Raw genomic sequence first — 225,213 nt, forward strand, 5'->3', positions numbered from 1 at the left:
CATCGGCCCGGGCGTGAACATCCTGAAGTACATCAACCTCACCCATGCGATGGGTGGCGTGGTCAGCTTCAACGTGAAGCCGACCGGCCGCGGTTCGATCGCCGTCAAGGCGCAGTACTACGGCGACTCGGCCTGTACGCCATCGAGCATCTCGAGGTACTTCAACGTGCGTTAGAGGTCCGCAACGGGCAGATGAAGTGATCATGGACGCGGCACGCCCGCGTCCATGATCACTTTTCGCCCACTCCCGATAGGGTTGTCCCACCAGCGCGCCGAGGTGGGCGCATCGGCGACAACTCAAGGTTCAGGAGGCTCCAGCGATGGAATCGGTGGCACGCTCCGGACCGGCCCGCGACACCCTGGGCCCGATCGAGCCCGACCTGGTGACCGCACTGCAGGCCGCCGGCTATGACCTTGAAGCGATCGAACTGACTCCTGCGGGCAAGCGACGGGTGCTGCGGATCGCGGTCGACAAGGACGGCGGCATCACGCTGGACGACGTCGCCGAGGCCACCCGGTTGATCAACGATGTGCTCGACACGACGACCGTGCTCGGCGAGCAGCCGTACACGCTGGAGGTCACCTCCCGCGGTGTCGACCGTCCGCTCACGCTCGAACGGCACTGGCGCCGCAACATCAGTCGGCTGGTCAAGGTCACCCTGCTCGAGGGCGGTGTCGTGACCGGACGCATCATCAGCGCCGACGACGCAGCCGCGATCCTCGAAGAGGACGTGAAGGGCAGGAAGAGCCGGCAAGAGGTCGCGTACGCCGACGTCGCGAAAGCTGTCATCCAGATCGAGTTCACACAGCGCCGATCCAACGACGTAGAGGAGTCCTGATGGACATCGACCTGAATCTGCTCCGCATGCTCGAGCGCGAGCGCGGCATCTCCTTCGAGCACCTGGCCGAAGCGATCGAGCAGGCGCTGCTCTCGGCGTACCACAAGGCTCCGCACACGAACCCGAACGCACGGGCTCTCCTCGACCGCAAGACCGGCCACGTGACCATCCTCGCTGCAGAGATCGACGCTGAGGGCACCCAGGTCGGCGAGTACGACGACACCCCGGTCGACTTCGGGCGGATCGCTGCGACCACAGCCAAGCAGATCGTGCTGCAGCGCATCCGCGACGCCGAGGACGAGATCAAGTTCGGTGAGTTCTCCGGCAAGGAGGGCGACATCGTCTCCGGCGTGATCCAGCAGGGCCGCAACCCCGACGACGTGATGGTGGACCTCGGCTCGCTCGAGGCGATCCTGCCGATGATGGAGCGCGTGCCGGGGGAGAACTACGACCACGGATCCCGGATCAAGTGCCTCGTCACCTCCGTACGCAAGGGGATGCGCGGACCGCAGATCACGCTGTCGCGCTCGCACCCGGGCCTGGTCAAGAAACTCTTCGCGTTCGAGGTGCCGGAGATCGCTGACGGCACCGTCGAGATCGCCGCGATCGCCCGTGAGGCCGGCCACCGCACCAAGATCGCGGTGAAGTCGACGAAGCCCGGGGTCAATGCCAAGGGCGCCTGCATCGGGCCGATGGGCCAGCGCGTACGCAACGTGATGGCCGAGCTCAACGGGGAGAAGATCGACATCGTCGACCACTCCGACGACCCGGCCGCGATGGTGGCCGCGGCGTTGTCTCCCGCCCGCGTCACCGAGGTGCAGATCCTGGACCTCGATGCCAGGGCCGCCCGCGTGATCGTCCCCGACTTCCAGCTGTCGTTGGCGATCGGCAAGGAGGGTCAGAACGCCCGCCTTGCAGCGCGTCTGACCGGCTGGCGGATCGACATTCGATCCGACGAGGAATCCCCGTCCGCCTGAGTTAACGGACTCGTTGCCTCGACAGGTAGAGTTTCCCGCTGGTGGCACGCCAAGAGACTGAGCTCGCACAAGCATGCGAGACCGCAGAGCCGATACGGACCTGCGTCGGTTGTCGACAACGTGCCAGCAAACGCGAGTTGGTGCGGGTGACTGCAGTGATCCGACACGGCCAATCGGTCGTCGAGCCGGACATTGAGGGTGCCGTGCCCGGCCGTGGGGCGCACCTGCATCCCACGATCGAGTGTTACGACCTCGCGGTGCGCCGGAAGGCGTTCGCCCGGGCCTTGCGGCTCGAGGGCGGGCCGTCCAGTGCACCGGTGGGTGCGTACGTGGCGGGTCGCGTGACCGAATGACCAACGACTGTCGGTATCTACTAGAAGCGTGGAGCACTCGCTCATGAGCACTCGATGAGTACTTTCCGATGAGCTTTCTCACCAACCCATAACGGTCGTTCCACCCCAACTTGGTGGACGGCCAGAAGGAACAACTGTGGCCAACACCAAGGTTTCTGACCTCGCCAAGAAGTACGGCACCACCTCCAAGGATGTCGTCGAGAAGCTGAAGAGCGTCGGCGAGTACGTCAAGGGCCCCTCCTCGGCGATCCTCCCGCCGGTGGAGAAGAAATTCGCCGACACCTACGGCTCCGAACTGCTCTCCAAGATGAAGCCGGCCGCCGCTGCGCCGGCCGCTGAGGCACCTGCCGCGGCTCCGGCTGCTCCGGCGGCTGCCGCTCCGGCCGCGCCCGCTGAAGCTGCCCCGAGCACCGGTCCCAAACCCGGTCCCAAGCCTGCTCCGGCGCCTGCCGCCGAGCCTGAGGCTCCGGCGGCCGTTGCCCCGGCCGCGCCCGCTGCCACGGAGGCTCCGGCAACTCCGGCCGCCCCTGCTGCCGCTGCGCCTGCCGCACCGCGTACGGCTCCGCGCCCCGGCGCTCCCCGCCCGGGCAACAACCCGTTCGCCTCCAGCCAGGGCATGGGCCGCAAGCCCGCTCCGGCTCCTCGTGACAACACCCCGGGCGCAGTCCCGGGCGTACCGCGGCCGCCGGCGGCTCGCGACGGTGCTGCCCCGGCGCGTCCGGGCATGCCTCGTCCGAACCCGGCCATGATGCCGCGCAACTCGGCCTTCGGTGCGGGCGCTGCCCGTCCGGGTGCCCCCGGTCGTCCGGGTGCCGCTGGCGCTGGCGCTGGCCGTCCCGGTGCCGGCGGCGCAGGTCGTCCTGGCGGCGGTGGCTTCGGTGGTCGTCCTGGTGGCGGTCCCGGTGCCGGTGGCGCTCCGGGTGGCGGCGGTGGTTTCGCCGGTCGCCCCGGTGGCGGCGGCCCGAACCGTCCCGGTCAGCGTGGACAGGTCGGCGGCGCCTTCGGCAAGCAGACCGGCAAGAAGGGTCGGAAGTCCAAGCGCGCGAAGCGCCAGGAATTCGAGGCCATGGAGGCTCCGACGATCGGTGGCATCCGCGTCCGCAAGGGCAACGGTGAGACCGTACGTCTGGCCCGTGGCGCCTCGCTGACGGACTTCGCCGAGAAGATCAACGTCGATCCGTCGCAGTTGGTCCAGATGCTGTTCAGCCTGGGTGAGATGATCACCGCGACCCAGTCTGTCGGTGACGAGACTCTCGAGCTGCTCGGTGAGGAGCTGAACTACATCGTTCAGGTCATCTCGCCCGAGGACGAGGACCGCGAGCTGCTCGAGTCCTTCGACATCGAGTTCGGCGACGAGGGCGACGCGGACGACTGGGTCGTACGCCCGCCGGTGGTGACCGTCATGGGTCACGTCGACCACGGTAAGACGCGCCTCCTCGACGCGCTGCGCAACGCCAACGTCGTGGCAGGCGAGGCCGGTGGCATCACCCAGCACATCGGTGCGTACCAGGTGACCACGACGGTCGAGGACACCGAGCGCAAGATCACCTTCATCGACACCCCCGGTCACGAGGCGTTCACCGCCATGCGTGCCCGTGGTTCGCAGGCCTCCGACATCGCGATCCTCGTGGTCGCGGCGGACGACGGCGTCATGCCGCAGACGGTCGAGGCGCTCAACCACGCCAGGGCTGCCGGCGTACCGATCGTGGTGGCGGTCAACAAGATCGACAAGCCGGACGCCGACCCGACCAAGGTCCGCGGCCAGCTCACCGAGTACGGGCTGATTCCCGAGGAGTACGGCGGCGACTCGATGTTCGTCGACGTCTCGGCGAAGGCCGGTCTCAACCTCGACAAGCTGCTCGAGGCTGTCGTCGTGACGGCGGACGCGGCGCTCGACCTCCGGGCCAACCCGACGCAGGATGCTCAGGGTCTGGTCATCGAAGCGCACCTCGACCGCGGTCGCGGTCCGGTCGCCACGGTGCTCGTCCAGCGCGGCACGCTGCGTGCCGGTGACTCGATTGTCGCCGGTCCGGCCTTCGGTCGCGTTCGCGCCATGCTCGACGAGTACGGCAACGAGATCGACGAGGCCTCCCCGGGTCGTCCCGCCATGGTTCTCGGTCTGTCGGCCGTACCGGGCGCTGGTGCCTCCTTCCTGGTCGTCGAGGACGACCGGATGGCTCGCCAGATCGCCGAGCAGCGTGAGTCGCGTCAGCGTGCCGCGCAGTTGGCGAAGCGTACGGTCCGCCGCACGCTCGAGGACTTCATGAAGACGATGGAGAAGGGCGAGTCGCAGACTCTCAACCTCATCCTCAAGGGCGACGTGTCGGGCTCCGTCGAGGCGCTCGAGGACGCTCTGGCGAGCATCGACGTCGGTGGCGACGAGGTCTCGATCCGCGTCATCGACCGTGGTGTCGGTGCGATCACCGAGACGAACGTCGACCTGGCGGCCGCGTCCGACGCGATCATCATCGGCTTCAACGTCCGCCCGCAGGGCAAGGCGACCGAGCTGGCAGACCGCGAGGGCGTGGAGATCCGATACTACACGGTGATCTACCAGGCGATCGACGAGATCGAGGCCGCGCTCAAGGGCATGCTCAAGCCGGAGTACGAGGAGGCCACCCTCGGCCAGGCCGAGATCCGCGCGCTCTTCAAGAGCTCGAAGATCGGCAACATCGCCGGTTGTATGGTCACCAGCGGTGTCATCCGTCGCAATGCCAAGGTGCGCGTCCTTCGCGACAGTGCCGTCATCGCCGACAACCTCGACCTGGCCTCGCTCAAGCGCGAGAAGGACGATGCGTCGGAGGTCCGCGAGGGCTTCGAGTGCGGTCTGGTCCTGAAGAACTTCCAGGACATCCGCGAAGGCGACATCATCGAAGCGTTCGAGCTGCGCGAGATCGCTCGCAGCTGATCGGTTTCCACGTATCTGACGCCCGTCGTCCGTCCCGCAGTGGTCGGCGAAGGGCGTCAGATACGACGACAGGAGAGTCATGAGTAGCCCACGCAGTCGCAAGATCGCGGACCGGATCAAGGAGATCGTCGCGCACCTTCTGGAGCGCCGCATCAAGGATCCTCGGGTCGGTTTCGTGACCTTGACCGACGTTCGTGTCTCTGGCGACAACCAGCATGCGTCGATCTTCTACACCGTGCTCGGTGCGGAGAACGACACACAGTTGGCGGACACCGCTGCGGCCCTGGAGTCTGCGAAGGGTCTGCTCCGGTCCGAGGTCGCCAAGCAACTCGGGATGCGGCACGCACCGACGCTGGAGTTCGTCCACGACGCGCTGCCGGAGGCCGCACGCCAGATGGATGAAGTGCTGGCGCGTGCCAAGGCTGCCGACGACGAGCTCGCCGCCCACCGTGGCAGCAGTTACGCCGGCGACGAGGACCCATACAAGAAGCCGCGAGACGTTGATGGCGACGAGCCTGAGGACGACGCGGATGACTGGGACGAGGCGTAGTGGCTGAATCCGGTCTGGTGATCGTTGACAAGCCCGCGGGAGTGACGTCGCATGACGTCGTCTCGCGGGTTCGTCGTCTCGCCGGGACCCGCAAGGTCGGCCATGCTGGGACCCTCGACCCGATGGCCACTGGTGTGCTGGTGCTCGGGGTCGAGCGCGCAACGCGCCTGCTCGGCCACCTGATGCTCACCGAGAAGTCCTACGAAGCCACCGTTCGGTTGGGGCAGAGCAGCTCGACCGACGATGCCGAGGGAGAACTCTCCGAGCCCGTCGAGGTTGCGATCGACGAGGCTGCCGTCCGGGCGGCCTTCGCAGGCCAGGTCGGCGACATCATGCAGCGGCCGACCGCCGTGAGTGCGATCAAGATCGACGGACAACGGGCGTACGCACGGGTGCGGGCAGGGGAGGACGTCGAAATCCCTGCTCGTCCGGTGACCGTTCACGAACTGACGGTCCGGGCGATCCGCGGCGTGGACGTCGACATCTCGGTCCGGTGCTCGTCCGGTACCTACATTCGCGCCATCGCGCGCGACGTCGGTGAGGCTCTCGGGGTCGGTGGCCATCTGACGGCGCTGCGACGCACGGCGGTGGGTCCGTACGTCCTCGCCGTCGCGCGGACACTCGACGAACTTGCTGACGACTTCGTCGTGCTGCCGATCGCTGAAGCGGCACGAGCCGCGTTCCCCGGGGTTGATCTCGAGGAGACACAGGCTGTCGACGTACGGATCGGCCGTCGGCTCAGCATCCAGATCGACGGGCTGACGGCTGTCTTCGCCCCTGACGGTGAGTTCCTTGCCTTGTACGAGCCGGTCGGGCCGAGCCTGGCCAAGGCGTCGGCGGTCTTTGTCGGCTGATCCGGTCCACCCGTACGCACGGCTGGTGATCGGGACCACTCGAGTCGCTAGCCTGTGCGTTGTGCAGAGTCCGTTCGACAGCTGGTGGCGAGGCCTGACCGAGGTTCCAGCTGACCTCGGCCGTACCGCTGTCGTGATCGGGAACTTCGACGGCGTGCATCGCGGTCACCAGGCTGTCATCCAGCGCGCCAAGGAGATCGCCGGGGACCTGCCGCTGGTGGCGGTCACGTTCTTCCCGCACCCGATGGCGGTCGTGCGACCGGACATCGCGCCACGCATCCTCACGGATGCCGTCAAGCGTGCGGAACTGTTGCGAGCTGCCGGAGCCGACGCCGTGCTCACCGTCCCGTTCGACCTCGAGGTCGCGTCGTGGTCGCCGGACGAGTTCGCCCGCGAAGTACTCGTCGATCGGCTCCACGCCGCTCTGGTCGTGGTCGGCGACAACTTCCGGTACGGCCACAAGGCATCCGGCGACGTGGCATCTCTGACCGCATTCGGTCGGGAGTACGACTTCCGCGTCGAGGGCGTCGCGCTCGCCGGGGATGAGGCGGCGTGGTGTTCCACTGACGTGCGTACGCTCGTCGACTCCGGCGACGTCGCCGGTGCCACCGCGATCCTGGGCCACGCTCCGACTGTTCGTGGTGTGGTGGTGAAGGGTGACCAACGCGGCCGCGAACTCGGCTTCCCGACCGCCAACGTCCCCGCCGACGACAAGCTCGCGGTGCCCGCCGACGGCGTGTACGCCGGATGGCTCACGAGGCTGGACACCCGCGAACGCTTCCGCGCTGCCATCAGCGTCGGGACCAACCCGACGTTCGAGGGCGTCGTCGGCCGACGCGTCGAGTCGTACGTCCTCGATGAGAGGCTTGATCTTTACGGCGTCGAGGTCGAGGTCGAGTTCGTCGCCCGGATCCGCGGGATGGTCGCCTTCACCACGGTCGAGGCGCTGGTCGAGGTCATCGAGGATGACGTGAGGCGTACGCGAGAGTTGCTGCGCGCCTGATCTCAGGGGAATCCCTGATGCAAAGTGTCCGTACCTTGGTGCAGGCTGTGAGCATGCATCGACAGATCGCCGGGACCTTGACGAGCCCGAAGACCAAATGGTTTGTGCTCGCGTTTTGGGTCATCGCGCTGGCTGCGTCCATTCCGTTCTTCAGCAAGTTGGCGGACGTCCAGAACAACCAAGCCAGTTCGTGGCTGCCGGCTTCGGCCGAGTCCACCCGTGGTCTGGACAAACTCACGCCGTTCCAGAGCCCGAACTCAGTCGCGACGACGGTCGTCTACACCTCCGCCACCGTCACAGGCACCCCGTTGTTGGAGCTCGCGCAGGGCGATGTTCCAGCGCTGCAAAGCATCAAGTCGAGCGACGGTGCGCCAGCGGTCGATGGCAAGATCACGGCGCCGCTGCTCTCGCAGGACAAGCAGGTCGTCCAATTGACGTTGAACTTCAACGTCGGCAAGAACGGTTGGAGCAAGATGCCTGGCTTGGTCAAGGACATCCGACAGATCGCCGATCACTCCGGCGTCACCGTGCACGTGACAGGTCAGGGAGGGTCTGCTGCCGATGCTTCAGCAGCGTTCGGCGGTCTCGATTCGACGCTGCTCATCGCGGCGCTCGGTGTCGTAGTGGCCATTCTCCTCTTCGTCTACCGCAGTCCCACGTTGTGGCTTGTGCCGATTGTGTCGGTCGTCGTCGGCATCTTGGTCACCTTCGGATTCGTCTACATGCTCGCCAAGTACGCGCACCTCACGGTGAACGGCCAGAGCCAGGCGATCCTGTCGATCCTCTGCATTGGCGCAGGGACGGACTACGCGCTGCTCCTGGTCTCGCGATATCGCGAAGAACTGCGCAACTACGAAGACCGTCACGAGGCGATGGCGCATGCGCTGCACCGGGCTGCCCCCGCGATCCTCGCCAGCGCCGGCACCGTCATCCTCGGCATGCTGTGCCTGACCTTCGCCGAGATGAGTTCCACGTCCGGCATGGGGCCGGTCGTAGCGGTCGGAGTCGCGGTGACGTACCTGGTCATGGCGACGTTGCTCCCGGCCCTACTGGTCATCTGCGGCCGCTGGATCTTCTGGCCCAAGCGTCCGGCGGTTGGCTCGGAGGAGCCGACCGAATCGGGCATCTGGGCCAAAGTCGGCCAGCGGATCGCGGTACGTCCGCGGGCCGTGTGGATCGGTACGGCTCTCGTGTTGGGCATCGCCTGCATCGGTCTCGTCCAACTCAATGCCAACGGTCTGACCAACGACCACACGTACACGAAGGAGTTCGACTCGGTCGCCGGGCAGAAGGTACTCGTCACGCACGGCATGGCCGACAACTCGAACCGTCTCCTAGTTGTGGCAAACGCCGATCCCGTCGCGGCCGCAGCGGTGCAAGCAGCGCTTGAGAAGGTGGACGGTCTTGCGATTTTGCCTGGATCGCAGCAGAAGGTCTTCCAGATCGATCCACCGAAGGGTGGCGTAATCGCGTTCGGAGCAGTGATCCAGGCAGACCTGTCGACTCAGACGGCGTTCGATACCGTCAGCGCGGCCCGTAGTGCAGTACACGCTGTGCCAGGAGCCGACGCATTGGTCACGGGCACTTCGGCGATGTATCTCGACACCAAACTGGCGAGCCAGCGCGACGACAAGGTGATCATCCCGATCGTGCTCGTGGTCGTCCTGCTCGTGCTGATGATCCTGCTGCGGGCGCTCGTGGCACCGCTGATGCTGCTCGCGACCGTCGTGCTGTCGTTCGGAGCCGCATTGGGCATCTCGGTGCTGCTGTTCAAGTACGCGTTCCACTTCGCGGGCTCCGACGCCAGCTTCCCGTTGTTCGCGTTCGTGTTCCTGGTGGCGTTGGGGATCGACTACAACATCTTCCTGATGACCCGCGTCCGAGAGGAGGCCCAACACCGGGGCACGCGGGCGGGAGCGTTGATCGGCCTGACCTCGACCGGTGGCGTGATCACCTCGGCCGGCCTCGTCCTCGCCGCGACGTTCCTCATCCTCGGCTCGCTCCCGCTGGTGTTCCTCGCCGAGCTCGGAGTCACCGTGGCTCTCGGCGTCATGCTGGACACAATGATCGTCCGCTCGATCCTCGTCACCGCGCTCAACCTCGATCTCGGCGACAAGATCTGGTGGCCGAGCCGACCTGCGGCCGGTGCACTGTCGCCGGCTGGTGCCGAGGCCTAGGCTCGGCGCATGACCAACGTTGAGGTAGTCGAAGATTTCTTCGCCGCACTGGCGATCGCCGATGTCCCGACCGGGTCGGCGCTTCTCGCGCCGGAGATCGAATGGTTGAACACCGGCCTTCCCACCGTCCGTGGCCGCCGGGTGTTCGGGATCCTGAAGGCTCTCCCGAAGTTGGCGTTCGACTTCGACTTCGTGATGCACGAGATCGACGAGGACGGCGAGACCGTACGCACCCAGCGCACGGACGTGCTCCGCTGGGGACCGCTCTCCTCCAGCTTCCACGTGGCCGGCGACTTCGTGGTGCGTGACGGCAAGATCCACAGGTGGGACGACCGCTACAAGATGGGCGAAGTGATCTCGGGCTTCTTCAAGCGGGTCGACGGGTCCTGACGCTCTGACGGAGCGTCCGCCGCGTTGCTGCTCGGCTCGCGGGCCTTCGATGGCCCGCTTCGCTCGCGCGCCTTGCGGCCGCACGCGTCAGAGCGGCAAGACCGACAGGGCGTCGTTCGATGCCGCTCAGCTGACAGTGACCGGAACGCCGCTGAAGGCGGCGTTGCCGGAGACATCCAGTCGTTCGGGGTCAGTCAGATCGTTGATCGACACCCCGCGGACCTGGCTCGCGTTCGCCATCTGTGTGCCGGCCCGACCATGTCCGTAGCCGTGGGGAAGCGAGACCACCCCCGGCATGATGTCGTCGGTCGCGAGTGCCTCCACCTGCACGCTCCCGACGCGCGACGTCACGGTCACCACGGCGCCGTCGCTCAGGCCGCGCGAGGCGAGGTCGCCGGGGTTGACGAACAACTGATGCCGTTCACGTCCCTTCGTGAGCCGGTGCAGGTTGTGACCCCACGAGTTGTTGTCCTGCTTGCCGCGGCGGCCGATCAACAGCAGTTCGCCAGCGGCTGGCGGCTGTTGCCGCTGCAACCGGTCGAGGTCGTCGAACACCAGGGCGGGAGCAGCGTCGACCCGCTTGTTCTTCGTGCGTAGCCGCTGTGGGAACTGGCCTGCCCGCAGCGGGCCGAGATCCACACCTTCCGGATGCGCGCGCAGCTTGCTCATCGTCACGCCCGAGCGTCCGAGCCGCAGCAGGTTCGCGATCAGGAAAGTCGGGGAGAACTGCAGTCGGGCGCGGAGCTCCAGGCTGCGGCGCAGCGGGGCCTTCCGTGCGAGGCGGCTCTGCGTACGCAGCGCGATGGCTTTGTAGATCTCCCAGTCCTGACGTTGATCGCGACCGATCGTGAAGATCGCCGGCGTGAACCGGGCGGTGTTGCGAACCGCGAGCTGGTGGAAGACGAGGTCGTAGTGGTCGCGTTCGAGGGCTGAAGCGGGCGGCAGGATCACAGAGGCGTGCCGTGTCGTCTCATTGATGTAGAAGTCGATCGCCACCATGAAGTCCAGGCCGGGGAGCGCCCGATCCAGTGCGGCGCCGTTCGGCGTGGACAGTACGGGGTTGCCGGCGCTCGTGATGAGCGCGCGGATCTGGCCAACGCCTGGCGTCTCGATCTCCTCGCACAGCACCGACACCGGGAGTTCGCCCCCGAACTCCTTCAGGCCACGTACGCGCGACGACCGACGACCGAGGTGACCCGGCCCGAGCAGGCCCATGTCGACGACATTGATCGCCGGGTTGGTGAGCATCGCTCCGCCGACGCGGTCGAGGTTGCCGGTGACCAGGTTCAGCATCTGGATCGCCCATTGGCACACCGTGCCGAACTCCTGGGTGGAGACGCCCATCCGGCCGTAGGCAACCGCGCTCGGCGCTGCCATGAACTCCTCGGCGAGCCGCCCGATCGTCGCGGCTGAGACGCCGCTCATCGCCTCCGCGTGTTCGGCCGTGAACGCGGCCACCGCGTACCTCACCGCGTCGAGGTTGTCCACGTACGCCGGCGGCGTCGCATTGCCGGACGCCAGGACCGTGTTGAGGAGGGCGAGCAGGACCCAGGCGTCGGTGCCAGGGCGTACGAAGACGTGCTCGGTGCTCACCTTCGCGGTCTCGGTACGCCGAGGATCGACGACGACCATCGAACCGCCCCGTGCCTTGAGCGCCCGGATCCGGTTGGGGAAGTCAGGGGCCGTCATCAGCGAGCCGTTGGACACCATCGGGTTCGCGCCGAACATCAGGATGTAGTCGGTGCGGTCCAGATCCGGTATGGGCAGCAGCAGTTGGTGGCCGTACAGCAGCCACGACATCAACTGGTGGGGGAGTTGGTCCACGGACGTGGCGCTGAACTTGTTCCGGGTCCGGAACGAGTTCGCCATCGTCACACCGTGCGTCAATGCTCCGAGGGCGTGCACGTTCGGATTGCCGAGGTAGATCGCCAGTGCGTCGTCGCCGTGTTCGTTGATCACCTCCGCCAGTCGGTTCGCGGTGAGTTCGAAGGCGGCCTCCCAGGAGATCTCCTTCCACTCGGCCTCGGCGCCCTCGCCGACGCGCATGACGGGGTGCTTGAGGCGGTCCGGGTCGGCGTAGATGTCCCCGATGGCTGTCCCCTTGGGACAGATGTGACCGCGGGAGAGCGGATCGGTGGGGTTGCCGCGTACGCCGGTGACCTGGTTGTCCTCGATCGTCAGTTCGAGGCCACAGATCGCTTCACACAGGTTGCACACGCCCAGGCGCTTCTCCATGAATGCAATCTACGGGTAAGTGCGGGCGTCCGGGCCGACGATGAAGTTCGTTCCCGTCCAGGCGTACTGCAGCATCGTCCCCGCCGTGGCGAACGCGAGCGCGATCGCCACCTGGGCGGAGACAGGAAGGCGGCGTTCGCTGACCTCGGGCAGCGGCCACCACGGCACGACCGCGAGCAGGAGGTAGCGGGTGATGCTCGGGGTTGCGCGGGTGGTGGCCAGCAGATACAGCACGTACGCCGCCGACCAGGTACGCAGTTCGGTCGGCCAGGCTCGCGCGGACCTCTGGGTGACGATCACGATCGCGGCGAACGCTGCGACCAGGGTGAACGTGAGGACTCCCTGGCCGCCGACCCGGGCTGTCTCGCTCAGCCAGGAGACCCAGTGGCCGTCGAGCGCCCACGTGTTCGCGGTGGCCCAGTACGCATTGAGACGGCCTGTGACGGCCGCGGCGATCATCGGCCACACGCCGAAGGAGGCAACGGCCATCAAGGTCGCGGCGCCCTCGGTGACCCGATCCTCGAACTCGAACGGCTCGGTGTCACGCCTCATCCAACGGACCAGCCAGTGCAGGCCGGCGACCGCGGCCAGAGGCAGGGCCACCGGCCGGGTGAGGGACAGCGCGAGAGTGCAGACCATGAACCAGCCGTACCGGCGCTTGTTGAGTGAGAGCAGTGCTCCCATGATCAGGGCGAACGCCAGGGATTCGGTGTACGCGGCCTGGAGCAGGACAGCCGCCGGGAAGAAGCAGAACCCGACCACAGCCATCGCCGCGGTGAAGCGCGACCCCGAGACCCGGACCAGCAGATAGAGCAGCCAGCATCCGATCCCGCCGGCCACGATGCTGATCAGGCCGGCGCTGGCCTCGTACGACAGGCCCAGATGCATGAGTCCGCGGCACAGCGTGGGGAAGCCGGGGTAGAAGGCCCAGGCGTTCTGGGAGACGGATCCGTCGGGGTTGGTCGGCAACGTGCTCGGATACCAGTGCTGCGCGATGGAGCGGTACCACTGGCCGTCCCAGTTGGAGATGATGTGACCGTACGTCCGCGGCTGCAGTTGGACCGGCACGGTGCCGCCGGCGAAGTAGTTCGGGTCGGTCGTCTGCTTGCTCCGGAGGCCGAACAGGATCAGCGTGTCGACGAGCCGGCTGAACGCGTACACCCCCAGCGGGATGACGCTGCTCCGGGCAGCTGCTGCGATTTTCGCGGCCTGCGGCATGTGGCGTAACCTAGCCCAGTTGCTCGTCTGAGCAGCGCGCCGTCGAACGGCCGCGGAACCCAGTGCCCCGGAGAACAAGCCCGGGCGCGCCGCGCAACTAGGACCGGAAGGAGCCCCGCATGTCTGTTGGAACTGACGCGGAGACCAAGAAGAAGATCATCGCTGAGTACGCCACCGTCGAGGGTGACACCGGTTCGCCGGAGGTCCAGATCGCGCTGCTGTCGCACCGCATCTCGCACCTCACCGACCACCTCAAGCAGCACAAGCACGACCACCACAGCCGTCGTGGCCTGCTGCTCCTCGTCGGCCAGCGCCGTCGCCTGCTCAACTACTTGCAGAAGACCGACATCAGCCGCTACCGCTCGATCATCGAGCGCCTCGGTCTGCGTCGTTGATCGTCGCTTGCTGAACTTCGCGCAGAACGGGCAGTCCCTTCGGGGCCTGCCCGTTCTGCTTTTGTCGGCGGCTGCGGTTACGCTGGGCAGCGATTCAATGATCCGTTTTCGGGGCAGGGCGCCCCGCAACCTGAATAAAAGAGATATTTGTGACTGAACCTGTCATTTCTGCCGTTGAGACCGTTCTGGACAACGGCAAGTTCGGCAAGCGCACCGTCAAGTTCGAGACGGGCCTCCTGGCCCGGCAGGCTGCCGGGTCCGTAACGGCCTACCTGGACGACGAGACCATGCTGCTGTCGGCCACCACCGCCTCGAAGCAGCCGAAGGACCACTTCGACTTCTTCCCACTCACGATCGACGTCGAAGAGCGTATGTACGCCGCCGGCAAGATCCCGGGCTCGTTCTTCCGCTCCGAGGGTCGCCCCGGCGAGGACGCGATCCTCACCTGCCGCCTCATCGACCGTCCGCTGCGCCCGACCTTCGTCAAGGGCCTGCGCAACGAGGTCCAGGTCGTCATCACCGTGATGGCGCTCGACCCGAACCAGCCGTACGACGTGCTCGCGATCAACGCCGCGTCGGCCTCCACCCAACTCGCCGGCCTTCCGTTCTCCGGCCCGGTCGGTGCCACCCGCGTTGCCCTCATCGAGGGTCAGTGGGTTGCCTTCCCGACGCACAGCCAGCTTGAGGACGCCGTCTTCGACATGGTCGTCGCCGGTCGTGTCACCGAGACCGGTGACGTCGCGATCATGATGGTCGAGGCCGAGGCGCCCGAGCAGGCGTGGGACCTCATCCAGGGCGGCGCGCAGGCCCCGACCGAGGCGATCGTCGCCGCCGGTCTGGACGCCTCGAAGCCGTTCATCAAGCAGCTCTGTGAGGCCCAGGCCGAGCTCGCCAAGCAGGCGGCGAAGCCGGTCGGCGAGTTCAAGGTCTTCCTGGACTACCAGGACGACGTCTATGCCGCCGTTGACGCCGCCGTCGGTGACGATGTCCGCGCGCTCTACAGCGCATCGAACGGGCTCGACAAGTTGGCCCGCGAGGCCAAGGGCGACGACATCAAGGCCGCGCTGCTCGACAAGATCGGCGCTGACTTCGAGGGTCGCGAGGGCGAGATCGGTGCGGCGTTCAAGTCGGTCACCAAGCAGGCCATCCGTACGCAGGTCCTGCGTGACAAGGTCCGCATCGACGGCCGCGGTCTGGCCGACATCCGCCCGCTGCACGCCGAGGTCTCGGTGATCCCGCGGGTGCACGGTTCGGCGCTGTTCGAGCGCGGCGAGACCCAGATCCTGGGCGTCACCACTCTCGACATGCTCAAGATGGAGCAGCAGCTCGACACCCTGTCGCCGGAGAAGCACCGGCGCTACATGCACAAGTACATCTTCCCGCCGTTCTCCACCGGTGAGACCGGTCGCGTCGGTTCGCCGAAGCGTCGCGAGATCGGTCACGGTGCGCTCGCCCGTCGCGCGCTCCTGCCGGTGCTGCCGTCGCGTGAAGAGTTCCCGTACGCGATCCGTCAGCTCTCCGAGGCGATGGGCTCCAACGGCTCCACCTCGATGGGTTCGGTCTGCGCCAGCACGCTGTCGCTCCTCGAGGCGGGCGTTCCGCTGAAGGCTGCGGTCGCCGGCATCGCGATGGGCCTGATCTCGGGCGAGGTCGACGGCCAGACTCAGTACGTCGCGCTCACCGACATCCTCGGTGCCGAGGACGCGTTCGGCGACATGGACTTCAAGGTCGCCGGTACCTCCGAGTTCGTCACTGCACTGCAGCTCGACACCAAGCTCGACGGCATCCCGGCGTCAGTTCTGGGTGCCGCCCTGAACCAGGCCAAGGACGCGCGTCTTGCGATCCTCGACGTGATGGCCGAGGCCATCACGGCCCCGTCGGAGATGTCGGTGCACGCGCCGCGCATCATCACGGTGAAGATCCCGGTCGACAAGATCGGTGCGGTCATCGGCCCGAAGGGCGCGGTCATCAACCAGATCCAGGACGACACGGGCGCGACCCTGTCGATCGAGGACGACGGCACGGTCTACATCGGTGCGACCAACGGCGAGGCGGCCGAGGCCGCTCGCTCCGCGGTCAACGCGATTGCCAACCCGACCATGCCGGAGATCGGCGAGCGCTACCTGGGCACTGTCGTGAAGACCACCAACTTCGGTGCCTTCGTCTCGCTGCTCCCGGGCAAGGACGGCCTGGTGCACATCACCCGGCTCAAGGCCCTCAACGGTGGCAAGCGCATCGACAACGTCGAGGACGTCGTCGAGGTCGGTCAGAAGATCCAGGTCGAGATCGTCGAGATCGACGACCGCGGCAAGCTCTCGCTCGCCCCGGTGGTCGAGGACGAGGGTTCGGTGGAGGCTGACGCCGCCGCTGACGCTGAGTGATCCTCGCCTGATTTGAGCACAGCACAAGAGATCGAGCCGGGCGTACGTCGGACTCTGCTCCCCAGCGGCCTTCGGGTCGTGACGGAGCAGATGTCGGGCGTACGCTCGGCCGCTGTTGGCGTATGGGTGGGCGTCGGATCCCGCGACGAGACCCCCGAACAGCACGGCTGTTCACACTTCCTGGAGCACCTGCTCTTCAAGGGCACTCCGTCGCGTACGGCCCTGGACATCTCGGTCGCGCTCGACTCGGTCGGCGGTGAGTTCAACGCCTACACGGCCAAGGAATACACGGTCTTCCACGCGCGGATCCTCGATCGCGATCTCCCGATGGCGATCGATGTCCTCGGCGACATGATCAGTTCTTCGCTCATCACCTCCGACGACGTCGAGGCCGAGCGCGAGGTCATCCTCGACGAGATCGCGATGCACGACGACGATGCCGATGACGTCGTCCACAACCTCTTTGCGGCGCAGGCGTACGGGGCTGACACGCCGCTGGGCCGCGGGATCGCCGGCACGTTCGACTCGATCCGCGGGATGTCGCGCGAGACGATCGCGGACTTCTACCGAGCCCGCTACCGCCCTGAGAACATGGTTGTCGCGGCTGCTGGCAATCTGGATCACGACGAGGTCGTACGCCAGGTCGAAGCAGCCTTCGGGCGCCAGGGGTTCCTCGACACTGTCGCGGACCCGATTGCGCCCCGGGCTGGTACGCCCCTGCCGGTCGCCTCCGGAACCGTCACCGAGACTCGGGCCTTTGAGCAGGCCAACGTGGTCCTCGGGGTTCCCGGATTCGGGCGCGACGACGAGCGACGGTTCGCCCTCAGCATCGTCAATGCCACTCTGGGCGGCGGCACGTCCTCACGCCTGTTCCAGGAAGTCCGCGAGAAGCGCGGGCTGGCGTACTCGGTGTACTCGTTCGTCAGCGGCCATGCCGACACCGGTGTCATCGGCGTCGCCGTCGGCTGTCTGCCGGAGAAGACCGAGGAGACGCTGGCGACCGTACGCGCCGAACTGGCCAAGCTCGCTGCCCACGGCATCACCGCGGATGAACTCCGGCTGGCCAAGGGGCAACTCGCAGGGGGAGTTGTGCTCGGCCTCGAGGACTCCGCATCGCGGATGTCACGTCTCGGCAAGGCTGAACTGGTCCATGACCAGATGCTCACGATCGACGACGTCCTGCATCGGATGGACGCAGTGACGCTCGAGGAGTGCCGCGAGGTGGCTCGTCTGTATGGCGGCCCAGAGATCCTCGCGATCGTCGGCCCCTGAGCTCGCCGAACCGTCACTTTTGGCGGCTCGAACCGTCACCTTGGGCGGGCCGAACTGTCACTTCTGGTCCACAGCGAGCCAGGGACGCCCTGTTGTCCACAGGCCCACGACGAGCCGCCCCGAGACTGATGATGTCGGTTCAGCATCACGGGGTGGACATCGAGATCCTGACTCCGGCCGAATTGCGCCAACGGGGGCTGCGGCCCAGACACATTCGTACGCTGCTGGAGCGCGGGGAACTGCGGCGGATCTTGCGCGGCGCGTACGTGGACTCATCCGTGCCGGACAGTCTTGAGCTACGCGCGGCGGCATGCGCACGCGTCCTCGGCCCCCGCCAGATCGTGGTCGATCGCACCGCTGCCTGGCTGCACGGTGTCGATGCCTTGACCTGGGGTGAACATGATGTCCTGCCCCCGGTCGAGGTCTGCGCGGTGCGCGGCGACCAGCGGACTCGTCGCACGGGCCTCGATTCGGGCGAGCGCGATCTCGTGCGCCGCGACCTCCAGGAGCTTGCCGGGGTTCTGGTGACGACGCCCATGCGTACGGGCCTGGATCTTGGCTGCCGGCTCAGGCGCCGAGAGGCGTACGCAGCGCTCAACGATCTTGCCCGCTTGGTCCCGTCCGGACGTCTGGCGTTTGATCGGGAACTGCCGCGGTTCGCGGGGCGCCGCGGCGTTGTGCAACTGCGGCAACTGCTACCGCTGATCGAACCGCGACTCGAGTCACCCCGGGAGGCGTGGCTGTGGCTCGCGCTCCACGACGCCGGGCTACCTCCGCCGACGCCGCAGGTGTGGGTCGGCAATGGTCGCTTCCGTCTGGACTTCGCCTACGAGCGCTTGCGGATCTGCATCGAGTACGACGGCGCCGCGGCGCACGGTCCGCAGAGTGCCGCGTACGACGCTGCGAGGCGGGCATGGTTGAGGGCGCATGGATGGCGGACGATCGCCATCCGGGCTGGCGATTTTGGTGCGGATCGGATCGACACCTGGGTCAGGCAGTTGCGCGCGATGATCGGCGAGAGCTACGACAATCGGCGGTGGTGACAGATCGTCAGCCGCTACCGACGGTTCGTCGCGCCAAATGTGCCGGTTCGGCCCGCCGAAAGTGACGGTTCGGCGTCAGCGGCGGCCGATGAGGGCGACCGCCGCCGGCTGGCGGCTGTCGATCACCGAAACCCGGAATCCGGCTTCGGAGAGTGCCCGACCGGTCTTCTCGACCATTTCAGGCACCATGTCGCGGCGAGTCGCTTCGTAGAAGATGTTGACGGTGCCGCCGGGGAGTACGCGCTCGTGCAGCAGCGCGATCTCGTCACTGCAGTCGCGCGACCAGAACAGGTTCACGTTGAACGCGAACACCTTGTTGAGTCGCTTGACCGGGACGCGCAGCGTGGCGAGGTCGATCTGGCGGACCGTGAGGCGACCTGCGGCCACATAGGGCGCGCAACGCTTCTTCGTACGGTCGACGCCGGCCTCGGAACGATCGATCGCGAACACCTTGCCGGTGGTCAGAGGACGGCACAGCAACTCCGCGCCTTCGCCCGCTCCACACCCGATTTCGAGGATGTGGTCGGTCGGCTGCACATCGATGAGGTCAACGGCCCATCGGATGCGTGCAGGAATCTGCTGAACGACCATGGGCGCAAGTGTTCCAGATTGATGTGGGTCACAGTCCACCCCCTACCGACTTCGGTACGCGCGGAGTGTGCGCCACTAGATTGGTGCCGTGATCAAGGTGGCGGTGTGCGGTGCTCGCGGCAAGCTCGGTTCGGCTCTTGTGGCGGGTTTCAAGGCGTCCGGCGAGATCGATGTCGTGGCCGAGGTCGACTTCGGCGATGACCTCCAGGCGATCACTGCGGCGGGCGCCGAGGTGATCGTGGACGTCACCAGTCCCGACGCGGTGATGGGCAACCTCGAATTCGCAGTCAAGCACGGCATTCACGCTGTGGTGGGCACGACAGGCTTCGACGACGCCCGCCTGGAGCAGATCCGGGCCTGGCTCGGCGAGGCCCCGGCCACGGGCGTACTCATCTGCCCGAACTTCTCCATCGGCGCGATCCTGATGATGCAGTTCGCCGCCAAGGCCGCTCCGTACTTCGAATCGGTGGAGATCATCGAGTTGCACCACCCGACCAAGGCCGATGCACCGTCCGGCACCTCGGCCCGTACCGCCGAACTCATCGCGGCCGCCCGGCTGGCGGCAGGTACGCCGAACGCTCCGGACGCCACGTCGGTGGCCCTGGAGGGCGCACGCGGCGCCAAGGTGGAGGGGGTACCGGTGCACTCGTTGCGCGTACGCGGCCTCGTGGCCCACCAGGAAGTCATCTTCGGCAGCGTCGGGGAGACCCTGACGATCCGCCACGACTCGATGGATCGGTCAGGCTTCGCCCCGGGCGCCATCGCCGGCATCAAGGGAGTGCGTACGCTCCGCGGCCTCACGGTCGGCCTGGAGAACGTGCTCGATCTCTGAGAGGGGCCTCGTCGACCTACTTGTAGCTCTCCGGAAGCTTGGTGCCGACCTTGACCTGCGGCTTCGGGTAGCGCATCAGGCGCATCTGCGTGGAGCGCATCAGCGCGTAGTAGACGTGTCCCTTGGGGGATACGCCGGGGAAGCGTTGCTTCAATTCGCGGCGCACCGCGATGCGCAAGCCCCACAGGCTCATCGCCGCCATCAGCGCCAACACGAGGGTGAAGAGCATCGCGAACGTGATCACCGAGCGGTTGGCGAAGAAGTTCAGTGCGACGGCCAGGACGAGACACGGGAGCAGGATCTCGCCGATGTTGACCTTGCTGTCGATGAAGTCGCGCAGGAACTTCCGGACCGGACCGCGGTCGCGCTCAGCGAGGAACCGCTCGTCACCCGAACGGACAGCAGCCTGAGCCTTCAATCGGTCGGCACGCATCTTCTCGCCACGGGAGCGGGGGGCCTTCGCGCGGGCCTTCGCTGCCGCCTCGGCCTGCTTGCGCGTCGGGGTGGCGTGCCCCTTGCCGCCCTCCTTGCTGGAGGCGGATTCAACGGTTGGAGGCTTCTGACGACCGAACACGGGGCCAGCGTAGGCGATCGAGTGGCGACACCTCTCCCCGGCGCTTTCGCGGCCGCGTAGGGTGAGATCGACCAAATCCTGGGAAGAGGTACAGATGGCCAGCCTGTGGCAGCGTACGAAGCTGATTTTTGCGTCCAACGCGAGCAAGGCGCTCGACAAGGCCGAGGACCCGCGCAAGATCCTCGACTACAGCTACGAGAAGCAGCGCGAGATGCTCACGCAGGTACGCCGCGGCGTGGCTGACGTGGCCACCAGCCGCAAGCGCGTCGAGCTGCAGATCCAGCAACTGCAGGCTCAGCAGAACACCCTGCAGGACCAGGCCAAGAAGGCGATCGACCTCGGCCGCGAGGACCTCGCTCGGGAGGCGCTGACGCGCAAGGCTGGCATCACCGGCCAGATCACCGAGTTGGACACCCAACTGGCGTCTCTGCAGGCCGACGAGGAGAAGCTCGTCCTCGCTCAGCAGCAGTTGACTGCCAAGGTCGAGGCCTTCCGTACCAAGAAGGAAACGATCAAGGCCAACTACACCGCCGCCGAGGCGCAGGTGAAGATCCAGGACGCGGTCGCCGGGATCGGCGACAAGATGGGCGACGTCGGGATGGCGATCGAGCGTGCCGAGGAGAAGACCCGCACGCTGCAGGCGCGTGCCGGTGCGGTCGACGAGTTGCTCGCCTCCGGCGGCCTCGACGACCTGACCGCCAAGCCGGGCGACGACATCGCCCGCCAGTTGGCCGAGCTCAGCGCCGGATCCGACGTCGAGGCCGAGTTGGCCGCGCTCAAGGGCATCGCTGCGCCGCAGGCGACGCCGGCGCTCGAGCAGCCGATCATCACCGCTGAGTCCACGGAGACGACCGAGAAGTAACCACGGTCTCCTGACAGCCTGAACATCTGGCCCCCTCAGACGAGGGGGCCAGTGTCATGCCGTGAGGATGCCGAAGATGCACACGCGTGCCCCTGGCGGCGGTTTGGGCGGCACCGGATTCGGCGGTGGTACGCGCCGCAGCCTCGGCGGCTGACGACAAGTGAGTCCTTTCACAGAAACAGGCGACACACAGGAAACCGATAGCAATCGCGGGCATGCTGAACCCATGAGCACAGTTGCTGGGGATCTCACTCGAGCTGACGGCACCCCGCTGCGGGTTCTGGTCGTCGACGACGAGGCCAACATCGCGGAACTGGTGTCGATGGCTCTGCGGTACGAGGGCTGGCACGTCACCACTGCCCTGAACGGAACCAAGGCGGTTCAGGCGGCGAAGGACACCGACCCCGACGCGGTCGTGCTGGACGTCATGCTCCCGGACATGGACGGCCTGGAGGTCCTGCGCCGCATCCGTACCTCCAACCCCGATGTCCCGGTCGTGTTCCTCACCGCCCGTGATGCCGTCGAGGACCGCATCGCCGGGCTCACGGCCGGCGGCGACGACTACGTCACCAAGCCGTTCTCGCTCGAAGAGGTCGTCGCGAGACTCCGGGCACTCATGCGTCGGATGGGCGCGCGCCGCGCCGAGGAGCGCCCGGTTCTGGTCGTGGGCGACCTGGAGCTGGATGAGGACAGCCACGAGGTGTCTCGTGCCGGCGAGGAGATCTCGTTGACCAACACGGAGTACGAGTTGCTGCGCTATCTGATGCGCAACGAACGCCGTGTCCTGAGCAAGGCCCAGATCCTCGACCGGGTCTGGAACTACGACTTCGGTGGCCAGGCCAACGTCGTCGAGCTGTACATCTCCTACCTGCGCAAGAAGGTCGATGTCGGCCGCGACCCGATGATCCATACCGTGCGGGGAGCCGGGTACGTCCTGAAGCCGGCGACGTGAAGCGTCCCGATCTTCGCTCGTGGCTTCGGCTTCCGTCGTCCCTGGCCCGACGCCTCGTTCTGACAGCCGTTGGCTTGGTGGCAGCGGTCAGTGTCCTGATCGGGACCGTCACGGCCGTCGCGATTCACTCGTCGCTGGTCACGCGATTGGACGGCGAGGTCCGGTCGATCAGCAACCTCGGGCCGTACGAGCCTCGTAACCGTCCCCCTGGCGCGCTGCAGGCAGGTTTTCCGCAGCCGGGCAGCCCTCCGACCTTCAGGGCCGCAGGAAGCATTTTCAGCGACCAGCGGCAGGGTGCCCCACTGAGCGCCGCAGCGCTCAACACGCTCCAACACGTGCCGACCGACGGTAGGGCGCGCAATGTCGAGGTCCCGGGGGTGGGTACCTACCGCGTCGTCGCAACGATCGGTCCGATCACGCTGACTGACGGTTCGACATCAGTCGGGATGGTGGTCGGAGGCCTGCCACTGACCGAGGTCAACGCCACGATGCGGAATCTGATCACGTGGGAACTCATGCTCACGGCCTTTGGTGTGGTGATTGCGGGCGCGGCCGGTTCCGTACTGGTGCGTCGCCAACTCAGGCCGCTGCGCGAGGTGGCGGCCACCGCGCACACAGCCGCCCGACTGCCGCTGGCGAAGGGCGATGTGGTCGAGATCGCCCGAGTGCCCTCTGATATTTCAGAGTCCGGCACCGAGGTCGGTGACGTCGGCTCCGCCCTCAACACGTTGCTGGACCACGTGGAGACTTCACTCGCGGTCCGCCATCGCAGCGAGCAGCAGGTCCGCCAGTTCGTCGCCGATGCCTCCCACGAGCTGCGTACGCCTCTGACCACGATCGCCGGCTATGCCGAACTCGCGCAGGCGCACCCTGAGGACAAGCCCGCGGTCGAGGTGGCGTGGACCAAGGTGCGCGACGAATCCGCCCGGATGACCAGGTTGGTCGAGGACCTGCTCCTCCTGGCACGTCTCGACGCCGGTCGTCCCCTGCAGCGCGAGTCGGTGGATCTGTCGGCGTTGCTGGTGGAGGCGGTCTCTGACGCCAGGGTCGTAGACCCGGATCGCAAATGGACTCTCACCTCGGAATCCGACGACCCCGTCCTCGTCCTCGGCGACGATCAGCGGCTCCACCAGGTCGTCACGAATCTGTTGTCCAACGCGACGCGCTACACGCCGGAGGGCAGCAATGTCACCGTCCGGGTACGTCGCGACGGTTTCGACGTGCACGACGACGGTCCCGGGTTCCCGCCGGACCTCGCGAGTCGGGCGTTCGAGCGGTTCGTACGCGGTGACGAGGCACGCAATCGCGCGGGAGGTACGGGCCTCGGCCTGTCCCTGGTGCACGCGATCGTCACGGCGCACGGCGGCACCGTCACGCTCGCCTCGGCGCCCGGGAGCACGACCATTGCCGTACGCCTCCCGACCTGACGCCGAAAGGGTCAGGCCTTCCGGACCACCGACGACTTGAGTTGCATGCGGCCGAAGCCGTCGACGGTCGCGTCGATGTCGTGGTCGCCGACGCCCTGCTGAAGCCGGATCCCGCGCACCTTCGTACCGACCTTGATCGTGCCGCCGCCGGCGCCCTTGACCTTGAGGTCCTTCGCGATCACCACGTCGTCGCCGTCAGCCAACGGCGTGCCGTTGACGTCCTTGATCACGGCGGCATCGGCCGCGGAAGCTTCCGCTTCAGCAGTCTCGGACGGCGACCACTCGTGCGCGCACTCGGGGCAGACCATCAGGTCGCCCAACGGGTAGGTGTATTCGCTGGCGCACTGCGGGCAGGGGTCGAGGTGATCAGTCACGCTCGGTCTTCCCGGGCAGATCGAGCATCCGCTGCAGCGCGGTCTGTGCATCGGCGGCGGTCTGCGCATCGACCGTGATCTGGTTGACCAGATGGCCTGCGGCCAGTGACTCCAACGTCCACACCAGGTGCGGGAGGTCGATCCGGTTCATGGTCGAGCAGTAGCAGACGGTCTTGTCGAGGAACATGACCCGCTTGTCCGGGTGGGCTGCCGCGAGCCGCTTGACGAGGTTGAGTTCCGTGCCGATCGCCCACGCGGAGCCGGCCGGAGCCGCCTCGATGGTCTGGATGATGAACTCCGTCGACCCGACGAGATCGGCCTTGAGTACGACCTCGTGCTGGCACTCGGGGTGCACCAGGATGTTGATCCCGGGGATCTCGGCCCGCAGCGCGTCGACCGTGTCGGGGGAGAAGCGGCCGTGCACCGAGCAGTGGCCCTGCCACAGGATCACCGTGGCGTCCTGGATCTCCTCAGCAGTCAGGCCGCCGTTGGGTTTGCGGGGGTTCCAGACGACGTTCTTGTCCAGCGGGATGCCGAGTTTGAGGACCGCGGTGTTGCGGCCGAGGTGCTGGTCGGGGAGGAACAGCACCTTCGACCCACGCTCGAAGGCCCACTCCATGACCGTCTGCGCGTTGGAGGACGTACACACGACGCCGCCGTGGCGACCGCAGAACGCCTTGATGTCGGCGCTCGAGTTCATGTACGTCACCGGCACGACCTGATCCGCGACGCCGGCGTCCTCGAGGGCCTTCCAGGCGGCTTCGACCTGACCGAGTACAGCCATGTCGGCCATCGAGCACCCGGCTGCGAGATCGGGGAGTACGACCGCCTGGTCGTCTGTGGTGAGGATGTCGGCCGACTCCGCCATGAAATGCACGCCGCAGAACACGATGTACTCCGCGTCGGGGCGAGCCGCAGCGTCACGGGCGAGCTTGAACGAGTCGCCGGTGACGTCGGCGAACTGGATCACTTCGTCGCGCTGGTAGTGGTGCCCGAGGATGAAGACCTTGTCGCCCAGCGCCGCCTTGGCAGCGGTGGCGCGAGCCACCAGGTCGGGGTCGGAGGCCGGAGGCAGATCTCCGGGGCACTCGACGCCGCGCTCGGAGTTCAGGTCGACACCGCGTCCGAGGGGGAGCAGGGGCAGGTCCACAGTCGTCACAGATCGATCCTAGGCGGGGCCGTACGACGTCGCCCGGCGGTCTCGCGTCGACGCGGGGAATAACCATCCGTGTGCGAGACTTGGACCTATCGCACGACGATGTTTCTGACTTTGGAGGTCCTCATGGGCGACGCATGCTGCGGTGGCGGTCACAGCCACGGTTCTACTGGCGAGGGTGCAGCTGCACCGACCGCCTCGGGTCCGGTTGCGGTGGCCCTCGGCACCCGCACCGACCAGATCAACCTGTCGGACATTGCTGCCGCCAAGATCAAGAGCCTGCTGGAGCAGGAGGGTCGCGATGACCTGAACCTGCGGATCTCCGTGCAGCCGGGCGGTTGCTCGGGCCTGCGCTACCAGTTGTTCTTCGACGAGCGCAGCCTTGACGGCGACGTGCTGGTCGACTTCGACGGCGTCGGTGTCGTCGTGGACCGGATGAGCGCTCCGTACCTCAACGGCGCGACGATCGACTTCGTCGACACCATCGAGAAGCAGGGCTTCACGATCGACAACCCGAACGCGTCGGGCAGCTGCGCGTGTGGTGACTCGTTCCACTGAGTTCTCACTCAGACAACGACAAAGGGTCGGTCCCCGAGGGGGCCGACCCTTTGCCATGTGCGGTGACGCCGTGTGGTTGGCGACACCCTTCCTCTGTTCAGTCCAGGTGCAGCAATTCGGCGAACTTGTTGGCCGCCGCGTACGTCACGCCCTCGACCCGAGCCGCGGGAATGCGGAACGCGTCGCGCGCGATCGTGCGCAGGTTGAGTCGTGAACTGGCCGACGCGCAGTCTGCGACCATCTCTTCGGGCGTGGCGGGGTCTTCGTAGGCATCCTGCATGTCTACGACGCTAGGTACTACTGATGAGTAGCGAAACCCCTACCGACCAGTAGTCTTTCGTGTCGTGTCCGGACGCCTTCTGATCGCTGGTTCGATCGCCACTGACCATCTGATGAACTACGAGGGTCGGTTCGCCGATTCGCTCGTCGCCGACCAGCTCGAGAAGCTCAGCGTGAGCTTCCTCGTCACTGGGCTGGACGTACGCCGCGGAGGCGTCGCACCGAACATCTGCTTCGGCCTCGCCCGCCTGGGCGCCAGCCCGGTCCTGGTCGGTGCGGCCGGCAAGGACTTCGCGGAGTACGAGTCGTGGCTGACGCGCCACGGCGTCGACTGCACGCACGTACGCCTCTCCGAGACCGCGCACACGGCTCGCTTCGTGTGTACGACCGACAACTCCATGTCGCAGATCGCCAGCTTCTACCCGGGAGCGATGGACGAAGCGGGCCTGATCGAGATCGGTGGGATCGATGACGCCCCCGAGGCCGTCCTGATCGGTGCCGACAACCCGGTCGCGATGAAGCGGCACACCGAGGAGTGCCGCCAGCGGGGCTGGAAGTTCTACGCCGACCCGAGCCAGCAGCTCTCCTTCGCCGACGGTGACCTCATCCGCTCGTTGGTCGACGGTGCCGCGATCCTGTTCTCCAACGAGTACGAGTCGCACATCATCAGCGACAAGACCGGCTGGAGCGCCGAGGAGATCCTGGACCGGGTCGACCTGCAGGTCACCACGCTCGGCGGCGATGGCGTACTCATCCAGGCCAAGGGCGCGGCGCCGATCAAGGTGACGGCGCTTCCCGACGTGAAGGCGATCGAGCCGACTGGCGCAGGCGACTCCTTCCGTGCCGGCTTCCTGGCCGCGCTCGGCTGGGGCTTCGACCTTGCCGCGGCCGCTCAGGTGGGCTGCACCATCGCCGCCTTCGTCGTCGAGAGCGTCGGTACCCAGGAGTACTCGTTCACCAACGAGGAGTTCATCTCCCGCCTGCGCGGCGCGTACGGCGACCAGGCCGCCGACGCAGTCGCCGCCAGGCTCAACTAATCGGACGGAGCGCTCGCTTCGTTGCTCTTCGGTCGCGGGCCCGCAAGGCCCGCTTCCCTCCGGCGCCTTGCGATCGCACGCGTCGGATCAGTTGAGTGAGCTCAACTGATCCTTCGTACGACATAGAGGGGCGTGCCGTCGTCGGCGCGCCCCTCTCGTACGTACTCCTGCCCCCGCATCCGGCACCATGCCGGGACGTCGTGGCGGGCCGCAGGGTCGTCGGACTCGACGCCGAGCTCGTCGCCGATCGCAAGTGACTTGAAGGCTCGTGCCAAGTCGATGATCGGCTGCGGACAGGGACGGCCACGGCAGTCCAGGACCCTCACCAGGCCACCTCGGCCCGAAGCTTCTCGACGATGCCCGGGAGTACGGCCAGGAATTGGTCGACGTCGGCCTCGGTCGTCTCGCGGGTGAGCGACAGTCGGACGTTGCCGTGGGTGAGGGCGCCGATCGCAGCGAGTACGCGCGACGGCTCCCGGGTGTCGACCGCGCAGGCCGACCCGCTCGCGATCCCGAATCCCGCCTTGTCGAGTTCGGTGACCAGCGCCTCGCCGTCCACGTAGAGACACGAGAACGTGACCAGGTGAGGGAGGCGGTTGACGGGGTCACCGATCACGTCGACGTCCTCGATCTGCGCGACCGAAGCGCGGATCCTGTCGATCAGCGCGAACTGGCGGGCGTTGGTCTCGTCCCGCTCCGCGACGACTGCCTGCAGCGCTGCAGCAGCAGCGAGGGCGCCCGGGATGTTCGTGAAGGCGTGGGGCGGCTCGATCCATCGAGTGCCCTTCCGCACGATCAGTACGCCGACGCCCCCGGGGCCGCCCCACTTGTGCGCGGAGCCGGCGATCAGGTCGCCGCGGGAGGGGAGTGGCAGACGGCCCATCGATGCGCAGGCGTCGACGATCACTGCGGGACCGGCAGGCAGCGAGTCGACGTCCTGGGTGGTGCCGATCTCGTGATTCGCGGTCTGCGCCGCGACCACTCCAGCTGTCGCAGGCACGGACGCCAGATCGATGTGCCCCGCCCCGTCGACCGGGATCTCCGTTGCCTCGGGGAGGGCCCCGTACACGGCAGCGTGCTCGATCGGGGCCGCCCACGTCGAGGCTCCCGGATTCGCGGCAAGCGCGCCGGTGATCGCCAGCTGGATCGCCTCGGTGCCCGAGGTCGTGAGCACCACCTCATCAGGGCGTACGTCCAGGCATTCGGCGATCACAGCGCGCGAGTTGTCGAGCAGCAACCGTGCGTCGCGGCCGGGTCCGTGCAGGCGTCGGGGGTCGGCGAAACCGCGCTCGTACGCTGCCAGCAGCACCTCGCGCGCCGCGGGATGCAGCGGTTCAGCCGAGGCGCTGTCGAGGTAAGCCACGCACCCACCCTAATGACGACCCCTGCGAGCCAAACGCCGATGCATTCCGATAGTCTGCGGCGTATCCGTGACCACTCGTGAGAGAGAGGCTCGTACGTGGGTCTGCACAAGCCCTTTGCGTCGGCGACGCTGGTGGGTCTAGGCGCTGTTGCGCTGTCTGGTTGTGACAACCAGGCATCGCGCTTCGGCATGCCTTCACCCCTGTCGTCGCGCGGCACCTCGATCCTGCATCTGTGGCAGGGTGCGTGGATCGCTGCGCTCATCACCGGCGCCATCACCTGGGCCCTGATCTTCTGGGCAATGTGGCGTTACCGCCGGCGCAGCGACGACGAAATCCCCGTCCAGACGCGCTACAACCTGCCGCTCGAGATCTTCTACACGATCGCGCCGGTCTTCATGGTCATCGTGTTCTTCGCGTGGACCGTCAAGGCGCAGGACGCGGTGCTGCAGAAGCCTGCAGACCCGACGGCGGTCAACGTCGTCGAGGTCACCGGCCAGCAGTGGTCGTGGACGTTCAACTACGGCATCGGGGCCAACTCGAACGCCGACGGTGACAAGAACGCGGCCGACCTGAACCAGTCGATCGCGGACTACTTCCGGTCCTACGAGGCTCACCAGAAGGACCCGAGTGTCCCGCTGGCCGCGTACCCGTTCGACTACAAGCAGTACGCGTACCTCGCGGGTGACGGCTCGAACATCCCGGTGCTGGTGCTTCCGGTCGGCCAGACCACGCGGTTCAATCTGCACTCCCCGGACGTCATCCACGACTTCGGCGTGGCCGACTTCCTCGAGAAGATGGACGTCGTCCCGGGCCGCGTGAACCACTACTGGGTCACTCCGGACAAGATCACGGCCGTTTTCGACGCAAACTCGTCCGACAACAACTTCCTGGCCCCGAGCACGGCGACCGGTTACAACGGCACCCAGAGCGACACGTCGCACTACTACCTGCGTGACGGTGCCTGCTACGAGCTCTGCGGTGAGTACCACAGCCGGATGCTCTTCCGCGTGGCAATCGTGAGCCCGGCGGACTACGCCGCGTACGTCGCTGCGCTCGCGAAGCGCAACCTCATGCCCCTGGGTCAGGGTCCGAACATCGGCGGTATGGACGCCATCATTGCCAGCACCGGTGTGGAGGCCAAGTAATGACTGCGACGATCCCTCACATTGACGCGGCGCCGGTGCGGAAGCCGCTCGGCACCAAGCTGTACACGCTGCTGACGACGACCGACCACAAGGTCATCGCCAACATGTACTTCGTGACCTCGGTCGCGTGGTTCCTCGTCGGCGGCCTGATGGCGCTGCTGATGCGCTCCAAGCTCGCATTCCCGGGTCAGGAGTGGCTCAGCGACGAGCGCTTCAACCAGTTGTTCACGATGCACGGCACGATCATGTTGCTGCTGTTCGCGACGCCGCTGTTCTTCGGTTTCGGCAACGCCGTCATGCCGATCCAGATCGGTGCCCCGGACGTCGCCTTCCCGCGTCTGAACATGTTCTCGTACTGGCTGTACCTCTTCGGCGGCATCATCGCGGCCTCGGGCTTCTTCACCCCGCAGGGGGCGGCCGACTTCGGCTGGTTCGCGTACACGCCGCTGTCGAACTCCGACCACTCGCCGGGCGTCGGCGGCGACCTCTGGATCATGGGTCTGTGGATGGCCGGTGTCGGCACCATCCTCGGTGCGGTCAACTTCATCGTCACGATCCTGTGCATGCGTGCGCCGGGCATGACGATGTTCCGGATGCCGATCTTCGTGTGGAACACGCTGATCACGTCGCTGCTCGTGCTGATCGCGTTCCCGATCCTCGCCGGCGCTCTGCTCATGCTCGAGGCTGATCGACAGCTCGGCGCGCACGTGTTCGACCCTGCGCACGGTGGCCCGATCCTGTGGCAGCACCTGTTCTGGTTCTTCGGCCACCCTGAGGTCTACATCATCGCGCTGCCGTTCTTCGGCATCGTGTCGGAGATCCTGCCGGTCTTCAGCCGCAAGCCGATCTTCGGTTACGTCGGCCTCGTCGGCGCGACGCTCGGCATCGCGATCCTCTCGGTCGCCGTGTGGGCTCACCACATGTTCGTGACCGGTGCGGTGGACCTGCCGTTCTTCTCCGGCATGACGTTCCTGATCGCGGTCCCGACCGGTGTGAAGTTCTTCAACTGGATCGGCACGATGTGGGGCGGCTCGATCTCGTTCGACACCCCGATGCTCTGGTCGCTGGGCTTCCTCACGACCTTCCTCTTCGGTGGTCTGACGGGCATCATCCTGGCGTCGCCGCCGCTCGACTTCCACGTCTCCGACTCCTACTTCGTCGTGGCTCACTTCCACTACGTCGTCTTCGGCACCGTCGTGTTCGCGATGTTCGCGGGCTTCTACTTCTGGTGGCCGAAGTGGACCGGTCGGATGCTCAACGAGCGCCTCGGCAAGCTGCACTTCTGGCTGCTGTTCATCGGCTTCCACACGACCTTCCTGGTGCAGCACTGGCTCGGTATCGAGGGCATGCAGCGTCGTATCGCTGACTACCTGCCGACGGACGGCTTCACCTTCCTGAACCAGCTCTCGACGGTGGGCGCGTTCCTGCTCAGCTTCTCGATGCTGCCGTTCTTCTACAACCTCTGGGTGTCGCGCAACGCGCCCAAGGTTGAGGTCGACGACCCGTGGGGCTGGGGCCGGTCGCTGGAGTGGGCCACCTCGTGCCCGCCGCCGCGCCACAACTTCAACTCGATCCCGCGGATCCGGTCGGAGTCGCCGGCGTTCGATCTCCACCACCCGGAGATCGCAGCTCTCGAACTGGAGGAGGGTCACTGATGAAGGCTGAAGCCTGGATGTTCGCCGCGTGCACCGCGTTCCTGGTGCTCGTGACGCCCGCGTACTGGTTCGTCACTTCGGGTTCTGACAATCGCGGTGACTGGACCGGCACCTCGGCGCTCGTCATGTGCACCCTGCTGGTGCTGATGATCACGCTCTACCTCGGCTTCCACGCCAACCGGATGGACGCTCGCCCGGAGGACCGCAACGACGCGGACATCGCGGAAGGCGCCGGCGAGCTCGGCTTCTTCCCGCCGTTCTCGTGGTGGCCGCTGTGGTGCGCACTGGGCCTGTCGGTCTTCACCTTCGCTGCGGCGATGAAGACCTACTGGCTGATGATCGGCGCTGCTGGCGTCGGGTTCATCCTGCTGTGCGGTTGGATCTACGAGTACTACCGCGGAGAGTTCAAGCACTGATCCGCTGACGAGTCCTGCAAAGGGCCCCTGCAGACCGCTGAGGCGGCGCAGGGGCCCTTTCTGGTCTGTGGGGCTCGTCGAACTCCTGGAGGCGCTTGAGCGCGCCCAGGAGCCAGGATCACGTCAGCGTGACGCTGACCGGGGCAGGCAGACGTACGGCCTGCTCCGGGAGGCCGTTGATCACCACGGCAGTCTTGTAGATCCCGGTAGGGAGAGGCGGTGGGACGCTGAACCTGCTGCCAGCTCCCATCGGCCCCGGGAGGCAACCCGGCATCGTGCCGTCCGGCTGCCCACTCTGGGAGCACCTGCCGTACGTGGTGATGACGGTGACGGGGTAGCGCGTCACTCCCGCGGGAATCGACTGATTGATCGCGCATTCCAGCGTGAAGGCAGGCTCAAACGTTGTCTGTCCGTTGGTCAGACCCACAGCGAACTTGAAGCCGCAGGAGGTCTTCAGAGGCTTGGGCCCGACATTGTTGACGACCAATACGCCATGGAGTGCCGACCCGGCTGTGACAGTCGTCCGTTGGAGCTCGAGACGTATCTCGATATGCAATGCCGAAATGTGCACTGGCGGGCTGGAGATGACGCCGTGAGCGCCCGATGGCGGGTGGCTGGGGGATACGGACGGCGGCGTGGAGCCACATGCCTGGACGAGGACCAGTGCGGCGGCCGTCGAGACCAGGCGCAGGTGCGTACTCATGCTTCATAGGATGCGCCGTCGACGCCGGTTGGTTCCGGTGGGCGCGCTAATCTCCGCCCATGCGCATTGTGGGGCCGCTGATTGCCGTTGTCATGATCGTTGCCGGGGCGTACGTCGCTTTTGCCGGTATGGGGTGGATAGGCACAGGCCACAAGAGCTCCGGTGCGGCCAACGGCGGGGCACTCCTGTCCGGGCTGGGCGTGGCGTTGGCGATCACGGTGCTGAAACGTCCGAAGCGGTAGTTGGCGAACGTCGGGTCTCGACATGACAGACGTCGGGTCTCGGCAAGGCGAAGGGCCCCTCCCCGGGTGGGGGAGGGGCCCTTCGGCTGTCTACGACCAGACCGATCAGTGGTGACCGTCCAGCGCGTCGTGACCGACACCGGCTTCGAGCTCGTGCAACTCGTGAGCGGCGTGCTCCTGAGCTGCCTCGTACTCCTCGATCGTCGGCTTCTCGACGTCGTCGCCGTAGTACTCGGTACGGATCCGGTCGCGCAGGGTCTTCTTGCCCTTCTCGGTCGGACCGTCGTCCTCGCCCGCCGGACCGCGGTCGCGGACGGTGATGCCGTACGCGTGGCCCTCGTCGATCGGGAGGTGCTTCTCCGCGTACTTGCCGTCGGCCGAGCGCATGATGACGCCGGTCTCGTAGCCGTGCAGGAGGACACCGTTGTCGTGACGCTGGAGCGCGATGCACCAACGCTTGGTGATGAAGAACGCGATCACCGGAGCGACGAACACCAGGACACGCAGGACGTGGGTGATGGTGTTGATCGAGGAGTGGAACTTGATCGCGAGCAGGTCGTTGCCGCCAGCCATCCAGAACATCGCGTACATCGTCATCAGCGCGACCATGAAGGCCGTACGCGTCGGAGCGTTGCGCGGGCGCTGCAGGATGTGGTGCTCACGCTTGTCGCCGGTGATCCAGGCCTCGAGGAACGGCAGGATCGTCAGGAACATCCACATGCCCGTCGGCAGGATGATGACCGGGACGAGGATGTTCCAGGACAGCGTGTGACCCCACAGGTGGGTCTCCCAGCCAGGCATGATGCGGAGCGCGCCGTCGGGCCAACCCATGTACCAGTCGGGCTGCGAGCCGGCGGTGACCTTGGTCGGGTCGTACGGACCGAACTTCCAGACCGGGTTGATCGAGAGCAGAGCGCCCATGATCGCGGTGACGCCGAAGACGATGAAGAAGAATCCACCAGCCTTGGCCGCGTAGACCGGAAGCATCGGGTAGCCGACGACGTTCTTCTCGGTCCGCCCGGGGCCGGCCCACTGGGTGTGCTTGTGGTACACGACGAGCAGCATGTGCGCGGCGATCAGACCGAGCAGCAGACCCGGGATGAGCAGGATGTGGATCGAGTACATGCGGGGGATGATCTGGTCGCCCGGGAACTCGCCGCCGAAGAGGAAGAACGACATGTACGTGCCCACGACCGGGATGGCCTGCATGAAGCCTTCCGCGGCACGAAGACCGGTTCCGGACAGGAGGTCGTCCGGCAGGGAGTAACCGGTGAAGCCCTCGAGCGTGCCGAGCAGCAGCAGGGTCGAGCCGATGACCCAGTTGATCTCACGCGGCTTGCGGTGCGCGCCGGTGAAGAACACGCGGAGCAGGTGGATCATCATCGCGGCGATGAAGAGCATGGCCGCCCAGTGGTGCATCTGGCGCAGCAGCAGGCCGCCGCGGACCTCGAACGAGATGTGCAGCGCCGAGTTGAATGCCTCCGAGACCGGAACGCCCTTCAGCGGTACGTAGGTGCCCTTGTAGTCGACCTCGCCCATCGAGGGCGTGAACCACAGTGTCAGCAGGACGCCGGTGATGAGCAGGACGACGAAGCTCCACAGCGCCACTTCGCCGAGCATGAAGGACCAGTGGTCCGGGAAGATCTTGCGGAGGTTCTTCTTGCCCATCGCGGCGAGGCCGAGGCGCTCGTCGGCCCAGTCAGCGATCTTGCCGGTCCTGGTGGTCGGGGCGACCGTGGCGGCAGCGGTGCCGTTGCTGGTCGCGACCTGCGAGATGTCGGTGCTCATGCGAAGTCAACCTTTCCACCGAGCTCGACGTTGCGTACGCCGTTGAGCACGTTGTCCTTGCCGTTGTACTTCCAGTTGTTGCTGATCTTCTCCACCGACTGGGTGTCCCGCTCCCAGTAGCTGGGTCCGACCGGCTCCTGATAGTCGTCGAGAGCAACCAGGTAGCCGTCGGCGTCCACGCCCAGCGGGAGCTGGGGGAGGTGGTGACCGGCGGGACCGAACACGACCTTGCCGCCGTCGGCCAGGTCGAAGGTCGACTGGTGGCACGGGCAGAGCAGGTGGTGGGTGGTGCGCTCGAGCAGCGAGATCGGGCAGCCGACGTGGGTGCAGATCTTCGAGTACGCCACGATGCCCTCGTACGACCACTGGCGGGTCACGTCGTTGACGATGTCCGACGGGTTCATCTTGAGGAGGACCGTCGCGGCCTTCTCCTTGGCGTTCTGCAGGTCTGCGCCCTCGAGGACGAATTCCTCGGTGACCTGCTGGCCGGCCTCGCGGTTGAAGAGCAGTTCCGGCTCCGCGTTGACGAGGTCGCCGATCTCCAGATCGCCCGGGCGGATCGGCGTACCGACGACGTCGCGCACGATGCGGGTGCCACGGCGCCAGATGGTGTTGGTGAGGCCCTGGCCGAGCGGGTTGCCGGCGGCGAAGCCGTTGATCAGCTTGTTCGGGTTGGTGCCGGACAGGTCGCGAAGCTCGACGACGACCGGGACCAGGAGGAAGCCGACAGCGCCGAGGAGGGTGTTGCGGATGAGCGGGCGGCGGGTGATGCCCGACTCGTCCACACCCTGCTTGAACGCGGCGATCGTCGCGGAGCGGTCCTCGAGCGAGGAGGCGGCCGGGTGGCGGTCCTCGGCAAGTTCCTCGTCCGCCATGAGCTTGCGAGCCCACTGGATGATGCCGATACCGATGAACAGCAGGGCGAAGCCGAAGGCCAGGCCGAGGCAGACGTTCGAGGCGCCCATACCGGCGATCTCGCTCGGCTGGTAGCCGGTGCTCAGCCCGAAGTAGGCAACGACGAACAGGACCGAGCAAACGCCCGAGAGGACGAACAGCGTGGCGACCTGGCGCTCGGCACGGCGCTCCGCGGCGGGGTCGACGTCGGTCGGCCGCCAGTGGTGGTCGTGCATGCCCGGATCGGACAGCAGCGCGTCCGTGTGCGCGTTGATCTCGTGCCCGTCGTGGGCGCTGTGCGCGTCGCTCATCAGGCGTCCTTCTTCTTGTTCGTACGCGTGGTGTGGGCTGCGATCCAGATCGCGAAGCCGACCATGGAGCCGATGCCGATGGTCCAGGCCATCAGGCCCTCGGCCACCGGGCCGGCGCTGAGCAGGTCAGAGCCGCCGTAGTTCGTCTGGTCACGCTGGGCGTGGACGAAAGCAGCGACAGCCTGCTTCTCCTTGAGGCTGAGGTTGCCATCGCTGAAGTTCGGCATCGGGCCCGGACCGGTGAGGAGCGCTTCCATGATCGTCCGGGTGTCGTCGTTCAGGATGTTCGGCGCGATGGCGCCGTTCGGCATGGCGCCGCCGGCGCCCGTGAAGTTGTGGCACGCGGTGCAGTTGGTCAGGAAGACCTTGCCACCGAGCTGGATCATCGCGTCCTTCTGGTCGGTCGACCAGCTGTTCTCCGCGTTGACCGCAGCGTCGCTCGGGATGGCGGGGCCGGCACCGAACGAGGCGACGTACGCAGCGAGCGCCTTGATCTCGGTGTCGCTGAAGACGACGCGCTTGTGGTACGCGCCCTGCGGGCCGGACTGCTGGAGCGGCATGCGCCCGGTGCGTACCTGGAAGTCAGCGGCAGCGGCGCCGGTCCCGACCAGCGACGGACCGATGTTCTTGCCGTCGGTGGTGGTGACACCCTCACCGTTCTGGCCGTGGCAGAACGAGCAGCTGACGAGGAACAGGGCCTTGCCCTGGGCGATCTGGTCGGCGGCGCTGGTGCCGTTGTCCGCGTTGGCGGACGGGGCGATGGCGGCGTACGCGGCACCCGTGAACAGCAGGGAGACCAGGAGCAGCAGGGCTCCGGTGAAGCGACGTCGGCGGAACTGGGAGATCCGGCCGATCACGCTGTGGAGGGGACTGTGCTTGTTCAAGCGGCTCACGTTACGTTCCTTGCTCTCAGCGGTCACTTGATCAGGTAGATGGTCGCGAACAGACCGATCCACACGACGTCGACGAAGTGCCAGTAGTACGACACGGCGATGGCGCTGACCGCCTGCTCATGCGTGAACTTCTTCGTGATGTACGTGCGGCCCAGCATCAACAGGAACGCGACGAGACCGAGGGTGACGTGCATGCCGTGGAAGCCGGTGGTCAGGTAGAAGACCGTGCCGTAGGCGTCGTTCGGGATGGTGATGTGCTCGTGGATGAGTGAGGCGTACTCGGTCGCCTGGCCAGCCACGAAGTAGGCGCCCATGAGGTAGGTGAGGATGAACCACTCACGCAGACCCCAGGTGTTGACCTGCCAGATCTTGCCGGTCCGCGCCACCTTGCCCTGCTCGGCCTTGAACACGCCCCACTGACATGTGAACGACGACAGCACCAGCACCGTGGTGTTGATCGCCGCGAACAGCAGGTTCAGGTGCGAGGTGTCGTTCGCCCACAGGGTCGAACTCACATCGCGGATCGTGTAGTACGCCGCGAAGAGAGCCGCGAAGAACATCAGGTCGCTTGACAGCCAGATGATGGTGCCTACGGCCACCATGCTGGGCCGGTCGTGCCGGCCATGCAGGCGCGAAGCAGGAAGAGTCGAAACAGTCGCCACGGGCGCCATTATGTCGGTTCTCACCTTCGACGGCATCCCGACCCCCCGGCTTTTGTGAGCCGTACGCTGGCGCCGTGCTCATCCACTCCGTTGTTCCGCTGCTCCTCCCCGCTCATGGAGGCGCAGAAGTGGGGGATGACGCGCTCGCTCCGTGGTCGCTGGTTGACCTGTTCTCGCGCTGGGAGTTGTCGACGCCCGTGCTCGTCGGCACGACCCTCGCCACCGGGCTCTACCTGTTCGGTGTCTGGCGACTGATGCGACGCGGCGACCGCTGGCCGGTCAACCGGACCATCTGCTGGTTGGTGGGGGTGATCGCGTTCTTCATCGCCACCTCGAGCGAGATCGGCGTCTACGACGACACACTGCTGTCGGTCCACATGGTCCAGCACATGATCCTGTCGATGCTGGTCCCGGTGTTCCTGGCTCTCGGCGCTCCGGTCACCTTGGCACTGCGTACGCTGCCCAGGCGGCCGCGCGGGTGGTTGATGGCGTTGATCCACTCGCGTCTGGCCAAGGTGCTGACGTTCGCACCGCTGGTGTTCGCGCTGTACGTGCTCTCGCCGTGGGCGCTCTATTACTCCGGTTGGTACCGGGCATCCCTGGAACACCCGCTCGTGCACGAGATGATGCATGTGCACCTCGTCGTGGTCGGGTCGCTGTTCTTCTGGCCGCTGCTCGGTCTGGATCCGATCCCCGGACGGCTGACGTACCCACTGCGGGTGCTGATGACGGTCCTGACGCTTCCGTTCCACGCATTCCTCGGTGTGACGCTGATGAATCAGACGACGCTTCTGGGCGGCGACTGGTATCCGGAGTTGCACGACTCGATGGCCTGGCTGCCGGATCCGTCGGCCGATCAGCATCTGGCAGGTGGCATCCTCTGGGGATCCGGCGATGCCATCGGACTGATCTTCTTCATCGTGCTGTTCAGCCAATGGGTGCGAGCATCCATACGCGAGGCGGCGCAGGTCGACCGGCGTCTGGATCTGCAGGAGGCGCGGGCGAGGGCTGCCGGCGAGGATTCGGATAGATTTCGCGGCGCGACAACTGAGTGAGGAGAGTGCATGAACGAGCGACTTGAGCGCTTGATCGTTCGTGCGCGTACCCCCGAGTGGGTCAACTGGTGGCTGCCGTTGGCGGTCTTCGCCGTCAGCCGCCTCATCGACGCCGTCCTCGTGCTGGCGTTCAGTCACGCGCAGGGCGCGATCATCCACGGCGAGAAGATCGAGTACGTCGAGAACAACATGCCGGCTGACCCCGGCTACCTCGGGATGCTGACGAACTGGGACGGTCAGTGGTACCAGTCGATCTCCCACCACGGGTATCCCGGATATCTGCAACTCGACCAGTTCGGTCATGTCCAGATGAACTCGTGGGCGTTCTTCCCGCTGTTCCCGGGTCTGACCCGTCTGGTCATGTTCCTGGCCGCCGGCAACTTCGCTCTGGCCGCCACGATCGTGAGCACCACGTGCGCCGCCCTGGCGATGGTGATGCTGTTCAAGATGGTCCGCGAGTCGGGCGGGCTGTTCCTCGCCACGATCACCGTGGTCTCGCTGTCGGTCAGCCCCGCTGCGCTCGTCTTCCAGGCGGCGTACAGCGAGGGGCCGGCGCTGCTGATGATCATGACCTGCCTGTGGCTCCTACGGCGTCAGCGCTACGGATGGCTGCTCGTGGCGGGGATCGCGCTCTCGCTCGCTCGTCCGGTCGTGGGCGCGCTGGCCATCGTGATCGCGATCCACTGGTTCCACCGTCGGCGTACTGATCCGACGTTCACCAGGAGGCAGCAGATCTGGGTCGGATTCGTCTGCGGACTGATCGGGCTGAGCTTCTTTCTGTGGATCGGTATCTGCGGGTTGGTGCTCGGCCACTCGAACGCGTACCAGCTCACCCAGGACGCCTGGGCCGGCTGGAAGTGGGACCAGATCTCGATGGGCTGGGACAGCTGGCTCTACGGCCTCGTGTCCTTCAAGCTCACCGGCCTGATCGCCCTGATCGTGCTCGGCTACTTCGTCTGGCTCGTACGCCGCCCGGCGGCCGCCGGGTTCGGGGCCGAACTGCGGCTCTGGACGCCGATCTACGCGTTCTACGTACTGGCGGCCACGCGGGTCACTCCGAGTGTGGTCCGGTACCTGATGCTGGTGGCGATCCCGTGGTGGCCGGTCCCTGCGTGCGCCGACTGGTCGCTGCGCGAACGACGTGCCCAGATCGCCATCGTGCTCACCGTGGTGGTCGGCGTGTTCCTGCAGTACGCGTGGGTCCAGTCGTGCTTCGTGGTGTCCACCGACAAGTTCTGGGGCATCTTCCACGGATATCCGTGACCCGACCGGGCCGGCGACGCGGATAGAGTTCCCACGTGTCCATTCGGGTCTTGGTTTACAGCGACGACGTGAACGTACGTCAGCAGGTCATCGTGGCGCTCGGACGCCGCCCGGACCCGGCGCTGCCGGAGTTCGAGTACGTGGAAGTCGCGACTGAGCCCGTCGTCGTGCAGAACCTCGACTCCGGGAAGATCGACCTCGCCATCCTGGACGGCAGCGCAGTCCCCGCGGGCGGCATCGGCATCGCGAAGCAGATGAAGGACGAGATCACGGACTGCCCGCCGATCGTCCTGCTCATCGAACGGTCCGCAGACGCGTGGCTGGCCACGTGGTCGCGCGCGGAAGCCGTGGCCTCCTTGCCGATTGACCCCCTGGACCTGGTCGGGACCGTGACGGCCCTGCTCCAGGTGCCCGCGTGACGACGCGCTGGCCCGAGATCCTCGGTGCGCTGGTCGCTCGTCAGGATCTGAGCCAGGAGCAGGCCGCCTGGGCCATGGGAGAGATCGTCTCCGGTCAGGCCACGTCCGCCCAGATCGCCGGTTTCGCGGTCGCCCTGCGTACCAAGGGTGAAACCGTGCCCGAGGTCACGGGGCTGGTGGATGCGATGTTCGAGTACGCCACACCGATCTCGATCCCGGGACGGGTCCTCGACATCGTCGGCACCGGTGGTGACCGCTCGATGTCGGTGAACATCTCGACGATGTCGGCGATCGTGGCTGCTGGTGCCGGTGCCAAGGTCGTCAAACACGGCAACCGGTCCGCCTCGTCGAAGTCGGGCTCCTCGGACGTCCTCTCCCAACTCGGGATCCGCCTGGACCTGCCGGTGGCGAGAGTCGCCGAGATTGCCGATGAGGTCGGCATCACCTTCCTGTTCGCGGCGATGTTCCATCCCGGTCTGCGGCACGCGGGTCCCACGCGCAGCGAACTGGGGGTGGGCACCACCTTCAACTTCCTGGGTCCGCTCGCCAACCCGGCACGGCCGCAGGCGAACGCGATCGGCACCGCCGATCCGAGCATGGCCCCCGTGATGGCCGGCGTCCTGGCTGACCGTGGCGTCGACGCCTGGGTCTGCCATGGCAATGACGGTCTGGACGAGCTCACGACCACGACGACGTCCCGGGTGTGGGCGGTCAGCGGCGGGTCGGTGGACTCGTTCACCCTCGATCCTCTGGCGTACGGAATCCCTCGTGCCACCGCAGCGGATCTGCGGGGCGGCGAACCCGCCGAGAACGCGGAGGTCGTCCATCGGTTGTTGGCGGGGGAGATCGGCCCGGTGCGCGACGCGGTCGTCCTGAACGCCGGTGCGGCACTGGCCGTGTACGCGGCCGCCCCCGGATCGATCGAGGAACGCCTGGACGCTGGTCTTGCCAAGGCTCGCGAGTCGCTGGACAGCGGCGCGGCGCAGTCAGTGCTCCAACGTTGGGTCGAGGCGTCAGCCCGCTAGCTCAACCAGAGGCCCGCCGGGATCGACGATGACCGGACAGGCCCACGCGCCGACGACATCGACCAGGCGTACGCCGGGGGACTCGAGCCAGCGCAGCAACGTCTCGCTCTCCTCAACCGTGGTCCTCTCGTCCCTTTCGTCCGTGGATTCGGCGAGCGCTCGCAACGCCTCGACGTAGGCCGGCGCCGACGCATCGACGGGAATCACCCCCGCTGCCGCGAGTCGCCCGTACCTGATCACATGCACCTGCCACCGGCCGTCGTCGCAGCGTCTCGCGGCGATGAGTTCGGGGCACGTCCGGATCGAGGTCAGGCGGCTGCTGCGCATCGCTGCGGTGCTGAAGGCGCTGAGTCGGTCGCGATGGGTCGCGGCGACCTCGAAGCGTTCAAGGTCGGACTCGATCGTCATCCTCCGACTCAGCGCATCGACCACATCGACCGCTCCAACGGTCATCGCCTCGGACACGCGCCTGATCAGCGCGGCGTACGTCTCCGGCGTGACGGACCCCTCACATGGGGCCAGACACGTGCCGAGGTCGGCGGCCAGGCAACGCGACCTCGTCGGAACTCGCCCGAATCGGTCGGTGCAGGTCCGGACGGGGAAGGTCTCCTGGATGGCTTCCAGCGCTGCCAGCGCCAACTCCTTGCGGCCGAACGGTCCGATCCCGGGCTCGCCTCGCGGTAGCCGACGCACGATCGAGAGTCGGGGCCACGGCTCCTGGGTGAGCACGACGTAGTGAAGCCTGCGCTGGCGACGGGAGCGCCGGTTGAACCGTGGTGCATGCTCGGCGATCAGGCGCAGTTCGCGGATTGCTGCCTCGGTGTCGGTCGCGCACTCGATCCCTTGCACGTGATGGGCCAGATTGACCATCTGGCCCATCTTCGACCGCTTCTCCGATGAGGTGAAGTAGGTCCGTACGCGGCGCCTGAGGTTGCGGCTCATGCCGACGTACAGGACCCGGTCGCGGTCATCGCGGAACAGGTAGACGCCGGGCTTGTCCGGCAGGCGGTCGGCCAGCCCGCGTTTGCGGCGCTGGGCGTCGGTCACCTTCGCCGAGTACGCCTGCAGCTCTTCCAGGGTCTGCACGCCGAGCCCGCCGATGCGGCTGAACAGGCCGTGGAGGACCTCAACAGTCGCGCGAGCGTCCTCGAGCGCGCGGTGATTGGGCGTCGTCTCTGTCTGGAACAGTCGCGCGAGGGTGCCCAGTCGGCAGTTGGGGGCTTCGTCCCGGCTGAGTACGCGACGAGCCAGGACCGCCGTGTCCACCACCTCGAACTTCGGCCACGCCCACCCGGCGTCCGCGCACGCGTGCTTGAGGAACCCGGTGTCGAATGGTGCGTTGTGTGCGACCAGCACGGTGCCGTGCGCGAATTCCAGGAAGGTCGGGAGTGCTGACTCGATCCGCGGTGCGCCGTACAGAAGTCGGTCCGTGATCCCCGTGAGCGCGGTGATCTCCGGTGGCACCGGGGTGCCCGGATCCACGAACGTCTGGAATTCGGCGAGGACCTCGCCGCCCCTGACCTTCACGGCGCCGATCTCCGTGATCCGGTCTCCCGCCTTGACGGAGGCTCCGGTCGTCTCGAGGTCCACCACGCAGAACGTGATGTCGCGCAACGGGCGCCCCAGCTCGTCGAATCCGCGTTGCACCTCCCACATGTCACACACGGTGTCATCCGGCACCGACAATTTCCGGGTGTCACCCCGCTGGAGAACGGTGTCGCCGGAAAATGTCGGTGGTCGGTGACAGCGTCATCGACATGACACACATCGATTGCGATTCATGCACCGTCCGCGGTCTGGCTTGCCATGACTGCGTCGTCACCGCCTTGCTCGGCCCACCACCAGAGCTCGTGCTCGGGATGGACGAGGAGCGGGCACTCAAGGTCCTCGCCGATGGGGGACTGCTCCCGCCGCTTCGCCTCGTCACTCGTGTGGCTGAAGTGACTGTTGAAAACGTGAGTTGACGCGTGTGGCGTGAGGCTCGTCACGCCGTGGCGGACACGCGCGTCGCAGGTTGGCCACGACCCGGGTGCCTCACCTATCCTTGTCGAACTTGGCGTCCGAGTACGTGAGCATCCGGCTCGCGCGGACGCCGCGCTGAGTCCGGGCCGTTCGGGGGCCTGGAGCCGGGGAACCAACCGGTGTGCTGCGTGAAGTCATGCGGCCGCCATCTGGGGTGAATCGTGCGTGAGGCGTGCCAGTTCGCTGGCGCGAGGAGCGCAGGTAGGGCACGTCGTTGCCCGAATCCGTCAGCTCACCTGGTAGGCGTCACGACGAAGTTAGGGGAGCGCACACAATGCGCCTCAACATCAAGCGTGCCCTGGTGGGCACTGTCCTGGCGGGGACCACCGTCACCGCAGGCTTCCTCCAGGGTCCGGCCCACGCGGCACCGTCCGCAGCCGACGTCCAGACCCAGATCCGCGACCTGTATCACCAGGCCGAGGTCGTCACCGAGCAGTACAACGAGGCCTCCTCGCAGCTCACCAGCCTCAACAGCGCCCTGGTCAACCTCAAGGCCGACCAGGCGGCACAGAACGCTCAGCTCGAGGCCGTACGCACTCAGCTCGGCGATGCCGTGCTGCAACAGTACGAAGGTGCCGGCTCGGCGACGGTCAGTTCCGTCGTGACCTCGAACGACCCGGCGGAGTTCCTCCGTGAGGCGTCCTCGATGTCGTCCTACCAGAACCTCCAGGCCAACCTGGTTCAGAACTACACCAACCAGGTGACCGCGCTCTCGATGCGCGAGGGTGCCACCAATGCCCAGGTCGCGAAGATCCAGTCAGTTCAGCAGCAGCTGAACGCAGACAAGGCCGCGATCAAGGACAAGATCAGCAAGGCGCAGCTTCTGCTCTCGAGCCTGCAGCCCTCACAGCGTGGCTTCCTCGTCTCGCGCGACTTCTCGCGTGCCGACGTGGCGAACCTCCCGGCGCCGAACGGCCGCGCCGCCATCGCCGTGGCGTACGCCCTCGCCCAGGTCGGCAAGGCCTACGTCTGGGGTGCCGCCGGCCCGAACGCCTTCGACTGCTCGGGTCTCACCATGGCTGCGTGGGGCGCCGCTGGTGTCGGCATGTCGCACTACGTCCCGACGCAGGTTGCCGCCTTCCCGCGGGTGCCCCTCAACGCGATGCAGCCCGGTGACCTGATCGAGTACAACGGCGGTTCACACGTCGGCATGTACATCGGCAACGGCCAGATGGTCAACGCCGAGAACCCGAGCGCCGGCGTCCGGATCGAGCCGGTCTACACGCCGTGGTTCCGCCCGGACTTCGCGGTTCGCCCCTGATCGGGCTCTCAACGACTGATACGGTCGCCGGCGTGATGCGCCGGCGACCGTTGTCTTGTCTGGTGCTCCTGGTCTTCTGTGCCGCATGTGGCACCCATGTGGCGCCGCCACCGACGATCAACTCGGCGGCTCCGAGCCCGGGTCTGGCGGCCGCCGCCCTGACAACGTTCACTGACGCTCTGGGCGGGCGCTTCTCCGATGTGCTGACGCCTGCGGAGAAGACCGCGGTCCTCAACGCCAAGGCGATCGGCATCGGCGGTGTGTCGATGCGTTACATCGACGCGGCGACCGCGGCCGCGCCCGACGGATCGTGGACCGGCGATGTCATCATCAGTTGGCGTGTCCGTGGCGAGAAGCCGGCAGAGGAGCAGATCGGAGTCGGCTTCACCCAGTCCGGTGGCGCCGCCCGCATCAGCAGTTTCGGCGGAGCCGGCCAGCCCGTGCCGCTGTGGTTGCTGGCACCGGTCACCGTCACCCGATCCGGTGGCGTCACGGTGATCTCAGAGGGTCGGGATCCGGCGCCATACCTGCGGATGGGGCTGACTGCCGTCCAGCAGGTCCGGGAGACGATCGCGTGGCCCGACGCCCAGTTGGTCCTCGAGGTCCCGGCAGATGAATCAACACTCGAACAGATGTCCGGGTCCGCCGCCGGCGCGTACCGTGGCGTCGCCGCCTTCACTGGCCCGGTCGACGGCCGGCCCCGGGGGCCCGTTCACATCTTCATCAACCCTGACGTCATCGGGACCGGTCGCGACGCCCAGATCGTGCTGACCCACGAGGCCACCCATGCGGCCACCAACGCCGCGACGAATCCGCACCTGCCCGCGTGGGTCCGCGAGGGTTTCGCAGACTACGTGGCGCTCCGGGCCCAGGACCTGCCGCTCAGCGTGTCGGCCGACCGCGCTCTTGCAACGGTACGGAAGTCGGGTCCACCGAAGACGTTGCCGACTGACGCTGACTTCAATTCGATGGCCGAGGACTTTGGCGAGGAATATCAGTTCGCATGGCTGGTCTGGCGCTACCTCGGCGAGATGGGCGGCCCCGCGGCTGCGACCCGCTTCTATGACGCAGTGGGCGCCGGCACCAAGGTCGACGCAGCTCTACGAGCGACGTACGGCGGACTGACCGAGGCGGCCCTGACCAGCCAGTGGCGGACGTACCTCGTCAAACTCGCTCGCTGATCAGCGCTCTTCGGGCCGATTCATGCTCGAGATCAGACCGGCGCGTACGGCCTGAACGATCGCCTGTGCGCGATTCGCGGCGCCGAGCTTCTGGTAGATCCTGGCGATGTGGGTCTTGGCGGTGGATTCAGCCATGTAGAGCCGGCGACCGATGTCTGCGGCTCCGAGACCGTCGGCCAGCAGGCGCAGCACGTCGAGTTCGCGGTCGGTGAGGCGCTCCGTGCCACCGTCCATCCGACGCGCCATGGCCGCGCCAAGTCCCGCGGAGACGAACGAGTGCGGAGAGGTCATGGCGTGGCGTACGGCCTGGACCACGTCCGAGGCGGGCGCGTCCTTGCCCACGAGCGCCGATGCGCCGGCCTGAAGCGCGCCGAAGATCTGATCGTCACCGGAGTGCATCGTGAGGACGACGACGCCGACGTCAGGCACCTGCGCACGGACGGCGCGGATGACATCCAGGCCGGTCCCGTCGGGCAGTTGCAGATCGGTCACCACCACGTCGGGGTTCGTGCGCTCGAAAGCGGCGATGCCCTCAGTCACCGTCGCGGCACTGCCCACGACGGTGAGATCGTCTTCCAGATCCAGAACGCCACCGAGCCCATTCCTGATGAGCTCGTGGTCGTCGATCAACAGCAGTCGCACCTGGTCCACGGGGGTCAGTATGGACCCTCCAGCGCCTCTACGGGAGGTAGGCGCGGCCGACCTGCACACGAACACATACGCCGCCGCCCGGTTGTTCCTCGACGGTGAGCGTGGCGCCGATGAGTTTGGCGCGCTCGTGCATGATCGTCAGACCGTACGAACCGTCCCGGCCGCTGCCCAGTCCGCGACCGTTGTCGGTCACCGACACCATGGCATCCGGGGCGTGCACGATACACTCGACTTCGATGACGGTCGCGTGGGCGTGCTTCACGGCGTTGCCCAACGCCTCCTGGCCGATCCGGAAGATTTCGTTCTCGACGGCAGGGAGAAGACGCTCGCTGCCCTCGTCGAGCAGGACGTTGATCGCGGCATCGGTGGTGTCCGCCAGCCGCCGCGAGACGGCACCGAGAGCCGTGCCGAGGCTGTCGCCCTCGATGATCGAGGTACGCAGGGACGTGAGGGTACTGCGCACCTCGGAGACGATCTCGGTCACACGGCTGCGCAACATCGCGACTCGCGCCTGCTGCTTCGGGTCCGTGGTCCCGGCTGCCACCGCGTCGACCAGGTAACCGAGTCCGGCGATGTCCTGGGCGAGGCCATCGTGCATCTCGCGGGAGAGGCGTTCGCGTTCGGCCGACGTCGCGACGGTCGCGAGGTTGCTGAAGGCCACAGCGGCCTCCAGCTGCATCGCGTACGGAGCAAGCTCCTCGAGCAGGCGCCGGGTGATCACCTTGTCCGGCGCATCGGCTACGACGCGAGCGACGACGACCCCGGCGGCAGGACGTGCCTTGACGAGGGGAAAGGCCACCAGCGACCCGCGTGCCACGGCTCCGTCCGTGGCCGAGCGTGCCAGGTCCAGCCAGTCGGTCTGGCCTCCCGGTGCACCTGCGACGAGGCGCATCGCGCCGCCGGCAGGTGCGTACACCGCCACTTCGACGGCGTTGAGCGAGGACGTCACGGACGCGACGACCGTGGCCCCGGCGGTGGCGACGTCGAGCCCGGCGCCGTAGTTGGTCGAGATGGTGGTGACCTCGTCCAAAAGCGCGCTGACGGCACGGTACGGCGCCATCGGGTCGGCCTGGACCGACAGCGGCCGGGAGAGCATGGAGCCGATGAGTCCTGCGCCGACGCTGGCGACGCCCCAGGAGACCAGGTGGACGACATCGGGCCGATCCAGGTGTTGTCGGATCAGGATCAACGTCAGCCCGCATCCGATGAGTTCAAGTGCGAGCGCGACGGCGGCCCCGGGGATGCGGTGGTACAGACCGCGAACCAGCGGGGGCACCACGAGCATGATGAGCGCGTTGTCGGCGTGACCGATGCAGATCGCAGCGATGATGCCCACCGCGAAACTGTCGTAGGACAGCGCTGCGCGCATCGCCGGGCCTGCGAGCGCCTCGATCGGGGTCGTGAGTCCCCACAGCAGGATCAGGGCGACGTACGCGGCGATCTGCTGGCGGGACGTCGTCGCCAGGATCAGCGGCACTGCGAGCGCGATCAGGCAGAGGATCCTCGCCCCGGCAGCCACCCGGCGTTGGGTGAGGCTGAGAGGCCCTACGCCGGTGAGGCTCAGCGACGCTTCCACAGGCGTCGAGGCTGCTGCGCCACCGCGGCCTCCGGCACGGGGGAGGAGGATGCCAGCGCGATCGGGTCGAACGGCTCACCGGTGATGTGCGAGGCCAGTTCACGGATCGCCCGGGTCGCGGGGTGCGCCGGGTTCTTGAGGACGATCGGCGCGCCGGCGTTGGTGGCGACAGCGATGTCGATCGACGTCGAGATCCGGGCGATTGGCTTGATGCCGAGGATGCCCTCGATCCGGTCGGCGTTGATGCCGACCTCGTCGTCGGCACGGTTGAGCAGCAGGTGGCGGTTGGCGGTCACCTCGAGTTCGTCGAGCGCCTCCAGACCGATCTTCACGTTCTTCAATGTCGGCACGTCGAGCGTGGCGACCACGACGATGTCCTCGGAGGCGTCCATTGCCGACACGCCCTGGTCGTCCAGCGTCGGTGCCGTGTCGACCACGATGTAGTCGAAGGTCTCCCTGAGGGTGTCGAGGACCTTGGTGATGAGCGAGGCGGTGATGCGCTCGCGCACCTCCGGATGGGTCGGCGCGGCCAGGATGGCCATCGTGTCGGAATGCAGGGTCAGCAGCGTGTGGAGTTCGTCGACGTTCAGCGTCCCGTCCCGGCCGATGGCGTGCTCGATCGAGTACGTCGGGAACAGCTGCATCGTGATCGCGACATCACCGAACGCGAGGTCCAGATCGACGAGACAGACCTGCTTTCCGCGCTCGCTCAGCGTGAGCGCCAGGTTCACCGCGGCCGTGGTCTTGCCGACCCCGCCCTTCGGCGACCAGACCGTCACGACCTTGCCGGGCTCGCGCGGCGCAGGTGCCGGCGGCTCCTCGGCGGCAGGCACGTCTGCCGTTGCAGTCGGGTCGGACGGATTCCGCGCGGCGTCAGCGAACTGCGCCGCACGCTCGACCGCGTGCTCAACACCCACGGGAGTGGAACTGAGCACCACGTCGCGGGCGCCAGCCTGCATCGCCGCGGCCAGGACGTCGGTGGTCACGTCGTCCCGGACCAGGATCACCGACGAGTTCGGCGAGGAGATCCGCAGGTAGTTGCAGATGGTGTACGCGTCGTCGGCCGGCACGTACGGGCCGATGACGACCGCGTACTCGTCGGGGCGCTCCGCGAGAGCCTGCAGCAATTGAGGCGCAGACGCGACGACGCGAGCGTCGGCGAGCGCACCGGTAGCCAGCGCCTCGGCAGAGGCGTGGTCAATGTCGAAAATGACGGGCATCAGTCTTCCATCTGATCAAGGACCGTGATCACGGTCACGTAGACCTGTCCGAGATCGTAGTCGGCCTCTGTCGAGGATCGGGTCCGATCACGCACACACGCTGCGCGTGTTGCTTGCTCGCTCGGCGCAGGAGCGCGCGCAAACGCGGCTCCTGGCCTCGCTCCCTATGCATACAGCGCGTCGACGTCGTCCTTGAACTCGCGCATCACCACGGCCCGCTTGAGCTTGAGGCTGGGGGTGAGCTGGCCACCCTCCTCGGTCCACGCGTCGGTGAGGACGGTGAACTTGCGGATCGATTCTGCGTGCGAGACCGCCTTGTTGGCGTCGTCCACGGCCTTCTGGACCTCCGCGAGCAGGTCGGGGTCGTCCGCGAGTTCGGCGATGCCACCGGTCTTGCCGTGAGCGGCAGCCCACGTCGGCAGCGCCTCCGGGTCGATGGTCACCAGCGCGGCGATGAACGGCTGGCCGTCGCCGACGACCATGCACTGGTCGACGAGCGCATTCGCGCGCAGGCGGTCCTCGAGCACAGCCGGCGCCACGTTCTTGCCGCCGGCCGTGACGAGCAGTTCCTTCTTGCGGCCGGTGATCCGGACGAAGCCCTCGTCGTCGATCTCGCCGATGTCGCCGGTGTGGAACCAGCCGTCGACGATGGTTTCCGCGGTCGCGGTCTCGTTGCGCCAGTAGCCGGCGAAGATCATGCCGCCCTTGAACAGCAGTTCGCCGTCGTCGGCGACGCGGGCGGTTGCTCCGGCGATCGGGCGGCCGACGGTGCCGACCTTCTGTGCCTGCGGGGAGTTGACGGTCACCGCGGCCGCTGTCTCGGTGAGGCCGTAGCCCTCGAGGATGGTGAGGCCGATGCCGCGGTAGAAGTGGCCCAGACGCTCACCCAGCGGAGCACCGCCGGAGACGGCGTACGTGCACTCGCCGCCGAGCGCGGTGAGGATCTTGCCGTAGACGAGTCGGGAGAAGAGCGCGTGCTTCACCTTCAGTGCGACCCCGGTGCGGCCGGTGTCGAGGCTGCGTGAGTACGCGATCGCGGTGTCCGTCGCGGTGTTGAAGATCTTGCCCTTGCCGTCGGCTGCGGCGCGCTGCGAGACGGTGTTGTAGACCTTCTCGAACACGCGCGGCACAGCGAGGATGAAGGTCGGCCGGAACACAGCCAGATCGCCCATGAGGTTCTTGATGTCGGCCGAGTGACCCAACTTGACCCGGGCGCGGAAGCAGCCGACCTGGATGGCCCGCGCGAACACGTGAGCCAGCGGCAAGAAGAGCAGCGTCGACCGACCCTCCTCGAAGAGGTTGCCGAGTTCGACGGTGACCGAGTCGATCTCCGAATCGAAGTTCGCGTGGGTGAGGATGCAGCCCTTCGGGCGACCGGTCGTGCCGGAGGTGTAGATCAGTGTGGCCGGGTCGGAGCCGGTGGCGGACGTACGTGCCGTCTCCAGGTCGGCGTCGGACACGCTCGATCCGGACACGACGAGAGCGTCGATCGCTCCTGTGTCGATGCACCAGACCTGGGCGCTCGAGCCGCTGGCGGCCTTGGCCTCCTCCGCCTTGGCGACGTGTCCGGCGGTCTCGGCTACGAGGGCGACCGCGGAGGAATCCTCGAGGATCCACTGCACCTGCTCCGCGGAGGAGGTCTCGTAGATCGGCACCGTGACCGCGCCGGCGAACCAGATCGCGTAGTCGAGAAGGGTCCACTCGTACCGCGTCTTGGAGAAGATCGCGACCCGGTCGCCCGGCTTGATGCCGCCGGCGATCAGGCCCTTGGCGGTGGCAGCGACCTCGCTGTGGAACTCCGACGCAGTGACATCGCTCCAACCATCCGCACCGGGCCGGCTGAAGACGGCGGTGGTCGGTGCCTCGGTGGCGTTGCGGATGACATCCGCGGTGAGGTTGACGCTCGGGACGAACGTGGGGTTCGACGGCGTGGCGAACTCGCGCACCGATTCCTCCTACGGATCAGCGGACTCAGACAGACTGCAGGGTAGTCCCCACCACCCCCCTGCTGTCACCGGTGTCCGCTACGCTCGGGCCGTTCCCGACTGTGAGGACAGCGATGACCGAACTGACGACCTCTTCGATCGTCATTGCGGCCACCCCCGAACGGGTGCTGCACGCGATTGCGGACTTCGCGGCCTATCCTTCGTGGGCCAAGGGCGTGAAGAGCGCCGACGTGCTCAGCAGCGATGCGCAGGGCCGGCCGGCGCAGGTCCGCTTCGTCCTGGACGTCCCGCCGATCAGCGACACGTACACGCTCTCGTACGTCTGGGACGGCAACCGTTCGGTCACCTGGACGCTGGTGGAGAGTGTCCTGCTGCGCTCGCTCGACGGCACGTACGAACTCAAGGCTCTGGCCGACGGGACGACCGAGGTCTCCTACCGACTGCAGCTGGACCTGATGGTCCCCGTGATCGGCATGCTCAAGCGCAAGGGCGAGAAGGTCCTGATCGAGACGGCGCTGCGCGGGCTCAAGACGTACGTCGAGAAGAACTAGGTCCCTCATGCGGATCCTGCTCTTCACGGGCAAGGGTGGCGTCGGCAAGTCCACGACCGCTGCCGGCACTGCCGCACTCGCCGCTTCACGTGGCCTGCGGACTCTGGTCCTGTCCACCGACGCGGCGCACTCGCTTGCGGACGCGTACGGCATTTCCGGTACGTCGAACGGGAACTGTGCCGCCGAGCCGACGAAGATCGCCGACAACCTCTATCTCCAGCAGGTCGACGCCCAGTTGAGGTTCGAGCAGTCGTGGGCAGACATCCAGCGCTACCTGCTCTCGGTGCTCGACGTCGTGGGGGTCGATCCGGTCGCAGCGGAGGAACTCACCGTCATTCCTGGTGCCGAGGAGGTCTTCGCGCTGCTGGAGCTCCGTCATCAGGCCCGGTCGGGTGACTGGGACGTCGTGGTCCTCGACTGCGCCCCCACGGCAGAGACACTGCGTCTGCTCGCGCTGCCGGAAGCGCTGAGTTGGTACATGACCCGGTTCCTGCCCTTCCAGCGGAAGATGGTCAAGGCGCTCAGGCCTGTCCTGACCAAGGCGGCGGGCGGCGTACCCATGCCCGGCGACACCGTGTTCGATGCGGTCGAACGCCTGCACGCCGAGCTCGACGACGTACGCCAGCTGTTGTCGGGGCCGAACGCGTCGGTGCGCCTGGTGATGACGCCCGAGCGGATCGTGCTCGCTGAGGCGCGCCGTAGTTATACGACGCTGTCGTTGTACGGCTACCGGGTCGACGGCGTCGTGGCGAATCGTGTGTTCCCTGCCGACGGCGCGGATGACTGGCGTTCCGGGTGGGTGGCCGCTCAGGCCGACGTCCTGACCGAGACCGATGCGTCCTTCGCCGGACTCCAGGTCTGGCGTTCCCTGTATCGCACACGTGAACCGGTGGGCGTCGAGGCGCTGCGGGACTTCGCAGCAGAGGTGTACGGCGACGCGGACCCGCTCGCCTTGCCCGAGGGCGAAGGCCCGTTCACGCTCCAGCGCACCGAGACCGGAGCCATCGTGCATCTCGCCCTGCCGGGCGTGGACCGCGACCAGGTGCACCTCGCGCGCAACGGCGACGACCTCGTCGTCACGGTCGGGTCGTACCGTCGACTGATGACGCTCCCTGCCGGTCTGGCCCGCCTGAGAATCGCCGGAGCCAAGGTCGACGGGTCAGAATTGAGAGTGAGATTCGTCGAACGGGAGGAGGCCCCGGATGCAGCACCGCGCTGAGTCGGACGAGACCCCGATCGGATCCGCCGCCGACGAGGCGGCCAAGTTGCTCAACGCCCTCGGCGAGTGGGCCAAGGACCAGAGCACCGAGAGCGCGAATGCGTTCTCCGAGAGCGTGGCCGGTCTGGCCGGACGCGCCGCACACGCGGTCGCCGACCTGCCGAAGTTCATGGACCAGCACCTGGCCGCGGGGGCTCCCGAATGTGCCTACTGCCCGGTCTGTCGGACCGTCCATGTGGTCCGTGAGGCCTCGCCGGACGTACGCGTCCACCTGGCGTCCGCTGCGCTGTCGCTGATGCAGGCTGCGACCACGGTGCTCAACGCGATGGCGACACCCGTCCCGGGCGGGGCCCAGCAGGAGCCGACGGTGGAGAAGATCGACCTCGACGACGACTCCGAGTGGGACTAGGTCACGTGACCTTGACCTGCGGTGTCGACGTCGGCGGGACGAAGATCCTGGCTGCCGTGGTCGATGCCGGAGGCTGCATCGTCGAGGAGGTACGGATCGCCTCGCCAGCCGGCCACGTCGAGGCGATGATCGAGTCGATCGCCGGAGTCGTCGGTGACCTCGCCGGGCGACACCAGATCGACGCGGTCGGCATCGGTGCCGCGGGCTACATCGACAAGAGCCGGTCGAGAGTGTTGTTCGCCCCCAACATCGCCTGGCGCAATCTCGACCTCAAAGCCGAGATCGAAGCACGCATTGATCTGCCGGTGGTGGTGGAGAACGACGGCAACGCCGCCGCGTGGGGTGAGTTCCGGTTCGGCGCCGGCCGCGACGTCGAGGACATGGTGATGGTGACCGTCGGCACGGGTGTCGGCGGCGGGATCGTCATCAACGGTGAGTTGGTGCGGGGCGCGTACGGCGTCGCCGCAGAGATCGGACACCTCACGGTGGTCCCCGACGGCGACCTCTGCGGCTGCGGGAAGCGCGGCTGCCTTGAGGCGTACGCGTCCGGTACGGCGCTGGAGCGCAGGGTGCCGGGCATGAGCGGTCCCGAGATCACGGCCGCAGCACGGGCCGGCGACCAGCGCTGCATCGAGGCCATCGCCGGGATCGGTCGGTGGCTGGGCGGTGGGCTGGCGTCGCTGGCGGCCGTGCTGGATCCCGGCCGGATCGTCGTCGGTGGGGGAGTTGCCGAGGCCGGCGACCTCCTGCTCGATCCGGTCCGCGAGGCATTCCGTACGCACTTGACCGGGGTTGGCTATCGTCCTGAAGCGGAGATCGTCAGTGCGGCGCTCGGCAATCATGCAGGCGTCATCGGTGCGGCAGATGTGGCGAGGTCATGAGCAGGAATCACCCCCGCGAGCACGGCAGTGAACTCTTCATCGGTCTCGATGTGGGTGGAAGCAAGGTGCTCGCCGCCGAGATCGACGCCGACGGCCACCTCGTCACCACCGCGCTGCGGATCACGCCCGGGCGACGGGTCCCGGTGCCGCTGGTCGAGGACGCACTGACCGAGGCCGTTGACGAGGTGGCTGCCGGACGGCCGATCTCCGGGGTCGGTCTCGCAGCCGCCGGGTTCGTGGACGCGGCCGGCGAACGGGTCATGTTCGCCCCCCACCTGCCCTGGCGCTCGGACCCCACCCGGTCCCGGCTCGAGGCGCGCTGGGGCGTACCCGTGGCCATGGACAACGACGCCAACTGTGCTGCACGCGCCGAACTCGCCCTGGGGGCTGCGGCTGGAACGCAGTCGGCCCTGATGATCACGCTCGGCACCGGTATCGGCGGCGGTCTGATCGTCGACGGCAAACTGCGACGTGGTCGCAACGGCATGTCGGGCGAGTTCGGGCACATGCAGGTCGTCCCGGACGGGCACCCGTGCGAGTGCGGTCGGGCGGGGTGTTGGGAGCAGTACGCCTCCGGCAACGCGCTCGTGCGCTACGCGCGCAGCCGTCTCGACAGCCCTTCGTACACCCAGCAGACCTCGCTCGAGGAGGCCTGCGGAGGTCTGCCCGAGCAGCTCACCGGCCCGATGATCGCCGAAGCGGGTCGCGCCGGGGACCGGCTGGCCCAGCGTGCGTTCACCGTGGTGGGTGAGTGGTTGGGTGTCGGTATCGCCAACCTCGTCGCTGCGTTCGACCCGGAGGTCGTGGTCGTGGGTGGCGGCGTCTCCGCAGCCGGTGACCTGTTGCTGGATCCCGCTCGGGCCGCGCTGCGCGACTCGCTGGTGGCCGCGTCCGAACGCGAGATCCCCGATGTCGTGCCCGCGCGGTTCGGTCCTGAGGCGGGCGTGGTCGGTGCTGCCGCGATGATCCGGGACGCGGTCGCCGCCCGCGGGTAGAGCCCGGCTCGGTCAGAGACGGGCGCCGTCGTCCCAGGGATCGTCGGGGTTCGACCGCATGCCCGCGACCAGGGCACCGAATCCGCCGACGAACCCGGCGACCATGAGCAGGGACAGCCAGCCCGGTGGCGTCCAGTTGATGATCGTGGTCAACGTGTAGAGCACGATCGCGAGCGCCGGCATGCCCAGCACGCCGATCCAGGCCAGCGTCGTCGCTGGTGAGGTACGCGGCAGCGGCGGGGGAGCCGGAGGCTCGAAATGCCCCTCGTCCTCCCACGCAGGCGTCCACGACTGCGGGTCCGGCTCGACGACCGGTTCTTCCTGTTCCTCGAAATCCGGAAGTTCTGCCGGGCCGCCGTCGCCGAGGTCAGCGCGCTCGCCGAAGTTGTCGATGATGTCGCGCCACGCCTGCTCGTCGGGACGCGTCATGACGCCGGCGCCGCCGCGGTCACGCGTGCGAGGAAGTCGAGCGACAGCTTGATGATCGTCGGCAGGTCGTTGTCGAGGGTGGCCACGTGGTAGCTGTCCTCGAGGTACACCATGTCCAGGTCGGTCGAGGAGATGTTCCGGGCGATGACGACTTCGGACAGCCCGTCGACCACGTGGTCGATGCGCGAGCGGAAGTACAGCACCGGAGCGGAGACCTTGCCGAGGTTCGCGACGACCGAGCGCCAGCCGATCATCATCGAGTGTGCCGCCTTCAGGGGCGTACGCGTGTAGCCGTACTCATTGGTCCCCGGCTTCTTGATGTCGCTGGCGATGCCCGGGAAGGCCGGGACCAGGTGCTTCAGCACCGGGAGGAGCTTCACGTCGAGCCGCTTGGTCGCGACGGCGGGGTTGACCAGGATGACGCCGGTGATCTTGTCGGCGTGATCCTCGGCCAGGCGCAGGACCAGGGACCCGCCCATGGACAGGCCCGCGACGACCACGATGTCGTGGTCGAGGCAGAGCGAGTCGAAGACTCGGGACGCTTCGCCGTACCACTCGTCGTAGGTGCTCCGGTTGAGGTCCTGCCAGCGGGTGCCGTGACCGGGCAGTCGCGGCACGATGACGCCGTATCCCTCGTCGGCCAGTGCGCGGGCCCACGGCTTCATGGAGGCAGGCTGGCCGGTGAAACCATGGCTCAGCAGGACGCCGATCCGGCGCCCGCCGGTGAGCTCGGGCCGTGCCGGGATCGCCAACGGCTCGGCGTCCGGCAGCAGGTCGACTGAAGTTGCTGAACTGTTCGCGGCGGAGTCCATGGCTCCATTCTGCCCGGTCCCGCTAGGCTCGGCCGCGGCAGTTCATGAGGGAGGCTGGCAGTGGGTTACAAGTTCATCTGGTGGCTCTACAAATGGGTCCTGATCGGGCCTGCGATGCGAGTGGTCTTCCGGCCGACCGCCGTCGGTGTGGAGAACATCCCGGCCACGGGCCCCGTCATCCTGGCGAGCAACCACCTGTCCTGGACCGACTGGATCTTCACTCCGCTCCTCATTCCGCGGCGGATCACCTTCGTCGCCAAGGCCGAGTACTTCACCACGCCGGGCCTCAAGGGCGGCTTCCAGAAGTTCTTCTTCACCAGCGCAGGCCAGGTCCCGATCGCCCGTGGTGGTGCGTCGGCCGCGGAAGGCGCGTTGGAGGCATCCCGTGAGGTGCTCCGCAACGGCGGCGTCATGGGCATCTACCCCGAAGGCACCCGTTCGCACAACGGCAAGCTCTACCGCGGACGTACGGGCGTGGCCCGACTCGCGATCGAGATGGGCGTTCCGGTTGTCCCGGTCGGGCTCAAGGGCACGTACGAGATCGCGCCGAGCGGCAAGACCTTCGGCAGGATCGTCCGGCCGACCGTCACGTTCGGCAAGCCGCTCGACTTCTCCCGTTACGAGGGCATGGAGAACGACCGTTTCATCCTGCGCGCCGTGACCGACGAGATCATCTACGAGATCCTCAAGCTGACCGGCCAGGAGTACGTGGACCTCTATGCGACGGACGCGAAGAAGAGGGACAAGGAAGCCCGGAAAGCCTGACCGGGGTCGGTTCGTGAGTCCCGATCAGACGACCTGGGCGCGCCTACGTAGGGATGTGCCACGGATCGCCGCCGCTGCCGGCGTCGGGTATGCCGTCCTTGCGTCCGTGTACGCCGGATTCGGATGGGATGCGCACGCGTACTGGTCCGCGTGGCACGGGCCGATGTACTCGGCCGCTCCGGGGCAGCCCGGCGCCTTCCTCTACTCGCCGGTGTTCGCGGAGTTCCTGTGGCCGCTCGCACAACTCCCGTTCTGGTTGTTCAGTCTCGTCTTCTCGGTCGCATCGGCGGTCTCGATCTGGTGGCTGCTGAAACCCGTGCAGGGCGAGTTGCGTTGGCTCCTGCTGCTGGCAGCGGCGCCGGAGATCGCATCGGGGAACGTCTTCGCCGAGCTGGGGGTGGTGGCTGCTCTCGGTGTGCGCTTCCCGGCGCTGTGGGCGGTGGCAGCCCTCACCAAGCCGTCGGTGTGTCTGGGGCCCGTGTGGAGCGCGTTGCGCCGGGACTGGCGGCCAGTCGCGATCGCCGTCTGTGCGACGGCGCTCGTGGCCGGTGTTTCCTATCTCGCTGCCCCGGGACAGTGGCATGCGTGGCTCGGGTTCCTGCGACGCAACGGATCAGCTGCTTCCGGAGCCGTCGGATCGCCGCTCGTACCCGGAGTGCTTTTCAGGCTGCCGATCAGCCTTGCACTCCTGTGGTGGGGACGTCGGCGACCGGACGTGGTGCCGGTCGCGATGATGCTGGCGACCCCGGTGTTCGGGATCAGTGCGGCAGTGATGCTGTTCGCGATCCCTCGGTTGCGGCTTGTCGGATCGCGTACAGCGCCAGCGAGGTGATCGGGATCGCCTGCCACGGCACGTCGAGCCAGCCGAGGGCCGCGTGCCCGTTCGCGATCGCGTGACGCAGTGGCACCGTCCACAACAACAGATACGTGACTGCGAGGGTTGCGCGCACCCGCGGTGACGGGTTCTCGCGCACCAGCCAGACCACCGCGGGGAAGACCACCACGAGGTCGTACACCAGCAGGTGTGGTGAGGCCACCGCCGTCCCCGACAGTGCGATCGCCCAGGCGCCTCGGAGGGTGGTGGCGCGGCTGGCGCCCCAGACCGCAATGACGGCGCAGACCACGGCTACGACGTCGGCCGTGATCGAGCCGCCGGCCGGCAGCAGCCCTTGGACCAGGGCTGGCAGGCTCGACATCTTCCACGCCTGGGCGTGCGTGACCAGCGTGTCGTACGCGGGGGAGGTGAGAGTGTCGATCCACGTCCTCAGGCCGCTCGGGCCGACCAGTGCCAGGCTCACTGCACCGCACAGGAAGCTCGTGAGAACGAAGCCGCCGAGGGCGCGCCATTCCCGGCGTACGAGCAGCACCACGGGCGCGAGGATGATGAGTTGTGGCTTGATCATGGCCAGCCCGAGGAGGGCGCCGCCGAGGAACGGTCGGCGCCGATCGAGGGCGGTCATGCCGCCCAACCAGCACAGCAGGATCAGCGAGCTGTCCTGGCCGCCGCCGAGCAGTTCGAAGATCGGCTCGGTCGAGGCGAGGGCGATCAGGAGCGGCAGTCTGGGCACCTGCGGCGCCCACGCTCGCATGAGCCGCCAGGAGATGGCGAGACATCCCAGTGAGATCGCAAGCCAGATCGCGGCGGCGAGCCGGTACGGCAGCAATCCGAGGGGTACGAAGAGGGCGGCCTCGACAGGAGCCGACACGAACCAGGCGAGCGGATCGCCGGCGCGCCGGTGCTCGATCGCAGCCTGGACGGTCGGGTCGTACAGGTGCGCGGTGTCGTGGATCAGCAGTTTCGCGCCGGTCCAATGGGCCAGGAAGTCCGGCGCCAGTCCGCCGGGCAGCGCGGTCGGCGACACCAGCCCGACGATCGTCGTGAAGCCGAGCAGGATGACGCTGCCGGCGAGGAACGCCGCCGGATACAGCCGAAGTCGATGCGGAGTCAGGAATCGCGTGGTCGCGAACGAAAATCGATCCAGGGGCGAACTCACGCCCACGCCTTGGACCTCTCAACGGCCTTCTTCCACTGCGCGTACGCGACGTCATCCGCGCCAGCCGGGGTGAAACTGCGGTCCAGGGACCAGGTCTGCCGGATCTCGTCGAATGAGTTCCACACCCCGGTGCCGAGGCCGGCCAGGAAGGCCGCGCCCAGTCCGGTCGTCTCCACGAATCGTGGGCGCGACACCGTCACGCCCGCCTGGTCGGCCTGCAACTGACACAGGAAGTCGTTCGCCGCCGCGCCGCCGTCGACCTTGAGCGCCGTGAGCGCCGGCATGGTCTCGAGCACGTCCCGCACCTCGTACGCGATCGCCTCGAGCGTGGCGCGGACGATGTGTGCTCGCGTCGTCCCGCGGGTCAGGCCGATGATCAATCCACGAGCATCCGGATCCCAGTGCGGTGCGCCGAGCCCGGTGAGCGCCGGTACGAAGACGACTCCATCGGTCGAGGTGACCGTCGCAGCCACAGCAGCCGTCTCGGCGGCCGAACCGACGATCTGGAGCCCGTCGCGCAGCCACTGCACGGCAGCGCCGGTCACGAAGATCGCGCCCTCCTGGGCGTACGTGTGGGCTCCGTCGGGGGAGCGCCAGGCGACCGTCGTCAGCAGGCCTGCGTCGGAGCGGATGGCCTGCGATCCGGTGTTGGTCAGGATGAAGGAGCCGGTGCCGTACGTGCACTTGACCTCACCGGCTTCGAAGCAGGTCTGTCCGAAGAGCGCCGCCTGCTGGTCTCCTGCCATGCCGGCGATCGGGAGCGACAGGTCGAGGAACGACCGTGGGTCGGTGACCAGGTGGGTCGTGCCCCAGTTCGCGACCACATCCGGAAGGGCGTCGGCCGGGACTCCGAACAAGTCGCACAGTTCGGGTGACCAGGCACCCGTGTGCAGATCGAAGAGCAGAGTTCGGGAGGCATTCGAGGCGTCGGTGACGTGCCAGGTCCCCCGGGTCATCCGGGCGATCAGGTAGGAGTCGACCGTGCCGACCGCGTATCGGCCGGACTCGACCAGCGCCCAGGTGTGCGGTTCGTTTTCGCGCAGCCAGGCGAGCTTCGTGGCCGAGAAGTACGGGTCCAACCGCAGGCCGGTGATCTCGGAGACGCGGGCCTCGTGCGCCTTGTTCTCCGCGCAGTACGCGGCCGTGCGCCGGTCCTGCCAGACGATCGCGCGGCGAGGGCTGCCGAGGGTCTCGCGGTCCCAGAGCACGATCGTCTCGCGTTGGTTCGTGATGCCGATGCCGGCGAGGCTGCTGCGGTCGATCCCCTTGAGTGCGGCGCGACACGCCTCGAGGGTCGCCTGCCAGATCTCCTCCGGCACGTGCTCGACCCACCCGGGCTGGGGGAAGTGCTGGGGGAACTCCTGGTAGCCGCGGGCAATGATCTGGCCGTCGTCGGACACGACGAGGGCGGTGACGCCGGTGGTGCCGGCGTCGATCGAGAGGACGGTGCTCCGTGCTGAGCTGGTCGAAGTGCTCACCTCGCAGACGTTAGTGGTTCGGGCAGTCGTGTCCACGGCAGAAACTCGGAGGCTCAGGGCGTACGTCCTCAAATATCATGACTGGGTGAGCGACTTGTCTGACACGACGCTGTCTTCCCTGCCGACCTTGGCCGAGTTGCACGCGATGGGTGCTGCCCAGCAGCCCACCTACCCGGATCCCGCAGTGCTCGCCAGTGCCGTCGACACGCTGCGCTCCCGACCGCCGCTCGTCTTCGCCGGCGAGTGTGACGACCTCAAGACCAAGCTCGCCGCCGTCGCGCGCGGTGAGGCTTTCCTTCTCCAGGGCGGGGACTGCGCCGAGACTCTCGCTGAGGTGAGCGCGGACAACGTACGCGCCAAGCTCCGCGTCCTGCTGCAGATGTCGGTCGTGCTGACGTACGCGGCGAGCGTGCCTGTGGTGAAGCTCGGTCGTCTGGCCGGTCAGTTCGCCAAGCCCCGCTCGAGCGACTTCGAGACCCGTGAGGGCGTGACGCTTCCGGCGTACCGCGGTGATGCCGTCAACGGCTACGACTTCACCGAAGCCTCGCGGATCCCCGACCCGCAACGCCTCGTTGACGTCTACAACGCCTCGGCCGCGACGCTCAACCTCGTACGCGCCTTCACCACCGGTGGCTACGCCGACCTGCGCCAGGTGCACAGTTGGAACACCGACTTCGTGAAGGGTGCCCCGCTCGGAGCCCGGTACGAGGCGTTGGCCGGCGAGATCGATCGCGCCATGACGTTCATGCATGCCATCGGCGTGGACTCCGACGAGCTCCGCCGCGTCGACTTCCACTCCTCGCACGAGGCTCTGGTCCTCGAGTACGAGCACGCGTTGACCCGTGTCGACAGCCGCACCAACGACCTCTACGACGTGTCGGGTCACTTCCTCTGGATCGGGGAGCGTACCCGTCAGTTGGATGGCGCCCATGTCGACCTCCTCAGCCGGATCAAGAACCCGATCGGCGTGAAGCTCGGCCCGTCCACCACGCCGGATGACGCCCTCGCGCTCGCAGCCAAGCTCAACCCGACCAACGAGCCGGGGCGCCTCACCTTCATCACCCGCTTCGGCGCAGGCAAGATCCGCGAAGGCCTGCCGGCGCTGGTCGACAAGGTCACCGCCGAGGGTGTCTCGGTCGCCTGGGTCTGCGACCCGATGCACGGCAACGGCTTCACCGCGCCGTCGGGCTACAAGACCCGCAACTTCGACGACGTCCTCGACGAGGTCCAGGGCTTCTTCGACGTCCACCGCTCGCTCGGCACCTGGCCCGGCGGTCTGCACATCGAACTCACCGGCGACAACGTCACCGAGTGCCTCGGTGGCGGCGAGGAACTGTCCGACGCCGACCTCGCCACGCGGTACGAGTCCCTGTGTGACCCGCGCCTGAACCGGGTGCAGTCGCTCGAGATGGCCTTCCTCGTGGCCGACATGCTGCGCCACTCCTGACACGCTTGGTCCGAGGTGCTGGGATGGAGCCATGACCACCCCGCGCATCACTCTCAACGACGGCCACACCATTCCCCAGTTGGGCTTCGGCGTGTGGCAGGTCCCTCCGCCCGAGGCCGAGCGGGTCGTCGCCGAAGCGTTGCAGGTCGGCTACCGGCACATCGACACAGCGCAGATGTACCAGAACGAGTCGGGAGTCGGCCGCGCTGTCGCCGCCTCCGGCCTGCCCCGTGCCGACGTCTTCATCACCACCAAGGTCAACAACAACGCCCACCGGCCGACTGACGCCGCAGCCTCGATCCAGCGCTCACTCGAGGAGTTGGCAACCGACTACATCGACCTGCTGCTGATCCACTGGCCGCTGCCGACTCAGTACGACGGCGACTTCGTCAGCACCTGGGAGGCGCTGGTCGCAGCTCGCGACGCCGGCCAGGCCCGGTCGATCGGTGTGTCCAACTTCCAGCCAGCCCATCTCGAGGCGCTGCACCGGACCGGCGTCACACCGGCGGTCAACCAGATCGAGGTGCACCCGCGCTTCTCCAACAACGGCCCCCGTGCCGCCAACGCCGCCCAGGGCACCGTCACCGAGGTCTGGTCACCGCTGGGACAAGGATCCGTCCTCACCGATCCGGTCATCACCGCCATCGCCGAGCGCCTCGGCCGTACCTCCGCCCAGGTGATCATCCGCTGGCACCTCCAGCGTGGAGACGTCGTCTTCCCGAAGACCGTCACGCGGTCACGGATGGTCGAGAACGCCGACGTCCTCGACTTCCAGCTGACCCCCGAGGACCTGCAGGCGATCGACGGGATGAACAAGGGCGAGGAAGGTCGGATCGGACCTAACCCCGATCAGTTCGACTGGATCCCCTGATCGCCCTGATCGCCCTCTGACGGCGCGTTCGCTGCGTCTCACCTCGGTCGGCGGCCGCCAAAAGGCCGCCTTCCCTCGGGTTCCTTGCGACCGCGCTCGTCAGAGAACGATCAGCCCCTTGGCGACATCGTCGTGCGCCAGGTCCAGTGCTGGATCTGGTCCCCGTCCTGCAGGGACGACCGGGTGGCCGTGTCGGTGAAGCCGGTCGTGGCGAGCAGCCGTTGCGCACGAGCGTTGTCCGCGCGGACCCACGTACTCAGCCGTGACCATTCCAGAGCCTGCGCGTGCCGGACCAGAGCCGCCCCGACGCCGGAGCCCCAGACCGCTGGATCGACGAAGACCATCGCCAGATGCCCCGCATCCGGGTCCGGTACGCCCTCCTCGAGGTAGGTCTCGGCCAGCAGCATCCCGGCCGGACGGTGACCGTAGTGAGCCAACAGCAGTACCTCGGCGTGATCGAGTTTGGTGCGTACGCGCTGCGACCGGAGGTCACCTGCGGGCCGTGGCCGGGTCCGATTGGCACGACGCCACGCAGCCATCGCCAACTCGCGCTGATCCGCAGTCGTCACGAGGTCGACCGCGATCCGGGGCACGCGGACAGCCTAGGCTCCGCGGCACCTCGACTGGATCCGGTCCGAGCGAGTCGCGGACCGGGTAGCCTGCGGCGGAGGCGTATGACCCGCGCCACAGGGCGTCGTCGGGAGGCATTCAATGAACAGGCGTACGAGCGCGGCCATCGCAGGCTCACTGCTGGCTGTCGGCGCACTCATCGGCGGTGGAGCGTACGCGGCCACGACCCCGCCTCCGGGTCTGCCGTGGACGGACGTGCTGCGGAATCTCGCGCAGTACGGAGCCAGTCAGTTGGCGGCCGAGACGCCGCCGGTGTACGTGCCGAGCCCGACCCTGCATCCCGTCCCGACTGCTCGATGCGACACCTCGTCCCGGCCGCTCCGTGAGGCCATGCAAGGTCGTGTCAGCGCGGCTGACATCGCCTCGACGGGAGGCAAGGTCGGGTGGACGTGCAATGTCACCCAGGTCTCGCACGTCGCCACCCCGGGCGGCTTCCGCACCTGGCGCTACACCGACCACTCCGGACACACGTGTGCGTTCTACGACACCTCGTTGGTGGCCCCGCTGACGATCTTCTCCCCGCTCGCGGGGCCGTCCCTGGGCACTGCTGTCGTCGACATCACGAACCCGGCCAGGCCTGTCCAGACCGCCATGCTCACCTCGTTGGCGATGCTGTCGCCGCACGAGTCGCTCAACCTGAACACGCCGCGCGGCCTGCTCGCAGCAGAAGTCGGCAACGCGGCGACGTTGCCCGGCACGATGGACGTCTATACCGTCGCGGCCGACTGCAGGCATCCGAAGATGTTGTCCGAGGTCCCGATCGCGATGGGCCACGAGAGCGGCTTCAGCCCGGACGGTCGGACGTTCTGGGTGGGCTCTGCGACCGCCTACATCTATGCGTACGACCTCACCAATCCGGCTCACCCCTCGTTGCTCTGGACCGGTGCGTACTACTCGCACGGTCTGAGCTTCGCCCCTGACGGCAAGACGATGTATCAGACCGATCCGGTCAACGGGAACCTCGCCATCCTCGACGTCAGCCAGATCCAGAACCGGGTCGCGCACCCGGTCGTCAAGGAACTCAAGCGGATCACCTGGCCGACAGTCTCGATCCCGCAGAACAGCCAGTACTTCACCAACAACGGACATCGTTATCTGCTGGAGTTCGACGAGTTCGCGTTCCGGATCAACCCTCCGACTGCAGCGGAGACCCCCGGTGCGGCCCGGATCCTCAACATCGACCACCCGGGTGCCCCGCGGATCGTCTCCGACCTGCGCCTGCAGGTGCAGATGCCGGCGAACCACAAGATCGCCAACGCGGACCCGTACCCGCTGGCCAGCGTGTCGGTGGTCGGATACGGAGCGCACTACTGCTCGGTCCCGACGACGAACAACCCGCAACTCGCGGCCTGCTCCGACCTCAACTCGGGGCTGCGCATCTTCAACATCAGCAACCCGGCAGCACCGTACGAGGTGGCGTACTTCATCAACCCGCCGCGGGCGGCCAACATCCTCCCGTCGTTGCAGGGAGTCGTTGCCTTCTCGATGCCGGCCTGGGACGTCGTACGGCACCAGGTCATCTACACCGACGCCGTCGGCGGCATGTACGTGCTCCAGCTGCACTCGAACGTGTGGAAGTGAGGTTCCGAGCACGCGGGGCACTCGTCGCGCTGCTCGGCTTGGCTGCGCTCTGCGCGTGCGGGTCGCCACAGCACAGCGCGATCGCCCCGCCCAGTGCCGTCGACATCGGCTTCGCCCAGGACATGAGCACTCATCACGACCAGGCGTTGCTGATGAGCCAGTTGGCACTCAAGGACGGGACGTCGGCGGTCAAGGACATCGCTGCGGCGATCCTGTCGGGCCAGGCCCAGGAGATCGGCGCGCTGCGAGGCTGGCTGCAGGTGTGGGGCCAGCCGCCGGCGAATCCCATCCCGATGGGCTGGATGACGATGTCGCCGTCGGCGAAGCCTTCGGCCTCGATGTCGCCGATGTCAGGCATGTCGGACATGCCGGGGATGTCCGCCCCGAACGCCACTGCGACCCCAGGGTCGATGGACTACGCACCCATGCCGGGGATGGCGACGCCCGCTCAGATGATCCGGCTCACCAATGCTCGTGGCAAGGCGTTCGACGTCCTGTTCGCCCAGTTGATGACCCGTCACCACCTCGGCGGCATCGCCATGGACAGGGCGGCGATCGCGCAGGGGGCGTCACCGCTCGTGGCTCAGTTGGCCGGCCAGGAGATCACCGAGCAGTTCCAGGACATCGCCTACCTGACGGCTGTCCTCAGGTCGTACGGCGTGAAGGTCAACTGAGCCTCACTAGGTGATGAAGATCGTCACCGTGCTGCCGTACGGCGCCATCGCCCCGCCGCCGGGGGTCTGCGAGACGACGTAACCGAGGCCGAAATACACGCTGTTGTGCTGAACGCTCACCTTGAATCCGGCGGCCTTCAGGGCCTGGGTGGCAGCGTCGACACCCTCTGGCGTCGAGCTCACATCCGGTACCTGCACCAGGTGCGGGCCCTTCGACACCGTGAACGAGACCGTGTCGCCGTGATGAACGATGGTCCCGGGCGCTGGGAACTGCGAGATGATCACGCCCGCCGGGATGGTGTCGTCGTACTGCTGCTGGGATCCGTCGACCGTGAGCTTCAGCTTGGTCAGACCGGACTGGACGTCGGCGAAGGTGTGCTTGACGTAGTTGCCCAGGGTGATCGGCTGCTGGCCCTTGCTCACCTGCAGGTTGATGACGGACCCCGCGTACGCGTCCCGGCCGGGGCCCGGAGTCGTCCCGATGACGGAACCGACAGGGATCGTGTCGGACCAGTCCTGCGTCAAGGTGCCGATCTTGAAATGCAGCCCCTGGAGGGTGGCCTGCGCCGCCGCCTGACGTTGTCCCACGACATTGGGGACCGGGTGGTGCTCGCGGCCCAGGCTCGGGAAGACGGTGATCGTGGCACCGGGCAGGACTCGCGAGCCGTCGCCGGGATCAGTGCCGGCAACTTCGCCGGCGCCGTCAGTGGAGGACCACCGCGGGGTGCCTTCGACCGTCTTGAAACCTGCGCTCTGGAGTTGCTGCTCGGCCACGGCCAGCGGCTTGCCCTCGACATTGGGCACGTGCGTGTAGCGGCCGAGGAGGTACCACCAGCCGACTCCGATGGCGATCCCGATCAGGAGCAGCAGCGCGAGGATCAACGCGAAGAGCCCCCGGCGCTTCTTCCGGCGGTCGGCCGCCTTCGCCTCGCGGATCGAGCGTTGCTGCGTACGCTCCACCGCCGCGCCTCCGTCGTCGCGTCCGGACAGCACCGCGGTCGGCTCCGGGAGCCTCGAGCCGAGGTTGAGGGCTGCCGTCAGTTCAGGATCGTCGGAGATGCCGTCGGCCAGAGTGCGCGCGACCTTGTGCAGGTTCCGCAGGAAGTCACCCGCATCGGTGAACCGCTCGTCCGGGTTGCGCGCCGTGGCGCGCGCGACGAGGGCGTCGACGTACGGCGGAATCCCGCGGACCGCGGCCGACGGCGCCGGGATGTCCTCGTGGACGTGCTTGTACGCGACCTGGATCGGGGTCTCGCCCTGGTGCGGCTTCGTGCCGGTGAGCAATTCGTAGAGAAGGACACCGGCGGCGTACACGTCCACGCGGGCGTCGGCATTGCCGCGCTCGACGAGCTCGGGAGCCAGATAGGAGACGGTGCCGATGATGGTGCCGGTCGAGGTGTGCTGCGTCTCGGCGGTGACGGCGCGGGCGAGACCGAAGTCGGCGACCTTGATCCGACCCGGCGTGCCGGGGGACGCGGGGGAGATGAGGACGTTCTCGGGCTTGACGTCACGATGGACGATGCCGGCGCGGTGCGCGGCGGCCAGCGCCGCAAGGACCGGTTCCAGGTACGCGAGTGCCTTGGCCGGGGGCATCGGTGCGCCGACGAGATCGCGCAGCGTCTTGCCGCGTACGAGCTCCATTGCGAGGAACAGGGTGCCGTCGTCCTCGCCCTGGTCGAAGACCGCGACGACATTGGGGTGGTCGAGTTGTGCCGCAGAGCGGGCCTCGCGCACGAAGCGGGCCGAGAAGGTCTCGTCGTCACCGAGCCCGGAGTGCATCACCTTGAGGGCGACGGTGCGCAGGAGGCGGTTGTCGTGAGCCAGGTACACGGTGGCCATGCCGCCGCGGGCGATCTTCTCCTGGATGACGTAACGACCGTCGAGCGTACGTCCGATCAGGGCGTCGGTCGCCGACGGTGCAGTGGCAGCCCGAGCGCGCTTGCCGCCTCGACCGTCTGCAGACACGACCATCCTCCTGACCGGTCGGGGGAAGGCAACCGGAGAGGCCATCGTACGAACTCGGGCTGAAATTCCGAGGTTTCGACACCCGTAGGCGAGACTGACCCCGTGGCTCTCGCTGATGAAAACCTCGCTGAACTTGTGACGGAGTGGCTCGACTGGGCCCAGACCGGCAAGGCGCTCGGCGTGAGTGTCGGCAAGATCAAGACGATGATCCGGGACCACGAACTCGCCGCTGCGGTGCCGGTCGCCGGCACCGGGCAGAAGATCCCCGCCCTGTTCATCCAGGACGGGCTGGTCGTGAAGGGCCTACCGGGCCTGTTCACCTCGCTGCACGATGGTGGCTACTCCGACCGCGAGATCATCGCGTGGCTGTACATCGATGCCGACCTTCCGGGCCGCCCGATCGACGCCCTGCGTGAGAACCGTGGGTCGGAAGTGAAGCGTCGCGCCCAAGCGATGCATTTCTGATTTCTCGCGTGGCGGAGCGTCCGCGGCGTTGCTGCTCGGCTCGCTGGCCCTGGTGGCCAGCTCTGCTCCCGCGCCTTGCGGCCGCACGCGCTACGCAAGAAATCGGTCCGTCGGGGGCGGCACCAAAAATGAGACTGATCTGCTTCTGTCCCGGCCGGTTCGTAGTGTGACTCCTGTGACTGGCCTTCCCGAGTTGCTCCGCAGTGGGCGCCGCAGTTTCTCGTTCGAGTTCTTCCCGCCGAAGGATGCCGACGGCGAGGCGAAGTTGTGGGAGGCAATCGAGGCCCTCGAGCCCTACCAGCCGACTTTCGTCTCGGTGACGTACGGTGCCGGCGGCTCGACCCGGGACACCACTGTCCGCATCACCGAGCGCATCGCCCGTGAGACGTCGCTGACCCCGGTCGCCCACTTCACCCTGGTGGGCCACACGGTCGAGGAGATCGATCGTGTCCTGGACGCGTACTCGGCCGCAGGCGTGGAGAACGTGATGGTGCTCCGTGGTGACCCGAGCGAGGGTCCCCGCGCCGAGTGGACCCCGACCAAGGGCGGCCTGACGTACGCCGCCGACCTTGTCGAGCGGATCGACGGCCGTGGAGGTTTCGGGATCGGTGTGGCCGCGTTCCCGGAGGGCCACCCCTCGGCCGAGTCGCTCGACGTCGACGCCGACGTACTCGTCGCCAAGGCCAAGGCGGGTGCGGGCTTCGCGATCACCCAGATGTTCTTCCGTGCCTCTGACTACTTCGACCTCGTGGAGCGTGTACGCGCCCGCGGCGCCGACATTCCGATCGTGCCGGGCATCATGCCGATCCTGAACCTGGCGGCGATCCGCCGTCAGGGCGAGCTGATCGGTACCTCGGTGCCCGACGAGATCGTGGATCGCATCAGCGCCCACGGTGACGACGCGGCCGCGATCCGGGCCGAGGGCATCGCCATCGCCGCGGAGTTGTGCGAGGAACTGCTCGCCGGCGGCGCGCCGGGCCTGCACTTCTACACGCTCAACCGCTCGACCGCCACGCTCGAGATCTTCGAGAAGCTGCAGATCACCGCGTCCTGATCGCCTCGTGCGCACCAGCGGGGCCTTGAACCCCCGCTCATGCGCACGAGCCGCTCAGGCCGGGCCGATCACCTGCGCCACCAGCGCGGCGGACAGCCCTACGAAGGGCAGTCCGGCACCCGGGGTGGCATGAGCGCCGGCGGCGTACAGGTTCTTGAACGGCGTGGTCGGCCCCGGTCGGTCGAAGACCGTACGCGGACCTGCCCATGAGATGCCGAGCGGCGAGCCGTTCCACATCTCGACGGTCTGCGGGGGAGTGCGGTCGTACTGCCGCACGATCCGGCCACGAAGATCGATCCGGTGCCGCCGCAGGGCTGTGACCAGGTCCTCACCGATCGCCGCGTGGGCGATCGCGGTCAGGTGCGTACCGGTGTGGCGCAGCGTGATCATGGCGCCGCCGTGGAGCACGACTTCCGGTGGCAGGTCGAGCGGTGCGTCCAGTTCGATCCAGGTGATCGCCGGCGGGATCGCCGGAAGCGTCTGCGTCGTCAACCGTTCGAGGGCAGGGAATCGCCGAGGGTCGGTCGCCACCACGACGGCGTCGGCGTCGGCCTCGCCACCGTCGAGCGCCACTGCCACGGCTGCGTTGTCGCGTACGACGACGTCTTGGACCGGCGTACCCAGATGAACTGCGACGTTGCGGGTCTGCATCCGGTCCGCCAGGGACGCGGCGAGCGCCTCGGGCCCGCCGACGACGTCCCACATTCCGAACCGCTGTTCGAGATAGACCTCGAGTCCGGTCCATGCGGGTGTGTACCGCGGGTTCTGTCCGGTCGCCGCAGCGCCGTACTCGGCGATGATCCGCAGGCGATGGTCCTTGAAGGTTCGCTTAGCGCGCTTGGCCAGGGTCTCGCGCGACGTCAGCAGTCTCCGCAGCCGCTTGTCCGGGTGAGCCCGGTCCCAAGGAACTTCCGCGTACGTGGTCCGCAGCACCTCCCAGGTCTCGCTGAACGACTCGACGTAGTCGACCCACTCCTGACCGAGTTCCTCGAGCTGGGCCCCGCGCGAGCCGCCGTGGACGTTGAGGGTGGTGCGGTCCTCGAAACGGTGCTCGCGGATCAACTCGCGGTGTTCGAGGTCGAGTTCGCGGTCCAGGGTCCGGCCTGACTTGCGGAACAGGTCCTTGATGACGGCTGGGAGCAGTACGCCGCTGACCGGGGACGGCCACGGACCGTCCTCGCTGAGGATCGGACGCAGGGCGCCGCCCAGAGCCGGGCCGGCCTCGTACAGGGCGACCTCGTGGCCCAGTTTGGCCAGACGCGCGGCACTGGCCAGTCCGCCATAGCCCCCACCGATCACTGCAACCCGCATGCCCCGGACCCTAGAGGCTCGGAGTCTCTTTCGCTCGGTTGTGAGGAGTTCGCGGCTATGTTTGTCGCGTGTCCGCAGCTGCCAGTTCAGTTCCGTCCTCGGGGACGCGCCCGAGTGCTCATCGGAATGCGGTGCGTACCGCCGCTGTGTGGTCGGCGCTCGAGCCGCTGCTGAGCCGGGACAAGTTGACGGTCGTCGACCTGGGCGGCGGGACCGGCGGCTTCGCGGTGCCCGTGGCCGAGCTCGGCCACGACGTCACCGTGATCGACCCCAGCCCGGACGCGCTCGCCGCCCTCGGCAGGCGCGCCGCCGAACTCGGCGTCGACGTCACCGCGATCCAGGGTGACGTGTCGACGTTGGCGCAGATGGATGCCGGCAGCGCCGACCTCGTCCTGTGTCACGGTGTCCTCGAGGTCGTCCCTAACGTCGCGATCGCCCTGGTCGGGATTCGGGGGGTGTTGAAGCCCGGCGGCAGCGTGAGTCTGTTGGTGGGTCAGCGGAGCTCAGCGGTGCTGAGCCGAGCCATGGCCGGCCACTTCAGTGAGGCCCGGGACCTGCTCGAGCACTCGACCATGGGGCGGCTCGGCCGCCGCTTCACCGACGGCGAGGTCGCCACCGCGCTCGCTGCTGCGGGCTTCCAGGTCACCGACACCCATGGCGTACGCATCTTCGCGGATCTGGTCCCGGGCAGTCTGCTCGACAGCGAGCCCGGAGCGGCCGAGTCGCTGGTGGAACTCGAACTCGCGACCGCTGGGCTGGCTGAATTCCGCAGCTTCGCCAGTCAGCTCCACTACATCGCCCGGCTGCCTGAGGATCCGGCGTCCGGAGGACGGCGGTAGTCCTTTGGATTCCCTACCGAAGTCGTGGGGACACACTTAGACTGAAGTGGTCTTGGGAGGACGCTGTGCCGCTTTCGAATGAGGAACTCCGCCAGTTGGAGTTGATGGAGCGTGCCCTCACCGAGGACGACCCGATCTTCGCCGCCGCGCTGGGCGGCACCCGCGAGCGTCGTCGATATGAGCGTGACGCCATCCTCGGTGTCGTCGCTTTCGTGCTCGGCCTGGTGGCCATGGTGGCGGCTTCCACCCTTCAACTCACCGTGCTCGGCGTACTCGGCTTCGTCCTGATGGTGTTCTCCGGCAGCGCCGTCGCCTCGGCCCTCCGAGTGAGGTCGCTCCTCCGCTAGCCCCGCCACGCACCCGTGCCCCTGGTCCCTTCGGATCGGGGGCTTTTTCGTACCCGAAGGCGGACCAATGTTTCGGGTGGGGCGCGACGCGCCGACTGAGTCGTCCCGTCGGCAACATCGGTCCGTCTGAGAGCACCCCCAGCCCCTGGTCCATCCGGATCGGGGGCTTTGTCGCGCTCAGCGGAGCGGGGGAGGGCGTACGTGGGGCAGCGGGGAGGAAACGGGGATGTAAGTGGTTGACGGTGGATGAAAGTGGCGTAAGGTGGGGCACAGTGGAGGACCGGGGAAGAAATGGGGAGGGACCGTGGAGAACCACACGCTCGCTCCGGCGCTCTTCCTCGGTACGTACACCCCTCGTCTGGATGAGAAGGGGCGGCTGTTCCTTCCGGCGAAGTTTCGGGATCGATTGGCAACTGGGGTGGTGGTCACGCGTGGGCAGGAGAAGTGCCTCGTGGTCTGGCCCCAGGACGTCTTCGCCGCAGAGGCGGCGCGCGTGATGTCGACGCCGATGGGCCTGCGTGGATCCCGTGACATCTCCCGCACGTTCTTCTCCGGAGCCGAGCCCGGCACGCCGGACAAGCAGGGCCGCATCGTCGTACCGCCGCTTCTGCGGGCGTACGCGGGGCTGACCAAGGACGTGGCAGTGATCGGCGTCGGGGACCGGGTGGAGATCTGGGACCAGGCCAAGTGGCTGGAGTACGACGCCGAGGCCGCCGAGAAGTACGCAGAACTGGACGACGCCGGCGTCTGAACAGGCACGCCGGCCGAGGCCACACAACTCAACAACGATCCGTCGAACCAGGTCTCAGTCCCGCTCGGAGCGGTGGCTGGGACACCTTCCCCGGTTCCAGGCAGCGGCGCACACTGACACACCTTCCCCGGTGTCAGTTGACGCAGCGGGCCCGAGACCTGGCTCTACGGATCACCTCCCCACATGAGCACGACGAACACCGAAGGGTCGAAGGACGAGATGGTCCGCCAGCAGCACGCACCGGTCATGATCGACCGCGTCATCGCGTTGCTGGCTCCCGCGTTGGAGCGCGACGGCGCCGTCCTCCTCGACTGCACCACGGGCCATGGTGGCCACACCGAAGCCGTCCTCACTCGGCTTCCGCTGGCACGGGTCATCGGGATCGACCGAGACACCATGGCGCTCGAGATGGCGGGCGAGCGGCTCAAGCCGTTCGGGGATCGCTGGGTCGGCGTGCACGCGGTCTATGACGAAATCGCCGACGTCGTACGCGACCAGGGGCTCAGGACCGTGGACGGAGTCCTCTTCGACCTCGGTGTCTCGAGCATGCAGCTCGACATGCGCGAGCGGGGCTTTGCGTACGCCGAGGACGCACCGCTGGACATGCGGATGGACCAGACGACCGGGTTGACGGCGGCTGATGTGCTCAATACCTATGATGCGCGCGACCTGACCCGGATCCTGCGGGAGTACGGCGAGGAGAAGTTCGCGAGCAAGATCGCCCGCGCGGTGGTACGCCGCCGCGACAGCGCGCCGTTCGACACCTCTGCGGCACTGGTCGAACTGTTGTACGCCGAGATCCCCGCGCCGGCGCGGCGGACCGGCGGACATCCGGCGAAGCGTACGTTCCAGGCCCTCCGGATGGAGGTCAACGACGAGCTCGGTGCGCTGCGTCGTGCCTTGCCTGCCTCGATCGCGGCCATCAACGTCGGCGGCCGGGTGGTCGTCGAGTCCTACCACTCGCTCGAGGACCGGATGGTGAAGCAGGTCTTCGCCAAGGCCACCGCCCTCGACGTTCCCCACGACCTGCCCTTCATCCCTGCCGACGCGGCGCCGGATCTGCGCCTCGTCACCCGCGGAGCCGAACAGGCCACCGACGCCGAAATCACCGAGAACCCGCGCGCAGCAAGTGTCCGCCTGCGCGCCGTCGAGCGCATCGCCCGCACCCGAGGAGCCGCAGCATGAGCAACGCCGCCTACACACTGCGCACCGTCCGGACCGTCAGGGGAGACCTCCAGGCTCTCCGACGACGGGCGAATCTGCGCGTCGTACGTCCGGGTGCTCGGCGTGCGGGGACGGTGCCGTTCCTGATGACGATCGGCGTCATGCTGCTCGGCGGGCTCGTCGGGCTGTTGATGTTCAACACCTCGATGCAGAACGTCGCGTTCCAGCAGAACGCACTCCAGGCCGAGGCCACGAACCTCGCCGCCCAGCAGCAGTCGCTGGACATGCAACTGGCCGGCCTCAACAACCCGCAGCACATCGCGAGCAGCGCCCGCGGGTTGGGGATGGTGATCCCGCAGACGGTCGCGTTCCTCCGGATCCCCACCGGCCAGGTGTTGGGGACACCGTCCCCGGCCAACGGCACCGCCACCCCGAATCTGTGGGCGCCGAACCCGATGCCGTACTACCCGCCGCCGGCCTCGACCGTGGTGAAGCCCAAGGTCTCCACGGCGCCGAAGACGGCGGTCAGGACGCCCGCCAGGACCGGCACGACGACCTCCACGAAGAAGCCCGCGACGCATCGCTGATCAGCCGCGCGTCGCTTCCCTGACACGCCTTCCGGAACGGGTTAACTGGCCTCATGCCCACGCTGACGCCCCCGCGGCCTGCCGCGCGTCGCGGCGGATCCTCGGACCCTGAGCGGACCGGGAGCCGGCTCGGGGTCGGATTCATGATCATTGCGTTCGTGGCGTCGCTGTTCGCTGCCCGACTGATCCAGCTGCAGGTCTTCGACCCGCACGGCTATTCCGCGGCTGCCGCCGCCGAGAACCGGGTGACGCTTGATGTGCCGGCTCATCGAGGCGCCATCGTCGACCGCACCGGACAGCCGCTCGCGCAGTCGGTCCAGGGTCTGATGGTGCTCGCGGACCCCTCGGTCACGGGATTCCATGACGCCACCACGCCGGACGGCACTCCGAAGCTGGCGACGCTGCTGGCGAACCGATTGGGTATCTCCTACATCGACACGCTCAAGCGGCTCCGGCTCACGAACAGCCGTTTCGCCTACATCGCCCGTCAGGTGCCCGCGACGATGGCGATCGCGGCCGTCGCGGCCGCCGACGCGGTGTGCAAGGTCAAGGGTTGTTCCGGCCTGTGGACCGCGACCGATCCGGTGCGGGAGTACCCGGCCAAGGATGTGGCGGCCAATCTGATCGGCTTCCTCGGCACTCCGACCGACGCAGGCAGGGACACCCCGCTCGCTGGCCTCGAACTCTCCTTCAACAACTATCTCGCCGGCAAGGACGGCTCGCAGACCTTCGAGGTCGCGCGTCCGGGCTCGACCACCCAGTTGCCGCTGGGGTCGGCCAGCACCGTTCCTGCGGTCGACGGACACGACCTGAAGCTGACGATCGACTCGCAACTGCAGTGGTACGTCCAGCGCGTCCTCGGAGATGCCGTACGCCAGGCCGGTGGTGACTCGGGCTACGCAGTCGTGCTGGACTCGCGCACGGGTGAAGTCCTGTCGCTCGCGGACTACCCGACCTTCGACGCGTCGAACCCGTCGGGCTCGCCGGTCTCGGCTCGCGGAGCCGCCTCGCTCACCCAGATGTACGAACCCGGCTCGGTCGAGAAGACGCTGACGTTGTCGAGCCTGATCGACCTCGGTCAGCGCAACCTGGTCAAGAAGGTCAATGCCGGTACCAAACTGACCGTGCCGCCGCTGTATCACTCGCCGACCGATCCGAGCCATCCGATCAAGGACTGGTTCGGCCACCCGTCGATGCAGTGGACGCTGGCCGGCGTCATCGCCCAGTCCTCCAACATCGGCACGGTCATCGCGTCGCAACTGTTCCAGCCGGGCCAGTTGTACTCCTACCTGAAGGCTTTCGGCCTCGGTTCGCCCACCAACCTCGGCGTGCCCGGTGAGACTGCCGGTCTGCTGGCGCCGGTCGACACCTGGACCCGCGACCTGGAGAACCGCATCGACTTCGGTCAGTCGGTCTCGGTCAACGCCGTGCAGATGGCAGCCGCGGTCAACACCATCGCGAGGGGCGGGTCGTACATCTCGCCGAGCCTGATCAAGGGCTCCGCGACCGACAATCTCGGCGTCCAGCACGGCACCGCCGACGCCGTCACCCGTCAGGTGCTCGGCGCGTACGCGGCCGCGCAGATGCGCAGCATGATGGAGCAGGTCGTCATCCCCGGGAAGGGTGTCGCACCCGGAGCACAGGTGCCGAGTTACGTCGTCGCCGGCAAGACCGGTACGGCGCAGCGCGTCGTCAACGGTCGGTACGACGGGTCGTTCACCGTGTCCTTCGCGGGCTTCGCCCCTGCCGACAAACCGCGGTTCACCGTGTACGTCGTCGTCCAGAACCCGCGTAACAACGGTGGTGGTGGCTCCATCGGTGGCCCGGCGTTCGAGAAGATCATGCAGTGGCTGCTGGCGCGGTACGGCGTGCCGCCGACCGGCGCCCAGCCTGCCCAGATCCCGACGACGTGGTGACATCAACATCCCCGACCCGGCCACAGAATCCACCGCGTACGCGATTGGATGCCCTGCTCGACGCTTTCGAGGAACTCTCCCTGGACGGCGATCCCGCCACTGAGGTCACGGGCATCTGTCTGGACTCGCGCCGGATCCAGCCTGGCGACCTCTACGTGGCGCTGGCCGGTGCGACATCGCACGGCGCGAACTACACCGAGCAGGCCTTCGCCGCTGGTGCGGTGGCCGTCCTCACGGACGCCGAGGTCACCCACTTCCGCGGGGAGGCGCCGCATCTGACGGCGCGCGACCCGCGGGCGCTCCTGGGTCGGCTCTCGGCCGCGATCTACGACAACCCTGCCGAAAAGCTCACCACCATCGGCATCACGGGAACGCAGGGGAAGACGACGACCTCCCGGCTCCTGGAAGGTGCGTTGGAGGCGTCCGAGACGCCGACCGGTGTGATCGGCACCATCGGGACACGGATCAACGGCGTGGACATCAAGACCTCCCTCACCACACCCGAGGCTCCGGATCTGCACGGATTGTTCGCCCGGATGGTGGAGGACGGCGTACGCGTCTGCGTGATGGAGGTCTCCAGCCACGCCTTGGTGATGGGCCGCGTCGACGGAGTGATCTTCGACGTCGCGGTCTTCCTCAACCTGGGTCGCGACCACCTCGACTTCCACCACACCGTCGAGGAGTACTTCCAGGCCAAGGCGAGTCTGTTCACCTTCAAACGCGCCAAGCAGGCAGTGATCAACCTCGATGACGAGTACGGCCGCCGCCTGGCGCTCGAGACGACCATCCCGACGACGACGTACGGAGCGAAGGTCCAGAAGGCTGACTGGACCTTCGAGATCGTCGACCGCGATCCCGGACAGACGATCTTCGAACTGTCGCGGATGTGGCATCGAGATCGCATCGTCACGGTCCCGATGCCCGGTGACTACAACGCGTCCAACGCCGCGGCGGCTGTCCTGGCGGCAGTCACGGCCGGGCTGAGCTGGCGTGATGTCGCGCGTGGCCTTGCCACGGGGCACGGGGTGCCCGGCCGGCTCGAGGAGATCAAGAACGGGATCGGCCTCCAGGTGATCGTCGACTACGCGCACAAGCCGGATGCCGTCGAGGCCGCCATCACCACGATGCGGCCGCTCGCCCGACGAGTCCTCGTGGTCATCGGGGCCGGGGGAGACCGGGACACCGGCAAGCGACCGATCATGGGCGAGATCGCCGCGCGACTCGCCGACGTGGTGGTCATCACTGACGACAACCCGCGCTCGGAGGATCCGGCAGCCATCCGTGCCCAGGTCGTCGCCGGCACCGCCGGACAGGACGCCGAGATCCACGAGATCGGGGATCGCCGGATGGCGATCACCTACGCCATCGACGCCGCTCGGCCCGGTGATGTGGTGCTGATCCTCGGCAAGGGTCACGAAACCGGTCAGGAGATCGGCGGTGTGATCCATCCCTTCGACGATCGCGATGTCGCTCGCGACGTGTTGCGCACTCTCTAGTTCCTCATAGGGAAGAATGCGTCGGGCGGCATCCGTGGGCCGCAGTGAAGTGGACAGAGGAGACATGAAGGCAGTCCTCATCAGCGGCGTGCTGTCGTTGCTGTTCTCGCTGTTCGGCACGCGAGTTGCGATCGGGTTCTTCTCGCGCCGCGGATACGGCCAGGAGATCCGCGAGGACGGCCCGCAGACCCACATCACCAAGCGTGGCACCCCGACCATGGGTGGCATCGCGATCGTGGGCGCCGCTGTTGCCGGCTACCTCCTCGCGAAGGTGAGCACCGGCACGATGCCGACCGCATCCGGGTGGCTGCTCCTGTTCCTCTTCGTCGGGATGGGGCTGGTGGGATTCCTCGACGACTTCATCAAGGTCTTCAAGCAGCGCAATCTCGGACTCCGCAGCCGCGCCAAGATGATCGGTCAGACCGCGATCGCCCTCATCTTCGGTGCGGTCGCGCTGACGGCCGGGCGCCACAACGACCTGCGCCCCGGGGACCTCTACTTCTCCACGATCCACAACTTCGGACCAAAACTCCCGATGTTTGCCGTGCTGGCCCTCATCTGGCTGATCGTGACCGCCACCAGCAACGCGGTGAACCTGACCGACGGTCTCGACGGGCTTGCCACCGGTGCGAGCGTGATGGTGTTCGGTGCGTACACGATCGTCAACATCTGGCAGGTCCGGCAGGCGTGTTCCCTGGGCCCGAAGGTCGTCGATCAGGCGCACTGCTATGCCGTACGCGATCCCCAGGATCTCGCCGTCCTTGCCGCCGCGGTCACGGGCGCCTGCTTCGGTTTCCTGTGGTGGAATGCCTCGCCGGCAAGGATCTTCATGGGCGACACGGGTTCGCTGGCGCTCGGCTCGGCGCTCGCCGGATTCGCGATCCTGACCCGCACCGAGGGCCTGATGGTGCTGCTCGCCGGCCTCTTCGTGATCGAGACCTGCTCGGTCATCCTCCAGGTCGGATTCTTCAAGGCGACCAAGGGCAAGCGCATTCTCAGGATGGCGCCGATCCACCACCATTTCGAGATGCTCGGGTGGGAGCAGGTCACGGTCGTGATCCGGTTCTGGATCATCTGCGGTCTCTTCGTGACGCTCGGACTCGGTCTGTTCTACGCCGCGTGGGTGGCCAACCACTGATGGCCCTCGATCACCTGGGCCGGCACGACTCCTGGGAGGGAGTTCGTGCGGTCGTCGCCGGATTCGGCGTCTCCGGATTCGCGGCGGCGGACAACCTCTTGCATCTCGGCGCCTCCGTCACCGCACTCGATGAGTCGCCGGGCGACGATGAGCGGCAGGAGAAGGCCGAACTCCTCAACGTGCTGGGTGCGGACGTACGCCTCGGGGCGGGGGAGACCGCGACCCTGCCGGACGATGTCGATCTGCTGATCACGTCGCCTGGCTGGCGTCCGACGACTCCTTTGCTGGCGCAGGCACGAGATCGCGGCATCCCGATCTGGGGCGAGGTCGAGCTGGCCTGGCGTCTGCGTGATCCCGAGAATGCGGCACCCTGGTTGGCGATCACCGGCACCAACGGCAAGACGACGACGGTCCAGATGCTCGACACGATCCTGCGGACGGCGGGACTGCGTTCGGTGGCGGTGGGCAATGTCGGCCTCCCGATCGTCGAGGCCGTCATGGATCCGATGCCGTACGACGTCTTCGCCGTCGAACTCTCCAGCTTCCAGCTGCACTACACGCAGACCATGGCCGCGGAGTCTGCCGCCGTCCTCAACGTCGCCGAGGACCACCTCGACTGGTACGACTCGATGGACGCCTACGCCCGCGACAAGGGTCGCATCTACGAGGGTGTGCAGCGGGCGTGCGTGTACAACGTCGCCGATGAGGTCACTCGTCGGCTCGTGGAGGACGCGGACGTACGCGAGGGCGCTCGTGCGATTGGATTCACCCTGGGCGCGCCCGGCGTCGGCATGTTGGGAGTGGTCGACGACATCCTCGTCGACCGCGCCTTCCTCGAGGCGCGACACAGCAGCGCGGCCGAGTTGTGCACGATCTCCGATCTGGCCAGCGACGCCCCCCACTACATCGCAAATGCGCTGGCTGCGGCCGCCCTCGCCCGAGCCCACGGGATCAGCCAGACCGCGGTCCGAGACGGGCTCAAGGCATTCAGGCCCGACGGACACCGGATCGAGACGGTTGCGTCGAAGGACGGCATCACGTGGGTCGATGACAGCAAGGCCACCAACCCCCACGCCGCGCTCGCCAGCCTGCGGGCGTACCCGTCGGTCGTCTGGATCGCCGGCGGACTGGCCAAGGGTGCGACGTTCGACGACCTGGTCGTCGCGGCGCGCGACCGGATGCGGGCTGCCGTACTCACTGGAACCGATCAGGACCTGATCGCCGACGCGCTCGCGCGACACGCGCCCGATGTGCCCGTGATCCGGGTCGGGGCGAACGAGACTGGTGCCGCAGCCATGGCGTCGGTCGTGGCGGCGGCGGGAACTGTGGCGGCCTCCGGCGACACCGTGTTGCTGGCGCCGGGTTGCGCGTCGATGGACCAGTTCAAGGACTACAAGGATCGCGGCGATCGGTTCGCCGAAGCGGTACGCACGAGGCTCGGTCAGTAGACGACACGGGGCAGGGATGAGGGATCGATGACGACGGGTGTCGACACCGAATCCCTCTGGCTCGACCGTGGCATCAAGGAGAGCGCTCGTCGCGCCAGCGATCGCGTACGCGAGGTCCTGCATCGGCCGATGACTCCGTACTACCTGCTGCTCGGATCGACCGCGATGCTGCTCGTTCTCGGCCTGGTCATGGTCACCTCCGCCTCCAGCGTCTTCTCCTACATCCACAACAACGGCAACTCGTACGCGATTGCGGAGAAGCAGTTGATGTGGACCGTGATCGGTGTGCCGTGTGCGCTGGTCGCGGCGCGGTTGCCGATGCGTTTCCTGCGGCGGATCGCGTGGCCGGGATATCTGGGATCCCTCGGTCTCCTGGCCCTGACGGCAGCGATCGGTGTCACCATCGGTGGCAACAAGAACTGGCTGGCTCTCGGCCCCGTGCAGATCCAGGCCTCCGAGGTCGCGAAACTCGCGGTCCTGATCTGGGCCGCGAACGTCCTGACCCTCAAGGGTCGCCGGATCACCACGCTCGTCGAGCTCGCCGTCCCGGTCGTCCCGGGTCTCTTCCTGGTGATGATCCTGGTCATGGCCGGTGGTGACCTCGGCACCACCTTGATCTTCGCGCTCATCATGATGGCGCTGATGTATGTCGCCGGTATGCGCGGTCGCATCTTCGCAGTCGGCTTCCTCGCAATGTCCGCGCTGGCGTTCTTCTTCGTCGGCACCAGTGGTCACCGGCGCGCCCGATTCCTGGGATTCACCAATCCGATCGAGCACCTGTCCGGCGTCGGCTGGCAGGCCGGTCACGGCCTGTACGCACTGTCCACCGGCGGATTCCTGGGGCAGGGCATCGGCGCCTCGCAGCAGAAGTGGGCGGACCTCCCCGAGGCCCACACCGACTACATCTTCGCGGTCCTCGGCGAGGAGCTCGGTCTGGTCGGGACCCTGCTCGTGCTCGGACTCTTCATCGCCATCGCGTACGCCGCCGTCCGGGTCGCCCGTCAGACGAAGGACCCGTTCGTACGCTTCGTCACCTTCGGTGTGACGGTCTGGATCGTCGGTCAGGCGCTGATCAACATCGGGATGTGCATCGCCTGGCTCCCGGTCATCGGCATCCCGTTGCCCCTGGTGTCGTACGGCGGTTCGGCGTTGGTGCCTGAGCTGGTGGCTCTCGGCCTGGTGATCGGCTTCGCCAAGCGCGAGGGGTACGCGGCTCGTGGTTGAAGTTCCCGGGCGGCGCGTCCGCCCAGACGCACACCTGGCTTCGTTGTCGTCGGTCGCGATGCCGCCGGCATCGCTCCGCTCCTCCGCCTTGCCAGGCGCACGCCTGGACGACCGTGCCACCCACGACCTCAACCACGAACCGCGTGCAGCGCGTTAGCGCTGGTACGGGAAACTGTCCTCGATGAAGGTTCTTCTCGCCGGCGGCGGCACCGCCGGCCATACGTCTCCGCTGCTCGCGACCGCTGACGCGCTCCGTCGCCTCGACCCGGCGGTCGAGATCGTCTGTGTCGGCACGCCGCGCGGACTGGAGAACCGCGTCGTTCCCGCAGCGGGGTACCGCCTCGAACTCATTCCGCCGGTGCCGCTCCCGCGGAAGGTCAACGCCGATCTGTTCCGGGTGCCGAGGCGCCTGCGGAAGGCTGTCCGCGCCGCTCGTTCCCTGATCGACTCGTTCCAGCCCGATGTGGTCGTCGGATACGGCGGGTACGTCTCGATGCCGGTCTATCTGGCCGCGCGCAGGCGCCGGGTCCCGATCGTCATCCACGAGCAGAACGCCATTCCCGGCATCGCGAACAAGGTCGGCTCACGCCGCGCCACCCGGGTCGCCGTGAGTTTCCCCGGCACTCCGCTGCCGAACTCCGAGTACGTCGGGCTGCCCCTGAGATCGGCCATCTCCGGCCTGGATCGGTCGGCCCTGCGTGCCGAGGCGCGGGCGTTCTTCGGACTCGACCAGGACAAGCCGACGCTGGTCGTGACCGGCGGTTCGCAGGGTGCTCAGCGGCTCAACAACGCCGTTTCGGGCGCCTGGCCGGCGCTGCAGGCGGCCGGCGCGCAGGTCCTGCACGTCATCGGCCCGAAGAACTCGCTGACATCGCCGCACCCCGACTACCACGTGCTCGGATTCGTCGACCGGATGGAGTACGCCCTGGCGGCGGCCGACCTGATGGTCTGCCGCTCCGGCGCTTCGAGCGTCGCCGAGGCGGCCGCTGTCGGCGTACCCGCGGTGTTCGTACCGCTCCCGATCGGGAACGGCGAGCAGGCCCGCAACGCTGCTCCGGTCGTGGAGGCTGGGGGAGCGCTGCTGGTGGCGGATGCCGAGATGACGCCGGAGTGGGTCTCGGCCCACGTCCCGGCACTGTTGGCCGACCCGACGAGGTTGGCGGCGATGAGCGCTGCTGCCTCGGCGCTGGTGCCGCGGGATGCCGCAGACAAGCTGGCCGCGCTCATCGCGCAGGTCGCACGTTCCAGGAAGGAATCACTGTGAGGGTTCCGGTACCGGAGACCATCCTGTCTCCCGAGCAACTCGGTCGGGTGCATTTCGTGGGCATCGGCGGAGCAGGTTTGTCCGCGATCGCCCGCCTGATGCTGGCGCGTGGCATTGCAGTCAGCGGCAGTGACGGCGTCGACTCGCCGACGCTGCGGGCGCTGGAGGAGGCGGGGGCGACGGTATTCGTCGGCCACGCGGCCTCGCAGGTCGACGGCGCGGACACGCTCGTGGTCTCGACGGCTGTCAAGGAGGACAACCCCGAGGTGGTCGAGGCCCAGGCACGTGGCCTGCGGCTGTATCCGCGTTCGGCGGGACTCACCTCGGTGATGAGCGGCCACCGTGTCCTGGCGATCGCCGGCACCCACGGCAAGACCACCACGACCAGCCTGTTGACGGTTGCTCTCCAGGCGGCGGGCGCCGAGCCGACGTACGCCGTCGGCGGCGACCTCACAGCCACCGGCGTGAATGCCGGCCGCGGCACCGGTGACCTGTTTGTCGCCGAGGCGGACGAGAGCGATGGTGCCTTCCTGGTCTACGCGCCGTACGCCGCGATCGTGACCAACGTCGAGGCCGACCACCTCGACTCCTGGGGGACCGAGGCTGCCTATCGCGAAGCCTTCGCCCAGTTCGTCGGGCGCATCGCTCCGGACGGTCTGCTGGTCGCCTGCATCGACGATCCGGGAGCGGCCGATCTGCGGTTCGTGGCCGACGCGCTGGGGCGTCGATTCGTCAGCATCGGCACCACCGAGTTGGCCTCGGTCCGGGCTGTCGATGTCGAGCTCGTCGGAGCCACCAGCGCCTTCACCGTCGTCGACGAGGGTCGTGAACTGGGCAGGGTGACGCTGCAGATCCCCGGCCGGCACTACGTCCTGGATGCGCTCGCCGCACTGACCCTCGGTCTTCGACTGGGGTACGACTTCGATGCCCTGCGTACCGGTCTGGAGGCCTTCACAGGCACTCGCCGGCGGATGGAGTTCAAGGGGGAGGCTGCAGGCATCCGTGTCTACGACTCGTACGCCCATCACCCCTCGGAGATCGCCGGTGACCTCGAGGCCGCCCGGTCCCTCGCGGGTGAGGGCCGAGTGGTCGTCGCGTACCAGCCACATCTGGTCTCGCGTACGCGCCTGTTCGGTGTCGACATGGGTCGGGCGCTCAGCGCGGCCGACGACGTGGTCGTGCTCCCGATCTATCTCGCACGAGAAGAAGCGGATCCGGCGGTGACCAGCGCTCTGGTCGCAGACGCGGTGGCGCCGACGCCGGCGCTCGTCGTCGACGGCCTGGACTCTGCTGCCGTTGCGCTCGTGGATCGTGCGCGTCCCGGTGATCTGGTCCTGACCCTGGGGGCGGGCAGCGTCACCGAGGTGGCCCCTGAGGTGTTGGCGCTGCTGGAGCGCCGATGAACGATCTCGGCGGAGTCAGCAAGTCCACCCTGCGCGAGCGGCGTCGGTTCGCCTGGCGTCGCCTGCGCGGCCGGATGCTGGCTTGGCGCTATCTGCTGATCGGTACGGTGATCGCGGTTGTCGGCGGGCTCGCGGTGTGGGCTCTGGAGTTCCACGGGTTCGGCGGCATGTTCGATGTCAGCAAGGTCGACATCGTGGGCGCCAACACCACGACCACTCGCGCGATGATCGAGAAGGCTGCCCACCTGCCGGTCGGCGCGTCGCTGGTGTCAGCCGACCTCGGCCAGATCGAGGACAACGTGCTGCACGACCCCGCTCTGCAGCAAGCGGTCCTCGAGGCCGATGTGAGTCGCGAGTGGCCGGACACGATCAAGATCGTGATCACACTGCGTACGCCGGTCGCTGCGGTGAACTTCGGCGACCACTGCGAGGCGCTCGACATGCATGGGTATCTCTTCCTGCACTACCCGGTCGCCGGCGCTGGCTGCGGGAAGCCGCTCGATGTGCTGCCCGTGGTCCAGGCGCCGCCGGCCGGGACGGACAGCCAACGCGCGTACGCGCAGGCAGCCGGCGTTGCAGGCGAGCTGCCGGCATCCTTGCGCCGGATGGTGAAGTACATCGGGATTGCGAGCGAGGACGGCGTCACGCTCATCCTCAAGGGTGATGGCAACCTGCACATCGGTGACGGGACCGTGGTGACCTGGGGGAGTGCGACGAGTACGCGCCTCAAGGCTCAGGAGTTGGTGGCCCTGATCAAGGCCAACCCCGGCGCCCGTTCGTACAACGTCTCGGTGCCATCGAGCCCGACCGTCCAGCCGTAGCACTGCAACACGAGCAGATCCGCGTCAGGCAATTTCACAAACCCACGCAAACCCTGCGTGTCGCGACGATTCCGTGGCATCGCGTTCGTAGTGTTCTGAACACGGCGAGGTTGACATAACTATAACCCTCTACTAGAGGGTCAGGGTTGGAAGACACGCCGGCCAGACCACAAGAAGCAACACATCAACACTGCACATATCAACCACAGCGTGGGGCACGGGCAAAGCTGACCTCACTCATCAGAGGAGAACGACGATGGCCGCACAGAACTATCTGGCACTCATCAAGGTCGTCGGCATCGGCGGCGGCGGCGTGAATGCGGTGAACCGGATGATCGATGTCGGCCTGCGCGGGGTCGAGTTCATCGCCATCAACACCGACGCCCAGGCGCTGTTGATGAGTGACGCCGACGTCAAGCTCGACATCGGCCGTGAGCTCACCCGCGGTCTGGGCGCCGGCGCCAACCCGGGCGTGGGGGAGAAGGCGGCTGAGGACCACGCTGAGGAGATCGAGGAAGCGCTCCGCGGCGCCGACATGGTCTTCGTCACCGCGGGCGAGGGTGGCGGCACCGGCACCGGTGGAGCGCCGGTCGTGGCCCGCATCTCGCGCAGCCTCGGCGCGCTGACCATCGGCGTGGTCACCCGCCCGTTCCAGTTCGAGGGTCGTCGTCGGGCCGGCTCCGCCGAGGACGGCATCGCCAAGCTGCGCGAGGAGGTCGACACCCTCATCGTGATCCCCAACGACCGACTGCTCTCGATCTCGGACAAGAACGTCTCGGTCATCGATGCGTTCAAGCAGGCTGACCAGGTGCTGCTCCAGGGCGTCTCCGGCATCACGGACCTGATCACGACCCCGGGTCTGATCAACGTCGACTTCGCCGACGTGAAGGCGGTCATGAGCAACGCCGGTTCGGCGCTGATGGGCATCGGTTCTGCGCGCGGCGAGTCCCGCGCGATCCAGGCTGCCGAGATGGCCGTCGCGAGCCCGCTGCTCGAGGCGAGCATCGACGGCGCCCACGGCGTCCTGCTCTCGATCGCCGGCGGTTCCGACCTGGGCCTCTTCGAGGTCAATGAGGCGGCTGCTCTGGTCGCGGACGCGGTCCACCCGGATGCCAACATCATCTTCGGCACGATCATCGACGACTCGCTCGGCGACGAGGTGAAGATCACCGTCATCGCCGCCGGCTTCGACGGTGGCACCCCGAAGAAGCGCGACACGACGCTCCGCGGCGAGCCGCTCCGCCAGGCGCAGGCTCCGCAGCAGGTGCAGTCCCAGCCGCAGGCTCAGTCGCAGCAGCCGCCGCGGATCCAGTTCGACGACACCTCGCACATCCAGCGGGTGCCAGCCAACGTCGGTGCCCAGCCGGCTCAGCCGATCACCTACTCCGACGACGAGCTGGATGTCCCGGACTTCCTGAAGTAAGCCCCTCGACAAGCTCAGGACGAGGCTTGTACAGCTTTCGCACCAGCATCGGCCCCGTCGACCTGGCCTTCACGGACAGGTACGGCGGGGTCAGTGCTGCGCCCTTTGCGGAGCTGAATCTCGCGGTCAGTGGGCCTGACGACGAGAAGGCGAAGCAGCTGAACCATCGGATCCTGATGGACGACTTCGCACCCGGCGATCTGTTGGCAGACCTGTACCAGGTCCACGGCGACGCGGTCGTCGATGCCGTCCCCGGTCTCCGGCCCGAGGCTGACGGGATCGTGACGACGACGCCGGGCATCACCCTCATGGTCCGGGCGGCCGACTGTGTTCCCGTCCTGTTGGCAGGCTCCGGCGTTGTGGGCGCCGCTCACGCCGGTCGGAAGGGGATGGCCGCGGGTGTCGTCACGCGTACGGTCGAGCGGATGCGCGAGCTCGGCGCCGATCAGATCCGTGCGTGGATCGGTCCGTCCATCTGCGGCGCCTGTTATGAGGTGCCGGCAGACATGCGTGACGATGTCGCCGCGATCGAGCCGGCGTCAGCTTCCACGACCCGGCGGGGCACGCCAGCCATCGATGTCGCTGCCGGCGTACGCGCCCAGCTGGAGCGGGCGGGGGTGGTCGTCGACCACGTCGGCGGCTGCACTCTGGAGTCGCTGGATCGGTATTCGTTCCGCCGCGACGGTGAGTCGGCTGGCCGGCTCGCGGGCATCATCCGGATGGCACCGCAATGAGCCGCCGCGACGAACTGGCCGCGGGTCTGGCAGCCACGCGTACGCGCATCGCTGCCGCCGAGGCGGCAGCAGGACGGGCTCCGGGATCGGTGGCTCTGGTCGTCGTCACCAAGTTCTTCCCAGCTTCCGACGTACGACTCCTCGCGGATCTCGGGGTCACCGATGTCGGCGAGAACCGTCATCAGGAGGCTGAGGCGAAGGCAGCCGAGTGTGCTGATCTCGATCTCACGTGGCATTTCATCGGAGGACTGCAGACCAACAAGGCCGCCGCAGTCGCCCGGTATGCCGGCGTGGTGGAGTCCGTCGACCGTGCGGAGCTCATCCCTCGCCTTGCGCGCGGCGCAGCCGAAGCCGGTCGGGATCTCGCGGTTCTCCTCCAGGTCAGCCTTGAGCCGGGTGCAGACGGGCGTTCAGGTGCTGCTCCGGCGGATCTGGCTCGACTGGCCGAGACGGCGACGGATGCCGGCCTGGACGTCCGCGGCTTGATGGCAGTCGCGCCTCTGGGGGAGGCGCCGGATCGTGCTTTTGCTCGATTGGCGGAGATTCAGAGCACGTTCCTGCTCGGCCACCCGGACGCGAGCGTGCTGTCGGCCGGGATGAGCGCGGACCTTGAGCAGGCGATCTCCGCCGGTGCGACACACGTGCGTGTCGGCTCCGCAATCCTCGGTTCACGCTCGAGCGTCAAGTAGTTTCACTAATGAACGAACTAGGAAGGCAGAGCCATGAGCGGCGCGATGCGACGGATCGGTGAATACCTCGGCTTGCTCGAGGACACGGCTGGGTACGACGACGACACCTCGTCCTATGAGGCCGGCGAGCTGACGCGCGTCGGCGCGCCGCAGCGTCGCGAGCGTCCGGCCGATGTCGCCCATCTCTCCGAGCGCCGTCGCCCGCAGGCAGTCCCGGCTGCGCAGGAACTCTCCAGGATCGTCAACCTGACCCCCACGACCTACAACGAGGCTCGCGCAGTCGGCGAGGCCTTCCGTCAGGGCATTCCGGTGATCATGAACCTCACCGAGATGGACGACGCCGACGCCAAGCGCCTGGTCGACTTCGCTGCAGGCCTCGTCTTCGCCACGCACGGCTCGATCGAGCGGATCACCCACAAGGTCTTCATGCTCTCGCCGGCCAACGTCTCGGTGACCGCCGAGCAGAAGGCGAAGATCGCCACCGGCGGTTTCTTCAACCAGAGTTGATCGTGGTCGCCCGGATGACGACAGGGCGACCAGTTAGCGACTCAAAGGCCATGCCGGTACGCTGATCCGGCCGCGCGCGTCGGAAAGCGATGTGCGCATGCGACTACGAATGGATGAGGTCATGCCACTGACTCCCGAGGACGTGAGCAACAAGCGTTTCACTCCCGTACGCCTGCGTGAGGGCTACGACATGGGTGAGGTCGATCAGTTCCTGGACGAGGTCGAGGCCGAGCTGGCCCGCCTGAACAAGGAGAACGACGACCTGCGCGCTCAGCTCGCTGCCGGCGGTCACGCGCCGATTGCTCCTGCTCCGGTGGAGGCCAAGGTTGAGGCTCCGGCTCCTGTCGCCGAGGCGCCCGCTCCGGTCGCGCCGGCTCCGGCAGCGCCCGCGCAGCTCGAGACCCTCAAGGTCGAGACCGTCGCCGACGCGTCCAGCGCTGCGGCCCGCCTCCTTGAGCTCGCGACGCGCAACCACGACTCGCTCATCGAGACCGCCAAGAACGACGCGGACAAGATCCTCGGCGAGGCCAAGCAGAAGGCCGAGCGCACGGAGTCCGAGTCCAAGGCCAGCGCGGACAAGGTCGAAGCCGACGCCCGCCAGCGCGCGTCGATGCTCGACTGGGAGACCTCGCAGAAGCGCGAGCAGCTGTTCGGCGACCTGGAGAAGGAGCGCGACAAGCTCTCCGTCGAGGTCGAGAACCTGCGCGCGTTCGAGCGGGAGTACCGCTCGCGCCTGAAGAGCTACTTCACCCAGCAGCTCGAGTCGCTCAACAACGGTGAGGCTGGTGCCGATGTCGAGGGCGCCGGCCCGAAGCGCCATCGCTCGGCCCTCGGCGAAGCAGACGCGTGATTCTGAGTTAACGAACACGGCGTGCCGGTTGAGTCGTCGCACTACGACGGCTACTCTCCCGGCACGCCTTTCGTTTTATTGAGGAGACCCAGTGGCTGGGACCCGTAAGTTGACCGGTGCTGTCTCGGGGGCAGCGCGCAAGGTGCTGGGCCGAAAGGCCGACGTACCGTCTCCCGCACCCGAAACCAAGCCCGCTCCGGTGGCGAAGAAGGCTGCCCCGGCGGTCAAGAAGGCGGCGGCGACCAAGGCCGCTCCCGCCAGGGCTGCCACCAAGAAGCCCGCCGCGGCCAAGAAGGTTGTCCCGGCCAGGGCGCCAGCGGCCACCAAGTCTGCGGCCAAAGCCGTCGAGGTGAAGGCTGCGCCGGTCAAGAAGGCGGCGCCTGCCAAGGTCCCGGCTGCGAAGGCTCCAGCGGCCAAGAAGGCTGCCCCTGCCAAGAAGGCCGCCCCCGCGGCCCAGAAGGTCGCGGCTCCGGCCGTCAAGACCACGCCTGTGAGGAAGGCTCCCGTGAAAAAGGCTGCACCCGTCCTGCGCGTCCTCGAGCAGGAGGACCCCTGGACCAAGGCCGAACTCGACGAGATCATCTCCGAGCTCACGTCCATGCGATCGCACAGCCTCAAGGTCGTCGCCGACCTGCAACGCGAGCTCGACGGACTCATGCGCAACTCCGGCGACGGTGCCGGCCAGGACCAGGCCGACGTCGGCGCCACCAGTTTCGAGCGCGACCAGGAACTCACCGTCCTCAACGGCGAGCAGGAGAAGCTTGCCCAGATCGAGCGGGCCTTCCACGCGATCGACGAGGGTACGTACGGCATCTGTGAGTCGTGCGGCAACCCCATCGGGAAGAACCGGCTTCTCGCCTTCCCGCGCGCGACGCTGTGTATGGACTGCAAGCGCCGCGAAGAGCGCCGCTGACCTTCATCACGCACGTTCGCTGCGTCGCTCCGTGCTCGCTGGCCCGAATGGCCAGCTTGCGCGCGGGCTCCTTGCGACCGCACGCGCTGAAGGCCAGCGGTCGTGTGTACGCCAAGGTAGACCGATGTTGAGGTTGGTGCCGGCCCGCCGCCTTCAGGCGGCACATCTGCAACATAGGTCCACCTTGGCGTACCCGCTCCGTCGGCAACCGACGCTGTGACACACTCGGCACCGTCATGCGCGCCCCATCTGCTTCGAAACACGCCCTTCTGATCGGCGCCGTCGCGCTGATGTTCCTTGCGGTCGACCAGGTGATGAAGGCCGTCGCGGTGGCTCACTTCGCCTCACCTCAGCAGGTCCTCGGGACCTTCCTCCAGTTCTGGCTGACCAAGAACTGTGGCGCGGCCTGGAGTTTCGGCACCGGCATGACCTGGATCTTCACCGTGCTGGCGGTCGGCGCGACCCTGGTGATCGCGTGGTTCACGCCTCGGTGTCGCAACGCGGTGTGGGCGATTGCGCTCGGCCTCGTACTCGCCGGTGTGGACGGCAACCTCGTCGACCGGCTGTTCCGTGCGCCCGGAGGAGGCAACGGCTGTGTCGTCGACTTCATCGCCTTCCCGCACTACCCGATCTTCAACGTGGCCGACATGTGCATCAACGTGGGTGCGGTGGTGATCGTGGTGCAGCTCTACCGAGGCATCCATCTCAATGGCACCCGGACCGCCAAGAAGGCCCGACCGTGACTGACCAGCGCACCGTGTTCGTTCCCGAGGGCCTCGAGGGCGAGCGTGTGGATGCCGGGATCGCGCGGCTGTTCGGGCTGTCCCGGACCCGCGCCGCGGAACTGTGCGCCGAGGGCCATGTGACGCTCGACGGCAAGGTCGCGATCAAGAGTGATCGGCTTCTGGCCGGCGCCATGCTCGACGTCACGATCCCGCGGATGGCTGACCCGCTGGAGATCCACCCCGAGATCGTCGAGGGCATCCGGATCATCCACGAGGACGATGCGATCGTGGTGATCGACAAGCCGGTGGGGGTCGCGGTCCACCCGAGCGTCGGATGGACCGGGCCGACGGTGGTCGCCCATCTGGTCGCCGCGGGCGTACGCATCTCCACCAGCGGCGCCAAGGAGCGCGAAGGCATCGTGCAGCGGCTCGACGTCGGCACCTCGGGTGTGATGGTGATCGCCAAGTCCGAGTACGCGTACTCGGTCCTGAAGCAGGCCTTCCGTGACCGCACGCCGGAGAAGACGTATCACGCGCTCGTCCAGGGGCATCCGGACCCGCTCGCGGGCACCGTGGACGCACCGATCGGGCGCCATCCCAAGGCGGACTGGAAGTTCGCGGTGATGCCGGACGGGCGGCACTCGATCACTCACTACGAGACCCTCGAGGCGCACCGCTTCGCCAGCCTGCTGGAGATCCACCTGGAGACAGGGCGTACGCACCAGATCCGCGTGCACATGAGCGCACTCAAGCATCCGTGCGTCGGCGATCCGCTGTACGGCTCCGACCCCGTCCTGGCCAAGCGGGTGGGGCTGGACCGGCAGTGGCTGCACGCGGTCAAGCTCGGCATCACCCATCCGGAGACGGGCGAGTGGGTCGAGTTCGAGTCGTCGTACCCGGACGACCTGAAGCACGCGCTCGACGTCATTCGCGACGCTCACTGACGAGTCGCCCAGCGCCATACGTGGTCAACGTCGCAGGTTTGGTCCACCTGGCGACCGCAATCTTCGACGTTGACGGGTGCGGCGAGCAGCCCTCGCCGGCCAGTCGCTGGTGTCGCCGCTTGGCGGCTGCAGTCGGTGCGCGGGTCGACCGGCGCGACGACCGCTGAGGAAGGTTCTGGCAACCGTCCACGACAGGAATGTCGGTGCCGGATGGCAGGGTCGGCGAAGGTAGGGTTTGAGTCCTTCCCCTCAGTAGTTGTGTGGGGCCGCGCGAGCGGCCCGAGAGATGTTGTGTCGACCCTGAAGGGACCCGTGTGAGCGCCAGCGACGGCTCGGACTTCGTGCATCTGCACGTCCACACCGAGTACTCGATGCTGGACGGAGCCTCGCTCCTCGACGGGCTCTTCGAGCGCACCTCGCAGCTCGGCATGCCGGCGATCGCGATGACCGACCACGGCAACCTGCACGGGGCGTACGACTTCTACACGAAGGCGAAGAGGGCCGGCGTCAAGCCGATCATCGGTATCGAGGCGTACATCTCGCCGGAGATCCCGCGTGGCGAGCGGCGCCGGGTCCGGTGGGGCAAGGGCGACACCTCCGAGGAGGGCGGCGACGACGTCTCGGGTGCCGGTGCGTACACCCACATGACGATGTGGGCCTCGACCACCGAGGGCATGCACAACCTGTTCCGGCTCTCCAGCCAGGCGAGCATGTCGGGGTACTTCTACAAGCCCCGCATGGACAAGGAACTCCTGGTCGCGCACAGCAAGGGTCTGATCGTCTCGACGGGTTGCCCCAGCGGTGCCATCCAGACGCGACTGCGCCTGGGGCAGTGGGACGAGGCCGTACGCACGGCCGGCGAGCTGCAGGACATCTTCGGCCCGGAGAACGTGTATCTCGAACTGATGGATCACGGCATCTCGATCGAGAAGCGGGTACGCGACGACCTGCTCAAGCTCGGCCGTGATCTCAACATCAAACCGATCGCGACGAACGACTCGCACTACAACAACCCCGAGGACTCGAGCGCCCAGGAAGCGCTGCTCTGCGTCAACAGCGGCAGCCGACTCAGCGAGCCGACGTACGCCCAGGGCGGCAAGCGATTCGCCTTCGACGGCAACGGCTACTACATCAAGTCCGCGCAGGAGATGCGCGAGCTGTGGGGGCGTCAGGGTCTGATCGAGGCTTGCGACAACACGCTGGAGATCGCCGAGCGTTGCGAGGTCGAGTTCACCGAGTCCACCGGTGGCTACATGGCGAAAGCCGACATCCCGGCGGGGGAGACCGAGGAGAGTTGGTTCCGCAAGGAGGTGTGGCGCGGGATCGAGGCGCGCTATCCGGGCGAGAGGACGACCCCGGAGGTCAGGGACCGCGTCGAGTTCGAACTCCAGGTCATCGCCCAGAAGGACTACTGCGGCTACTTCCTCGTGGTTGCCGACTTCATCCAGTGGTCGAAGGACAACGGCATCCGCGTGGGTCCGGGTCGCGGGTCGGGCGCGGGCTCGATCGCCGCGTACGCGCTGCGCATCACCGACTTGTGCCCCCTGGAGCACGGCCTCTACTTCGAGCGCTTCCTCAACCCTGAGCGCCCCTCGATGCCCGACTTCGACATCGACTTCGACGACCACCGTCGCGGCGAGGTCATCCAGTACGTCACCGAGAAGTACGGCTCGGAGCGCGTCGCGCAGATCGCCACCTTCGGTCGGATCAAGGCCAAGGCTGCGATCAAGGACGCCGCCCGCATCCTTGACCACGGCTTCGCGATCGGGGACCGGATCACCAAGGCGCTGCCGCCCGATGTGATGGGCAAGAGCGTCAAGCTCAAGGAACTGTTCGACACCGAGTCCAAGCGGTACGCCGAGGGCGCGGAGTTCCGGTCGTTGTACGAGACCGAGCCCGACGTGCGCCGGATCTACGAGGTCGCGACGGGCCTTGAGGGTCAGATCCGCCAGACCGGTGTGCACGCGGCCGGCGTGATCATGTCGAGCGAGCCGCTTCTCGACGTCGTGCCGCTGATGGACCCGAAGCAGGACGGCGCGGTCATCACGCAGTTCGAGTACCCGATGTGTGAGGCGCTCGGCCTCGTCAAGATGGACTTCCTCGGCCTCTCCAACCTGCACACGATGGACGACGCGGTCGCGAACATCAAGGCGAACCGCGGCGTGGACGTGGTCCTGGAGGATCTGCCGTTCGACGATCGCGCGACGTACGAGTTGATGGGTCGGGGTGACACCCTCGGTGTCTTCCAGCTCGATGGCGGCGGCATGCGTGCGCTGCTGCGGTCGATGCTTCCCGACCAGTTCGCCGACATCACGGCCGTCTCCGCGCTCTACCGACCCGGTCCGATGGGCGCCGATTCGCACAACAAGTACGCCCACCGCAAGAACGGCCGCGAGCCGATCGAGCCGATCCACCCAGCCCTGGCCGAGGCGCTGGAGCCGGTGCTGGGGGAGACGTACGGCCTGATCGTGTATCAGGAGCAGGTGATGGCGATCGCGCAGGTGCTCGCCGGCTTCTCCCTCGGCGCCGCAGACAACATGCGCCGCGCGATGGGCAAGAAGAAGAAGGAAGAGCTCGACAAGCAGTACGCCGGCTTCGAGGGCGGCATGCTCGAGCGCGGCTATCCCCAACAGGCCGTCAAGATCCTCTGGGAGACGCTGGTCCCGTTCGCGGACTATGCCTTCAACAAGTCGCACTCCGCGGCGTACGGCGTCATCACCTACTGGACCGCCTACCTCAAGGCGAACTACCCGACCGAATACATGGCGGCGCTCCTCACCTCGGTGAAGAACGACAAGGACAAGATGGCGATCTACCTCGGCGAGTGCCGACGGATGAAGATCAACGTCCTGCCGCCGGACGTCAACGAGTCGTCCCACAACTTCACCGCCGTCGGGAAGGACATCCGTTTCGGTCTGACCGCGGTCCGCAACGTCGGCCACAACGTGGTTGACGGCATCGTCGCGGGCCGCGTGGAGAAGGGCCGGTACGAAGACTTCAACGACTTCCTCGCGAAGGTGCCTGCCCCGGTGTGCAACAAGCGCGTCATCGAGTCGCTCATCAAGGCGGGCGGGTTCGACGACATGAAGCACAAGCGGCGCTGTCTGTGGAGCGTGCATGAGCTCGCCGTGGACCAGTACGTCGACATCAAGCGCAACGAGGCCATCGGTCAGGACTCGCTCTTCGGTGGGATGGATGCGGCCGACTCCGGTTTCGGCACCACGGTGGCGATCCCGGACGTCGATGAGTGGGAGAAGATGACCCTGCTCGGGTTCGAGCGGGAGATGCTCGGCCTGTACGTCTCCGACCATCCGTTGTTCGGCCTCGAGCACGTCCTGGCCAACGGCACCGACGCCACCATCGGCGCGCTGCTGACCGACGAGGACGACCCGGCTGCGCAGAAGTATCCGCACGGCTCGATCGTGACCGTGGCGGGTCTGGTCACCGGGGTGAACCGCAAGATCACCAAACGTGGTGATCCCTGGGCGACGCTGACTCTGGAGGACCTCGAGGGTTCGGTCGAGGTGCTGCTGTTCCCCAGCGCGTACCAACTGGCCGCGACCCATCTCGTCGAGGACGCGATCCTGCGGATCAAGGTCCGGGTGGACCGCGAACGCGACTCCCTGCAGCTCAACGGCATGGAGGTCACCGTGCCGGACCTCGGGGTCGGTGGTGGTGCCAATGGCCCGGTGACGATCTCGATGCCGTCCACCCGGTGCACTCCGCAGACGGTCGCGGAGCTGAAGAACGTTCTCGCTGCGCATGCTGGGATGACCGAGGTACGTTTGCGCCTGCTCACTCGCGAATCCGTACGCGTCCTCAAACTGGACGATCGGCTCCGCGTCACACCGTCGTCGGCGTTGTTCGCCGATCTGAAACACCTTCTGGGGCCTGGATGCTTAAGCGGTTGAGTGAGGGCCGGTTCATCGCTGTGGCCCTCGGGGCGTACGCACTGCTCGCGATCGTCGGTGGCCTCCTCTGGCGTCTGTGGTGGACCGCGCCGAACGGCATGGTGATCAGTCAGCAGTGGATTCCCGGCGCGGTGCAGCTCAACGGTTCGCTGTACCCGCTCGCCGACCCGCCGCAGGACATCCCCGCAGCCACCGCGCACTGGGCGATCCTCGCGATCGCCGTGGGCCTGATCGGCGGCCTGATCGTCGTCCTCGGTGCGCGCGGCCGTGAGTACGCCGCGCTCGCCGTCGGCCTTGTCGGCAGCGCTTGCGCGGGTCTCCTGATGTGCGGCGTGGGATATCTCAACCGCGGGGGAGATCCTCGCGCGGTTGCGGCGATCCTCCCGGACGGAGCGATGCTCCACGACCGGATCCAGTTGGCCGAGCCCTGGTTGTTGGCGCTGCCGTTGGTTGCGTCAGGGACTGTGATCGCGATCGCCTTCCTCGGGTGGGCTGCCCGCCCGGCCCACCACGTCGCCCAGGACGTCACGCACCACATCGGCGAGCCTGTCTGAGCCGACGCGTCCGTAAGGGCGATATTCGGTCGGGGCCGTGGAGCACCGGCCCGTAGAATCGGGTTCGTGATTCGCCGCATCGACCTCCGCCGCTCCGCGGCGGGTGGCGCCCCGCTCGACTACCGCACGGCCGTTCCGCGTGCTGAGTTCGACGTTGAGGCCGCCACGCATGCGGTGCAGCCGATCCTCGATGCCGTGCGTACCCGCGGCACCGACGCGATCCTCGAGTTCGCCCAGAAGTTCGACGGCGTAGACCTGACCGACATCCGGGTGCCGGTCGCGGCCATGACGGAGGCGCTCGCCGCGCTCGACCCCGCGATCCGCGCAGGTCTGGATGAGTCGATCGCCCGCCTGCGTACGACCTCCAAGAACGAACTCGAGGCGGACTCCGTCACCGACCTCGGCCCCGGCGCGCGGGTCACCCACCGGATGGTGCCGGTCGGCCGCGTCGGGCTCTACGTACCTGGCGGCCTCGCTCCTTTGGTCTCCAGCGTGCTCATGAACGTCGTCCCGGCACAGATCGCGGGCGTGAAGTCGTTGGCGCTCGCGAGCCCGCCGCAAAAGGAGTTCGGCGGCTTGCCGCACCCGACGATCCTGGCGGCGTGCGCCCTGCTCGGCGTCGAGGAGGTGTACGCCGTCGGCGGCGCCCAGGCGATCGCGATGTTCGCGTACGGCGCTGGCCCCTGCGAGCGTGTCAACCTCATCACCGGTCCCGGCAACATCTACGTCGCCACCGCCAAACGGTTGGTCAAGGGCACGGTGGGGATCGATGCGGAAGCCGGTCCGACCGAGATCGCCATCCTGGCCGACGACACAGCGGACGCGGCGTTCGTGGCCGCCGACCTGATCTCGCAGGCGGAGCACGACCCGCTGGCTGCGTCGGTCCTGGTCACCGACAGCCTTCGGCTCGCCGACGAGGTCGAGGCGGCGCTGGAGCCGCAGGTGGCCGCGACCAAGCACGTGGACCGCATCCGGACCTCCCTGGGTGGCCAGCAGTCCGCGATCGTCCTGGTCGATGACATCGAACAGGGGTTGGCCGTGGTCGACGCGTACGCCGCGGAGCACCTCGAGATCCACACGGTGGACGCGGAGGCGATCGCTGCGCGGGTCAACAACGCCGGCGCGATCTTCGTCGGGCCGTACGCGCCGGTGTCGCTCGGTGACTACTGCGCGGGCTCCAATCACGTCCTCCCGACGGCTGGCTGCGCCTGCCACTCCAGCGGTCTCTCGGTGCGCTCGTTCACGAAGTCAATGCACGTGATCTCGTACGACCGAGGCGCCCTGGAGGCGGTCAAGGATCACGTCGTCACGTTGGCGAACGCCGAGGATCTGCCGGGCCACGGTGCGGCTGTTTCAGTCCGGTTCGAGGGCTAGCCATGACGTTTCCCCCGATCCGGCCCGAGTTGGCCGGGATCGCTCCGTACGGCGCGCCGCAACTGGATGTCCCGGTCCAGCTGAACGTCAACGAGAACCCGTACGGTCCGTCCGCGGCGGCGATCGCCGACATCGCGACCTCCGTCGCCGAGGCGGCCGTGACACTGAACCGCTACCCGGACCGTGAGTTCACCGAACTCCGCACCGGCCTCGCGGCATACCTGAGTCGCGACACCAGCACCCCCGTGCTCCCGGAGCAGATCTGGGCGGCGAACGGGTCGAACGAAGTGATGCTGCAGCTCCTACAGGCCTTCGGCGGCCCCGGCCGTACTGCGCTGAGTTTTGCCCCGACGTACTCGATGTATCCGGAGTACGCCCGCGACACTCACACCACTTGGGTGGCCGGTACGCGTGAGCAGGACTTCTCGCTCGACCTCGACACAGCGCGTGCGCTGATCGAGGAGGTGCGTCCCAGCGTCGTGCTCCTGCCGAGCCCCAACAACCCGACCGGGACCGCGCTCGACCCTGCGGTCATCGACGCGCTCTGCGAGGTGATCGGCGAGTCCGGGATCCTGGTCGTCGACGAGGCGTACGGCGAGTTCCGCCGCCAGGGCGTCCCGTCGGCGCTCGACGCGCTGCCGCGCAACCGCAACCTGGTGGTCACTCGCACCATGTCGAAGGCTTTCGCGGGCGCGGGACTGCGACTGGGCTACCTGGCCGCCGACCCGGCGATCTGCGACGCGATCCGGGTCGTACGCCTGCCTTACCACCTCTCGGCGACCACGCAGGCAGTCGCGCTCGCGGCCCTTCGGCACGCGGATGAGTTGCTCGGCAACGTCGCCTCGCTGCGTGAGGAGCGGGACGCGACGGTGACCTGGCTGCGCGACCAGGGCTTCACCGTCGCCGACACGGACGCGAACTACGCGTTGTTCGGAATGTTCGAGGACCGCCACGCGGTATGGCAGGGCCTGCTCGATCGGGGCGTACTGATCCGGGAGACTGGTCCGGATGGCTGGCTGCGGGTGTCGATCGGCACTCCGGCTGAGATGAGATCGTTCAGGCACGCACTGTTGGACGTAGTCAAGACTTCCGCACGCAAGGCACAGGAGAACCCATGAGCAGGACCGCACGGATCGAGCGCGCGACCTCGGAGTCGAAGGTCCTCGTCGAGGTCGACCTCGACGGCACCGGCAAGCACGACATCGACACCGGTGTCGGCTTCTACGACCACATGCTGACGGCGTTCGCGCGCCACGCGCTCGTGGACCTCACGGTCAGGACCGAGGGCGACATTCACATCGACGCCCACCACACCGTCGAGGACACCGCGATCGTGCTCGGCCAGGCGCTGCGCGAGGCGCTGGGACCCAAGTTGGGCATCCGCCGTTTCGGCGACGCCACCGTTCCGCTCGATGAGGCGCTGGTCCAGGCCGTCGTGGACCTCTCCGGTCGTCCGTACCTCGTGCACAGTGGTGAGCCCGCAGGCCAGGAGTATGTGCAGATCGGCGGCACCGGTGCGTCGTTCGTCGGCTCGCTGACCCGCCACGTGTTCGAGTCGATCAGTTTCCACGCGCAGATCGCGCTGCACGTACGCGTCCTCGCTGGTCGCGACCCGCACCACATCGTCGAGACCCAGTTCAAGGCGTTCGCGAGGGCGTTCCGGGACGCGGCCGCGTTCGACCCCCGCGAGACGGGCATCCCGTCGACCAAGGGCGTCATCTGAGCATGCTGGCTGCTCCAGGAATCGGTGGTTGAGCTTGTCGAAACCAAACGTCGTCGTCCTCGACTACGGCTCGGGCAACCTGCGGTCGGCTGTCCGGGCGTTCGAGCGCGCCGGGGCGACGGTGGAGTTGACCAGCGACATGGACGCGGCCATGGCCGCTGACGGTCTGGTGGTGCCGGGCGTCGGGGCGTACGAGGCGTGCATGCGCGGCCTACGTGCCATCCGCGGTGAACGCATCATTGGGCGCCGTCTTTCCGGCGGTCGGCCGGTGCTGGGCATCTGCGTCGGCTTCCAGATCATGTTCGAGACCGGCGTCGAGCACGGCGTGACCACCGAAGGCTGCGGCGAGTGGCCGGGCGTCGTGGAGAAGTTGCATGCACCGGTGGTGCCGCACATGGGGTGGAACACCGTCGATGTCGCCGAAGGATCCACGCTCTTCGCAGGCGTCGAGGACGAGCGGTTCTATTTCGTGCACTCCTATGGCGTGCGTGAATGGCTGCTGCAGACCGACGGTCGCACCGAGGCGCCCAAGGTCACCTGGGCCGAGCACGGCGGCGACCGGTTCGTGGCCGCAGTCGAGAACGGGCCGCTCGTGGCGACCCAGTTCCACCCGGAGAAGTCCGGCGATGCCGGGGCACACTTGCTCCGGACCTGGGTGTCCTCGCTGAAAAGCGCCTGAGCGGAGCCGATCGTGGACGAGATCGCGTTGCCCTACCTGGCGGACGCGTCGTACCTCAACATGAACGACGTGATCCATGCCGCCCTGCGGCGTGATTTCGAGCGGCTGCGGGCGGCCACCGCGGCCCTGGAGGTCGGCGACACTGCCCGCGTACACGCGCTGCGTGAGGCGTGGGACTTCATCTGGGGCGAGCTGCATCACCACCACATCACCGAGGACCGATTGGTCTGGCCGTTCGTTCTCGAGCGAGACCTGGTACCGCGGGACCTGACCGATCAGATGGAGGCCGAGCACCAGCGGATGGCGATCGCGTGCGGTCGTCTCAGCGAGGCGTTTCGCGAGTTGGAGGCACAGCCGACGACCGCTCACCTGATCGCTCTCCGGGCGCAGTTGGAGTTTGCTGTCAAGGTCGCCGAGGAGCATCTGGTCCACGAGGAACGCGACGTGATGCCGGTCCTCGAGCCGCACTGGGGTACGCCCGCGTGGAAGGTGGTGGAGCGGGAGATGGCGAAGGTCAGCCCGTTCACCGCCGGCGGGATGATGGCCTGGTTGCAGGACGGTTCCGATCCGGTCGTCCACGCGGCATTGCGGCGGCACTTCCCGGCCGCGCTGCTCTGGGCGGCCAGCAACGTCTTCGGGCGGGCGTACCACCGCACCGTCGCGCCGGTGTGGAGGTGAAGGCATGCGGTTCGTGATCGATCCGGCCAGCAGCGTCCCGGCCTACGAGCAGATCGTGCGCCAGGTCGTCGACGGGGCAGCGAACGGCACCCTGCAGGCAGGGGAGAAGCTACCGACCGTACGCGCTCTCGCCGCCGAGCTGGGCCTCGCCGTCAACACGGTCGCGAAGGCATACCGCGAACTCGAAATGCGCGGCGCGATCGAGACCCGTGGCCGGGCTGGCACCTTCGTCACGGGCGAGACACGTGACCGGGATGCGGCTGTCGCGGCTCATGAGTACGTACGCAAGGCGCGTGCCCTGGGCCTGTCCGAGACCGAGATGCTGGCTCAGGTACGCCACGCGCTCGGAATAACATCAGCGCCATGAGCAACTACCTCGAGCTGCTGCCCGCCGTCGACATCAAGAACGGCCAGGCCGTCCAGCTCGTCCAGGGGGTTGATGGTTCGGAGAAGGTCTTCGGGGATCCGATCGAAGCCGCGCTGCGGTGGCAGGAGGCCGGGGCCGAGTGGCTTCACCTCGTCGATCTGGACGCGGCCTTCGGGCACGGCAACAACCGCGAACTGCAGGCGCAGATCGTCGGCGCCCTCGACATCAAGGTCGAGATGAGCGGTGGCATTCGTGATGACGAGTCGCTCGAGGCGGCGATGGCGACCGGCTGCCGTCGGGTCAACATCGGTACCGCTGCACTGGAGAACCCGGAATGGTGCCGCAAGGCGATCGCCACCTGGGGGGACCGGGTTGCGATCGGGCTGGACGTGCGCGGTACCACGCTCGCCGCGCGTGGCTGGACCCGCGACGGCGGTGACCTGTACGAGACCCTGGCTCGCCTCGATTCGGAGGGCTGTGCTCGTTACGTGGTCACCGACGTCAACAAGGACGGCATGCTGCAGGGCCCGAACCTCGATCTGCTCCGCGACGTCTGCTCGCGTACGAAGGCGCCTGTGGTCGCGTCCGGCGGCGTGACCACGCTTGATGACATCCGCGCTCTGATGGGTCTGGTCGAGATCGGTGTGGAGGGTGCCATCGCCGGCACCGCGCTCTACACCGGCCAGTTCACTCTTGAGGATGCGCTCGCGCTCACACTGCCCTCCGCCCAGGGTCGAGCATGAGCCTCGCCGTCCGGGTGATCCCGTGCCTGGACGTCGACGGGGGCCGTGTGGTCAAGGGCATCAACTTCAAGGATCTCCGCGACGCCGGGGACCCGGTCGAGTTGGCCAAGGCGTACGACGCCGAGGGCGCGGACGAACTGACCTTCCTCGACATCTCCGCCTCCGTTGAGGCTCGTACGACCACGATGGAGATCGTGTCGAAGGTGGCCGAAGAGGTCTTCATCCCGTTGACGGTCGGAGGCGGGATCAAGTCGGTCGAGGACGTCGACCGGCTCCTCCGAGCGGGCGCTGACAAGATCGGCGTGAACACCGCTGCCATCCGGCGACCGGAGCTGATCAGCGAGATCGCCGATCGCTTCGGCAATCAGGTGCTGGTGCTGTCGGCAGACGTACGCCGCGTCCAGGGGGAGACCCGGACCGATTCCGGCTTCGAGGTGACTACGCACGGTGGTCGCGAGGGCACCGGGATCGACGCGATCGAGTGGATCGCGCGTGCTGCCGACCTCGGGGCCGGCGAGATCCTGCTCAACTCGATGGATGCCGACGGCACCTGCGACGGCTTCGACACCGAACTGATCCGGCTGGTCCGCAGCACCGTGAGTGTTCCTGTGATTGCCTCTGGTGGCGCTGGAGCGGTCGAGCATTTCGTGCCAGCGGTTGAGGCGGGCGCGGACGCGGTGCTGGCGGCGACGGTGTTCCACTTCGGGACGTTGCGCATCAGCGAGGTCAAGGCCGCGATGCGTACGCACGGGCTGCCGGTCCGTTGAGTTGCGCGGTACGGGGTTCTGCGTAGGCGCTAACGGCGTGGGCGAGGGACGACTTGGAAGTCCCCGATCCCGCGGTCGGTATCGGTGAGGTACCCCTTGTCGACCTCGAGAGCCACGGAGATCCGCCAGATCACGTCCATGGTCGGGTTTGGTGGTTTGAAGGTGCCGTCGGGTTCCCGATTGCTGCCGCGTCCATTCCACAGCGACTGGAGATAACTCCTGCTGATGCCCGTCAGTTCGATCACGTCACGTTGGGTCAGCTTCAGGTCGTGTGCGCGGTGCCGCATCTTCTCGCCGAACTGGCTCGCCAACACGGCGAAGTCGGGTTTCGTGTTCAACGGCGGGCACCTTGAAACCCTCATTGCCGGCGCAGAAATTGGCGGCCCGATATGTCGGGCCAAGGTCGCATGTATAGGGCCGGTGGCTGAGGGTGCTCCAACTCGTTGACGGCCACGCTAGGCGCGACCACGGACATTTCTGAGTCCGGTTCTTCGATGAGTGGCGTTCATCGTCAGTGACGACGAGCGCGCCTTCCAGGTGGTGCGTGCCGAACTGCCGGACCACGTCAAGCCTGTCCGGCTGTACGAGCCGTACCTCAGCAACTTCCGCCTCGGGGGTGGGGGAGTCAGATCTCTATGACAGACACGTCTGTCACCTGGGCGCGTACCGCGCGCGCGAGCCTGCGATCCGCGGTCAGCAACGGACATTGGTTCTCGATCGCTGCTGCGACGTACAACGCATCCGTGATGCGGAGGAAGCGCCGCATCGCCCAGGCGCCGGCACTCAGATCTTGGTCGTTGAGCATGATCAACGGCATCGACGACAGGTCGGCCACGCACAGGTCGGCGTCCGCTGACGACAACTCGCCTGTCCGCTCAAGTCGGGCCAGGCTGCTCAGAGCCTCGCTGACCGCCAACTCCGGGACGATCAGGGACTGCCCGCCCATCGCCGTCCGTGCTGCGGCCTGGCGGTCGTTGGGGAGTATCGAATTGACGATCGAACTGGCGTCAAGGACGAGGGCCATCGAACCGCTCGTCATGGAAGAGATCGGCCTTGGCCTCGGCCAGCGCGCGATCGATGGCTTCTCGGGGGATCGAGGGAAGGTTGTCGGTCCTCGCCCTGACCTTCGCGATCCACGCGGTCGTCGGATGCTCGTTCAACTCCCGATCCAGCATGGCAATCACCAAGGCAGACATGGTGGTGTGCTCACTCCGCGCCCGCTCCGCCAGCTTTTCATGGAGCTCGGCCGGAAGGTTCTTGACCTGCAGCATGCTCATGGCATGACGCTAGCATGCTGGCGTACGCGATGAAGTTCACTTTGACCGACTACCAGGCCGACGCTGTACGCGACGTACTGGTCGGACTTGGCAACGCCTCCAGGATGCTGGACCTGTCGCTCCGCACCTCAGTGCCCTCACCGCACCGACCTCACCGTGGAATCAGTACGTGCGGCCGTCCTCGCAGCTGAGGACGCCACGATGCGGTACCGCTCCGCGGAAGCCTTCGACCACCAGTAGGTCGAGCCGCGTGCTGCGCAGGCAGGACCGTCGGTGATATCGAGGTGAGTGGACCGTCCCCAACGCCGTACGCTTAGCCCCCGTGAAGACGTTCGAGGAGCTCTGGACCGAGCTGAACCACAAGGCGGAGACCCGCCCTGAGGGCAGCGGCACCGTGAAGGCCCTGGACGCCGGCGTCCATCAGATCGGCAAGAAGCTGGTGGAGGAGGCCGCCGAGAGCTGGATGGCCGCGGAGCATGAGGGCAAGGAAGCCGCCGCTCTCGAGCTGAGCCAGCTGATCTACCACGCTCAGGTACTCATGATCGCCACCGGCATCACCCTTGACGACGTCTACGCCCACCTCTGACGGCGCCCTCCAGAAACGTGACTCCATGAACCTCCGCATCGCGATCCCCAACAAGGGCGCGCTGTCCGAAGCCACCCAGCAGATCCTGACCGAGGCTGGCTACCGACAGCGTGGCGACAGCAAGCAACTGACCCTCATCGATGCTGAGCACGGCATCGAGTTCTTCTACCTGCGCCCCCGCGACATCGCGTTGTACGTCGGCGAGGGCACCCTTGACATCGGCATCACCGGCCGCGACCTCCTGCAGGACAGCGGCGCACACGCCGACGAGGCCATGCAGCTCGGCTTCGGTCGCTCGAAGTTCCGCTTCGCCGGTGTGGCCGGGGCGCACAGCGACCTGAGCGAGCTCTCCGGCAAGCGCATCGCCACCTCGTACACGGGCGTGGTCAAGCGATTCCTGGCCGAGCGCGGGATCGACGCGACCGTGACACACCTCGACGGTGCCGTCGAGTCGTCCATCCAGCTCGGTGTCGCGGACATCATCGCCGACGTCGTCGAGACGGGGACGACGCTGCGCCAGGCCGGCTTGGAGGTCTTCGGGGACGTCATCCTCGAGTCCGAAGCCGTCGTGATCACCCGCGCCGGCGCTCCGGCGCCCGAGGGCTTCGACACCTTCCGGCGGCGCATCGACGGCGTCCTGGTGGCCCGGTCGTACGTGATGATGGACTACGACGTCCCGGAATCCGCGATGGCAGCCGCCGTCGCGCTCACCCCGGGGATGGAGTCGCCGACCGTGGCGCCGCTGCAGCGCGACGGCTGGTTCGCCGTACGCGCCATGGTCCCTCGCAACGGCGCCCAGAAGCTCATGGACGAGCTGTACGCGATCGGAGCCCGGGCGATCCTGCTCACGGACATCCATGCCTGCCGACTCTGACCTGCCCCGCACCTTTCGCCCGATGGGCCCGCGGATCGTCGGGATCATCGTGGTCGTCGCGTTGCTCGCGTTCTCGGTGTTCATCTGGTTCGCCGGCTTCACGGCCAAGACGCGATCCGAGTTCACCGCACTCCAGATCGCGACGCTGATCGGCATCGGTGGCCTCATCGTGGCCGTCCTGTACGCCCTGGTCCGCTCCAGGGTCACCGCGACGCAGGCCGGGCTCATCGTGGTGAACGGGTACCGCAAGCGCGCCTTCGTCTGGGCGCAGGTCGTCGCGGTTCGTCTTCCCTCCGGGGCTCCGTGGGTCACCCTTGACCTGGTCGACGGCTCGACGTGCCCGGCGATGGGCATCCAGAGCTCCGACGGCGATCACGCGCGGGCGCAGGTGCGCCAGTTGCGTGCTCTTCTCGAGGCGCATTCCGCCCCGAGCGCCTGATCATTCGGCGAATATTCCCCAGACCCCGCTGTGGGTCTCGCCGGGTTCCAGTCGGATCAGGTCCTCGCCCGAGCTGAACGCATCCACTGGCGCGCTCATCGGCTCCACCGCCAGCGAGCGGCGCGGGGCAGCAGTGTCGTCTCCGCTGTAGAGCAGCAACCACGGCCAGGTCTCGTCCACCCAGAGACCGGTGGTGTGGGTGCCATCGCTGACTCGGACCGTCGCATGGTCCGGGACATCGGGATCTTCCCCTCGGCGCAGCCCGGCGAAGCAGTGGTTGAAGTACACGTCGCCGACAGTTCGCGGCGCGCGGAAGTCGTACGTGGTGCCCTCGACGTGCTCGCGCCCGACCGGCAGCAGCCGCTCGTCGTCGGTGAGGAGTCGCGTGGCGGCGGGCAGTTGGAGCGTCCAGTTGTCGATCGGACCCGAGCCCACGGTGATGTACGGATGGGCGCCCTGAGCGTACGGCGCAGCAGTGTCCGAGAAGTTCTGCGCCGATTGCACGACCGACAGCCCGAAGCGGCCCACCGAGTAGCTCACGGCGAGCTCGAGCGTCCATGGGTAGCCGGTCTGCGCCATCACGCGGTACGTGAGCGTCACGCGGGCCTCATCGTGCTCCGCCAGCGTCCAGGCGGCCCAGCGTGCCAACCCATGGGAGGCGTTGCGCCGCGCAGGTTCGGTCAGCGCGAGTTGATGAGCCGCCCCGTCGAATGAGTACCGCCCGTCCCGGATCCGGTTCGGCCAGGGCATGAGGAGTTGCCCACGACCACCCGACGACATCGCGTCTTCGTCAAAACCATCGACCAGGTCGCGGCCTTCAAAGGTGAGCGTTCGCAGGGCGGCGCCCGACTCGGTGATCACCGCCTCGTACCCGTGAGATGCGATCCGGAACTGTTCTCCGCTGGGGGCGAGCATGAGGCAAGCCTATTCAGCGGAGCGGTCAGCCAGTCTCGAGCACCAGGTCGGCTCGCTCGCGGGTGCGTTCGCGCAGGAAGTGGACGCGTTCCTGGTCGGCCCACATCGTCCAGTGCGGTGCGAAGGAGTCGCCGTCGCGCGCGAGCGCCCGCTGCTGGCGTACGTCCTCGTCGGCATCCATCCAGACCAGCAGGGAGGCTCGATCCCTGAGCGGGCCGGCTCCTGAGCCGACCCCCTCGATGATCAGGGTCGGGCTTGGTGCGACGTCGATCGCGTAGTCCCTGTCCGAGCGATGCCAGTTCCACGGTGCGTACGTCACGGGCCGCCGGAGCGCCACCGCCTCGGCGATTCGCGACGCCTGCTTCACGCCCGCCTCGAGGCCGCTCCAGCCGGCGTACAGGTCGTCCATGTGCAGCACCGTCGCGTCGAGTTCCGCGGCGACCGCGTTGGCGAGCGTGGTCTTCCCCGAGCCAGCCGGTCCGTCGATGCAGAGCAGCCGGGTGGTGCCGCAGCGCACCGGCGCGGCCAGCAGCAGGTCAACGACCTGCGGAGGCGTCACGAGATCCCGTGCTTGCGGAGCAGCGCAGTGAGTTCGTCGTCCTCCGACGAGGATCCGGTCGCCGCCACACCCTTCGGCTCTTGGGCGCCCGTGACGGCCTTTGCCTGGCCCGGCAGCCATCTTGCGCCGAAGATCATCAGGCCGCCAACGGCGCCGACGACGATCCCGACCCAGACCACGGGGGAGAACACGAAGCCGGTCGCCCAGTCGGCGATCGCCGAGGAGATGCGGCCGATCAGCCTGAGCGTGTGCGTCAGGTACGCCGCGATCGGGAGCAACGCGACCCCGGCGCCGCGCACCAGCGTCCGAGGCCCACGCGTACGCGCCCTGCTCCAGGTCACCACGCCGATCAGGGTGGTGAGGGCCAGGGCCAGGGCGCCCCACGCTGCGTTGTCCATGGGACCATTCAACAATGACCGAGCAACCCCCGGCAGCATCTGAGTCGGCTGAGAAGCGCATCCTGCGCTCCGACTTCCCGGGTGACGACGGCACGGCCTCGGCAGACGTGAGCGCTGCGTTGGCCGAGTTCGCTGCCGGCGGCGACTACGAGAAGGCCCTGGGGCCACTGTTCTCGGCACGGCTGTTGGTTCCCGTTGTTGCCGTCCTGGGTGAGGTCGAATACGACGAGCGCGGCCTCGCCCACGACAAGACCAGTGACATGGCCACCGTGCTGCTGACCGGTGCGGACGGCCGCAAGGCACTCCTGGCATTCACGGGCACGGACGCGTTGCAGCGCTGGCGTGCTGACGCTCGCCCAGTGCCGGTGTGGACCCGGGACGCGGCGAGGTCTGCGATCCAGGAGGGCGCGGATGCCCTGGTCATCGATGTCGCCGGTCCGGTCCCGTTCGCCATCGAGGGGAACATCCTGCGCCTGGCGGCGGTTTGACCTCATGTCCCCGCCCACGGGGATGTGACTCAATGGCCGGGCGCGCGTACGCTTGTCGCTTGACCGATCAATCTGGGTGACCAGTGCGATCACAAGCGGGGATCACGACGTTTGAAAAAGCGTTGCAGAACTCCCACCCGCATCGACCAGCGGTCGTCGGGTTCGGTCCTGCAGTTGAGATGTGCGTACGCGTGCACCTCGGCCGAAGGCTTCCGCTTGCGTCGCGGAAGTCTTTTTCGTTTTTGAATCACATCGTGTTTGCCGCAACCAGCTGGAGGAAATATCAGCACTGAGCTTCGTATCAACGACCGGATCCGGGTTCCCGAGGTCCGCCTCGTTGGTCCCAATGGTGAAACCGTCGGCATCGTCCCGACGGGTGATGCGCTGCGCCTCGCGCAGGAGGCCGACCTCGACCTCGTCGAGATTGCGCCCATGGGCAAGCCGCCGGTCTGCAAGCTCATGGACTACGGCAAGTTCAAGTACGAGAACGCTCAGAAGGAGCGCGAGGCTCGTCGCAACCAGACGAACGTCATCATCAAGGAGATGAAGCTTCGTCCGAAGATCGACTCGCACGACTACGAGACGAAGAAGGGCCACGTCGAGCGCTTCCTCAAGGGCGGCGACAAGGTCAAGATCACCATCATGTTCCGCGGTCGTGAGCAGCACCGTCCGGAGCTCGGTTTCCGCCTCCTGCAGAAGTTGGCCGAGGACATCGGCGAGCTCGGCTTCGTCGAGTCCACGCCGAAGCAGGACGGCCGCAACATGGTCATGGTGATCGGCCCGAGCAAGAAGAAGGCCGCCGCCATGGTTGAGGTCAAGGCCGCCAAGGAAGAAGCCGCGGCCGCCAAGGCTGCCGAGGTTGCCGCTGAGTTGGCCGCCACGAAGGCCGCCGTCACGGGCCCTGTTGCGCAGAAGAAGGAGCGTGGCCGCTCCGAGAACCTCGATCCGGAGATCGAGGCCTGAATCTCCGCGACAGCGGAGTTCGAGTTTTCCTCGCGGCGCGAGCCGGCGAGATTCGTACTAGGTGAGAGAAGAGAGAGACAGATGCCGAAGAACAAGACGCACTCGGGCGCGAAGAAGCGCTTCAAGGTGACGGGCTCGGGGAAGATCCTTCGCGAGAAGGCTGGCAAGCGCCACAACCTTGAGAAGAAGGCCTCGAAGGTCACCCGTCGCCTGACCGGCACCGTTGAGGTCGCGAAGAGCGACGTCCCCCGCGCAAAGAAGATGCTGGGTCTCTGACCCGCTTTCACGGACTAGAAGGAGCACTGAAATGGCACGTGTAAAGCGCGCAGTAAACGCCCAGAAGAAGCGTCGTACCACCCTCGAGCGGGCCTCGGGTTACCGCGGCCAGCGCTCGCGCCTGTACCGCAAGGCCAAGGAGCAGGTCACCCACTCGCTGGTCTACAGCTACAACGACCGTCGCAAGAACAAGGGCAACTTCCGCAAGCTCTGGATCCAGCGCATCAACGCTGCGTCCCGCGCGCAGGGTATGACCTACAACCGCTTCATCCAGGGCCTCGGCCTCGCGGGTGTCGAGGTCGACCGCAAGATCCTGGCCGAGCTTGCCGTCAACGACGTGGCTGCGTTCAACGCGCTCGTCGAGGTCGCCCGGGCCGCCCTTCCGGAGGACGTCAACGCTCCGGCTGCTGTCTGATTCAGATGACTGCACCTCTTTCGGCGGGCAACGCTCGTGTGAAGGAGGCTCGGAAATTGAGCCGCCGCTCGGTACGCACCGAGCGGCGGCTTTTCCTTGCCGACGGCCCGAAGGCCGTCGAGGGTGCGCTCGCCTCAGCACTGGTGGAGGAGATCTTCGCCACCGAGGCTGCCGCTGAGCAGTACGCCCAGATCCTCGGTTCTGCTGAGGTCGCCATTGTGGAACCACGGGCGATCGAAGGCCTGTCCGACTCGGTCTCGCCGGCCGGTCTGGTGGCCGTCTGCCGGTTCTTCGACATTCCGACCGCACGAATTGCGGACGACACGCCTGGTCCGCGCCTGATTGCGATCTGTGCGGACGTACGCGATCCCGGCAACGCCGGCACGGTGATCCGTTGCGCCGACGCGGCTGGTGCCGACGCCGTGATCCTCGCCGGCGACGCCGTCGATCTCTACAACCCCAAGACGATTCGCGCGAGCGTGGGCTCCGCTTTCAACCTCCCGATCGCGATCGAGCGAGATGTCGAGTCCGCGATCGCTGCGGCAAGGGCCTCCGGCCTGCAGGTGCTCGCTGCAGACATGGACGGCGAGGATCTCTTCTCCGCGGACGACCTGCTGCGGCGCCCCACCGCGTGGTTGTTCGGCAACGAGGCGTGGGGACTTCCTCAGACGCTGCGCGACGCGTCCGATCACGTCGTGTCGATCCCGATCTTCGGTCGGGCCGAGAGCCTCAATCTCTCGACCGCAGCAGCTGTTTGTCTCTACGCCACAGCGCGTTCACAGCGGGGCTGACTTTTGTCGGTGGTCGCTGCAAGACTGCAGTCATGACTACTTACGCCCCCGGTGCGGACCCGCGTCGCTGGAAGGCTCTGGCCGTCCTCGGCCTGATCCAGTTCATGCTCATCCTCGACGTCACGGTCGTGAATGTGGCGCTGCCGAGCATCAAGTCCACCTTGGACATGTCCGAGTCGGGGCTGGCGTGGGTGGTGGAGGCGTACGTCCTCGCGGCCGGTGGCTTGCTTCTCCTCGGTGGCCGGCTGTCCGACCTCATCGGCCGCCGCGCGATGTTCATCGTCGGGGTCGCCCTGTTCGGTCTCGCGTCGGCCGTCTGCGGGGGCGCCCACAACGTCCTGTTCTTCCACCACGGCTCGATGATGAGCGTCTCGCGGTTCGTGCAGGGTCTGGGTGAAGCCATCGCTGCCCCCGCGTCCCTCGGCATCATCGCGGTGCTGTTCACCGATCCTGCAGAGCGCATCAAGGCGCTGGGGATCTTCGGTGGTCTCGCCGGCCTCGGTGGCACGTCCGGCACCGTCATCTCGGGATTCATCACCCATCTGGACTGGCGCTGGATCTTCTTCATCAACGTCCCCGTCGCGGTTGTGGCGATCCTGTTGGTGCCGCGACTCGTCGACGAGAGCAAGTCGGCCAAGGCGCACCGCCCGGACTTCCTGGGAGCGATCACCGGCACCGCCGGCCTGCTGGCCATTGTCTACGGCCTGCTCCATGCCTCTGATCACTCGTGGGGTGACAAGGGCGTCCTGTTCCCGCTCGTCGGTGGTCTGGCGCTGGTCGTGCTCATGGTCGTCATCGAGGCGATCTCAACAGACCCGCTGATCCCGCTCTCGTTCTTCCGGAACCGTACGCGTGTGGTGACCAATGTGGTCACGTTGTTCTTCTCGTCCGCGTTCTTCTCGTACTTCTTCCTCCTCACTCTCGTCGAGCAGCAGAACATGGGCTGGGGATCAATCAAGTCGGGGCTGTCCTACCTGCCATTCGGCATCGGTATCGGGCTTGGCATCGGCGTCGGCACGGGGTTGATGCCCAAGGTCGGCGTCAAGCGGTTGCTCGCGCTTGGGTTCCTTCTCGACGCCGTCGGGATGGCGTTGTCGACGCGGATCGGCGCTGCCGACCCGCACACGATCAGCTATGCCGCGGACATCCTGCCCGGGATGATCCTGCTCGCGCTCGGGTCCGGGCTGAGTTTCCCGGCGATTGGCAACGCATCGCTGCATGAGGTGACCGGCGAGGACTCATCGCTCGCCGCAGGGCTTCAGCAGGCGATCCAGCAGATCGGTGGCGCACTCGGCCTGGCGACTCTCGCCAGCATTGCGACGAAGTACGCGTACCACCACCAGGGCAACCTGGCCCAGGGTGCCGTCACGCCGTTCTGGATTGGCGCCGTGTCGCTCGTCATTGGTGGCGTGCTCGTGATGGCCTTGATGGAGCACGTGTTGGCTATCCCGCAGAACCCGATGGCGGTGGCTGCAGAGGCGGAACTTGAAGAGGGCCTCGCCTGACGCAGGGTGGTCTGAGTCCATGTCTGGGAACCCATTCGCCGTGAGGGCGGGTGGGTTCCTAGACTTTCACCCGGCTTGCGGCACACGGCGCGGGCCAACAGAGAGGACGCCATGTCGGGCCCGAACACCGAGTACGACCCGGTTGCGGTCACGCCGCTGAAGACCGAGGAGGTCGAGGCGGCCCGTGACGCTGCTCTGGCAGCCATTGCCGCAGCGTCCGATCTGGAGGAATTGAAGGCCGTACGTCTGGAGCACGCAGGCGATCGGTCGGCGCTGGCTCTGGCAAACCGCGAGATCGGTGCCCTCCCTCCGCAGGCGCGCAAGGAGGCCGGTCAGAAGATCGGCCAGGCTCGCGGCGCCGTCAACCAGGCACTCACCGCCCGGCAAGAGGTGCTCGAGGCCGAGCACGAGGCGCAGATGCTTGTCGTCGAGGCCGTGGACGTCACGCTGCCGACCGACCGGGTCGCGTACGGAGCCCGCCATCCACTGACGACCGGTGCAGAGTTGATCGCCGATGTCTTCGTCGCGATGGGCTGGGAGGTCGCCGAAGGTCCACTGATCGAGGCGGAATGGCTGAACTTCGACGCGCTCAACCTCGGCCCGGACCATCCTGCGCGGACAATGCAGGACACGTTCTGGACCGAACCCGCTGAGGACCACCGCGTACTGCGTACGCACACGTCACCGGTCCAGGCCCGCACCATGCTCACCCGCGAGGCACCGATCTATGTCGTGTGTCCCGGCCGTGTCTTCCGCACCGACGAGTACGACGCGACGCACAGCCCGATGTTCCATCAGGTCGAGGGCCTCGCGATCGACGAAGGTCTGTCGATGGCGCACCTCAAGGGCACGTTGGACCACTTCGCATCGCAGATGTTCGGTGAGGGCATCTCCACCCGCTTCCGACCGTCGTACTTCCCGTTCACGGAGCCCAGTGCCGAGGTCGACCTCGTCTGTTTCGTGTGCCGCGGCGTCGATCCCGAGAGCTGCCGCACGTGCCGCGGTGAGGGCTGGATCGAATGGGGTGGCTGCGGCATCGTCAATCCCCGTGTCCTTCGCGCGTGTGGTGTCGACTCCGAGAGGTTCACCGGCTTCGCGTTCGGCATGGGCATCGACCGGTCGTTGATGTTCCGCACCGGGCTGTCCGACCTGCGCACCCTCTTCGAGGGCGACGTCCGTTTCACCTCAGCTTTTGGGAGCGAATTGTGAAGGCTCCGGTCTCCTGGATCAAGGAGTACGTCGACCTGCCCGACTCGGTCACCACCGAGGCGCTCACCGACCGCCTCACTGCGCTCGGGCTCAAGCTCGAGGCGCTCGAATCCGCGGACATCACCGGTCCGCTGGTGATCGGTCGCGTCCTCACGCAGGACCCGGAACCGCAGAAGAACGGCAAGGTCATCAACTGGTGCACCGTCGACGTCGGCGACGCCAACGGCACCGGTGCACCCCAGGGGATCATCTGCGGTGCCCACAACTTCGGACCGGGAGACCTCGTCGTCGTGTGTCTGCCCGGCGCTGTCCTGCCGGGTGGATTCGCGATTGCCGAGCGCAAGACGTACGGCCACATCTCGGCCGGCATGATCTGCTCGGCCCGGGAGCTCGGCCTCTCCGACGAGCACGAGGGCATCATCGTTCTGCCTGAGGGCACCGCCCAGCCCGGTGACGACGCTTTCGAACTTCTGGGGCTCGATGAAGAAGTCATCGAGTTCGAGATCAACCCCGACCGCGCGTACGCGCTTTCGCTGCGCGGTGTCGCCCGCGAGGCGGCCCTCGGTTTCGAGGCGCCCTTCACTGACCCGGCCGAGCGCGAGGTTCCTGAGATCGACGGCAAGGCCTGGGACGTTGACGTCCAGGACGTCGCCGGCTGCCCTGTCTTCGCTGCCCGTCTGGTCAGCGGCTTCAACCCGTCCGCCCCGACTCCTGACTGGATGAGCCGCCGCCTGGAGCAGTCGGGCATGCGCTCGATCTCGCTCGCAGTCGACATCACCAACTACGTGATGCTCGAGCTCGGCCAGCCGATCCACGGCTATGACGCCGACAAGGTCGCCGGCGGTCTGGCCGTGCGGCGGGCCGGGGCCGGAGAGAAGCTCGAGACCCTCGACGGGACGCTTCGTGCGCTTGATGTCGAGGACCTGGTCATCGCTGACGACTCGGGTGTGATCGGCCTCGCTGGCGTGATGGGCGGAGCCAGTACCGAGATCTCCGGGACGACGACCCGTGTCCTGGTCGAGGCGGCCAACTGGCAGCCGGTGTCGATGTTCCGCACCGGGCGCCGCCACAAGCTCAACTCCGAGGCCGGTAAACGCAACGAGCGCGGCGTCGACCCGCTGCTGCCGGGCGTTGCCGCCGACCGCGTGGTCGAGTTGCTGGTGGAGTTCGGGGGAGCGACCGCCGAGCCCGGCTTCACCGTGGTCGGATCGGCCGCTGCTCGCGAGCCGATCTCCATCGCCGCCGATCTTCCGGCACGGATCACCGGCATGGAGATCTCGGCAGGGACCACGGTCGCAAACCTCCGCCTGATCGGCGCTGAGGTCGTACTCGACGGCGACGTCGTGACAGCCACACCGCCGACCTGGCGCGTGGACATCAACGACCCGTACGACCTCGTCGAGGAAGTCGCCCGCATCGTCGGGTACGAATCGGTGCCGAGTGTGTTGCCGCAACGCGCCACCGGACGCGGCCTGACTCGGGCACAGAAGCTGCGGCGTCGGATCGGTCGGAGTCTCGCCGGCGCCGGTCTGAGCGAGATCGTTGCCTTCCCGTTCGTGGGGGAGGCGACTTTCGACGCGCTCGGACTCGACCCTGACGACCATCGGCGCGACGTCGTTCAACTTGCCAACCCGTTGTCCAGTGAGGACCCGTCGTACACGACGACCCTGCTGCCGGGTGTGCTCAAGGCGGCTGCTCGCAACCTTGGCCGCGGTGCGAACGGTGTTGCCCTGTTCGAGACCGCGCCGGTCGCGATCCCGGCGCACCAAGGGCCGTCGCCCATCTACGGGGTTGACCGCCGTCCAACTCCGGAGGAGCTCGATGCCCTTCTGAAGACGCTGCCGGCGCAGCCCCTGCACCTGGGTGTCGTCTTCGCGGGGCAAGTCGTCCGCGACGGCTGGGACGGGGCAGGTCGTGACGCGGAGTGGAGCGATGCGGTCGCAGTCGTACGCCGCCTCGCTGCTGACCTGAGCGTCGCACTTGATGTCCGAGGAGTCGCGTACGCACCGTGGCACCCGGGCCGTTGTGCCGAGTTCTCGATCGAGGGCAAGGTCATCGGCCACGCCGGGGAACTCCACCCGACCGTGTGCAGGAACTTCGGGCTTCCCGCGCGTGCGGCCGTCGCCGAGATCGACCTCGACGCTCTCATCCGCGCCGTCCCTGACGCAGTCCGGGCGCCGGAGTTCTCCACCATGCCGGTGGCGAAGGAGGACGTCGCCCTGCTGGTCGACACCGAGATCACCGTGGCCGCCGTCGACGAGGCGCTTCGCGATGGAGCCGGCGAACTCCTCGAGTCCCTGCGTCTGTTCGACACCTACGTCGGCGAGCAGCTCGGCGCGGGCAAGAAGTCGCTCGCCTTCGCCCTGCGTTTCCGTGCAACAGATCGGACGCTGACGGCTGAGGAGACCGCGGCTGCTCGCGATGCCGCGGTTGCCAGGGCTGCTGAACTGACCGGCGCGGTCCAGCGTTAGTCGGTGGCGCGCTTCGGGGCTGACATCCGGATGAGGTTGTCGGGCCACGGCGGCTTGCGGAGCACGGCGAGACTTCCAAGAGTGGCAGCGATGAGGCCTGTGATCACGCCGATGGTGGCGATGCGATCGGCGTCGATGACCGGCACCCAGGTGGTGCCCTTCTCCCGCACCACGAACATCCCGATCGCGCTCGAGCCGTCGCCCCGGACGCGGGACACGGGGATGAGGGTCGAGTGCTCCGTCGTGATGGGGTCCCCGTAGACGAGGCGACCTGAGGCCGGCACTGCGTACTGCCTGTGGCTCATCGGTGCTGGCTCCTTCGTCAGTGCCGGCAGGTCTCGGCCGCTGAGGCGGACGGACCTGTAGCGTCGCAGCATGCCGATGTTTGAATTCGAGGGCAAGCGTCCCCAGGTCCACCCCGAGGCGTTCATCGCCCCGACGGCCACGCTGATCGGCGATGTCACCGTCGAAAAGGGTGCAAGCATCTGGTACGGCGTCGTGCTGCGCGCCGACATCTGCACGATCATCGTGCGCGAGGGCGCGAACATCCAGGACAACTCCGTGGTCCACGGCGGCCCCGAGGCTGTCGTCGAGATCGGTGCGCACTCGACCGTCGCTCACAGTTGTGTGATGCATGGCAAGCGGTTGGGGGAGAAGTCGATCCTCGCCAACAACTCAGTCATGCTCGACGACTCGGTGATCGGTGACGGCACCATGGTGGCGGCGAGTTCGATGATCGGGCCGGGTGGCTCGATCCCTGATCACGTACTGGCTGCTGGCGCCCCGGCGCAGGTGAAGAAGCCCATTGCCGGGACGCCGGCCGAATTCTGGGTGCAGGTCAACGGCGACTACTACGCCGACCTCGCTAGGCGGCATGCGAACGGCGTACGCGAGGTCTGACATCTTGCGCGAGGTCATGCATGATCATGTATTGTTATGCGCATGACGGGAACGAGGGTCGCAGTCGCCGGAGCCAGCGGGTACGCCGGTGGTGAGTTGCTGCGCCTGCTGCTTGCGCATCCCGAGGTCGAGATCGGTGCCCTCACGGCCAACAGCAACGCAGGTGAGCGACTCGGCGCCCTGCAGCCGCATCTCCTGCCGCTGGCCGATCGGATCCTCGAGCCGACCACCGTCGAGGTACTGAGCGGGCACGATGTCGTCTTCCTCGCTCTGCCCCACGGCACGTCGGCAGCGTTGGCCGAGCAGTTGCCGGAGCAGATGGTCATCGTCGACTGTGGCGCTGATTTCCGGCTCAAGGACGCCGAGGCGTGGACCACGTTCTACGGCACCGAGCACGCCGGCAGCTGGCCGTACGGGCTTCCAGAGCTGCCCGACCACCGGGCTGCGCTGCAGGGCGCGACCCGGATCGCAGTCCCCGGCTGTTATCCGACCGTGAGCAGCCTCATCCTGGCTCCCGCCGTCGCAGCCGGTCTGATCGAGCCAGATGTGGTGGTCGTTGCGGCCAGCGGCACGAGTGGCGCCGGGAAGGCACTGAAGGCGAACCTGCTCGGCAGCGAGGTCATGGGCAACACCAGTGCGTACGGCGTCGGCGGCGTGCACCGGCACACCCCCGAGATCACGCAGAACCTCTCCGCCCTCGCGGGAGAGCCCGTGACCGTCTCATTCACTCCAATGCTCGTCCCGATGTCGCGAGGGATCCTTGCCACCGGCACCGCCACCCTGAAGCCGGGCGTCACCGCAGATCAGGTGCAGCAGGCGTACGCGGCGGCTTTCGCCGACGAGCAGTTCGTCCACGTCCTCCCGCAGGGTCAGTGGCCACAGACCAAGTCGGTCGTCGGATCCAACGCGGTGCACCTTCAGGTTGCCGTGGATGAAGCCGCGAACAAGCTCGTCGCCGTTGGTGCGGTCGACAATCTGACCAAGGGCACGGCCGGCGCCGCCGTCCAGTGCATGAACCTCGCCCTCGGCTTCCCTGAGCAGACTGGCCTGAGCACGATCGGACTCGCACCATGAGCACCTCTCACACTGGCGCGGTGACCCGTCCCAAGGGCTTCGTCGCCGCAGGCGTGGCGGCCGGTCTCAAGAGCAGTGGCAACAAGGACCTCGCCCTGGTCGTGAACCAGGGACCGTCGTTCGCCTCGGCGACCGTGTTCACCAGCAACCGCTGCAAGGCCAATCCGGTGCTCTGGAGCCAGGAGGTCGTGAAGGACGGCATCGTCAAGGCGGTCGTACTGAACTCCGGCGGGGCGAACTGCTACACCGGCGCAGAGGGTTTCCAGACCACCCATGCCACTGCCGAGCGCGTCGCCGAGAAGGTCGGGATCGGTGCGATCGACGTCATCGTCTGCTCGACCGGTTTGATCGGCCTGGTCAACAACCGCGACGACCTGCTCAGAGGTGTCGACGCGGCCGCAGAGGCGCTCGGTGAGACCGGCGGAGACGACGCGGCGCACGCGATCATGACGACCGACACCGTGAGCAAGCAGGTCATCGTGACCGGCGATGGCTGGTCGATCGGTGGCATGGCCAAGGGTGCGGGAATGCTCGCTCCCGCGCTGGCGACGATGCTGGTCGTGATCACCACGGATGCGGACGTCGATTCCGCGACCCTCGATCGCGCTCTGAGGACCGCGACGAGGGTCAGCTTCGATCGGTTGGACTCCGATGGGTGCATGTCCACGAACGACACTGTGACTCTGCTGGCCAGTGGCGCAAGCGGTGTGACGCCTTCGGAGGAGGCGTTCACGGCTGCTCTGACCTCGGTCTGCAGTGACCTCGCGATGCAGTTGCTCCAGGATGCGGAGGGTGCAGATCATTCGATCTCCATCCAGACGATCAACGCAGCGTCGGAGGACGATGCCGTGAAGGTCGGCCGGAGCGTTGCGCGGAGCAACCTCTTCAAGGCGGCGATCTTCGGCAAGGACCCGAACTGGGGCCGGATCCTCGCCAGTGTTGGCACGACCGACGCGGAGTTCGATCCGGCTGACCTCGACGTCGCGCTGAACGGCGTGTGGGTCTGCAAAGCCTCGACGCCGGCGGAGGATCCGAGCCAGATCGATCTCGAGCCTCGCGAGGTCACCGTGACAATCGACCTCAAGTCCGGCAGTGCCCGGGCGACGGTGTGGACGAACGACCTCACCCATGCGTACGTCCACGAGAACAGTGCGTACTCCTCATGAGCGACCACACCGTCCTGACCCCTGGACAGAATGCCCAGGTTCTCGCCAACGCCCTGCCCTGGTTGAAGCGCTATCACAGCCAGATCATCGTCGTGAAGTACGGCGGCAACGCGATGACCGACGACACCTTGAAGGTGGCCTTTGCGGAGGACATCGCCTTCCTGCGCCTGGCTGGTTTCAAGCCGGTGGTCGTCCACGGTGGTGGTCCGCAGATCTCGAAGATGCTGGACCGCTTGAACATCAAGTCCGAGTTCCGTGGAGGCCTCCGGGTCACCACTCCTGAAGCCATGGACGTCGTACGGATGGTGCTGGTCGGCCAGGTCCAGCGCGAGTTGGTCGGTCTGCTCAACCAGCATGGCCCCCTCGCGGTCGGCCTGTCCGGCGAGGACGCAGGCCTCTTCACTGCGGTTGCGACCAACACGATCGTCGACGGTGAAGAGGTCGACCTCGGCTTGGTCGGCGAGGTCGAGTCCGTACGCCCCGACGCCGTCCTGGACCTCATCGAGGCCGGCCGGATCCCGGTGATCTCGAGCGTCGCGCCGGATCGCCAGGGCGTGGTTCACAACGTCAACGCCGATACGGCTGCGGCAGCGCTCGCGATCGCGCTCAAGGCGGAGAAGTTGCTCGTCCTGACCGACGTCGAAGGCCTGTACCGCGACTGGCCCGACTCCGATGACGTCATCGGCGAGATCAGCCCTGAGGCTCTTGCCGAACTGATGCCGAGCCTCGCGAGCGGCATGGTGCCCAAGATGCAGGCCTGCCTGGAAGCCATCGTCGGGGGAGTGCCTCGGGCGACGGTCGTCGACGGCCGCGAACCCCATGCCGTCCTGCTGGAGATCTTCACCGACGAAGGTGTGGGTACGCAGGTCGTTCCCGGCGTCGAGACCAAGATTCGGAAGGCGCGCGCATGACGAGCCAAGGACTCAGCGCGTCCGAGAGATACAGCGGCGCGTTGATGAACACCTTCGGGACTCCGAAGTTGGTGCTCGCCAAGGGTGACGGCACGCACGTCTGGGATGAGAACGGGAAGGCTTACCTGGACCTCCTCGGCGGCATCGCCGTCAACGCCCTCGGCCATGCACACCCGGCCGTGGTCGCGGCGGTGGCGCAGCAGTTCGGCGCGCTCGGCCACATCTCGAACTTCTTCGCCAGCCGTCCACAGATCGAGCTGGCGGAGAAGCTGCGGGATCTCGTTGCACAGACGTACGCCGGTGCCGGCGAGACCAAAGTGTTCTTCACCAACTCCGGCGCCGAAGCGAACGAGGCGGCGTTCAAGATCACCCGCCGCACGGGGCGTACCCACATCGTTGCGATGGAGGGCAGCTTCCACGGCCGCACGATGGGCGCGCTCGCGGTCACCTCGAAGGAGGCTTACCGGACTCCGTTCGAGCCGCTGCCGGGTGATGTGACGTTCGTACCGTTCGGCGATGTTTCGGCACTCGAGGCGGCCGTGAGCGAGTCGACCGCCGCGATCGTCGTCGAACCCATCCAAGGCGAGGGCGGGGTGTTGGTCCCGCCAGCCGGCTTCCTTGCCGAGGTGCGACGGATCGCCGATGCGCATGGTGCCCTGATGTGGGTCGACGAGATCCAGACCGGGGTAGGACGTACGGGTTCGTGGTTCGCGAACGCAGAAGCGACACCCGACCTCATCACCTTGGCGAAGGGTCTGGGAGGTGGATTCCCGATCGGCGCCTGCATCGGCATCGGACGGGCTGCGAGCCTCCTCGAGCCCGGCAACCACGGCACGACGTTCGGCGGCAACCCGCCTGCTTGCGCGGTGGCTCTTGCGGTCATCACCACCATCGAGGAGCAGGGGCTGCTCGATCACGTCGCCTCGATCGGTGCTGCCCTCACGAACGCCCTCGCGGCCGACCCGCGCGTCAGCGAGATCAGCGGACGCGGCCTGTTGGTCGGCGCGACCGTGAGTGTCGACGCCGGCAAGGTCGTGGCCGCAGCCCAGCACCACGGCGTCATCCTCAACGCCGCGACCCCGAATCGTGTGCGTCTCGCGCCGGCATACGTCCTGAGCGAGGCTGACGTGACGGAGTTCGCTGAAAAGTGGTCCACCATTCTCGACACTGCAGAAGCACTGTGATGACAGGAGCGACCATGCGGCATTTCCTGCGCGACGACGAGCTCACCCCGGCCGAACAGGCAGAGGTCCTCGCACTGGCTGCGGAGATCAAGGCCAACCCGTTCGAGCATCGCCCTCTGCACGGCCCCAGGACCGTAGCGACGATCTACGACAAGCCGACACTGCGTACGCAGTCGTCGTTTGCAGCCGGCATTGCCGAACTCGGCGGCCACCCGATGTTGGTGGACGGTGGTCTCGCGGGCATCGGGGTACGTGAGTCCGTCGCCGACGTGGCCCGGGTGCTCGGTCGACAGGCCAGCGCGATCGTCTGGCGTACGTACGAGCAAACCAAGATCGAGCAGATGGCTGAGCATGCCGGAGTCCCGGTGGTCAATGCGTTGACCGATGAGTTCCATCCCTGCCAACTGTTGGCTGATCTGCTGACGATCCAGGAGCGCAAGGGTGCGCTGAAGGGGCTGACGGCGGCATTCCTGGGCGATGCCGCCTGCAACATGGGCAATTCGTGGGCGCTCGCAGGCGCGACCGCCGGTATGCACGTCCGATTCGGAGCCCCCGAGGGCTGCGCCCCTGACGCCGACGTCCTCAAGAAGGCCGCGCACATCGCGGCCCACACCGACGGATCGATCGCTGTGAGCACCGATGCTGCCGAGGCAGTACGCGACGCCGACATCCTCATCACTGACACGTGGGTGAGCATGGGCAAGGAGGACGAAGCCACGGCGCGGATCGCGTTGTTCTCGCCCTACGCGCTGACCGCTGATCTGGTGGCTCAGGCGAAGCCGGACGCGATCGTGATGCACTGCCTCCCCGCGTACCGTGGCAAGGAGATCGCAGCTGAGGTCATCGACGGACCACAGAGCGTGGTGTGGGACGAGGCGGAGAACCGTCGCCACGCCCAGAAGGCGATCCTGACCTTCCTGATGGGCGCGCTCTGATGTTGGCGCTGACTGCCAGGGCCAACAATGGTTGAGGCGCGGCCGGCCACGAAGGCGAGCCGACACCAGTTGATCACCGACCTCGTCGGCACTCAGCCGATCCACTCGCAGACCGAGTTGGCCGAGCTCCTCGCAGATCGCGGCGTGCAGGTCACCCAGGCGACCCTGTCGCGTGACCTCGTGTTCCTGGATGCGATCAAGGTTCGACTCGGCGGGGGCCTGGCCTACGCCATTCCGGGGGAGGGCGGGGACCGTCGCCCCGCGGCCCCGGCAGAGTCCGCCGCCGCTCAGACCCGGCTCGGCCGGTTGTGCGCCGAGCTACTGGTCAGCGCCGAGGCGAGTACGAATCTGGTGGTGCTGCGCACACCGCCGGGAGCCGCCCAGTTCCTTGCCGGCGCCATCGACAAGTGCGATTTCTCGGAGATTCTTGGGACGATTGCCGGCGACGACACCGTTCTGGTGATCGGCCGGGACGCGCTGGGCGGAGAGGATCTCGTACGGCGCTTCGTCGCCCTGGCCGAGCAGCCCGAACATGTCGTCGCCGACGACATGCATGCCATCGACGATGCGAAGAGGAACTGAGTTGAGCAAGGTACTGACCGAGCTGCCGAAGGGCGAGCGAGTAGGCATCGCATTCTCCGGCGGTCTGGACACCTCGGTGGCCGTCGCATGGATGCGCGCGAACGGCGCTGTGCCGTGCACGTACACGGCTGACATCGGCCAGTACGACGAGCCGGACATCTCGGGTGTACCCGACCGGGCGAAGCAGTACGGAGCCGAGATCGCGCGCGCGATCGACTGCCGTCGCGAGCTGGTCGAGGAGGGTCTCGCGGCACTGGCCTGCGGCGCCTTCCACATCAAATCTGCCGGGCGTACGTACTTCAACACCACCCCGCTGGGGCGAGCTGTGACCGGCACGATGCTGGTCCGTGCCATGCGTGAGGACGATGTCGACATCTGGGGCGACGGGTCGACCTACAAGGGCAACGACATCGAGCGCTTCTACCGCTACGGCCTCATGGCCAACCCGAACCTGCGGATCTACAAGCCCTGGCTGGACAACACGTTCGTCACCCAGCTCGGCGGTCGCTCTGAGATGAGCCAGTGGCTCGTCGAGCACAACCTGCCGTATCGCGACAGCACGGAGAAGGCCTACTCCACTGACGCCAACATCTGGGGCGCGACTCACGAGGCGAAGACGCTCGAGCATCTCGACGTCAGCCTGGAGATCGTCGAGCCGATCATGGGCGTGAAGTTCTGGGATCCGTCGGTGGTGATCGACACCGAGGACGTCGCGATCTCGTTCGAGAGCGGCCGACCTGTCGCCATCAACGGCCAGCGCTTCGACGACCCGGTGGCGCTCGTGATGGAAGCCAACGCCGTCGGCGGACGCCACGGCCTCGGCATGTCCGACCAGATCGAGAACCGCATCATCGAGGCGAAGTCGCGGGGCATCTACGAGGCCCCGGGCATGGCCTTGTTGTTTGTCGCGTATGAGCGCCTGCTCAACGCGATCCACAACGAGGACACCATCGCGAACTACACCGCTGAGGGCCGGCGCCTCGGCCGGCTCTTGTACGAAGGCCGTTGGTTCGACCCCCAGGCGTTCATGCTGCGCGAGTCGATCCAGCGATGGGTGGCGTCGGTCGTCACCGGCGAGGTGACGCTACGGCTGCGCCGGGGTGAGGACTACACCGTCCTCAGGACGGACGGCCCCGCGTTCTCCTACCACCCGGAGAAGTTGTCGATGGAGCGCACGGAGAACGCAGCGTTCGGCCCGCTGGACCGGATCGGCCAGCTCACCATGCGCAATCTCGACATCGCGGACTCCCGCGCCAAGCTCGAGTTGTACGCCGACCAGCTCGGTGGTCGCGCGAACCTGCTCGGTCCCGTCACCCCCGGTGAGTCCGCGAGCATCGCAGCGAACCCCGATCTCGAGGACGCTGCCGAGGCCGGCGACGGTGCAGCACTGGAGTCAGGCCTTGACTGATTCCACGGGCACGACCAACGAGGGCAAACTCTGGGGTGGGCGCTTCGCGTCGGGCCCCTCACCCGAGCTCGATGCCCTGTCCCGGTCGACCCACTTCGATTGGCGCCTGGCGCTGTATGACATCGCTGGCTCCCACGCCCACGCCAAGGCGCTGGGTGCCGCAGGGCTGCTGACCGCCACGGATGAGGTGGAACTGCACCGGGGCCTGGACCTTCTGGCGCAGCGATTCACGGACGGCACGTTGCGTCCGAGCGAGTCCGACGAAGACGTTCACGGCGCGCTGGAGCGATTGCTGCTCGACGAGGTCGGGCCAGAGGTCGGCGGACGACTGCGGGCGGGACGTTCACGCAACGACCAGATCGCCACCCTCTTCCGGTGTTACCTGCTCGACCACGCCGACACGATCTCCAGCCTCGTGCTGGACCTGGTGAACGCTCTCGCGCAACAGGCCGACGCGCACATGGGCGCGATCATGCCGGGCCGCACCCATCTGCAACACGCGCAGCCGGTGCTCCTGAGCCATCACCTGCTCGCGCACGCGTGGCCATTGATGCGCGATGTCGGAAGGCTCGCCGATTGGCGGCGCCGCGTCATCGGATCGTCGCCGTACGGATCGGGAGCGCTGGCCGGGCAGAGCCTCGGTCTCGATCCCGAACTGGTGGCCCGGGAACTGGGATTCACTGGATCGATCGAGAACTCGATCGACGGCACCGCTTCACGGGACTTCGTCGCCGAGTTCGCGTACGTCGCTGCACAGATCGGTGTGGATGTCTCACGTCTCGCGGAGGAGGTCATCCTCTGGTCGACACGGGAGTTCGACTTCGTCACGCTCCACGACTCATGGTCGACCGGCTCGTCGATCATGCCGCAGAAGAAGAATCCGGACATCTCCGAACTGGCCCGCGGCAAGGCGGGCCGCCTGATCGGCAACGTGTCCGGCCTGTTGGCCACGCTCAAGGCCCTGCCCCTCGCGTACAACCGCGATCTGCAGGAGGACAAGGAGCCGGTGTTTGACTCCGTCGACACCCTGGAGGTGTTGCTGCCGGCGTTCACCGGTCAGATCGCCACGTTGGTCTTCAACACCGAGCGCATGGCGGTGCTGGCGCCTCAAGGCTTCTCGTTGGCCACGGACATCGCCGAGTGGCTGGTACGCGAGGGTGTGCCGTTCCGCGAGGCACACGAGCTGGCAGGAGCATGCGTACGCGCCGCCGAGGGTCGGGGAGTGGAGCTTGACGCACTCACGGACGGCGAGTTCGCCGCGATCTCGGCACATCTGACGCCAGACGTGCGTGCGGTCCTGACAGCAGACGGATCAGTACGGTCCCGCAACGGCCGTGGCGGGACCGCTCCAGAGCGGGTACAGGAGCAGTTGGGCCAGCTCCAGCGTGCCGCGGAGGAGGCCCGAAAGGGCCTCTGACCTGCGGAAACATGGAGGATGCGTCGAGGATTAGGAACCCTCGTACGGCGCGTGTAACTTTCTCTCTTGTCGCCGCGAGAGCGGGTGACGGAGACCGGATCAAGGTCAGATCAACGCCAAGTTGACTGGCTCCGAGAAGGTCACTAAAGTTTCACAAGTTGCCCCAAAGTGAGACCGCGAGGTCAAGCGTGGTGCGCGTGTGATTTTTGAGAACTCAACAGTGTGTCATAGTCGACGGATTAATTTTTAACCGTCAATCTTTTGAGATTGTCGTATGACAATTCGGACATCAAGCTATTTGCTTGTGTTTGTTTGGTCAGTATCAGTTTTTCATTTTTTTTGGAGAGTTTGATCCTGGCTCAGGACGAACGCTGGCGGCGTGCTTAACACATGCAAGTCGAGCGGAAAGGCCTTTCGGGGTACTCGAGCGGCGAACGGGTGAGTAACACGTGAGTAATCTGCCCTGCACTCTGGGATAGCCATCGGAAACGGTGATTAATACTGGATATGAGCAATCCACGCATGTGGGTTGTTGGAAAGTTTTTCGGTGCAGGATGTGCTCGCGGCCTATCAGCTTGTTGGTGGGGTAATGGCCTACCAAGGCTTCGACGGGTAGCCGGCCTGAGAGGGTGACCGGCCACACTGGGACTGAGACACGGCCCAGACTCCTACGGGAGGCAGCAGTGGGGAATATTGGACAATGGGCGGAAGCCTGATCCAGCAACGCCGCGTGAGGGATGACGGCCTTCGGGTTGTAAACCTCTTTCAGTACAGACGAAGCGCAAGTGACGGTATGTACAGAAGAAGGACCGGCCAACTACGTGCCAGCAGCCGCGGTAATACGTAGGGTCCGAGCGTTGTCCGGAATTATTGGGCGTAAAGGGCTCGTAGGCGGTTTGTCGCGTCGGGAGTGAAAACTTCGGGCTTAACTCGGAGCTTGCTTTCGATACGGGCAGACTTGAGGCATTCAGGGGAGAACGGAATTCCTGGTGTAGCGGTGAAATGCGCAGATATCAGGAGGAACACCGGTGGCGAAGGCGGTTCTCTGGGAATGTACTGACGCTGAGGAGCGAAAGTGTGGGGAGCGAACAGGATTAGATACCCTGGTAGTCCACACCGTAAACGTTGGGCGCTAGGTGTGGGGCCTATTCCATGGGTTCCGTGCCGCAGCTAACGCATTAAGCGCCCCGCCTGGGGAGTACGGCCGCAAGGCTAAAACTCAAAGGAATTGACGGGGGCCCGCACAAGCGGCGGAGCATGCGGATTAATTCGATGCAACGCGAAGAACCTTACCTGGGTTTGACATGCACTAGACGCAGGCAGAGATGTCTGTTCCTTTTTGGCTGGTGTGCAGGTGGTGCATGGCTGTCGTCAGCTCGTGTCGTGAGATGTTGGGTTAAGTCCCGCAACGAGCGCAACCCTCGTCCTATGTTGCCAGCACGTAATGGTGGGGACTCATAGGAGACTGCCGGGGTCAACTCGGAGGAAGGTGGGGATGACGTCAAGTCTTCATGCCCCTTATGTCCAGGGCTTCACGCATGCTACAATGGCCGGTACAGACCGCTGCGATCCCGCGAGGGTGAGCGAATCGGAAAAAGCCGGTCTCAGTTCGGATTGGGGTCTGCAACTCGACCCCATGAAGTCGGAGTCGCTAGTAATCGCAGATCAGCAACGCTGCGGTGAATACGTTCCCGGGCCTTGTACACACCGCCCGTCACGTCACGAAAGTCGGCAACACCCGAAGCCGGTGGCCTAACCCGTAAGGGGGGGAGCCGTCGAAGGTGGGGCTGGTGATTGGGACGAAGTCGTAACAAGGTAGCCGTACCGGAAGGTGCGGCTGGATCACCTCCTTTCTAAGGAGCACACACCATTTGAGTTCATCACCAACAGTGGTGGTGGCTGCGTGGGTGTTCACTAGTGGAACCGTCGATGAACGATCAGTTGAACTGCTGGTCCCTGGTGAGTACAACCAAGATTCTTCACAGCTTGCTGTGGGGTGAGGAGTGGAAAGCGTTGATGGGGGTTGAGCGCGGCTGGTTTTGACACACTGTTGGGGTTCTGAGAAATCACACGGAACCCATACCTGGTAGTGGCTTTGTGGGGCCAGATCGCCGGCGGATTCGCCGGTTGGGTCCTTCAGGGTTGCTGGTGTGGGCGGTGGTTTGTGGTTTTTGTTTTCTGGATAGTGGACGCGAGCATCTTTGAGTGCTGCTGGCAATGCTCATGCGACTGTCACCATGGTCGTGTGGGTGGTAGCACTCTGTCTTTGTAGTTTTGTTGTTTTTGTTGAGTGTTTGTGAGACAAGCTATGAAGGGCACATGGTGGATGCCTTGGCATCAAGAGCCGATGAAGGACGTGCGAGCCTGCGATAAGCCCTGGGGAGTTGGCAACGGAGCGTTGATCCGGGGGTGTCCGAATGGGGGAACCCAGCACGAGTCATGTCGTGTTACCGCATCCTGAATCTATAGGGATGTTGGAGGGAACGTCGGGAAGTGAAACATCTCAGTACCGACAGGAAGAGAAAACAATAGTGATTCCGAGAGTAGTGGCGAGCGAAATCGGATGAGGCCAAACCAATTGCGTGTGATAGCCGGCAGGCGTTGCGTGGTTGGGGTTGTGGGAGCATTCAGCATTTTCTGCCGAGAGTGCGCACAGTAAGAAACCAATGTTGAGCGTGATGTAGGTTGGAAAGCCTCACCGTAGAGGGTGATAGTCCCGTAACGGTAAGACATTGGCTGTGGAGTGATTTCCCAAGTAGCACGCTACTCCTGGAATGGCGTGTGAATCTGGCAGGACCACCTGCTAAGCCTAAATACTTCTTGATGACCGATAGCGGACAAGTACCGTGAGGGAAAGGTGAAAAGTACCCCTGGCGGGGAGTGAAATAGTACCTGAAACCGTGTGCCTACAATCCGTTAGAGCCTCCTTGTGGGGTGATAGCGTGCCTTTTGAAGAATGAGCCTGCGAGTTAGCGGTGTGTGGCGAGGTTAACCCGTGTGGGGTAGCCGTAGCGAAAGCGAATCTGAACAGGGTGTTTAGTCGCACGCTCTAGACCCGAAGCGAAGTGATCTATCCATGGGCAGGTTGAAGCGCCGGTAAGACGGCGTGGAGGACCGAACCCACTTCAGTTGAAAATGGAGGGGATGACCTGTGGATAGGGGTGAAAGGCCAATCAAACTTCGTGATAGCTGGTTCTCCCCGAAATGCATTTAGGTGCAGCGTTGTGTGTTTCTTGCCGGAGGTAGAGCACTGGATAGCCGATGGGCCCTACAAGGTTACTGACGTTAGCCAAACTCCGAATGCCGGTAAGTGAGAGCGCAGCAGTGAGACTGCGGGGGATAAGCTCCGTAGTCGAGAGGGAAACAGCCCAGACCATCAGCTAAGGCCCCTAAGCGGCGGCTAAGTGGAAAAGGATGTGGAGTCGCAGTGACAACCAGGAGGTTGGCTTGGAAGCAGCCACCCTTGAAAGAGTGCGTAATAGCTCACTGGTCAAGTGATTCCGCGCCGACAATGTAGCGGGGCTCAAGCCGCCCGCCGAAGCTATGGGATTCCGTTATGCGGGATCGGTAGGGGAGCGTCGTGTATCCAGTGAAGCCTCGGAGTGATCCAGGGGTGGAGGGTTCACGAGTGAGAATGCAGGCATGAGTAGCGAATGAGGAGTGAGAAACTCCTCCGCCGAATGATCAAGGGTTCCAGGGTCAAGCTAATCTGCCCTGGGTAAGTCGGGACCTAAGGCGAGGCCGACAGGCGTAGTCGATGGACAACCAGTTGATATTCTGGTACCGGCAAAATAGCGCCCATGACGAATCCAGTGATGCTAAGTGCCCGAAACACCGCGACCAAGACTTCGGTCAAGGCGTGTGTGCGTAGCGCACGATCCGATCTGGTAGTAGTCAAGCGATGGGGTGACGCAGGAAGGTAGTCGATCCGGCGCGATGGTAGTCGCCGGCTAAGGACGTAGGACTGTGTGTAGGCAAATCCGCACACTGCATGTCTGAGATCTGATGGGGACCCGTATGGGGAAGTCGATGATCCTATGCTGCCAAGAAAAACCTCTAGCGAGCTATGCGCCGCCCGTACCCCAAACCGACTCAGGTGATCAGGTAGAGAATACCAAGGCGATCGAGCGAACTATGGTTAAGGAACTCGGCAAAATGCCCCCGTAACTTCGGGAGAAGGGGGGCCCGGATCGTGTACCCACTTGCTGGGGAAGCGTGAAGGGCCGCAGAGACCAGGGGAAAGCGACTGTTTACTAAAAACACAGGTCCGTGCGAAGTTGTAAGACGATGTATACGGACTGACTCCTGCCCGGTGCTGGAAGGTTAAGAGGACCGGTTAGACAGCAATGTCGAAGCTGAGAATTTAAGCCCCAGTAAACGGCGGTGGTAACTATAACCATCCTAAGGTAGCGAAATTCCTTGTCGGGTAAGTTCCGACCTGCACGAATGGAGTAACGACTTTCCCACTGTCTCAACCGTAGACTCGGCGAAATTGCACTACGAGTAAAGATGCTCGTTACGCGCAGAAGGACGGAAAGACCCCGGGACCTTTACTATAGTTTGGTATTGGTGTTTGGTTCGATTTGTGTAGGATAGGTGGGAGACTGTGAAGCGGCCACGCCAGTGGTTGTGGAGTCAACGTTGAAATACCACTCTGATCGTATTAGATATCTAACCTAGGACCGTGATCCGGTTCAGGGACAGTGCCTGATGGGTAGTTTAACTGGGGCGGTTGCCTCCTAAAATGTAACGGAGGCGCTCAAAGGTTCTCTCAGCCTGGTTGGCAATCAGGTGGCGAGTGTAAGTGCACAAGAGAGCTTGACTGTGAGAGTGACAACTCGAGCAGGGACGAAAGTCGGAACTAGTGATCCGGCGCCGGCAAGTGGAAGCGGCGTCGCTCAACGGATAAAAGGTACCCCGGGGATAACAGGCTGATCTTCCCCAAGAGTCCATATCGACGGGATGGTTTGGCACCTCGATGTCGGCTCGTCGCATCCTGGGGCTGGAGTAGGTCCCAAGGGTTGGGCTGTTCGCCCATTAAAGCGGCACGCGAGCTGGGTTTAGAACGTCGTGAGACAGTTCGGTCCCTATCCTCTGCGCGCGTAGGAAACTTGAGAAAACCTGCCCCTAGTACGAGAGGACCGGGGTGGACGAACCTCTGGTGTGCCAGTTGTACCGCCAGGTGCACTGCTGGTTAGCTACGTTCGGAAGTGATAACCGCTGAACGCATCTAAGCGGGAAACACGTTTCAAGATAAGGTTTCCCACCATTTATTGGTTAAGGCCTCCCACAGACTATGGGGTTGATAGGCCGGAGGTGTACAGCAGCAATGCCCAGCCGACCGGTACTAATAGGCCGAGGGCTTACCTCACAAACACTCAACAAAAACAACAAAGTTGAGAACCTACAAGACTAAGTCTGAAAAGACTCCTTTGCTCGCGTCCACGAACAGTTTGCACCACCAACACACGTTGGTGACGACGCAACTCCAGGAAACAACCTAGAGTTACGGCGGCCATAGCGAACGGGAAACACCCGGCCACATCCCGAACCCGGAAGTTAAGCCGTTCAGCGCCGATGGTACTGCAACCACGAGGTTGTGGGAGAGTAGGACGCCGCCGGACAATTCTTATGCGAAGCGGGACCACGCACCGTCGTGGTCCCGCTTCTGCGTTCTCTACACTTCGTGTCGAGCGCATCATCTCAATAGCGGTCAGTAGGAGGCTCTCGTGGCACAGGAACAGCGCGGCTCGCGCTCGGGTGATCAGCGTCGGTCTTCTGGCGACCGCTCCGGCTCTGCGGGTCGGGCATCGTCCGCCGGTGGCCGAGCCGGCTCTGCCCGCGGCGGCAAGCCTGCCGGTGACGGCGGCTACAAGGGTCGCGGCGGCTCCAGCGATGGGCCGACGCGGTACGGCAAGGACTCAAAGCCAGCGGGTGACGGTCCGAAGCGGTACAGCAAGGACAGCAAGCCGTCCGGTCCCCGGCGCGAAGGCGATCGCGATCTGGCTCGCAAGCGCACCATGGGTAAGGGCAACGGCCAGGCGCGAGCTGCTGTTCGTCGGACGGACCGTGGCGAGGAGGCCCCGCGTACCGAGGATCAGAAGATCTACGACGGACCGCCGATCCCTGAGGGGGTGACGGGCAAGGAGCTCGATCGGGCGATCAGCGCTCAATTGCGCGGTCTGCCGGAGAAGCTGGCGATGCGTATCGCCATGCACCTTGTTGCCGCCCAGATGTTCATTGACGAAGATCCGGAGCGGGCGTACCTGCATGCGAAGGCAGCGAAGGCCCGTACGCAGCGCCTCGCTGTGATTCGTGAGGCACTTGGCGAGGCTGCGTACGCCGCAGGCCACTATGCCGAGGCCCTTTCGGAGCTCCGTGCCGCCAAGCGCATGAATGGCGCGACCGCGTACCTGCCGATCATGGCCGACTGCCACCGCGCTCTCGGGCAGCCTGAGGACGCGGTGCGTCTGGCCCGGAGCGCCTCTGTGGCCAACTTCGTGCCGGAAGCGAAGGCAGAGATGACCATCGTCGAGGCCGGGGCGCGCCGCGACATGGGTCATATCGACGCCGCGTTGCGAGTCCTTGAACTCGCCCCCCTGAACAGCCGTAGCCGGGCGTCCTGGGTGGTTCGCTTGCGGTACGCGTACGCGGACGCGCTTGAGGAAGCCGGTCGCGACCAGGATGCGCTGACCTGGTTCCACCGTACGCAGGGCGTCGACCACGACGAGATCACTGATTCTGCCGAGCGTGCCGAAGCGCTGGAGAATAAGCTCGGCTGAACTCTCGCGGGAGCGCCGAGGCGGTTCCCTGCGGCTCGCCGGTCCAACAACACTGGCGAACTCGCGCCCCATCGGTAACAATGGGACCCAACAACTTCACAGGCGTATCCATACGCTGTAGTCGCAGTCTCGCGACATCCATCTGAGCCCGCTGGGGAAGGCGTAGCTCGCCGGATGAAGGAGACGATCGTGACTGCATACCTCGACGTACACAACGGGTCGTCCGCGTCGACGACTCACGGTGTTCTGTTCGTGCACTCCGCGCCGTCCGCGCTGGGCCCTCACATCGAGTGGGCAGTGGGCGGTGTACTTGGTGCTGCCGTCAGCCTCGACTGGATGCAGCAGCCTGCTCAGGCCGGTACATACCGTGCCGAACTGTCCTGGAGTGGTCCCGTGGGCTCGGCGGCCGCCGTTGCGTCCGCCCTCAAGGGCTGGGACCACCTTCGCTTCGAGATCACCGAGGACCCGACGTCGTCGAGCGAGGGTTCGCGCTACTCGTACACGCCTGAACTCGGCGTCTTCCACGCCGTGACTGGCCTCTACGGCGACATCATGATCCCCGAGGATCGACTCAAGGCCGCAGTGGTGAAGGCCGCGTTGGGCGACACCACGATTCTCAATGAGATCGATCTGTTGGTCGGCAAGCCGTGGGACGACGAACTTGAGTCGTTCCGCTACGCCGGCGACGGTGCGCCGGTTCGTTGGTTGCACCAAGTCGTCTGACCCACGGCGCGCGAGCGCCCTGGTCCGCAGGGCAGTGGGCGTTCAGGAGAGCGTGTAGTGCACCACTGGTAGGTGTGCGGCGTGATCAACCCCTGAGCTGTCCCAGAGGTTCATGACGGAGACGATCGTGTACGTACCCTTGGGTGCGATCGCGCTGCACAGGCGGTAGTAGCGCACGCCGTTGAGTCCGTCGGCGCCCTTGAGGAGGCCAGCCGTGGCGAGGTGCGTGTTGTTCGGTCCGTCGATATAGACGTCGACCTCCCAGTTCACGCCCTCGGGAGGATGAATCGAGTAGGACCACGGGTACATGTGGCAGCCGGGGAGTAGCCGGCCGTTGTGTGCGTTGAGGTGGCCCATGGCGTAGATCTGCTGCCAGGTGTACGTACTGCTGCTGCCGAGGGCGTACGCCTGACCTCCGAGCAGTGCCCAAGTGGCTGCTGCGAGTGCGACCACGCGAGACCTACGACGCATTCCTACCTCCGCCTTACCTAGTGATACCGGTCACAGGCTACGCGCTCGGCGACCTGCCCGCGGCGAAAGTTCAGTCAGCGACCGCGGTGACCAGGTCCGAGACCGTACGTACTCCACGGACGACGTCGTCGGCGAGTCGGATGCCGTGGCGCTCCTCGATACCGAACACGACCTCGACCACCGCCAGCGAGTCTGCGCCCAGATCGGCCTCCAGCAGTGCGTCGTCAGTGATCCTCGTCGGCTCGAGCTCCATCACGAGTGCCAGCAATTCGACGACGGCGGAGCGTGCCTGACCGAGTTCCACGGGCAGATACTGCCCTGTAACAACATCGTGATTCAATCTTTGGACCACAAAGCAGCGGGGGCGCACATGTTGGAAACGCAGTTCGTGACGGTTCACGGCCACAAGCGGGCCTACGTGAAGGCTGGACCGACGGATCGGCCGGGTGCGCCGGTGATCCTGCTCCTGCACGGCTTGGGCTGCGACCGCCACACCTGGGACGAGGTCATCGAAGATCTCGCGGCTACGTTTGTGGTGATTGCCCCTGACTTCCTCGGACACGGCGAATCTGCCAAGCCTCGCGCGGACTACTCGGTTGCCGGCTATGCGAACGGCATGCGTGACCTTCTCACCGTGCTCGGCGTCGACAAGGCGACGGTGGTCGGACACAGTTTCGGCGGCGGGGTCGCGGCGCAGTTCGCGTACCAGTTCCCTGAGCGCACGGAGCGTCTTGTGCTCGTCGACTCCGGTGGCATGGGCAAGGAAGTCACGCCGCTCATCCGGGCGTACACACTGCCGCTCTCGATGACGGTGGTCGCCCTGGCCACGCTGCCTGGTCCACGGCACGTGCTCACGGCGGGCCTACGGTCGCTCGGCCGCATCGATTCCAAACTCACCCGTGATCTGGGCGAGGTTGCCACCATCGTCGAGGCGCTCAAGGCGCCGCGCATGAGGTACGCGCTCAATCGCCTCGTCAACGGCGTCATCGACTACCGGGGACAGGTCGTCACCATCCGGGACCGGGCGTACCTGACCGAGGAGATGCCGATGGCGGTCATCTGGGGTGCCGAGGACCTGGTGCTGCCGGCCAAGCAAGGACGCGAGATCCTCGAGTTCGCACCGAACGCCCAGCTGACGATCTTCCCGAAGGTCGGGCACTTCCCGATGAAGAAGTATCCGGAGGAGTTCGTACGCCTCCTCAAAGATTTCGTCGATTCCACCGAGCCTGCCAAGTATCACCGAGCCCGCTGGCGCGCACTGCTCAAGGCGGGCGCGAAGCAACGTCCGCTCCGTGTCGTCTCGGAGATGACCATGGCGCCGAGCGGGTCGTCCACCGACGCCTGATTTGGACCGGGGTTGCGCGTCGGTGCTGTTCTCCGATGGACTACACCCCACACATTGGTAGTGACCAAGGAGGAACGACGTTGAACGCGAGCGCGGCCACGAGCGCCGCCGACCGGTTGGGTTTCAAGCCCGGCATGGTCGTGCAGGAGCTGGGCTGGGATGACGACACCGACACCGCGCTGCGTGACGCGATCGAGAACGCGATCGACGACGGCATGGTCGACGGCGAGTACGGCAACGATGTTGACGCCGTGCTTCTCTGGTGGCGCAATGACGACGGCGACCTGGTGGACGGCCTGGTCGACGCCCTGACTGATCTGGTCGGCGGCGGCGCGATCTGGCTGCTCACCCCGAAGGTGGGGCGCCCGGGTGCGGTCGAGGCGGCTGACATCACCGAGGCGGCCCCGTTGGCCGGACTGGCCCAGACGTCGTCGGCTGCCGTCAGCAGCGACTGGGCTGCCACCCGGCTGGTGGCCCCCAAGTCGCAGCGCTGACCAGCGCTGGCGGATACTGGCACGCGATGGAACTCTCTGTTGGCGCGGACGCGCCCGACTTCACCCTGCGCGACCAGTTCGGTCAGGACGTGACCCTCTCGTCGTTCCGCGGCGAGAAGTCGGTCCTGCTGATGTTCTACCCGTGGGCGTTCTCCAACGTGTGCACGGGGGAGATGCAGGGGATCCGCTCGCGGCTGGCCGAATTCCTTACGTTCGACACCGAGGTCATCGGTATCTCCATCGATCACGTCTACACGCTGCGTACGTTCTCCGACGAGGCCGGCATCAATTTCCCGCTGCTGGCCGATTTCTGGCCGCACGGGGCCGTGGCCCGGGCGTACGGCGTCTTCGACGAGAAGATCGGCGTGGCCCGACGCTCCTCGTACGTGATCGACAAGGAGGGCAAGGTTGCCTGGTCGATCCACAACCAGCTCGGCGACAGCCGGGACCTCGACCAGCAGCTGGAGCAGTTGCGGGCGGCTGCGCAGGTGCCGTCCGCGTAGCCCCGGCATTGCCGAATCGCCCGCGGCGCACCCGAACATCTAGTCTTGGGCGCTGCAAAGGGTGTGTAGCTCAGTTGGTAGAGCAGCGCGTTTACACCGCGCCGGTCGCAGGTTCGAGTCCTGTCGCACCCACCGAAACCTGTACGAGGCCCGATTGCGGGTCTAGCGTCTCAACCATGGCCACTCAAGAGTTTGACCTCGACGCGTTCGTGCACGCAGTCGAGCAGCGCGATGCCGGCGGCCAACTCGGGGCGTACGCCGACCAAGCACAGGTGTTGATCGTCGACGCCACTGCGCCTCCGTCGTCTCCCAGGACGTTCGATGGCCTTGAGGCGATCGGACGTTGGGTCGGGGATGTTGCTGCGCGCGACATGACCCATCGTGTGAACTGGGCCGCGAAGGAGGGTGATCGCGTGGCCTTCGTGGAGGACTGCGAGTATCCCGGCGGTGAAAAGGTCCTCTGCATGACGACGATGGACATCGTGGACGGCAGGATCGTCCGGCAGTTGGTGAGTCAGGCCTGGGACAGCTGAGTCGGTCGCGAACGTCTCGACTTGCATTGCAGGTAAGCCTTACCTAACAATGCAGGCATGAGTTTTGCGCACACCTTGATCCTCGGCTTGATCGCGGGCGGCACCATCGTCCTCGGTCTGCCGGTTGGCCGGTTGACCGAAACCCGTCCCTTTGTTCGACAGTTCCTGTCGGCACTGGCGGTCGGCGTCCTGGTCTTCCTTGTGTGGGACGTGTTGTCACATGCGTGGGAGCCGGTCGACATCGCGGTGTCGGCAGACACCCGGAACCTTGGCCACGCGTTCGGCTACGGCGCACTGATGTTCGCCGGCCTGGCCGTCGGCCTGCTCAGCCTGGTGTGGTTCGAGCGCCGCGCGGTCGGCGAATCGGAACTCGACAACAAGAAGTTGTCGATGATGATCGCGATCGGCATCGGTCTCCACAACTTCGGCGAGGGCCTCGCGATCGGCAACTCGGCTGCTTCGGGCGCCATCGGTCTGGCGACCGTGCTGGTCGTCGGGTTCGCTCTGCACAACGCCACCGAAGGCTTCGGCATCACTGCGCCGCTGGCCGGCGGGGACAAGCCATCCTGGGGTTACCTCGGCCTGCTCGGCCTGATCGGTGGAGGGCCGACGCTCATCGGCACCCTGGTTGGCTACAAGGTCACCAGCGAACCACTCGGTGTGGTCTTCCTGTCGCTGGCAGCCGGCTCGATCCTCTACGTGGTGATCCAGTTGATCGGCGTCGCAGCGCGCGCCCGGCGTACTGACATCCTGGCCAGTGGCTTGCTGCTCGGGCTGATCGCAGGCTTCATCACCGATGCGATCGTGACTGCCGGCGGCGCCTGAGTCGTACGCATGCATCAAGGCCCTGGTCCGTGAGGATCAGGGCCTTTGCACGTTCAGGAGGCGTTGTGGTCGCCGTTGCACCAGTCCTCGGGCTGCACCTGGACCTTCACCGAGTCGATGTGGTCGCCACATCCTTGCCAGGTCGTCTTGCCGCAGGTGCAGGGGACTGGATAACACATAGCGACGTACCCTACGCGTCGGACGGGTCGCGGAGCACGACGACGAAGAGGCTGAGTACGAACAGGGCCAGGGTCACCAGGTGCACGCCGGTGCACCACAGGCAGAGTGAGCCGATCTGGACCTCGGCCCAGATCAGATACGCGACCATTGCCACCCCGATGCCAGAGGCCGCCAGGCGTCCGTTCTCTGCCAGGGCGGCCAGTTGCGGTGACCCTGCGAGGGCGACGACCGCCAGACCGAGTGCGACAACGAAGAAGGCCACGCCCAGATAGGCCACCGGAATCCCGGCGACCGTGGCGTACGAACTGGTCGTGACCTTGGCGCAGTCGACGGCTCCATGGCCGCCGCAGGCCAACGTCGCGTTCGCCGTCGCATGCTCATAGCCGAGGTAGATCGAGTCGGCCAGGCCCAACAGCGTCAGGACGAGGCCAGCCACGGCCGAAGGCCGGCTCATCGGGCGGCGACCACGCCAGCCGAGTTGCAGACGTTTGCCGGCTGGTTGTTGGTCAGGGTGCAGAGCTCAGCGGTGAGGATGTTGGCCGCGCCGAGGATCTGCTTGCTCTGGGCGCTGGTCGGGTCCGTCAGCGCGTTCGCGATCTCGTCCCACGAACGTGGTGCCGACTGGCTGTCGCCGGCATCCACATGCAGCGAGGTCGGCTGGAACTGTGCGCCGGACATCGCGTACATACCGCCGAGATCCAGGAACGGGAAGCTGCTCTGGCCGAGCGTCGTCCACACCTGGCTGTCGCGCGCGGGGGGAGTGTCGAGTGGGTTGCGGTTGCCATCCAGGGCCTCGGTCCCGCTGAACACCAGGTACTTGCTGGTGTAGGTGGCTCCGTGGAAGGTGAACGTGCTGGTGCTCGCGTAGACGTCGTCCGCTGATGAACTCTGGCGGCCGAGCTTGTCCCAGGTGCCGAAACGGGACAGGGCTGCGATGAGCGCCCACCGCTGGCCGGCGCAGAACGGGCAGAACTCCGCCCCGACGTAGACCACAACCGGCTTGCCGTCCTCGGTGAGTGCGGGACCGGAAGTCGTCTTCAGTTTGGCCGCGGAGCCTGGCCCGACCGCGTCGTACGTCGATGCGGGAATGGTCGTCAGGATCTTGATGTCCCGTGCGAGGACCTGCTCGCTGGTCAGGGAGGGTTGGGCGGAGTTGGACGAGCTCGACGAGGCGAGGCCGGTGCTGGCTGGAGCCGGGCTCTTGCTGATCGCCTTGGCCACGAACGCGAACACCACGACGAGGACCAGCAGAGTGGCGACGATGCCGGTGTAGGTCAGGGCAACCTTGACCCGGCGCTGCTTCTCCGCGGCAGCAGCAGTCGCGGCCGCCGCCTCACGGGCGTTCTTCGCATTCGGCATGGCCACAGTCTGCCAACTGCTTCCAACGCGCACGGCGGCTGCCCGGCGCGTACGCTGCCGTCGTGCCTGCGCTTGGTGACGTCGTCGATCTGGTCCATTCATGGTTCCCGCCGTCCACGGCGGAATCCTGGGATGCTGTGGGGCTGGTGTCGGGCGACCCCGCGGCGCCCGTTCGCACGATCCTTCTGGCGGTCGATGCGGCGCCGGAGGTGGCAGCCGAGGCGGCATCGATCGGGGCAGATCTGCTGCTCGTCCACCATCCGTTGTTCTTCAAGCCGGTCCATTCGGTCGCCGCGACGACACCCAAGGGCCGCACGTTGTGGACGCTGTCCAGCGCCGGTTGTGCCCTTTTGGCAGCCCACACCAACGCCGATCAGGCGGTCGGAGGTGTCTCGGAGTCGATGGCGTACGCGCTCGGCCTGACCGACCTCGAGCCGCTGGTCGGATCGACCGCACTGGACTCGCTGGTCACCTACGTACCCGTCGACGCGGCGGCCGCCGTGCGGGCTGCCCTGGCGGCGGCCGGCGCCGGCGGCGTCGGGAACTACGACACGGCCTCGTTCTCCAACGGCGGCACCGGGCGTTTCCGACCACTCGAGGGCGCACGCCCGGCGGTCGGTGTCGTCGGCGAGGTCGAGGAGGTCGCCGAGGAGCGGATCGAGGTCATCCTGCCGCGCTCGGCCCGAGCGGCGGTGGTCAGCGCGCTGCTCGGCGCCCATCCGTACGAGACACCTGCTTATCAAGTGATCGAATTGGTGAGCACGGCGGATGCAACGAGCGGCCACGGACGGATCGGGTCGATCGAGCCGACGACCCTGCGCTTGTTCGCCGAGACCGTGTCCGCGGCTCTGCCGGCGACGGCAGCGGGGATCCGTATCGGCGGCGACCTCGACAAGCCGATTCGTCGGGTCGCTCTGTGCGGCGGGGCGGGTGCGAGCTTCCTCCCGGACGTGGCGCGTACCGATGCCGATGTCTACGTCACCAGCGACCTGGGCCACCACACGGCAGGGGAGTTCCTGGAGGCAGGCGGGGCCGCGCTGATCGACGTGCCGCACTGGGCTGCCGAGTCGACCTGGCTGCCGGTGGTGGCGGCTCGGCTGCGAGAGGCGTTGGGAGATAAGGTCGAGGTAGTCGTCTCCGAGGTCGTCACCGATCCGTGGACACTGCGTCTCTGAACGGCGCAGGACATCTGAATTTTTGAGGGAGTACGCGTGAAGGCCGACCCGCTGGCACAGATCAAGTTGCTGGACCTGCAGGAGCTCGACTCGCGCATCGCGCATCTCAAGCACCAGCTGGCGACACTTCCCCAGATCACGCAGCTCGAGACGGCTCGCGCCGAACGCGCCGAGGTCGACAACGCCGCCCGGGACGCCCGGATCGCGCGCGACGATCTGTCGTTGGCCCAGCGGAAAGCCGACAACGACGTCGAAGCGGTCAAGGCGCGGCGCGTACGCGATGAGGCACGGCTCAACGCCGGGCAGGGATCGGCGAAGGACCTCGAGGCGCTGCAGCACGAGCTCGGCGCGCTGGCGAAGCGGATCTCCGACCTCGAGGACATCGAGTTGGAGCTGATGGAGGAGCTGGAGGGCTCCACCGCCGAGGCCGGCCGACTCGAGGCTCAGGTCGCCGAGATCGACGCGCGCATCGCGGAGTTGGAGGAGTCCAAGGCCTCTGCCGAGGCCGAGATCCGCGCTGAGGGTTCGGCGGCGTTCGCGCAGCGCGGACCGCTCGTGGAGGACTTCCCGGCCGACCTGCTCGCGCTGTACGACAAGCTGCGCGACCAGTACGGCGTCGGTGCCGCCTTGCTGCGAGCGCGTCGCTGCGGTGGGTGCGGGCTCGATGTCGATGCAGCCGAGTTGTCGAGGATTCGTACGACTCCGGCGGCCGAGGTCGTACGCCACGAGGACTGTGGCCGGATTCTGATTCGTACCTCCGAGTCGGGCCTCTGATGGTCGACTCGGTCATCGTCGAGGCTGACGGTGGCTCTCGCGGGAACCCCGGCCCGGCTGCGTACGGAGCCGTCCTCAAGGATGCCGTGACTGGTGCCGTGATTGCTGAGGACGGCAGCGCCATCGGCATCGCGACCAACAACGTCGCGGAGTATTCGGGTCTGATCGCAGGACTCGAGCTCGCGGCGGCGTACGCGCCCGGTGCGACGGTCTCCGTCCGGATGGATTCCAAACTCGTGGTCGAGCAGATGTCGGGCCGTTGGCAGATCAAGCACCCCGACATGAAGCCGCTCGCCGCCATGGCGCGGTCGCTGGCTCCCGGCGGCACCACGTACACGTGGATGCCGCGTGAGCAGAACACGTACGCGGACCGCCTCGCGAACGAGGCCCTGGATGGCGTACGCAGCGGGGTTACTGTTGCCGCCGTGGATGCTGACGATTCGTTGATCGCTGAAGTCGAGTCGCCGTCCGCGGCTCCTTCGTCCCGTGGCTGGGCCCGCCCCGGCGGCCCGCCGACGACCCTGATCCTCGTCCGGCACGGCATCACCGCTCACACCAAGGAGAAGCGCTTCTCCGGCGGGCTCGCGTCGGCCAATCCGCCGTTGGTGGACGAAGGCCGCGAGCAGGTCCGTCTGACCGCGGAGTGGCTCAAGCCGCTCGCCGAGAAGGTGTCCGTGGTGATCGGATCTCCGGTCGAGCGCACCTGGCAGTCGGCGGAGATCGTCGCTTCGGTCCTCGGCAAGGACCTGGTAGCGGAGCCGGGCTTCGCCGAGATGGAGTTCGGTGTCTGGGACGGGCTGACCTTCACCGAGGTCGCCGAGAAGTTCCCGGGCCAGTTGGACACATGGCTGGGTTCGTTTACCTGGGCCCCTGAGGGAGGCGAGTCCTTCGAGGGCGTACGCGAGCGGGTGCTTGAGGGGCTCGAGCGGGTGCTGACCGAGCATGGCGGCGAGACCGTGGTGGTCGTCTCGCACGTGACGCCCATCAAGACCCTGGTCGCGCGGGCGCTCGGCCGTGGCCTGTCCTCGCTCTTCCACATGGAACTCGCGCCGGCGTCGGTGAGCGTGTTGTCGTTCTACGAGGACGGCGACACGGAGCCGCGGGGGTCGATGCGGTTGTTCAACGGGCTGCCACCGGAGCGGGATCCGTTCTCGCCGACCGCCTGGTGATCAGATCTCGGTGACGATCACGTCGAGCTGCGTACCGGACCTGCCGGGATCGCCGATCTCGACCGTCCAGCCGAGATCGCGCCACGCTTCGGCCAGCTTTGCAGGCGTACGCGGGTTGGCGCCGTCCTCGAGCAGGGCTCGGACGAGGCGTCCCTTGGTGGCCTTGTTGAAGTGCGACACCACCTTGCGGACGCCGTCCACCTCGTGGAGCACGCGAACCGTCGCGGTCTGCCTGGCGAGGGGCTCGGTGCGCCAGAAGTTCTGATACGTGCCGGAACGCAGGTCGACGAGCAGCCCGCTGCCGACCGAGGCTGTGATCGCTTCACCGAGGTGCGTACGCCAATGGGCGGCGACGGGGCCGATGCCGGGGAGTGATGCGTCGCCGGAGAGGCGGTATGCCGGGATGCGGTCGGAGAGGGTCACGAGTCCGAAGACCGACGACGTCACTGCGACGCGGCCCAGGCGGCGGCGCGCGGCTGCGGTCAAGGTCTGCGTCGAGAGGTTGTCGTAGACGACTCCGGTGTAGATCCGCTCGGCGCGGGCGGTGGCGGCGTTGCCCAGCGAGGCGTTGAGGGCGAGCAGTTCGGGCTGCGTCTTGGGGATCGCGAGGCCGTTCGTGGCCGCTTCGGGGTCGGACGTGCACCAGTCGACGAGCGCGTCGATCATCGCTGATCGTGCTGAGGTGAGCCCTGGGTTGGAGAGTCCGTCCAGGGCCAGTGCCGCGCCCCGCCGGGGTGCGTACTTGCCCTCGCTCGGCGGCAGCAGGATCAACACGAGGTCATCGTGCCAGTGGGGCCGTCGGCGACGAATTCCGCATCTCAGCCTGACAGATGTCGGGTGTCGCAGTGGCAGATGTCGGGTTTCGGCGTGACGGACGTCGGGTCTCGGCGGATACGGTGTGGACGTGCCTCAAGGTCGTGTGATCCGGGTTGCCCACGCCGATGACGGCGTTGCCGCGCAGAGCCTGCGCCGCGGCGTCGCAGCCCTGCAGGCTGAATTGGAGGTGACCGACTTCGCCGCCGACGTCCTGGCCGAGGCGGAACGTGCCGCCGCCTCCGTCGTACTCCCGGACAACGACCAGACGGCGATCGGGTTCGTCACGATCGACCCGCCGGGATCGATGGATCTCGACCAAGCGATGCACATCGAGCGCAATGGCGGCGGCTACACGATCCGCTATGCCATCGCCGATCTCGCAAGCTTCGTCACGGCTGGGGGAGCGCTCGACATCGAGGTCAACAAACGCGGCCTCACGTTGTATGGCGCCGATTCAAGCGTGCCGTTGCATCCCGAGGTCCTGTCGCACGGTGCCGCCAGCCTGCTGCCCGACCAGATCAGGCCGGCGCTGCTCTGGAGGACCGAACTCGATGCCAAGGGCGCGATCGTGTCCACCCATGTCGAGCGTGCGCGGGTGAAGTCGATCGCCCGGCTCGACTACGCGAGCGTCCAGACAGCACTCGACAACGACACCTTGCCGGACGCGTATGCCGAGACGATCCGGCTCCTCAAGGAGGTCGGTGAACTGCGGATCCAACAGGAGATCGATCGAGGCGGCATCACGCTCAACCTCCCGGATCAGGAGATCGAGGTCGTGGGCGAGGAGTGGCGGTTGAACTTCCGTCAGCAGCTGCCGATCGAGGAGTGGAACGCCCAGATCTCGCTGCTGACCGGTTTCGGAGCGGCCAACCTGATGCTCGGGGCCAAGGTCGGGCTGCTGCGTACCCTCCCTCCGCCGGACCCTCGCGATATCGACCGCCTGCGTCGGACCGCAGCTGCGCTCGGTGTGGACTGGGAGCCCAGACTGTGCCGGAGTTCGTACGCAGCCTCGACGTGAGTGACCCGAAGCAGGCGGCGATGTTGGTCGCTTCCATGAGGTTGCTCCGGGGAAGCGGGTACGTGGGTTTCGACGGCGAGGTGCCCGCACTGCACACCCAGGCCGCGCTGGCTTCCGCGTACGCCCATGTCACGGCACCGCTGCGGCGCCTGATCGATCGGTACGCGGGGGAGATCTGCGTGTCGATCTGCGCGAAGCAGCCGGTCCCAGCCTGGGTCAAGGACGCCATCACTCGCGTGCCGGAGGAGATGCGGGCCGCCGACCGCCGCAGCTCGACGTACGAGAGGGCGATCCTCGATCTGGTCGAGGCCGGCATCCTCGCGCCGCAGGTCGGTGCGATCTTCGACGGCGTCATCGTCGACGTCAGTGGCAAAGAGCCGACGCATGGATCGGTCACGATCCAGGCTCCCGCGGTCGAAAGCCCGGTCACCGGGACGGTCAATCTGCCGCTTGGCCAGGCGGTCAAGGTCACCCTGGCGGTCGCCGATGTCGCCACCCGGAAGGTCGCCTTCGCGCTCGCCTGAGCAACTTTGGGCAGGCAAACCTTACATTCGTGGAAGAATTGGTCCTCAGATCGCGTTCTTCAAGCGATCGAGGAGTGCAGATGAGTCAGACCGACCCGGTGGTGGAGAAGAACTTCCGCGCAGCGATGTCGCACGTCGCGGCGCCGGTGTCGATCGTCACCTCGGTGGTGGACGGCACTCCGTGGGGCACGACTGTCTCCGCGTTCGCGTCGCTGTCGATGGATCCGCCGATGATGCTGATCTCGTTGCAGCACGACTCCGGCCTGCTGTCGCGCATCGGCGAAGGGTCGATCCTCGGCGTCAACGTGCTGTCGGCGAGCCAGTCCGAACTTGCGCTCCGCTTCGCGCGGAGGGACCAGGACCGGTTCACCTCGACGCCCTGGACCCTCGCTGACGGCGCACCCCGACTCGGAGACATCCACGCGTATGTGGCGGTCAAGGTCGCGCGCATGGTCACGGGCGGCGACCACGTGGTGCTTTTCTGTGACGTGATCGATGCAGCGACGTACGAGACGCAGCCTTTGACGTATCACCGGCGCCTGTTCGGGACGCACACACCCGAGGTCTGAGCCGGAGGCCTTCGACGGGTTGGTTCAGACGTCCTTGCGTTTCATGACCAACCAGCCGAGGACGATCGCGAGCAACGCGTACGCGGCGAGCACGGCGACTGCGACGGGCCGGGTCAGGACGGAGTCCGACGTGCCGACGGTCTCGATGAGGTGCCCGGCGATGTTGCTCGGCAGGAACTTGCCGATGTGCTGCGACCAGGACGATGGCAGGAAGCTGACGATGATCGGCAGAACGAACACCAGCCCGACCACCGAGGCGATCGCGCCCGCAGTGTTCCGGATCAGGAAGCCGAGTCCGAGGCCGATCAGGCCGACAATGGTGACGTAGTACGTGGCGCCGAGCAGGCCGCGGACCGCGCCGGGGCTGCTGAGGCTCCCGTTCATGTTCCACTGGGCGAGGATCGCCTGGCCGATGAAGAACGCCCCGAACGTCATCACCAGTGACACGATCACGGTGACGAGCGCAAAGATCACGACCTTCGCGAGCAGGACGGGAGTCCGCTTCGGGACGGCCGTCATGGAGGCGCGGATCATGCCGGTCGCGTACTCGCCGGTGACACTCATCACGCCCATCACGCCGATGGCCAACTGGGCGAGAAACACTCCGGTCTGGGTGAAGATCACCGGATCGAAGAGCTCGTGGCGATCCGGATGGTTGTGGACCTCCTGGCCGTGGCCGAAGCTCACCAGCGCTCCGATGCCCAACGACAGGACCAGCGCCACCGCGTACGTGATCCAGGTCGATCGCAACGTGCGGAACTTGATCCACTCGGCCCTGAGGATGCGGGGGAAGGTCAGCGTGCCGGTGCTCACTGGGCGCTCCCGTGGTAGTCGACCGCGTCGCGGGTGACGGACATGAACGCTTCCTCCAAGGTGGCTTTCTGCGTGGTCAGTTGAGTCAGCGCGATGCCCCGCGCCAGGGCGATCTCGCCGATGCCGGCGGCATCCACTCCGACGACATCGAAGCCGTCATCGGCGTCGGTGACGGTCACTCCGTCGCGGGTGAGTGCCTCGCGGAGCGAGGTGTTGTCAGCCGCCGAGACATGGACGTGGCTGACACCGGCGTTGGCGGTCAGTTCGGCAACCGTGGTGTCGGCGATCAGCTTGCCCTTGCCGATCACGATCAGGTGCTCGGCGGTGACGGCCATCTCGCTCATCAGGTGGCTGCTCACGAACACGGTGCGGCCTTCAGCAGCCAACGCCTTGAGCAGGTTGCGGATCCACAGCACGCCCTCCGGATCGAGGCCGTTGACGGGCTCGTCGAGCAGCAGCGTGTGCGGGTCGCCGAGCAGAGCCGAGGCGATGCCCAGCCGCTGGCCCATGCCGAGTGAGAACCCGCCTGCCCGTTTGCTGGCGACGCTCTCCAGACCGACGATGCCGATCACCTCGTCGACACGCTTCCTGCTGATGCCGTGAGTTGCAGCGAGCGCGCGGAGGTGGTTGCGCGCCGTACGCCCCTGGTGGATGGCCTTGGCTTCCAACAGTGCGCCGACTTCCTGCAGTGGCGCCTTGTGGTCGCGGTAGCGCTTGCCGTTGATGGTCGCGCTGCCCCCGGTGGCGGCGTCCAGATCGAGGAGCAGTCGCATGGTGGTCGACTTGCCGGCGCCGTTGGGGCCGAGGAAGCCGGTGACCATGCCGGGGCGAACACTGAAACTGAGGTCGTCGACGGCCTTCTTGGAGCCGTAGGACTTGGTGAGATGCGAGGCTTCGATCACGGTGTCCAACCTAGGGGAGGGAGCCAACTTTGGCACCGCTCCCTCCGACAGAAGTCGCAATCGATCACCACTGGAAAAGCGGCCGCAACAGGCGTGTACTGGAAGGAACCATCCGTCACAGGAGGCTCCGAATGGACACCCGACCGATCGTGGTCGGCGTTGACGGATCCGACGGTAGTGCCGCCGCGATCCGCCATGGCGCCGACCGAGCGTACGCATCTGGGCGTGGACTGCATCTGGTGCACGTCGCGCCCGTCTTCATCCCGATGTCCGGCGCTGCGCCGATGGGCACGCCCTACCTCCCGCAGGACTTCGACACGGTCGGGAAGGCGGTCCTTGCCGAGGCGGTCGAGTACGCCCGCGCGCTGATGCCGTCGGAGCGACTCACCTCAACTCTTACCGTGGGTTCACGCAGCAGCGGGCTGTTGCACGAGGCACGCCACGCTTCCGAGATCGTCTTCGGCGAGGATCGAACACCGTTCCTCGAGCGGATCTCGTTCGGCTCGATGGTCGCGCAGGTGTGTGCGCACTCGCCCGTGCCGGTGACGTGCGTACCGGAGTCGTGGCGCCCCGATCGGCCAGAGTTGGTCGTGGTCGGCATCCACGACTACAACCACATCTCACTCGAGTTGGTGCGGGCCGGATTCGCAGCCGCTCAGGAGCGCGCGGCAGGCATCGAATTCATCCACGTCTGGGACCTCCCTCCCGGTTACGGCCGGATGGTCGACTCGGTGATGGACTTCCCGCGCTGGCGGACGATGGTCGAACATTTCGTCGCGAAGGCCGTGATCGAGGCGGTCGGACATGACGCAGGAGCCTTCGACGTACGCGCCGTGCACGGGCACCCGTCGCACGAACTCCAGGACCGCTCGCGTGAGGCGACCCTGATCCTCCTCGGGCACCATCGCAACGGGGGCTTCTTCGACCACCTCGGTGGCACCGGACGGGCGCTGTTGCGGACCTCCGACTGTCCGGTCGAGGTCCTGCCGGTCAGCGATCCGGTCGTCCCGGTCGACGTCGAGCAACATGATGAGTTCCTGAGAGCCTGACCGTCTGCCGATGCGGGTACGCAGCCCGGACCCCGTGCCCGCGAGTCAGCGGAAATGCGGCAAGGTGTCCTCATGCAGAACGTGTTCCAGTCTCCGTCCCGAGTCGTGGTGTTGTCGGGCGGGATGGGTGGCGCGAAGTTCCTCCAGGGGCTGAAGCACCTGCTTCCCGACGCGCACATCACGGTGGTCGCGAACACCTGCGACGACATGTGGGTGCACGGCCTCCGGGTCTGCCCGGACCTCGACACCGTGATGTACACGCTCGGCGACGGCATCGATCGCGACCGGGGTTGGGGGCGTACGGACGAGACCTGGTCGACCAAGGAGGACCTCGCTGCGTACGGTGCCGGACTCGAGTGGTTCGGTCTCGGTGACCGTGACATCGCCACGCATCTGCTCCGTACGACATTGCTCCGCGGCGGTGCCACGCTGACGGAGGTGACGGCGCGGTTGTGTGAGCGTTGGCGGCCGGGGGTCGAACTGCTGCCGATGACCGACGACGAGGTCGAGACCCATGTGGTGATCGAGGACGCCGAGGGGCCTCGGACGATCCACTTCCAGGAATACTGGGTACGCCTTCGGGCCGAGGTGCCCGCTCGCGAGCTGATCTTCCAGGGCCTGGCACAGAGCGCGCCGACGTCGGCCGTCCTCACCGCGATCGCCGATGCTGACCTGGTGATCCTTCCGCCGTCGAACCCGGTGGTTTCGGTCGGGACGATCCTGGGGGTCCCCGGTCTGTCCGATGCGATCCGCTCGACCTCGGCTCCGGTCGTCGGGCTGTCGCCGATCGTCGGTGGCGCACACGTACGCGGGATGGCCGAACAGATGCTGGCCTCGATAGGTGTCGGGGTGAGTGCTGAAGCCGTCGGACTTCACTACGGGGCTCGATCGACTGGTGGAGTCTTGGACGGCTGGCTCGTCGACACCGTGGACGCCTCCGCTGTCCCGGCGCTGCAGGCCGCAGCGATCAGGGCGGTCGCGGTGCCGCTGATGATGACCGACGTCGATGCGACGGCTGCCATGGCACGGTCGGCGATCGAACTGGTCCGCTGATGCTCCAGATCTGGGCTCCGGACGGTGTCGGCGAGGTCGGTGCCGACACTGATCTCGCAGAGACGCTGGTTGGGGTGGCCGAACTCGAGCATGGCGACATCGTGGTCGTCACCAGCAAGATCGTCGCCAAGTCCGAGGGCCGCGTCGTCGCAGGGGAGCGAGCTGAGTGGATCGCCCGCGAATCGGTCCGCGTCGTCGCCCAACGTGGTGAGACCGCGATCGTACGCACGCGGCACGGGCTCACGATGGCCGCAGCGGGCATCGACGCCTCCAACGTCGAACCGGGCCTGCTGGTGCTACTGCCCGAGGACCCGGATGCCTCGGCCCAACGGCTCCGCGCGGCCGTTGCCGAGAAGGTCGGTCGCAATGTCGGAGTCCTCATCTCGGACACGTCCGGCCGGGCGTGGCGTGTCGGGCAGACCGACATTGCGATCGGCGCTGCCGGGGTGAACGTCGTCGCCGACTACCGCGGGACCACGGATCCGTACGGCAACCCCCTGGCGGTGACGCTGCCGGCGGTCGCCGATGAGTTGACCGGTGCTGCCGAACTGGTCGCGGGCAAGATCGGGGGACGGCCGTTCGCGGTCATTCGGGGCCGCGGCGACCTGGTTCTCCCGGTCGGCGAGCACGGCGAGGGTGCGGTGGCGTTGGTACGTGCCGACGCGGAGGACATGTTCGGACTCGGCGCCCGGGAAGCCGTCGTGCACGCCGTCATCGGCGATGAGTCGACCCAGGGGGCATTCGGCGGACCTGCATCAGCCGAGGACGTACGCGCCGCACTCGCCCAGGTGCCCGGAGCAGGGCCTGAGGTAGTTGCCGCGATCCTGTACGCCCACGGCTGGTCCGCCGAGGACTGGCAGGCCGCTCTCAGCGAACCGCTGAACTGAACAACTCGACGTCGGCCGGGCTGTCGACATCTCGGCGAGCACTCGACGGGGCAGCGACGAACGACGTGTATCCGGCAGCCTGATGCCGAGCCGCCGAGTCGACGCCGAAGAGCAGCGAGGGTGACTCCGCGAGGGCGTGCACCAGCATCGTGGTGCCGGTCCCGAGGTGGTCCGGGACCAGCAGCGGCGTGCCGGTCCGATGGAACTCAGCGACGACGGCGTCGAGGTCGGCGGAGTCGAGGTCGGCGAGGTCGCCCACGACGACGGCGACGTCATCGTCGGGGAATGACTGCACAGCGTGGTCGCGGCCCGCGGCGATGGCACCATTCAGACCCCCGGAGCCAGGTTCGGTGAGGACCGTTGCTCCCAGCGTCCGAGCGGCCTCGGCGACGGCGGCGTCCCCGGCAACAACGATCACCCGGGCCACGGAGGTCGCTGCGAGTGCCGCGCCAACCGTGCGGGCCATGAGTTCGAGAGCGAGTTCCTCACGGGCGGCTGATGGCAACTGCGTACGCGACTTCGCCGCCCCGAGTCGTTTGACCGGGACGATGACGCTGACGCGGCGCGGGTCAGTCGCTGGCGAGCTCGACATTGCTGATGTTGATCCCGGAGTGGGTCTTGTAGGTCTTGTTGATCGAGATCAGGGTCGCGGTCATCGGCTCGAGGTGACGGCACATCCGCAGCGCACCGGCGTTGATGCCCGGGCGTCCGGCCACCGTCGCGGCGAGCTCGCACGTCACCGCCATCGCAGTCGCGTCGTCGGAGGCGACCAGGACGTCGTCGCCGAGAGCCTGGTCGACCTTCACCAGCTTCGGTGCGGCCACGTGGTGGAACGCGCCAGCGACCAGTGCCCCGGGCAGTTGCGCCGCGATGTGTTCGGCTGCGGAGCCGGCGTCAACGACGAGGCCGTACGGTCCGCGCTTGTCGAAGCCCAGCGGGTTGACGCAGGAGATCACGACCTTGCCTGCGGCGTACGGAGCCAGCCAGGCCACGCTGGTGGGGGAGTCGTCCCAGGGGGTCGCGACCACGATCACGTCAGCTCCGTCGGCGATCGCCTCATTGGCTGCCCCGGAGATCTCTCCGGCCCCTGCCGGCATCAAGTCGCTGAGTTCCACCGCGGCCGCGATGGCGCGCTCGGCGTCGCGTGATCCCAGGGCCACGGTGTGACCGGCCGCGGCAAAGCGGGCCGCCAGGCCCTTGCCCTGCGCGCCGGTGCCGCCGATGATCGCAATACGGAGGTGGTTGGTGGTCATGCGATGCCTCTCAAGAGTTCCCTGGTCGGGGTTCCGTACGTGGTGGTGCGTTCGCGGGTCGGGCGGTCGCAGCCGGCTGCGATCTGTTCGAGTTCGGCGATGGTCTTGGCGGACCCGTGGGCCGACCCGGCCATCCTGGAGATCGTCTCCTCCATCAGCGTCCCGCCGAGGTCGTTCGCCCCGGCCCGGAGCATCGCCCGGGTGCCGTCGACGCCGAGCTTGACCCAACTGGTCTGGATGTTCGGGATGCGTCCGTGCAGCATGATCCGCGCGACCGCGTGCACGGCGACATTGTCGCGATGCGTGGGACCGGGGCGGGCGACGCCGGCCAGATACAACGGTGCCATCTGGTGCACGAACGGCAACGGGACGAATTCGGTGAAGCCGCCGACGCCGTTGGACAACGCAGTGTCCTGGATCCGCGACAGCACTCGCAGGTGCTGGACCCAGTGGCCGGGGTGGTCGACGTGGCCGTACATCATCGTCGAGGAGGACCTGATGCCCACGCGGTGTGCCGTGGTGACGACCTCGATCCACGACGCGGCCGGAAGTTTGCCCTTCGTCAGTACCCAGCGGACGTCGTCGTCGAGGATCTCGGCAGCGGTGCCCGGGATCGTGTCGACGCCGGATTCCTTGAGTTGGATCAGGAAGTCCTCGATGGACAGGCCGGTACGCGACGCACCGGTGACGATCTCCATCGGGCTGAACGCGTGCACATGCATCTGCGGGACACGAGCCTTCACCGCCCGCGCGATCTCGAAGTACGCGTTCGCAGGCAGTTGAGGGTCGATCCCGCCCTGCATGCAGACCTCGGAGGCGCCGAGATCCCAGGCCTCCTCGGCGCGGTCGGCGATCTGGTCCAGCGACAGTGAGTACGCGTCCGCATCGGTGCGTCGCTGCGCGAACGCGCAGAACCGGCAACCGACGTAACAGACGTTGGTGAAGTTGATGTTGCGGTTGACGACGTAGGTGATCTCGTCGCCGACGGTCTCCCGGCGAAGGTCGTCGGCCAGTCGACACACCTCGGCCAGCAACGACCCCTCAGCCGTGATGAGGGTGAGCGCGTGCTCGTCGGAAAGGTTGCCCGGATCGGCCTCCGCGGCGGCGAGCGCTGCCAGTCCGTCGGCGGCCACCCGTCCGGCGCGAGGGGCGGGAGCATTCGCCTCGTGGAGGCTGTCCCAGTCGCCGTAGATGGTGTCGAAGTCGTTCCGGCGGTCGTGCGTACGCCCGGTGATGTCGATGTCGATCGCCAGGCTGGTCCGGCCGGAGCTGACGAGAGCAGCATCCGGTTCCTGCCAGGGCAGGCCCGAGGCGCGTACGCCCGGAGCCATCAGCCCATCGGGCCCGGTCAGCGCTGCGACATGCGGCTGGACCCGCGGGTCGATCCACGGCTCGCCGGCCAGGACGTACGAGGGGTGCGCGGTGAGCCGCGGCGCCAAGGCCCGGCCGTACGCTGCGGTCACCTGGCGCAGGACGTCCAGGCTCGGCCACGGACGTTCTGGGTTCACGTGGTCCGGGGTCAGCGGCGAGACGCCACCCCAGTCGTCGATGCCCGCCGCGAGCAGCGCCGTGCATTCGTCGATGTCGACCAGGTTCGGCGGAGCCTGCAGGCGTACGCCGGGCCCGAGCACGATCCGCGCGGTCGCGATCGCGGCGCGGTACTCGTCCAGGCCGAGGTCGTCGCTGTGTCGCATCGCGGTGGCCGGTTTGGCGCGGAAGTTCTGGATGATCACTTCCTGGATGTGGCCGTACTGTCGCGCGACCTTCCGGATCGCGAAGATCGACTCGGCCCGCTCGGCGGCGGTTTCTCCGATCCCGATCAGCAGCCCGGTGGTGAAGGGCACGGACAGCCGGCCGGCGTCCTCGAGCACCCGCAGGCGTACGTCCGGATCCTTGTCCGGCGACCCGAAGTGCGCCGATCCCGGTGTCTCGTACAACCGCCGGGAGGTCGTCTCGAGCATCATCCCCATCGACGGGGCAACCGGCTTGAGGCGGTTGATCTCCTCCCACGACATCACCCCGGGGTTGAGGTGGGGGAGCAGCCCGGTATCCTCGAGCACCGCGATCGCCAGTTCGCGAACGTACCCCAGCGTGGAGTCGTGGCCACGCTCATCGAGCCACTGGCGAGCCTCGGGCCAGCGATCCTCGGGCCGATCACCCAGCGTGAACAGGGCCTCCGCACAACCGGCCTCGGCGCCGGCTCGCGCCACCGCCAGCACCTCGTCGCGGCTCATGAACAACGATTCGCCCGAGCGCTCCAACTGGCTCGGAGTCGCGACGAACGTGCAGTAGTGGCAGCGATCGCGACACAGCCGGGTGACGGGGAGGAAGACCTTCGGTGAGTACGTGATCACGCCCGGGCGGCCGGCCTCGAGCAGACCCGCATCACGGATCGAAGAGGCGATCGCCGAGAGTCGGACCAGGTCCTCGCCACGCGCCTCAAGCAACACGGCGGCCTCCGCGACGTCGATGGCCGCCCCGCGTTCGGCGCGTACGAGCGCCCGCCGGACCTCAGCTGCTGTCACCGTCACGACGATACCGTCGCCGCGGTCGGTGCCTGCGCGTAGTACGCGACGCCATCGGCCTCGGACACTGTCACCCGACCCAGTGCCTGGAGCAGGTCCAGGTGTGCCAGCGTCTCGAACGCTGCGAGCGTGCTGTTGAACGGATCGAGCTCGGACAATCGACGGCCGCGGTTCGTCCACGGCAGCAGCGCCGCGACCTCCCAGGCGGTGGTTGCGCCTTCGGCGAGCGCGGCGGCACAGGCGTCGAGCCGTTCGTCGTGGTGGGCCACGAGTTCGTCGACACGAGCGTGCGAACTGGCGGTCACCGGCCCGTGTGCGGGCAGCAACTGGAGGTCGGGCAGTTCCCGGACCTTGCGCAGCGAGTCCAGGTAGTCACGCAGCGGCTGGCGTACCCATGCCGGTTCGAAACCGATCGACGGTGTGATCGTCGGCAACACGTGGTCGCCCGCGAACAGGACGCCCGCCGAGGCGTCGGCGAACACGAAGTGGCCCTGGGTGTGGCCGGGCGTCGAGACGGCGGCCAGGACACGACCGCCGATGTCGATGGTGTGATCGCGGTCGAGCCACTGGTCGGGCATGCCGTAGTCGTCCATCGGTGGACGTTCTGCCGGCATCATCGCCGTCCAGTTCGCTGCCAGTTCGTACGCGCCGGCGAGTTTCAGTCGATCCAGATTGGGGTCGTGCGAGATCGACCGGTCGTGCATGAGGTCCATCGACGGCTTGTCGCCCAAGCCCAGGGCAACGTCGGCGCCGACCTCTCGGCCGACCACGTACGCCTGCGTGTAGTGATCGCGATGCAGGTGCGTCACCAGGAAGCGACGGATGTCGCTGAGGGCGTACCCGGCCTCCTTCATCGAGATCTCGAACTGGGTCCGGGATTCAGCGATAGACCAGCCGCCATCGACGAGGACGAGGCCGGAGTCGGTCTCGATCACGTACACGTTGACGGCCCGCAGGCCGTCCATCGGAAGGGGGAGTGGGATCCGGGTGATGCCCGGCGCCACCGGGTACGAACCCGGCTCCGTCCATGCTCCGCTGCCCGTCGAGGTCATCACAAAACTGTAACAGGTTCTAGTTTTGCGACTGGGGCTGCTCGGACGGGGTCACGGACTGATTCTGGCCCTTGCGGGATGCGGCATGACGACCGGCACGCCGCCCGAAGTACGAGCCTTCGGCGAGTTGCAGGCCCGACGCGTACCCCTTGCCGTCGGTGGCGATGTTGGAGGCGCACGCGCCAGCCGCGTACAGCCCGCCGATCGCCGAGCCGTCGACACGTTCGACCTCGCCGTCGACCGACGTCCGCATCCCGCCCATCGTGAAGCCGGCGTACAGCGCCTTCCCCAGCGTCAGGTCGTACGCCCCCCACGGGCCGACGTCCTGCGGCTCGAGCCACTCGGAGTACTTGTGGAAGTCGGGGTCGTCCTTTCGGGAGGCGTTCTCGTTGTAGCGACCCAGTGTGGCGGCCAGGCTGCCGGTGGGCAGACCGAGCCCGACCTCCATCTCCTCGATCGTGTCCCAGCCGTCGATGAAGGGGCACAGCGGGAACGCGGGGTGCTCGATGTGCTCGGAGTCGACGATCAGGTACGCCGCATGGTCGGTCTGCTCCATCACGAACCCCGACGTGCGTGAGTGGTACGAGTCCTCGGCCACGAACCTCTCGCCCTGTTTGTTGACGATCACGCCCATCAGCAACCGCGACGGCGGATAGACCGGCGCGGTGATGAAGGCGCTGTCCATGTTCTGCAGTTCGGCTCCGACCGAGGACCCGAGACGCAGGCCGAGTCCGTCGTCGTACGTCGAGCCGAGGGTGAACGGCTTCTCCTGCAGCTGTGGCACGTGGGCCGCGACCATGTCGGCGTTCATCACGAAGCCCCCGGCCGCGATGATGACGGCGTCGGTGCCGATCACGCCGCTCTGGTCGAAGTGCCGCCACGCGACACCGACGACGTCTCCGGTCTCGTTGGTGATCAGGTTGGTCGCGCCGGTCTCGTACCGGATCTCGACTCCGGCCTCCTCGAGCCGCCCAGCCATCAGATCCATCACCAGTTGGGTGCCGCCCATCTCGCCGGGGCGCGGGACCTTGTGGCCGCGAGGGGCGGGGGTGGCGAGATCGCGGAAGGGCCAGACCTTCTCGTTGCCGGTGTACATCAGCCCCTCGGTGCCGGGCTGGATGACTGCCTTCTCGGGGTAGTAGCTGCGCTCGAACTCGAATCCGAGCGCTTCGACCCAGCCGAAGTGCTCGACCGAGTCGTCGCTGAATGCGTCCACCTTCTCCGGTGCCGCCGTCGGGTTCGCGGCGCGGAGGTACGCAGCCATGGCTTCGGCCGAGTCGGCCTGACCGGTGGCACTCTGCACAGGCGTGCCGCCGCCCAGGTAGAAGTGGCCACCGGACATCGCGCTGGTGCCGCCGTACGTCGAGGCACGCTCGAGCAGGATCACTCGCGCTCCGGATCGAGCGGCCTCCAGCGCTGCACTGCCTCCGGCGATGCCGAAGCCGACCACGACGACATCGGTGTGTTCAGCGGCTCCGGCCCCGTCTGCGGTCAGAGTGCCGATGTCGAATACTGCGGGGATGGTGAGCCCGGAGGGGATGTCTTGAGCCACGGCGCGTACGCGTTCCTTCACATTTGAGGGCGCGAATGGCGCCGTTTGTCCAAAACTAGAATCTGTTCTACTTTATGCTCAAGTGAATCAGGTCACACACGGTTGAATCTGGTCACAAGCGGTTGGGGGTTACTACATGGCGTTGAGTGTTGCCGCCATGCTCCGCGGACCGGGTGAGATCGCTGCCATGACGGTTGACGTCATCAAAGCCACCTTCACCACGAGGTTCCAGGGCCGAGAGTTCATCGAGCAGGCGTGGTTCATCACCAGCGTGACGCTCATGCCGACGATCCTCGTGTCGATCCCGTTCGGCGCCGTGATCTCGCTCCAGGTGGGCCAGTTGACCGGTCAGCTCGGTGCCCAGTCGTTCGCTGGTGCAACCGCTGTGCTGGCGACAGTACGCGAAGCCGCCCCGATCGCGGCGGCGCTCATCATCGCTGGTGCCGCAGGTTCTGCCATCTGTGCCGACCTCGGTGCGCGCAAGATCCGCGAGGAGATCGATGCGCTTGAGGTGCTCGGCATCGACCCGGTGGTCCGCCTCGTAACCCCACGCGTCCTTGCCACGTTGTTCGTCGCAATGATGATCAATGGAATCGTGATCGCCGCGGGTATCGCCGGCGGCTACTTCTTCACGGTCATCATCTCCGGCGGTTCGGCAGGCGCCTTCCTGTCATCGTTCACCGCGTTGGCATCGTTGCCAGACCTCTACATCGCGATGGTCAAGGCGGGCGTCTTCGGCTTCCTGGCGGCGATCGTCGGCGCGTACAAGGGCCTGAATGCCGCAGGCGGCCCGAGCGGGGTCGGCAAGGCCGTGAACCAGACGGTCATCCTCGCGTTCATGCTGCTGTTCCTGCTGAACTCGATCATCACCGCCGTCTACTTCCAACTCGTCCCCCAGAACGGGCTGTGATCGACATGGGTATCGTGCGGGAACTCGGCACCGAATTCGTCGACGGACAGAAGGGTCGCCTCGAGGAGTACGGCGATCAGTTCCTGTTCTACGTCAAGGCCTTGGCGGCCGTACCGAGGACGATGAGTCGTCACCGCCGTGAGGTGTGGGCCACGGTCGGGGACATCACCTTCGGCGTCGGCGGTCTCGCGGTGATCACCGGGTCGGCCGGCGTCATCGCCTTCATGGCGTTCTTCGCGGGCACCGAGGTCGGCATCCAGGGGTACGCCTCGCTCAGCCAGATCGGTGTCGCGAAGTTCAGTGCCTTCATCTCGGCGTACTTCAACACGCGTGAGGTCGCTCCGCTGATCGCGTCGATCGCGCTCGCTGCGACGGTGGGCTGCGGTTACACCGCCCGGCTGGGAGCGATGCGGATCTCGGAGGAGATCGACGCACTTGAGGTGATGGGCATCCCGTCGCTGCCGTTCTTGGTCACGAGCCGGATGATCGCCGCGTTCATCGCGGTGATCCCGCTCTACATCGTGGCGCTGTGCTCGTCCTATCTGGCGCCTCGGCTCATCGTGACCCAGATCTATCACCAGTCGGCGGGCACCTATGACCACTACTTCCTGGCGTTCCTGCCGCCCGGTGACATCCTGAAGTCGTTCCTCAAGTTGATCATCCTGGCGATCGCGGTCGTCCTGATCCACTGCTACTACGGGTACACCGCCTCGGGCGGGCCGGCAGGTGTCGGTCGGGCGGTGGGCCGCGCCATCCGTACCTCGATCGTCACCATCGTGGTGGCCGACTTCTTCATCAGCTTCGCCATGTGGGCCTCAACGACCACGGTCAGGATCACTGGGTAGCGGCGATGCTGAGCAACATCATTCATGACACCAAGGCGGAGCATCGCCGATTGCAGGTCGCTGGCGTCGCCTTCCTGACCGCGATGGGCCTCCTGATCGCCTTGTCGATCGCCATCTACGACAAGGTCTTCGTGTCCTCCACCGATGTGACCGTGCTTGCGAGCCGGGCCGGTCTGCAGTTGCCGAAGTTCGGCGACGTACGCATGCACGGTGTGATCGTCGGTCAGATCCGCAGCGTCACCGACGACGGCTCGGAGGCCGTCATCAAGTTGGCGCTGGATCCGAAGTTCACCTCCGGGATCCCGTCGAACGTTTCGGTCAAGATCGTCCCGACCACGCTGTTCGGGCAGAAGTACGTGCAGTTCGTCGACCCCGTCGGCGTACGCGACAGTGCGATTGCCGACGGTGCCGTCATCCCGGCGAGCCGGGTCACCACGAGCGTCGAACTCGAGAGCGTGCTGGCCAATCTCTTCCCGCTGTTGAAATCGATCAAGCCGTCCGACCTGGATGTCACCCTGCATGCGATCTCCTCGGCGCTTCTGGGGCGCGGTGACGAGATCGGGCAAACGCTGAGCAACCTGAACTCCTATCTCGCCACGTTCAACCCGCACCTCCCCACGATGGAGGCTGACCTGGCGCAGCTGGCAAAGGTAGCGAAGGTCTACGGCCTCGCCGCGCCGGATCTGGTCAACATCCTGAGGAACGCGACCACGACGGCCACCACAGTCGCCCAGCAGAGCGGTCAACTGGATACCTTGTTCAACGACCTCACGACGCTGTCGAACGACGGCACCTCATTCCTCAACGCCAACGGACAGAGTCTCATCACCGAGGCTGCGGTCGCGCACCCATTGCTGTCGCTGCTCGACGTGTACTCGCCCGAGTACACGTGTTTGTTGCAGGGCCTGGACCGGTACTCACCACGTCTGAACCAGATCTTCGAGCACAGTCGGGTCAGCCAGACCATGCTCCTGAGCGGCACGCAGCAGACGGCATTCACGTCGTCAGAACGCCCGGTTTACGGCGACGTCGGCCACGGACCGTGGTGCTATGGCCTGCCGTACCCCAAGGAAGGCCCGGGTCAGCCGCACCTGCGGATCAACGACGGCGTATCGCATGCGAGGCACCCGTGAGTACGCGTAACGTCCGGACGGTCAGCGCCGCGATCAAGCTCGGGATCTTCGTGGTCGTCTCTCTGCTCGTCACCGGCCTGTTGGCCGTCATCATGGGCCACCTGACGGTGGGGTCGCAGCACGGCTACAAGGCGATCTTCACCACCGCGAGTGAACTCAAGTCGGGCGATGACGTCCGGGTCGCGGGCGTCTCGGTCGGCACGGTCACCGGGGTGGAGATCTACAACCGCAACGAGGCGATCGTCTCCTTCGATGTCACCTCCGGTCTGCAGTTGACCAAGAACAGTGGCGCGGAGATCCGGTTCCTCAACATCGTCGGCGACCGTTATCTCGCGTTGAGTCAAGGTGAGGCGTCCACGCAGATGCTGAACCCCGGCGACACGATCCCGGCCACCCAGACCACGCCGGCGCTCGACCTCACCGCGCTTTTCAACGGATTCCAGCCGCTCTTCCAGGCGCTCACGCCGAAGGACGTCAACGACCTGTCGATGAACCTCATCCAGGTGCTCCAGGGGGAGAGCGGCAACGTTTCTGACCTGCTCGCCAAGACTGCGTCGTTGACGAACTCACTGGCTGATCGCGATCAGTTGATCAACGAGGTCATCACCAACCTTGGCGGCACCTTGGCCACGATCGACAGCCGCCACCAGCAGTTGTCCGATCTCCTGACGGGCCTTGAGCAGTGGATGGGTCACCTGTCCAACGACCGTGTCCAGATCGGTGACTCGATCCAGAACATCTCGACACTCACACAGGAACTCGCTGACCTGCTCACCCAGGCCCGTCCGTTCACCAAGGAGGACATCGCCCAACTGCGTCGGGTGATGACGATCCTCAACCAGCCGTCGGCCCAGGCAGCACTCGACGCGGCACTCAAGCAGTTGCCGACGACGTTGCGCCGGCAGGCAAGGATCGGGACCTTCGGATCTTGGTACAACTACTACCTGTGTGACTTCACGGGTCGGGTGATCCTGCCGCAGTTGGGCACCCTGCTGAACCTCGGCCCGGTGGCGGCGCAGGCGAATTCGGCGCTCAACCAGATTCAGGCACAGATCAACAAATACCTGAACGTGTACAGCACGCAACCGAGGTGTGCGAACTGATGGCAAGACGTACGGACAAGCACCTGACCTGGTATGGCGGTCTCGCGATCGGCGTGCTGGCGTTGGCGATGCTCGCGGCATTCACCCTGCAGAAGTTCCCCTTCTTCGCCGGCACCACGTACCACGCGGAGTTCAAGGATGCGAGCGGGTTGAAGGTCGGCGATCAGGTCGAGATCGCCGGTATTCGAGTCGGTCGCGTCGACGGCATGTCGATCGAAGGCACCCATATCCGGGTTGACTTCGACGTGCACGGCCAGAAATTCGGGAAGATGTCGACAGCCTCGGTCGAGGTGCTCAATCTGCTGGGCGAGAAGTACCTCAAGCTCACCCCGATCGGTGACGACACGATGTCGGACGGCGGGACGATTACCTGCCCACGCCCGGATGCGACGGCGACCCAGCCGAAGGACTGTCGCACCACGGCTGGCTACGACATCGTCGGAGCTCTGACCGATCTCACCAACACGACCGGGAAGATCAACCAGGCGAACCTCTCGAAGGCACTGTCGACCTTGGCGACGACGATCAACGGCGCTGCTCCGAACGTCAAGGGGTCGTTCGCTGGTCTGTCCAGGCTCTCGTCGGTGATCTCGTCGCGCAACACCGAGATCGGGCAACTGCTGAACCACGCGCAGTCGGTCTCCAACCTGCTCAACTCTCGCAAGGGCGACCTCCTGGCGCTGATGAAGAGCAGCGACCTCGTGTTCCAGGAACTGCTCAACCGGCGACAGGCGATCGACGACCTGCTGACGTCGACCCGGCGTCTGGCGGTGCAACTCAAGGGAGTTGCCACCGACAACCAGGCACAGATCGGGGATGCGTTGAAGCAGTTGAACACCGCGTTGACGTTCCTGAACGCGCGCAAGCAGCAACTCAGCGACACGATCAAGTACTACGGCCCGTACGCATCCATCCTGGAGAACGTGATCGGCACGGGCCCGTGGTTCGACGCGTACGTTCCGAACCTGCCTGGACTGGCGACCGGTGAATTCGTGCCTGGTGTGAGGACGTACTGATGGCACTTGATCTCGCCCGTGTCCGGGCCACCACTCTCCGCCAGCGACTCATCGCCGCGGCCGTCATCGTGCTGCTCATCATCGGTGCGTTCTGGTTCACGTCGGGACCGAAGACGCGTACGGTCAGCGCGCACTTCTCACAGGCCATCAGCGTCTATGCCGGCAGCAGTGTCGACATCATGGGCATCACGGTCGGTCAGGTGACAGCCATCGTGCCCGAGGGTGCCACTGTGCGGGTCGACATGACCTACGACGCGAAGTATCACCTGCCGGCTGATGTGAGCGCATCGATCGTCGCTCCGACCCTGGTGGCGGACCGATTCGTCCAGTTGACGGCGGCGAAGGGCGAGAACTGGTGCTGGACGTGTGATTCGTCGAGTTCCGTCGCCGACAGCGGGGACATCCCGGCGTCGCGGAGCCACCAGCCCCTCGAGATCGACGACGTCTACAAGAGCTTGTCGCAGCTCAGCAAGACCTTGGGGCCATCTGAGGCCAACAAGACCGGCGCGCTGTCCGAACTGCTCAACGCCAGCGCGAAGGCGCTGAAGGGCAACGGTGTCCTCGGTAACGACATGCTGAGGAATCTCAGTGGCGCGGTCAGGGTGCTCGGGGACAACTCGCCGCAATTGTTCTCGACCGTCGATGGCCTGTCGTCGCTCAGCACGACGTTGCGCAACAACGACGCACTGGTCAGCACCTTCCTGACTCGGCTTGCGGGGGTCTCGACCGAGCTCGGCGGGGAGAGTCAGAATCTGCAGCAGGCGTTGGCGGCGATCGCTGACGCGCTGGGCACCGTCCAGTCGTTCGTCCACGACAACCGCGCTGCGCTCAAGGGCGACATCCAGCAGTTGACCACCACGGTGAAGGCTCTTGGCGATCAGCGGAAGACGTTGGGCCAGATCCTGCAGTTGGCCCCGTTGGGGTTGAACAACCTCACCGAGGCCTACGACAGCGTGACCGGCACCGAGGGGATCCGACTGCAGCTGGGCCCCGAGGGGACCGACGTCGGCAACCTGCTCTGTGGCGTCATCACCTCTGCCGGGATGCCCAACCCTGGCACCGCCTGCGACCTGCTACGCGCACTCCTGCCGGGCGGCACCAACCATGGGGTGAACCCGTCCTCCACCACGTCGAAGAGTTTCCCCCAAGCACCGTCGGCTGGTCTCGCGGGCATCCTCGACCCTGCGCTGAAGGGGTTGTTGGGATGACGACACGATTGATTCGAGGAGTTGTCGCTGCGGTGGCGGGCATGGTCGCACTGACCGGCTGCCAGTTCCACGGCGCGTACGACCTCCCGCTGCCCGGCAAGGTTGTCGGCTCGGGCGATGGCTATCACGTCAAGGCGATCTTCAGTGACGTCGTTGACGTGGTGCCGTACACCCACGTGATGGCGAACGACGTCCCGATCGGGCAGGTCGACTCCGTCACCCGGCTCGGTTGGAACGCCGAGGTCGACATGACGATCCGCAAGGACGTCGTCCTGCCGGCCAATGCGATCGCCGACGTACGCCAGACCAGCCTGTTGGGTGAGAAGTTCATCGAACTGGACCCGCCGACGGGCACGGCATCGGTCGGTCGCCTCGCCGATGGTGCGACCATCCCGCTGGCTCAGACGTCCCGCAACCCGGAGGTCGAGGAAGTACTCGGGGCGCTCTCGAGCATCCTCAGCGGTGGTGGGGTCCAGCAGTTGAAGACGATCAGCACCGAGCTCAACAAGGCAATGGACGGCCGACAGGGCGATGTGCGCAGCGTGCTCAGCAGCCTCGACGTGCTGGTGACATCGCTCAATGGCCAGCGCGCGAACATCATCGAGGCACTGTCGGAGGTCAACAAGTTGACCAGGACGCTCAACAAGGAGCATGGCGTCGTTGCGAGCGCGTTGGATTCGTTCGGACCTGCACTGAAGGTGCTCAACCAGCAGCATCAGGACCTGATGACCATGCTGACTGCTCTGGACAGGCTCGGCAGGGTCGGCACGAACGTGATCAGCCAGAGTCGGGCCAACATTGTTGCCGACCTGAAGGAACTCGGTCCTACCTTGAAGGGGCTGGCTGACGCCGGAAAGTCGCTGCCGCAGGGCTTGGTCATGCTGGCGACGTTCCCCTTCCCGAAGGAAGCGGCGACCTTGGCCAAGGGCGACTACTCGAACGCGTTGTTCCACATGGACTTCGACCTCAACAAGGCGCTCAGCGGGTCTCTGCACGGCGGCGATACGGGCCTGCCGAACGTGGGCCAGTTGTGCTCGGTCTACTCGAACGGCAGTTGTGCCCCGTTGATGGCGGCGTTGTGCACCGTCACGGGTCTGACGCTGTTCTGTTCGCCGACGGCGGCGAAGTTGGGTTCGAGCGTGACCGGAGGAAAGAAGCCCACGACGGCTCCCGTCAATCCCCTTGACGGCCTCCTCGGCCCCGTGACGTCTGGTCTGTTGTCACCCAAGGGTCCGTTGGGCGGACTCCTGGGGCCGGGCACTGGGTTGGGAGGCCTGTTGTGAGTACCGGTTTGCGCATTCGGCTGTTTGCCTTCGTGATCCTCGCGGCCACCGGCATCGTCTTCGTCGCGGCGAACTATCTCGGTGCCTTCAACGTGCTGTTCGGGCGCCAGGTGTCGATGTACGTCGATCTGCCGCGGTCCGGGGGGCTTTACATCGGCAGCGAGGTCGACAATCGCGGCGTCAAGGTCGGCAAGGTCACGGACATGAGCCTGACCTCGACTGGCGTGCGTGTCACGATCCGGGTCGACAAGAATGCGGACATCCCGCTGTCGTCGGCACTGTCGGTGGCAGACCTCACCGCGGTGGGGGAGCAGTACCTCAACTTCAGCCCCACCAGCGCGTCGGGTCCGTACGCAACGGCGGGCCACGTGTTCTCCGGCACGGGAGCCAGCATCCCGGAAACGACGGACCAGCTGCTCCTCGACATCGACGGATTCGTACGCTCCGTGCCGATCGGGAGCCTGCAGACGACCGTCAGCGAATTGGGCAAGATGTTCAAGGGCAATGCGGACTCGCTCGGACAGATGGTCGACTCAGGCAGCAAGTTCATCAACACGGCCGCCGCTCACGAGCAGGCCACGATCGACCTGATCAACTCGAGCACCACCGTGCTGAAGACGCAGGCGGCGCACGCCTCCGACATCGCGAACTTTGCCGCAGGGCTGGCGAAGTTCACCGGCGCACTGAGTGTGTCGGACACCAACCTTCGGACGGTCCTTGCGAACGGCGGGCCGGCGATCAGGGAAGCCGACGGACTCGTCAATGACCTGAGTGCCGTCGTACCGAGTTTCCTGGCCAATCTCATCCCGCTCAACCAGGTGGTCTCAGCCCATCTGCCGGCTCTCGAGCAGACGTTGGTGGTCTTGCCCCCGGTCATCGCCACCGGATTCACCGGTACGCCCGGCGACGGCTACGGGCACCTCAACATGCAGTTCTCCTACACGCTTGGAGTGTGTTCGGGCGCCGGGTATCTGCCGCACCCCTGGCCGAGCCCGCTCAACACCAGTGACCTGCCGCTGTTCCCGGCTCGCTGTGACGACCCGAAGGCGCAACCCAATTACACCGGTTCCGACGCGTTGCTGCAGCGTGGCGTCAACCTGACCCCGCGGTGAGGTAGAACGTTCCCATGCTTCAAGCTTTACGGACCCGGATGAATCTGGTCCTCCTGGTGGCCGTCGCGCTCGCGCTGACGATGCTGATCCTGATCGTCACAGTCGGCACCAAGGCGGTTGGCGTGACGGCCAAGGGAGACGCCGAGCAGGGCCGGATCGACGCAGTGAAGAGCGTCGTCAGTGACGAGATCACTGCGCTGTTCAGCCCTGACTACCGGCACCTCGACACGTGGGCAGCTTCGGTCACCCGCAGCGTTTCGGGTGATTTCATCGACTTCGTCAACTCGCAGATCGAAACCTCAAAAGCGAGGATCTACGCCGCGAAGATCATCGCAACCGGCGGAGTGGACGCGGTTGCCATCAATGACCTCAAGGCGACGACCGCCAAGGCCTTCGTGATGGCCCACGAGAACGAGACGAGCCCCTCCTTGAAGAAGGTTGCGGCGACGTCGAACTGTCCAGCCCAGACGCTCTGCTCGCCGTACGTCCTCGAGGTTGATGTCGTGCTCACGCCCGGGGGATGGAAGATCTCGAAGTGGGGACCCGTCGCATGATCGGCGTACGGCTGCGCTGCCCTGAATGCCAGGCCCGCGTATCGGCAAAGGCGCGCTGGTGCCCCGGGTGCGGTACGGAGCTTCCCCAGCCTGCAGTGCTTCCGGAGCCTGCGGAGCCAGAGGCGTTGGAAGAGTCTCCTGCGGCGGCGACGGGCACCGCCAGTTCGAAGCGAGCCAGTCTGTCTCCGCGGTCGTGGTCGGCGCCGCAGTGGGTGTCGGTGGTCCTCGCCGTCCTGCTGGTCGTGGTGCTTGCCGTCGGAGCGTTGGCGTTCTTTGCCGAGCGGAACTCGACGGTTGCGAGCAACAAGCAGCAGACCGCATCGAGTGTTCGCGACGCCGTCCTGAGCCGTGCCTCCGAGGCGTCCATCAAGGCGTACACCGTCACAGCGGTGACGCATGAGAAGGACAACGCCGCCGCCGAGACGTTGATGACGGCGAAGATGGCTGCGAAGTATTCAGGCCAGGTGACCGCAGCACAGTGGAAGACCCTTGCTGCTGGTGGTGCGAAGCAGACATCCAAGGTTGCTGCCGACGGCGTCACCTCCATGACCAAGGACACCGCCCACGTGTTCGTGCTGATCGTCGTCTCGACGACGGCGAAGAACACGTCGTCGAACAGCGTCGTGGCCTATCGCTTGAACGTCACGCTGGTGGACCGTGGCGGCAACTGGTTGGTTGATGACATGAACGTCATCTTCTGACCCCTCCAAGTACTGGCAGGCGGCCACCAGAGTCGCTAAACTAGAACACGTTCTACCTGAACATCTCTAGTACTGCGCGCACTGATCGGGGCGACTTCATGAAGCTGTCTGTTGATTACGACCTCTGTGAGTCGAACGCCTTGTGCGTCGGCATGGCTCCACAGATCTTCGATCTCGACGACGACGACAACCTGCTGATCGCCACTCACGACATCGGTGAAGCCGACGCCGCGTCCGTACGCCGCGCAGTCGCTGCGTGCCCACGCGCCGCGTTGTCGTTGAGTGACACCGTGCTGGACGAGACCGCATGACCGACGCAACTCTGCCGCTGACCGGTCGGGTCGCGGTTGTCACTGGCGCGGGCGCAGGGCTCGGCCGCGCCGAGGCTCTGGCTCTTGCTGCGGCAGGCGCAGACGTCGTACTCAATGACCTCGAAGGGCGCGCGGACGAGGCGGCCGCCGAGATCAGCGCCCTCGGCCGCCGCGCCGTGATCGTGGCCGGCGACGTGGGGGAGCGCAGTACTGCTGACGCTCTGGTGGCTGCGGCCGTCGATGAGCTCGGCTCGCTCGACATCGTCGTCAACAATGCCGGCTTCACCCGTGACCGGATGATCTTCAACCTGTCCGACGAAGAGTTCGACGCGGTGCTGCGCGTCCACCTGCGGGGACACTTCCTGCTCACCCGTAACGCCGCCGCGTACTGGCGCGGGCTCAGCAAGGAGACGGGTGCGCCGGTCTACGGCCGACTCATCAACACCGCGTCCGAGGCGTTCCTCTCCGGGTCTCCGGGTCAGGCGAACTATGCCGCAGCCAAGGCCGGAATCATGGCGCTCACACTGTCGGCAGCACGTGGCCTGGCCTCCAGCGGCGTACGCGCCAATGCGATCTGCCCGCGGGCGCGTACGGCCATGACCGCCCAGGTCTTCGGCGACGACACCTCGGGCAAGGCGGTCGACCCCTACTCGCCCGACCACGTCGCACCACTCGTGGCGTACTTGGCTTCGCCGGCCGCGGACTCGATCAACGGCCAGTGCTTCGTCGTGTACGGCGGCATGGTGGCGCTGCTGGCGCCGCCGGTCGTCGAGCAGCGTTTCGACGCAGCCGGCGACGCCTGGGACCTTGCCGACCTCGACCACCAGATCGGCGGATTCTTCGCCGATCGGGACCCCGGACTCAGCTTCTCCGCTGACTCCGTCATGCGTCTGACCGTCTGACCCCGATCACAAGGAAATCACCATGACTCGTCTCCAGAACAAGGTCGCCATCGTCACCGGCGGCGCGCAGGGCCAGGGCGCCGCGATCGTACGATCGTTCGTCGCCGAAGGCGCCAAGGTCGTCATCGCCGATGTGGCTGTCGAGCCCGGCGAGGCGCTCGCCGCCGAGCTCGGCGCCGACGCGATCTTCGTCAAGCACGACGTCAGCTCCGAGGACTCCTGGACCGCGTTGGTCGAGGCCGCCACGGCAGCTTTCGGTGCGCCGAACGTGCTCGTCAACAACGCTGGCATCCTGCGATTCGGCGCCATCACCGAGACGTCGGTCGAGTTGTACGAGCAGGTCTTCCGGGTCAACCAGCTCGGTACCTTCCTGGGCATGAAGGCGGTCATTCCGTCGATGAAGCAGGCGGGCGGCGGATCGATCGTCAATGCGTCGTCGATCGAGGGCCTGGGCGGCATGGGCCACCTCGTCGCGTACTCCGCGACCAAGTTCGCGATCCGCGGCATGACCAAGGTGGCCGCGATGGAGCTCGGCAGCTTCGGCATCCGGGTCAACTCGGTACACCCGGGCATGATCGACACCGGGATGACCCGTGAGCACGGTGGCGATCTGGCGATGGAGTTCGGCGCCTCCAAGGTGGCGCTGAAGCGCGTGGGGCTGCCGTCGGACGTCGCGCCGTTGTACGTTTATCTGGCAAGCGACGAGAGCGCGTACACCACTGGCGCGGAGATCGCCGTGGATGGTGGCGCGACAGCGACGCACTCCTTCGGCGGCTGAGCCTGCAGACGGACCCAACGGCCTACCGCACACTCCCTCCGCGGTGGGCCGTTGTCGTCAGTCCTTGCCGACGAGCAGCAGCCTGACGGCGGTCTCCATCGACCGGAGCACGTCATCGGCGCCGCTGCGACCGGTCACCCAGCTGACCAGTGAGGCGAGCCAGACATCCGCGATGACGCGGATGACATCGGCTTCCTCCTGGGTCGGCTCGTGATCGAGCTCGCCGGTCATCGTGCGGGCGAAGAGCGAGGTCAGTTTGATGCCGACTTCGTGGATCTCGGTCTGCGCCGTGGAGTCGGCGAACATGAAGGCGCGTACGAGGGCCTCGGTGAGGTTCGCCCGGACCTGAAGGTTCTGGGTGGTGCGCTCGAGCACGAACATCACTCGACCGTACGGGGTGTCGCCGGGGACCTGGTGCGTACGCGAGATCTCCTCGACCTGGTCGAACTCGCGGCTCAGGGCCGAGACGAGCAGGTGGATCTTCGAGGGGAAGTAGCGGTAGAGCGTGCCGAGCGCAACGCCTGCAGAGTCGGCGACGGTACGCATCTGGACGGCATCGAAGCCGCCCTCGGATGCGAGTTCGACGGTTGCGTCGAGGATCCGGGCGCGCCGCTCACGCTGCGCGACGCTGCCGGCAGCTTCCTCCGGCACTGTGGCGTTCACACTCATGGGGCCCCTCCAGGTGAGTCTGTCGGATCAGGCTAGCCAACTTTTGCCACAAAGTGGAACACGTTCTCGCTGTGGCCTCCGTTACGATAAGTGAAACACGTTCTAGTTTTGGAGGTTCCGGTGTCGATCGGTGTCACCCCTGATCATCAGGACCTGGCTGCTTCGGTCGTCGACTGGGCGCAGAGTCTGGCCGGGCTCGACGCCGTCCGCGGTGCTGAGGCGGACGTCGAAGCGACCTTTGGCGACGTGTGGAAGCACGTGGCCGCCCACGGCCTTGCCTTGATCGCTGCGCCGGAGGGTGCGGGCGGCGGCGGAGGGTCTCTTCTGGACGCTGCGGTGGCTGTGTCCTCGGCAGCGGAGGAACTGCTCCCGGGCCCGGTCCTCTCGACCTCGGTGACCGGTGTGGTCGCCGGTGACATCGCTCCAGTGATGGCGACGCTTGCAACCGGTGGACGTGCGGCCGTCGGCCTGGTGGCGTCGCTCGAGATGGCCGAGCGGCTGACCGGGACGGTGTCGGTGGTACTCGATGCTCCTGGAGCCGACTGGTTCCTCCTTGGCGCTGGCGAGCGGTGGTTCGCGGTGCCGGCAGCAGGTGTCACCGTGCAAGCGTCGGTCGGCCTGGATCTGACCCGGCGGACCGGATCGGTCACTGTTGACGCTCCGCTGGCAGACGTCCACGAACTGTCAGCCTCTGGTGCGGACGTGCGGCGGGTGCTGGTCTCCTTTGCCGCGGCCGAGGCGGCTGGCGTCGCCCGACGCTGTCTGAAGATCGCAGTTGAGTACGCCGGGATCCGTGAGCAGTTCGGGCAGCCGATCGGGAAGTTCCAGGCGATCAAGCAGCTCTGTGCGCAGATGCTGGAGACGAGCGAGGCTGTCAATGCTGCCGCCTGGGACGTCGCTGCGGCCGCGACGAGCGGTCCGGAACAGTCGGCGTACGCCGCCGATGTCGCCGGGACAATCGCGTTCGACGGGGCTGTCCGGGTTGCCCAGGACTGCATCCAGGTGCTCGGCGGCATCGGGTTCACCTTTGAGCACGAGGCTCACTTCTATCTGCGGCGCGCGACTGCACTGCGAGCGATCGTCGGCTCGGGCGACAGCTTCGCGCGATCGTTGGCCCAGCGTGCCGTCGGTGGGGTCCGCCGGGCCGTCGACATTGACCTCGACGGTCAGGACGAGGCCGTACGCGCCGAGATCCGTGCGGTGGTCGGCACCGCTGCCATGGCGCCGGACTTCTGTCGTCGCCACGCGTTGGTCGACTCGGGTCTGATCGCGCCGCACTGGCCCGCTCCGTACGGGCGCAATGCCGGCCCGGTCGAGCAGATCGTCATCGACCAGGAACTGGCCGCCGCAGGGGTGACCCTGCCCGACATCAAGATCGGTGGCTGGGCAGTGCCGACGATCCTGGCGCACGGCACTGACGCGCAGCGCGCGAAGTTCGTACGCCCGACCCTCTCCGGAGACATCGTCTGGTGCCAGCTGTTCAGCGAACCGGGAGCCGGGTCGGACCTGGCCTCGTTGCGTACGAAGGCGGTCCGGGTCGAGGGCGGCTGGTCGCTGACCGGCCAGAAGGTCTGGACGTCGCTGGCGCAGCAGGCCGACTGGGCGATCTGCCTCGCACGGACGAACCCGGACGCACCGCAGCATGCCGGGATCACCTACTTCCTGGTCGACATGCGATCCGCAGGACTCGATGTCCGTCCACTCCGGGAGTTGACCGGAGACGCGTTGTTCAACGAGGTGTTCCTCAACGACGTCTTCGTACCCGATGAGCTCGTCGTGGGGGAGGTCGACGGCGGATGGCGGTTGGCCCGCACAACGCTGGCCAACGAACGCGTCGCGATGGCGAGCACCAAGCTCGGGCTGAGCGTCGAGCGAGCGATCGAGCTGGTCGCATCCGGCTCTGACGCTGACCTGGCCCGGGTCGGGCGGATGGTCGCGCTGTCGACGGTCGGTTCGCTTCTGGATGTACGCACCACGCTGCGCTCACTCGCCGGACAAGGACCGGGTGCGGAGTCGAGCGTTGCGAAACTCCTCACGGTCCACGTCCGACAGACGGCCTCCGAACTGGTCGTCGACCTGCTCGGGCCGGCCGCACTGACCGACGATCCTCAGGTGGTCGCCGACGTCCACGAGATGCTGCTGACGCGGTGTCTGTCGATCGCCGGCGGCACCACGCAGATCCTGCGGAACGTGGCCGCCGAGCGGATTCTCGGGCTCCCGCGCTGATCGGCGCGTGTGGTTGAGCGGGGGCTATGACGCCCGCTCAACCACACGGCCGGCCAGCCAGGTCGCCCGGTGCCACTCGAGCCACCGGGTGACAGCTCGCAGGGCGTACTGGCTGCGCACCGAGGAGAAGATCTCGAACGCGTGCTGGGCGCCGGGGAGTTCGGCGTAGGTCACGGTCGACGTGCTCACCTCCCGCAGGGCCTTGACGAAGGCGCGGGCCTGCGTGACCTCGACGAGTGAGTCGTTGGCTCCGTGGAGGACGAAGAAGTCCGGTGCGTCAACGCGTACGTGCGCCAGCGGCGAGGCCTCGATGAAGTCGTCGAGATGCGTCTTCGGATCCTTCTTGAAGATCATCGGGCCGAGGAACTCGTCGCGCATCATCAGAGTGCCCTTGCTCCCGTTGAGGCCGGCCATGTCGTACACGCCGTAGAAGGGCACACAGCCGGCCACCGAGGTGTCCGCATCCTCGAAGCCCGGCTGGAACTGAGGGGCTTCGGTGAGGGCAGCGAGGGAGGAGAGGTGACCGCCGGCGCTGCCGCCGGTCAGGACGAGGTAGTCCGGGTCGCCGCCGTACGTCGCGATGTTGGCGCGTATCCAGGCGATCGCCTTCTTCACATCGACGATCTGTGCGGGCCAGACATGCTTGGGCGCCAGGCGGTAGTTGATCGACACGCACACCCAGCCGAGCTCGGCCATCATGTTCATCAACAGGAGCCCCTGCTGCTGCTTGTGGCCGATCATCCAACCGCCGCCATGGATCTGGATGAGCACCGGGGCCCGGTCCAGATCGACGTCGCGCGGACGGTAGATGTCGAGCAGTGCGCGCCGGCCACCCTGGGTGTACGCGATGTTGCGGATCGACTCGACCTTGGCGTCGCGGAAGTTGAACGGCCGCGCGACCGCCGCGATCGGAATGCTGGCGTTCGGTGTGGGGTCGTACCCCTCGCCGAGGCCTTCGACCAGCGCATCCTCGACGATGCTCTGGACCCGGCTCCCCGACCGCACCAGGTAGCCCAGTACGCCGGCGGCACCGGCGCCGAGGGCGGCGTCGATCCAGCGCGTACGCCTCTTCGAGGACGCGACCTGGACCGCTGTGTCCGCGACCGAGGCGGCAAGGATCTGCGGCGCCAACTCTGCCGTGAGCCAGCCCGCGAAGAATGCCTGCACCGAGGCGTACTTACCAGGAATGGGTCGAACTGCATTGGCGCCGAGCAGGATCAGGCCGAGCTGGCGGAGCCGGTACGTGGAGCTCATGGGAGGAGCGTACGACCCCTGAAGCGAACAAGTGGAACGCGTTCTAATTTCACTCTATGATTCGATCGTGGATCGCCTCAGTGGACTCGACGCCAGCTTCCTCTACCTCGAGGACAACGCGCAGTTGATGCATGTCTGCGGCCTCATCGTGATCGACCCGACGACGATCCCCGGTGGATATTCGTTCGAGGCGTTCAAGACCGAGTTGGGTCGGCGCGTACGCCCGATCCCGATGTTCCACCGCAAGCTGAAGTTCGTGCCCGGTCGTCTGGACCACCCGGTGTGGGTCGAGGATGTCGACTTCGACATCGAGCGACAGGTCCACCGCGTCGCGCTTCCAGCTCCCGGTGGTCGTGACGAGCTGTCCGAGCTGGCGGGCCACATCGCCGGCCTGCCGCTGGACCGCACCCGGCCGCTGTGGGAGATGTGGGTCATCGAGGGCCTGGAGAGCGGCCACATGGCCGTGATGTCCAAGATGCACCACGCCTCGGTCGACGGCGTGTCCGGCGCCAACATGATCTCCTACCTCTGCAGCCTCGAGCCCGACGCTCCGCCGCTGGACCCCGGGGCGACCGCGGGCGCTTCGATGAGGGTGCCCGGTGACGGTGAGCTGATCGCCCGCGCGGTCGGCAACACGCTTGCCAAGCCGGTCAACTTCGTGAAGATGCTCGCGCCGACGGCCGCCATCCTGGTGACGAGCGCCCGCCGAGCCAGCGAGGGCAAGGCGATGGCTGCGCCGCTGACGGCACCGCGTACGTCCTTCAACGGAAACATCACCGGCCACCGTTCGATCGCGTACACCAAGATGTCCCTGGCCAAGATCAAGGAGATCCGCCACGCCGTCGAAGGTGCGACCGTCAACGACGTCGTCCTGGCGGTGAGCGGCGGCGCTCTGCGGCGCTACCTCGAGGAGCGCGGCGAACTCCCGACCACCTCGTTGCTGGCGACCGTGCCGGTGTCGGTCCGCTCCGAGTCCGAGGGAGGCGGCAGCAACAAGGTCTCCTCGCTGTTCACCCGTCTGCGCACCGACCTGGAGGACCCGGCTGAGCGGATCCAGGAGATCGCCAAGAGCAACGTGAACGCCAAGGAGCACCACGCGGCCATCCCGGCGGACACCCTGCAGGACTGGGCTCAGTTCGCTGCCCCGCGCGTGTTCGGCCTGGCGACCCGGGCGGTGTCCAGTTTCCGGCTCGCCGATCGCGGCCCGGTGATCCACAACCTGGTGATCTCCAACGTCCCGGGCCCGCCGGTCCCGCTGTACTTCATGGGCGGTCGGATCGAGGCGCTCTATCCGCTCGGACCGATCTTCCACGGCGCCGGTCTCAACATCACCGTGATGAGCAACAACGGGATCATGGACGTCGGAATCATCGCCTGCCAGGAGCTCATGCCCCGGGCCTGGGACCTCGCCGACAGCTTCCCCGAGGAGCTCGAGGCGATGCACAAGGCGATCGTCGGCTGAATCAGCCTCGCGCTGCCGGCTGCCGATCGCGTACGCGTGCCGCCGTCGTGTTGACCGCCTGCAGGAACTGCGGGATGAAGGCCTCCGCCTGAAGGACGCATCCTGCGTGACCACACGGTGCTTCGTGGACGGTCGAGTTCGGGATGAGAGCAGCGACCTTGCGCTGGCCGGACGCGGGAAGCACGTGGTCCTCGCTGGTCACGACGACTGCCGTCGGGACGTCGACGTACGGGAGCCAGCGCGTGGAGTGGAAGCGCCCGAGCGAGGCGACTGCCTGTCCGACCGCCCACGGGCTCGTACTCTTGAATTCTGCGAGCGCCCACTGGCCGACGTCGGTCTGCTCGATCTGCAGTGCTCCGGCCGCCGCGCTGGCCGCGCTGCGCAGCATCTTCGAGCGGGCCACGCTGTGCAGGATGCCCATCGCCAGTTCGGTGTACGCGTGGAAGAGCACCGTCGGGAGGTTGTTGCGGAAGTGATCGGTCGTCGCGCACAGCACCAGCCCGCCGACGGCGTCCGGGTGCTGACGCCAGAGCCGCTGGGCGACGATCGACCCCATCGAGAAGCCGGCCACGATCGGGTCGACGAGTTCGAGAGCGTCGATGACGGCGGCAGCGTCGTCAGCACAGTCGGAGATGAGGAAGCGCTCCGACGTGATCCCACGACCGTGCCAACGCTGGTCGAAGATGACGACGCGATAGCGCTTGTTGAGTTCCTCGATCACCGGGAACCAGGTGAGGAGTCCGGTGCACCCGACGGCGTGCAGCAGTACTACCGTTCGGGCGTCAGGCGTGGGGCCGGGGAGGTCGGTGAGCCAGACCCGACCACGGCGTGGGAGATCGAGCCAACGGCCCTCCGGCGGATCGAACTCCGGCAACTTCAACAGTTGGGCCAGTGCTGTCACAGGCGACCTCACGTGACGTGCCTCCTTGGTTGCAGGGTCGTGGTCATGGCTCGCTCCCGTGCCCTAGACTAGAACACGTTCCAGTTTTGTTTGTGACGTGGTGTTCGTGACGTCCGGCACATAGGTTCCGGCACATAGTTCTGATGCAGTGAGGTGGCCATGTTCGATCGCAGTGAGACGGCCGATGCCGTACGCGGGGTGGTCAAGGATGTCCTCGCCCGCGAGGTCGAGTGGTCGGCCTTCGCCGACGCCGGGTTGCTCGAGTTCGGCGAGGACCTCGGGGTCACCGAGGTCGCAGCCGCGTTGTACGAACTCGGAGCAGCGGCTGCGGTCGATGTTCCGTACCTGGAGACAGCGAGCTGTGCCCTGCTGCTGAGCGAGATCGGCGGTCAGCACGAGTTGCTCGCTTCCGTCGCCGCGGGGACGGCGCGGTTGGCGCCGGGCCTACGCACTCGCGCCGGGTCGAGCACGCCGGCGTACGAGTCCGGCAAGGTCCGCGGGCAGATCCTCGGAGTGGCCGGGGCCGACTGGTTGCTGGTGCCCGCCACGTCCGCGGACGGCGAGGTTCTGCTGCTCGTGGAGGACGCGGCGGTGACGAGGGTCGAGAGCGCGACCTCGCGCGGGGCTCTCGAGGCCACGGTCGTCCTGGACGGTGCCGCCGACGTCATCGGTGACGCCGAGGCAGTGCGCCGACTGCGGGAGCTGGTGGCTGCCGGGCAGGTCAGCATCGCTGCCGGGCTCGTCGACGGGGCACGGGATCTGACCGCGAGCTACATCTCGGAGAGGGTCCAGTTCGGCCGCAAGCTCGCTGAGTTCCAGGCCGTCTCGCAGCAGATCGCTGATGTCTTCATCGCCTCCCGGACCCTGGGGCTCGCCGCCGAGAACCTGGTGTGGCGCCTCACCGATCGCTTGCCTGCTGCCGATGACCTCGCAGTCGCCGCGTACTGGGCGGCCTCGCAGGCACGTGCCGCGATCCAGACCTGTCACCACCTGCACGGCGGCATGGGTCTTGACATCACCTACCCGCTGCCGCGCTACTCCGCGTGGGCCTCTGACGTGGCGGCCGCGCTCGGCGGAGCCGAGGGTGCGCTGGAGGGCGTACGCGTTGCCGACGCCGCTGTCGCCAATCTTGAACTGACCGTTGAGCAGCGAGACCTCAAGGCCGAGTTGCGTACGTACTTCGCTCAAGTGGTCTCCCCGGAGCAGCACCGGGACATGATGGTGAACCGTCACGGACCGAGCTACCGGACCGTCGTGCGCCAGCTCGGCGAGGATGGCTGGATGGGGGTCGGCTGGCCCACGAAGTTCGGCGGCAAGGGCCTCGGTGACATCGAGCAGACGATCTTCGCCAACGAGGCGATCCGGGCAGAGGTGCCGCTGCCGTCGGTGACCCTGCAGACCGTCGGCCCGACGCTGCAGACCTTCGGTACCGAGGAGCAGAAGGCACGCTTCCTGCCGTCGATCCTCGCGGGCGAGGTGCATTTCGCGATCGGCTACTCCGAGCCGGACGCCGGGACCGATCTCGCCTCGCTGCGTACGTCGGCACGGCGCGACGGCGACCACTACGTCGTCAACGGTCAGAAGATGTTCACCACCGGCGGCCACGCCGCCGACTACATCTGGCTGGCGGTGCGTACAGACCCCGACGCGCCCAAGCACAAGGGGATCTCGATCCTGATCGTCGACACGACGGACCCCGGGTTCTCGTGGACGCCGATCATCACTGCGGACGGTGCTCATCACGTCAACGCGACGTACTACAACGACGTACGCGTGCCGGTCGAGAACCTGGTCGGCGTCGAGAACGAGGGCTGGCGACTGATCACCGCGCAGCTCAACCACGAGCGGGTCATGCTCGGCCCGGCGGGCCGGCTCGAGGGTCTGCGTGACCGCGTGGTCGCGTGGGCCGAGGCGGCCGGCGTCGCAGACGAGACGGACGTACGCCGGGCGGTCGGCGAGGTGACCGCGGCCTTCCGGGTCAACGAACTCCTCAACTGGGAGGTCGCCCGGCAGGCGGCGAACGGCGGCCTGTCGGTCGCCGATGCCTCGGCATCGAAGGTGTTCGCCAGCGAGCAGGTACAGGTCCTGGGGCCGCAGTTGCTCGATGTCGTACGCCGCTACGGAGACCCGGCCGACGAGGCCACGGGCGAGTTGATCGAACTGCTCGACGCCCTCGGGAAGCGCAACCTCGTGCTGACCTTCGGTGGAGGGGTGAACGAGGTGCAGCGTGAGCTGATCGCCCAGTTCGGCCTGAAGCTGCCGCGGGTGCCGCGATGACCAGCACCGCTCAGGACACCACGCCGCACGACGACGTGATGGATCTGGTCGCACCGATGCTGGAGCGCGGGCCGACCGAGCCGCGCCTGGCGCTGGACGAGGTCAACCTGCCGATGATCCGCCACTGGCTCGAGGCGATCGGTGAAACTGATCCCCGCTTCTCGGGACCGGACGCGGTCGCGCCGCCCGCGATGGCGCAGGTCTGGACGATGTACGGGCTCGATCCGCACCGCCCATCGCACGACCCGCTGCACGGGACGATGCAGATCCTGGACAAGGCCGGGTTCACCTCGGTGCTCGGGACGAACTGTGACCAGACGTACGCGCGATTCCTGCTGCCCGGTGAGCGCACGGCGATCACGTCGCGGCTGACCTCCGTCGTCGGTCCCAAGCAGACCGGGGTCGGGACCGGCTACTTCGTGACCACCGAGAACACCTGGTGGGTGGGCGACGAGGCCGTCGCGACGATGACGTTCCGGGTGCTCAAGTTCAAGCCGGGTACGGCCGCCGCTGCCGCGCCGAAGATCGATCGGACCTTGGCCGTACGCCCGGTCCGCAACCGCGACAACGAATTCTTCTTCGAGGGCGCCGCGCTCGGCGAGGTGCGGATCCAGAAGTGCAACGCCTGCGGCGTGCTGCGGCACCCTCCGGGTCCGATGTGCCCGTCGTGCCACGCCGCCGATCGCGGCTACGTGGTCGCTTCCGGTCTCGGAACGGTGTTCTCCGAGATCACCCACCATGCGCCGGCGATCCCCGGCCGGGCCCTGCCGTTGCGGATCGTCCTGGTCGATCTCGACGAGGGCGTACGCATGGTGGGTGTCCACCTCGGGGACGAAGCACCCGAGATCGGTACGCGCGTGCGCGCGGTCTTCGACCGCATCGACGACGACCTCACCCTCGTCGCATGGGAGCCCGCCGCCTCCGCCGAAACCCGACAGATGTCAGCCGAAACCCGACAACTGTCAGGTCGAGATGCGGAGATTGTCACCGATCTGGTCGTCCACGACCTGCCGGCGTGGGAGGTGCCGATCACCCCGACGCTGGTCGTGTCGACCGCGCTCGCCACCCGCGACTTCCAGGACGTGCACCATGACCGCGACCTCGCGGTGAAGCGAGGATCGAAGGACATCTTCCTCAACATCCTGAGTACGACGGGGCTGGTGCAGCGGTTCGTCGGCGAATGGGCGCGTGAGCGTTTCGGGGCGGACGTACGCATCACTGCCTGCGCCCTGCGGCTCGGCGCGCCGGCGTACCCGGGCGACACGCTCACCTTCACAGGCGACGTGGTCACTGACGACGGTCGCGAGGTTGTCGTCGACGTGGTCGGGGCGGTGTCGCTCGGCAACCACGTGAATGCGCGCGTGACACTGGTCAGGGGAGAGGCATGAGCATCGGGTTCAGCGGAGTGGCGGCCATCGCAGGCATCGGGGCCACCGAGTTCTCCAAGGAGTCCGGCCGCTCCGAGCTGCAGTTGTCTGCCGAGGCGACCCTGGCGGCGCTGGCGGACGCGGGCCTTGCGCCGAGCGACGTCGACGGTCTGGTCACCTTCACGATGGACAACTCCTCGGAGATCGCGCTCGCCCGCGAGCTCGGCATGGGCGACCTGCGCTTCTTCAGCCGGATCAACTACGGCGGCGGAGCGGCGTGCGGCACGGTGCAGCAGGCCGCGATGGCGGTGGCGACCGGCGTGGCCGACGTCGTCGTGGCGTACCGAGGCTTCAACGAGCGGTCGGGTCAGCGCTTCGGGCAGGTGCAGAGCTGGGCGGCGACCCAGGTCAACACCAACGGTCTCGACAACGCCTGGACGTACCCGCACGGTCTCTCGACCCCGGCCGCGACGGTCGCGATGCAGGCGCGTCGTTACATGCACGAGTACGGCGCGACTTCGGAAGACTTCGGGCGCGTGGCGGTTGCCGACCGGCGTCACGCCGCGACGAATCCGGCCGCGTTCTTCCACGGGAAGCCGATCACGCTGGAGGACCACCAGGCCTCACGACTGATCGCCGACCCGCTGCGACTCCTTGACTGCTGCCAGGAATCCGATGGTGCGGTCGCGATCGTGGTGACGACGACCGAGCGCGCCCGCGACCTCGCCCAGGGGGGCGTACCGATCCTCGCCGCCGCTCAGGGGAGCGCGGCCGATCAGTTCGTGATGACCTCCTACTACCGCGATGACATCGGGGTGCCCGAGATCGGCGTCGTGGGGCGGGAACTGTGGCGACAGTCCGGCCTAGGGCCGGCGGACATGCAGACGGCGGTGTTGTACGACCACTTCACGCCGTATGTGCTGATGCAGCTCGAGGAGCTCGGCTTCTGCGGTCGCGGTGAGGCTCCTGGCTTCATTGCCGACGGCGCGATCGAACTGGGTGGGCGGCTGCCGATCAACACCCATGGCGGGCAGCTCGGGGAGGCGTACATCCACGGCATGAACGGCATTGCCGAGGGCGTACGCCAGTGCCGTGGGACCTCGGTGAATCAGGTCGATGCGGTCGAGCATGTACTCGTCACTGCCGGCACGGGTGTGCCAACCAGTGGGCTGATCCTCGGCACCCGCGAACCGTGAGGTTTTCAGGCCCGAATCGTGATGATCGTTCACGGTTCGGGCCTGCAACTTTCACGGTTTGGCGTCAGGCTCGGACGCGCGCGGCGAGCTTGTCGAGGTAGCGCAGGACGTCGTCGGGCTCGGCGTCGGGCACACCCCAGATGAGCTCGTGGGCCTCGGCGCGCTCCCAGTCCGCGTACTCCTCCTCGGTGGGTCGCTTGTAGACGAGGATCCTGACCTCTGGCTCGCCGTCACGTCCCGCGTCGACCCATTCACGTCGCAGCAGCGCGGCGCGGTCGGCGATCTCGACCTCGCGCGGCGTTGTCATCCAGCCGTCGGCGTGCTGGGCGATCCAGCGCATCGTCTGCGGACCGCCGCCGGCTCCGACCACGACGGGGATCCGGCCGCGCGCCGGCTTGGGGTACGCCCAACTCGGCCCGAACGACACGAACTCGCCGTCGTACGACGCCTCCTCCTCCGACCACAGCGCCCGCATCGCCTCGAGGTATTCGCGCAGGACGGTCCGACGACGATCAGCCGGCACGTGGTGGTCGGCGAGTTCGTCGGTGTTCCAGCCGAACCCGACACCGATGCTCAGGCGCCCGTCGGACAGGTGGTCGAGTGTCGCCAGCGACTTTGCCAGCGTGATCGGGTCCGACTCCACCGGCAGGGCCACGGCAGTCGAGAGCCCGATCCGCGATGTCACCGCCGCACAGGTCGCCAACGACACCCACGGGTCCAGCGTGCGCAGGTATCGATCGTCGGGCAGTTCCTTGGACCCGGAGGGGTGCAGAGCGTCGCGGCGAACCGGGATGTGGGTGTGCTCCGGCACGTAGATCGTGTCGAATCCTCGCTCCTCAGCGGCGATCGCGAGAGCGGCGGGACGGATCCCTCGGTCAGAGGTGAAAAGCACGATTCCGTGGCGCATGGACCCACCTTAGAAGTCATGGCGCCAGAAAACTAGAACGTGTTACATTTTTGGAATGATCCTGAATCTCTTTAAGTTGGATGGTCGGGCAGCGGTCGTGACCGGCGCAGGACGCGGCATCGGTGCGGCCTCCGCCATCGGTCTGGCCCAGGCCGGCGCCGACGTGGTCATCTCGGCCCGACACGGCTCCCAGCTGCAGGTCGTGGCCGATCAGATCGAGGCGCTCGGTCGCCGTGCGATCATCGTCAAGGCGGATCTCTCCGACCTCGATGCGGCAGCCTCGCTCGCCGATATCGCGCGTACGGAGTTCGGGCGACTCGACGTGGTCGTCAACAACGTCGGCGGCACGATCCCGAACACGTTGCTGGACACCGACGCCGCCTATCTCGAGGAGGCGTTCCACTTCAACGTCTCGACCGCACACGCACTCACCCGCGCTGCCGTACCGCACATGCTTGAGGCAGGCGGCGGCTCGGTCATCAACATCACCTCCGCCGTCGGCCGACTCGCCGGCCGCGGCTACCTGGCGTACGGCACCGCCAAGGGCGCGCTGGCGCACTACACCCGCCTCGCTGCACGTGATCTCAGCCCCTCGATCCGCGTCAACGCGATCGCGGTCGGCTCGGTGCAGACGAGCGCGCTCGACTTTGTGACCCAGGACGAGAACACGAAGGCGGCGATGGAGGCAGGTACGCCGCTCGGCCGGATCGGCACCACCGACGACATCGCAGCTGCCGTGCTTTACCTGGCCAGCCCGGCCGGGTCGTTCCTGACCGGGAAGGTGCTCGAGGTCGACGGCGGACTCCAGGAGCCGAACCTGGATCTCAACCTGCCCGACCTCAAGGCTGCCCTGTGAGCGCGCCGCTGCGCGTGGTCGCCTGGTCGACTGGAACGGTCGGCAAGCACGTCATCGCGGGCATCGACGCCCGGCCGGATCTGGAGCTCGTTGGACTCTGGGTCAGCAACCCCGACAAGGTCGGGATCGACGCCGGTCGACTCGCCGAGCTCCACCGCGACCTCGGCGTCGCCGCCACCAACGACAAGCAGGCGTTGTACGCGCTGAAGCCCGACTGCATCGTGCACAGCGCGATGACCGATGACCGTCTCTTCGATGCGATGGAGGATCTCATTGAGTTCCTCGAGCAAGGCATCAACGTGGTCTCGAGTGGCCCGGTGCTGCTCTGCTACCCGAACGGCCTCGGGCTGGACGCGTACGTCGACCGCATCAATGCCGCCGGTGCTGCCACCGGTGCGAGCCTGCACGTGAACGGCATCGACCCCGGCTGGGCGAACGACGTCCTCCCTCTGGCGACCTCGAGCCTGGCATTGCGGATCGACGAGGTCCGGGTCAGCGAGATCGCGGACTACGCGACGTACTACCAACCCGTGGTGATGGGCGACATCTACGGCTTCGGCAAGCCGATGGACTACCCGGCCATGCTGTGGCAGCCGGGCATCCTGACCACGGCCTGGGGCCCGGTCGTACGCCAGCTCGCAGCCGGGCTGGACGTCGAACTCGATGCCGACCTCATCGAGAAGGTGGAGCGGGTCGCCGCGGATGCGGATCTCTCGACGGTCAGCGTCGAAATCGCGGCCGGGACCATGGCCGCTGTCCGTTTCCAAGTGATCGGCACCGTCAACGGCACCCCGCGGATCGTGCTCGACCACGTCACGCGTACGCACCCCGATCAGTGCCCCGAATGGCCGACTCCGGCCTCGGGGGATGGCTGCTACCGCGTGGAGTTCACTGGCGAGCCGATGATGCGGATGGAGTTCACCCATCACGGTGAGCACGGTGACCACAACGTGAGCGGCATGATCGTCACCGCGATGCGTCTGGTGAACAGCGCGCATGCGGTCGTGGGGGCGAAGCCCGGTCTGCTGACGGCGCTCGATCTCCCGACGGTTTCCGGCAGGGGTCTGGTCACCCGCTGAGCGACGTCCGGCTCGGAGGCCTCAGCGCGGAGCCGCGTACCCGGTGATACACCGAAGTCGGTGTGCCGGGGCCGCGCTCCGTGTGCGGGAGGTCCGTCGCCGGACTTCGGTGTATCCGTGGGTACGCAACACGAAACGAGGGAGTGCTGCCATCGGCAGCACTCCCTCGTTTCGTTTCCCTCAGGCGAGGGTCAGGACGATGTCCGAGAGTGCGGGGCGACCGTCTCCGACAGTGGCCGAGGCCACGATCCGGCCGTCCTCGAGCCACCCGTTGATCGACAACGTCTCCCCGGGGAGGACCACGCCGGTGAAGCGTCCGGCGAAGCCGCGTACCCGCGACGCGTCGCCGTCCAGGAGCGCGTCGGTGAGTTCGCGCAGGACGATTCCGTACGTGCAGAGTCCGTGCAGGATCGGCGCCGGGAATCCTGCTCCCTTGGCGAACGCAGGGTCGGCATGCAGCGGGTTGCGGTCGCCGCAGAGGCGGTAGAGCAGTGCCTGGTTCGGCGCGACCGAGTAGGTGACGGCAGCGTCAGCAGCGCGGTCCGGCAGGGCCACCGCGGTCGACTCGCCGCGCGAGCCGCCCCATCCGCCTTCGCCCTTGACGAAGATCGAGGAGCGTACGCGCCACAGCTCGGTGCCGGCCTCGGACCGGGCCACGCCCTCCTGCCAGATGATCGCGGCACTGCCCTTGTCCCAGACATCGGTGATGCGACGGGTCAGGGTGGCGGTGCCCGACGTCGGGATCGGGCCGGAGACGGTGACTTCCTGGGCGCCGTGGACGACCTGGGCGAGGTTGATGTCGCACCCGGGGAGGTCCAGCGGTGGCGGGTCGGTCATGTGGAACGTCGGGACGACCACACCGAACGACGGCAACACCTGGAGGGCCGCATCGTCCAGCGTGTAACGCAACGATGCCGGATCCACCTGATCACCCGGGCGCGAGGATGCGCCGAGGCCGAGGTGGTAGAGCAGCACGTCCGAGGACGTCCAGGAGAAGCTCAGCGGTTCGAGCTCAGCGCCGATGGCGACGGACGGGTCGATCGGCATCAGTTGCCCTCCGAGGCGATGTCTTCTGCGGCCAGGTACCCGAACACCATGGCGGGACCAATCGTCGCGCCGGGCCCGGCGTACGTGTTGCCCATGACGGCCGCGGAGCAGTTGCCGGCCGCGTACAGGCCGGGGATGACCGAACCATCGGCGCGCAGGACGCGGGCGCGCTCGTCGGTGACGAGGCCGCCCTTGGTGCCGAGGTCGCCGGGCACGATCTTGACGGCGTAGAACGGCGCCTGGTCGATCCGGTGCAGGGACGGGTTCGGGCCCACCGTCGGGTCGGCGTAGTAGCGGTCGTAGGCGCTCTCGCCGCGGTGGAAGTCCTCGTCGACGCCGCTCTCGGCGAATCCGTTGAAGCGGGTCAGCGTGGCGGCCAGCGCTTCGGTCGGCATGTCGAGTTGCTGAGCCAGCGACTCAATGGTGCCAGCCTTCTTGACCACGCCGTGCTTGAGCCAGTGACCCGGGAACGGCATCCGTGCGGTGAGGCCGGCGAACAGATACCGGTTGCGGTAGCGCTGGTCGATGATCATCCAGGCGGGTACGTGGGAGATGCCGGTGGCCTCACCCTTGTAGATCTCGTGGGTGGCCTCAACGTAGGGGAGTGCCTCGTTCATGAATCGCTGACCGGCGCTGTTGACGATGATGGAGCCGGGGAGGTTGCGCTCCGCGAGGCAGAACCACGGGCCGCGGGGGAGCGGGATCGTCGGACCCCACCAGGCGTCGTCCATCAGTGCTACTTCGGCACCGACGGCGATGCCGCTCTCGATGCCGGCACCGGTGTTGTTCGCCGAGGCGGTGCTCCATGCGGGGTCGGTCGGTGCGGGCAGGTACTTCTCGCGCAGCTCGGCGTTCTTCTCGAATCCGCCGCTGCCGAGGATGACACCGCGGCGGGCTCGCCAGATCTCCTCGGTGACGGTGCCGTCCGATGCCGTCCGGGTGACGCGTACGCCGGCGACCCGACCGTCCTCGATCAGCAGTCCTGCGAGGTCGGCGCCGTACTCGACCGGAACACCGGCGTCCAGCAGGCCCTTGCGGAGCCCGATCACGAGTGCCATGCCCATCGCGTACATCCGTCGGCCGAGGAGCTGGGCGACGACGCGGTTGAACAGCACCTTGAACATCGTCAGCGGCCCGCGGATCGTACGCAGTCCAAGGCTGATCTTGCGGAAGTCGGCCTGGGTGACGATCAGGTTCGCGGGCGCCTTCGTGTACGGGGCGTGCAGTCGGTCCAGCTCGTCGCCGATGATCCGGCCGTCCATCGGGACCGGCTCGACGGAGCGTCCGTCGGAGCGGCCACCCGGCTGCTCGGGAAGGTAGTCGGAGTACTGCGGCACCCACTTGAACCGCACCGGCGTCTTGGCGCGTACGAAGTCCATGACCTCGGGACCGCGGTCGATGAAGGTGTCGCGGCGGATCTTGGTGGAGCCGTCGCCGACAATCGAGTCGAGGTAGAGTTTGGACTGGTCGGCGTCGTCCGCGGCGACCTGACCGGCGTCGCGCAGGGCGTAGTTGCCGGGGATCCAGACTCCGCCGCCGGAGCGGGCGGTCGAGCCGCCGAACGACTCACTCTTCTCCAGCACGACAGTGGAGAGACCGCGGTCTGCGGCGGCGAGGGCGGCGGTCAGGCCGGCGCCTCCAGCGCCAACCACGACGACGTCAACAGTGCGGTCCAGGGGCGTGGGTTCCATTGATCCTCCGGGTCGGGCTACGCAAAAACTGTAACACGTTCTAGTATTGCGCCATGCCTGCTCAAACCGTGCTCACTGACGAAGTCCGCAGGGAGGTCGCCCGCGCTCTCGCCGACGCTGAAGCCACGCGTACGGCCATCGCGCCGCTGCGCGAAACCTGGCCGGCGCTGGACGTGGTCGACGCGTACGAGATCCAACTGCTCAACATCCGCCGGCGCCTCGCCGCCGGCGCGACGATCAAGGGTCACAAGGTGGGCCTGTCGTCGCTGGCGATGCAGCAGATGATGAACGTCGACGAGCCGGACTACGGCCACCTGCTGTCGGACATGGAGTGCCTCGAGGGCACGCCGATCAGCGCTGGCGCGTACTGCATGCCGCGTGTCGAGGTGGAGGTCGCGTTCATTCTCGGCGAGACCCTGCCGGGCGAGGGGTGCACCGAGGCCGACGTGTTGCGGGCGACCGAATGGGTGGCACCGTCGATCGAGCTCATCGACTCCCGGATCCAGAACTGGAACATCAAGATCGGCGACACCATCGCCGACAACGCCTCGAGCGCCGGTTACATCCTCGGCCCCGAGCGCGTGCGGCCGAGCGACATCGACCTGCGGACGATCGAGGCCCGGCTGCGCTGCAACGGCGAGCAGGTCGCCGAAGGCCGCTCGGACGCCGTGCTCGGCAACCCGGTCACCGCGGTCGCGTGGCTTGCCCGCAAGGTCGCGTCCTTCGGCGTGACGCTGGAGGCCGGCCACGTGATCCTCCCGGGCAGCGTGCACCGCGCCATCGACGCCCGCCCGGGTGACAACTTCGAAGCCGAGTTCGACGGACTCGGCACCGTACGACTGAACTTCACTGACTGAGGGTGATCATGGGTAAAGCAACTGCCGCCATCGTCGGACCGGGGAACATCGGTACCGACCTGCTCTACAAACTCCTGCGCAGCGACGTCATCGAGCCGCGCTGGATGATCGGCGTCGACCCCGCCAGCGAGGGGCTGAAGCTCGCTGCCGACCAGGGCCTGATCTCCACCCATGAAGGTGTCGACTGGCTCCTGAAGCAGGACGAACTGCCCGACATGATCTTCGAGGCCACGTCGGCGTACGTGCACCGCGAGTACGCACCGCGCTACCGCGAGGCGGGCATCCGGGCGATCGACCTGACCCCGGCGGCAGTCGGCCCGGCGGTCATCCCGCCGGTCAACGGCCAGGCCCACCTGGACGCCGACAACGTCAACATGATCACGTGTGGTGGCCAGGCCACCATCCCGATGGTCTACGCAGTCTCCCGGGTGGCGCCGGTCCCGTACGCGGAGATCGTCGCCTCGGTCTCCAGTGCCAGTGCCGGCCCCGGCACCCGCGCCAACATCGACGAGTTCACCCGGACGACCAGTCGCGGTGTCCGCGAGATCGGCGGAGCGGTCGACGGTAAGGCGATCATCATCCTCAACCCGGCCGAGCCGCCGATGATCATGCGTGACACGATCTTCTGCGCCGTCTCCCCGGACGCCGATCGCGACGCGATCGCCCAGTCGGTCCATGACATGGAGCGGGCTGTCCAGCAGTACGTGCCGGGCTACCGGCTCCTCCAGGAGCCGCAGTTCGACGATGCCTCCGAGGCCACCCGCGGCCACACCAAGGTGAGCATCTTCGTCGAGGTCGAGGGCGCGGGGGACTACCTCCCGCCGTACGCCGGCAACCTCGACATCATGACCGCCGCCGCCACCAAGGTCGGCGAAGACATCGCCCGTTCGATCCTGATGGGAGCCTCGCGATGAGCAACGTCACCACCACCGAGACCAACGTCCTCGCCCGCCGCTGGGCCGACGTCGCCGCTGACAACCAGCGGACCGAGCAGACCACCGGCCTGGACCTGCGGCTGACCGACACCTGTCTGCGAGATGGCTCGCACCACAAGCGGCACCAGTTCGTGCCCCAGGAGGTGCGCGACATCGTCGGCGCTCTGGATGCGTCCGGCATCCCCGTCATCGAGGTCACCCACGGTGACGGCCTGGGCGGCTCGAGCTTCAACTACGGCTTCTCCAAGACGCCGGAGCAGGAGTTGATCAAGCTCGCCGCCGAGACGGCGAAGCGCGCCAAGATCGCGTTCCTGATGCTCCCGGGCGTCGGCACGAAGGACGACATCCGTGCGGCGCAGGACAACGGTGGTCAGATCTGCCGCATCGCGACCCACTGCACCGAGGCGGACACCTCGCGCCAGCACTTCAAGCTCGCCCGCGAGCTCGGTCTGGAGACTGTCGGCTTCCTGATGATGAGCCACACCCAGTCGCCGGAGACGCTGGCCAAGCAGGCCCGGATCATGGTCGACGCGGGCTGCCAGTGCGTCTACGTCGTCGACTCGGCCGGTGCCCTGATCATGGAGGGCGTCGGCGACCGGGTCTCGGCCGTACTCGCCGAGATCGATGGTGAGGCCACCGTCGGCTTCCACGGCCACGAGAACCTCGGCCTCGGTGTCGCCAACACCGTCGTTGCCGCGCGTGCCGGCGCGACCCAGATCGACGGGTCCGTGCGTCGCTTCGGCGCAGGTGCGGGCAACACCCCGCTCGAGGCGTTCATCGGTGTCTCCGACAAGCTCGGCTGGTCGACCGGTGTCGACTTCCTGCAGATCGTCGATGCGGCCGAGGATGTCGTACGCCCGGTCATGCCGGAGGAGTGCACGCTCAACCGGATGACGCTGATGATGGGGTACGCCGGGGTCTACTCCTCGTTCCTCAAGCACGCGGGCAACGCGGCGGATCGTTACGGCGTCAGCGGCGCCCAGATCCTGCTCGAGGCCGGTGCGCGCAAGCTGATCGGCGGCCAGGAGGACCAGCTGATCGACATCGCGCTGATGCTGAAGGCGAAGCAGGATGCGTGACTGAGCGAGGTCAAGCGAGCGCTCGCGCTCGCTTGTGCCGAGCGAGGGAATGCAGCCAGCCGAAGGCTGGCCGGCCAATGCCTGACGGAGGTGACACCGCGTGAGTGCGGTCCTGGTCACCGGCGCCGCCGGCGGTCTGGGCGCGGCCGTGGTCGAGCTCTTCGCCGACCGCGGATGGACCGTGTACGCGGCGGACGTCGTGGAGCCGACTGTTCGCGCCCGTGTCGTCCCGCTGGTCCTCGACGTCACCTCGGACGAAAGCGTCGCGGCTGCGGTCGCCTCGGTCCCCGCGTTGGACTGTGTGATCAACTTCGCGGGCGTCCTGGGCATCGGCCCGTTGATGGACATTCCCGCCGAGCGGTTCGGCCGCGTACTCGACATCAATGTCGTCGGGACGCACCGCGTCAACCGGGCGTTCTTCGGGCTGGTGCATGCCTCCGGTGGTCGGATCATCAACATCTCCTCGGAGACCGGGTGGCAGCGCGCGTTGCCGATGAACGGCCCGTATGCGACCAGCAAGCATGCGATCGAGGCGTACTCGGATGCACTGCGACGTGAACTCATGTTTGTCGGGGTCGATGTCGTCGTGATCCAACCCGGTCCGTTCCGGACCGCGATGACCGGCGGGATCGAGGCGGCGTTCCAGGCCGCGACCGTGCCGGGTTCGCCGTTCGAGCGGCTGGCTCGCAAGGTCGGCCGGATGGCGGCGGGCGAGCAGGCGAAGGCGCATGATCCGGCTGTCCTGGCCGAGGTCATCTGGCAGGCCGCAACCGCTGCCAAACCGAAGGCTCGCTACTCGGTGAAGCCCGACCCTGCACGAACTCTCATGCATCGCCTGCCGACCTCCGTGGTCGACCGGTTGCTCAAGAAGACGCTCGGCTGACGCTCACCGAGTCCGCGCAGCTGCCTCCACAGCAGAGGCGAACATCGCCGGATTCGCCAGCATCGACAAGTGCCCTGCGTCCTTGATGATGTACACCGGCGGATGCCCGAGGTTCGCGATGGCTCCCTGGAGGGTTCCGCCTTCCTGATCGCCGTCGCCCCAGATGATCTCGGTCGGCACCGCGATCGAGGAGATCTCGTCGGTGGTGAGGCCGTAGCTGTCCCCGCCGAACCAGCTGTGCAGCGCGTCGACCGCGGATCGTTGACCGAGAGGTCGCACCCATTGCTTCGCCAGAGCCGGCGTCAGTCCCGGGCAAGGGTTGCCGCACACGGATCTGATCATCGACTCGGCGCCGGACGGCCACCGCGCCATGATGCGTGTCACCGACGTCAGGTAGGGCGTGGCGCTGGCGAACGCGTGCAACACCCATCGAACGGCGTCGTTGCCGATCGGGATCGGGCGAGCGTCTCCGTCAGCAAAGACGACGCCGCTCACTGCCTGCCGATGGTCGAGCGCCAGCCTGGCGGTCACCGCGGCTCCCATCGAATGGCCGACGAGGAGTGGCCTGGGGAGGTGCAGCGCGCCGATGAAGCCGTCGAGGAGTTCGGCCTGACCGGTGAGCGTGATCGGGCTGATGTCGCGGGTGTATCCGTACCAGGACATGTCGAGGGCGTAGACGCGATGGTTCCTCGCCAGGAGCGGTCCGACGTTCTGCCACACGATCGACGATTCGAAGGCGCCGGGTACGAGCACGATCGGCGAGCCGTGCGTACCCCAGTGCTGATAGTGCACCGAGGCGTCCCCGACGCGTACGTAACTGCCGAAGCCGGGTTCGATCTCGTTCGGCGGCACCGTCATCCGGTTGTAGACGAACGACGCGGCGGTGACCGTCAGGATCAGGACGATCACTACGCGGCCGATCCGCCGAAGCCAGATCCGGATGCGTTGTCCCACCGTTCGCTGCTCCTTCCGAGATGAGGTGTCGCGAGAGCGACGGATCCAGCGCGGCACCTGCATGTCGCGCAGCCTATTGCTGGACCGAAACTAGAACCTGTTCTAGTATTGCGGTAACACCTACCAGGAGAAGCCGAATGTCCCACGAAGTTCTCGACGGCGTACGCGACCTGCTCCCGACCATCCGCGAGCGTGCGGACGAGGCGGAGCGACTGCGCGTCATCCCTGAGGCGTCCATCAAGGACCTCGAGTCGACCGGATTCTTCCGTCTGCTGCAGCCGAAGCTCTACGACGGCTTCGAGGCCGACCCGATCGACTTCTACACCGCCGTGCGCGAGATCGCCGGTGCCTGCGGGTCGACCGGCTGGGTCTCCAGCGTGCTCGGCGTGCACCCCTGGCAGGTGGCGCTCTTCGCCAAGGACGCGCAGGAGGCAGTCTGGGGTGCGGACACCTCCGCCCGGCTGTCGTCCTCGTACGCGCCGACCGGCAAGGCGATCGTGGCCGACGGTGGCTACACACTGTCTGGCAAGTGGAGCTTCTCATCCGGTTCGGACCACGCGCAGTGGGTGCTGCTCGGTGGCCTGGTCTTCAACGCCGAGGGTCAGATCGTCGACTTCAAGACGTTCATGATCCCGCGCTCGGACTACGAGATCCTCGACGTCTGGAACGTCGTCGGCCTGCGTGGCACCGGCTCGAACGACATCGTCGTCAACGACGTCTTCGTGCCGGAGGCCTTCACGTTGTCGATGTCGGACACCGGTCGTTGCTACGGCCCCGGCCAGGAAGTCAACACCTCCGACCTCTACAAGCTGCCGTTCCACTCGCTCTTCACCAGCACGATCACGACCCCGATCGTCGGCATGGCGTACGGCGCGTACGCCGAGCACGTCGACATGCAGCAGAAGCGCGTACGCGCTGCCTATCTCGGTGAGAAGGCGTCGCTGGACCCGTTCGCGGCGGTACGCATCGCGCGGGCGTCCTCGGACATCGACGCCGCCTGGGCGCTGCTGGTCAACAACATCCGCGAGGAGCAGGCCCTGGTCGCCAAGGGCGAGAAGATCCCGCTCTCGCTGCGGCTGAAGGTCCGTCGCGACCAGGTCGTGGGCACCCAGCGTTCGATCGACGCGATCGACGCCCTGTTCGAGGCCTCCGGCGGCCGCGCGCTGGCGGAGGGTACGTACCTCCAGCGGGCCTGGCGCGACGCCCACGCCGGCCGTGTCCACGCTGCCAACGACCCCGAGCGCGCGCTGCAGATGTACGGCGCCTCGGAGTTCGGCCACAAGGTCGACCCCGGGATGTACTGACCCCATGTCATTGGAAGGCACAGTGTTCGCGAAGGAAGACGTACGCCGGTCGGCGAAGGCCGGGGACATCACGCTGAACTACTACGAAGCGGGCGAGCAGGGCGATCGGCTCCCGTTCGTGCTGCTGCACGGCGGCGGGCCCGGCGCCTCGGCGTGGAGCAACTTCGGCTCCGCGCTGCCGCGCTTCGCGACCAACTTCCGCACCCTGCTGGTCGACCAGCCGGGCTTCGGGCAGTCCGACAAGCCGACTGTGGGTGCCAACTACTTCCGCCACTCGGCGGACTACCTCGTCAAGCTGCTCGACGAGTTGCAGATCGAGAAGGTTCACCTGCTCGGCAACTCGCTCGGCGGCGGCACCGCCACCCGGTTCGCGCTGTCGTACCCGGACCGGGTCGGCCGGTTGGTACTGATGGGCCCGGGTGGCCTGTCGCTCAATCTGTTCCACGCCGACCCCACCGAGGGCGTTCAGCGCCTCATGGAGTTCAGCATGGACCCGACCCGTGAGCGGCTCCGGGCGTTCATCTCCAGCATGGTGGTCAACCAGTCGCTGGTCACTGACGAACTGATCGAGGAGCGCTTCGCCGATGCGACCGCTCCCGGTTCGATGGAAGCGATGCGGTCGATGGGCGCATCGTTCTGGAACCCGGAGTGGGCCGAGGACGGCATGCTCTGGCGCGAGGTCCACGCGATTCGCAAGCCAACCCTGCTCACCTGGGGTCGCGAGGATCGCGTCAACCCGCTCGACGGGGCCCTGGTCGCTCTCAAGCAGATCCCGCGGGCGCAGTTGCATGTGTTCCCCAACTGCGGCCACTGGGCACAGATCGAGGCGGCCGAGGAGTTCGCCCAGGTCTGCACCACCTTCCTCCTCGCCCACAAGGAGCGCTGATGGTCATCGACATCAAGTCCATGGGCTACGTACGCGTGGCCTCGACGGACCTGGCTGCCTGGCAGCTGTTCGCGGAGAAGGTCCTGGGGCTGGCCGCCGGACGTGGTCCGACCGAGGGCAACCTCTACTACCGGATCGACGAGGTCTCCGCCCGTCTGATCGTGTTCCCCTCCGACGTGGACGAGTTGTCGGCCACTGGGTGGGAGCTGGCCGACCACGCCGCGCTGCAGGACGCCCGTGAGCACCTCAGCAAGGCCGGCGTCGCCTTCGAGGAGGGCACGGCCGAGGAGCTGGCTGAGCGTCGCGTGCAGGAGCTCGTACGCTTCCGCGACCCGTTCGACAACGTCTTCGAGTTGTTCCACGGCATCACCTACGAATCGCGCCCGGTGGTCACCCCGTACGCGGCGAAGTTCGTCACCGGGATCCAGGGGATGGGCCACATCGTCGTGCCGGTGAGCGACGACGTGGAGGCTCTGCGTTTCTACCGCGACGTCCTCGGATTCGCGCTGCGCGACTCGATGTCGATGCCCGGCGAGTTCGTCGGGAAGCCGGCCGGGTCGAAGATCTGGCTGCGGTTCCTCGGGGTCAACCCGCGCCACCACAGCCTCGCGTTCCTGCCGATGCCCAACGCCAGCAAGTGCGTCCACATCATGCTCGAGGTCGACAAGCTCGACGACGTCGGTCGCGCGCTGGAGCGCGTACGCAAGTACAAGGCGCCGTTGTCGGCCACGCTCGGTCGTCACATGAACGACGAGATGGTCTCCTTCTACGTGAAGTCGCCGGCCGGGTTCGACATCGAATTCGGCTGCGAGGGCCTGCAGGTGGACGAGAACCGGTGGGTCGCGCGCGAGTCGACCGCCGTGTCGTACTGGGGACACGTCTTCGGTGGGCACTGACACGATGTCGACCCACAGCGCGGACATCCCCGAGGGGATGAACCCCGATGCGGCAGCGCAGTGGCCGCCTCGGGAGTTGATCGACTCGTTCCTCGGGTCGTTCGACGAGGGGCTGTGGCCGGGGGAGGCCACGGCCTTTCCGACCGATGACCCGGAGGCGGTTGCGGCCGCGCGGCAGTTCCGGGACACGCTCTCGCACTTCGCGTCCGGGGTCACCGTGATCACCTCGGTCTCCGACGATGAGCCGGTGGGCATGACCTGCCAGTCGTTCGCGAGCGTGTCGTTGCACCCGCCGATGGTGATGTTCATCCCGGCGAAGACCTCCAGGGCGTGGCCGAAGATGCAGCGAGCGGGGCACTTCACCGTGAACTTCCTCGCCGCCGACCAGCAGCAGGTCTCGAACACCTTCGCCACCCGCGACGCCGACAAGTTCGCAGGAGTCGACTGGACTCCCGGAGTCACCGGCGCACCGGTGCTGCCGGGCGTACTCGGGCACATCGACTGCACCGTGCACGCGGCCTACGAGGTCGGCGATCACTACGTGGTCATCGGCAAGGTCCAGGACCTCTCGGTCGACAGTGACCAGCCGCCGTTGCTGTTCTACCGCGGCGCGTACCGCACCACCGACTAGCAGGGGTTCTCGATGAAACTGGGCAAGCGGGCTGTCATTCTCGGCGGAAGCATGGCCGGGCTGAGTGCCGCCGGCGCGGTCGCTCCGTACGTCGACGAAGTCATCATCCTCGAGCGAGACGAACTGCCTGCAGAGGCGCAGCACCGGCGGGGCGTGCCGCAGAGCAAGCATCCGCATTTCCTGCTGAACTCGGGACGCCGTGCGATCAATGCGCTCTTCCCGGGGTATGAAGACGATCTGATCGCGGCCGGCGGGATGCCGTTGACCGCGTCGATGGACACCGCCTACCTCGAGGGCCCGGGTTGGGCGCCGCGCAAGCAGGGCGCGCTCACCATGGTGTACGGATCACGCCTGCTGATCGAGCGTGTGCTGCGTGATCGCGTACGCGCTCTCCCCGGCGTGGTCTTCCGCGAAGGGGTCACGGTCACGGGCATCGAGACCAAGGACGGTCGCGTCGTCGGTGTGCGGTTCGCAGGCGCCTCCGGGGAGGAACGACTTGAGGCCGACCTCGTCGTGGATGCGCTGGGACGTGGATCGTCTGTCTCCGACTGGCTGGTGGCTGCTGGCGGGGCCGAGCCTCCGGTCAAGACACTGGACGCCAAGGTCACCTACGTGTCGCGCTGGTACGACATCCCCGACCCGAAGACACGGTCCGCCTCCTGGTGGTGGCAGCACATGGTGCTCATGCCCTCGCAGGAGAAGGACGATCATCCGGACGAGCACGACTACCTGGTCAACTTCTTCCCGATCGAGGGCAACCGGAGCATCGCGTGCTTCGGGTCCTGGGGCCTGCCGATGCCGAAGACGACTGAGGAATTCGAGGCGTCCGCCGACCGACTGCGGACGCCGCAGTTCAAGGCCGCGATGACGGCCTCGGAACCCACCTCTGAGGTGCACCTGACGCGCTCGACGGGCAACAAGTGGCGCCGGTACGACCGGCTGCCGAAGGCGCCTCTCGGGGTCGTCTTCGTCGGCGACTCGATCTGTGCCTTCAACCCGTTCTACGGGCAGGGGATGAGTTCGGCCGCGATCTCGGCACGGCTGCTCCGTGAGCGGTTGGACGCGGCATCCGCCCTGGACGAGCGTTTCTTCGCCGACTTCCTCAAGCGGCAGGCCAAGGAGTTCCAGGTGCCGTGGGGGATGGCGATGGCTCGCGACCGCGGGTACGAGTGCGCCACCGGCACCGAAGTGGCACCGGCCTGGGTACGCCGCATCCTGGCTGCAATGACCTGGCCGATGTTCAACCTGATCACTGGCGCAGCCCGTGAGGATGCGGTCATCGATGAGCACTTCGCCCGCGTCTTCAACATGGACGAGTCGATCGTCGCGATGATGCTCAACCCGAGGGTGCTGTTCGGGTTCGCGCGCTACAAGCTGAGGGCGTGGTTCCGCCGCGAGCGGATCCCGTACGGCTTCGACGGGCAGGCCGAGCCGCCGGGCACCAACTGGACGCCCGGGCTGGCCTCGTGAGCGCCACCTGCGATCCGGCCGCCCAGCAGGTCACGGCTCATCTGGGCTTCGACTGTCACCACGTGAGTTCGGTCGTGTCGGTCCGCAACCCGTTCGCGCTGACCAACTGGACGATGCCGATCCTCGAGTTGTTGATCATCGCCGGGGCGGTCTTCGCGCTGGTGCATGCGATACGCCGCTATCGCCAGGGCGATCCGGTCAACCTCGCGCTCTGGTTCGCGCCGCTGGTCTATCTGATGGTGACCGAGCCGCCGCTCTACTTCCCCGAGTGGTTCGGTCTGGACCATCGCTTCGGCTTCATCTTCGCCCACAACCTCTTCACCGTGCAGTTCATGTGGGATCGACTGCCGCTCTACATCGTCGCCTTCTACCCGGCGCTGGCTCAGTTGGCGTACGAACTGGTGCGCGTGCTCGGCGTCTTCCGACGCGGCCCTCTGGCCGGATCCGTCGCGGTCGCGTTCGTGTGCCAGGTGTTCTACGAGATCTTCGACCAGCTCGGGCCGCAGCTGAAGTGGTGGGCCTGGAATGACGGCAACGTCGAGGTCAATCACCCGATGATGGCGTCGGTCCCGCTCAACAGCATGGTGTTGTTCGCGTCGGCGTCCTTCGGCGTACTGACCTATCTGGTGGTGCGCCTGACGGCGGGTCGCCGTGGTTGGTCGTTGACGTGGCGGATCCTTCTCGCCGGCGTTCTGGCCCCACCGTCGATGGCGCTGGCCGGCATCCCGTCAGGGGCCTTCCGTGGCCATGTCGAAGGGCAGGCGTGGGCTCTCGGGATCGAGCTCGGACTCATCTGGATTGTCGGCGTGTGGGTGTTGTTCAAGGCCGTCAGGCGTCCCGCTGGCGAGGTGGACGCACGGTTCGCCCGGGCCTACCCGGCTGCGTACCTGGTGGTGCTGGCCGTGCTCTGGGTCGGCGCCCTGCCGGCGTACTTCGGTGCCGTGCACGGGCTGACGAGTGGCGGGACACCCATCGGCAGCGGTCCGTACGTCCTGGCGTGCTTCGCGGCGGCGACCGTGCTGGTCGCAGCCGTGTTCCGGGCCGGTCGGACTCAGGCGTCTGCCTAGAGGCTGATCAGCGCGCGGTGCTCGTGGGGCTGGCCGAACAGTTGCCCCAGTGCGTGGGCTCGCTTGAACACCAGATGAGCGTCGTGCTCCCAGGTGATGCCAATGCCGCCATGAAGCTGAATCGTCTCGGCGCCGATGTGGCTCAGGGCGTCCGAGCAGTACGCCGCTGCGGAATGGATCATCGTCGGATCCGTCGTCGCGGCGTCGACTGCCGATCGAGCCATCTCGACGCGTACGAGCATGTCGGCCATCCGGTGCTTGAGCGCCTGGAACGATCCGATGGGGCGACCGAACTGGACGCGCTCCTTGGCGTACGCGACGGTCATGTCGAGTCCGCGCCGAGCCGCTCCTACCTGCAGAGCGGCGACGGTCAGACAGCCGGCGTCGTGGGCACGTGAGAGTGCTTCTGACGCGTCGTCGACGACGAGCGTTGCGGGGGCGTCGTCGAATGTGAGGTTGGCCAGACGGAGCGTGGGATCCATCGCCGGGGTCTGCGTACGAGCGACGTCTGCCGGGTCGACAGACACGAGGGCGACGCCATCTCCGGTGCGCGCAGCGGCGATGAGGACCGTGGCGATGTCGCCGTCGAGGACGTACTCGATCGTGCCGGAGACCCGACCGTCGACGTAGGTCAGTGGCTCGTCGACGTCGGTCGACGCCGAGGTCGTGGTGGCCGATGCCAGAGTGGCCACTTCGCCGCCGGCGATCCGTTCGAGCAACGACTCGGTGCCGGGCGTCGTGATCAGGGCAGCCGAGGCGATCAGCGACGACACCAGCGGGAGTGGCGCGAGGGCGTACCCGATCTCCTCGGCGACGACGAGCGCCTCGGCGAGTGAGAAGCCAGCACCGCCCGCCTCCTCCGGGATCGGGAGTGCCGCGACGCCGACCTGCTCGCAGAGCAACTGCCAGAGTGACGCGTCATGGCCGACCGGTGACTCCATCGCCACCCGGACGGCGGCGCTGTCGGAGCGCTTCGCGAGCAGGCTGCGTACGGTCGCGGCCAGCTCCTCCTGCTCGGGAGTGCGTGTCATGACGGAATCCGGGTTTCGGCGTGCCGGGTGTCGGGTTTCGGCGTGGCGGATGTCGGGTTTCGGCGGGCCAGGAGAGAGGCGAGGATCCGCTCGCGGTGCCACTGTGGAGAGCCGCCGAGGTGCTTCAGATCGAGGACGCGTTGCATCCAGATCGAGATGTCGCACTCGAGCGTGTAGCCGATGGCGCCGTGGACCTGCAGGGCGGCGCGGGACGCCCGGTACGCGGCGTCGTACGCCCCGACCTTGGCCGCTGAGACGGCTTGTTCACCGGGCGCGCAAGCCGCGCCGAACACCAGCGGCCGAGCGAAGTCCAGGGCGATCCGCACGTCGGCCAGTTGGTGCTTGATCGCCTGGTAGGAGCCGATCTCACGACCGAACTGGCGGCGCTGCTTCACGTAGGTGACGGAGTCGGCCAGCAGTCGCTCTCCGGCGCCGAGCAGGTACGCGGCGTTCGCGAGTACGCCGAGGTCGGTCGCGTCGAAATGCGCAGACGGCACCGGTACGGCGTGCCGCCCCAGCACTTCGAAGACCGCGGCGACCTCGACCGGACCGAGGTCCGGATCGCCGACGCCTTGCTGTTCCAACCGAGCCCACAAGGTGTCAGCGGCTGTGCTGTCGCCGCCTGCCGCCGCACGGTTGACGGCGGGCGTGTCACTGGTCACGAGCAGGCGGTCGAGCGAGTCGGCGAATGCCTGCTGCTCCTCGGTCAGGATGAACTCCATCAGCCCTTCGCCTCCCTCGGCAGGCCGAGGATCCGCTCGGCGACGATGTTGCGTTGGATCTCGTTGGTCCCGGCGTAGATGGGGCCGGCGAGGGAGAACAGATACCCGTCGCGCCACCGCCGGTCGTCCGGTGCCAACTCGAGCGCGGTCTCGTGCAGCGCGATGTCGAGCTCGGACCACCACACCTTGTTGACCGATCCGGCGGCACCCATGTCGCCGCCGCCCGCCAGTCGGGTGACGGTGCCCCAGGTGTAGAGCCGGTACGCCTCGGCGCCGATCCAGGCGTCCACGACGGCGTTCGCGAAGGCAGGCTCCGGGGCCGTGGCGTACAGGTCCACGAGTCGGTCGGCAGCCGCGCAGAAGCGTCCGGGGGAGCGCAGCGACAGGCCGCGCTCGTTGCCGGCCGTCGACATCGCCACCCGCCACCCGTCGCCGGGCGCACCGAGTACGTCCGAGTCCGGGACGAACACGTCGTCGAAGAAGATCTCTGCGAAGCCGGGTTCCCTGTCGAGTTGTGGGATCGGACGTACGGTCACGCCGTCGGCATCCAGCGGGAACAGGAAATAGGTCAGGCCGGCGTGGCGTGCGGCCGTCGGGTCCGAGCGGAACAGGCCGAAACCCCAGTGTGCGTACGCGGCGCGCGAGGACCAGGTCTTCTGTCCGTTGAGGTGCCAGCCACCCTCGACCCGGGTGGCCGTCGACCGCAGCGACGCCAGGTCGGAACCGGCCTCCGGCTCGGACCAGGCCTGAGCCCAGATGCGCTCACCGGTGGCCATCGAGGGGAGGAAGCGAGCCTGCTGTTCGGCCGTACCGTGGTCGAAGATGATCGGCGCGAGCAGGAAGATCCCGTTCTGGGAGACCCGTCCCGGGGCGCCTGCGCGGTAGTACTCCTCCTCGAAGATCACCCACTCCACGAGTGAGGCGCCACGGCCGCCGTACTCCTCCGGCCACGACACCACTGACCAGCGTGCCGCGGAGAGCTTGGCCTCCCACTCCTGGTGGGCGAGGAAACCTTCTGCGGAGTCCATCGACGGCAGCGGTTCGGTGGGTACGTTCGCCTCGAGCCAGGCGCGGGCCTCGGCCTGGAAGGCGAGTTCGGATTCGGAGAGATCGAGGTTCACGAGCCGGCCTGCTCCTTGTTCCGCGCAGCCATCGACTTCGCGTCGAGTCCGCCGAGCGAGTCCGTCGAGGTCTCCGCGTTGTGCGCGTGCGCGAAGTGGTGCAGCCCGAAGACCGAATCCATGCCGGCGCGCAGCCCCTGCAGGTCCTCGGCCTGGTTGACGGCCTTCTTGGTGAGCGCGAGTCCGAAGCGCGGCATCGCGGAGATCCGTTCGGCCATCGCCACGACCGTCGACTCGAGGTCGGCTCGGGGCACGACCTGGTTGACCATGCCCAACTCCAGCGCACGGGTCGCGCTGAACCTGTCGCCGGTGAAGAGGAACTCCTTCGCGGCACGCGGGTTCATCACCCACGGGTGGGCGAAGTATTCGACACCCGGGATCCCCATCCGGACGACCGGGTCGGAGAAGAACGCGTCGTCGGAGGCGATGATGAAGTCGCACGACCAAGCGAGCATGAGACCGCCCGCGATGCAGGCGCCGTGCACCATCGCGATGACGGGCTTCGGGACTTCGCGCCAGCGTCGGCACATGCCCATGTAGACCTCGGACTCGCGGGCCCAGCGCAGGTCGCCGCCCTCCTTGTCGACGTGGGTCCAGTGGATGACGGCCTTGCGCTCGTACTCGACGTCAACGTCGCGCCCGGGCGTACCGATGTCGTGACCGGCGCAGAAGTGGTCGCCGTTGCCCGACAGCACGATCACCTTGACGTCGTCGTCGTCGGTGGCGCGCTGGAGCGCGGCGTCCAGGGCGTACGTCATCACCGAGTTCTGCGCGTTGCGGTACTCGGGTCGGTTGAGGCGGATCCGGGCGATGCTGCCCGTGACCTCGTAGGTCACTGCCTCTGTGCTGTGCTCAGTCATCCGAGCTCCTCAGTTCGTTCTTGAGTACCTTGCCCGCGAGGTTGCGGGGGAGAGCGTCGACAAAGGCGACCGTACGCGGCGCCTTGAAGTTGGCGAGGTGTTCGCGGGCGTACGCGATCACTGCGGCCTGATCGAGCAGGGCGTCGGGATCGGCGACGGGGCGGCGTACGACGAAGGCCTTGCCGATCTCACCGAGACGCTCATCTGGTACGCCGATGACGGCCACGTCCGCGATCCCGGCGTGGCGGGCCAGGATCTGCTCGATCTCCGCCGGATAGACGTTGAAACCGCCGCAGATGTACATGTCCTTGAGGCGGTCGGTGATCCGCAGGTATCCGTCGGCGTCCACCACGCCGACGTCGCCGGTACGCAGCCAGCCGTCCGGGTCGATCGCCTCAGCCGTGGCCTCGGGGTCGTCTAGGTAGCCGCGCATCACCATCGGACCGCGCAACTGCACTTCGCCCTCCTCGCCGGCGACGAGGACGACTCCGGTTTCGTGGTCGACGATCCGCATCTCCAGGCCGTCCACCGCTCGACCGCAACTGGTCGCGATCAACTCGTTGGCATCACCCGGGCGGCACATGGTGGCCACGCAGCACTCCGTCATGCCGAACGCTGTGATGACCATCTCGAACGAGAGGTCGGTCTGCAGTCGCTCGACCAACGCAACCGGCACGCTCGCTGCGCCGGTGTTGGCGAAACGCAGGCTCGAAGTGTCCGTCGAGGTGAAGTCCGGGTGGTCGAGCAGGCCCTGGAAGATCGCCGGAGCGCCGGGGAGCACCGTGATCCGTTCGCGCGCGATCAGCGCGAGGAGTTCGCCGGGTTCGAATGTGGCAGCGGGATGGATCGCGCAGCCGCGGAGGAGACCGACGATCAGCCCGACCTTGTAACCGTAGGAGTGGAAGAACGGGCTGACCACGAGGTAGCGGTCCTCGGCCGTGACCTGACCGATCGCACTCCAGACCTCGGCTGCGGCGATGGTCTGCCGGTGTGCGGTCTCGACGCCTTTGGATCGGCCGGTGGTGCCGGAGGTGAACAGGATGTCGGCGATGTCGTCGGGTCGGACGGCGTCGGCCCGCGCCTCGACCTCGGCCATCTCGTGCGCATCAGCGTGCGCTCCAGCCCCCGCTGGTGCGCACGAGGCGATCTGCTCGAAGGTCAGGACAGCTGCCACCGACGCGAGGGCGGAGACCTCTCGCAACTCGGCGGAGAGGGTACGTCCGAGGAAGCCGTCGTCGACCACCACGATCTGCGCGGCGGTCCGCTCGATCAGGTCGGAAGCCTCATGGGCGGTGTATCTGCTGTTGAGGGGGACCAGTTGGCCACCCGCGTACGTGGCTGCCAGGGCGGCAATCACCCAGCTGATCTTGTTGGGACCCCACACGGCGACGCGGCCACCGGGCTGGAGACCGAGGGCCAGATAGCCCCGCGCGGTGTCCTGGACGAGCGCGTGCAGCTGCGAGAAGGTGAGGGTGACGTCGCCCTCAACCAGTGCGGTGCGGTCGCCGAACTCCCGCGCGGCGCGGCGCAGCACGCCGGGCAACGTGCCGGGCAGGGTGCCGGACGCAGTGCCGGAGATCGGGCTCATCTCGCTCCTTCAGGCCATCCGCAGGCGCTAGGCCAACCAAACAGTTGCTTGGTAGGCTACTTTAACCGCACGCTGGCAACCGGGGAAGGAGGGCCGCCTGAGATGACGTCGATCGATGTTCGTACCGAGATCCGTGGATGGCTGGACCGCGAGCTCGGCACTGCCGCAACCGATGGGCCGTACGCGTCCCTGCGTGGCGCCGGTGGGCCCGGCCGCGAGGACGAGGCCTTCGAGGAACGTCGCGGCTGGAACCGCCACCTCGCCGAGAACGGCTGGACCTGCCTTGGCTGGCCCGTCGAGTACGGCGGCCGCGGGCTGTCGGTCGACGAGCAGGTCGTCTTCTACGAGGAGTACGCCGGCGCCGACGCGCCGCACAAGGTCAACCACCTGGGCGAGGAACTGCTCGGGCCGACCCTGATCGCCTTCGGGACCGAGGCGCAGAAGCAGCGCTTCCTGCCCGGCATCCGCAACGTGACCGAACTCTGGTGCCAGGGCTACTCCGAGCCCGGCGCCGGCTCGGACCTCGCCAACGTGCAGACCAAGGCTCGCCTCGATGGTGACGAATGGGTCATCGACGGTCAGAAGGTCTGGACCTCGAACGCGATGGAGGCCGACTGGATCTTCGTCGTCGCGCGCACCGAGCCGGGTTCCCAGCGGCACCACGGCCTCTCGTTCCTGCTCGTCCCGTTGGACCAGCCGGGGATCGAGGTGCGACCGATCCGGCAGCTGACCGGCGGTTCGGAGTTCAACGAGGTGTTCTTCACCGGAGCCCGCACCGAGGCCGATCTGGTCGTCGGGGGTGTCGGCAACGGGTGGCGAGTCGCCATGGGTCTGCTGGGCTTCGAGCGCGGCGTGTCGGTGTTGGGGCAGCAGGTCGGTTTCGCCCGCGAGTTCGCGGACGTCGTCGACCTGGCTCGGACCAACGGTGCGATCAACGACCCGGTCCTGCGCGACCGGTTGGCCGACCTCAAGGTCGAGCTCGACGTGATGCGGGCCAACGCAGCGCGGATGCTCGCCGGGGTCGAGGGCGGGTCCGGATCGGACGCCGGCGGTGGCGCGGCCTCCATCGCGAAACTCGTCTGGGCCAACTGGCACCAGAAGCTCGGCGAGACCGCCATGGCGATCGCCGGCCCGGCGTCCCTCACGGCCGAGGCGCCCTACGAGCTGGATCGCTTCCAGCGTCTCTTCCTCTTCGCGCGTGCCGACACGATCTACGGCGGCAGCGACGAGATCCAGCGCAACATCCTGGCCGAGCGCGTACTCGGCCTGCCCAGAGAACCCAAGGGAGCCTGATGACCATCCATCGCGAGGAACAGCCCACTCCGGCGTACGTCCCGGCCCACGGCCTGCTCAAGGACAAGGTCGTCGTCGTGACGGCGGCGGCCGGCGCTGGCATCGGCGCCGCGGTCGTACGCCGTGTGCTCGAGGAGGGCGCGAAGGCAGTCGTCCTCGGCGACACTCACGAACGACGCCTGGAAGAGGCGCGGGCGGAACTCGCGGCCGACTTCGGTGAGGACCGCGTACGCGCCCTGGTCTGCGACGTCACCGACGAGGAGCAGGTCGTCGCCCTGATCGATGCAGCTGACGAGTTCGGTGGCGTCGAGGTGATGATCAACAACGCGGGCCTCGGTGGCACGGCTTCGGTGCTCGAGATGACCGACGACCAGTGGTCCAAGGTCCTCGACATCACCCTCACCGGGACGTTCCGATGCATCCGGTACGCCGGGGCGAAGATGCGCGACACCGGCAAGGGCGGCGTGATCGTCAACAACGCCTCCGTCATCGGGTGGCGCGCTCAGGAGGGTCAGGCGCACTACGCCGCGGCGAAGGCCGGCGTGATGGCGCTGACCCGCTGCTCTGCGCTCGACCTCGCGCCCCATGGGATCCGGGTCAACGCGGTCTCGCCGTCGCTGGCGATGCACCCGTTCCTGGCCAAGGTGACCAGTGACGAACTGCTCGCCGAGCTCAAGCAGCGCGAAGCCTTCGGTCGCGCCGCCGAACCGTGGGAGGTGGCCAACGTGATGGTCTTCCTCGCCAGTGACTACAGCTCGTACATGACCGGTGAGGTCCTGTCCGTGAGCAGCCAGCACGCATGAGTACGACCGGGGCAGCGGTCAGCCGGCGCGAGGAGCTCCTCGGCATCGCCGCCCGGCTGTTCGCGACCCAGGGGTACACGAACACCACGGTGCGTCACATCGCCGACGCCGCCGGGATCCTGTCCGGTTCGCTCTATCACCACTTCGACTCCAAGGAGTCGATGGTCGACGAGATCCTCCGCGAGTTCCAGAACGAATTGTTCGGGCAGTACGAGGCGATCCTCGCCAGCACCGACGACGCCCGAGCGAAGCTCGAGGCGGCCGTCCGGGTCTCCTTCGAAGCCATCGACCAGCACCCGTTCGAGGTTGCGATCTTCCAGAACGACGCGGACTACCTGGGTGGCGTTGAACGCTTCGGCTATCTGGCCGAACGCAACCAGCAGTCGCGTGAGGTCTGGGTGACGTTGCTGCGCGAGGGCATCGCCAGTGGTGCCCTGCGCCCCGACCTCGACGTCGACCTCACCTACCGCTTCATCCGGGACACCGTCTGGGTGGCCGTGAAGTGGTACCGACCGGGCGGGAAGCTCACCCACACGGCCGTGGCCGATCAGTATCTGACCATTCTGCTCGACGGGATCGCTCATGCCTGACGCCATGGGTGCCAGCCGATTTTCCGCGTTGGCCGCCGTCGATCGAGTCCAGTGTCCGAGGGGTGTCCGCCAATCTTCCGAACGTTCGGAAGGCACTCCGGGTCATCTTCCGAACGTTCGGAAACCGCTCCGCGCCATCTTCCGAACGTTCGGAAGGTCCAGACAGGGCACGTTCTCACACAGCCGTGCCGAATCGAGGAACCATGCCTGAAGCCTTCATCATCGACGCCGTGCGTACGCCGGTCGGACGCCGCGGCGGCTCGCTCGCCGGCATGCACTCCGCCGACCTCGGAGCGCACTCCCTGTCCGCACTGATGACCCGTACCGGGGTCGACCCGAGCGCCGTCGACGACGTGATCATGGGCTGCTGCGACACCATCGGCTCGCAGGCCGGCGATGTCGCGCGTACGGCCTGGCTCACCGCCGGGCTGCCGGACGAGGTGCCCGGTGTGACGATCGATCGCCAGTGTGGCTCGTCCCAGCAGGCTGTGCACTTCGCGGCCCAGGGCGTCATGTCTGGCACCCAGGACCTCGTGGTGGCCGGCGGACTGCAGAACATGTCTGCGATCCCGATCTCGGCCGCGATGCTGGTGGCTGACCAGTACGGCTTCACCACGCCGTTCGCTGAGTCCCCGGGTTGGCGCGCACGGTACGGCGACGTCGAGGTGTCGCAGTTCAACTCCGCCGAGATGATCGCCGAGAAGTGGGACATCAGCCGCGAGGACATGGAGGCGTTCGCGTACGCCTCGCACCAGCGGGCACGTACCGCGATCGCGGAGGGTCGCTTCGCGAACGAGATCGCGCCGGTCGGAGACTTCGCGGTCGACGAGTGCCCCCGCGAGACCTCTCTGGAGAAGATGGCGGCCCTCAACCCGCTGGCTCCCGGTGGCCGGATCACGGCCGCAGTTGCCTCCCAGATCTCGGACGCGTCCTCGGCGATGCTGATCGCCTCCGAGGCAGCCGTCGCCACCCACGGCCTCACGCCGCGGGCGCGGATCCACCACCTCTCGGTCCGCGGGGATGACCCGATCTGGATGCTGACCGGACCGATCCGGGCCACCGAGTACGCGTTGAAGAAGGCCGGGATGTCGATCGACGACATCGACCTCTTCGAGTGCAACGAGGCGTTCGCCTCGGTCGTGCTGGCGTGGATGAAGGAGACCGGGGCGCCGCACGAGAAGGTCAACGTCAACGGGGGCGGCATCGCGCTCGGGCACCCGATCGGGGCCACGGGAACCCGCCTGATGACGACGCTTCTCAACGAGCTCGAGCGCACCGGTGGCCGCTACGGCCTGCAGACGATGTGCGAGGGCGGCGGTCAGGCCAACGTCACGATCATCGAGCGGCTGTGACGGCCCCGTCGGCGTTCGCGCCTGCCCAACTGGGGCCGGTGACGCTGCGCAACCGGATCATCAAGTCGGCGACCTTCGAGGGGCGTACGCCCGACGGCCTGGTGACCGACGAACTCATCGACTACCACCTCGCGCCGAGCCGCGGGGGAGTCGGACTCACGACGGTCGCCTACCTCGCGATCGCGCCCGAAGGGCGTACGCACGGCGAACAGATCGTCGTCGGATCGTGGTCCGCGCCGGGGCTGGCGCGACTCACGGATGCGATCCATGAGACCGGCGCGAAGATCTCCGGCCAACTCGGCCACGCCGGCCCGGTCGCAAACGGCCGCTCCAACCGCCACCGGGCGATCTCGGCCTCGTCGATGCCGTCGCCGCTGAGCATGCAGATGATCCGCGGCGCCACGGAGAGTGACATCACCCGGATCACCTACGACTATGTACGCGCCGCACGCATCCTCGTCGACGCCGGCTTTGACGTGCTCGAGGTCCATCTCGCGCACAGCTATTTGTTGAGCGCGTTCCTGGCGCCCGGACTGAACCGGCGGCGCGATCGTTGGGGCGGATCGCTCGAGAACCGGGCCCGCTTCGCGCGTCAGGTCGTACGCGCCGTGCGGGATGAGGTCGGCGACGAGGTCGCGGTCATCGCCAAACTCGGGATGAGCGACGGTTCCCCGGCAGGGGTGTCGGTGCCCGAGAGCATCGAGGTCGCACAGTGGTTGCAGCAGGACGGTGGCCTCGACGCGATCGAACTGAGCGCCGGCAGCTCGCTCCTGAACCCGATGTATCTCTTCCGTGGCGACGTGCCACTGAAGGAGTTCGCCGCGCAGATGCCCGGGCCTGTGCGCCTCGGTCTCAAGACCCCGATGGGCCGGACCTTCTTCCGTGCGTACGAGTTCCGCGAGGCGTTCCTGCGCGAGAACGCGCTCAAGTTCCGCGCCGCGGTCTCGATGCCGCTGGTCCAGCTCGGCGGAATCAATGACCGGGCCACGATCGATCAGTCGATGGCCGACGGGTTCGAATTCGTCGCCATGGCCCGGGCGCTGCTGCGCGAACCCGACCTGGTCTCCCGGCTCGCCGCTGACGAGACGGGGCACGGGCTGTGCATCCACTGCAACCAGTGCATGCCCACCATCTACACCGGCACTCGCTGCACGCAGCTCCCGCTCCTGCCGAAACCCGACATCCGTCAGCCCGAGACGACCGGAGTGAGGCCGAGCGCCGCGCGTGCGCGAGCGCTTGCGCCGAACGAGGGAGTGCCGCGCGAAGCGCGGCCGACCCGACGTCCGTCAGGTCGAGATGGATAGTTTGGCCTGATGCGCGAGCCGAACCCGATCAGGTCAGCTGCCACAGTCATCGTCGTACGCGACGGAGCAGCTGGGCTCGAGACGTTGTTGTTGCGCCGCCACTCCGACATCGCCTTCCACGGCGGCTCCTGGGTCTTCCCCGGCGGCCGGATCGACGCGGCCGACTACGGCTCCACGGAGCTTCCGTCGGACCCGATGTCGGATGGCCACGAACCCGCAGCTCGAGTGGCCGGGGTACGCGAGGCCAACGAGGAAGCCGGGCTCGTACTCGATCCGGGCGAACTAGTGCCGTTCTCGCACTGGACCACCCCCGCACTGCGGGTCAAGCGGTACGCGACGTGGTTCTTCGTGGTCGCCGCGCCTGTCGGTGAGGTCACGGTGGACGGGTCCGAGATCACCGATCATCGGTGGATGTCTCCGCTCGCGGCGCTCGACGCGCGCGACAGTGGCGAGATCGAGTTGCCGCCGCCGACATACGTGACCCTTCGCCGGCTGGCCAGCTCCTCGACCGTCGCCGAGGTGCTCAAAGAAGCCGCCGACGCTCCCTATCTGCGTTTCGAACCGCACATCCACCTCGTCGAGGGCGGCTTCGTCTCGATCTACGAGGGCGACGCTGCGTACGAGGACGACTCGCGCCTCGATGCCGAGGCACCGAGGCATCGCCTGTACGCGGTCAACCCGATCTGGCGCTACGAGCGCACCTGACTCACCGCCGAGACCCGGCATCCGTCACGCCGAGACCTGGCGTCTGTCAGCCCCGGTACGGCTCTGTGGCGTACCGCGACATGATCGCGAGGATCTGCGCCGGATCCATCCGCCCGTCAGGCCCCGGCGGAAGGTCGGCGAGTTCGCGGAAGTAGTTGATGTACCGCTCCGGGGTGACGGTGCAGAGCAGCGTCGCGGGCGCGGACGAGTCCGCATTGGCGAACGTGTGCGGGTCCCCGATCGGAGCCGTCACCAGACTGCCGGCGGGTGCGAGCAAGGTGTCGGCGCCGCTGGTGAACAACACGGTCCCGCTGACGACGAAGAACGTCTCGTCGTGCTCGCGGTGTACGTGCTGCGGCGGGCCGCCCCATCCCGGCGCGAGCTCGCACTCGACCATGCCGATCCGCTTGTTGGTCGCGGTCCCATCGCTCAGGACGCGGAACTGGCACCCGGCGGCGACGAAGCTTTCGCCGGTCCCGGGCGCCGACAAGGTGACTGTCATGAGATCTCCTTCGAAATAAGACACGTGTCTCATATCAAGACATCTGTATCATCGACTCCATGGGCGACCCAGTCAACCCCCGACCTTCGGCGCGGGAACGTACGCGGCACCTGCTGCTTGAGACCGCACGCGCGATGATCGCCGCCGGCGAACCGGTCTCCGTGCAGTCGCTGGCCGAGCGCGCCGGTGTCTCCCGTGCGACCGCGTACCGCTACTTCACCAACGCCGACAGCATTGTCCTCAACGCGAGCCTGCCGGCCGCCGACAACCCGTTCCGCGACCCGCAGTGGGAGCCCCCGGGCTCGGGGGAGTACGCGGACCTGCCGATTCGGATGGGGCAGGTGGTCGTGGCGACGTCTGAGTGGGCCTTCGACCATGCCAACGAGTTGCGGTCGGTGCTGGCGGCGAGCCTGTCGCCCGACAGCGCGACGCGCGGGATGTCCCGGGTCGGCAAACTCAACCGCGGCCGATGGATCGACTCTGTGCTCGCAGACCTGCCGCCCGACATCGATCCTGAGACCAGGCAACGCCTGACCAATGCGCTCATGCCGCTCTTCGGAGCTGACGCGGTCGTCTGGACGACAGATGCCGCGGAACTCGACCGCGACCAAGCGATCGATCAGCTGCGCTGGACTGCCGAAACACTCGTCCGGGCCGTCCTGGCTCAGTCCTGAGGCCGCGGTGACATGAAGGCGATCGCCGGACTGATCCCGATCGACTCGCCACGCAGCGTCGTGATCCGACGCCCCGGCTGGACCGCGTCCTTGATGCGCCCGACCCGGTCACCCAGGTGCAGAGCCAGCGCATCGATGTCATCGACGCGGAACGTGATGCCCCAGAAGCTGTCGTCGCCCGACGCCGGTTCGTGCGGACCGATGACCTCGAGGATCACCTCGCCGAGCCTCAGGAACAGTTGCCTGAACGCACCTGCGTCACGCTCACGCAGTACTTCCAAACCGTACGCGTCCCGCAACCTCTGCGCGGTGCGTACGAGATCGGTCGACATGAGTACGACGTGGTCGATCTGGGTGACGTGGTTGGGGTGCGCCGGCGCGCGATCCGGGGCTTCTGCATCCACCACAGTCCATCCGGTGATCCCGGTGCCGTCGCCACCGAACCGAAGCCGCACGGTCCCGACCTGACAGACATCACCCTCGATCGCGAACCCCAGTGCCTGCCAGGCATCGGCGGAGTCGGCGATCTGGACCTCTTCGATGATCACCTGGCGACCGTATCTGGTGCTGGCGGAGCATCAGTGGAAGCGGACGCCCCGGACGAGGCGATCAACCTCCGTGGCAAGGCCCGGCGAGCCGGAGGCGTTGTAACAGACGTCGATGTCGAACTCGGAGAGCGATCCTGCGGGGCTGCGTCCCGGGGTCGGCGGGTACGCCTTCAGGGTTTCGGTCGCAGTGGCGCCTGCCGGACAGTCCTGGGTGGCTGCGTACACCTTGATCTCGACGCGCTGGCCGTCGACGACGGTGTCGGTCCGCCCCGCACGGTTGTTCGGAACGAACTGGCTCCCGCTGACCGTCACGATGACGCCGCCGGGGGAGAGAGTGGAGATCGGGCCGCGGCAGGAGACTGCCGTGACGCCACCCGACTTCGTCGTCACGCACGGGTTGTGCGGAGTCTGGTTGGTGAAGTACCCCACCGTTCCCCACGGAGCAGGCGTCGGCGGCGGTGGTGGGACGAAGCGCCACGCTCTCGGGTGCTGCACGCTCGCGGCGGTGAACGTATTGAAGGGAGTGGTCGTCCAACCCGCTGGCGTGACCGTGACAACCGGTGTGCTCGTGGTGTGCGCAGAAGGCGATGGCGAGCCGCAGCCGCTGACGGCCAACGCGAGGAGCGATCCGCTCAGGAGAAGACAACGATTCATGATTCCTCCGGTGCAGATCATGCGGGTACAAGCCTAGGACGCCGTATGAGGATGCCTTCGTTCCATCGCGGGCTGTCCAACTCGATCCGCCCACCCGCAACCGGCTTCGCGCAACGGGCAGACTGGGGTCATGGTGAGCGCCCTCCTGTCCGTGACGTTCGCGTGCGGAGTGGTCATCGCGGTCTCGCATGTCCTCAACCGCAGCTTCGTCGCGCCGGTCTATGACGTGGTCGCGAATCTCCTGGCGTTCGTGTGCGCTGCGTCCGCGTCGGCCCTGCTTCACCACTGGCTTCCCGCAGCACTGTCGGTGGCGGCAGTGGCGTGCTGGCTCGTGCTCGCCCGGCGTACCGCTGCAGCTCTCTGATCGACCACCTCAATCTCTGACCGGAGCACACATGAACACCATCCTCTGGATCGGCGCGGGAATCCTCGCGTCGGCATTCCTGGCCGCAGGCCTGACGAAGGCCACGCAGCCGAAGGAGAAGCTCGCGCCGAACATGGCGTGGGTGGAGGACTACTCGTCCCGAGCCGTACGCCTCATCGGCATCGCGGAGATCGTCGGTGCGGTGGGGCTGATCCTGCCGGCGGCAGTGAGGGTAGCCGTCTGGCTCACACCGCTTGCAGCGGCAGCCCTCGCCGTGACGATGCTCCTCGGAGCGGCCGCGCACGTACGCCGCGGCGAGATCGCGCTCGCCATCCCGTCCGGTGTCCTCTTCGTCCTCACCGCAGCGGTCGCGATCCTGCGATTCGGTCCGTACGCCTTCTGAGATCCGGACGACGGCCGTAGTGTCAAGGCGTGCTGGAGATCCGCCCCAACTGCGAGCGCTGCGATCGCGACCTCAAGCCGGATGCGGTCGCGTACATCTGCACCTTTGAGTGCACCTGGTGCCCCTCGTGCGTGGACGGGTTCGAGGGCCGACGGTGCCCGAACTGCAACGGCAATCTCGAACGGCGCCCGATCCGGCCGGCAGCCTTGTTGGCGCAGCATCCGGCCAGCACGGTACGCGTCACAAGTTGAGCCGGCCGGTTAGGGTCCAGGAGTGCCGAGTTTCATCCCCACGCCATCCGACGATCCCGTATCCGAGCGCCTGCTCACCGCGTACTTCACCTCACGCGCACTCGGGTTCACGACGCACCCGGACGGCTACCGGATCACCCACCCCGACCCGGCGTGGTTCACGCCGCCGGCTGGGGTGTTCCTTGTCGTGGAGGACGACGACGGGCGCCCGGTCGGTTGCGGTGGCGTCCGGCGCATCGACGACATCGACGAGGCCACCACGTACGAGATCAAGCACCTGTGGCTCGATCCGGAGACACGCGGACGGGGCTGGTCCCGGCCGCTGATGACGGAGCTCGAGCAGCAGGCCCGGGGGTTCGGGGCGGAGCTGATGGTGCTCGACACGAACGAGTCGTTGACCGCCGCCCAACACCTCTACCGATCCTCGGGTTATGAGGAGACAACGGCGTACAACCTCAACAAGAACGCCACCCACTGGTTCCGGAAACGCCTCGACTGAGTGCTCGACCACCACCCGAAAGCCAGCGGCCACGCAACGTTCATCGGGGCATCCTCGGGACGTAAGCCGTACCCACGAGGCTCGGTGTGGCTCCTGGCGTGGAGCTCCCCGAAGCGCGGCTCCGGGGTCTCGGGAGGAGCATCATGATTCGTCGTTTGATTCCGGGCGCCGCTGCAGCCGTTGTTGCCGCTGGCCTGCTGGTCATCTCGTCGCCGGCAGCCCCGCCGGCGCTCGCCGCAGTGAGCGGCAACCTGATCGTCAACCCGGGTGCCGAGAGCGGCGAGTGCAGCGTCAACGGCCTCCAGGGCGAGACCCTTCCTGGCTGGACGATCACGAACGGCATGCCGACCAACGTCTGCTACGGAACTGCCGGTGGCTTCCCGACGAGTACGACGCCCGGGGCGCCGAGTCGCGGGAACACGTTCTTCGCCGGCGGTGGCACTGGCAACGCGACCATGGAGCAGTCGGTCGACGTGTCGTCCGCCGCCACCGCCATCGATGCCGGCGGGGTGACGTACAACCTCTCCGGCTGGCTCGGCGGATGGTCGAGCCAGAATGACACCGCCGGAGTGCAGGCGACGTTCCTGAACGCCTCCGGGACGAGCGTGGGCACCGCGCAACTTGCGGCGGTGACGGCGTCGGATCGCGGCAACACGACCGAGTTCCTGCAGCGCACCGCCACGGCTGCCGTCCCGGCAGGCACGCGTACGGTCCGCGTCGACGTCAACTACGTCTGGTCGGGCGGCAGCACCACCGACGGGTACGTCGACAACCTGTCCCTGACGCTGTCCACCACGGTCACGCAGCCCACGCTGAGCGCGCCGGCCTCGTCGGTGCCCGGCTTCGACCACGTGTTCCTCATCTACATGGAGAACGAGAACGGCTTCCAGCAGTCGGTCGACGGGAACAACTACATCTACGGCAACGCGGCGGCGCCGTACATCAACAACACCCTGGTGCCGATGGGTACGCGGCTCAACAACCTCTACGGCACCACGCATCCCAGCGACCCGAACTATCTCGCTCTGGCGGGCGGGTCGGTGTCCGGTCAGACGAGCAACCCGGCGGTGGGCAGTGTCAACGCGACCAACCTCGCCGACCGTGCAGAGGCGGCTGGCAAGACCTGGAAGGCGTACAACCAGGGTGCGAACGGCACCTGCGACCTGACCACCCACGGGTCCACGTACCCCGACGACGAACCGTTCACCCTCTACAACGATGTCGCGAACAACAGCACCCGTTGCAACAGCCACATCATGCCGCTGACGCAGCTGTCGACGGATCTCTCCTCAGCCTCCACCACGCCGAACTTCTCGTGGATCGCTGCCGACGACTACTACGACATGGAGGCTGGCGGCATCGCACCCGGTGACACGTGGTTGAGCCAGACGCTGCCGACGATCTTCAACTCACCAGCCTGGAAGACGCAGCGTTCGCTGCTGATCGTCACCTGGGACGAGGGCTACACGAAGTCGTACGGACCGAATTACCCCAACGAGGTCGCCGGCGTCATGATCGGCTCGCCCGGGACGGTGAAGGCTGGTGCGACCAGCACGACGCGCTACAACCAGTACAGCATCGGCCGGACGATCGAGAACGCGCTCGGGCTCTCCCCGATGACCCCGAACGACACGTACGCGCAGCCGATCAACGACGTCTGGGGTCAGTCGACCAGCCCGACGCTCAGCACGACCACGCCGTCGGTCACGAACGGATCCTCGATCACGTTCAACTACACGACGCCTGCCGCGACGAACAGTTCGACCAACTGGGTCGGGATCTACAAGCAGGGGAACACGCCGGGCAATCAGGCTTCCACCGACTGGAAATACACCGCCGGCACCAGCGGCTCGGTCACCTTCACGGCCAACTACGGGCCCGGGACCTATCAGGTCTACTACCTGTACAACGACGGCTACACCGTGCTCGCAGGTCCGATCACGGTCACGCTCAACTAGCAGCGGGGCGCCAGATGCCTCGGGGCCGCCGGCAGCCGCACGCTGACGTGTAGCCCGCCGCCCGGGCGCGGGCGCAGTGTGAGGGTGCCGTTGTGTGCCTCGGCGATGCGCTGGACGACAGCGAGCCCGAGTCCGACGCCCGCCTGGTCGTGGTGGACCCGTTCGGTTCCTCGGTGGAAGGGCTCGGTGAGTTGGGCCACCACGTGCGGATCGACGAGCGGTCCGGTGTTCTCGACGACGAATTCCACATGAGTGGGGTGCGTACTCGTGGCGATCTGTACGGTGCCGTGCTTGGGGAGATTGTGCACGATCGCGTTGTGGATGAGGTTGACGGCCAGTTGGGTGATCAGCGCCGCCGACCCCGAGGTGTACGCGGCGTCCGTCGAGGCTTCGATGCGGATACCGTTCCTCGCCGCGACGGGAAGAAGGGCTTCCACTGCTTCGTCGGATGCAAGCGACAGGTCCACCACCTCAGAGGTGAATGCCCCCTGTTCGGCCCGGCTCAGCAGGAGGAGAGCCTCGGTGAGTTCGATGGCTCGGTTGTTCACCGACTGCAGACGTTCCAGGAATTCGTCACCCACCGCCGCTGGGTCCCTGCGAGCCACTTCGAGCATCGTCCTCGTGATGGCGAGGGGCGTACGCAACTCGTGCGAGGCGTTGGCTGCGAAACGCTGCTGTTCGGCCACATGGTCTTCAAGACGGGCGAGCATGATGTCGAAGGCGTCGGCCAACTCCCGGAACTCATCGCGCGGGCCTTCCAACGCGATCCGATGGGTCAGCGATCCCGCCGAGGCGAGTCGGGTGGCTTCGGCGATTCGGTTCAGGGGAGCGAGCATGCGGCCGGCGAGGAGCCAGCCTCCGCTGAGCCCGAAGAGCAGCAGGAACCCCAGAGCCGTGGCCGCGAACGGTGCCGCCTGTCGGACGAGGATCGTCTTGTAGCCCGGGATGAAGATCAGCCCGTTGTGGCGGGCGTGGATGAGGAACTCCCAGGCGGCGAGCAGCAGGATGGCTCCGGCGACCATGAGGAAGCCGGCGTAGCTGAGGGTCAGTTTGAGGCGGGCGCTGAGGCCCCACGACCTAGTCACCGGGCGACCGCTCGAGGGCCACGTCGATCCGGTAGCCGACGCCGGGAATCGTGGCGATCAGCCACGGTTCGCCCAGGCGTTTGCGAAGCGCGGAGACGGTGATCCGTACGGCGTTGGTGAAGGGATCGGCGTTCTCATCCCAGGCGCGCTCGAGGAGTTCCTCCGCACTGATCACGCCGCCTTCGGCCCCGACGAGGACTTCGAGTACGGCGAACTGCTTGCGGGTCAACGCGACGTACCTGCCGTCTCTGTAGACCTCGCGACGGAACGGGTCGAGGCGGAGCCCGGCGATCTCGCGTACCGGAGGCCGACTGTGCGCGCGGCGGCGATCGAGGGCCCGCAGCCGCAGTACCAGTTCCTGGAGTTCGAACGGCTTCGTCAGATAGTCGTCCGCACCGAGTTCGAAGCCCGAGGCCTTGTCGTCCAACCGATCTGCGGCGGTCAGCATCAGGATCGGCATGCCGGTCCCGGAGGCGACGATGCGGCCGGCGACCTCATCGCCCGAAGGGCCCGGAATGTCCCGATCGAGCACGGCGATGTCGTAACTGTTGACCGACAACATCTCCAAGGCGGTGTCACCGTCTCCGGCGACGTCGGCTGCGATCGCCTCAAGGCGCAGTCCGTCACGGATCGCGTTCGCCAGCAGCGGCTCATCCTCGACGACCAATACGCGCACGGTCCGATCGTAGGGAACCCGGCATATCGCCGACATATCGAAAACTGCATACCCCCCGACAACAGGCGTCCGCGTTGACTCGCTGCCATGACCAAACACGCGGCAGGTTCCCGCAAAAGGCAGCGCCCCCGCGGCGCCACCGTTGCAGCCGTCCTCGGAGTGGCCATCGCGCTGGGCGCCCTGGGGTACGCGACGGTGGTCTCGGTTCCCAGCCTCGCCTCATCGGCGCGGAGCGAGTCGGGACTGACCGACACGGGCGGACTGAGCGCCGCCGACGGAGTCATTCCCGGCACGGTCAGCATTTTCAACGAGACGTACGCCGGCATCACCCACCTCAAGCCCGACATGCTGGCGTCCCTGCGCAAAGCCGCCAAGGCGGCCGGCGACGAGGGCATCGAGATCGATGTCACCAGTGGTTGGCGTTCGAAGGCGTACCAGCAGAAGCTCTTCAACCAGGGCATCAAGGAGTACGGATCCGAGCAAGCGGCCGCTCAGTGGGTGGCCCGTCCGGGCACGTCGATCCATGAGGCAGGGGACGCAGTCGACGTCAGCGGCTCCGGGGCGCAGGCGTGGTTGGTGCAGAACGGGCGGTTGTACGGCCTGTGCCAGATGTACGCCAATGAGCCGTGGCACTTCGAATGGCGGCCGGCGGCCATCGAGAGCGGTTGCCCGGAGATCTACACCAACCCCGGCCAGGACCCGAGGCTCGCGCAATGATCTGGGCGGAGGTAGCGGCGCGGATGTCTCCGATGGACGGCTGCGCCTGGTTCCTGACGTTCAGCGGCGCAGTGACCACGGCGGTCGTCGTGGCTCCCTTCCTGCCCGTGCTGATGTGCCTGCTGGCCGCCATCCGCAGGCTCCGCGGCCGCGCACCTGGAGCGGCCTTGCGTACCGCGGTGCTGGATGTGGGCCTGATCTACGCGACGGTCGTGCCGATCTGGCTCACGATGGTTCCCGGAGGTCATCCAGGGCTCGTCGTCCATCCGTGGACCGACATCCCGACGATGCCGCACGACGCACTCCTGGGAAACCTGCTGCTCCTGGCCGGGATCGGGTTCTTCGTGCCGATGCGCTTCCGTCTGATGTCCTCGGTGACACTCACGACCTTGCTGGCCATGGCGATCTCGTGCGCCATCGAGACGTGCCAGTACGTATTGCCCATCGGTCGCGTCGCCTCGATCGACGATGTCATTCTCAACACGAGCGGTGCGGCCGTCGCCGCGATCCTCGCCGTACCGTGGTGGGCGAGGCGACCGTGGGCCCGTTCGGTGCCGGCACATGTGTTCCTGCCGTCGGTCTGACTGCCGACGACGGCGACGCTCAAGTGATGGAGTCGGCTAACGGGCGAATGTGCGCAGGAACGCCACGCCGTCGGCGGTGACACCGGCGTGGACCTGATTCGCCATCGTGATTGCCGCGGCCCGGTCGGCGGCTCTCATTCGGCAATGCTCGCCGCTGTCGGCCTCGATGTCCACGACCCAGCGATCGCGCAGTAGGTGCTTCTGGATCAGGCCCGGCGCGTACGTGTAGTCGACGTATGTCCCCACGGGATTCGTGAGCACGGCCGGCGGTCCCCAGGAGCGCTGCCACCGCCGAAGTCTGTCGACGGCGGGCTCCACCCGGATCGTGACTCGTACGTGGTCCGGTCCGAGGGCGTCGGGCAGCTCTCCAGCGCCCGGCGAGACAACCGAGTACGGAGTCGGGTCGTCGGAGCTCACCGATGTAGTCAATCAGGGCGGTGGGCGAGTCGGCTACCGTCGCGGTATGCGGCACCGGCTCCTGGTTCGAGTGGTGCTGATTGCAGCCAGTTGGTGCGTCGGCGCGCTGGTGGCGAAGGTCGGGTTGTGGTGGTCCGACCATTACCCGAAGAGTCCGACGATCGAACTCTGGTACCAGGTCCTGATCTTCTTTTCGTTAGCGGTGGCCGTCGGCGGATCCACGCTGGCCATCCGGGCAACCAGGCGCCATCGAAATTCGATGAATTGATCCGTGTTCGGACGTACGTGAATTGAAAAGAGGTGTCTTCCGGGAGTTCTGGCGCGGTGCTAGGTTCCAGCGAGGGGCGGGCTTCCTGGAGGAGACACGAATGTCCCATGGCAATCAGAAGGCACCTGTTCCGGAAACGTCATTGTCGGCCATGGGCCGACGAAGTTTCCTCACCACAGCCTCGGCTCTGAGTTTCGGCGCGACCGGAATTCTGGTGGGTCGAAATTGGCACCAAGGCTCCGCCGCACAATCGACGGCAATACGGCTCGTCGGCGATTCGTGCACATTGACCCCTCCGGCCGGATTTCCGCAGGGCATTCCGCTCTATCAACAGGGTTATCGGAACTGGTCGGAGGAGACGATTGTCGACGACGTCTGGACGTGCGCGCCGTCCAATGCGGCCGACGTCGTCGCAGTCGCCAACTGGGCGGTCGGGGCCGGTTATCGGATCCGGCCTCGGGGATTCATGCACAACTGGGCCCCGTTCACGGTGTCCAACAGTGAGAGCTGCTCGAGTCCCGTGGTCCTGCTCGACACCACCACGTGCATGGTGTCGATGGAACTCATCACCGGACCTCCGCCGGCCGTCAAGGTGGGGCCGGGCGCCACGATGGAGGCAATCCTCGGCTTCCTGGAGGGCAACAACGCTGGCCTCGCGTCCGTACCCGCTGTCGGTCAGATCACCATCGGCGGTGCGATGGCGATCGACGCCCACGGCGCATGTGTCCCGGCGGACGGCGAGACTCCGTTGGCCGGCCAGGCGTACGGGTCCATCAGCAACCTGGTGCTGTCGCTCGACGCGGTGGTCTGGAACAGCACGACCAGTGCGTACGAGGTGCAGACGTTCACTCGTAGCGACCCACGGACCAAGGCGCTCCTGACCCATCTGGGACGTACGTTCGTCACCTCGATCACCCTGCAGGCATCGGCCAACCAGAACCTGCGGTGTCAGAGCTACACGGATGTCTCGGCGGCCACGCTCTTTGCTCCGCCCGCGACCGCCGGGAGCCGGAGTTTCGCTGCGTACATCGCGAAGGCGGGCCGGGTCGAGGCGATCCTCTATCCGTTCACCAGCAACCCGTGGCTGAAAGTGTGGAGCGTCTGCCCGAACAAGCCGCTGCTCTCGCGCCACACGACGACGCCGTACAACTACGTCTTCTCCGACATCATCCCGCAGTCGGTCGCGATCCTGGTCAACGAGATCATCGGCGGGAACCCGTCAGCGGCTCCCGCGTTGGGGGCAGCGGAGTACGCGGCGACGGTGAGCGGACTGACAGCCTTCCTGGACTACGACCTTTGGGGTCCGGCCAAGAACACGCAGCTGTACATCCAGGCCTCGACGCTGCGTCTGGCCGAGGGAGGCGGCGCAGTCCTGTGTCGTCGTGCCGATATCCAGCGCGTCGTCAGCGAGTTCTACGCGAAGTACTCCTCGCTGATGGCGTCGTACCAACAAGCCGGCAAGTACCCGATGAACGGACCGATCGAGATCCGAGTCTCGGGTCTCGACCACGGCTCGGCGGTGCAGGCGACCGGCGCCGAGCCACCGAGCATCTCAGCCCTCCTCGAGCGGACCGATCACCCGGAATGGGACTCAGCGGTCTGGACGAACATGCTCACGATCCCGGGGACGCCGTACGCGTACGACTTCTACACCGAGATGGGCAACTGGGCCCGGACGAACTACGCGAGCTACGCCGCCGTACGCGTCGAGTGGTCGAAAGGATGGGCGCACACCACCGCCGGGCCATGGACCGACACCAACGCCCTCACCCAGACGATCCCGAACGACTTCCGGGTTGCCCGTACGTCCAGCCAGAACTGGGACTGGGCGCTCGGCGTGTACGACACGCTCGACCCGCACCGGATCTTCACCAGTCCGTTGCACGACGTGTTGACGCCCTGACCAGGCGATCAGGAGAGGTTCAGCGGCCCACCGGTCGTATGGCGCGCAGTGTGGAGTTCCATCTCCTGCTGACAGCGCCGACGCCCCTGGACGCCTCCAAAGATCAGAATCCACGCCCCAGCCTCCACCGCCAGTCCGCCAACGATGCCGGTCGGGCGCGGATGCTCTGCAAAGAACGCGAGGGCGCCGATCACGAGCACCGCGCCCAGGAAGATCAGGTACTTGAACAGCTTGGCGAGGTCCTCGAGTGCCTCAGTCACCCTGTCACCCATCCGTAAGCCGCCCATCGGAGACTTCGCGCTCGGTCGGTTCCGGCGCCGCGACGATCTGACCAACTCCGAGACCGTTCACCATTGCCATCCCCGAAACAGTCGGGCAGCGATGTTGCTGCCGACACTACGAGTGTGTCGTCTGATGCGCCGAGTCAGTAGGGGCCAGCGCCTAGCGCCTGTAGTCAGTTCGGGCCAGCCGCAGGCTGGCCACGCCAGTGGTGCCTCCAGCTCGCGTTCTGCTGGCTGGGATCAAGGGAGCGAGTCGGCCACAACCTGGTGCGGTCTACCACTGCCCGATGGACGACGGCAGTTTCGTTCAGATCTGGTTCCTCACCGCAAGCGGCGATGCCAGTATCCGAATCGGGCTGCGCGGGTGTGTGTTCTATCTGCCGCCCCGGTCGGATCTGGGCGTCTGGCCCGCCGCCATGGCGTCGACGCACTAGCGGCACATGAGGACGGACTGCACCGTCCAACCAAGAGGCCGTTTCCTCAAGGGCCAGGGCGATTGTCGCAGTTGCCGGTGCGTTCCCTATGCTCCGCGCATGGCCGCCGACGCTGACGATCCCCGCCCTGATGTAGCTGAGCAGAACGCACAGTCCCTCGAGGAACTCCACGCAAGCACTCGCGATGACTCCAAATCGCATGCTGTCGACGTTGATGAAACCGAGGCCGCCGAGAGCTTCGAACTTCCCGGTGCCGACCTCTCCGATGTTGAACTCGCAGTTGAGGTCGTTCCTGAACAGCAGGATGAGTTCACATGCATGAGCTGCTTCCTGGTTCATCACCGCACGCAATTGGCTGATGCCAAGAAGATGATCTGTCGCGACTGCACGAGCTAGACGCTTCTGGGGACGCCGGTCATCAGGGACGGCACCGCGCCGCACCGACTGTTCGTCACGAACTGAGGCAGATCAGTGCGTTTCGCCCTGGACCGATAGGTCACGTGCGCCAAGTGCGACCAGACGATGTCTGACGTCGGTCTCAACACCCTCACTGACCCACACTGAGGCCAGGGCAGCTTTGAGAGCCGGCACTCGTGCAGCGGTCTGCTCCACTTCATTGATCACGCTGGCGCCATGACCGCGATGCGACAACAGATCCTCTAACGGACCAGCCCCGACCCAGTCGAGTTCCTCAGGCACCGCGGCCGCCGCTGCGGCGAGCACTGCGAGCACCTCAACCACTCCAGGCTCCGCGGTGCGCGTCATCTCGTCGATGAACGTGCCAGCGGGTCCGGTCGATTCGGAACGTGACTCGATCAACCAATCGTCTGCCCAGGTCCGACGGGACCGCCACCGCGTCACGGCGCCGAGGACGTCAACGACCTCCACAGAACCGTTGCGGAGACATCGCGCTGACATTGGGCAAGGCTCTCACTTCGGCGCTGACGTCTGCAGCGCATTTCGACCTGGCCGCGGCAGATCAGCGCGTTTGCGTGCAGCGAGTGGGAGGCTTCGATCATGGGAGGTAGCCGGGGTTTGGAAGCTCGTATGGCCGCGATGCAGGCAGCGGCTGAGCGGGTCGTCAAGGATCGACGTCGCATGAGTCGTGCGGACGCCGAAGACATTGTTCGGATGGAGTTCGAACGCCGTGGGGTCGAACTTCCAAACGATTCCGTTGAGCGGATCGCGCTGATGTTTCACAGGTCACCGGCATGGCCGTTTCTGCACCCTTTGAAGGCGCGCCGCGAGCGACGCCGGTGGGCCGTACAGGCGCAACTTGCGGCCGATGAGTGCAACCGTCCGCCTGCGGACGGCCCGACCGTCCGGTCCCAACCGCCGCGGTCGTAAACGGCCCGAGTCTTGCCGGTCGCGGCAGATCCGATCATTGTTCGCAGGAACGGCCGGCAAGTGGCACGGTCGCGGTCGGCTCCTCAGAGAGTGGCACATTTGCGTGCCACTCTCGCTCTTCGCGACGCGCTCATCGGCGGATTCGCGATCATCCGGGCGGACGTTAACGCTCCCACCAGGTGCGTTCCGCCTTGACCCACTCGCGCCCAGCGACCACTTCAATCGGGATTCGGCGCAGCCGAAGGATCACCACGACAGTCAAGATCCAGGTGAGCCATAGAAAGAACGCTCCCATCAGGACTCCGAAGATCACGGCGAAGAACGGGCCTGATCCACCCGCAGAGTCGATGATCCAGGCAGTGAGCCCGCTCAGGGAGCCGGCGCCAAGCAGGTAAACCAGCTGACCGACGCCGACGCGGCCCCGTTGGGCGCCGCGCACCCAACCGCGACAGGCAGTCCGGATCAGCCACGCTTGTACGTTCCTGGCTCCATGATCACACCCGGCACCTGCCGCCCGATCTCGGCACGATCGTGAGCCAGCAGCGGCAGATGAGGGCACTTCGCAGCTCGCCTAAGTCGGCGTCGGTCCCGGCTCTATGACGGACCCCACTGGTTTGCTGTTTTGCGTCCGCACTTGTCGCCGTTCAGTCGGCAGTTCGCGTAATTTGCATCGAGGTACTTCATCTCGTCGATAAACATCGGCGCCGGGTAGTTGAACGTCGATCGTGCGATGCCGAGGTAGTAAGTCCCGTCCGGCTCCAGCAATTGCGCGTAGAACGAGTAGTAGGTCTGGCCGTTCGGTCCGCTCGCCGGCACGATTCCCTTCATCTGCTGCAGTTGGCTGGGCAGAACTCCAGCGGTGACAACGCCTGGCTCCATGTTGGCCACAGGTTTGGCAGGCACGCCGAGGCTGGACTCCACGCGCGCAACCGTCTGTGCGAACGCAAGCCCCTTTGCTGCCGTGGGGAATTTGATGGCAACGGTGTCAATGTCAAGGACATAGTCGCCTTTCGGGTTGATCTCCTCCTTGAAGGTCAGTCGGTAGTCGACCCGAGCGGCACTGTCGCCCCCATTCGAGGCGAGTGCTGCCGAGAACGCACCCGAGGGTTTCAACACCTTTTCGACATCCGCGATGCTCAAGACTCCCTGCTGCGTCCCAGTCGTGACGGAAACGACCGCATCCGTATTGGGTGGCGGCATGTGACCGAACGACGTTTCGGACTGCAGCACTGGCAACGTGGCCAGAAGGCGTTCGCCTTCACTGTGGGCGCCTGCGCCGCTCGCTGAGCATGCCGAGACCAGCGCTATCGACGCGAGCGTGGTCGCAATGGCTCGAAGGCCCATGGATGGGAATCTAGTCGCGCGGCGCGAGTCCGCGGAAGGCACGCCTGCCGACTCGCCTGGCACCTAGCGCATCTGATCGGGACGAGTGATGACCGTACTCATCTCGACAGAGAGTGCGCTTCCGCACTATTCCGCGCGCGAGGGCAAACCTCAGACGACCAAACCACCCAATCGCCGCAGCTCCGCAGCAGCCTGCGTCACTACGCGATCGATCAGTTCCTCACACGTGGGTAGGTCGTTGATTATGCCGACCACCTGCCCAGAGGCGAGGACGCCGGCAGAAGGGTCGCCTTCGACGAGGCCGGCCTTGAGCATCACCGGGGTGTTCGCGGCGAGCGCCATCTGACCGAGCGAGCGGCCGGAGGCGTGCTTCATGGCACGACCATCGGCGGCCATCTGGCGCCAGGACATCCCGGCTTCCTTCTTGAAGGCCAGGGTGCGGCGTACGGTCGGGCCCAGTCGTTTGAGCGCGGAGGATTCCTCGACCGAGTCGACCAAGGGCGTACGCAGCATCCGGTGGGGCATGCCGTCGACCTTCGCGGTGACGACCGTGCCGTCGAGGCCGGCTTCGAGGTAGCGCTGCTTGACCGCTTCGGGGACGGTGGAGTCGGCGGTCAGCAGGAAGCGCGTACCCATGCCGACACCGGCCGCGCCGTAGGCCAGGGCGGCGGCGAGCCCGCGACCGTCGAAGAAGCCGCCCGCTGCGATGACCGGGATGTCGACGGCGTCGAGCACGCTCGGGAGCAGCAGGGTCGTCGGGACGGCGCCGGTGTGGCCGCCGCCTTCGCCGCCCTGGAGCATCACGGCGTCGGCACCCCACGAGGCGACCTTCTCGGCATGCCGTGCCGCGCCGATCGAGGGGATGACGACGATGCCGTGATCCTTGAGCCGAGCGATCAGGTCCTGCTTCGGCGCCAGCGCGAACGACGCCACCTTCACGCCGTACTTGATGAGCAGTTCGCAGCGGTCGAGAGCGTCGCCGGCGTCGGCCCGCAGGTTCACGCCGAACGGCGCGTCCGTACGCTCCTTGACCTCGACGATCGCCTTCTCGAGTTCGGCCAGCGACATCGTCGCTGACGCCAGGATGCCGAGACCACCGGCGCGTGCGGTGCCGGTGACCAGGCGCGGCCCGGCGACCCAGCCCATGCCGGTCTGCACGACCGGGTGCTTGATCCCGACGAGTTCCGTCAGGGGAGTACGCAGCATCTGCTCGATCATGGGTTCGGTACCTCTCGCTCGCGCAGACCCCGCGGGTCGAGCATCTCCCGGATCAACATGAGCTCGCCGACGGACGGCTCGCGCGTGGTCGGCACGTCGCCCGACACATGGATCTCGAACGCTGACGCGGCCTGGACGTCCTCGACCGTGACGCCCGGGTGCAGCGACAGCAGCCGCACGGTGTCATCGGGACCGCCGACGTCGTAGACGCCGAGATCGGTGACGATCCGGTGGATGTCGTTGTACTTGGCGGCCGCCGGTCCGGCTTCGCGAGCGAGTTTCGGGCCGACGCCGGTGACGACGTCGACCTTCTCGACGAACACGCGCGAGGACTGCTTCGGCACCCAGTACGACGTGCGGTTGTTGACCGTGTTGCCGGGGGCACCGCGCGAGCCGAGGAGCTGCCTTTTCGGCTGCTCGAACGGACCGATCGCGGAGATGTTCTGGTTGCCGTGACGGTCCACCTGGGTCGCTCCCATCATCACGTGACGCTTGCCGTACGCGACCACGTCGAAGACCCGGCGGAACGGGATCCAGCCCTCGACGACATCGCCCTTGGCGTACAACGGCGGCACGCCGGCGAGGAACAACGACTCTCCGTCGCTGATCGCCAGATCGGGGTTGGAGGTGAGCTTCGCCAGGCGTACGCCGAGCATCGGCATGGTGCCCATGGGGGAGCCGAAGATCTCGCCGTCGTCCTTGAAGGCGTCCGCGATGGCGGCGGCGCAGATCTCTGCGCGGGTCACGTCTGTCATGCCTGCTCCTTCGTGAACTCAGCGACGGCTGCCTGGTACGCGGCCTCGTCGCCGCTGAGGAAGCGCGCCTTGAACGCGGCCCAGTCCTCCGGGTCCGCGGTCGAGGCGGCGTAGTGCTTCTGGAACTTCTCGTCGCGCTCGTAGTCGGGCGTACACGTCGTGAAGTGCGCCCCGTTCGGGGTCTCGACGACGCCGGTGACCATCGTGCGGTGCAGGAGTACGCGCTGCACCGGGGTGTCGACCGTGAGTCCGGCGGTGTCGACGATCTGCTCGCACGACACGTACGCGCGGTCGGCGGCCATGCAGAACAGGTCATCGAAGTACGGGTCCGGGCCGAGATAGCTGGCGTTCCCGTGCACGTCGGCGCGGTTCAGGTGCACCATAGCGACGTCCAGCTTGAGCGCCGGGACCGCGACGAACTCCTCGTGATCGCCGTTCGCGTCCGCGTACGGGCTCTTCACGAGCTTGAGCTCGGGGTTGTTGCGAAGCACATCCGACCCGAGCCCGGCCCGCATCGGCAGGAACGGAAGGCGCTGCGCAGCCGCCTGCAGCCCGGTGTTGAACATCCCCTCGTCCCACTCGTGGATGACCGGGATCGTGCGGTTCTGGCGAGCCTGCTGGAACAGCGGCTCCAATGGGATCGAGTCCAGCGAGACGAAGGCGTACGTCAGCGACCTGATCTTGCCGGCCTCGGCCAACAGGCCGACGTCCGCGCCGCCCCAGCTGACGATGTCGAGGTCCTTGAGGTCCGATCGCAGGATGGCGCGTACGAGGGCCATCGGCTTGCGCCGCGGGCCCCACCCGCCGATGCCGATCGTCATGCCGTCGCGGAGTTCGGCGACGACCTGGTCGATCGTCATCTCCTTGTTGCTGGGCTTGCTCACTTCTGTCCTGCCTTGTTGGTTCCAGCGCTGTGTGCACTCTTTGCCGTTCCGGCAAAGGCGTCACGGAGCTCGTCCGAGACGCCGGCGAGGTTGAGTTCGAAGGTGAAGCCCTGCTCGAACCGGTAGCTCTTGTTGACGTCCACCGGCTCGATGCCGTTGAGCGCCTCCTTCGCCGCGCGGATCACCCGGGTGTCCTTGTCGGCGATGTCGCGGGCGACCTCGAGCGCGGTGTCGAGGAGCTGGTCCTGGGGGACCAGTCGGTAGACCGAGCCGAAGCGGTGCAGATCAGCGGCGGAGATGGTCTTCGCGGTGAAGTAGAGCGCGCGCATCATCTGCTGGGGGACCAGGCGAGCCATGTGGGTGGCTGCGCCGAGAGCGCCCTGCTTGACCTCGGGGACGCCGAAGTACGCGTCCTCGCTCGCGACCACGATGTCGGCGTTGCCGACCAGGCCGACGCCTCCGCCGATGCAGAATCCGTTGACCGCGGCGATCACCGGGACGCTGCACTCGTACACAGCCTTGAAGGCGGCGTAGCAGCCCTTGTTGGCACCGATCAGCGCGTCGAACCCGGTGGTGTGCTGCATCTCCTTGATGTCGACGCCGGCGTTGAAGCCCTTGCCCTCGGCCCGCAGGATGACGACCTTGGTCGCCATGTCCTTGCTGGCCTCGTCGAGCGCAGTAGCGACATCGAACCAGCCCTGGACGGTGAGGGCATTGACGGGCGGGTGCGCCATCGTGATGACGCGGATGCCGTCGTCGCGAAGCTCGCTGGTGATCGCCATGGGAAGCCTTTCCTACGC

At 66.7% G+C, this 225,213-nt stretch carries 231 protein-coding genes, 1 tRNA gene, 3 rRNA genes and 1 riboswitch (1 of these 236 cut by a window edge); of the genes, 163 read left to right on the forward strand and 72 right to left on the reverse strand.

What is annotated here, in order from left to right:
- From KCTC_RS12560 to KCTC_RS12605, 10 genes are all read left to right on the forward strand, one after another.
- On the forward strand, positions 1–175 hold the final stretch of the coding sequence (locus KCTC_RS12560) for an alkaline phosphatase family protein (protein ID WP_125569581.1). It extends 1,388 nt beyond the left edge of the window; only the last 175 of its 1,563 coding nucleotides appear in the window; the start codon falls outside the window, past its left edge; the stop codon is at positions 173–175.
- Between the two features lie 145 nt (positions 176–320).
- Entirely contained in the window at positions 321–839 is a 519-nt protein-coding gene (rimP, locus tag KCTC_RS12565) for a ribosome maturation factor RimP (RefSeq protein ID WP_125569582.1), read from the forward strand.
- Positions 839–1,816 (forward strand): transcription termination factor NusA, encoded by a 978-nt coding sequence (nusA, locus tag KCTC_RS12570; RefSeq protein WP_125569583.1) that lies wholly within the window; start codon positions 839–841, stop codon positions 1,814–1,816. Before rimP ends, nusA begins: the two co-directional genes overlap by 1 nt.
- A 41-nt stretch (positions 1,817–1,857) precedes the next feature.
- On the forward strand, positions 1,858–2,169 hold the full coding sequence (locus tag KCTC_RS12575; protein ID WP_125569584.1) for a YlxR family protein: 312 nt from the start codon (positions 1,858–1,860) through the stop codon (positions 2,167–2,169).
- Positions 2,170–2,305: 136 nt separating this feature from the next.
- Positions 2,306–5,077, forward strand: a complete 2,772-nt coding sequence (infB, locus tag KCTC_RS12580) for a translation initiation factor IF-2 (RefSeq protein ID WP_125569585.1) — start codon at positions 2,306–2,308, stop codon at positions 5,075–5,077.
- Between the two features lie 79 nt (positions 5,078–5,156).
- On the forward strand, positions 5,157–5,627 hold the full coding sequence (rbfA, locus tag KCTC_RS12585) for a 30S ribosome-binding factor RbfA (protein ID WP_125569586.1): 471 nt from the start codon (positions 5,157–5,159) through the stop codon (positions 5,625–5,627).
- Entirely contained in the window at positions 5,627–6,481 is an 855-nt protein-coding gene (truB, locus tag KCTC_RS12590) for a tRNA pseudouridine(55) synthase TruB (protein ID WP_125569587.1), read from the forward strand. Before rbfA ends, truB begins: the two co-directional genes overlap by 1 nt.
- 61 nt (positions 6,482–6,542) lie before the next feature.
- Positions 6,543–7,484 carry a bifunctional riboflavin kinase/FAD synthetase gene (locus KCTC_RS12595; RefSeq protein ID WP_231998726.1) on the forward strand — a complete coding sequence of 314 codons (942 nt, stop codon included), beginning with the start codon at positions 6,543–6,545 and terminating at the stop codon, positions 7,482–7,484.
- A 53-nt stretch (positions 7,485–7,537) separates the two neighbouring features.
- Positions 7,538–9,661, forward strand: a complete 2,124-nt coding sequence (locus tag KCTC_RS12600; RefSeq protein WP_125569588.1) for an MMPL family transporter — start codon at positions 7,538–7,540, stop codon at positions 9,659–9,661.
- 9 nt (positions 9,662–9,670) lie between these two features.
- Positions 9,671–10,051, forward strand: coding sequence for a limonene-1,2-epoxide hydrolase family protein (locus KCTC_RS12605; protein ID WP_125569589.1), 381 nt, complete (start codon positions 9,671–9,673; stop codon positions 10,049–10,051).
- A gap of 126 nt (positions 10,052–10,177) precedes the next feature.
- On the opposite strand, the gene KCTC_RS12610 is transcribed toward KCTC_RS12605, so the two are convergent.
- Positions 10,178–12,286 (reverse strand): molybdopterin-dependent oxidoreductase, encoded by a 2,109-nt coding sequence (locus KCTC_RS12610; RefSeq protein ID WP_125569590.1) that lies wholly within the window; start codon positions 12,284–12,286, stop codon positions 10,178–10,180.
- Between the two features lie 9 nt (positions 12,287–12,295).
- Positions 12,296–13,504: a hypothetical protein gene (locus tag KCTC_RS12615; RefSeq protein ID WP_125569591.1), complete on the reverse strand. Its 1,209-nt coding sequence runs from the start codon at positions 13,502–13,504 to the stop codon at positions 12,296–12,298.
- 119 nt (positions 13,505–13,623) lie between these two features.
- On the opposite strand from KCTC_RS12615, the gene rpsO reads away from it, so the two are divergent.
- The 4 genes from rpsO to KCTC_RS12635 all read left to right on the forward strand — a co-directional run bounded on the left by rpsO (position 13,624) and on the right by KCTC_RS12635 (position 18,595).
- Positions 13,624–13,899, forward strand: a complete 276-nt coding sequence (gene rpsO, locus KCTC_RS12620; protein WP_125569592.1) for a 30S ribosomal protein S15 — start codon at positions 13,624–13,626, stop codon at positions 13,897–13,899.
- A gap of 149 nt (positions 13,900–14,048) precedes the next feature.
- Positions 14,049–16,280, forward strand: a complete 2,232-nt coding sequence (locus tag KCTC_RS12625) for a polyribonucleotide nucleotidyltransferase (RefSeq protein ID WP_125569593.1) — start codon at positions 14,049–14,051, stop codon at positions 16,278–16,280.
- 12 nt (positions 16,281–16,292) lie between these two features.
- The gene (locus KCTC_RS12630; RefSeq protein ID WP_231998727.1) at positions 16,293–17,552 is read left to right on the forward strand and encodes a M16 family metallopeptidase; all 1,260 of its coding nucleotides are present in this window, start codon (positions 16,293–16,295) and stop codon (positions 17,550–17,552) included.
- A gap of 152 nt (positions 17,553–17,704) precedes the next feature.
- Positions 17,705–18,595 (forward strand): DUF559 domain-containing protein, encoded by an 891-nt coding sequence (locus KCTC_RS12635; protein ID WP_164512590.1) that lies wholly within the window; start codon positions 17,705–17,707, stop codon positions 18,593–18,595.
- Between the two features lie 75 nt (positions 18,596–18,670).
- Here KCTC_RS12635 and KCTC_RS12640 read toward each other — a convergent pair whose 3' ends face one another.
- A complete protein-coding gene (locus tag KCTC_RS12640) occupies positions 18,671–19,186 on the reverse strand; it encodes a class I SAM-dependent methyltransferase (protein WP_125569595.1) in 516 nt (171 codons plus the stop codon).
- Positions 19,187–19,274: 88 nt separating this feature from the next.
- Here KCTC_RS12640 and dapB point away from each other — a divergent pair, with 88 nt between their 5' ends.
- On the forward strand, positions 19,275–20,018 hold the full coding sequence (gene dapB / locus KCTC_RS12645; RefSeq protein ID WP_197715196.1) for a 4-hydroxy-tetrahydrodipicolinate reductase: 744 nt from the start codon (positions 19,275–19,277) through the stop codon (positions 20,016–20,018).
- A 16-nt stretch (positions 20,019–20,034) separates the two neighbouring features.
- Here dapB and KCTC_RS12650 read toward each other — a convergent pair whose 3' ends face one another.
- Positions 20,035–20,592, reverse strand: coding sequence for a DUF3043 domain-containing protein (locus KCTC_RS12650; RefSeq protein WP_164512591.1), 558 nt, complete (start codon positions 20,590–20,592; stop codon positions 20,035–20,037).
- A 94-nt stretch (positions 20,593–20,686) separates the two neighbouring features.
- On the opposite strand from KCTC_RS12650, the gene KCTC_RS12655 reads away from it, so the two are divergent.
- From KCTC_RS12655 to KCTC_RS12665, 3 genes are all read left to right on the forward strand, one after another.
- A complete protein-coding gene (locus tag KCTC_RS12655; RefSeq protein ID WP_125569597.1) occupies positions 20,687–21,454 on the forward strand; it encodes a PspA/IM30 family protein in 768 nt (255 codons plus the stop codon).
- A gap of 226 nt (positions 21,455–21,680) precedes the next feature.
- Positions 21,681–22,406 (forward strand): response regulator transcription factor, encoded by a 726-nt coding sequence (locus tag KCTC_RS12660; RefSeq protein WP_125569598.1) that lies wholly within the window; start codon positions 21,681–21,683, stop codon positions 22,404–22,406.
- A gap of 77 nt (positions 22,407–22,483) precedes the next feature.
- A complete protein-coding gene (locus KCTC_RS12665) occupies positions 22,484–23,833 on the forward strand; it encodes a sensor histidine kinase (RefSeq protein ID WP_231998728.1) in 1,350 nt (449 codons plus the stop codon).
- Positions 23,834–23,844: 11 nt separating this feature from the next.
- On the opposite strand, the gene KCTC_RS12670 is transcribed toward KCTC_RS12665, so the two are convergent.
- A complete protein-coding gene (locus tag KCTC_RS12670; protein ID WP_269461430.1) occupies positions 23,845–24,207 on the reverse strand; it encodes a zinc ribbon domain-containing protein YjdM in 363 nt (120 codons plus the stop codon).
- Positions 24,200–25,366 (reverse strand): quinolinate synthase NadA, encoded by a 1,167-nt coding sequence (gene nadA / locus KCTC_RS12675; RefSeq protein ID WP_125569601.1) that lies wholly within the window; start codon positions 25,364–25,366, stop codon positions 24,200–24,202. Before nadA ends, KCTC_RS12670 begins: the two co-directional genes overlap by 8 nt.
- Before the next feature lie 210 nt (positions 25,367–25,576).
- On the opposite strand from nadA, the gene erpA reads away from it, so the two are divergent.
- Positions 25,577–25,921, forward strand: coding sequence for an iron-sulfur cluster insertion protein ErpA (erpA, locus tag KCTC_RS12680; protein WP_125570170.1), 345 nt, complete (start codon positions 25,577–25,579; stop codon positions 25,919–25,921).
- 97 nt (positions 25,922–26,018) lie between these two features.
- Here erpA and KCTC_RS12685 read toward each other — a convergent pair whose 3' ends face one another.
- Positions 26,019–26,201 (reverse strand): hypothetical protein, encoded by a 183-nt coding sequence (locus tag KCTC_RS12685; RefSeq protein WP_125569602.1) that lies wholly within the window; start codon positions 26,199–26,201, stop codon positions 26,019–26,021.
- A 64-nt stretch (positions 26,202–26,265) separates the two neighbouring features.
- Here KCTC_RS12685 and KCTC_RS12690 point away from each other — a divergent pair, with 64 nt between their 5' ends.
- Positions 26,266–27,237, forward strand: coding sequence for a carbohydrate kinase family protein (locus tag KCTC_RS12690; protein ID WP_231998729.1), 972 nt, complete (start codon positions 26,266–26,268; stop codon positions 27,235–27,237).
- A 101-nt stretch (positions 27,238–27,338) separates the two neighbouring features.
- On the opposite strand, the gene KCTC_RS14850 is transcribed toward KCTC_RS12690, so the two are convergent.
- Positions 27,339–27,563, reverse strand: coding sequence for a sulfurtransferase TusA family protein (locus KCTC_RS14850; RefSeq protein WP_231998730.1), 225 nt, complete (start codon positions 27,561–27,563; stop codon positions 27,339–27,341).
- Entirely contained in the window at positions 27,560–28,600 is a 1,041-nt protein-coding gene (locus KCTC_RS12695) for a cysteine desulfurase family protein (RefSeq protein WP_179951404.1), read from the reverse strand. Before KCTC_RS12695 ends, KCTC_RS14850 begins: the two co-directional genes overlap by 4 nt.
- A 96-nt stretch (positions 28,601–28,696) precedes the next feature.
- Here KCTC_RS12695 and KCTC_RS12700 point away from each other — a divergent pair, with 96 nt between their 5' ends.
- From KCTC_RS12700 to KCTC_RS12710, 3 genes are read left to right on the forward strand one after another with little or no spacing between them, the layout of a single operon-like run.
- Positions 28,697–29,746, forward strand: coding sequence for a cytochrome c oxidase subunit II (locus KCTC_RS12700; protein ID WP_231998731.1), 1,050 nt, complete (start codon positions 28,697–28,699; stop codon positions 29,744–29,746).
- Positions 29,746–31,401: an aa3-type cytochrome oxidase subunit I gene (ctaD, locus tag KCTC_RS12705; RefSeq protein WP_125569603.1), complete on the forward strand. Its 1,656-nt coding sequence runs from the start codon at positions 29,746–29,748 to the stop codon at positions 31,399–31,401. The genes KCTC_RS12700 and ctaD overlap by 1 nt, the downstream gene beginning before the upstream one ends.
- Positions 31,401–31,817, forward strand: coding sequence for a cytochrome c oxidase subunit 4 (locus KCTC_RS12710; protein ID WP_125569604.1), 417 nt, complete (start codon positions 31,401–31,403; stop codon positions 31,815–31,817). The genes ctaD and KCTC_RS12710 overlap by 1 nt, the downstream gene beginning before the upstream one ends.
- A 118-nt stretch (positions 31,818–31,935) precedes the next feature.
- Here the strand turns inward: KCTC_RS12710 and KCTC_RS12715 are convergent, their stop codons facing one another.
- A complete protein-coding gene (locus tag KCTC_RS12715; RefSeq protein ID WP_125569605.1) occupies positions 31,936–32,520 on the reverse strand; it encodes a hypothetical protein in 585 nt (194 codons plus the stop codon).
- 59 nt (positions 32,521–32,579) lie between these two features.
- Here KCTC_RS12715 and KCTC_RS12720 point away from each other — a divergent pair, with 59 nt between their 5' ends.
- On the forward strand, positions 32,580–32,762 hold the full coding sequence (locus tag KCTC_RS12720; protein ID WP_125569606.1) for a hypothetical protein: 183 nt from the start codon (positions 32,580–32,582) through the stop codon (positions 32,760–32,762).
- Positions 32,763–32,867: 105 nt separating this feature from the next.
- On the opposite strand, the gene qcrB is transcribed toward KCTC_RS12720, so the two are convergent.
- Genes qcrB through ctaE form a run of 4 tightly spaced genes read right to left on the reverse strand, consistent with a single transcriptional unit; the run spans position 32,868 to position 37,319 of the window.
- Positions 32,868–34,550, reverse strand: coding sequence for a cytochrome bc1 complex cytochrome b subunit (qcrB, locus tag KCTC_RS12725; protein ID WP_125569607.1), 1,683 nt, complete (start codon positions 34,548–34,550; stop codon positions 32,868–32,870).
- Positions 34,547–35,755, reverse strand: coding sequence for a cytochrome bc1 complex Rieske iron-sulfur subunit (gene qcrA / locus KCTC_RS12730; RefSeq protein ID WP_125569608.1), 1,209 nt, complete (start codon positions 35,753–35,755; stop codon positions 34,547–34,549). The genes qcrB and qcrA overlap by 4 nt, the downstream gene beginning before the upstream one ends.
- Positions 35,755–36,648, reverse strand: a complete 894-nt coding sequence (gene qcrC / locus KCTC_RS12735) for a cytochrome bc1 complex diheme cytochrome c subunit (RefSeq protein ID WP_231998732.1) — start codon at positions 36,646–36,648, stop codon at positions 35,755–35,757. The genes qcrA and qcrC overlap by 1 nt, the downstream gene beginning before the upstream one ends.
- A 23-nt stretch (positions 36,649–36,671) precedes the next feature.
- On the reverse strand, positions 36,672–37,319 hold the full coding sequence (ctaE, locus tag KCTC_RS12740) for an aa3-type cytochrome oxidase subunit III (RefSeq protein ID WP_125569609.1): 648 nt from the start codon (positions 37,317–37,319) through the stop codon (positions 36,672–36,674).
- 65 nt (positions 37,320–37,384) lie between these two features.
- Between ctaE and KCTC_RS12745 the strand changes: the two genes are divergently transcribed.
- From KCTC_RS12745 to trpD, 4 genes are read left to right on the forward strand one after another with little or no spacing between them, the layout of a single operon-like run.
- Positions 37,385–38,365, forward strand: coding sequence for a cytochrome c oxidase assembly protein (locus tag KCTC_RS12745; protein WP_231998733.1), 981 nt, complete (start codon positions 37,385–37,387; stop codon positions 38,363–38,365).
- A 9-nt stretch (positions 38,366–38,374) separates the two neighbouring features.
- Positions 38,375–39,628, forward strand: a complete 1,254-nt coding sequence (locus KCTC_RS12750; protein ID WP_125569610.1) for a glycosyltransferase family protein — start codon at positions 38,375–38,377, stop codon at positions 39,626–39,628.
- Between the two features lie 35 nt (positions 39,629–39,663).
- Positions 39,664–40,047, forward strand: coding sequence for a response regulator transcription factor (locus tag KCTC_RS12755; protein ID WP_125569611.1), 384 nt, complete (start codon positions 39,664–39,666; stop codon positions 40,045–40,047).
- A complete protein-coding gene (gene trpD / locus KCTC_RS12760) occupies positions 40,044–41,072 on the forward strand; it encodes an anthranilate phosphoribosyltransferase (protein WP_197715197.1) in 1,029 nt (342 codons plus the stop codon). The genes KCTC_RS12755 and trpD overlap by 4 nt, the downstream gene beginning before the upstream one ends.
- Here trpD and KCTC_RS12765 read toward each other — a convergent pair.
- The gene (locus KCTC_RS12765) at positions 41,061–42,728 is read right to left on the reverse strand and encodes a DEDD exonuclease domain-containing protein (protein ID WP_125569612.1); all 1,668 of its coding nucleotides are present in this window, start codon (positions 42,726–42,728) and stop codon (positions 41,061–41,063) included. The genes trpD and KCTC_RS12765 overlap by 12 nt on opposite strands.
- A gap of 429 nt (positions 42,729–43,157) precedes the next feature.
- Positions 43,158–43,355: riboswitch (cyclic di-AMP (ydaO/yuaA leader) on the forward strand.
- A gap of 13 nt (positions 43,356–43,368) precedes the next feature.
- Between KCTC_RS12765 and KCTC_RS12775 the strand changes: the two genes are divergently transcribed.
- Both KCTC_RS12775 and KCTC_RS12780 read left to right on the forward strand, forming a co-directional pair.
- The gene (locus KCTC_RS12775; RefSeq protein ID WP_125569614.1) at positions 43,369–44,355 is read left to right on the forward strand and encodes a C40 family peptidase; all 987 of its coding nucleotides are present in this window, start codon (positions 43,369–43,371) and stop codon (positions 44,353–44,355) included.
- A gap of 32 nt (positions 44,356–44,387) precedes the next feature.
- The gene (locus KCTC_RS12780; RefSeq protein ID WP_125569615.1) at positions 44,388–45,536 is read left to right on the forward strand and encodes a hypothetical protein; all 1,149 of its coding nucleotides are present in this window, start codon (positions 44,388–44,390) and stop codon (positions 45,534–45,536) included.
- On the opposite strand, the gene KCTC_RS12785 is transcribed toward KCTC_RS12780, so the two are convergent.
- The 4 genes from KCTC_RS12785 to KCTC_RS12800 all read right to left on the reverse strand — a co-directional run bounded on the left by KCTC_RS12785 (position 45,537) and on the right by KCTC_RS12800 (position 50,929).
- Positions 45,537–46,187 carry a response regulator gene (locus KCTC_RS12785; protein WP_231998734.1) on the reverse strand — a complete coding sequence of 217 codons (651 nt, stop codon included), beginning with the start codon at positions 46,185–46,187 and terminating at the stop codon, positions 45,537–45,539. It abuts the gene before it with no gap.
- A gap of 28 nt (positions 46,188–46,215) precedes the next feature.
- Positions 46,216–47,763, reverse strand: a complete 1,548-nt coding sequence (locus KCTC_RS12790; RefSeq protein WP_125569616.1) for a sensor histidine kinase — start codon at positions 47,761–47,763, stop codon at positions 46,216–46,218.
- Positions 47,748–48,983 (reverse strand): AAA family ATPase, encoded by a 1,236-nt coding sequence (locus KCTC_RS12795; protein WP_125569617.1) that lies wholly within the window; start codon positions 48,981–48,983, stop codon positions 47,748–47,750. The genes KCTC_RS12790 and KCTC_RS12795 overlap by 16 nt, the downstream gene beginning before the upstream one ends.
- A gap of 164 nt (positions 48,984–49,147) precedes the next feature.
- Positions 49,148–50,929, reverse strand: coding sequence for an AMP-dependent synthetase/ligase (locus tag KCTC_RS12800; RefSeq protein ID WP_125569618.1), 1,782 nt, complete (start codon positions 50,927–50,929; stop codon positions 49,148–49,150).
- Between the two features lie 113 nt (positions 50,930–51,042).
- On the opposite strand from KCTC_RS12800, the gene KCTC_RS12805 reads away from it, so the two are divergent.
- Genes KCTC_RS12805 through KCTC_RS12825 form a run of 5 tightly spaced genes read left to right on the forward strand, consistent with a single transcriptional unit; the run spans position 51,043 to position 54,984 of the window.
- A complete protein-coding gene (locus tag KCTC_RS12805; protein ID WP_125569619.1) occupies positions 51,043–51,480 on the forward strand; it encodes an SRPBCC family protein in 438 nt (145 codons plus the stop codon).
- Between the two features lie 7 nt (positions 51,481–51,487).
- On the forward strand, positions 51,488–52,699 hold the full coding sequence (locus tag KCTC_RS12810) for an ArsA family ATPase (RefSeq protein ID WP_125569620.1): 1,212 nt from the start codon (positions 51,488–51,490) through the stop codon (positions 52,697–52,699).
- Positions 52,683–53,108 (forward strand): hypothetical protein, encoded by a 426-nt coding sequence (locus KCTC_RS12815; protein ID WP_125569621.1) that lies wholly within the window; start codon positions 52,683–52,685, stop codon positions 53,106–53,108. Before KCTC_RS12810 ends, KCTC_RS12815 begins: the two co-directional genes overlap by 17 nt.
- Before the next feature lie 5 nt (positions 53,109–53,113).
- Entirely contained in the window at positions 53,114–53,989 is an 876-nt protein-coding gene (locus tag KCTC_RS12820) for an ROK family protein (RefSeq protein WP_125569622.1), read from the forward strand.
- Complete coding sequence (locus tag KCTC_RS12825; RefSeq protein ID WP_125569623.1) at positions 53,986–54,984, forward strand: ROK family protein; 999 nt, start codon at positions 53,986–53,988, stop codon at positions 54,982–54,984. The genes KCTC_RS12820 and KCTC_RS12825 overlap by 4 nt, the downstream gene beginning before the upstream one ends.
- A gap of 12 nt (positions 54,985–54,996) precedes the next feature.
- Here KCTC_RS12825 and KCTC_RS12830 read toward each other — a convergent pair whose 3' ends face one another.
- Together KCTC_RS12830 and KCTC_RS12835 are read right to left on the reverse strand one after the other, a co-directional pair.
- Positions 54,997–55,413 (reverse strand): hypothetical protein, encoded by a 417-nt coding sequence (locus KCTC_RS12830; protein ID WP_125569624.1) that lies wholly within the window; start codon positions 55,411–55,413, stop codon positions 54,997–54,999.
- The gene (locus KCTC_RS12835) at positions 55,410–56,225 is read right to left on the reverse strand and encodes an alpha/beta hydrolase (RefSeq protein ID WP_125569625.1); all 816 of its coding nucleotides are present in this window, start codon (positions 56,223–56,225) and stop codon (positions 55,410–55,412) included. Before KCTC_RS12835 ends, KCTC_RS12830 begins: the two co-directional genes overlap by 4 nt.
- A 60-nt stretch (positions 56,226–56,285) precedes the next feature.
- Here KCTC_RS12835 and KCTC_RS12840 point away from each other — a divergent pair, with 60 nt between their 5' ends.
- Positions 56,286–56,990, forward strand: a complete 705-nt coding sequence (locus KCTC_RS12840; RefSeq protein ID WP_231998735.1) for a lysophospholipid acyltransferase family protein — start codon at positions 56,286–56,288, stop codon at positions 56,988–56,990.
- Between the two features lie 13 nt (positions 56,991–57,003).
- A complete protein-coding gene (locus tag KCTC_RS12845) occupies positions 57,004–57,822 on the forward strand; it encodes a glycosyltransferase 87 family protein (RefSeq protein WP_164512592.1) in 819 nt (272 codons plus the stop codon).
- On the opposite strand, the gene KCTC_RS12850 is transcribed toward KCTC_RS12845, so the two are convergent.
- Complete coding sequence (locus KCTC_RS12850) at positions 57,749–58,984, reverse strand: glycosyltransferase family 87 protein (RefSeq protein ID WP_164512593.1); 1,236 nt, start codon at positions 58,982–58,984, stop codon at positions 57,749–57,751. The two genes, KCTC_RS12845 and KCTC_RS12850, sit on opposite strands and share 74 nt — an antisense overlap.
- Positions 58,981–60,462, reverse strand: a complete 1,482-nt coding sequence (locus KCTC_RS12855; protein ID WP_125569628.1) for an FGGY family carbohydrate kinase — start codon at positions 60,460–60,462, stop codon at positions 58,981–58,983. The genes KCTC_RS12850 and KCTC_RS12855 overlap by 4 nt, the downstream gene beginning before the upstream one ends.
- 145 nt (positions 60,463–60,607) lie before the next feature.
- Here KCTC_RS12855 and KCTC_RS12860 point away from each other — a divergent pair, with 145 nt between their 5' ends.
- Positions 60,608–61,909, forward strand: coding sequence for a class II 3-deoxy-7-phosphoheptulonate synthase (locus KCTC_RS12860; protein WP_125570178.1), 1,302 nt, complete (start codon positions 60,608–60,610; stop codon positions 61,907–61,909).
- Between the two features lie 31 nt (positions 61,910–61,940).
- Positions 61,941–62,780 carry an aldo/keto reductase gene (locus tag KCTC_RS12865; RefSeq protein ID WP_125569629.1) on the forward strand — a complete coding sequence of 280 codons (840 nt, stop codon included), beginning with the start codon at positions 61,941–61,943 and terminating at the stop codon, positions 62,778–62,780.
- 110 nt (positions 62,781–62,890) lie between these two features.
- On the opposite strand, the gene KCTC_RS12870 is transcribed toward KCTC_RS12865, so the two are convergent.
- Entirely contained in the window at positions 62,891–63,373 is a 483-nt protein-coding gene (locus tag KCTC_RS12870) for a GNAT family N-acetyltransferase (protein ID WP_125569630.1), read from the reverse strand.
- Positions 63,374–63,491: 118 nt separating this feature from the next.
- Between KCTC_RS12870 and KCTC_RS12875 the strand changes: the two genes are divergently transcribed.
- The gene (locus KCTC_RS12875) at positions 63,492–64,991 is read left to right on the forward strand and encodes an LVIVD repeat-containing protein (protein WP_125569631.1); all 1,500 of its coding nucleotides are present in this window, start codon (positions 63,492–63,494) and stop codon (positions 64,989–64,991) included.
- Positions 64,988–65,665 (forward strand): DUF305 domain-containing protein, encoded by a 678-nt coding sequence (locus tag KCTC_RS12880; protein WP_125569632.1) that lies wholly within the window; start codon positions 64,988–64,990, stop codon positions 65,663–65,665. The genes KCTC_RS12875 and KCTC_RS12880 overlap by 4 nt, the downstream gene beginning before the upstream one ends.
- A 6-nt stretch (positions 65,666–65,671) precedes the next feature.
- Here KCTC_RS12880 and pknB read toward each other — a convergent pair whose 3' ends face one another.
- On the reverse strand, positions 65,672–67,630 hold the full coding sequence (gene pknB / locus KCTC_RS12885) for a Stk1 family PASTA domain-containing Ser/Thr kinase (protein WP_231998736.1): 1,959 nt from the start codon (positions 67,628–67,630) through the stop codon (positions 65,672–65,674).
- 102 nt (positions 67,631–67,732) lie between these two features.
- Here pknB and KCTC_RS12890 point away from each other — a divergent pair, with 102 nt between their 5' ends.
- Together KCTC_RS12890 and metF are read left to right on the forward strand one after the other, a co-directional pair.
- Complete coding sequence (locus KCTC_RS12890; RefSeq protein ID WP_174233050.1) at positions 67,733–68,095, forward strand: Rv2175c family DNA-binding protein; 363 nt, start codon at positions 67,733–67,735, stop codon at positions 68,093–68,095.
- 175 nt (positions 68,096–68,270) lie between these two features.
- Positions 68,271–69,149 carry a methylenetetrahydrofolate reductase [NAD(P)H] gene (metF, locus tag KCTC_RS12895; protein ID WP_231998737.1) on the forward strand — a complete coding sequence of 293 codons (879 nt, stop codon included), beginning with the start codon at positions 68,271–68,273 and terminating at the stop codon, positions 69,147–69,149.
- 54 nt (positions 69,150–69,203) lie between these two features.
- Here the strand turns inward: metF and KCTC_RS12900 are convergent, their stop codons facing one another.
- Positions 69,204–70,460: a phytoene desaturase family protein gene (locus tag KCTC_RS12900; protein ID WP_125569634.1), complete on the reverse strand. Its 1,257-nt coding sequence runs from the start codon at positions 70,458–70,460 to the stop codon at positions 69,204–69,206.
- A 68-nt stretch (positions 70,461–70,528) separates the two neighbouring features.
- Between KCTC_RS12900 and KCTC_RS12905 the strand changes: the two genes are divergently transcribed.
- The 31 genes from KCTC_RS12905 to hisF all read left to right on the forward strand — a co-directional run bounded on the left by KCTC_RS12905 (position 70,529) and on the right by hisF (position 102,439).
- Complete coding sequence (locus KCTC_RS12905; RefSeq protein ID WP_197715198.1) at positions 70,529–71,299, forward strand: class I SAM-dependent methyltransferase; 771 nt, start codon at positions 70,529–70,531, stop codon at positions 71,297–71,299.
- A 65-nt stretch (positions 71,300–71,364) separates the two neighbouring features.
- Entirely contained in the window at positions 71,365–71,646 is a 282-nt protein-coding gene (locus KCTC_RS12910; protein ID WP_125569635.1) for a DUF3040 domain-containing protein, read from the forward strand.
- A 304-nt stretch (positions 71,647–71,950) separates the two neighbouring features.
- Positions 71,951–72,397, forward strand: coding sequence for a division/cell wall cluster transcriptional repressor MraZ (gene mraZ, locus KCTC_RS12915; RefSeq protein ID WP_125569636.1), 447 nt, complete (start codon positions 71,951–71,953; stop codon positions 72,395–72,397).
- Positions 72,398–72,580: 183 nt separating this feature from the next.
- The gene (rsmH, locus tag KCTC_RS12920) at positions 72,581–73,582 is read left to right on the forward strand and encodes a 16S rRNA (cytosine(1402)-N(4))-methyltransferase RsmH (protein ID WP_125569637.1); all 1,002 of its coding nucleotides are present in this window, start codon (positions 72,581–72,583) and stop codon (positions 73,580–73,582) included.
- Positions 73,579–74,148, forward strand: coding sequence for a hypothetical protein (locus tag KCTC_RS12925; RefSeq protein WP_125569638.1), 570 nt, complete (start codon positions 73,579–73,581; stop codon positions 74,146–74,148). The genes rsmH and KCTC_RS12925 overlap by 4 nt, the downstream gene beginning before the upstream one ends.
- Positions 74,149–74,201: 53 nt before the next feature.
- Positions 74,202–76,064 carry a peptidoglycan D,D-transpeptidase FtsI family protein gene (locus tag KCTC_RS12930; protein ID WP_125569639.1) on the forward strand — a complete coding sequence of 621 codons (1,863 nt, stop codon included), beginning with the start codon at positions 74,202–74,204 and terminating at the stop codon, positions 76,062–76,064.
- Positions 76,065–76,108: 44 nt separating this feature from the next.
- Positions 76,109–77,560, forward strand: a complete 1,452-nt coding sequence (locus KCTC_RS12935) for a UDP-N-acetylmuramoyl-L-alanyl-D-glutamate--2,6-diaminopimelate ligase (RefSeq protein ID WP_231998738.1) — start codon at positions 76,109–76,111, stop codon at positions 77,558–77,560.
- Positions 77,561–77,624: 64 nt separating this feature from the next.
- Complete coding sequence (gene mraY / locus KCTC_RS12940; protein WP_125569640.1) at positions 77,625–78,698, forward strand: phospho-N-acetylmuramoyl-pentapeptide-transferase; 1,074 nt, start codon at positions 77,625–77,627, stop codon at positions 78,696–78,698.
- Positions 78,698–80,146 carry a UDP-N-acetylmuramoyl-L-alanine--D-glutamate ligase gene (gene murD / locus KCTC_RS12945; RefSeq protein ID WP_125569641.1) on the forward strand — a complete coding sequence of 483 codons (1,449 nt, stop codon included), beginning with the start codon at positions 78,698–78,700 and terminating at the stop codon, positions 80,144–80,146. Before mraY ends, murD begins: the two co-directional genes overlap by 1 nt.
- Positions 80,147–80,173: 27 nt before the next feature.
- Positions 80,174–81,370, forward strand: coding sequence for a putative lipid II flippase FtsW (ftsW, locus tag KCTC_RS12950; RefSeq protein ID WP_125569642.1), 1,197 nt, complete (start codon positions 80,174–80,176; stop codon positions 81,368–81,370).
- Between the two features lie 181 nt (positions 81,371–81,551).
- A complete protein-coding gene (murG, locus tag KCTC_RS12955; protein ID WP_125569643.1) occupies positions 81,552–82,634 on the forward strand; it encodes an undecaprenyldiphospho-muramoylpentapeptide beta-N-acetylglucosaminyltransferase in 1,083 nt (360 codons plus the stop codon).
- A complete protein-coding gene (gene murC, locus KCTC_RS12960) occupies positions 82,631–84,037 on the forward strand; it encodes a UDP-N-acetylmuramate--L-alanine ligase (protein ID WP_125569644.1) in 1,407 nt (468 codons plus the stop codon). The genes murG and murC overlap by 4 nt, the downstream gene beginning before the upstream one ends.
- Positions 84,034–84,858 (forward strand): cell division protein FtsQ/DivIB, encoded by an 825-nt coding sequence (locus tag KCTC_RS12965; RefSeq protein WP_125569645.1) that lies wholly within the window; start codon positions 84,034–84,036, stop codon positions 84,856–84,858. Before murC ends, KCTC_RS12965 begins: the two co-directional genes overlap by 4 nt.
- A gap of 256 nt (positions 84,859–85,114) precedes the next feature.
- A complete protein-coding gene (ftsZ, locus tag KCTC_RS12970) occupies positions 85,115–86,281 on the forward strand; it encodes a cell division protein FtsZ (protein ID WP_125569646.1) in 1,167 nt (388 codons plus the stop codon).
- Positions 86,282–86,307: 26 nt separating this feature from the next.
- Positions 86,308–87,015, forward strand: a complete 708-nt coding sequence (locus KCTC_RS12975; protein ID WP_125569647.1) for a polyphenol oxidase family protein — start codon at positions 86,308–86,310, stop codon at positions 87,013–87,015.
- Entirely contained in the window at positions 87,012–87,704 is a 693-nt protein-coding gene (locus KCTC_RS12980; RefSeq protein ID WP_125569648.1) for a YggS family pyridoxal phosphate-dependent enzyme, read from the forward strand. Before KCTC_RS12975 ends, KCTC_RS12980 begins: the two co-directional genes overlap by 4 nt.
- 33 nt (positions 87,705–87,737) lie before the next feature.
- Entirely contained in the window at positions 87,738–88,211 is a 474-nt protein-coding gene (locus tag KCTC_RS12985) for a cell division protein SepF (protein WP_125569649.1), read from the forward strand.
- 121 nt (positions 88,212–88,332) lie between these two features.
- Positions 88,333–89,061 (forward strand): DivIVA domain-containing protein, encoded by a 729-nt coding sequence (locus KCTC_RS15190; protein WP_164512594.1) that lies wholly within the window; start codon positions 88,333–88,335, stop codon positions 89,059–89,061.
- Positions 89,062–89,152: 91 nt separating this feature from the next.
- Complete coding sequence (locus KCTC_RS15090; protein ID WP_231998739.1) at positions 89,153–89,974, forward strand: TraR/DksA family transcriptional regulator; 822 nt, start codon at positions 89,153–89,155, stop codon at positions 89,972–89,974.
- Positions 89,975–90,210: 236 nt separating this feature from the next.
- Entirely contained in the window at positions 90,211–90,717 is a 507-nt protein-coding gene (lspA, locus tag KCTC_RS13005) for a signal peptidase II (RefSeq protein ID WP_125569650.1), read from the forward strand.
- Entirely contained in the window at positions 90,714–91,643 is a 930-nt protein-coding gene (locus tag KCTC_RS13010) for an RluA family pseudouridine synthase (RefSeq protein WP_125569651.1), read from the forward strand. The genes lspA and KCTC_RS13010 overlap by 4 nt, the downstream gene beginning before the upstream one ends.
- A gap of 314 nt (positions 91,644–91,957) precedes the next feature.
- Positions 91,958–95,554 carry a DNA polymerase III subunit alpha gene (gene dnaE, locus KCTC_RS13015; protein ID WP_125569652.1) on the forward strand — a complete coding sequence of 1,199 codons (3,597 nt, stop codon included), beginning with the start codon at positions 91,958–91,960 and terminating at the stop codon, positions 95,552–95,554.
- Positions 95,551–96,108, forward strand: coding sequence for a hypothetical protein (locus KCTC_RS13020; RefSeq protein ID WP_125569653.1), 558 nt, complete (start codon positions 95,551–95,553; stop codon positions 96,106–96,108). The genes dnaE and KCTC_RS13020 overlap by 4 nt, the downstream gene beginning before the upstream one ends.
- A 66-nt stretch (positions 96,109–96,174) precedes the next feature.
- On the forward strand, positions 96,175–97,482 hold the full coding sequence (gene hisD / locus KCTC_RS13025) for a histidinol dehydrogenase (protein WP_125569654.1): 1,308 nt from the start codon (positions 96,175–96,177) through the stop codon (positions 97,480–97,482).
- Positions 97,483–97,484: 2 nt separating this feature from the next.
- Positions 97,485–98,600 carry a histidinol-phosphate transaminase gene (locus KCTC_RS13030; protein ID WP_125569655.1) on the forward strand — a complete coding sequence of 372 codons (1,116 nt, stop codon included), beginning with the start codon at positions 97,485–97,487 and terminating at the stop codon, positions 98,598–98,600.
- Positions 98,597–99,205: an imidazoleglycerol-phosphate dehydratase HisB gene (gene hisB, locus KCTC_RS13035; protein ID WP_125569656.1), complete on the forward strand. Its 609-nt coding sequence runs from the start codon at positions 98,597–98,599 to the stop codon at positions 99,203–99,205. The genes KCTC_RS13030 and hisB overlap by 4 nt, the downstream gene beginning before the upstream one ends.
- A gap of 34 nt (positions 99,206–99,239) precedes the next feature.
- Positions 99,240–99,884: an imidazole glycerol phosphate synthase subunit HisH gene (hisH, locus tag KCTC_RS13040; protein ID WP_125569657.1), complete on the forward strand. Its 645-nt coding sequence runs from the start codon at positions 99,240–99,242 to the stop codon at positions 99,882–99,884.
- A 12-nt stretch (positions 99,885–99,896) separates the two neighbouring features.
- Positions 99,897–100,562 carry a hemerythrin domain-containing protein gene (locus KCTC_RS13045; RefSeq protein WP_125569658.1) on the forward strand — a complete coding sequence of 222 codons (666 nt, stop codon included), beginning with the start codon at positions 99,897–99,899 and terminating at the stop codon, positions 100,560–100,562.
- A 4-nt stretch (positions 100,563–100,566) separates the two neighbouring features.
- Positions 100,567–100,929 carry a GntR family transcriptional regulator gene (locus KCTC_RS13050; protein WP_125569659.1) on the forward strand — a complete coding sequence of 121 codons (363 nt, stop codon included), beginning with the start codon at positions 100,567–100,569 and terminating at the stop codon, positions 100,927–100,929.
- Positions 100,926–101,672 carry a bifunctional 1-(5-phosphoribosyl)-5-((5-phosphoribosylamino)methylideneamino)imidazole-4-carboxamide isomerase/phosphoribosylanthranilate isomerase PriA gene (gene priA, locus KCTC_RS13055; protein WP_125569660.1) on the forward strand — a complete coding sequence of 249 codons (747 nt, stop codon included), beginning with the start codon at positions 100,926–100,928 and terminating at the stop codon, positions 101,670–101,672. Before KCTC_RS13050 ends, priA begins: the two co-directional genes overlap by 4 nt.
- The gene (gene hisF / locus KCTC_RS13060; RefSeq protein WP_125569661.1) at positions 101,669–102,439 is read left to right on the forward strand and encodes an imidazole glycerol phosphate synthase subunit HisF; all 771 of its coding nucleotides are present in this window, start codon (positions 101,669–101,671) and stop codon (positions 102,437–102,439) included. Before priA ends, hisF begins: the two co-directional genes overlap by 4 nt.
- Positions 102,440–102,468: 29 nt before the next feature.
- On the opposite strand, the gene KCTC_RS13065 is transcribed toward hisF, so the two are convergent.
- From KCTC_RS13065 to KCTC_RS13075, 3 genes are all read right to left on the reverse strand, one after another.
- Positions 102,469–102,777: a helix-turn-helix domain-containing protein gene (locus KCTC_RS13065; RefSeq protein WP_125569662.1), complete on the reverse strand. Its 309-nt coding sequence runs from the start codon at positions 102,775–102,777 to the stop codon at positions 102,469–102,471.
- A 287-nt stretch (positions 102,778–103,064) separates the two neighbouring features.
- Entirely contained in the window at positions 103,065–103,463 is a 399-nt protein-coding gene (locus KCTC_RS13070) for a type II toxin-antitoxin system VapC family toxin (RefSeq protein WP_164512595.1), read from the reverse strand.
- Entirely contained in the window at positions 103,447–103,716 is a 270-nt protein-coding gene (locus KCTC_RS13075; protein ID WP_125569664.1) for a hypothetical protein, read from the reverse strand. Before KCTC_RS13075 ends, KCTC_RS13070 begins: the two co-directional genes overlap by 17 nt.
- A 322-nt stretch (positions 103,717–104,038) precedes the next feature.
- Between KCTC_RS13075 and KCTC_RS13080 the strand changes: the two genes are divergently transcribed.
- From KCTC_RS13080 to KCTC_RS13090, 3 genes are read left to right on the forward strand one after another with little or no spacing between them, the layout of a single operon-like run.
- On the forward strand, positions 104,039–104,302 hold the full coding sequence (locus KCTC_RS13080) for a phosphoribosyl-ATP diphosphatase (protein WP_125569665.1): 264 nt from the start codon (positions 104,039–104,041) through the stop codon (positions 104,300–104,302).
- A 25-nt stretch (positions 104,303–104,327) separates the two neighbouring features.
- Entirely contained in the window at positions 104,328–105,176 is an 849-nt protein-coding gene (gene hisG, locus KCTC_RS13085) for an ATP phosphoribosyltransferase (RefSeq protein ID WP_125569666.1), read from the forward strand.
- A 22-nt stretch (positions 105,177–105,198) separates the two neighbouring features.
- Positions 105,199–105,615, forward strand: coding sequence for a PH domain-containing protein (locus KCTC_RS13090; RefSeq protein WP_231998740.1), 417 nt, complete (start codon positions 105,199–105,201; stop codon positions 105,613–105,615).
- Here KCTC_RS13090 and KCTC_RS13095 read toward each other — a convergent pair whose 3' ends face one another.
- Genes KCTC_RS13095 through KCTC_RS14775 form a run of 3 tightly spaced genes read right to left on the reverse strand, consistent with a single transcriptional unit; the run spans position 105,616 to position 107,487 of the window.
- Positions 105,616–106,530 carry an aldose 1-epimerase family protein gene (locus KCTC_RS13095; RefSeq protein WP_125569668.1) on the reverse strand — a complete coding sequence of 305 codons (915 nt, stop codon included), beginning with the start codon at positions 106,528–106,530 and terminating at the stop codon, positions 105,616–105,618.
- A 25-nt stretch (positions 106,531–106,555) separates the two neighbouring features.
- Complete coding sequence (locus KCTC_RS14770) at positions 106,556–107,089, reverse strand: AAA family ATPase (RefSeq protein WP_164512596.1); 534 nt, start codon at positions 107,087–107,089, stop codon at positions 106,556–106,558.
- Positions 107,086–107,487, reverse strand: a complete 402-nt coding sequence (locus tag KCTC_RS14775; RefSeq protein WP_164512597.1) for a hypothetical protein — start codon at positions 107,485–107,487, stop codon at positions 107,086–107,088. The genes KCTC_RS14770 and KCTC_RS14775 overlap by 4 nt, the downstream gene beginning before the upstream one ends.
- Positions 107,488–107,501: 14 nt before the next feature.
- On the opposite strand from KCTC_RS14775, the gene KCTC_RS13105 reads away from it, so the two are divergent.
- From KCTC_RS13105 to pheT, 8 genes are all read left to right on the forward strand, one after another.
- Entirely contained in the window at positions 107,502–107,975 is a 474-nt protein-coding gene (locus KCTC_RS13105; protein WP_125569670.1) for an SseB family protein, read from the forward strand.
- Between the two features lie 258 nt (positions 107,976–108,233).
- Positions 108,234–108,938 carry a translation initiation factor IF-3 gene (infC, locus tag KCTC_RS13110; protein ID WP_125569671.1) on the forward strand — a complete coding sequence of 235 codons (705 nt, stop codon included), beginning with the start codon at positions 108,234–108,236 and terminating at the stop codon, positions 108,936–108,938.
- 81 nt (positions 108,939–109,019) lie between these two features.
- On the forward strand, positions 109,020–109,214 hold the full coding sequence (gene rpmI, locus KCTC_RS13115; protein ID WP_125569672.1) for a 50S ribosomal protein L35: 195 nt from the start codon (positions 109,020–109,022) through the stop codon (positions 109,212–109,214).
- A gap of 31 nt (positions 109,215–109,245) precedes the next feature.
- The gene (gene rplT / locus KCTC_RS13120; protein WP_125569673.1) at positions 109,246–109,629 is read left to right on the forward strand and encodes a 50S ribosomal protein L20; all 384 of its coding nucleotides are present in this window, start codon (positions 109,246–109,248) and stop codon (positions 109,627–109,629) included.
- A gap of 5 nt (positions 109,630–109,634) precedes the next feature.
- A complete protein-coding gene (locus KCTC_RS13125; protein WP_125569674.1) occupies positions 109,635–110,420 on the forward strand; it encodes a TrmH family RNA methyltransferase in 786 nt (261 codons plus the stop codon).
- A 32-nt stretch (positions 110,421–110,452) separates the two neighbouring features.
- A complete protein-coding gene (locus KCTC_RS13130) occupies positions 110,453–111,925 on the forward strand; it encodes an MFS transporter (protein ID WP_125569675.1) in 1,473 nt (490 codons plus the stop codon).
- 111 nt (positions 111,926–112,036) lie between these two features.
- Entirely contained in the window at positions 112,037–113,134 is a 1,098-nt protein-coding gene (pheS, locus tag KCTC_RS13135) for a phenylalanine--tRNA ligase subunit alpha (protein WP_125569676.1), read from the forward strand.
- Positions 113,131–115,605 carry a phenylalanine--tRNA ligase subunit beta gene (gene pheT / locus KCTC_RS13140; protein WP_174233051.1) on the forward strand — a complete coding sequence of 825 codons (2,475 nt, stop codon included), beginning with the start codon at positions 113,131–113,133 and terminating at the stop codon, positions 115,603–115,605. Before pheS ends, pheT begins: the two co-directional genes overlap by 4 nt.
- On the opposite strand, the gene KCTC_RS13145 is transcribed toward pheT, so the two are convergent.
- A complete protein-coding gene (locus KCTC_RS13145; protein WP_125569678.1) occupies positions 115,602–115,910 on the reverse strand; it encodes a hypothetical protein in 309 nt (102 codons plus the stop codon). The genes pheT and KCTC_RS13145 overlap by 4 nt on opposite strands.
- A gap of 70 nt (positions 115,911–115,980) precedes the next feature.
- Here KCTC_RS13145 and KCTC_RS13150 point away from each other — a divergent pair, with 70 nt between their 5' ends.
- From KCTC_RS13150 to KCTC_RS13215, 14 genes are all read left to right on the forward strand, one after another.
- Positions 115,981–116,505, forward strand: a complete 525-nt coding sequence (locus KCTC_RS13150) for a gamma carbonic anhydrase family protein (protein ID WP_125569679.1) — start codon at positions 115,981–115,983, stop codon at positions 116,503–116,505.
- 36 nt (positions 116,506–116,541) lie between these two features.
- Complete coding sequence (argC, locus tag KCTC_RS13155) at positions 116,542–117,579, forward strand: N-acetyl-gamma-glutamyl-phosphate reductase (protein WP_231998742.1); 1,038 nt, start codon at positions 116,542–116,544, stop codon at positions 117,577–117,579.
- A complete protein-coding gene (gene argJ, locus KCTC_RS13160) occupies positions 117,576–118,745 on the forward strand; it encodes a bifunctional glutamate N-acetyltransferase/amino-acid acetyltransferase ArgJ (protein WP_125569681.1) in 1,170 nt (389 codons plus the stop codon). The genes argC and argJ overlap by 4 nt, the downstream gene beginning before the upstream one ends.
- A complete protein-coding gene (gene argB / locus KCTC_RS13165) occupies positions 118,742–119,656 on the forward strand; it encodes an acetylglutamate kinase (RefSeq protein WP_125569682.1) in 915 nt (304 codons plus the stop codon). Before argJ ends, argB begins: the two co-directional genes overlap by 4 nt.
- Entirely contained in the window at positions 119,653–120,840 is a 1,188-nt protein-coding gene (locus tag KCTC_RS13170; protein ID WP_125569683.1) for an acetylornithine transaminase, read from the forward strand. Before argB ends, KCTC_RS13170 begins: the two co-directional genes overlap by 4 nt.
- A complete protein-coding gene (gene argF, locus KCTC_RS13175; protein ID WP_231998743.1) occupies positions 120,840–121,775 on the forward strand; it encodes an ornithine carbamoyltransferase in 936 nt (311 codons plus the stop codon). Before KCTC_RS13170 ends, argF begins: the two co-directional genes overlap by 1 nt.
- 27 nt (positions 121,776–121,802) lie before the next feature.
- Positions 121,803–122,357 (forward strand): arginine repressor, encoded by a 555-nt coding sequence (locus tag KCTC_RS13180; RefSeq protein WP_125569684.1) that lies wholly within the window; start codon positions 121,803–121,805, stop codon positions 122,355–122,357.
- A 1-nt stretch (position 122,358) separates the two neighbouring features.
- Positions 122,359–123,765, forward strand: a complete 1,407-nt coding sequence (gene argG / locus KCTC_RS13185; RefSeq protein ID WP_125569685.1) for an argininosuccinate synthase — start codon at positions 122,359–122,361, stop codon at positions 123,763–123,765.
- Positions 123,758–125,182: an argininosuccinate lyase gene (gene argH, locus KCTC_RS13190; protein ID WP_125569686.1), complete on the forward strand. Its 1,425-nt coding sequence runs from the start codon at positions 123,758–123,760 to the stop codon at positions 125,180–125,182. The genes argG and argH overlap by 8 nt, the downstream gene beginning before the upstream one ends.
- 336 nt (positions 125,183–125,518) lie before the next feature.
- Positions 125,519–127,035, forward strand: a 16S ribosomal RNA gene (locus KCTC_RS13195).
- Between the two features lie 446 nt (positions 127,036–127,481).
- Positions 127,482–130,553 (forward strand): 23S ribosomal RNA (locus KCTC_RS13200).
- Positions 130,554–130,689: 136 nt separating this feature from the next.
- Positions 130,690–130,806, forward strand: a 5S ribosomal RNA gene (rrf, locus tag KCTC_RS13205).
- Together the 16S, 23S and 5S rRNA genes form the textbook arrangement of a ribosomal RNA operon.
- Positions 130,807–130,911: 105 nt before the next feature.
- Positions 130,912–131,964 (forward strand): tetratricopeptide repeat protein, encoded by a 1,053-nt coding sequence (locus tag KCTC_RS15095; protein WP_231998744.1) that lies wholly within the window; start codon positions 130,912–130,914, stop codon positions 131,962–131,964.
- 189 nt (positions 131,965–132,153) lie between these two features.
- The gene (locus tag KCTC_RS13215) at positions 132,154–132,687 is read left to right on the forward strand and encodes a DUF3145 domain-containing protein (protein ID WP_231998745.1); all 534 of its coding nucleotides are present in this window, start codon (positions 132,154–132,156) and stop codon (positions 132,685–132,687) included.
- Positions 132,688–132,729: 42 nt separating this feature from the next.
- On the opposite strand, the gene KCTC_RS13220 is transcribed toward KCTC_RS13215, so the two are convergent.
- Complete coding sequence (locus tag KCTC_RS13220; protein WP_125569688.1) at positions 132,730–133,158, reverse strand: hypothetical protein; 429 nt, start codon at positions 133,156–133,158, stop codon at positions 132,730–132,732.
- 70 nt (positions 133,159–133,228) lie between these two features.
- Positions 133,229–133,462 carry an acyl carrier protein gene (locus tag KCTC_RS13225; protein ID WP_125569689.1) on the reverse strand — a complete coding sequence of 78 codons (234 nt, stop codon included), beginning with the start codon at positions 133,460–133,462 and terminating at the stop codon, positions 133,229–133,231.
- A 66-nt stretch (positions 133,463–133,528) separates the two neighbouring features.
- Here KCTC_RS13225 and KCTC_RS13230 point away from each other — a divergent pair, with 66 nt between their 5' ends.
- The 6 genes from KCTC_RS13230 (at position 133,529) to KCTC_RS13255 (ending at position 136,858) form a co-directional block, all read left to right on the forward strand.
- Positions 133,529–134,503 (forward strand): alpha/beta fold hydrolase, encoded by a 975-nt coding sequence (locus tag KCTC_RS13230; RefSeq protein WP_125569690.1) that lies wholly within the window; start codon positions 133,529–133,531, stop codon positions 134,501–134,503.
- Between the two features lie 80 nt (positions 134,504–134,583).
- Positions 134,584–134,997 (forward strand): DUF3052 domain-containing protein, encoded by a 414-nt coding sequence (locus KCTC_RS13235; protein ID WP_269461431.1) that lies wholly within the window; start codon positions 134,584–134,586, stop codon positions 134,995–134,997.
- A 26-nt stretch (positions 134,998–135,023) separates the two neighbouring features.
- Entirely contained in the window at positions 135,024–135,500 is a 477-nt protein-coding gene (locus tag KCTC_RS13240; RefSeq protein WP_125569692.1) for a peroxiredoxin, read from the forward strand.
- A gap of 59 nt (positions 135,501–135,559) precedes the next feature.
- Positions 135,560–135,632: transfer RNA gene (locus KCTC_RS13245), tRNA-Val, on the forward strand.
- Positions 135,633–135,676: 44 nt separating this feature from the next.
- Positions 135,677–136,033 (forward strand): nuclear transport factor 2 family protein, encoded by a 357-nt coding sequence (locus KCTC_RS13250; protein ID WP_125569693.1) that lies wholly within the window; start codon positions 135,677–135,679, stop codon positions 136,031–136,033.
- A 57-nt stretch (positions 136,034–136,090) separates the two neighbouring features.
- Entirely contained in the window at positions 136,091–136,858 is a 768-nt protein-coding gene (locus KCTC_RS13255; RefSeq protein WP_125569694.1) for a ZIP family metal transporter, read from the forward strand.
- A 53-nt stretch (positions 136,859–136,911) separates the two neighbouring features.
- On the opposite strand, the gene KCTC_RS15195 is transcribed toward KCTC_RS13255, so the two are convergent.
- Genes KCTC_RS15195 through KCTC_RS13265 form a run of 3 tightly spaced genes read right to left on the reverse strand, consistent with a single transcriptional unit; the run spans position 136,912 to position 138,397 of the window.
- Entirely contained in the window at positions 136,912–137,037 is a 126-nt protein-coding gene (locus tag KCTC_RS15195; protein ID WP_269461432.1) for a hypothetical protein, read from the reverse strand.
- A gap of 11 nt (positions 137,038–137,048) precedes the next feature.
- Positions 137,049–137,474 carry a vitamin K epoxide reductase family protein gene (locus KCTC_RS13260; RefSeq protein ID WP_231998746.1) on the reverse strand — a complete coding sequence of 142 codons (426 nt, stop codon included), beginning with the start codon at positions 137,472–137,474 and terminating at the stop codon, positions 137,049–137,051.
- A gap of 14 nt (positions 137,475–137,488) precedes the next feature.
- Entirely contained in the window at positions 137,489–138,397 is a 909-nt protein-coding gene (locus KCTC_RS13265) for a DUF929 family protein (RefSeq protein ID WP_164512598.1), read from the reverse strand.
- A 62-nt stretch (positions 138,398–138,459) separates the two neighbouring features.
- Here KCTC_RS13265 and KCTC_RS13270 point away from each other — a divergent pair, with 62 nt between their 5' ends.
- The 3 genes from KCTC_RS13270 to KCTC_RS13280 are packed head-to-tail and all read left to right on the forward strand — an operon-like array spanning position 138,460 to position 141,515.
- Positions 138,460–139,572 (forward strand): Nif3-like dinuclear metal center hexameric protein, encoded by a 1,113-nt coding sequence (locus KCTC_RS13270; protein WP_125569697.1) that lies wholly within the window; start codon positions 138,460–138,462, stop codon positions 139,570–139,572.
- Positions 139,573–139,608: 36 nt separating this feature from the next.
- The gene (locus tag KCTC_RS13275; protein WP_125569698.1) at positions 139,609–140,346 is read left to right on the forward strand and encodes a zinc ribbon domain-containing protein; all 738 of its coding nucleotides are present in this window, start codon (positions 139,609–139,611) and stop codon (positions 140,344–140,346) included.
- Positions 140,346–141,515 carry a bifunctional RNase H/acid phosphatase gene (locus KCTC_RS13280; protein ID WP_125569699.1) on the forward strand — a complete coding sequence of 390 codons (1,170 nt, stop codon included), beginning with the start codon at positions 140,346–140,348 and terminating at the stop codon, positions 141,513–141,515. Before KCTC_RS13275 ends, KCTC_RS13280 begins: the two co-directional genes overlap by 1 nt.
- Here the strand turns inward: KCTC_RS13280 and KCTC_RS13285 are convergent, their stop codons facing one another.
- Positions 141,516–142,289 carry a YaaA family protein gene (locus KCTC_RS13285; protein WP_125569700.1) on the reverse strand — a complete coding sequence of 258 codons (774 nt, stop codon included), beginning with the start codon at positions 142,287–142,289 and terminating at the stop codon, positions 141,516–141,518.
- Positions 142,290–142,419: 130 nt separating this feature from the next.
- On the opposite strand from KCTC_RS13285, the gene KCTC_RS15100 reads away from it, so the two are divergent.
- From KCTC_RS15100 to KCTC_RS13295, 3 genes are all read left to right on the forward strand, one after another.
- Positions 142,420–143,349, forward strand: a complete 930-nt coding sequence (locus KCTC_RS15100; protein WP_231998747.1) for an RNB domain-containing ribonuclease — start codon at positions 142,420–142,422, stop codon at positions 143,347–143,349.
- Positions 143,346–143,873: a ribonuclease R family protein gene (locus KCTC_RS15105; RefSeq protein ID WP_231998748.1), complete on the forward strand. Its 528-nt coding sequence runs from the start codon at positions 143,346–143,348 to the stop codon at positions 143,871–143,873. The genes KCTC_RS15100 and KCTC_RS15105 overlap by 4 nt, the downstream gene beginning before the upstream one ends.
- Positions 143,874–143,953: 80 nt before the next feature.
- Positions 143,954–144,442, forward strand: a complete 489-nt coding sequence (locus KCTC_RS13295) for a flavin reductase family protein (RefSeq protein WP_125569701.1) — start codon at positions 143,954–143,956, stop codon at positions 144,440–144,442.
- Between the two features lie 24 nt (positions 144,443–144,466).
- Here the strand turns inward: KCTC_RS13295 and KCTC_RS13300 are convergent, their stop codons facing one another.
- Together KCTC_RS13300 and KCTC_RS13305 are read right to left on the reverse strand one after the other, a co-directional pair.
- Positions 144,467–145,255 (reverse strand): ABC transporter permease subunit, encoded by a 789-nt coding sequence (locus KCTC_RS13300; protein ID WP_125569702.1) that lies wholly within the window; start codon positions 145,253–145,255, stop codon positions 144,467–144,469.
- The gene (locus KCTC_RS13305; RefSeq protein ID WP_125569703.1) at positions 145,252–146,157 is read right to left on the reverse strand and encodes an ABC transporter ATP-binding protein; all 906 of its coding nucleotides are present in this window, start codon (positions 146,155–146,157) and stop codon (positions 145,252–145,254) included. Before KCTC_RS13305 ends, KCTC_RS13300 begins: the two co-directional genes overlap by 4 nt.
- Positions 146,158–146,288: 131 nt before the next feature.
- On the opposite strand from KCTC_RS13305, the gene KCTC_RS13310 reads away from it, so the two are divergent.
- From KCTC_RS13310 to cofE, 3 genes are all read left to right on the forward strand, one after another.
- Complete coding sequence (locus tag KCTC_RS13310; RefSeq protein ID WP_125569704.1) at positions 146,289–147,206, forward strand: universal stress protein; 918 nt, start codon at positions 146,289–146,291, stop codon at positions 147,204–147,206.
- Positions 147,207–147,278: 72 nt separating this feature from the next.
- Positions 147,279–148,259, forward strand: coding sequence for a 2-phospho-L-lactate transferase (gene cofD, locus KCTC_RS13315; RefSeq protein ID WP_125569705.1), 981 nt, complete (start codon positions 147,279–147,281; stop codon positions 148,257–148,259).
- A complete protein-coding gene (cofE, locus tag KCTC_RS13320; RefSeq protein ID WP_125569706.1) occupies positions 148,259–149,146 on the forward strand; it encodes a coenzyme F420-0:L-glutamate ligase in 888 nt (295 codons plus the stop codon). The genes cofD and cofE overlap by 1 nt, the downstream gene beginning before the upstream one ends.
- Here the strand turns inward: cofE and cofC are convergent.
- Genes cofC through KCTC_RS13345 form a run of 5 tightly spaced genes read right to left on the reverse strand, consistent with a single transcriptional unit; the run spans position 149,127 to position 155,528 of the window.
- Entirely contained in the window at positions 149,127–149,738 is a 612-nt protein-coding gene (gene cofC, locus KCTC_RS13325; protein ID WP_125569707.1) for a 2-phospho-L-lactate guanylyltransferase, read from the reverse strand. The genes cofE and cofC overlap by 20 nt on opposite strands.
- Positions 149,716–150,399: an NADPH-dependent F420 reductase gene (npdG, locus tag KCTC_RS13330; protein ID WP_125569708.1), complete on the reverse strand. Its 684-nt coding sequence runs from the start codon at positions 150,397–150,399 to the stop codon at positions 149,716–149,718. Before npdG ends, cofC begins: the two co-directional genes overlap by 23 nt.
- A complete protein-coding gene (locus tag KCTC_RS13335; RefSeq protein WP_231998749.1) occupies positions 150,396–152,924 on the reverse strand; it encodes a bifunctional FO biosynthesis protein CofGH in 2,529 nt (842 codons plus the stop codon). The genes npdG and KCTC_RS13335 overlap by 4 nt, the downstream gene beginning before the upstream one ends.
- 2 nt (positions 152,925–152,926) lie before the next feature.
- Positions 152,927–153,976 (reverse strand): MBL fold metallo-hydrolase, encoded by a 1,050-nt coding sequence (locus tag KCTC_RS13340; RefSeq protein ID WP_125569709.1) that lies wholly within the window; start codon positions 153,974–153,976, stop codon positions 152,927–152,929.
- Positions 153,977–153,995: 19 nt separating this feature from the next.
- Complete coding sequence (locus tag KCTC_RS13345; RefSeq protein ID WP_231998750.1) at positions 153,996–155,528, reverse strand: FAD-binding protein; 1,533 nt, start codon at positions 155,526–155,528, stop codon at positions 153,996–153,998.
- Positions 155,529–155,664: 136 nt separating this feature from the next.
- On the opposite strand from KCTC_RS13345, the gene KCTC_RS13350 reads away from it, so the two are divergent.
- From KCTC_RS13350 to KCTC_RS13410, 13 genes are all read left to right on the forward strand, one after another.
- A complete protein-coding gene (locus KCTC_RS13350) occupies positions 155,665–156,438 on the forward strand; it encodes an MlaE family ABC transporter permease (RefSeq protein WP_125569710.1) in 774 nt (257 codons plus the stop codon).
- A gap of 5 nt (positions 156,439–156,443) precedes the next feature.
- On the forward strand, positions 156,444–157,283 hold the full coding sequence (locus KCTC_RS13355) for an MlaE family ABC transporter permease (RefSeq protein ID WP_125569711.1): 840 nt from the start codon (positions 156,444–156,446) through the stop codon (positions 157,281–157,283).
- Positions 157,247–158,416 carry an MCE family protein gene (locus KCTC_RS13360; RefSeq protein ID WP_125569712.1) on the forward strand — a complete coding sequence of 390 codons (1,170 nt, stop codon included), beginning with the start codon at positions 157,247–157,249 and terminating at the stop codon, positions 158,414–158,416. Before KCTC_RS13355 ends, KCTC_RS13360 begins: the two co-directional genes overlap by 37 nt.
- Positions 158,413–159,519: an MCE family protein gene (locus tag KCTC_RS13365; protein ID WP_125569713.1), complete on the forward strand. Its 1,107-nt coding sequence runs from the start codon at positions 158,413–158,415 to the stop codon at positions 159,517–159,519. The genes KCTC_RS13360 and KCTC_RS13365 overlap by 4 nt, the downstream gene beginning before the upstream one ends.
- Positions 159,519–160,535: an MCE family protein gene (locus KCTC_RS13370; protein WP_125569714.1), complete on the forward strand. Its 1,017-nt coding sequence runs from the start codon at positions 159,519–159,521 to the stop codon at positions 160,533–160,535. The genes KCTC_RS13365 and KCTC_RS13370 overlap by 1 nt, the downstream gene beginning before the upstream one ends.
- Positions 160,535–161,743 carry an MCE family protein gene (locus KCTC_RS13375; RefSeq protein WP_125569715.1) on the forward strand — a complete coding sequence of 403 codons (1,209 nt, stop codon included), beginning with the start codon at positions 160,535–160,537 and terminating at the stop codon, positions 161,741–161,743. Before KCTC_RS13370 ends, KCTC_RS13375 begins: the two co-directional genes overlap by 1 nt.
- Entirely contained in the window at positions 161,740–163,026 is a 1,287-nt protein-coding gene (locus KCTC_RS13380; protein ID WP_125569716.1) for an MCE family protein, read from the forward strand. Before KCTC_RS13375 ends, KCTC_RS13380 begins: the two co-directional genes overlap by 4 nt.
- Positions 163,023–164,138 carry an MCE family protein gene (locus tag KCTC_RS13385; RefSeq protein WP_125569717.1) on the forward strand — a complete coding sequence of 372 codons (1,116 nt, stop codon included), beginning with the start codon at positions 163,023–163,025 and terminating at the stop codon, positions 164,136–164,138. Before KCTC_RS13380 ends, KCTC_RS13385 begins: the two co-directional genes overlap by 4 nt.
- Positions 164,139–164,152: 14 nt before the next feature.
- Positions 164,153–164,692, forward strand: a complete 540-nt coding sequence (locus KCTC_RS13390; protein ID WP_125569718.1) for a hypothetical protein — start codon at positions 164,153–164,155, stop codon at positions 164,690–164,692.
- Positions 164,674–165,393 carry a zinc ribbon domain-containing protein gene (locus KCTC_RS13395; RefSeq protein ID WP_125569719.1) on the forward strand — a complete coding sequence of 240 codons (720 nt, stop codon included), beginning with the start codon at positions 164,674–164,676 and terminating at the stop codon, positions 165,391–165,393. The genes KCTC_RS13390 and KCTC_RS13395 overlap by 19 nt, the downstream gene beginning before the upstream one ends.
- A gap of 98 nt (positions 165,394–165,491) precedes the next feature.
- On the forward strand, positions 165,492–165,704 hold the full coding sequence (locus KCTC_RS13400; RefSeq protein WP_125569720.1) for a ferredoxin: 213 nt from the start codon (positions 165,492–165,494) through the stop codon (positions 165,702–165,704).
- Positions 165,701–166,606, forward strand: a complete 906-nt coding sequence (locus KCTC_RS13405) for a 3-oxoacyl-ACP reductase (protein WP_125569721.1) — start codon at positions 165,701–165,703, stop codon at positions 166,604–166,606. The genes KCTC_RS13400 and KCTC_RS13405 overlap by 4 nt, the downstream gene beginning before the upstream one ends.
- 22 nt (positions 166,607–166,628) lie before the next feature.
- On the forward strand, positions 166,629–167,384 hold the full coding sequence (locus tag KCTC_RS13410; RefSeq protein ID WP_125569722.1) for an SDR family NAD(P)-dependent oxidoreductase: 756 nt from the start codon (positions 166,629–166,631) through the stop codon (positions 167,382–167,384).
- A gap of 57 nt (positions 167,385–167,441) precedes the next feature.
- On the opposite strand, the gene KCTC_RS13415 is transcribed toward KCTC_RS13410, so the two are convergent.
- Positions 167,442–168,053, reverse strand: a complete 612-nt coding sequence (locus KCTC_RS13415) for a TetR family transcriptional regulator (protein WP_125569723.1) — start codon at positions 168,051–168,053, stop codon at positions 167,442–167,444.
- Between the two features lie 120 nt (positions 168,054–168,173).
- Between KCTC_RS13415 and KCTC_RS13420 the strand changes: the two genes are divergently transcribed.
- On the forward strand, positions 168,174–170,279 hold the full coding sequence (locus KCTC_RS13420) for an acyl-CoA dehydrogenase family protein (RefSeq protein ID WP_125569724.1): 2,106 nt from the start codon (positions 168,174–168,176) through the stop codon (positions 170,277–170,279).
- A gap of 24 nt (positions 170,280–170,303) precedes the next feature.
- On the opposite strand, the gene KCTC_RS13425 is transcribed toward KCTC_RS13420, so the two are convergent.
- On the reverse strand, positions 170,304–171,533 hold the full coding sequence (locus KCTC_RS13425) for an alpha/beta hydrolase (RefSeq protein WP_125569725.1): 1,230 nt from the start codon (positions 171,531–171,533) through the stop codon (positions 170,304–170,306).
- Between the two features lie 67 nt (positions 171,534–171,600).
- Between KCTC_RS13425 and KCTC_RS13430 the strand changes: the two genes are divergently transcribed.
- Entirely contained in the window at positions 171,601–172,995 is a 1,395-nt protein-coding gene (locus tag KCTC_RS13430; protein ID WP_125569726.1) for a WS/DGAT/MGAT family O-acyltransferase, read from the forward strand.
- 1 nt (position 172,996) lies between these two features.
- Here the strand turns inward: KCTC_RS13430 and KCTC_RS13435 are convergent, their stop codons facing one another.
- Positions 172,997–173,908, reverse strand: a complete 912-nt coding sequence (locus tag KCTC_RS13435) for an alpha/beta fold hydrolase (protein WP_125569727.1) — start codon at positions 173,906–173,908, stop codon at positions 172,997–172,999.
- A gap of 147 nt (positions 173,909–174,055) precedes the next feature.
- Between KCTC_RS13435 and KCTC_RS13440 the strand changes: the two genes are divergently transcribed.
- Genes KCTC_RS13440 through KCTC_RS13450 form a run of 3 tightly spaced genes read left to right on the forward strand, consistent with a single transcriptional unit; the run spans position 174,056 to position 178,736 of the window.
- Positions 174,056–176,173, forward strand: a complete 2,118-nt coding sequence (locus KCTC_RS13440) for an acyl-CoA dehydrogenase (protein WP_125569728.1) — start codon at positions 174,056–174,058, stop codon at positions 176,171–176,173.
- On the forward strand, positions 176,170–177,561 hold the full coding sequence (locus KCTC_RS13445) for an OB-fold domain-containing protein (protein WP_231998751.1): 1,392 nt from the start codon (positions 176,170–176,172) through the stop codon (positions 177,559–177,561). The genes KCTC_RS13440 and KCTC_RS13445 overlap by 4 nt, the downstream gene beginning before the upstream one ends.
- Positions 177,558–178,736: a lipid-transfer protein gene (locus KCTC_RS13450; RefSeq protein ID WP_125569729.1), complete on the forward strand. Its 1,179-nt coding sequence runs from the start codon at positions 177,558–177,560 to the stop codon at positions 178,734–178,736. The genes KCTC_RS13445 and KCTC_RS13450 overlap by 4 nt, the downstream gene beginning before the upstream one ends.
- A gap of 64 nt (positions 178,737–178,800) precedes the next feature.
- Here KCTC_RS13450 and KCTC_RS13455 read toward each other — a convergent pair whose 3' ends face one another.
- Entirely contained in the window at positions 178,801–179,643 is an 843-nt protein-coding gene (locus tag KCTC_RS13455; protein ID WP_125569730.1) for an LLM class F420-dependent oxidoreductase, read from the reverse strand.
- A gap of 55 nt (positions 179,644–179,698) precedes the next feature.
- On the opposite strand from KCTC_RS13455, the gene KCTC_RS13460 reads away from it, so the two are divergent.
- A complete protein-coding gene (locus KCTC_RS13460) occupies positions 179,699–180,499 on the forward strand; it encodes an SDR family oxidoreductase (protein WP_125569731.1) in 801 nt (266 codons plus the stop codon).
- The gene (locus KCTC_RS13465; protein WP_197715199.1) at positions 180,496–181,578 is read left to right on the forward strand and encodes an NAD(P)H-dependent amine dehydrogenase family protein; all 1,083 of its coding nucleotides are present in this window, start codon (positions 180,496–180,498) and stop codon (positions 181,576–181,578) included. Before KCTC_RS13460 ends, KCTC_RS13465 begins: the two co-directional genes overlap by 4 nt.
- 180 nt (positions 181,579–181,758) lie before the next feature.
- Here the strand turns inward: KCTC_RS13465 and KCTC_RS13470 are convergent, their stop codons facing one another.
- Together KCTC_RS13470 and kstD are read right to left on the reverse strand one after the other, a co-directional pair.
- Positions 181,759–182,625: a MaoC/PaaZ C-terminal domain-containing protein gene (locus KCTC_RS13470; protein WP_125569732.1), complete on the reverse strand. Its 867-nt coding sequence runs from the start codon at positions 182,623–182,625 to the stop codon at positions 181,759–181,761.
- Entirely contained in the window at positions 182,625–184,316 is a 1,692-nt protein-coding gene (gene kstD, locus KCTC_RS13475) for a 3-oxosteroid 1-dehydrogenase (protein WP_125569733.1), read from the reverse strand. Before kstD ends, KCTC_RS13470 begins: the two co-directional genes overlap by 1 nt.
- A gap of 53 nt (positions 184,317–184,369) precedes the next feature.
- Between kstD and KCTC_RS13480 the strand changes: the two genes are divergently transcribed.
- The 4 genes from KCTC_RS13480 (at position 184,370) to KCTC_RS13495 (ending at position 188,070) form a co-directional block, all read left to right on the forward strand.
- Positions 184,370–185,173, forward strand: coding sequence for a 2-keto-4-pentenoate hydratase (locus KCTC_RS13480; protein WP_197715200.1), 804 nt, complete (start codon positions 184,370–184,372; stop codon positions 185,171–185,173).
- Positions 185,174–185,181: 8 nt separating this feature from the next.
- On the forward strand, positions 185,182–186,087 hold the full coding sequence (locus KCTC_RS13485) for an acetaldehyde dehydrogenase (acetylating) (RefSeq protein ID WP_197715201.1): 906 nt from the start codon (positions 185,182–185,184) through the stop codon (positions 186,085–186,087).
- A complete protein-coding gene (gene dmpG, locus KCTC_RS13490; protein WP_231998752.1) occupies positions 186,084–187,187 on the forward strand; it encodes a 4-hydroxy-2-oxovalerate aldolase in 1,104 nt (367 codons plus the stop codon). The genes KCTC_RS13485 and dmpG overlap by 4 nt, the downstream gene beginning before the upstream one ends.
- A gap of 100 nt (positions 187,188–187,287) precedes the next feature.
- Positions 187,288–188,070 carry an SDR family NAD(P)-dependent oxidoreductase gene (locus KCTC_RS13495; RefSeq protein ID WP_125569734.1) on the forward strand — a complete coding sequence of 261 codons (783 nt, stop codon included), beginning with the start codon at positions 187,288–187,290 and terminating at the stop codon, positions 188,068–188,070.
- Positions 188,071–188,073: 3 nt separating this feature from the next.
- Here the strand turns inward: KCTC_RS13495 and KCTC_RS13500 are convergent, their stop codons facing one another.
- Positions 188,074–189,024, reverse strand: coding sequence for an alpha/beta fold hydrolase (locus KCTC_RS13500; protein ID WP_164512599.1), 951 nt, complete (start codon positions 189,022–189,024; stop codon positions 188,074–188,076).
- A gap of 137 nt (positions 189,025–189,161) precedes the next feature.
- Here KCTC_RS13500 and hsaA point away from each other — a divergent pair, with 137 nt between their 5' ends.
- From hsaA to KCTC_RS13530, 6 genes are read left to right on the forward strand one after another with little or no spacing between them, the layout of a single operon-like run.
- Positions 189,162–190,328: a 3-hydroxy-9,10-secoandrosta-1,3,5(10)-triene-9,17-dione monooxygenase oxygenase subunit gene (hsaA, locus tag KCTC_RS13505; protein WP_125569736.1), complete on the forward strand. Its 1,167-nt coding sequence runs from the start codon at positions 189,162–189,164 to the stop codon at positions 190,326–190,328.
- Between the two features lie 4 nt (positions 190,329–190,332).
- A complete protein-coding gene (gene hsaD / locus KCTC_RS13510) occupies positions 190,333–191,214 on the forward strand; it encodes a 4,5:9,10-diseco-3-hydroxy-5,9,17-trioxoandrosta-1(10),2-diene-4-oate hydrolase (protein ID WP_125569737.1) in 882 nt (293 codons plus the stop codon).
- Complete coding sequence (hsaC, locus tag KCTC_RS13515) at positions 191,214–192,110, forward strand: iron-dependent extradiol dioxygenase HsaC (protein ID WP_125569738.1); 897 nt, start codon at positions 191,214–191,216, stop codon at positions 192,108–192,110. Before hsaD ends, hsaC begins: the two co-directional genes overlap by 1 nt.
- Positions 192,100–192,741 carry a flavin reductase family protein gene (locus KCTC_RS13520; protein ID WP_231998753.1) on the forward strand — a complete coding sequence of 214 codons (642 nt, stop codon included), beginning with the start codon at positions 192,100–192,102 and terminating at the stop codon, positions 192,739–192,741. The genes hsaC and KCTC_RS13520 overlap by 11 nt, the downstream gene beginning before the upstream one ends.
- 12 nt (positions 192,742–192,753) lie before the next feature.
- Positions 192,754–194,211 carry an NAD(P)/FAD-dependent oxidoreductase gene (locus tag KCTC_RS13525; protein ID WP_125569739.1) on the forward strand — a complete coding sequence of 486 codons (1,458 nt, stop codon included), beginning with the start codon at positions 192,754–192,756 and terminating at the stop codon, positions 194,209–194,211.
- Entirely contained in the window at positions 194,208–195,278 is a 1,071-nt protein-coding gene (locus KCTC_RS13530; protein ID WP_125569740.1) for a hypothetical protein, read from the forward strand. Before KCTC_RS13525 ends, KCTC_RS13530 begins: the two co-directional genes overlap by 4 nt.
- Here KCTC_RS13530 and KCTC_RS13535 read toward each other — a convergent pair.
- Genes KCTC_RS13535 through KCTC_RS13555 form a run of 5 tightly spaced genes read right to left on the reverse strand, consistent with a single transcriptional unit; the run spans position 195,275 to position 200,600 of the window.
- The gene (locus KCTC_RS13535; protein ID WP_125569741.1) at positions 195,275–196,309 is read right to left on the reverse strand and encodes an acyl-CoA dehydrogenase family protein; all 1,035 of its coding nucleotides are present in this window, start codon (positions 196,307–196,309) and stop codon (positions 195,275–195,277) included. The two genes, KCTC_RS13530 and KCTC_RS13535, sit on opposite strands and share 4 nt — an antisense overlap.
- Entirely contained in the window at positions 196,306–197,031 is a 726-nt protein-coding gene (locus tag KCTC_RS13540) for an acyl-CoA dehydrogenase family protein (protein WP_125569742.1), read from the reverse strand. Before KCTC_RS13540 ends, KCTC_RS13535 begins: the two co-directional genes overlap by 4 nt.
- Complete coding sequence (locus KCTC_RS13545) at positions 197,031–198,152, reverse strand: acyl-CoA dehydrogenase family protein (protein WP_125569743.1); 1,122 nt, start codon at positions 198,150–198,152, stop codon at positions 197,031–197,033. The genes KCTC_RS13540 and KCTC_RS13545 overlap by 1 nt, the downstream gene beginning before the upstream one ends.
- Complete coding sequence (locus KCTC_RS13550) at positions 198,149–199,012, reverse strand: enoyl-CoA hydratase (protein WP_125569744.1); 864 nt, start codon at positions 199,010–199,012, stop codon at positions 198,149–198,151. The genes KCTC_RS13545 and KCTC_RS13550 overlap by 4 nt, the downstream gene beginning before the upstream one ends.
- On the reverse strand, positions 199,005–200,600 hold the full coding sequence (locus KCTC_RS13555) for a FadD3 family acyl-CoA ligase (protein ID WP_125569745.1): 1,596 nt from the start codon (positions 200,598–200,600) through the stop codon (positions 199,005–199,007). Before KCTC_RS13555 ends, KCTC_RS13550 begins: the two co-directional genes overlap by 8 nt.
- Before the next feature lie 102 nt (positions 200,601–200,702).
- Between KCTC_RS13555 and KCTC_RS13560 the strand changes: the two genes are divergently transcribed.
- The 6 genes from KCTC_RS13560 to KCTC_RS13585 all read left to right on the forward strand — a co-directional run bounded on the left by KCTC_RS13560 (position 200,703) and on the right by KCTC_RS13585 (position 206,647).
- A complete protein-coding gene (locus tag KCTC_RS13560) occupies positions 200,703–201,893 on the forward strand; it encodes an acyl-CoA dehydrogenase family protein (RefSeq protein WP_125569746.1) in 1,191 nt (396 codons plus the stop codon).
- A complete protein-coding gene (locus KCTC_RS13565; RefSeq protein WP_125569747.1) occupies positions 201,893–202,696 on the forward strand; it encodes an SDR family oxidoreductase in 804 nt (267 codons plus the stop codon). The genes KCTC_RS13560 and KCTC_RS13565 overlap by 1 nt, the downstream gene beginning before the upstream one ends.
- The gene (locus KCTC_RS13570; protein ID WP_125569748.1) at positions 202,693–203,286 is read left to right on the forward strand and encodes a TetR/AcrR family transcriptional regulator; all 594 of its coding nucleotides are present in this window, start codon (positions 202,693–202,695) and stop codon (positions 203,284–203,286) included. Before KCTC_RS13565 ends, KCTC_RS13570 begins: the two co-directional genes overlap by 4 nt.
- 203 nt (positions 203,287–203,489) lie before the next feature.
- Positions 203,490–204,638: an acetyl-CoA C-acetyltransferase gene (locus KCTC_RS13575; protein WP_125569749.1), complete on the forward strand. Its 1,149-nt coding sequence runs from the start codon at positions 203,490–203,492 to the stop codon at positions 204,636–204,638.
- Complete coding sequence (locus tag KCTC_RS13580; protein WP_125569750.1) at positions 204,635–205,942, forward strand: oxidoreductase; 1,308 nt, start codon at positions 204,635–204,637, stop codon at positions 205,940–205,942. Before KCTC_RS13575 ends, KCTC_RS13580 begins: the two co-directional genes overlap by 4 nt.
- A 9-nt stretch (positions 205,943–205,951) precedes the next feature.
- Positions 205,952–206,647, forward strand: a complete 696-nt coding sequence (locus tag KCTC_RS13585; protein WP_125569751.1) for an NUDIX hydrolase — start codon at positions 205,952–205,954, stop codon at positions 206,645–206,647.
- Positions 206,648–206,693: 46 nt separating this feature from the next.
- Here the strand turns inward: KCTC_RS13585 and KCTC_RS13590 are convergent, their stop codons facing one another.
- On the reverse strand, positions 206,694–207,149 hold the full coding sequence (locus KCTC_RS13590; RefSeq protein ID WP_164512600.1) for a cupin domain-containing protein: 456 nt from the start codon (positions 207,147–207,149) through the stop codon (positions 206,694–206,696).
- Between the two features lie 59 nt (positions 207,150–207,208).
- Between KCTC_RS13590 and KCTC_RS13595 the strand changes: the two genes are divergently transcribed.
- Positions 207,209–207,823: a TetR/AcrR family transcriptional regulator gene (locus KCTC_RS13595; RefSeq protein ID WP_125569753.1), complete on the forward strand. Its 615-nt coding sequence runs from the start codon at positions 207,209–207,211 to the stop codon at positions 207,821–207,823.
- Here the strand turns inward: KCTC_RS13595 and KCTC_RS13600 are convergent.
- Together KCTC_RS13600 and KCTC_RS13605 are read right to left on the reverse strand one after the other, a co-directional pair.
- Positions 207,814–208,371: a VOC family protein gene (locus KCTC_RS13600; protein ID WP_125569754.1), complete on the reverse strand. Its 558-nt coding sequence runs from the start codon at positions 208,369–208,371 to the stop codon at positions 207,814–207,816. The genes KCTC_RS13595 and KCTC_RS13600 overlap by 10 nt on opposite strands.
- A 30-nt stretch (positions 208,372–208,401) precedes the next feature.
- On the reverse strand, positions 208,402–208,761 hold the full coding sequence (locus tag KCTC_RS13605) for a hypothetical protein (protein WP_125569755.1): 360 nt from the start codon (positions 208,759–208,761) through the stop codon (positions 208,402–208,404).
- Between the two features lie 115 nt (positions 208,762–208,876).
- On the opposite strand from KCTC_RS13605, the gene KCTC_RS13610 reads away from it, so the two are divergent.
- The 6 genes from KCTC_RS13610 to KCTC_RS13635 all read left to right on the forward strand — a co-directional run bounded on the left by KCTC_RS13610 (position 208,877) and on the right by KCTC_RS13635 (position 212,500).
- Positions 208,877–209,062: a hypothetical protein gene (locus KCTC_RS13610; RefSeq protein ID WP_125569756.1), complete on the forward strand. Its 186-nt coding sequence runs from the start codon at positions 208,877–208,879 to the stop codon at positions 209,060–209,062.
- Between the two features lie 93 nt (positions 209,063–209,155).
- Positions 209,156–209,389 carry a hypothetical protein gene (locus KCTC_RS13615; protein WP_125569757.1) on the forward strand — a complete coding sequence of 78 codons (234 nt, stop codon included), beginning with the start codon at positions 209,156–209,158 and terminating at the stop codon, positions 209,387–209,389.
- 31 nt (positions 209,390–209,420) lie between these two features.
- Positions 209,421–209,792, forward strand: a complete 372-nt coding sequence (locus tag KCTC_RS13620) for a DoxX family protein (protein ID WP_125569758.1) — start codon at positions 209,421–209,423, stop codon at positions 209,790–209,792.
- 29 nt (positions 209,793–209,821) lie between these two features.
- Complete coding sequence (locus tag KCTC_RS13625) at positions 209,822–210,043, forward strand: DUF1272 domain-containing protein (RefSeq protein WP_125569759.1); 222 nt, start codon at positions 209,822–209,824, stop codon at positions 210,041–210,043.
- Positions 210,044–210,065: 22 nt separating this feature from the next.
- Positions 210,066–210,542, forward strand: a complete 477-nt coding sequence (locus KCTC_RS13630) for a GNAT family N-acetyltransferase (protein WP_125569760.1) — start codon at positions 210,066–210,068, stop codon at positions 210,540–210,542.
- Positions 210,543–210,685: 143 nt separating this feature from the next.
- Positions 210,686–212,500, forward strand: coding sequence for an alkaline phosphatase family protein (locus KCTC_RS13635; RefSeq protein ID WP_125569761.1), 1,815 nt, complete (start codon positions 210,686–210,688; stop codon positions 212,498–212,500).
- On the opposite strand, the gene KCTC_RS13640 is transcribed toward KCTC_RS13635, so the two are convergent.
- Both KCTC_RS13640 and KCTC_RS13645 read right to left on the reverse strand, forming a co-directional pair.
- Positions 212,497–213,585: a sensor histidine kinase gene (locus KCTC_RS13640; protein ID WP_197715202.1), complete on the reverse strand. Its 1,089-nt coding sequence runs from the start codon at positions 213,583–213,585 to the stop codon at positions 212,497–212,499. The two genes, KCTC_RS13635 and KCTC_RS13640, sit on opposite strands and share 4 nt — an antisense overlap.
- Positions 213,578–214,261, reverse strand: coding sequence for a response regulator transcription factor (locus tag KCTC_RS13645; protein ID WP_125569762.1), 684 nt, complete (start codon positions 214,259–214,261; stop codon positions 213,578–213,580). Before KCTC_RS13645 ends, KCTC_RS13640 begins: the two co-directional genes overlap by 8 nt.
- A gap of 87 nt (positions 214,262–214,348) precedes the next feature.
- On the opposite strand from KCTC_RS13645, the gene KCTC_RS13650 reads away from it, so the two are divergent.
- On the forward strand, positions 214,349–214,978 hold the full coding sequence (locus KCTC_RS13650; RefSeq protein ID WP_125569763.1) for a M15 family metallopeptidase: 630 nt from the start codon (positions 214,349–214,351) through the stop codon (positions 214,976–214,978).
- Positions 214,975–215,562, forward strand: coding sequence for a VanZ family protein (locus KCTC_RS13655; RefSeq protein ID WP_164512601.1), 588 nt, complete (start codon positions 214,975–214,977; stop codon positions 215,560–215,562). The genes KCTC_RS13650 and KCTC_RS13655 overlap by 4 nt, the downstream gene beginning before the upstream one ends.
- A 36-nt stretch (positions 215,563–215,598) precedes the next feature.
- On the opposite strand, the gene KCTC_RS13660 is transcribed toward KCTC_RS13655, so the two are convergent.
- A complete protein-coding gene (locus KCTC_RS13660) occupies positions 215,599–215,979 on the reverse strand; it encodes a hypothetical protein (RefSeq protein WP_125569765.1) in 381 nt (126 codons plus the stop codon).
- A gap of 46 nt (positions 215,980–216,025) precedes the next feature.
- Between KCTC_RS13660 and KCTC_RS13665 the strand changes: the two genes are divergently transcribed.
- Positions 216,026–216,247: a hypothetical protein gene (locus KCTC_RS13665; RefSeq protein WP_125569766.1), complete on the forward strand. Its 222-nt coding sequence runs from the start codon at positions 216,026–216,028 to the stop codon at positions 216,245–216,247.
- 286 nt (positions 216,248–216,533) lie between these two features.
- Entirely contained in the window at positions 216,534–218,150 is a 1,617-nt protein-coding gene (locus KCTC_RS13670; RefSeq protein ID WP_197715203.1) for a cholesterol oxidase substrate-binding domain-containing protein, read from the forward strand.
- A gap of 8 nt (positions 218,151–218,158) precedes the next feature.
- Here the strand turns inward: KCTC_RS13670 and KCTC_RS13675 are convergent, their stop codons facing one another.
- Complete coding sequence (locus KCTC_RS13675; protein ID WP_125569768.1) at positions 218,159–218,410, reverse strand: hypothetical protein; 252 nt, start codon at positions 218,408–218,410, stop codon at positions 218,159–218,161.
- 308 nt (positions 218,411–218,718) lie between these two features.
- Between KCTC_RS13675 and KCTC_RS14780 the strand changes: the two genes are divergently transcribed.
- Entirely contained in the window at positions 218,719–218,865 is a 147-nt protein-coding gene (locus KCTC_RS14780) for a hypothetical protein (RefSeq protein WP_164512602.1), read from the forward strand.
- Positions 218,866–218,964: 99 nt separating this feature from the next.
- On the forward strand, positions 218,965–219,261 hold the full coding sequence (locus tag KCTC_RS13680) for a DUF4193 domain-containing protein (protein ID WP_125569769.1): 297 nt from the start codon (positions 218,965–218,967) through the stop codon (positions 219,259–219,261).
- Between the two features lie 72 nt (positions 219,262–219,333).
- On the opposite strand, the gene KCTC_RS13685 is transcribed toward KCTC_RS13680, so the two are convergent.
- From KCTC_RS13685 to KCTC_RS13715, 7 genes are all read right to left on the reverse strand, one after another.
- Positions 219,334–219,606, reverse strand: a complete 273-nt coding sequence (locus KCTC_RS13685; RefSeq protein WP_125569770.1) for a DUF6869 domain-containing protein — start codon at positions 219,604–219,606, stop codon at positions 219,334–219,336.
- Between the two features lie 769 nt (positions 219,607–220,375).
- Complete coding sequence (locus tag KCTC_RS13690; protein ID WP_125569771.1) at positions 220,376–220,651, reverse strand: hypothetical protein; 276 nt, start codon at positions 220,649–220,651, stop codon at positions 220,376–220,378.
- 155 nt (positions 220,652–220,806) lie between these two features.
- Positions 220,807–221,556 (reverse strand): hypothetical protein, encoded by a 750-nt coding sequence (locus KCTC_RS13695; protein ID WP_125569772.1) that lies wholly within the window; start codon positions 221,554–221,556, stop codon positions 220,807–220,809.
- A gap of 150 nt (positions 221,557–221,706) precedes the next feature.
- Positions 221,707–222,774: an NAD(P)H-dependent flavin oxidoreductase gene (locus KCTC_RS13700; protein WP_174233052.1), complete on the reverse strand. Its 1,068-nt coding sequence runs from the start codon at positions 222,772–222,774 to the stop codon at positions 221,707–221,709.
- Positions 222,771–223,529, reverse strand: coding sequence for a CoA-transferase subunit beta (locus tag KCTC_RS13705; protein ID WP_125569773.1), 759 nt, complete (start codon positions 223,527–223,529; stop codon positions 222,771–222,773). The genes KCTC_RS13700 and KCTC_RS13705 overlap by 4 nt, the downstream gene beginning before the upstream one ends.
- Complete coding sequence (locus tag KCTC_RS13710; RefSeq protein WP_231998754.1) at positions 223,526–224,413, reverse strand: CoA transferase subunit A; 888 nt, start codon at positions 224,411–224,413, stop codon at positions 223,526–223,528. Before KCTC_RS13710 ends, KCTC_RS13705 begins: the two co-directional genes overlap by 4 nt.
- A complete protein-coding gene (locus KCTC_RS13715) occupies positions 224,410–225,195 on the reverse strand; it encodes an enoyl-CoA hydratase family protein (RefSeq protein WP_125569774.1) in 786 nt (261 codons plus the stop codon). Before KCTC_RS13715 ends, KCTC_RS13710 begins: the two co-directional genes overlap by 4 nt.
- Between the last annotated feature and the right edge of the window lie 18 nt (positions 225,196–225,213).

Origin of the sequence: Nocardioides baekrokdamisoli (assembly GCF_003945325.1) — a bacterium.
GTDB classification, from domain to species: domain Bacteria; phylum Actinomycetota; class Actinomycetes; order Propionibacteriales; family Nocardioidaceae; genus Nocardioides; species Nocardioides baekrokdamisoli.

What these genes read in the sequence shown, in the direction of transcription:
- rimP (WP_125569582.1), top strand. Translation starts at nt 321, where the DNA reads ATGGAATCGGTGGCACGCTCCGGACCGGCCCGCGACACCCTGGGCCCG.
- nusA (WP_125569583.1), top strand. Translation starts at nt 839, where the DNA reads ATGGACATCGACCTGAATCTGCTCCGCATGCTCGAGCGCGAGCGCGGC.
- rbfA (WP_125569586.1), top strand. Translation starts at nt 5,157, where the DNA reads ATGAGTAGCCCACGCAGTCGCAAGATCGCGGACCGGATCAAGGAGATC.
- KCTC_RS12600 (WP_125569588.1), top strand. Translation starts at nt 7,538, where the DNA reads ATGCATCGACAGATCGCCGGGACCTTGACGAGCCCGAAGACCAAATGG.
- KCTC_RS12605 (WP_125569589.1), top strand. Translation starts at nt 9,671, where the DNA reads ATGACCAACGTTGAGGTAGTCGAAGATTTCTTCGCCGCACTGGCGATC.
- KCTC_RS12610 (WP_125569590.1), bottom strand. Translation starts at nt 12,286, where the DNA reads ATGGAGAAGCGCCTGGGCGTGTGCAACCTGTGTGAAGCGATCTGTGGC.
- KCTC_RS12615 (WP_125569591.1), bottom strand. Translation starts at nt 13,504, where the DNA reads ATGCCGCAGGCCGCGAAAATCGCAGCAGCTGCCCGGAGCAGCGTCATC.
- rpsO (WP_125569592.1), top strand. Translation starts at nt 13,624, where the DNA reads ATGTCTGTTGGAACTGACGCGGAGACCAAGAAGAAGATCATCGCTGAG.
- KCTC_RS12640 (WP_125569595.1), bottom strand. Translation starts at nt 19,186, where the DNA reads ATGGTCGTTCAGCAGATTCCTGCACGCATCCGATGGGCCGTTGACCTC.
- KCTC_RS12655 (WP_125569597.1), top strand. Translation starts at nt 20,687, where the DNA reads ATGGCCAGCCTGTGGCAGCGTACGAAGCTGATTTTTGCGTCCAACGCG.
- KCTC_RS12660 (WP_125569598.1), top strand. Translation starts at nt 21,681, where the DNA reads ATGAGCACAGTTGCTGGGGATCTCACTCGAGCTGACGGCACCCCGCTG.
- KCTC_RS12685 (WP_125569602.1), bottom strand. Translation starts at nt 26,201, where the DNA reads ATGCAGGATGCCTACGAAGACCCCGCCACGCCCGAAGAGATGGTCGCA.
- ctaD (WP_125569603.1), top strand. Translation starts at nt 29,746, where the DNA reads ATGACTGCGACGATCCCTCACATTGACGCGGCGCCGGTGCGGAAGCCG.
- KCTC_RS12710 (WP_125569604.1), top strand. Translation starts at nt 31,401, where the DNA reads ATGAAGGCTGAAGCCTGGATGTTCGCCGCGTGCACCGCGTTCCTGGTG.
- KCTC_RS12715 (WP_125569605.1), bottom strand. Translation starts at nt 32,520, where the DNA reads ATGAGTACGCACCTGCGCCTGGTCTCGACGGCCGCCGCACTGGTCCTC.
- KCTC_RS12720 (WP_125569606.1), top strand. Translation starts at nt 32,580, where the DNA reads ATGCGCATTGTGGGGCCGCTGATTGCCGTTGTCATGATCGTTGCCGGG.
- qcrB (WP_125569607.1), bottom strand. Translation starts at nt 34,550, where the DNA reads ATGAGCACCGACATCTCGCAGGTCGCGACCAGCAACGGCACCGCTGCC.
- qcrA (WP_125569608.1), bottom strand. Translation starts at nt 35,755, where the DNA reads ATGAGCGACGCGCACAGCGCCCACGACGGGCACGAGATCAACGCGCAC.
- ctaE (WP_125569609.1), bottom strand. Translation starts at nt 37,319, where the DNA reads ATGGCGCCCGTGGCGACTGTTTCGACTCTTCCTGCTTCGCGCCTGCAT.
- KCTC_RS12750 (WP_125569610.1), top strand. Translation starts at nt 38,375, where the DNA reads ATGAACGAGCGACTTGAGCGCTTGATCGTTCGTGCGCGTACCCCCGAG.
- KCTC_RS12765 (WP_125569612.1), bottom strand. Translation starts at nt 42,728, where the DNA reads ATGTGGGAGGTGCAACGCGGATTCGACGAGCTGGGGCGCCCGTTGCGC.
- KCTC_RS12775 (WP_125569614.1), top strand. Translation starts at nt 43,369, where the DNA reads ATGCGCCTCAACATCAAGCGTGCCCTGGTGGGCACTGTCCTGGCGGGG.
- KCTC_RS12795 (WP_125569617.1), bottom strand. Translation starts at nt 48,983, where the DNA reads ATGCCCGTCATTTTCGACATTGACCACGCCTCTGCCGAGGCGCTGGCT.
- KCTC_RS12805 (WP_125569619.1), top strand. Translation starts at nt 51,043, where the DNA reads ATGACCGAACTGACGACCTCTTCGATCGTCATTGCGGCCACCCCCGAA.
- KCTC_RS12810 (WP_125569620.1), top strand. Translation starts at nt 51,488, where the DNA reads ATGCGGATCCTGCTCTTCACGGGCAAGGGTGGCGTCGGCAAGTCCACG.
- KCTC_RS12815 (WP_125569621.1), top strand. Translation starts at nt 52,683, where the DNA reads ATGCAGCACCGCGCTGAGTCGGACGAGACCCCGATCGGATCCGCCGCC.
- KCTC_RS12825 (WP_125569623.1), top strand. Translation starts at nt 53,986, where the DNA reads ATGAGCAGGAATCACCCCCGCGAGCACGGCAGTGAACTCTTCATCGGT.
- KCTC_RS12830 (WP_125569624.1), bottom strand. Translation starts at nt 55,413, where the DNA reads ATGACGCGTCCCGACGAGCAGGCGTGGCGCGACATCATCGACAACTTC.
- KCTC_RS12835 (WP_125569625.1), bottom strand. Translation starts at nt 56,225, where the DNA reads ATGGACTCCGCCGCGAACAGTTCAGCAACTTCAGTCGACCTGCTGCCG.
- KCTC_RS12860 (WP_125570178.1), top strand. Translation starts at nt 60,608, where the DNA reads ATGGGTGCTGCCCAGCAGCCCACCTACCCGGATCCCGCAGTGCTCGCC.
- KCTC_RS12865 (WP_125569629.1), top strand. Translation starts at nt 61,941, where the DNA reads ATGACCACCCCGCGCATCACTCTCAACGACGGCCACACCATTCCCCAG.
- KCTC_RS12875 (WP_125569631.1), top strand. Translation starts at nt 63,492, where the DNA reads ATGAACAGGCGTACGAGCGCGGCCATCGCAGGCTCACTGCTGGCTGTC.
- KCTC_RS12900 (WP_125569634.1), bottom strand. Translation starts at nt 70,460, where the DNA reads ATGCGGGTTGCAGTGATCGGTGGGGGCTATGGCGGACTGGCCAGTGCC.
- rsmH (WP_125569637.1), top strand. Translation starts at nt 72,581, where the DNA reads ATGAGCACGACGAACACCGAAGGGTCGAAGGACGAGATGGTCCGCCAG.
- KCTC_RS12925 (WP_125569638.1), top strand. Translation starts at nt 73,579, where the DNA reads ATGAGCAACGCCGCCTACACACTGCGCACCGTCCGGACCGTCAGGGGA.
- KCTC_RS12930 (WP_125569639.1), top strand. Translation starts at nt 74,202, where the DNA reads ATGCCCACGCTGACGCCCCCGCGGCCTGCCGCGCGTCGCGGCGGATCC.
- mraY (WP_125569640.1), top strand. Translation starts at nt 77,625, where the DNA reads ATGAAGGCAGTCCTCATCAGCGGCGTGCTGTCGTTGCTGTTCTCGCTG.
- murD (WP_125569641.1), top strand. Translation starts at nt 78,698, where the DNA reads ATGGCCCTCGATCACCTGGGCCGGCACGACTCCTGGGAGGGAGTTCGT.
- ftsW (WP_125569642.1), top strand. Translation starts at nt 80,174, where the DNA reads ATGACGACGGGTGTCGACACCGAATCCCTCTGGCTCGACCGTGGCATC.
- murG (WP_125569643.1), top strand. Translation starts at nt 81,552, where the DNA reads ATGAAGGTTCTTCTCGCCGGCGGCGGCACCGCCGGCCATACGTCTCCG.
- KCTC_RS12965 (WP_125569645.1), top strand. Translation starts at nt 84,034, where the DNA reads ATGAACGATCTCGGCGGAGTCAGCAAGTCCACCCTGCGCGAGCGGCGT.
- ftsZ (WP_125569646.1), top strand. Translation starts at nt 85,115, where the DNA reads ATGGCCGCACAGAACTATCTGGCACTCATCAAGGTCGTCGGCATCGGC.
- KCTC_RS12980 (WP_125569648.1), top strand. Translation starts at nt 87,012, where the DNA reads ATGAGCCGCCGCGACGAACTGGCCGCGGGTCTGGCAGCCACGCGTACG.
- KCTC_RS12985 (WP_125569649.1), top strand. Translation starts at nt 87,738, where the DNA reads ATGAGCGGCGCGATGCGACGGATCGGTGAATACCTCGGCTTGCTCGAG.
- KCTC_RS15190 (WP_164512594.1), top strand. Translation starts at nt 88,333, where the DNA reads ATGCCACTGACTCCCGAGGACGTGAGCAACAAGCGTTTCACTCCCGTA.
- lspA (WP_125569650.1), top strand. Translation starts at nt 90,211, where the DNA reads ATGCGCGCCCCATCTGCTTCGAAACACGCCCTTCTGATCGGCGCCGTC.
- KCTC_RS13030 (WP_125569655.1), top strand. Translation starts at nt 97,485, where the DNA reads ATGACGTTTCCCCCGATCCGGCCCGAGTTGGCCGGGATCGCTCCGTAC.
- hisB (WP_125569656.1), top strand. Translation starts at nt 98,597, where the DNA reads ATGAGCAGGACCGCACGGATCGAGCGCGCGACCTCGGAGTCGAAGGTC.
- KCTC_RS13050 (WP_125569659.1), top strand. Translation starts at nt 100,567, where the DNA reads ATGCGGTTCGTGATCGATCCGGCCAGCAGCGTCCCGGCCTACGAGCAG.
- priA (WP_125569660.1), top strand. Translation starts at nt 100,926, where the DNA reads ATGAGCAACTACCTCGAGCTGCTGCCCGCCGTCGACATCAAGAACGGC.
- hisF (WP_125569661.1), top strand. Translation starts at nt 101,669, where the DNA reads ATGAGCCTCGCCGTCCGGGTGATCCCGTGCCTGGACGTCGACGGGGGC.
- KCTC_RS13070 (WP_164512595.1), bottom strand. Translation starts at nt 103,463, where the DNA reads ATGGCCCTCGTCCTTGACGCCAGTTCGATCGTCAATTCGATACTCCCC.
- KCTC_RS13075 (WP_125569664.1), bottom strand. Translation starts at nt 103,716, where the DNA reads ATGAGCATGCTGCAGGTCAAGAACCTTCCGGCCGAGCTCCATGAAAAG.
- hisG (WP_125569666.1), top strand. Translation starts at nt 104,328, where the DNA reads ATGAACCTCCGCATCGCGATCCCCAACAAGGGCGCGCTGTCCGAAGCC.
- KCTC_RS13090 (WP_231998740.1), top strand. Translation starts at nt 105,199, where the DNA reads ATGGGCCCGCGGATCGTCGGGATCATCGTGGTCGTCGCGTTGCTCGCG.
- KCTC_RS13095 (WP_125569668.1), bottom strand. Translation starts at nt 106,530, where the DNA reads ATGCTCGCCCCCAGCGGAGAACAGTTCCGGATCGCATCTCACGGGTAC.
- KCTC_RS14775 (WP_164512597.1), bottom strand. Translation starts at nt 107,487, where the DNA reads ATGGACAACGCAGCGTGGGGCGCCCTGGCCCTGGCCCTCACCACCCTG.
- KCTC_RS13105 (WP_125569670.1), top strand. Translation starts at nt 107,502, where the DNA reads ATGACCGAGCAACCCCCGGCAGCATCTGAGTCGGCTGAGAAGCGCATC.
- rpmI (WP_125569672.1), top strand. Translation starts at nt 109,020, where the DNA reads ATGCCGAAGAACAAGACGCACTCGGGCGCGAAGAAGCGCTTCAAGGTG.
- rplT (WP_125569673.1), top strand. Translation starts at nt 109,246, where the DNA reads ATGGCACGTGTAAAGCGCGCAGTAAACGCCCAGAAGAAGCGTCGTACC.
- KCTC_RS13125 (WP_125569674.1), top strand. Translation starts at nt 109,635, where the DNA reads ATGACTGCACCTCTTTCGGCGGGCAACGCTCGTGTGAAGGAGGCTCGG.
- KCTC_RS13130 (WP_125569675.1), top strand. Translation starts at nt 110,453, where the DNA reads ATGACTACTTACGCCCCCGGTGCGGACCCGCGTCGCTGGAAGGCTCTG.
- pheS (WP_125569676.1), top strand. Translation starts at nt 112,037, where the DNA reads ATGTCGGGCCCGAACACCGAGTACGACCCGGTTGCGGTCACGCCGCTG.
- KCTC_RS13145 (WP_125569678.1), bottom strand. Translation starts at nt 115,910, where the DNA reads ATGAGCCACAGGCAGTACGCAGTGCCGGCCTCAGGTCGCCTCGTCTAC.
- KCTC_RS13150 (WP_125569679.1), top strand. Translation starts at nt 115,981, where the DNA reads ATGCCGATGTTTGAATTCGAGGGCAAGCGTCCCCAGGTCCACCCCGAG.
- argC (WP_231998742.1), top strand. Translation starts at nt 116,542, where the DNA reads ATGCGCATGACGGGAACGAGGGTCGCAGTCGCCGGAGCCAGCGGGTAC.
- argJ (WP_125569681.1), top strand. Translation starts at nt 117,576, where the DNA reads ATGAGCACCTCTCACACTGGCGCGGTGACCCGTCCCAAGGGCTTCGTC.
- argB (WP_125569682.1), top strand. Translation starts at nt 118,742, where the DNA reads ATGAGCGACCACACCGTCCTGACCCCTGGACAGAATGCCCAGGTTCTC.
- KCTC_RS13170 (WP_125569683.1), top strand. Translation starts at nt 119,653, where the DNA reads ATGACGAGCCAAGGACTCAGCGCGTCCGAGAGATACAGCGGCGCGTTG.
- argF (WP_231998743.1), top strand. Translation starts at nt 120,840, where the DNA reads ATGACAGGAGCGACCATGCGGCATTTCCTGCGCGACGACGAGCTCACC.
- KCTC_RS13180 (WP_125569684.1), top strand. Translation starts at nt 121,803, where the DNA reads ATGGTTGAGGCGCGGCCGGCCACGAAGGCGAGCCGACACCAGTTGATC.
- KCTC_RS13220 (WP_125569688.1), bottom strand. Translation starts at nt 133,158, where the DNA reads ATGCGTCGTAGGTCTCGCGTGGTCGCACTCGCAGCAGCCACTTGGGCA.
- KCTC_RS13230 (WP_125569690.1), top strand. Translation starts at nt 133,529, where the DNA reads ATGTTGGAAACGCAGTTCGTGACGGTTCACGGCCACAAGCGGGCCTAC.
- KCTC_RS13240 (WP_125569692.1), top strand. Translation starts at nt 135,024, where the DNA reads ATGGAACTCTCTGTTGGCGCGGACGCGCCCGACTTCACCCTGCGCGAC.
- KCTC_RS13250 (WP_125569693.1), top strand. Translation starts at nt 135,677, where the DNA reads ATGGCCACTCAAGAGTTTGACCTCGACGCGTTCGTGCACGCAGTCGAG.
- KCTC_RS13255 (WP_125569694.1), top strand. Translation starts at nt 136,091, where the DNA reads ATGAGTTTTGCGCACACCTTGATCCTCGGCTTGATCGCGGGCGGCACC.
- KCTC_RS15195 (WP_269461432.1), bottom strand. Translation starts at nt 137,037, where the DNA reads ATGTGTTATCCAGTCCCCTGCACCTGCGGCAAGACGACCTGGCAAGGA.
- KCTC_RS13265 (WP_164512598.1), bottom strand. Translation starts at nt 138,397, where the DNA reads ATGCCGAATGCGAAGAACGCCCGTGAGGCGGCGGCCGCGACTGCTGCT.
- KCTC_RS13280 (WP_125569699.1), top strand. Translation starts at nt 140,346, where the DNA reads ATGGTCGACTCGGTCATCGTCGAGGCTGACGGTGGCTCTCGCGGGAAC.
- KCTC_RS13295 (WP_125569701.1), top strand. Translation starts at nt 143,954, where the DNA reads ATGAGTCAGACCGACCCGGTGGTGGAGAAGAACTTCCGCGCAGCGATG.
- KCTC_RS13310 (WP_125569704.1), top strand. Translation starts at nt 146,289, where the DNA reads ATGGACACCCGACCGATCGTGGTCGGCGTTGACGGATCCGACGGTAGT.
- cofD (WP_125569705.1), top strand. Translation starts at nt 147,279, where the DNA reads ATGCAGAACGTGTTCCAGTCTCCGTCCCGAGTCGTGGTGTTGTCGGGC.
- cofE (WP_125569706.1), top strand. Translation starts at nt 148,259, where the DNA reads ATGCTCCAGATCTGGGCTCCGGACGGTGTCGGCGAGGTCGGTGCCGAC.
- cofC (WP_125569707.1), bottom strand. Translation starts at nt 149,738, where the DNA reads ATGTCGAGCTCGCCAGCGACTGACCCGCGCCGCGTCAGCGTCATCGTC.
- npdG (WP_125569708.1), bottom strand. Translation starts at nt 150,399, where the DNA reads ATGACCACCAACCACCTCCGTATTGCGATCATCGGCGGCACCGGCGCG.
- KCTC_RS13340 (WP_125569709.1), bottom strand. Translation starts at nt 153,976, where the DNA reads ATGACCTCGACGGGCAGCGGAGCATGGACGGAGCCGGGTTCGTACCCG.
- KCTC_RS13350 (WP_125569710.1), top strand. Translation starts at nt 155,665, where the DNA reads ATGGCGTTGAGTGTTGCCGCCATGCTCCGCGGACCGGGTGAGATCGCT.
- KCTC_RS13355 (WP_125569711.1), top strand. Translation starts at nt 156,444, where the DNA reads ATGGGTATCGTGCGGGAACTCGGCACCGAATTCGTCGACGGACAGAAG.
- KCTC_RS13370 (WP_125569714.1), top strand. Translation starts at nt 159,519, where the DNA reads ATGGCAAGACGTACGGACAAGCACCTGACCTGGTATGGCGGTCTCGCG.
- KCTC_RS13375 (WP_125569715.1), top strand. Translation starts at nt 160,535, where the DNA reads ATGGCACTTGATCTCGCCCGTGTCCGGGCCACCACTCTCCGCCAGCGA.
- KCTC_RS13380 (WP_125569716.1), top strand. Translation starts at nt 161,740, where the DNA reads ATGACGACACGATTGATTCGAGGAGTTGTCGCTGCGGTGGCGGGCATG.
- KCTC_RS13390 (WP_125569718.1), top strand. Translation starts at nt 164,153, where the DNA reads ATGCTTCAAGCTTTACGGACCCGGATGAATCTGGTCCTCCTGGTGGCC.
- KCTC_RS13400 (WP_125569720.1), top strand. Translation starts at nt 165,492, where the DNA reads ATGAAGCTGTCTGTTGATTACGACCTCTGTGAGTCGAACGCCTTGTGC.
- KCTC_RS13405 (WP_125569721.1), top strand. Translation starts at nt 165,701, where the DNA reads ATGACCGACGCAACTCTGCCGCTGACCGGTCGGGTCGCGGTTGTCACT.
- KCTC_RS13410 (WP_125569722.1), top strand. Translation starts at nt 166,629, where the DNA reads ATGACTCGTCTCCAGAACAAGGTCGCCATCGTCACCGGCGGCGCGCAG.
- KCTC_RS13415 (WP_125569723.1), bottom strand. Translation starts at nt 168,053, where the DNA reads ATGAGTGTGAACGCCACAGTGCCGGAGGAAGCTGCCGGCAGCGTCGCG.
- KCTC_RS13425 (WP_125569725.1), bottom strand. Translation starts at nt 171,533, where the DNA reads ATGAGCTCCACGTACCGGCTCCGCCAGCTCGGCCTGATCCTGCTCGGC.
- KCTC_RS13440 (WP_125569728.1), top strand. Translation starts at nt 174,056, where the DNA reads ATGTTCGATCGCAGTGAGACGGCCGATGCCGTACGCGGGGTGGTCAAG.
- KCTC_RS13445 (WP_231998751.1), top strand. Translation starts at nt 176,170, where the DNA reads ATGACCAGCACCGCTCAGGACACCACGCCGCACGACGACGTGATGGAT.
- KCTC_RS13450 (WP_125569729.1), top strand. Translation starts at nt 177,558, where the DNA reads ATGAGCATCGGGTTCAGCGGAGTGGCGGCCATCGCAGGCATCGGGGCC.
- KCTC_RS13455 (WP_125569730.1), bottom strand. Translation starts at nt 179,643, where the DNA reads ATGCGCCACGGAATCGTGCTTTTCACCTCTGACCGAGGGATCCGTCCC.
- KCTC_RS13460 (WP_125569731.1), top strand. Translation starts at nt 179,699, where the DNA reads ATGATCCTGAATCTCTTTAAGTTGGATGGTCGGGCAGCGGTCGTGACC.
- KCTC_RS13470 (WP_125569732.1), bottom strand. Translation starts at nt 182,625, where the DNA reads ATGCCGATCGACCCGTCCGTCGCCATCGGCGCTGAGCTCGAACCGCTG.
- kstD (WP_125569733.1), bottom strand. Translation starts at nt 184,316, where the DNA reads ATGGAACCCACGCCCCTGGACCGCACTGTTGACGTCGTCGTGGTTGGC.
- KCTC_RS13480 (WP_197715200.1), top strand. Translation starts at nt 184,370, where the DNA reads ATGCCTGCTCAAACCGTGCTCACTGACGAAGTCCGCAGGGAGGTCGCC.
- KCTC_RS13485 (WP_197715201.1), top strand. Translation starts at nt 185,182, where the DNA reads ATGGGTAAAGCAACTGCCGCCATCGTCGGACCGGGGAACATCGGTACC.
- dmpG (WP_231998752.1), top strand. Translation starts at nt 186,084, where the DNA reads ATGAGCAACGTCACCACCACCGAGACCAACGTCCTCGCCCGCCGCTGG.
- hsaA (WP_125569736.1), top strand. Translation starts at nt 189,162, where the DNA reads ATGTCCCACGAAGTTCTCGACGGCGTACGCGACCTGCTCCCGACCATC.
- hsaD (WP_125569737.1), top strand. Translation starts at nt 190,333, where the DNA reads ATGTCATTGGAAGGCACAGTGTTCGCGAAGGAAGACGTACGCCGGTCG.
- hsaC (WP_125569738.1), top strand. Translation starts at nt 191,214, where the DNA reads ATGGTCATCGACATCAAGTCCATGGGCTACGTACGCGTGGCCTCGACG.
- KCTC_RS13525 (WP_125569739.1), top strand. Translation starts at nt 192,754, where the DNA reads ATGAAACTGGGCAAGCGGGCTGTCATTCTCGGCGGAAGCATGGCCGGG.
- KCTC_RS13535 (WP_125569741.1), bottom strand. Translation starts at nt 196,309, where the DNA reads ATGACACGCACTCCCGAGCAGGAGGAGCTGGCCGCGACCGTACGCAGC.
- KCTC_RS13540 (WP_125569742.1), bottom strand. Translation starts at nt 197,031, where the DNA reads ATGGAGTTCATCCTGACCGAGGAGCAGCAGGCATTCGCCGACTCGCTC.
- KCTC_RS13550 (WP_125569744.1), bottom strand. Translation starts at nt 199,012, where the DNA reads ATGACTGAGCACAGCACAGAGGCAGTGACCTACGAGGTCACGGGCAGC.
- KCTC_RS13555 (WP_125569745.1), bottom strand. Translation starts at nt 200,600, where the DNA reads ATGAGCCCGATCTCCGGCACTGCGTCCGGCACCCTGCCCGGCACGTTG.
- KCTC_RS13560 (WP_125569746.1), top strand. Translation starts at nt 200,703, where the DNA reads ATGACGTCGATCGATGTTCGTACCGAGATCCGTGGATGGCTGGACCGC.
- KCTC_RS13565 (WP_125569747.1), top strand. Translation starts at nt 201,893, where the DNA reads ATGACCATCCATCGCGAGGAACAGCCCACTCCGGCGTACGTCCCGGCC.
- KCTC_RS13570 (WP_125569748.1), top strand. Translation starts at nt 202,693, where the DNA reads ATGAGTACGACCGGGGCAGCGGTCAGCCGGCGCGAGGAGCTCCTCGGC.
- KCTC_RS13575 (WP_125569749.1), top strand. Translation starts at nt 203,490, where the DNA reads ATGCCTGAAGCCTTCATCATCGACGCCGTGCGTACGCCGGTCGGACGC.
- KCTC_RS13585 (WP_125569751.1), top strand. Translation starts at nt 205,952, where the DNA reads ATGCGCGAGCCGAACCCGATCAGGTCAGCTGCCACAGTCATCGTCGTA.
- KCTC_RS13590 (WP_164512600.1), bottom strand. Translation starts at nt 207,149, where the DNA reads ATGACAGTCACCTTGTCGGCGCCCGGGACCGGCGAAAGCTTCGTCGCC.
- KCTC_RS13595 (WP_125569753.1), top strand. Translation starts at nt 207,209, where the DNA reads ATGGGCGACCCAGTCAACCCCCGACCTTCGGCGCGGGAACGTACGCGG.
- KCTC_RS13615 (WP_125569757.1), top strand. Translation starts at nt 209,156, where the DNA reads ATGGTGAGCGCCCTCCTGTCCGTGACGTTCGCGTGCGGAGTGGTCATC.
- KCTC_RS13620 (WP_125569758.1), top strand. Translation starts at nt 209,421, where the DNA reads ATGAACACCATCCTCTGGATCGGCGCGGGAATCCTCGCGTCGGCATTC.
- KCTC_RS13635 (WP_125569761.1), top strand. Translation starts at nt 210,686, where the DNA reads ATGATTCGTCGTTTGATTCCGGGCGCCGCTGCAGCCGTTGTTGCCGCT.
- KCTC_RS13650 (WP_125569763.1), top strand. Translation starts at nt 214,349, where the DNA reads ATGACCAAACACGCGGCAGGTTCCCGCAAAAGGCAGCGCCCCCGCGGC.
- KCTC_RS13655 (WP_164512601.1), top strand. Translation starts at nt 214,975, where the DNA reads ATGATCTGGGCGGAGGTAGCGGCGCGGATGTCTCCGATGGACGGCTGC.
- KCTC_RS13665 (WP_125569766.1), top strand. Translation starts at nt 216,026, where the DNA reads ATGCGGCACCGGCTCCTGGTTCGAGTGGTGCTGATTGCAGCCAGTTGG.
- KCTC_RS14780 (WP_164512602.1), top strand. Translation starts at nt 218,719, where the DNA reads ATGGACGACGGCAGTTTCGTTCAGATCTGGTTCCTCACCGCAAGCGGC.
- KCTC_RS13680 (WP_125569769.1), top strand. Translation starts at nt 218,965, where the DNA reads ATGGCCGCCGACGCTGACGATCCCCGCCCTGATGTAGCTGAGCAGAAC.
- KCTC_RS13695 (WP_125569772.1), bottom strand. Translation starts at nt 221,556, where the DNA reads ATGGGCCTTCGAGCCATTGCGACCACGCTCGCGTCGATAGCGCTGGTC.
- KCTC_RS13700 (WP_174233052.1), bottom strand. Translation starts at nt 222,774, where the DNA reads ATGATCGAGCAGATGCTGCGTACTCCCCTGACGGAACTCGTCGGGATC.
- KCTC_RS13705 (WP_125569773.1), bottom strand. Translation starts at nt 223,529, where the DNA reads ATGACAGACGTGACCCGCGCAGAGATCTGCGCCGCCGCCATCGCGGAC.
- KCTC_RS13715 (WP_125569774.1), bottom strand. Translation starts at nt 225,195, where the DNA reads ATGGCGATCACCAGCGAGCTTCGCGACGACGGCATCCGCGTCATCACG.